Origin of the sequence: Exiguobacterium sp. s80 (assembly GCF_018618725.1) — a bacterium.
Lineage (GTDB): Bacteria > Bacillota > Bacilli > Exiguobacteriales > Exiguobacteriaceae > Exiguobacterium_A > Exiguobacterium_A oxidotolerans.
Window position 1 is genome coordinate 344,493 of sequence record NZ_JACSMP010000001.1, and the last position, 230,686, is coordinate 575,178.

Genomic DNA, 230,686 nt, shown 5'->3' on the forward strand with positions numbered 1-230,686 from the left:
TGCCATCAATCATGACGTGAGCGAAAGCGGCAGGTCCGTGACAAACAGATGCGACGATTCCGTCTTTCTTGACCATTGCTTCGATTGCACCGGCAACTTGTGGATTGTTCGGGAAGTCAACGACCGCACCGTGTCCACCCGGGAAATAAACAGCGTCGAACGATGAAGGATCGACTGTTGAGAGTGAAGCTGTATCTTTTAGTGCTTTACGTGCGTCTTGGAACTTCGGCAGAATTTCTTTGACGAGTGATGCTTTATCGATTGGGACGTCGCCACCTTTAACAGAAACAACAGTGACGTCATGTCCTGCTTCATTAAATAAGTTAAACGGTGCAGCAAACTCTTCGAACCAAAGTCCTGTTGCGTGTCCGTTCATGTCATCCGCGCTTGTTGAAACGATTAAAATACGTGCCATAATAAAATTCCTCCTCTAGGGTTAACGTTACAAATAAGAGGATTCCCCGGCTTGCTAAAACTCAAACCTTATTGATGTGCTGTATAAGGATGGACCGGCAATGTCTTCAGGACGTGATTGATTTGTTCAAGCGTGACGGGTTCCCGCATCGCCTTGAGATTGGCCTGTAATTGCGACACGCTCGACGCACCAGGCAGGACGATTGCGGCTTGTTGATCGATTGCTTGGAGAGCGAGCGCGGGTAGTGGGTAGTCTTGCAAGAAATTCAATGTTTCTTCGAGTTTTTCTTTATTAAATTGCTCGAACTGGTCAACGGATTGGAGGCGCGACGTACTCTCAGTCGTCAATAATCCTTTTGCGAGCGGACCACGAGCGACTACCTTGACATTTTTTTCATTGAGTAAAGGCAAGAGTGCTTCGATGCGCCGATCGAGTAACGAGTAAGGTGTCATCAAATAATCGAGATCACTATGCTCGAGCCAATACTTAATGACGTTCGGCCGTAAAGAAGAAAGACCATAGGCCTTAATCTTACCGTCTGCTTTTAAATCCTTCACGGCTTGAATCGATGCATCGAGGTCGTCTTCCATCGTTCCGCCGTGGACATAATAGAGATCGAGGTAAGGTGTTTCGAGTCGGTTCAGACTTTCAAGACATGCTTGTTTTAAGTACTCGTAACTCGGATCCCACGTCCAACCCGTTCCCGTTGCATTCATTCGGTTCCCGCCTTTAGAGGCGAGGAAAATCCGGCTGCGGTCTTCTTGCGAAAATGTCTGTCCAATCAACGATTCGACGGCTCCGTTCGCGTAGACGTCCGCTGTGTCAAAATGAATGACCCCTTCGTCGAGCGCTGTACGGAGGATTTCTGTTGCTTCTTCTTGTCCGCGTTTTAATATTGTCATTGTGCCTAATCCGAGTCCCATGACTAATCCCTCATTTCTTTCGATATGTGCTACTACAGAACAGTTTATCATATTTATTTCTCCGTCCCCCTGTTGAGGAACTGTTTCATATTTTGAGTTTGAAAAAACAAACTTGCATCAGGAATCAGATAACAGGCATACTGAATAAGAAGAATAAATTACGGCGCGGATAGTTATAGAAGGAAGAGGTGTTCGGAATGGAAGAAAAAACAATCGAACGAGAAGTCATTTATGAAGGAAAAGTCTTTAATGTCGAAAAGCATGTCGTCAGCTTACCAAACGGTAATACATCAGTGCGCGAGCTCGTTTATCATAACGGAGCCGTCGCCATCATCGCCTTTGATGAAAAAGGTGATTTGATTGTCGTCGAGCAGTACCGCAAAGCATTCGAACAGCTATCGATTGAAATTCCTGCGGGAAAACTTGAGGCGGGTGAGAATCCAATTGATTGTGCCGGAAGAGAATTGAAAGAAGAAACAGGTTACGCGGCAGAAGAATTGAAACATGTCTTCGATTTTTACGGGGCACCGGGATTTTGCAGCGAACGCGTACATATATATGAAGCAATCGGTTTGACGGCTGGTGAACGTCAGCTGGATGCAGATGAATTCCTTGAAAACCAGACATTGTCACTTGACCGGGCCTTAGAACTGATTGCAAATGGCACGATTGTCGATGCAAAAACAATCATGGCGATTCAACATTGGCACATCCGTACATTAAAATGATTCTAATTTGGTTGATTTTCAGTTGATAATCATTTTAATTTGAAAATTGATTGAGAATCAGCTATGATAAAAGCATCAGTTTCGACCTAAGGGGGCGCTATGATGGAAAGTCGTGTTGAACGCATTAAAAAACAGCTGAGCGGTAAAGGATATAAGCTGACTCCCCAACGTGAAGCGACTGTGCGTATCCTGCTAGAACATGAGTCGGATCACCTCAGTGCTGAAAATGTCTTTTTATTAGTGAAAGAAAAAAACTCTGATATTGGACTCGCGACCGTGTACCGGACGCTCGAATTATTGACGGAGCTTGAAGTCGTCGATAAGGTCAACTTCGGAGATGGCGTATCTCGATTCGATTTACGACAAGAAGGGGCGAGTCACTCGCATCACCACCTTGTATGTATCGAATGTGGTTCCGTCGAAGAAATTTTAGATGATATGTTAGAAGATGTCGAAAAAGAAATCGTCTCGCGGTTTCACTTTAAAATTAAAGATCATCGCTTGACCTTCCACGGAGTTTGCCGTGTTTGTCAGGAGCGTCATGCACGTGAAGCGCTTGAACAAACGCAAACACAAACTGTCTAACCGTCCTTCCACACACAGGGCGGTTTTTTCTTTTTGAAAATATAGGTCAGACCTCTTCACAACGGTTTACACCTTTGATATGATGGGAAAGTAAGCGATTTCTTAAGCCAAGAGGATGAATTCAGTGAGACAACAACTGGAAGCATTTATCAACTATCTCGTCATTGAACGGCAAATGTCAGGAAATACGGCAGCAGCCTATCGAAATGATTTAAACCAGTATCTTCATTCGCTCGAACAAGCAGGGGTGACTTCGCTTGAATTCGTGACACGACATCATATCGTGCTCCATATCGAGAGCTTGTTGAACGCTCAAAAGTCACGGTCGACGGTCAGACGGGCGACGAGTTCGATCCGTTCGTTCCATCAATATTTGGTCGAAGAGCGTCAAGTGGAGAGTGATCCGTCACGTCATTTGGATTTACCGAAACCAGAAAAAAAGCTCCCGGTCGTCTGGAGTCAAACGGACGTCGTTAAGTTGCTTGATTCCGTAGTCGGAAACGATCCGCTCGTCAGACGGGATGCGGCGATGCTTGAACTGTTATACGGTACCGGTATGCGGGTCAGTGAACTGCTACAGTTGACGTTAAACGATCTGCAGCTCGAACTCGGTTACTTATCGTGTCTTGGGAAAGGGAACAAAACGCGAATCATTCCAATCAGTACGACAGCGATTGATAGCGTCACGACCTATCTCGAACTAGCACGAAACAGTTTAGGGGGCCAGCAAACGGATTATGTCTTCTTGAATAGTCGGGGAAGCCGGTTATCGCGACAAGGTTTTTGGAAGATGATTAAACGACGTGCAAGAGAAGCGGGTATTGAAAAAGAGATTACGCCACATGTACTCCGTCATTCATTCGCTACTCATCTACTTGAAAATGGTGCAGATTTACGGGTTGTCCAAGAGATGCTCGGTCATGCCGACTTGTCGACGACGCAAATGTACACGCATGTCAACAAAGGTCGGTTACATGAAGTCTATAAGAATCATCATCCACGTGCATGATGTTCCTTATAAAACAAAGGTCTGACTTCAGACAAATGAAGCGTTTTGTCTAGTCGGTTTGTGGGAAAATCATTAGGGCAGTCGTTCATTACAGTACGTATTAGGAGGAAATACAAATGGCACAACAATTCAAACGTGTATTTTTAGTCGTCATGGATTCTGTTGGTATCGGTGAAGCACCCGATGCGGAACAATTTGGAGATTTAGGAGCACATACGCTTGGTCACATCGGAGAGCATATGAATGGCTTGAATATTCCGAACCTGGAAAAGCTTGGTCTCGCGCATATTGAAGCCGTTCAAGGTGTTTCGGCTGATGCCGCACCAATCGCATCATACGGTAAAATGGAAGAAGTATCGGCGGGGAAAGATACGATGACGGGACACTGGGAAATCATGGGTCTTCGCATCGATACACCATTCCGTGTCTTTGAAAAATTCCCGGCTGACTTGATTGACCGTCTTGAAGCATTCTCTGGTCGGAAAATCATCGGTAACAAACCAGCTTCTGGTACGGAAATCTTAGATGAACTCGGTCAAGAACACGTCGAAACGGGCGCATTGATCGTCTATACATCTGCTGACTCTGTCTTACAGATTGCAGCCCACGAAGAAGTCGTCCCACTCGAAGAACTTTACCGAATTTGTGAATATGCACGTGATATCACGCGCGACGATCCATACATGCTCGGTCGCATCATCGCACGTCCATTCCTTGGGGAGCAAGGCGCATGGGTTCGGACATCGAACCGTCACGACTATGCCTTAAAACCGTTTGACCGGACTGTCATGAATGAGCTTGAGACAGCTGGATTCGATGTCATTTCGCTCGGTAAAATCGCTGACATCTTTGACGGTGAAGGTGTGACGGATGCAATTCGTACGAAATCGAACATGGACGGAATGGACCAACTCGTTGGTCAACTCGAACGTGACTTCACAGGGCTTTGCTTCTTGAACCTTGTTGACTTCGATGCCTTGTTCGGACATCGTCGTGACCCGCAAGGTTACGGTGATGCACTTGAAGAATTTGATGCACGTCTCCCGGAAGTATTCGAGCGGATGCAAGAAGATGATCTCTTAATCATTACAGCTGACCACGGAAACGATCCGATTCACGCTGGAACAGATCACACGCGTGAGTACGTCCCGCTTCTTGCGTACCAAAAGAGCGGTGTCGCAAACGATTTAGGAACGCGTGCAACATTTGCTGATCTTGGAGCGACGGTTGCTGCAAACTTCGGTGTTAAAATGCTGGCACACGGAAAAAGCTTTTTAACAGAACTTTAATTTCAAAGGAGCGATTTTGGATGACAGTCAACTGGAATGAAACACGTTCATATTTAGAAAGTAAAATGCAGGCAAAGCCGGAAATCGGTTTGATTCTCGGATCAGGTCTCGGCGTACTGGCTGATGAAATTGAAAATCCAATCGCGATTCCGTATGGCGATATTCCGAACTTCCCTGTTTCGACAGTGGAAGGACATGCGGGACAACTCGTCTTCGGGACGCTCGAAGGCAAACAAGTCGTCGCGATGCAAGGACGGTTCCACTTCTATGAAGGCTACTCGATGGAAATGGTCACATTCCCAGTTCGTGTCATGAAAGCAATCGGCGTCGAAACATTAATCGTGACGAATGCAGCGGGTGCTTGTAATGAAGCATTCGAACCGGGAGATCTCATGTTGATCACAGATCACATCAATTTCTTCGGAACGAATCCGTTGATCGGAAAAAACGTCGATGAGATGGGACCACGTTTCCCGGACATGTCGAAGCCGTATGATAAAGAATTACTGGAACTTGCCCAAGCGACGGCAGATGAGCTCGGAATCAATGTTCGTCAAGGCGTTTACTTCGGCAACACCGGTCCGACATATGAAACGCCAGCTGAAGTCAAAATGGCACGGATGCTTGGTGGAGATGTCGTCGGCATGTCGACGGTTCCTGAAGTCATCGTCGCACGTCACTCAGACATGCGCGTACTCGGAATCTCATGTGTATCAAACATGGCAGCAGGTATCTTAGATCAGCCGCTCCATCACGATGAAGTCATCGAAACGACGGAACGGGTCCGGGCACACTTCCTGTCGCTCGTTCGTGGTTCGATCAAAAAAATGTAACAACACCTTAGAGGAGGAAATAGATTATGCGTATGGTAGATTTGATTGCAACGAAACGAGACGGCGGCGAGTTATCAACAGCCGATATTAAAGCAATGGTCGAAGGATTCACGAACGGGGACGTTCCGGATTATCAAATGTCAGCGATGTCGATGGCCATTTTTTATCAAGGGATGTCAGATCGTGAAATCGCAGATTTGACGATGGCGATGGTCGAATCAGGTGACGTCATCGACTTATCACGGATTCACGGCAAAAAAGTCGACAAACACTCAACAGGCGGCGTCGGCGATAAAATCAGTCTGATTGTTGCACCACTCGTCGCGTCAATCGGAATTCCGGTTGCGAAGATGAGCGGACGCGGTCTTGGTCATACAGGTGGAACAATCGATAAATTGGAAGCCTTCCCTGGTTTCGATGTTGAATTATCGGAAGAAGCCTTCGTCAGCCAAGTCAACGACATCAAGATGGCAATCATCGGTCAGACCGGGAACTTAACACCTGCTGACAAAAAACTTTACGCATTACGTGACGTGACAGCAACAGTCAATTCGATTCCGTTGATTGCAAGTTCAATCATGTCGAAAAAAATTGCGGCCGGCGCTGATAGCATCGTTCTTGATGTTAAAACGGGTTCAGGTGCTTTCATGAAGTCGTTTGAGGACGCGAAAGCACTTGCGACAGAGATGGTTTCAATCGGGAAAAGTGTCAACCGGAAAACGATTGCCGTCATCACGGACATGGATCAGCCACTCGGAAACGAAATCGGGAACGCAAACGAAGTCAAAGAAGCAATCGAAGTCTTACAAGGTAAAGATGTGCGTGACTTGAAAGTCATCGCCTTGACGATTGCCTCACATATGGCAGTCCTTGGTGAGTTCTACCCGACGTTCGACGAAGCGTATGCCGATCTCGAGACACGCCTCGCGAACGGTGCAGCACTCGACGTCTTTAAAAAGTTCATCGCAGCGCAAGGTGGCGACGCGTCACTCGTTGACGATATGTCAAAAGCACTTGAAACGAAATACCAAAAAGACTTCGTGGCATCAAAAACAGGTTATGTCTCTGAAATCATCGCCGATGAAGTTGGTGTCGCAGCGATGATTCTTGGAGCGGGCCGAGCGACGAAAACAGACGTCATCGATCATGCAGCAAGCGTCACGTTATTGAAAAAAGTCGGCGATCGTGTTGAAGTCGGCGATGTCATCGCGACACTTCGTTCGAATAAAGAAACGCTTGATCAAGCAATTGAGAAAATGGATCATGCGTATCATATCAGTGAAACGAAACCGGAAGAACGTCCGCTCGTTCACGCTGTCATCGATTAAATCATGTAAAGTAGCAAGTTGGGTCTTCTTCCCAATTTGCTACTTTTTTTGTTATGATGAAAGTCAGGTTTTTCCAAAAGAAGAAGGAGGAAAAAAGATGAAACCAGCTCGATTAAAAGAAGGCGATACAATCGCGATCGTGTCACCCGCATCAGCGATTGCAGCCTACGTGCCGCGCCGATTGCAACGCGGCATTGAAACATTGGAACGGATGGGCTTTCAGGTCCTTGTGATGCCGAATGCGACGGCAGTCCATAGTCATACGGCAGGAACGATTGGCGAACGGGTGCAAGACTTACATATGGCGTTTCGCGATCCGGAAGTCAAAGCGATCATCGCGACGATCGGCGGCTTCAACTCGCATCAGCTGTTAGATGAGCTCGATTATGACTTGATTCGGGACAACCCGAAAATTTTACTCGGCTATAGTGACATCACGGCACTGCATGCTGCGATTTATGCAAAAACAGGTTTGACGACGTTTTTAGGGCCGGCGATTTTGCCGCAGTTCGGTCTACTGGACGGTCTTGACGACTATACTGAACAGTCGTTCAAGCGAACGTTGATGCAGACGGAACCGATTGGGAAAATCGTCGCCTCATCCGAGTGGACGGATGAAGTACTCCGCTGGGACGTACATGACGACCGTCCGAAAAAACGACAACCGAATGCGGGGATGTTGATTGGTCGTACAGGCGAGGGGACAGGACCGATTCTTGCCGGAAACTGTGGCACACTCTTGTTACTTGCAGGTACATCGTATATGCCGTCTTTCGAAGATGTTGTCTTGATGCTCGAAGATGACGGAAGCGAAACACCGGAAACGATCGACCGTTATTTTACACAGTTGCGGCATCTTGGTGTGTATGATGAGATTTCAGCACTCGTTATCGGCCGGTTCGAGAGTCAGGTCGATTTTGATCCGGACTTTACATTGAAAGACATCATTTTACGGGCAACACGCGGCTACGACTTCCCGATTGTCCTCGACGCTGACTTCGGTCATACGGATCCGGTTCTGACATTGCCACTCGGTGTAACAGCTTCCGTTCGTGTCGGTGATGAAATTGAAATTGAAATAGTAGATTCTGCCGTCAACTGAGTAAAAAACCTGCGTTTTCCGAAAAAATTTGGTACACTGTTCCATGGAGTCACAAGTTGCTTGTGACGAACACCATTAGCTGAAAAGCGCGAAAGGTTGGTATACAATGCAAAAAACTGGATATATCTTATTAGAAGACGGAAATAAAATTGATTTTGAACTCTTTAACGACGATGCACCGATTACAACAGAAAACTTCGAGAGCCTTGCGAACTCGAACTTCTACGATGGATTGAACTTCCACCGTGTCATCCCGGGCTTCGTCTCACAAGGCGGCTGCCCAATCGGGAACGGTACAGGCGGTTCTGGGAAAACAATCCCATGTGAAACGTCAACTTCGTACCCGCACAAACATAAAGCAGGTTCACTCTCGATGGCGCACGCTGGTCGCGACACAGGTTCGAGTCAGTTCTTCGTCGTCCACGAGCCGCAACCGCACCTTGACGGTGTGCATACAGTCTTCGGACAAGTCACTTCAGGACTTGAGCATGCTCAAAAAATGAAGCAAGGCGCAGGCATTAAAGAAATTCGCGTAGAAGCATAAGTGTCTGACTCCTCTTCAACTAGAAGGGGAGTTTTTGTTTTTTAGACTAAGGGAACAGATAATAAGGCACAAATAGAATTTCAGGAGGCGTTTCATGATGCGTTTAAAAGGTAAAAAAGTGATTCAACTCGTCAGTAATGATTTTGAGGATTTAGAGTTATGGTACCCGGTCCACCGGTTACGTGAAGAAGGGGCAACGGTCGACATCGTGGGTGAGAAAGCAAATGAAAAGTATATCGGGAAATACGGTGTTCCAATCGTCTCCGACATCGCGTTTGCTGACATTAATCCAGCAGACTACGACGCGATTCTCGTTCCGGGTGGTTGGTCACCGGATTTATTACGGCGGTTTGATTCGGTCTTGAAAATGGTCCGACACTTCGACGAACAAAAACAGCCGATTGGTCAAATCTGTCATGCGGGATGGGTTTTAATTTCAGCAGATGTACTCAAAGGTGTCAACGTCACGAGTACGCCGGGGATTAAAGACGACATGACGAATGCGGGCGCAGTGTGGCACGATGAGCCGGTCGTCGTCGACGGACACATCGTCTCAAGTCGGAGACCGCCCGATCTACCTGACTATATGCGTGAATTCATCGCCGTGTTAGAAAAGTCGAAGTCATAATTCGGAAAAGGTGGGGTGAAGTGATTCACTCCTTCTTTTTGTCCTTCTCGACAAAAAAATGAAGTAATTCTAGCCGATAAGGTGTAGAATAAATGAGTCTCAGTCGTTCATGGTCCTGAGAGTTGTTGAAATTAGGAAGGTGTAGAATCAGATGCTAGTAAAATATAAGAAGCTGAATGAACGGACCGCGATGGGGTTAATCGCCTTTTCGTGTGAAGTGAAGGATCCGAAGTATTTGCTTGAAACGGTTCAAGCCTATGAACAAGAAGAAGATCGTCAATTGTATCTTTACAAACAGGATGAAGACTTCGTAGGAGTGATCGGTTTTCAATTAGTGGATGGCCACGCTGAATTGAGCCACATCGCATTGTCTCCATCGTTCCGCGGGGAGCGGATGTCGTACACATTACTCGACGCTGCGGCGAAGATGATGCGTCTCGATATCATCGGCTCGACTGAAGAAACAAGTCGTCTTGTTGAAAAGTGGAAAAATCAATGAAAAAAACCGGTCCGTTTATTTCAGGGCCGGTTTTTCCATTTCCCGCGATTTTTAAGTGCGGCTTGCCTTGCGTCGATGACGTCTTGCCGGTTTCGTAACCGGTGTTTGTCGATTAAAAAGGTTCGATCAAGCGGTTCGAGTGATTGGGTCTTCATTCGTTGTTCGAGTCTTTCGTCTACTGGTAAATGGATTCTCCGGTATTCCGGCTCCATAAAAGCGGACTTTAACGTAAGCAGTTGCGTGGCATCGATGCCGAGTTGGGTAATTGACGCTGCATGCCGTTCGATTTTTTGAAAGGCTTTCGGATAGGTCCGCATCGCGCCGGTCACATTACCGCGCCGGTGGTGATACCGGGCGACGGCTAATTGAATCAAAGCGACGAGTGATTCGTCCGTCCGATTGCCGGCTTGCCACAGTTCTTCTAATACTTCATGGCATTCGAAGTAATCTTCTTGTATATTGAATTCGAAAGTAAATTGTTCGATCGGGTGCATGAGAGCACCTCCTTTCCTTTTAATATAGCATAGTCGAACAGTAACGATGTATGGTATACTAAGGCGCAAAAAACGTTGATGGGCAGGGAGAATCATGGAATCATATAGTGTGAAGATGGATGCGTTTGAAGGCCCTTTGGATTTACTGTTACACTTGATTGGGAAACTAGAAATCGACATTTACGATATTTCCGTCTCAATCGTGACGGATCAATATGTGTCCTATATTCGAGCTATGCAGCATCTTGAACTCGATGTTGCTAGTGAATATCTTGTCATGGCTGCGACGCTCTTGCAACTGAAAAGTAAACAGCTGTTACCGATTGAACAATCGGAGTTCGAGGAGGTTCCTGATTTTGATGAGGAGCCGACGCGAGAAGGTTTGATTCAACAATTGATTGAGTACAAAGCGTATAAGGAAGCAGCGGTTGTGTTGAAGGAAAAGGAAGAAGCGCGACTCGAGCTTTTTTCAAAACAACCGGAAGACCTGTTGCGTTATCTGGATACAGAAACAAATGACTATAACGGAACGTTATCATTTAGTGATTTGTTGCGTGCCTATGAAAAAATGCGACAACGTGTTGCCTGGAAAGTGAGACGGTCGAAGACGGTCAAACGTGAGGAACGGACACTGGAGCAACAGATGGTTCACGTATCAGAATATGTACTGTCGCGAGAACGGACGACCTTTTTTGGCTTCTTTACGGAACAACCGACAGTCGAAGAACTTGTCGTCAGTTTTCTTGCTGTCCTTGAACTCGTTAAACAACGGGTTATTGCTTGCGAGCAGATGAACGACGATATTTTATTACGGACCTTGGCGAAGGAGGAGAATCCGATTGGCGTATGATCGAATCATTGAAAGTCTATTGTTTGTCGTCGGAGATGATGGCATCGATCCACGTGGCCTGAGCCAAGTGCTTGAAATCAGTGAAGCAGCAGCGCGCGAACAACTGCATGCGGTCCAGCAATTGTTTGAGTCGGAAGGACGTGTCCTTCAAATTGTTGAGTCCGGTGGCGTCTTTAAGATGGTGACACGAAAAGAGATGTCACCGTACGTTCAAGCCTACGCGGGATCACTCGCGGAAGACAGTTTGTCTCGTGCTGCGATGGAGACGCTCGTCATCATCGCCTACAAGCAGCCTGTCACGCGTGCAGACATCGAAGTCATTCGCGGCGTCAAGACCGAGCGTGTCATTCATACGCTCAGTGCAAAAGGGTTAATTGAAGAAGCTGGACGCGCGAAAGGCGTCGGGCGAGCTAAATTGTATAAAACGACCGATCATTTCTTGGACCATTTTGGTCTCAATAGTATCGAGGAGTTACCTCCGCTCGAATTCGAAGAAACGTTCGAAGCGGATGGCGATCTATTTTTCAGGAATGAACCGTCACTAGAGGAGAGAATAAATTAATGGAACGTCTACAAAAAATTATCGCACAAGCTGGTGTCGCATCACGACGCAAAGCAGAAGAATTAATTACAGAAGGTCGCGTTAAGGTCAACGGAAAAGTCATCACAGAGCTTGGAACGAAAGTCGGCGGACGTGCTGAAGTCGAAGTCGACGGCGTCAAGCTCGAACGGGAAGAGCATGTCTACTATATGCTGTATAAGCCGACAGGTGTCGTCTCGACGGTTGAAGATGATAAGGGACGTAAAACGGTTGTTGATCTTGTGCCGCCGGGCCATCGTGTTTTCCCGGTCGGTCGTCTTGACTACAATACGAGCGGCTTACTTTTATTGACGAATGACGGTGAATTTTCAAACCTCTTACTGCACCCGAAATACAAAGTACCGAAGCGTTACATCGTTAAAATCAAAGGCGTGCCGGATTATTACCACGTCAAAGGTCTGGAAAAGGGGGTCGTCTTACCGGACGGATTCAAGACAGGCAAAGCACGCGTCGAAATGCGTGATGTCGACAAGAAAAAGAATACGGCAATCCTCGAGATGGTCATCTACGAAGGACATAACCGTCAAGTCCGTCAGATGGTCGAAACACTCGGCGCAGAAGTCATCAAGTTGAAGCGGGAGCAATTCGGATTCTTGACGTTAGCTGGACTCACTTCAGGAGACTGGCGTGAACTTTCAAAAAAAGAAGTCAATCAATTGCGTGAGCTAGCGGATCCCGTCGCGCCACCTACGAAAAGACGTAAGAACACAAAAAAACGTTAATTTGTAAAGCGGAAAGCTCATCCTATAGGTTGAGTTTTCTTTTTTTGTGACAAAACAATTAACGTATTTCACATTGTCTCAACATTTAAGCGATTTCAAGTACAATATGGGTGGAGGCGGTATAACATGAAAAAAACGAAGCAAAACCCGGAAGAGCGGCTCGAAGCCGCTAAACAAAAAAAGAAGAAACGCTCATTCTGGCGACTGATGATCATGACGATCGTCTTGTTTGCTGGTGCGGTCGTCATCATGCAGTTCGTCGATCAAGCGACACGGGATAAAAATGGTCGTGTCATGGCGGGAGACGATGCACCTGGCTTTACGCTCGTCGACTTGTATGGTGAGAAACAACACTCGATGGATGAGTATGCTGGAAAAGGACTCTTGCTTAATTTTTGGGGCACGTTTTGTGAACCGTGTAAAAAAGAGATGCCATTAATTAACGACAACTACAGCATGATGCAAGATGAAAATGTCAATTTTGTAGCCGTCAATGTCGGCGAAACACCGGTTCGCGTCTCGAGCTTCATCAAGGAAATTGGTGGAACGGACTATCCGATTTTGATGGATACGAACAGTTCCGTCGAGAAAGCGTACGGCATTTATAACTTACCGGTCACATTCATCATTAATAAAGAAGGCGAAGTCGTCGAAAAGTATGAGGGTGAAATTGATCAGGCAAAGTTGGAAGAAATGATTAAAAAAGCAAACGAGTAACGCATCGAGGGGGAATTGATGATGCAGGAATATAAGCAACTGGACATGCGTTATGAAGAAGCAGAGCTTCGTTCAAAACGAAAAAAACAGTCGTGGATTGACCGAACATGGACATTCTTCTCTTCCGTTAAAGTCGGACTGTGGTTGATTGGCTTAATCATTCTCGCAAGTGGTGTCGGGACGATTTTCCCGCAGGAAATGTATATCCCGCAAGCGACACCGCCAGAAGAATTTTATGGTAAGGAATACGGTACGGCAGGCGATATCTACTATGCATTAGGATTTCATAATCTCTTTGAATCGTGGTGGTACATCGGACTGATCACCTTATTACTTTTATCTATCATCATCGTATCGATCGACCGCTTCTTCCCGCTCTATCGAGCGTTGAAGAAACAACCGGTCATCCAGTCTGACCGTTTTATGGGCGGTCAGCGATTTGGCGCTGAGACGGCTGGAACGGTAAAACAAATTGACGCGATTGAGCCGTTGTTAAAAAAGAAAGGCTATAAAATCCGTCGACAGGACGGCGCTTTATTAGCAGAAAAACAACGGTTTGGACGTTGGGGTCCATACATCAATCACATCGGACTCGTCTTATTCTTTGGTGGCGCGATGTTACGGATTGTACCAGGGATGCATGAAGATGAGTTGCTGTGGCTTCGTGAAGGTGAAACGTTGCCGATCGAAGCGACGGACAACGAGTATTACCTTGAAAACAATGCCTTCAATATCGAATTTTATGACCCGGAAAAGGTCGACGCGAAATTCAGTGAAGCGTTGAAACGAGCGGGTGGTAGTGTTCCGAAAAACTACGATACGAAAATGACGTTGTATAAAAAGACGGGCATGACGGATGATTTTAAACCGGAACTTGAAAAAGTGAAATCTGGTGAAACGGCCGTTAACAAACCGTTTGAATTCGAAAACTACCAAGTCTTCCAGGAACAATATGCGGCAGATCCTGAATTCAAAACGATGTCGTTTAATATCGAAAATCAAAAAACCGGAAAAGTTGTCGATACGATTGAAGTCGATTTACGCAACCCGGACTCGACGTATGAATTGAAGGATGGGTACGAAGTCGAGTTAAAAGACTTTTTACCGGACTTCGTCGTCAAAGACGGAAAACCGACGACAAATTCTTCACGGCCGGTCAATCCGGCATTCGTCTTTAACATCAAGTCACCGGAGCACCCGGAAGGCGAACGGAGTCTGATCGGGATTAAGCTCAATGTCGGCGGGGACGAAAATCAATACAAGATGGGCTTTGCCGGGACTGAACTGTCGAACATCTCGGGAGTGCGGATTAAAAAAGATTTGACGCTGCCGTTCCTGTTCGTCGGTGGAGTAATCTTTATGGCGGGTCTGCTCATCGGCATGTACTGGCCGCATCGTCGCCTTTGGATTAGAGAAACAAACGGTCGGATTAACATTGCCGGCTTTACGAACAAGAATGCGTTAGGGCTTCAAAAAGAAGCCAATCTCGCCTTGACAGAAGTAGGTCTTCCTCAACTAGAAGACCGGCAGAAGTTGCGGGAAGAGGGGGAATCAGAATGAATTTGCTTAACTTGAGTGGGAATTTACTGCTGACATCGTTTATCTTGTATCTCATCAGTACCGGATTTTTTGCGGTTGCGACGAGTGGGAAAAAGGGACCGAGCCGGTCAGGTAAGATTGCCTTTACGCTCGCGATTATTGGATTTGCGACACAACTTGGTTATTTCTTTACACGCTGGGCAGGAGCGGGGCACGTTCCTGTGTCGAACTTATATGAATATACGACATTCTTCGGGATGATGATGGTTCTTGGTTTCCTGATTGTCTACGGGATTTACCGGAACAACGTTTTAGGATTAGTCGCGATGCCGATCGCTTTGCTCGTCATCGCCTATGCGTCGATGTTCCCGGATGAGGTCCAACCACTCATTCCGGCACTTCAAAGTGTCTGGTTGAAAATTCACGTCACGACAGCTGCACTTGGCGAAGGAATCCTCGCGGTCAGCTTTGCGACAGGATTACTTTACCTGATTCACGCAACAGATTTCAGAAAAGAATCAAAAACACGGACGTGGCTTGAAGTCGTCATGTTTTCGTTAACATGCGTGGTCGGTTATATTCTTGTCGGATTGTTATTTAACGCGCTTTCGACGAATGCGACGATTGAATATGTTGCGAAAAACGGCGCGACGATGCAACACGACTATACGATGCCCGTGTTGACTGGTCCGGAAGGCGGAAAAGTCATTTCGGGATCGGGCGCAGTCGTCGAACTGCCGAACTTCTTGAACGCGAACAAAGTCAATACAGTTCTTTGGTCACTGATCGGTGGTCTTGTCTTGTACGTACTCCTTCGATTTGTCATCTTACGGAAGCGTCTTGCGGAAAGCTTAAAACCGATCGCCCGTAAAATCGACTTAGAAACAGCAGATGAAATCAGCTATCGTGCAATTGCGATCGGCTTACCGGTCTTCATCCTGGGCGGTTTGATTTTTGCGATGATTTGGGCGCAGATGGCATGGAGCCGCTATTGGGGCTGGGACCCGAAAGAGGTTTGGGCATTGATTACGGCGTTATTTTACGTCTTCTACCTGCACATGCGCATTCAGCGTGGCTGGATCGGTAAAAAATCAGCCTGGTTATGTGTCGGTGGGTTTGGGGTCATCATGTTCAACCTGGTGTTCGTCAACCTCGTTGTCGCAGGTCTTCATTCTTACGCCTGACTAAAAAATGAAACAGGGAGTCACCGATCGATGAATGACATCGATTGGTGACTCCCTTTCTTCGTCCAGGCATCAAATATTTGATTTTAAAGGAAACATGAAATGAATCAATCACCCTTTTCTGTCTAACCGGTTAGGGAAGTTTTTTCTTTTTGTTTCATAGTATACTAAAAGAGTAGTAGGATAGAGAAGAGAGACTAGTTTATGGGAGGAATCAACCGATGTCAGAAGAAGCTCGTATTTTAGTCGTCGATGATGAAGAACGGATTCGACGCTTATTAAAGATGTACCTCGAACGGGAGAACTTTACGATTGAGGAAGCAGACAACGGCGAGATGGCGCTCGAAATGGCGCTTGAAACGGAATATGATGTCATTCTACTTGATTTGATGATGCCGAAGCTCGATGGTATGCAGGTCTGTGAAGAGTTGCGCAAAACAAAAGCGACGCCGATTGTCATGTTGACGGCAAAAGGGGAAGAAACGAATCGTGTTCATGGTTTTGAAATGGGAGCGGACGATTATATCGTTAAACCGTTCAGTCCACGCGAAGTCGTGCTTCGGGTCAAGGCCATTCTGCGACGTGCCAGCGCAACGAAGTTCTTGCATACGGATGCAAAAACGAAAGATGTTATCGTCTTCCCGCATCTGACGATTGATAATGATGCCCACCGCGTGACGGTCGAAGGGCAAGAAGTCAACTTGACGCCAAAAGAATATGAATTGCTCTACTTCCTCGCGAAGCAGACGGATAAAGTCTTTTCACGGGAACAGTTATTAAAAGAGGTCTGGAATTATGAATTCTTTGGTGATTTGCGGACGGTCGACACACACGTTAAACGATTGCGGGAAAAACTAAACCGCTTGTCACCGAACGCGGCTCAGATGATCACGACAGTCTGGGGTGTCGGTTACAAATTCGAGAATAGTCCTGCTTGACGATGAAGTGGTTACAGAGTGTCGTCATCAAATTATGGGGAACGATTTTACTGCTCGTTTCTGTCGTTTTAATTGCTTTGACGATTTTGTTGCTCGAATTTTTTAACTCGTTTCACATTGAACAAGAACGAGGACATCTCGCGAAGCTAGGTCAACAAGTCGAGACCGTTTTCCAAGCGCACGATGGGCTAGAGGAAGGGTCGGCGACCGCCGTCGAAATTACGGATATTTACGGGGCGACGTTGATTGCGACAACGAAGGACGAAACGATTCAAACGAATATTTCAGAGGAAAAGGCACGACGTATGATTAAGGAGCTCGAGCGTCAGAACTGGAAAGCAGTTGACGGTGAAGAGGGCGAGACGGCGATTGGGAACTATGAAGTATTCAATGGCAAGGCAGCACTCGCCTATCGTGCCCCGCTCGTCACATCAAGTGAGGCGGGAACGACGTATTTAATTGAAGAACTGACGAACATCGAACAGGCGAATGAAGGCGCGAGGCAGATCATTCAACTCTGTGTCCTGCTTGCGATCATCGGGACAACCGTATTCGCCTTCTTCCTCTCGACGCGCATTACGGCGCCGCTGCGGACGATTCGTCAAGCTGTCGTCGAAGCCGGAGAAGGAAAGTTCGACCAAAGTCTGACGCAACGTTCACGCGATGAAATCGGGGATTTGGCGTTGGCATTCAATGAAATGAGCAGCCAATTGAATCAATATGTCACGGATCTCGATAAAGAACGACATCTGTTGTCATCCATTTTACGCTGTATGGCAGATGGCGTCTTGACGTTCTCTGATTCCGGGGAGTTGCTCGCGACAAATCCGCCGGCAGAAGATTTTTTGGCAGGGGCACCGGTTCCGGAAAAACTGATTGATTTGTTCAAGACCGTCATGCGGACAGAGACAGAAATGACCGTTTCCTTTGAACGGGAAGGTCGTTATTACATCATTATCGTCAGTCCGTTACTTGAGCACGAAGAGCAGATTGGTGCTGTCGCCGTTTTACGTGACATGACAGAAGCGCAGCAGCTCGAGAAGATGCGCGCCGACTTCGTTGCGAACGTCAGTCATGAATTGCGGACACCGCTCGTCATGCTCCAAGGGTACTCGGAAGCTATCGTCGACGGGATGACGGAAAGCGATGAAGCGACAAAAGAATTTGCTTCAATCATTTATGATGAGTCGCAACGTCTATCGCGTCTCGTCAATGATTTACTCGATCTTGCCCGAATGGAGGCAGGTCATCAAGAGTTACGGATTGAACCGATGGAAGCAGTCCCGTTTGCAAAACGGATGATTAAAAAATTCAAGCAAATGGGGCGCGACAAACGTGTATCGTTTGACGTCGTCGGACCGAACGTCGAGTTCGAGGCGGATCCCGATCAAATGGAGCAAGTGTTGACGAACTTACTCGGCAATGCGCTTCGTTACACCGAGGATGGTCAAATCGAGATTAACATTACGGAAGATAGGGAAAACATATTCCTATCCGTGATTGATTCCGGTACAGGAATTCCGGAAGAAGATGTGCCGTTCGTTTTTGATCGTTTCTATAAGGCGGACAAAGCAAGGACGCGTGGCAAGACAGGGACAGGGATCGGTCTCGCGATTGTCGTGAACGTTGTCCGATCCCATGAAGGGGAGGTCGAAGTCGAGAGCCAGCTCGGCGAAGGCTCGACATTCCGAATTCGATTACCGAAAAAACAAAGGAAGCGAACTCTCTGATTCGCTTCCTTTCGCTATAGGAGTGAGAAAAATGAAGATTTATACAAAAACCGGGGATTCAGGGGAAACATCGCTCGTCGGTGGCCGCGTTAAAAAAAATGATGTGCAAATCGATTTGATGGGTGAACTGGATGAACTGAACAGCTTCGTCGGCCTCGCACGGACAAAAGCAACTTCGATTGAAGTAAAAGAACAATTGATTGTCATTCAACATGCCTTGTTTGATTGTGGGAGCGACTTAATGTACGTCGAACAAAAAGAATCCCGCTTGAGTCAAACTGCGACAGAAAATCTCGAGAGTTGGATTGATAGTTTAACGGAATTATCTCCCCCGCTCGATAAGTTTATCTTGCCAGGCGGAACGGAAGCGGCGGCAAGCCTACATGTTGCGCGAACGATTTGTCGACGGATTGAACGTTCGATGGTCGATGTCGCTCAAGCCCGTCACCTCTTGCCATTCATCAACCGACTGAGTGACTTTTTCTTTGCCGCAGCGCGTTATGAGAATGCAGTCAATCAAACAGCAGATATTGAATACCTTCGCAGTGCACATGTGTTTAAACGAAAGGATGGAGAGTAAATGAGTCAGTCATTCGAAACGTGGAAAAAAGAGGGGACGACGTACCATCTCGTCCCGACCGATAAATTCAAGACAACGACCGTACTCGTCACATTTTCTGCACCACTTGAAGAAAAAACGCTGACGAGCCGGGCGATCTTACCGTACATCATGGAAAAATCGACAGCGGCCTATCCATCGATGAAGGCGCTACGTGAACCACTCGAAACCTTATATGATGCGGGACTTTATGCAGATGCTTCGAAATTCGGCGAAGAGCATGTTATTTCATTCCAGCTCGACGTCGTCCGAGGTGATCTCGTACGGCATGAGACGTTGCTTGAAGAGGCGCTTGATTTGCTCGAACAAATGATTTTCTATCCTGATTTAACCGAAGGCGGCTTCCGTGAACAGTTCGTCAAACAGGAAAAACGTCTCCATGCGTTACGGATCAGCTCACTTTATGATGATAAAATGCGTTTTGCCCAGCAGCGTCTTCTTGAGTTAATGGCCCCTGGAGAAGCCGTTTCACTGTCGTCACTCGGTACGCTCGAAGGATTAGAGGCAATTACAACATCCTCCTTGCGCGATACATATCGGTCGATGATTGAAAACGACCGGATCGATGTTTTCGTCGTCGGTCATGTGACGCGTGATGAAATGGAAGAGGCATTATCCTTCTTGCCTTCGCACAGTGAAAAAACGAGTCATTATATCCCGGCCTTGAAACAAGTCGCCGGTGTGAAGCGTTCATCAGAGACACAACCAATCAAACAAGGAAAGTTACATTTAGGCTACCGTGTTGCAGTCGATCCGACATCTGCTGATTCGATTCGGATGCAAATCGTCAACGGTCTTTTTGGTGGATTTCCCCATTCGAAATTGTTCATGAATGTCCGGGAAAAAGAAAGTCTCGCGTATTATGCAGCATCGCGTTATGCGGCGTTGAATGGTGCATTATATGTCTACTCCGGTGTCGAAACTCAAAAAGCGGAACGGGCAGAAACAATCATCAAGGAACAGCTTGTCGATTTGAAAGCCGGGAACTTTACGGCTGAAGAGTTGACGCAAACGAAAGCGATGCTCATCAATGCGCGTCGTCAAATTCTCGATCAACCCGGACAATTGATTGGCTGGTTGAACGGATCGAAAATGCGTGGATTGACGCTAGAAGATGAAATTCATATCATCGAGACGGCGACGCGTGAAGATGTCGTCCGTCTAGCCGCTAAAATCGAATTAGAGGCAGTCTATTTATTGCGAGGTGAAGAATAATGGAACAGTTAACGTATCATGATACAGACGAAACGGTATTTTTCGAACAATTAGACAATGGCTTGTCTGTTTATTTACTTCAGAAAAAAGGTTATGAAAAAACGTATGCGACGTTTACGACCCGCTATGGTTCAATCGACAATCGTTTCAAAAAAGGTGAGGACTGGGTGAGCGTACCGGACGGGATTGCCCACTTTCTCGAGCATAAAATGTTTGAGTCGTTGCAAGGGGACGTCTTCCAAGAATTTGGTCGTCTCGGTGCATCAGCGAACGCCTTTACATCATTCTCACGGACAGCGTATTTGTTCTCTGCGACATCGCTGATCGAGCAAAATCTCGAAACATTGATTGATTTCGTTCAAGATCCTTACTTTACACCGGAGAGTGTCGAGAAGGAAAAAGGCATCATTACGCAAGAAATTCAGATGTACCAAGATAATCCCGGATGGCGTCTATTTTTTGGACTCATCGAATCGATGTACGCGAATCACCCGGTTCGGATTGACATCGCAGGTACACCGGAGTCGATTGACAAGATTACAGCCGATGATTTGTATACGTGTTACCGGACATTCTATCATCCGTCAAACATGGTTTTGTTTGTCGTCGGAAACATCAATCCTGCGGAAACGCTTGAGTTGATCAAACAAAATCAAGCGAAAAAAGATTATACAGACCGTCCGGCAATCGAACGCGATTACGGCGTTGAACCAAAAGAAGTCGCACGTCCGCGATTCGAACTCGAGCTCGACGTCAAGACACCGAAAGTCTTGATTGGATATAAGGATGAATCACTTCGCGGCGAAGAACAAGTCCGCCGAGAAATGACGAGTGAGTTACTCCTACATCTCCTGTTTGATCAAACCTCGTCGACGTATCTCGACTTGTATGAAGAAGGATTGATTGACGATACATTCAGTTTTGATTATTCGAGCGAAGAAGAATTTGCTTTTGCGACATTCGGGATGGAAACGGAAGATCCGGAACGTTTCATCGCAGCGTATGAGGAGCTTCTTACAAAGCGTCCCTCGTTCAGCGAGACGGAAGTCGTCCGGAAGCGGAATATGATGCAAGGGAAATTCTTACGGGCATTGAATTCGCCGGAATTTATCGCCAATCAGTTTTCACGTCATGCTTTAGCGGACACGAACATGTTTGCATTGCCGACACTGATTGCTTCGATTACGAAAGAGGAAATTGAAGCACGTTTTGACGAATTGTTTGCGCTTGAGAACCGAGCGATTTCAATCGTCAAACCATATGTCTAACCGATGCGGATTTTTATTACAGGTGCCAGTGGTGCCATCGGTCTAGCGACAGCGAGACGCCTGGCAGCAGCCGGACATGAACTTGTCTTGCATACACATCAACGCCGAAACGAGCTTGAGCAATTTGTACAGGAGTTGCCTGTGACGACTGAAATCGTCGCAGGCGATTTGTCGAATCGGGAAAAGATTGCCTCTCTTTGTGAGGGTTTGCCACCAGTCGATGGTTTCGTCCATATCGCCGGGACGAGCTTTAGTGGACTGTTAATCGATCAATCGACGAACTCAATTGAATCGATGATGACCTTGCACGTCGAATCGCTCATTCGCATCAGTCAGTTCTTGACACATAAGAAACCATTCTCCGCACCGTTGTCGATCGTTGTCGTCAGCAGTGTCTTAGGCGAGTTCGGCGTAGCCGGGGAAGTCGTTTATTCGAGCTGTAAGGCGGCACAACTTGGTTTCGTAAAAGCCTATAGCAAAGAACTAGGCGCAATGAACGGACGAATCAATGCTGTCACGCCTGGTTGGATTGATACGCCGATGAATGCCGTTTTTTCGAAGGAAGATCGCGAACAAGCCTTAGCGGAGATTCCGGCTGGTCGGTTCGGGACGGAAGAAGAAGTAGCCTCGGCTATCACATTTTTAATGGGGGAAGAGGCTGGATATATCTCGGGAGCCATTTTAAAAATTGATGGCGCGTGGATGTGATCGCTTGAGAATTGAGCGAGGAATGCTTTTCATTTTTCAAAAAATCATTTAACATGAGGAATGGATAACCGTATAGACGAGGAGGGCTAGCGAGTGGGTGAATTCGAACAGTGGTATCTTGAGTACGAATTGAATGTCGATCGTCCGGGGGTGCTAGGAGATATTGCCTCACTTATGGGGATGCTGCATATCTCGATTGTCACGATCAATGGTGTAGATCGTGAGCGCCGCGGCATGTTACTTCAAACGAAACAGCCTGATCAAATACCGCGACTCGCAGCCATCTTAAAGACGATGTCGACGATTGAAATCGTCAAACTCCGGAAGCCGAAGTTGCGTGACCGGATTGCGATTCGTCATGGTCGTTATATCGACCATAGTAGTGATGAATTAAAAACATTCCGTTTTGTTCGAGAAGACTTAGGGATTCTCGTCGATTTCATGGCTGAACTATGTAAGCAGGATGGGCATCTGCTGATTGGTGTCCGTGGCATGCCGCGGGTCGGGAAAACAGAATCAATCGTCGCAGCAAGTGTCAGTGCAAATAAGAAATGGTTGTTCTTATCGTCGACTTTAATCAAACAAACGGTCAGAACTTCGTTATTTGACGATGAACGGACGGGCGACTACGTCTACATCATCGATGCCCTTGTGTCCCAACGGCACTTCGATGAGCGTCATTGGCAAATTTTACGTGAAGTCATGCGTTTGCCAGCGACGAAAATCGTCGAACATCCGGATGCGTTCGTTAAGTCGAGTGAATACACGTGGGATGATTTCGATTACATCATTGAATTACGCAACACGACCGAAGAAATCATCGTGACCGAACCTCCACGTGCACTTGGCGGAAATGAATGGTTCAATTTTTAAATAAGTAATGAAAATGGAAGGTGTGTTACCGATGACCGAGCTCGGAACCTACTTAAAAGAACAACGTGAGACATTAGGCGTTTCGCTAGAACAAATTCAAAGCACGACTAAAATTCAAAAGCGCTATATCGTCGCGATTGAAGAAGGTGCCTACGATCAATTGCCCGGTGCTTTTTATGCACGTGCTTTCATCAAAACGTATGCCGAAGCACTCGGTCTGGACGTAGACGAAGTGTTTGAGACGTATAAACGAGACTTGCCGGAACCTGAAGCACAACCGGTCGTCGAGTTGTCACGACGCGCAACCTATTCGAAGTCGACGGCTCCGAAAAAGAGTGTTGCCAAACGGTGGATTCCAAACATCATTATCATCCTGTTAATCTTTGCGATTGGTGTCGCACTTTACTATGCGTTGCAAAATTTCCTCGATTCGAGTGATAAAGCCAATACGACAGCACCGAAACAGAGTGATGTGACGATTGATGAAGGAGACGCTCCGAGTCAGGAGACGGATGTTCCGGCAACGGAAGAGCCGGAAGAAGAACCAAAAGAAGAAGTGACAGAAGAACCGAAAGAGAAAGTCAAGAAGCCACTAGTGGCGAAAACGACCTCTGGGCAAGATATCACATATGAAGTACCGGCGGATAAAACGATGGATGTCTCGATCAGCATCAAAAAAGATGCATCGCCGTCACCGTTTGTCGGAGTACGTGATACATCGCTTGAAGGAGAGGCGCTCGCGCCAGACCATATCAATGCGTCCGATCCGAACCCGGTCGTCGTCAAAGATGCGAAAACAGATTTGATTCGGATTCGCATCGGTTCAATTAAAGGCATCGATAAAATCGTCGTCAATGATCAGGAGCTTAAACTTAACCGTTCGCTCCTCGTTCAAAATATTTACTTGAAGAAAGTAGCTACGCCGTAAGACGGCATAGCTACTGATCTTACATAAAAAGGAGGAGGATACCAGAATGAACTTGCCTAATCAATTGACGGTATTACGTGTCTTGTTAATTCCTGTCTTTGTCGCAGTACTCGCCATCGACCCAAACTGGGGTCAATGGGACGTTCTCGGTGCCGAACTTCCGGTTTCTCACTTTGTTGCGGCGATGATTTTTTCAGTTGCTGCCATCACGGACTGGTTGGATGGTTACTTGGCACGTAAAAATAAGTTAGTCACGAATTTCGGAAAGTTTATGGATCCACTCGCTGATAAGATGTTAGTCGCAGCTGCACTCGTTTACCTTGTAGAGCTCGATTTCGTTGCAGCTTGGGTCGTCGTCATCATTCTATGCCGTGAGTTTGCCGTGACAGGGCTTCGTCTTGTCGCATCAGACGAAGGAATCGTCTTAGCAGCCGGAAACTCAGGCAAGGCGAAGACATGGGTTCAACTGACGTCAATCATCGCTTTCTTGCTTCACGATATCGGATTCGCATTACTCAATATCCCGTTTGCTGAAATTACGATGTGGCTGGCGTTAATCTTAACGATTTACTCAGGCGTTGAGTATTTCTCAAAAAACATTAAATTAATCACGAAATCGATGTAACTTATCTCAAACAAGGCTGTTCGCTAAATCGGACAGTCTTTTTATATACTTTTGAAAGCGGGGAATGAAGATGAAAGCAGAAATCATAGCAGTCGGAAGTGAACTATTATTAGGAGAAATCGCCAATACGAATGCACAGTACCTCTCGGAATGGCTCGCGAGTTGCGGCATCGATGTCCATTATCATAGTGTCGTCGGCGATAATGAGGCGCGGATGACGGACGTCTTCAAACAGGCGCAAGCACGTGCCGACCTCCTCGTCATCACGGGGGGACTTGGGCCGACGGAAGATGATTTGACGAAAGAAGTGCTCGCTAAGCTGCTCGGACGTCGTTTGCAAGTTGACGAAGTCGCGTACAGCCGGATTGAAGGTTTTTTGAAAACACGTGGTCGCATGATGACGGATAATGAAAAAAAACAGGCGCTGGTCATTGAAGGGGCGGATGTCCTTTCGAACGGTGCGGGTCTCGCGCCAGGGATGTCGCTGAAGACGGCTGACCACCAATATATCTTATTACCAGGTGTCCCGCGGGAAATGAAGCAAATCATCGCCGATCATTTTGATCATTTGTTTGGACAGGAAACCATCAAATCGAGAACACTTCGCTTTTTCGGAATCGGGGAATCGGCACTGAACGACCGATTGACCGATTTGATTCGTTCCTCACAAAATCCATCGATCGCACCGTATGCGGAACTTGCTGAAGTACGGTTACGTTTGACGGCGAAAGCGGCGCAGGAACAAGTTGCCATCGAGATGCTTGACGAACTCGAACAACTTGTCCTTGCGGAAGTCGAGGAGTACTTTTATGGCTATGGTGAAACGAGTTTACCGGAAGTAGTCTTACGGACTTGTGAAGAGGCAGGCGTGACGTTTGCGGCAGCGGAATCTTTAACAGGAGGAGCTTTTGCGAGCGGTTTGACTGACATTACGGGAGCAAGCAACAGCTTTCGTGGAGGTGCCGTCGTCTATGACGATGCAGCGAAGCGTAACCTGTTAAGCGTTAGCGAAACCTTGCTGCGCGAACAAACGGCCGTCAGCGCTGACGTCGCGATTGCGATGGCTGAAGGAGCGAGACGTCTCTATCAATCGAATCTTGCTATTGCGTTGACAGGGGAAGCGGGACCGACGAGTAATAGTGGAAAAGCAGTCGGAACGGTCTATTGCGCCCTAGCAACACCGGACGGAACGGAGGTCGTTGAATTTACCTACCCAGCATTCGACCGTGGTATGATTAGATTACGTTCTGTAAAAGATGCGTACTTCCTTCTGTTGAAATACCTTAAGAAAATTGCCGTTCAACCGAAATAAGAATAATTCCAAGTATGCGAATAAATGTTCGTAAAAAGCTTGTCATTCGGTCTCAAAAGAAGTACAATAATCTCAGTAAGATAAATAGAAGGAGGCCTGCTACGTGAGTGATCGTAAAGCAGCACTTGAAATGGCATTACGCCAGATAGAGAAGCAATTTGGTAAAGGTTCAATCATGAAACTAGGTGAAAATGCAGACCAGAAAGTATCTGTTATTTCTTCTGGATCAATCACATTAGATATAGCTCTCGGTGCAGGTGGATATCCACGTGGACGGGTAATCGAAGTATACGGTCCAGAATCTTCTGGTAAAACGACTGTTGCGCTCCACGCGATTGCAGCAGTACAAAAACAAGGCGGTCAGGCAGCGTTCATCGACGCAGAGCATGCGTTAGATCCAGCCTACGCAAATAAACTTGGTGTCGACATTGATGAGTTATTGTTATCACAACCGGATACAGGGGAACAGGCACTTGAAATCGCTGAAGCCCTCGTCCGTTCAGGTGCAGTAGACGTGCTCGTCGTCGACTCGGTTGCAGCGCTCGTACCAAAAGCTGAAATCGAAGGCGAAATGGGTGATTCCCACGTAGGTCTTCAAGCACGTTTGATGAGTCAGGCATTACGTAAGTTGTCTGGTGCAACAAACAAATCGAAGACGATTGTCATCTTCATTAACCAAATCCGTGAAAAAATCGGTGTCATGTTCGGGAACCCAGAAACGACTCCAGGTGGACGTGCCTTGAAATTCTACTCGTCTGTTCGACTTGAAGTTCGTCGTGCGGAAGCATTGAAGAATGGAACGGATATCGTCGGGAATAAAACAAAAATCAAAGTCGTTAAAAATAAAATTGCACCACCATTCAAACAAGCAGAAGTTGATATCATGTATGGTCTCGGGATTTCTAAAGTCGGTGAGTTAATCGACATCGGGACGGATCTCGATATCGTTCAAAAAAGTGGTGCATGGTACTCTTATAATTCAGAACGTCTCGGTCAAGGACGTGAAAACGCGAAACAATACATGGTCGAGCATCCGGAGGTCGCTGAGGAAGTCGAACGCTTGATTCGTGAGCACCACGGTCTTGTTGAACGTGCACTTGATGCGGAAGTAGAAGAAGAAACAGAAGATCTATTCGCAGAATAATATAGAGGCGGTTCCTTCTTGAAGGTGAATCGAACAATCGATAACGTTTACTCGCTGGAGTGAACGTTATCTTTTTTTAGATTTTTCGTTGAAGTTACTTCGATTCAAGGTGTTTTTTGTTGAAAAGAGGAAAACAAAGGAATTCTTTCCCGCCCGTTCGTTGACAATGAACGAGTGCTATCCTTACAATATAGATGTACGTTTTTTAGACAGCTTCGATGAAAAACCGAAATGAACTAAGAAACACCTTGCAAAGGGGAGGTGAACCCATGGATACAATAACTTGGATTATCATACTTCTCCTCACTTTGCTCATCGCATTCATCGTAGGCTACTTCTTGCGGAAATCGATTGCTGAAGCAAAGATTCAAGGCGCGGAAACCGAAGCGACAAAAATCGTCGAACGGGCACAAGTGTCAGCGGAAGCAACGAAAAAAGAAGCATTACTCGAAGCGAAAGACGAAGCTTTTAAACTTCGCAATGAAGTAGAAAAAGAACTTCGTGAACGTCGTCAAGAGCTAACAAAACAAGAAGCCCGCTTGCTCCAAAAAGAAGAGACTCTCGATCGCCGTGTCGACTCAATCGACCGAAAGGAAGATCAAATCAACACACGAGACGCTGAGATCGCGAAGCGGAAGCAACAAGCTGAAGCGTTAGAACGCAAAGTTGAGGATCTGTATGAAGAAGGTCGCCAAGAGCTCGTACGTGTTGCGAATCTTTCGCAAGACGAAGCGCGCGCTATCATCATGGATGAGACAAAACAAGCTGCGCTGCATGATGCGGCAATGCTACAAAAAGAAATCGAACAAAAAGCAAAAGAAGAAGCCGACAAGAAAGCACGTAACATCTTGTCCCTCGCGATTCAACGGTTCGCCGCTGAACATATCGCTGAGACGACGGTATCTGTCGTCAACCTACCGAATGATGAGATGAAGGGTCGAATCATCGGTCGTGAAGGTCGTAACATTCGGACACTTGAAACGTTAACGGGAATCGATTTAATCATCGATGATACACCGGAAGCTGTTATCTTGTCTGGATTTGATCCGATTCGTCGTGAAGTGGCGAAGATGGCGCTTGAAAAGCTTGTCCAAGACGGTCGAATTCATCCGGCACGGATTGAAGAGATGGTCGACAAATCACGTCGCGAAGTCGATGAGCGAATTCGCGAAATCGGAGAAGAAGCGACATATGATGTCGGGATTCATGGAATTCACCCGGATCTCGTCAAGATTCTCGGCCGCTTGAAATACCGGACGAGTTACGGACAAAACGTCTTGTTCCACTCACTTGAAGTCGCGCATCTTGCGGGAATGATGGCAGCGGAACTTGGTGAAGATGTCACGCTTGCGAAACGGGCAGGTCTCCTGCACGATATCGGAAAAGCGATTGACCATGAAGTGGAAGGAAGTCATGTTGAGATTGGTGTCGAGCTCGGTACGAAGTACAAAGAGCATCCGACAGTCATCAATGCGATTGCTTCTCACCATGGTGATACGGAAGCGACTTCGGTCATCTCCGTCCTTGTCGCGGCAGCAGACGCACTGTCAGCAGCACGTCCAGGTGCACGACAAGAAACGCTTGAAAGTTACATTCGACGCCTCGAACGTTTGGAAGAAATTTCAGAATCATTCGATGGTGTTGAAAAATCATTTGCGATTCAAGCCGGTCGTGAAGTTCGGATTATCGTCCGTCCTGACGTCGTCGATGATGTCTTAGCACACAAGATGGCGAGTGATATCCGGAAGAAAATCGAAGAAGAACTCGATTATCCGGGTCATATCAAGGTCACGGTCATTCGGGAAACACGAGCAGTCGAATACGCAAAATAAGCAAAGTGGCGGGCGACCGCCACTTTTTTAATGTATTGGAGGAATTAGCATGAAGATTTTATTTATCGGAGACGTCGTTGGCGCACCAGGTCGACACATCTTACAACAATTTACGGCACGTCTGAAGTCGAAATACAATCCAACCGTCATGCTCGTCAACGGTGAAAATGCAGCACACGGTCGTGGCATCACGAAATCAATTTATCACCAATTACTCGAACTTGGTTTCCACGGCGTCACGATGGGAAATCATACGTTTGACAATCGGGACATTTTCGACTGGATTGATGACGCTGACCGGATTGTCCGTCCAGCAAACTATCCGGAAGGAACACCAGGTCGTGGCATGATGGTCTTAAAGGTCGGGAATAAAAAGATTGCCGTCATCAACGTCCAAGGAACGGTCTTCTTGCCAGCACTCGGAGATCCTTTCCGGACTGTTGACGCGTTGATTGCGGAAGTCGAAGGGGAAGTCGATGCGATTTTCGTTGACGTCCATGCGGAAGCAACGAGTGAAAAAATCGCGATGGGTTATCATCTTGACGGACGTGTTCAAGCGGTCGTCGGAACCCACACGCACGTCCAAACTGCCGACGAACGTGTGCTTGACGGTGGAACAGCTTACATCACGGATGTCGGCATGACAGGTCCACTGGACGGTGTCCTCGGGATGCGTAAAGATGATGTCTTACGAAAATTTAAGACACAGCTTCCAACTCGGTTTGAAGTTGCGGAAGGACGGGAACAATTAAATGGAGTCTTGATTCATATCGATGATGCGACGAAAAAAGCAACGAAGATTGAACGGATTCATTTGACGGATCAATCGATATTCTTTGATTAAGTGTCATTTTTGATTGGGAGGTACATTGCATGGACGCCCTGAAAGTATCAGCTAAATCGAATCCGAACGCCGTCGCAGGAGCGATTGCGGGCGTGCTTCGAGAGAAAGGTTCTGTCGAGATTCAGGCTATCGGTGCGGGTGCACTCAATCAATCCATTAAGGCGGTCGCGATTGCGCGAGGATTCGTTGCGCCAGCTGGCATGGATTTAATCTGTATCCCAGCCTTTACCGACATCATGATTGATGGCGAAGAACGGACTGCAATTAAACTCATCGTTGAACCACGCTAAGATCGTTCGGACATAGGTCCTAAATACACGTGATCATCTACTCGGCTAGAGTAGATGGTCTTTTTGTCGTGACGAAAATCAAAAAAACGAACGGATTTCCGGGGGAGGATTGTACAAGTATCTGTAAATCGGTATCATGAGGGAGGATAGTAAAGTAAGACGCTTCCATCATTTCAGGGGACAGAGAAGGAGCGAACGTCGATGTACAATCAATTATCATGGAAAGTAGGCGGACAGCAGGGAGAGGGAATCGAATCGACAGGTGAGATTTTTGCGATTGCCCTCAACCGTCTTGGTTATTATTTATATGGATATCGTCACTTTTCTTCACGCATCAAAGGTGGACATACAAACAATAAGATTCGTGTGGCGACACATGAAGTTCGGACCGTCGCGGACGATCTCGATATTTTAGTGGCATTTGATCAAGAGACGATCGATGTCAATTTCCACGAGTTACGCCAGGGGGCAATCATCATTGCCGACGCAAAGTTCAAGCCGACGAATCCGGATGCTTCGCGTGCCGATCTCTATCCGATTGCGTTTACGGAAATTGCAGCGGGTCTTGGAACCGCACTGATGAAAAACATGGTCGCGATCGGTGCTTCAAGTGCGATTCTCGGAATTGATCCAGAACGGTTTGAAGCCGTCGTCGAACAAATTTTTGGTCGCAAAGGTCCGGAGATGGTCGCAAAGAACTTATCGGCGATTCGGGAAGGAGCAGCTGCTTTTGAAGAGATGGCACTCGATGCCGAGCGGTTCATCCTGGAACCGGCCGACGGGAAGCAACGCATGTTCATGATTGGCAACGATGCGATTGCCCTCGGTGCCGTGACAGGGGGAGCCCGCTTGATGGCCGCTTACCCGATTACACCATCGTCAGAAATCATGGAGTACTTAATCAAGAAATTACCACAGTTCGGCGGAACGGTCGTTCAGACAGAGGATGAACTGGCAGCTGTCACGATGGCGATCGGCGCGAACTATGCCGGTGTCCGTGCCTTGACGGCGTCAGCTGGACCAGGACTGTCGTTGATGGCGGAAGCCATCGGGTTATCCGGGATGACGGAAACACCACTCGTCATCATCGATACACAACGGGGAGGACCGTCAACGGGACTCCCGACGAAACAAGAACAATCGGACTTGATGGCGATGATTTACAGTACGCATGGCGAGATTCCGAAAGTCGTCCTTGCACCGTCGACGGTCGAAGAAGCGTTTTATGATGCGGCGGAAGCCTTTAATATTGCGGAAGAGTACCAATGTCCGGTCATCCTTTTGACCGACTTGATGTTATCGCTCGGAAAACAATCGGTCGAACCGCTCGACTTAGAACGTGTCGAAATCCGACGCGGAAAATTACTGCAAGGCGACTTACCGGAACTTGCCGGGAAAGACTACTTCAAACGGTATGAAGTGACGGAAGACGGGATCAGTCCGCGTGTCGTCCCGGGAATGAAACACGGGATTCATCACGTGACGGGCGTCGAACATAACGAAGAAGGACGTCCCTCGGAAGCAACGAAGAACCGGGTCGATCAAATGACGAAACGTTTACGCAAACTCAATCAATTCCGTCTAGCAGACGCTGTCCTTGTGACGGAACAGCATCAGACACCAGACATCCTGTTCGTCGGCTTCAATTCGACGCGCGGGACGATTGAAGAAGTGATGCCACGTCTAGAGCATGCAGGGATGAAAGTCGATCACTTGCATATTCGTCAAATGCACCCGTTCCCGAGTGAACTCGTCCGGCCACATCTTGAGCGGGCGAAAAAAGTCGTCGTCGTCGAATACAATGCGACCGGTCAACTCGCGAAACTGATTCAGATGAACTGTGGGTTCGCAGACAAGATTGAACACATCTTGAAATTCAACGGTGATCCGTTCTATCCGGCAGAAGTCGTAGAACAGGTAGTAGCAGGAGGCGTTTTTAATGGCAACCTTTAAAGATTTTCGAAATGATGTCAAACCGAACTGGTGTCCGGGATGTGGTGACTTCTCAATTCAAGCAGCGATTCAACGTGCCGTCGCGAACGTCGGTCTTGAGCCGGAAGAACTGGCTTTGATTTCTGGAATCGGCTGTTCCGGTCGCATTTCTGGTTACATCAACACCTATGGTTTTCATGGTGTCCACGGTCGTTCGCTCCCGATTGCCCAAGGTGTCAAGATGGCGAACCGGGAATTGACAGTCATCGCGTCCGGCGGGGACGGGGACGGTTTTGCAATCGGAATGGGGCATACGGTTCATGCGTTCAAACGAAATGTCGACATGACGTACATTGTCATGGACAATCAAATCTACGGCTTGACGAAGGGGCAAACATCACCGACGTCAGCTCCCGGATTCAAAACGAAGTCAACACCGAAAGGCTCGATTGAGAAGAGCATTTCGCCGGTCGAGCTTGCTTTGACGGCGGGTGCGACGTTCGTCGCCCAAAGTTTCTCGAACGACTTGAAAGGATTGACACGGCTGATTGAACAAGCGACGGAACATAAAGGGTTCGCCTTCATTAATGTATTCAGTCCCTGTGTGACGTTTAACAAGGTCAACACGTACGATTGGTTTAAACAAAATTTGACGAAACTGGACGAGATTGAGGGGTACGATGCAACAAATCTCGATACAGCGAAACGCGTCGTCCATGAGCACGACGGACTCGTCATGGGTCTGATTTATCAAGATGAGTCACGGCTCGACTATCAGTCACAAATCGATGGGTATGATGAGACGGGACTGACGTTTGCCGATCTTGAAATGAATGAAAAAACATTTAACCAACTCGCTGCGGAATTCATGTAAAATAGAGTCGAATGATGGTTTGGTTTTTGGGGATGCTAAACATTTGGTCATTACCGATTAGAGAAACAGGTAAGACCCATGAAGGAGTCGGGGAAATATGACAAAGTTAGTGACGATGGAAGAACAGACGACGCAAACAAAAACGATGCGGGCACTCGTCAAAGAAGAGCGTGGTTTTGGAGCGGTCTTGAAAGAAGTCGAGGTTCCTGTCCCGGGACGCGGTGAAGTATTGATTCGCGTTGAAGCGACTTCGATTTGCGGGACAGACGTCCACATTTACGAATGGGATGCCTGGGCCGCGTCTCGTGTCAATCCGCCATACGTGTTCGGACATGAGTTTTCGGGAGAAGTCGTCGAACTCGGCGAAGGGACAAAACGTCTGAAGCTTGGGGATCATGTTTCAGCTGAGACACACATCGTCTGTCATCAATGTAAACAGTGTTTACGGGGACAGTATCATATTTGTAAAAATACGAAAATCATCGGTGTCGATACGCAAGGCTGTTTTGCCGAGTACGTCGTCATGCCGGAAGAAAACCTCTGGGTCAATCCGGAAGAAATGCCGGCAAGCATCGCGTCGATTCAAGAACCGATGGGAAATGCCGTCCACACGGTACTTGCAAGCGACGTCAGTGCCAAGACGGTCGCCATCGTCGGCTGTGGTCCAATCGGTTTGATGGCCGTTTCGGTCGCGAAAGCGGCAGGGGCAGCGGAAGTCGTCGCGATTGATGTCAATCCGTATCGGTTAGAGCTTGCGAAGACGATGGGCGCAGATGTCGTTCTTGATTCACGCCATGATGATGTCATCGAACGGATCATGATGATGACGGACGGCGACGGAATCGATGTCGTCTGCGAGATGAGTGGTCATCCGGTCGCGATCAGTCAAGCCTTTGAAATGGTGACGGCAGGCGGAGATGTCAACATCTTAAGTCTGCCCGTCAAACCGGTTGAAATCGACTTGACGAACCATGTCGTCTTTAAAGGGGTCCGCGTCCAAGGAATCACGGGGCGGAAGATGTACGAGACATGGAGCCAAGTATCAGCCTTTCTTTCGAGCGGCAAGGTCGATGTCAAACCGTTAATCACACATACATTACCGCTCGAACGATTCGAAGAAGGCTTCGAATTGATGCGCCAAGGGAAATGTGGAAAAGTTGTACTACAACCAAGGGGGACGAATTAATGGGTTTCGAACACTTACGAACAGAATTAGAGGAAATGAAAGCGGCGGGGACATTCCGCAAGCTCGTACCACTCGAAAGTGCACAACACAATCGTGTGACGATTGATGGAAAAGAACTGATTCAACTATCTTCAAACAATTATCTCGGACTCGCAGCGCACCCGCGACTCGCAAAACGGGCAGCGGATGCAGCGCTTGAATTCGGTGCCGGGACAGGATCGGTCCGGACGATCGCGGGAACACTCGAAATGCATGAAGCGTTCGAGCGGGAACTTGCAACATTCAAACATACGGAAGCAGCACTTGTATTCCAGTCGGGATTCGCAACGAACCTCGGTGTCTTGTCGGCACTGCTCGGACCAGAGGATGTCGTCATTTCCGATGCCCTTAATCATGCTTCGATCATCGATGGGATTCGCTTGACGAAAGCGAAACGCCGCATTTACAAACACGTCGACTTAGCTGATCTTGAAGCAGCGCTCCAAGAGACGCAAGACGCACGGACACGACTCGTCGTCACGGACGGCGTCTTCTCAATGGACGGTAACATCGCACCACTTCCGGAAATCGTCGAACTCGCAGAAAAGTACGATGCGCTTGTCATGGTCGATGACGCGCATGCCTCAGGCGTTTTAGGAAAAAGTGGTCGCGGGACGGTCAACCACTTTGGGCTTGACGGTCGTGTCGCCCTCCAAGTCGGTACCTTGTCGAAAGCAATTGGTGTCCTTGGCGGGTATGTCGCGTGTGAACAGCATGTTAAAGATTACTTAATCCATAAAGGGCGCCCGTTCCTCTTCTCGACGTCACATCCGCCGGCAGTCGTCGAAGCAAATCGGGAAGCACTGCGGGTAATGGAAGAAGAGACGGAACTGTTCGATCGTCTTTGGGAAAACACAGAGTTCTTTAAACAAGGACTCCGAAATCTTGGCTTTAACATCGGGACATCGACGACGCCGATCACACCGGTCATCGTCGGGGACGAAGCGCTTTGTCATAAGTTGTCTGATCAACTGCGTGCTCACGGCGTCTTCGCGCAAGGAATTGCCTTCCCGACCGTTGCGAAAGGGAAAGCACGTGTCCGGACAATCGTTACGGCAGAGCATACGCGGGACGACTTGGAGCAAGCAATCGAAGCCTTCAAACAAGTCGGACAAGAATTAAACTTGATTTAACAGGATAGAAAAACAGCCGATGATTGATTCGGCTGTTTTTTCGATTGTATGATAGGGAAAAGAGAACTTCAGAAAGGAAGTGCACGTGCTTTATGACGATTCAAAAAAAGCTGTTGCTGGCATCGCTGTTGATGCTGACGTTTTTGCTCGGTGGCTGCATTCGCATTCAGTATGATGCGACTGTCCATCTGGATCAAAGTGTCACCTTGAAGACGACGTATGCAGCAAAAGAACATCCGGTCGCACGATTGTTGAACTTTAATCCGGACTGGGAGATGTATGCGAAGCAGGCTGAAAAAAACGGCTATGCAGCGTCGACCTTCAAAACGAAGGACGACTATGAAGGACTTCGTATGGAAAAAACCTTCGCGAACCTTGAAGATTTGGCCTCGATTAAAGATGAATGGAAGACAGGTGTCGGGGGAATCTTGATTCCGCCCGATACGACGTATGATGTGGACAAGCATGAAGGCTTTTGGTTTAATACGTACCGTTTAAATACGAACATCGACTTAAGTATCGATCGCTTAAATATCAAGGGCTATCATCCTACAGGTCAAGTTAAAAAGTTAGCCGATCGTTACATCCGCCAAGCGGACATCGAGATTAAACTGCACGTCCCGGAAGTCGTCGCTTTGCAAAATGCGGAGAAAATCGACTGGGCGAACTACAATGACGTCTCGTGGAAATTATACGGGACGAAAGACAATCAATTGCAACTCGTGGCATACGTTCCGAATCCGACGGGCTGGATTATCACGGGGGTCGTCTTATTAATCGGACTCGGTCTCTTGACGTTTTGGATCATCCACCACGTGCGGAAATTACGCCGCAAGCAACTTCAGACAATCAGTATCTCGCTACTCGTTTGTCTGTTACTCGGAGGTGGTGCTTGGTTAATCTTTGCTGACGAGACGGCCAGTGCCCCGCCGCCGACAACGCAAATCGTGACGGAATCGAAGGGGGAGATTGTCCCGACGTTCATGGTGCATGGCTTGTTCGGGACGGAACGGACCTTCTTACCGATGATTGAAAACTTTACGGAAAAAAAGTTAGCGGATGACGGAGGGCGATGTGATGTTGATCGGACCGGGAAGGTAACCTGTAAAGTCAAGGACTCGTCGACCGGCTTCCCGCTCGTTCGTATCATTTTCGAAGACGATGAAGCAAGCCTTGCGCAGCAACAGACGTGGCTTGAAGCCGCGATCGCTCAGTATGACAAGCAACAAAAGGCGACGTTTACCGACATCCAACTTGTTGGTCACAGTATGGGTGGAGTCGACGTCGTCGAATACACGTTGAACGAAAATCTTCCGTATACGATTCGAAAAGTCGTCACGCTTGATGCACCGATTGGTGGATCAAATTATGCGACGCTCGGCTTGACGCTTGCTCCGTTCGGGACGAATACGAACAGTCCGGCGATTCAGGATTTAGCAGAGAACTCAAAGGCGATCGAGCGGTTGAAAGCGCGGCTCGAGACATGGCCGCGTGATGTCCTTGTTTACTCCTTCGGTGCCAAAGGAGGCGACTTCAATCTGATTCCGTTAGACAGTTCGTTCACGCTCGAAGATTATACGGACAACATCCAGACGAAGTCATATAAGTATGATCACTTCACGATTCACCGGCGCGAACCGGTCTTCCGCGAAGTACGCGATTTCTTATTTAAAGAAAATCTAGTCTTGGAAGAGGAGGACGATCAATGAAAAGCGTCGCGATTATTGGCGGAGGGATTGCCGGCGTGACAGCGGCGGCACTCCTCGCTCGAGAAGGGCATGACGTGACATTGCTTGAAGGAAGTCGCGAATGGGGGGGCTCCGCAGGCAAATTCACCCGGAAAGACTTGACGTACCCGGTCGGCGCGACACTCGGGATGGGCTTTCAACGAGGCGGCATTCATGACCGGGTTTTGCAACACTTGGGGTTAGATGTCGAAACGGAGTTACTTGATCTTGTGATGACGATTAAAATCGACGGGCACGATGTTGCCTATTACCATGACCGTGCTCGATTCATCGGGGAACTACAGGATGTATTCCCACAACAGGCGCAGCAAATCGGGGCATTTTTTGAAGAAATCGATAAGATTCAACGTCATGTCGCTCCTTTAATGGAGTCACTTCCGGCACTACCTGTACGAACTTTGTACGATGCACAGTTGATAATAAAAGAAGCGCAATCGAGCCTGCCTTTACTTCCGTACGTCACACAGACCGTCGGACAAGTGTTACGGCGCCATGGGTTGGAAGGATCGGTTTTCGCTCGGCTGGTGGACGGGATTTTATTAGACAGTATGCAGACCGGTCAGGAAGCGTCCGCGTTACTCGGTGCCGTTGCCTTATCGATTTATCACGACGGTGCGTACTATGTGCCGGGCGGTCTTTATCGAGTCGCAGAAATCCTGAAAGAATCGGCAGAACATGACGGCGCGACGATGTTACTTGGTCGTAAAATCACGTCGGTCATGCAAACGGCAGATGGTTTTTTACTAGAAGATCGTCGCGGTCGTCTAATGCTAGCGGATGTCGTCATCGGTGCGCTCCCACTCGAAGCGATGCAGCGTCTCGTCAGTCCACCTCTTTTACGGACGCTTAAACGGACGTACGCAAGACAAAGGAAACTGGCGCAATGGGCCACATTCACGTATTATGCTGCCTTTCCGGAAAAATTGGTTACATCCGATAGTGCCTTTCGACAAATTCACGATGAACGGTTACCATCGGGTCATGCCTTTTTGTCATTATCACGTTCGGGTGATGTAAAACGGGCTCCGGAGGGCGTACGGACATTGACGATGTCCTGTCACGTCCCGATTGGTTACTTTGATGCTACGGACAACGTACATTACGGGCATCAGATCGAAAGAATGCAGGATGTATTTGAAACGATTGTCGAACAGGAGTTTCCCGGCTTTCGCGAGCAGGCAATCGAACGTCATCCTGGTGGACCGGGCGCCTGGGTGCGTTACACGTCACGACCGGACGGTGGCGTCGGCGGTTATCCGCAATTGCGTTCAACGAGTTTGTTCCGCGCGGCATCATTTCGGACCGGTGTCCCGAATCTCTACGTCATTGGCGATACCGTCTTTCCGGGGGCAGGGACAATCGGTGCGTCGACGTCAGCGATTCATGTCGCCCGACAGTTAGGTGTCAAGATTTGAATGACTTTGTGAAATGATGAAAGAAGCGGCCGAATGGTCGCTTTTTTGTCAGAACAGGATTATGATGGGGGAGAGACGGGAAGTAAGTAGTCATGACCATAAAAAGAGAGAAGGAGTGAATCGCGTGAATCCCTTTGAGGAAAAATGTCAACTCTTCATCCAGGAGCGTCGTCCGGAAGTCGGGCCGATTGTTTTTGCAACGGCACGAACGTTCATCAATGCCCGAGGACTGAGTGTCTATGAACGAATTTATCAAGGCAAGGAAGAGGTTCGGTTAGCATTTGTCGAACAAACGAACGGACAACAGCTTGTTTCTTTAATGGAGAACACATTCGGAAACGGATTAGTCTATTTCGTATCAACGGCAACGGCGACGTGGGACGGCAAAAAATTCGGAGATTACACGTTTTAATTACATAATGAGTCCCAGTCAGGTGAGGCTGGGGCTCTTTCTTGTCGAAACTTATCAAAATGGGGTAACGTATAATCAACTATACGCTCAATCAATCCCTTTCTACGAAAAGGAGGAAGTGTTTTGCAACACGAGGTGAACACACCAAAATCTTCGACACGACGCCTCGCGACCGTCTCGTTGATTTTTATGGCAGTCGGTTTTGTCGCGTCGCTACCGTTTAAAGAAAATGCTTGGATTTTTTGGCTTCAAAGTGGTTTTGAGGCCGGTCTCGTCGGTGGAATCGCCGATTGGTTCGCGATTACAGCCCTGTTCCGTCATCCGCTCGGTCTAAAGATTCCACATACGAACTTGCTGCCGAAAAATCGGGAACGGGTCATCGAATCGATTGTCCAGATGCTCGAAAAAGATTTATTGAACAAAGAAAGCATCGTCGAAAAGCTGCGCCACATGACGCTTGCAGATCGCTTCATCAAATTATTACGTTCACTTGTGTTAGTCCCAGCGTTTCGATCGACCGTGACGGAACTATTGATCGGGATTTTACGAAAGCTTCCACGGGCATCAATCATCAAAGCGGTCGATGAGCGAATCGTTGAAACGATTCGTGCTTACCCGGCGAAGAAATTAGCCGATCGCTTAATCGATTTAAACGATGAGCGCCGACTCGATGAGTTGGCGATTGATCAACTGCTCGGTTACGGACAAAAACTCTTGCAGGACCCCGTCATCCGCGATCAAATCGGACGACTTGCCTATCAGGCAATGATTGATCAAGAAAAAAATACCTTCTTACGTGTGACAGCGAAGACGGTCCAAAAAGTCTATTCGGAGGAACGCCTCAGCCTTGTCATCCAAAGTGTCCTCTTGAGTGTGATTCAAGACATGAAACACGTCCATCATCCAAATCGGTTGGCGATCATCGATCACATCCGTCGGAATTTGGCACAGCTCGCACAAGATGATGTCCGATTAGGGAAAATCGATGCGTGGAAGATGCAAGAAATCGAACGGATTGATTTAGAGCCGATCCTCGATCGTGCCTACACGTCAGGCATCGCAGAGCTAGAGACGTACTTTATATCAGATGCATTTTGGGAACAACGGGCACTGCCTTTAATGAACCAGGCGCTTGATGAGTGGGAACACCATCCGACGTTCAAAGAGGAGAGCGACCGCTGGATGAAAGACCAACTCGTCCGGTTCGTCGACCAAAACCATGCGCGGATCGGCGGACTCGTCCGTGAGAACTTGAACCGGTTCGATACGGAAACGTTGATTCATATGATTGAGGACAAAGTCGGAAACGACTTACAATGGATTCGGGTCAACGGAGCGATTTGTGGATTTTTCATCGGTTTAATTTTAGGTGGAGTCAAACTATTTTTTGCGTAAAAGGAGACTTCTGATGTGGCAACAAGAAGTAACATTGACGATTGATTATGATTTTGAGGGCGTCCGGACCCGCCTGTTGAATGATTCGTTACAGCAACAATCGGCAGATGCCTTACGGATTCCAATTCGTATCGACGAAGTGCCGTGGATTGGTCAAATCCGGGCGGACGATCGTCGAACGATCGTGTTGGCGGGGGATGGACCAAAACAACCGATGATCGACGCGATGCGCCGGCGGTTTCGTTTAGATGAATCGAACCCGGCCCTTAAATTAAAGCGGACGACGCTGGCACCGATTGTTGAAACGTTTGGTGCGGAACGGCTTGTGCTCGATGTTGATCCGTTTACAGCATTGATTCGCTCCATCATCCATCAGCAAATCAACCTGTCGTTCGCACGCGTCTTGACAGACCGGGTCTTTCGGACATTCGGGACGACAATCGACGGCGTTGTTTTTCCACCGACGCAAGCTGAACTGGCGGGTGCTTCGGAAGAACAACTTCGGGCGCTGCAGCTATCGGGTCGTAAAGTCGATTATTTGTTACGGGCGGCGACCGCAAATCTTGACTTTGAACAACTCCGTCAGGCGGAAGATGCGGTCATCGCGGAACAATTGATTGCCTTAAAAGGCGTCGGTCCCTGGACGGTCCAAAATGTGTTGATGTTCGGATACGGACGCAGAGATTTATTTCCGGCGTCCGATATCGGAATCTTGCGGGCATTCGAACGCTTGAATGGCGTTCGTCCGACTGTCAATGAAGCGATTGTTCTCGCCGAACAATTTGCCCCGTACCGCAGTCACGCTGCTTACTTATTGTGGCGTTCGATTGAATAAGGAACTATTCTTGTCACCCTCTAGTGAGAACGGTATAATGAATGCGACAGAACGAGTCATCGTTCGCAGAAACGACGAGTAGCGGTCTGACCGCTCGACATAGAGGGGACGAATGTGTATGTATACAGATGAACAAATCATCGAAAAAGCAAATGAAATCGCGAAAATGATTTCTGAAACGTCAGAAGTCGAACGGTTTAAAGCGGCAGAGGCAAACATCAATGGCAACGAAAAAGTGCAAAAGATGATGAAACAAATCAAGTTCCTCCAAAAAGAGGCAGTCAACTGCCAGCACTACGGAAAAACAGAGGCACTCGCGCGTGTTGAAGCAAAACTGGATAAATTATTTGCTGAGCTCGATGAGATGCCGGTCGTCCAACAGTTCCAAGAGTCGCAAGAAGAAGTCAACGGCTTACTTCAGTACATCACGGTGACAATCTCGAACGGGATTACGGATCAAATCATCGAAGCAACGGATGGCGATGTCTTAGCTGGAAAAACGGGCAGTGGGATGGAAGCTGAAAACAAAAGCGGCGGTTGCGGCTATTAATCAATGAAACGAATGGGGAAGCCGACGGAAATCCGTCGGCTTTTTCTACGAATGAGGTGGAAAGATGGAAGCAGTACACAACACACCAATGATGAAACAATATTTTTCAATTAAGGCGGATTATCCGGATGCCTTTTTATTTTATCGACTCGGTGATTTTTATGAATTGTTTTTTGATGATGCCAAACAAGTGGCCCATGAACTGGAGCTGACGTTGACGGCGAAGAACGGGAAGAATGCTGAACATCCGATTCCGATGTGCGGCGTGCCGCATCATGCGGCGAACGGGTACATCGAACAATTGATTGAACGGGGATATAAAGTCGCTCTGTGTGATCAAGTCGAAGATCCGAAGTTGACGAAAGGACTCGTCAAACGAGAAGTTATTCAAGTCATCACACCGGGTACGTTAATGTCGTCCTTAACGGAAAAGGAAAACCGTTACCTCGTCGCAATCGCTGAACAGGAAGGACGGTTCGGGATTGCCCGCGGGGACGTCTCGACAGGCGAGAGTGCTTTGACGAGTGTTACTTCGCTCGACGCCGTCATCAAGGAACTGAGTATCATCTTGCCCCGGGAAATCGTCGTGACGAATCCGGAGCACACAGCAGCATTACAGTCGTTACGGATCCCGTTGACGGAAAGCACGCGCCGTGAAAGTCATCCACACGGTGACCGGGCGATCGACGCGGCACAAGCGGATGCGTTCGCTGTCCTTTATGCCTACATGCATGATACGCAAAAACGTGCCTTGTCGCACTTGCAACCGGCGCTCGTCTACGAAGCGACGGACTTTATGCAGCTCGAGCCGAATACGGTCAAAAACCTTGAACTCGTCCGCTCTGCACGAACAGGCGACAAAAAGGGTTCGTTGCTTGGATTACTCGACATCACGGGAACAGCGATGGGCGGCCGGATGCTTAAGCGTTGGCTTGAAAAACCGCTCTTGTCGGAACAGACGATTACGGAGCGGCTCGACGCGGTCGAAGAACTGCTTGGACACTACTTTGAGCGGCACCAGTTGAAAGATACGTTAAGAGAAGTCTATGATCTCGAGCGACTCGTCGCAAAAGTCGGCTACGGAACGGCTTCTGCCCGTGATCTCGTCCAACTGAAAACGACGTTACGATTGATTCCACGGATACAGGCAGCGCTCGAAGAACTGCTCAGCCAGCGTCTCGGGCAATTAGCGATTGGACTTGATCCGCATGATGAGCTAACGGCGTTGCTTGATGCGGCATTCGTCGAAGCCCCACCGATTTCAACAAAGGACGGTGGGATGATCCGGACCGGCTTTAACGCTGAGCTCGATGAATTGCTGACGGCTTCAAAAGACGGGAAGACGTGGCTTGCGACACTCGAAGCGAGTGAACGGCAGGCGACGGGCATTAAAACGTTAAAAATCGGCTACAACCGTGTGTTTGGGTATTACATCGAAGTATCACGTGCCAACGCCAAGTTGCTCCCAGAAGGACGGTATGAACGAAAACAGACGCTTGCGAATGCTGAGCGTTACATCACGCCGGAATTGAAAGAAAAAGAAGCCTTGATTCTCGGAGCGGAAGAAAAAAGTATCACGATGGAATATGAACTCTTCTGTGGTGTCCGTGACCAAGTCAAAACACACATTGAGAGCTTGCAACGGGTCAGCCGCCGGATTGCGGAACTCGACGTCCTCGTCGCGCTCGCGGAAATCGCCGAAACACATGATTACGTTCGTCCGGTGACGACGAACGGTCGAAGCGTAGCGATTGAAGACGGCCGTCATCCGGTCATCGAGACGGTCTTACCACGCGGGGAATATGTCGCAAACGGAATCGCATTAGACGAAGCACGTGAAATGTTATTGATCACGGGACCGAACATGTCCGGTAAATCGACCTACATGCGCCAGTTCGCCTTGATTGCCTTACTCCACCAGATCGGTTCGTTCGTCCCGGCGTCACGGGCAGAACTTCCCGTCTTCGATCAAATCTTCACCCGGATTGGGGCAGCAGATGATTTAGTCAGTGGACAATCGACGTTCATGGTCGAGATGGTCGAGACACAAGAGGCATTGGCACGAGCGACGGATCGGTCACTTATCTTGCTGGATGAAATTGGTCGGGGCACGTCAACGTATGACGGAATGGCCCTCGCCCAAGCGATTGTCGAGCACATTGCCGATTCGGTCGGCGCAAAAACGCTTTTCTCGACCCACTACCATGAGTTGACGGTGCTCGAGGAAACGATTGCGAAGCTTGCGAACGTCCACGTCCGCGCCGTCGAACAAAACGGGCGGGTCGTATTCCTGCATGAAGTCCGGGACGGGAAAGCCGATCAATCCTACGGGATTCATGTTGCCCGTCTCGCAGATTTACCGGAAACCTTGATTTCGCGGGCAGAAGTGCTATTGTCTGAGTTCGAACTAGCTGATCAAAGCGTCAAACCACCGGTCGACGTCACGCCGCCAGTACTCGAGGCACCAATCGATCAGATGAGCCTGTTCGCAGAACCGGACCCTGTCAAGGAAACGATTGCGACACTCGACTTAATTAACATGACACCGCTCGATGCACTCAATACGTTGTATCGGTTGCAAGCAGAAGCCAGAAAGTGAGGAGATAAGGGATGGGCATCATTCGTGAATTATCGGATTCGTTAGCAAACCGGATCGCGGCGGGAGAAGTCGTCGAGCGACCGGCTTCCGTCGTCAAGGAGCTCGTCGAAAATGCACTCGATGCCGGAGCGACACAAGTCGATGTCGAACTTGAAGAAGCAGGGATGAAACGGATGACGATTCGCGATAACGGACACGGGTTTTATCCGGAAGATGCGAAACTCGCTTTCGTTCGTCACGCGACGAGTAAGATTAAGGATGAACACGATTTGTTCCGGATCAAGACACTCGGTTTTCGGGGCGAGGCATTGGCCTCGATTGCGTCCGTCAGTAAAGTCACGCTGAAGACGAAACGAGCCGATCAAGAAGGGGTCCAATTGATTCTCGAATACGGAAAGTTACTCGATCGTTCGGCTAGCGCGATGAACCGGGGAACAGAACTGACCGTTGAACACTTATTCTTCAATACACCAGCCCGCCTGAAGTATTTGAAGACGACACATACGGAGCTTGCGGCAATCACCGATGTCTTGAACCGGATGGCGTTCGCGCACCCGGAGGTCAAGTTCCGTGCCGTCCATGAAGGGAAAGTGTTGATCCAGACGAATGGCTCCGGAGACGTCCGGCAAGCTTTAGCGAGCGTCTATGGGCATCAGACGATTCAAGGGGCACTTGTTGCGACAGCATCGAATGCGGACTATCAATTGACGTGTCATCTCGTTAAACCCGAAGTCACACGGGCGTCGAAAAACTACATCACCTTGATTTTAAATGGGCGGTCGGTCAAAAACTTTGCTTTGTCGCAAGCTGTCCTGAATGGTTATCATACGTTACTGCCGATCGGTCGTTTTCCGATTGCCGTCATCGAGGTGACGATGGACCCGCTATTGATTGATGTCAACGTCCACCCGGCAAAACGGGAGGTTCGTTTGTCGAAGGAAGCAGAGTTATGTCAATTGATTCAAGAGACGATTCGAATGACACTCAGTCGCGAGACGTTGATTCCGCAAGTGACGAAACAAAAACCTAAAAAAGACCCGAGTGCGCAGGAACGGCTCGATTTCTCATATAGCGTCGATTCGGTTGAAGATACGTCGTCGCGTGCAGTCTGGAATTATCCGATTCCAAAACGTGAAGCGGTTCATGAGACAGAAGGACGACAGGCTGATCAAGCAGTCAGCTTCGAAGGGGAGCAACGGGAAGAAGTAATAGCGAACGCTGGACAAACGGAGGACAATCGTCCGAAGTTTCCCCATCTCGATGTCATCGGTCAACTGCACTCATCCTATATCGTCTGTTCCGGTGAGGACGGGATGTATTTGATTGATCAACATGCTGCCCAGGAGCGCATCAAGTATGAAACGTACAAAGTGATGTTTGGTCGTCCGCTCGAGCAGCAACAGCAACTGTTATTGCCGTACACGTTCGAAGTTTCATCTGATGACATGAAGCGGATGGAAGAAATCCTGCCTTTATTGTTAGAAGTCGGGATTGAGTTGGAGGCGTTTGGTCCGCAAAGCTTCATCGTCCGTGAAGTACCGACCTGGTTTCCCTCGCACCGGCAGGAAGAGACGATTCAAGAGCTGATGGATGAAGCATTGTTGAAACAAAAAGTCGACATCGAACAGTACCGGGAAGATGCGGCAATCATGATGGCCTGTAAAAAATCAATCAAAGCCAATCATCCGTTAAATGAAGAGATGATGCGACGGTTGATCGTCGACCTGTCACAAACCGAGATGCCGTTCACGTGTCCACACGGCCGACCGGTCATCATCGAATGGACGACATATGAACTGGAGAAGTTGTTTAAACGCGTGATGTGAGAAGAGTATTTACCTCTCGCAAACGAAAAGAATCTTCCTGAAAAAACGCCGATGACTCCGTATGAAAAACGGGATTATCGGCGTTTCGTGTGTCATGGTCCATCCACTTACGCACAGTCTCAAAGTATAGGAAACGTAGTCTTTGACGATCATAGCTTCTGTTTTTCGTTGCTTGCCCGCCTCTTATCAGCGCGTAAAAACGCGCTTTTTCCCGTAGGAGTCAACGCAAAAGCAAAGCTTTTTGGGATTACACCGAAAAAAAGACATTTTAGAGCGTGTTTCGTCTTGAATCGCTTCATACACGTTCGTCTGTTCAACAACAGTTCTTGATGCTTAAAGCTGTACTGTATCAAGAAGTATCCTTTCAATTCGTGTGAGAACGATTACATCAAACAAATTGACTCATTTCATTGATTGTTCACAAACAGAAGCGGATAATGAACAGTGAATTCGGTTTATACAAGGGGAAAAGGAATTATGTCTACAAAAATGCGCACACTTCTTTCATTGATTGGGCAAGTGATCCTGATCACTTGTTTTGCGACAATCGGTGAACTGATCAGTAAAAGCTTTGACTTAGCGTTACCGGGGAATATCGTCGGACTTTTGTTGCTCTATTTAGCGCTCAAGGCAAAGGTCGTCCAAGTCAAACACGTTGAACGGGGCGGCCGGCTGTTGCTGCTCATCATGCCGTTGTTCTTCGTTCCGGCATTGTCGGGAATCATGGACTATGCGGTATTCTTACGCCAGAACGGCTTACAGATCGTATTGATCGTCATCATGAGTAGCTTGCTGACGCTCGTCGGTTCTGCCTACATCGTCGATCGGCTTGCTCATCGAAAAGATGGGGTGACGCCACGTGATTAAGGCACTATTTTGGTTGATTCTGACGATTGTTATCTTTTTGATTGGATTTGCCGGGTATCGGCGGTATCCACGAGTCTGGACGTTACCGATTTTGACCGTGACGGCAACAATGATTTTGATTTTATCATTGACGGGTGTATCCCACGCGACCTATATGACTGGCGGACAGTATTTGACGAAAATGCTCGGTCCTGCCATCACCGCCTTCGCAATTCCACTCTACACGGTCCGTCACCACGTTCGGCGTTTCTTGCCGGAAATCGGGCTAGGGGTCGTCATCGGGACGAGCATCGCCTTGACGTCAGATATCCTGTTCGGACTGTTGTTACATCTCGGACGAACGACGAATCTGGCACTGCTCCCGAAATCCGTCACGTTGCCCGTCGCCTTGTCGATTTCTGAGCGTTCGGGTGGAACGGCGACCTTAACCGCGACGTTCGTCCTGATGACAGGGCTCGTCGGTTCACTTGTCGGTCCACGCTTGATGACGGGATTAAAGATTCGTCACTTCGTCAGTCGGGGTGTCGGACTGGCTTCGATTGCCCATGTCATGGGTGCAACAAAATCGATGACACTCGACCAGCGGGAGGGTGCGGTCGGATTGCTGACGATGGTCTTGACAGCGATTTTTGCGAGTGTCCTGGCACCTTTCATCATTCAGTTTATTTATTAATATTTCTGTAAAGCTGTCCGACGGTTGAAACCGGCGGGACGGCTTTTTCGTATGTACATCATGCAAGGAAAAGGGGAGACGGGGAAATCATGATTATCTGGATTAACGGGACATTTGGAGTAGGAAAAACGACGGCGGCTAAGGGATTACAAAAAAGAATACCGGGATCTGATATCTTCGATCCGGAATCAGTCGGTCAGTTGTTGAGAGAACAATTACCGTCGACACGCACGTATAGCGATTTTCAAGATGAACCGTTGTGGCGGGAACTGACGCGGGTGATTCTCGAACGAAGCAATCAATCCGGCAATCGGACGGTCATTGTACCGATGACGGTGACGAACCCGACATATTTTGATGAGATCGTTGGTGAATTAAGACGCCGGGGGCACCTGGTCCATCATGTTTCGTTAATGGCCTCTAGCTCTACCGTGAAACGACGTTTACTTCGACGATTTGAACGACCGGATTCCTGGGGAGGGCAGCAAGCAGATGCCCGCATTCAAGCATTGACTGATCCGCTTTTCAATCAACACATCCAGACTGATCGACTGACGAAGCAAGGGGTAGTTGATGCGATTGCGCTAAGTTGTGACCTGCATGTAGCACCGCCATGTCGTAAACGTCTCTTTTGATGATTGATTCACCCGAATTCAGGGAATTAACAGGGAGGTACGAGATGGGTTAAAGACATCCCTGTATTTTTTGAAGATAAGTAGGGGGATTTTTTTATGAGAAACTGGATGACCGAAAAGATAGGAAGACAACTGATGGCGATTTTTTATGGGGTATTCGCGATTGGGGCATTGACGTCATTTGCGAGCTACCTATATATCGACGGCGCAGCAAGTCAGACGAAACGTCAAGTACTCGACCAATTAGAGAAAACACAATGGTTCTGGTTTTTGAACTTACTGATTTTCATTTTGTGTCTTGTGTTCATCGTCAGACCGATCATCAATCGGTTGACGGAACAGCTGCAAGAGCTGACGAAGAAAAGTCACCGTCTTGCAGAAGGGAAGTCGATTTCCTTAGAATATGACCGCCAATCGAATAACGAAGTCGGTCAATTAACTGACTCCTTTTACGAAATGGCCGATTCAATTTCGTCCCAACATACCGATCTATCACGACAAAATCAGGAGCTCGAACAAAAACAAGATGATTTGACCGGTAAGCAAAGAGAACTCGAACAGTCTTTGACGGCAACACGATCGAATGAATTGCACTTGAAAGATCGGAATGAATTGATTGAGACATTGGCTTCCAAAGAAAGTTTATTTGATTTTTCTTCCGTCATCAGTACGATTGTCCGTTTGACGAAAACGGAGTTCGGGGCATTACTGTTCATCAAGAATAATGAGATTACGTCGGTTGTACCAAAAGAGATGACCGATGAGCAGCAAGAGAGCTTAAAAACGGAATCGTTACTGTTGAAACGGGTCATGGTCTCAAAAGAAAGTGCACAATCGACGAAGCAAGTGACCGAAGATCGGTTACTAGGTTACCCTTACTACATTCATGAAGCGGTCATTCCAATCATGGACCCGGCAAAAGATGAATTGATCGCATGCCTTTATTTAGCACGATTTGATGAAGCGTTCACGGAACATGACATCACCGAACTGGCATCGTTCGCAAAACAGATTGCAATTTCACGGATGCGGATGACGTTATATGAACAGATGGACTATGAGCGGGCGGAAACGGCGCAACTGTTAAATTCTGTCCGCGAAGCGATATTATACGTCAAACATGAAGAACGAGTGATACTCGGGAACCGAGCATTGTTTGAAATCTTCCAGTCGCTTCAGATTGAGGAAGAAACAGATATGACGACGTTTCTTGAAGTGAATCCCGAGACGATGTTCGAACAGATGGATCAACGAGAGGCATTCGCAATGTATTTCGAGGAGGTCCTCGCTGGTCAGATTCCGACAGACATGTTTTCTTTATCGATTGACGACGGCACATACTTTATTCAAGTCTATGCTGAAGAAATCGTTCATGAGGGACAACCAATCGGGACAATCCTCGTCTTTCGGGATGTAACGCCTGAAACAGAAGTCGACCGAATGAAGTCCGAACTCGTTTCAACGGTCTCGCATGAACTACGGACACCCTTATCGTCCATTTATGGTTTTACCGAGTTGATGTTAAAACGGGATTTAGGTCCGGATCGGAGTAAACGGTATTTACAGACAATTCATGACGAATCAAAACGCCTGACTGATCTCGTCAGTGATTTCTTGAATGTACAACGAATGGAATCAGGCAAGCAGTCATACGAGAAAGAGGTATTTAATCTCCTCGATGTCGTCAAAGAGCAAATTCAGTTTCATCAGGCGACGACGGAACGGCATAACCTTCAACTCGATGCGGATCAAGGGCAGACATTCCTAGTAGAAGCCGATCGCAACAGCATGAGGCAGTTGCTTGGCAATTTACTGAACAATGCCGTGAAGTACTCGCCGGACGGCGGTGATATCATCATTGGTTTACTCGAGCATGATGCAAACATCGAACTGAGTGTCCGTGATTTTGGTGTCGGGATTCCTGTCAGTTCGACGCCACACCTGTTTAGTAAATTTTATCGCGTCGACAACTCGGATAGTCGTAAAATCGGCGGAACGGGACTCGGATTGTCGATCTGTAAAGAAATCGTCCGCGAGCATGACGGAACGATTGAAGTGGAGTCTGTCTTAGGAGACGGGGCACTCTTTAAAGTCATGTTACCGAACGCAACTAAAAAGTAAGCAACTTACCTGTCTTTTCAACAATTTTTTTTTGTTGGAGCGACAGTTTTTTTTGTAGGGGATGTTTAAGGTCATCGCGAATGATTAAACAGAAACGAGTAGCTGAAAGGGGATTAAACGATGCGAGAATGGTACGGTGCAGCAGCAGTTTGCGTCAATGAGGAAAATCAAGTATTGATGGTCAAAAGTTATGGTTCTGAGGCGTGGGCCGTCCCGTCCGGTGGAATCGAGCCGGGAGAGACGGCAGGCGAATGCTGTGTACGAGAAGTCATGGAAGAGACCGGATATCCCGTAAAGATTAAACAGAACTTATTTACGAAACAGACCGTCATCCAAACGATTCAAGTCGAAACGACATATTTTGAAACTATCCGAATCGGTGACAGTCAAGGAATCAACGACCCGGACGAAACGATTGAACAGGTGGCGTGGATGTCGCGTGCGCAACTCGGAACAATTGAACATATGTATCCGGAAGATGTTCTGTTTTTGACGGAGTGGCTCGACGGTCGTGAGAATCCTCATAGTACGCCGAAAGTTCAAAAAGCGTGCCTGGAGCTGAAGAATACGTAAATTCTACAACCATTTCGTGAAAAGTTAGCGCGTTTACTTGCAAAAAATCAAAAGTATGCAGGGATTGCTGTTGCCGAATCTTCCTAGATATAGTAGTCGTACAGACAGAAATAAAGCGATATCTAGGGAGTGATAGTGATGGAAGTGAACACCTTGTACCGACAAGTGATTGAGGAACCAACGACCAACCATGTCCAAGAAAATGCCAACATCGATGGCAAAGCACCGCTCGCGAAGTTAAACCGGATCGCGAGTACGGCGGCGCGGGCGATGATGGAAGACTTGCTCGTGACGCCTCGCGTTAAACAAGCGTTAGCGGACAATATCCTCTATATCCATGACGCTGACTACTATGTCACGGGAACGACGACCTGTTCTCAAATTCCGTTAGGCCGCTTACTGACGAACGGATTCCAGATGAGTCACGGGTCGATTCGTCCGGCACAAGATATCCGTTCTGCGATGGCGCTCGCTGCGATCATTATGCAGGCGAATCAAAACATGCAGCATGGCGGGCAAGCCTTTCCGAATTTTGATACCGATTTAGCTCCCTTCGTCGAGAAAACATACGCACGTCAAATGAAGAAAATTAATCAGATTGCTCCGAGCTGGTCGAAGGCACGTCGTGCGAGATATGCGCGCCAAGAAGCATACGAAATCACCTATCAAGCATGCGAAGCCTTTATTCATAATACGAATTCAATGCATTCACGCGGTGGCGGACAAGTCCCATTCATCTCGATTAATTACGGGACGGATACGTCGTTTTACGGTCGAATGCTAACAAAAGCCTTACTTGAAGCGACACTGGCAGGTCTCGGAAAAGGGGAAACGCCCATCTTTCCGATTCAGATTTTTAAAGTCAAAGCAGGTGTGACGTTAAATCCGGGTGATCCGAATTACGATTTATTTCAGCTTGCGACAAAAGTCACGGGAAAACGGTTGTTTCCGAACTTTGCATTTTTAGATGCCCCGTTCAACGTCAGCAAGACAACAGAAGAAGTTGCCTACATGGGTTGCCGGACGCGTGTTTTCGAAAATCGTCAAGGAGAAGCTTCCGTGACGGGGCGGGGAAATCTGTCGTTTACGAGTGTGAACCTCGTTCGTCTCGCCTTGACGAGTCAAACGGTCGATCATATGTTTGCGACATTGACTGATTATACGAAACTAGCTTGCGAACAGCTGCTCGAGCGTTATCAGTACCAAGCGAATCGACGGGCGGAAGAATTTCAGTTTCTTTATCAACACGTCTGGCGCGACGGGGAGACGCTTCAACCGACCGATCGCGTTGAGCCGGTCCTGCGTCACGGGACGCTTTCGGTCGGGTTCATTGGTCTCGCGGAAGCGCTCGTCGTTTTGACGGGACATGATCACGGCGATTCAGCGATTGCCCATAACATCGGCCGGGCGTTGATTCAGACGATGCGTAACGTTGTCGATCAATTCGGGGATGAGACGGGATTGAATTTTTCACTGATTGCGACACCGGCGGAAGGATTGTCTGGAAAATTCACGGCGCATGATGTCGCAAAGTTTGGTTTGATTGCCGGTGTGACGGATAAAACCTACTATACGAACTCGTTCCATCTTCCAGTGACGGCAGCTGTAACGATGCGTCAAAAGATTCGCCTCGAAGCGCCGTTTCATGCCCTTTGTAACGGAGGACATATCACCTATGTCGAGACGGATGGAGCGCTCGCAGAAAATCCGCAAGCCGTCGAGGATATCGTCCGGATGATGGTGGCAGAAGGCATTGGCTATGGCTCAATCAATCATCCAATCGATCGTTGTTTGACCTGTCGGACGGAACAGACAATCGAGCAGACGTGTCCGGTCTGTGGCGGAGAAGACATTGAACGGATTCGGCGGATTACGGGATATCTCGTCGGGACGATGGCACGCTGGAATGAAGCCAAACGGGCGGAAGAACAGGACCGGGTCTACCATGGTACGACTGCTATCCATCGTCGCTGATTCGGTCGTCGATGGTCCCGGCTTACGGACGGTCATCTTTTTCGCCGGATGTCCACATCGGTGCCGAGGCTGTCATAATCCATCGTCGTGGTCGCTTGCAGCAGGTGCAACCTACTCGACTCCTGACGTCATCAAGCGGGTCGAGGAAATCGGATCAAAACGGATTACGCTGTCGGGGGGTGAACCGTTCGCTCAAATCGAAGCACTTGAACAGCTCGTCCTGGTATTGCGACCGGACTATGAGATTTATTTGTTCACCGGGTATCGGATTGAAGACTTAGTTAAAGATGAACGCGCGTGTCGAATCTTACGGCAGGTGGATTGTTTGATTGACGGACCCTACATGGAGCAGCTCCATGATACGAGCCTTGCCATCCGTGGCAGTACGAACCAGCGGATTCTCTCCGCCAAACAGATTGAGGAGTATATCAAGAACAGATAGCGGACGGACTGCAGACAACAAAAAAACGCCGATGCTCCCATGTTTCATCCGGAGTCATCGGCGTTTTCATGTCTATTCTTTTCATTCATAACGGAAGGAAGCGAAAGCTACCGTTACGCATATTTTTTTTCGGCGACCGGTTTGACGACCGATAATGTTTCCGATGGACGCTTTTTAATGAAGAACGAAAGGATTAAGGCGAACAAGGCGAGCAATGTCGCGATGAAGAACGTATCGTTAATCCCTTCGACCATTGCTTGTGTCATGATCGTTTTCGGTGCTGTCGTCGGTGTTGCGTTCGCAGCAAGATCCGTTGCGTAACTCGCTGTTCGTGATGTCATGACGGAAATGAGTAAGCCGGAACCGATTGCTCCTGATACTTGCGATAACGTATTGTTGAGTGCCGTACCGTGCGGTGTCAAATGTTGTGGAATATGATTGAGACCGTTCGTCATGACGGGCATCATCACCATTGAGATTCCGAGGAAACGTAATGTGTACATGATGACGAGGAACGAATACGCTGTATCTGCCGTCAAACGACTGAAGAAGAACGTTGTTAAGACTGTCAACGACAATCCGATGATGGCAAGCACCCGGGCACCGAACCGGTCAAACAAGCGACCTGTGATCGGAGACATAAACGCCATGACGAGTGCACCGGGTAACATCAAGAGTCCAGAGTGGAACGGGGAAATCCCGCGAATCGTTTGGACATAAATCGGCATCAAGATCATCGCCGAGAACATCGACATGTTAAGGACCATCGAAATCCCTTGTGATAAAGCAAACATCGGATATTTAAAAATCCGGAATTCAAGCATCGGTTCGTCGAGACGTAATTGTCGTATAATGAATGAGACGAGACTGATGACGCCGACTGTTAAGGAGCCGATGACAGCGAATGATCCCCAACCGGCTGAACCGGCTGAACTGAATCCATACAACAAGCCCCCGAATCCAAAACTGGACAACACGAGTGACAGGCGATCGATGCGTAAACTGCTTGTGACGACTTCTTTTTTTAGTAAGAAGAAACCAAGAACAAGAACAAGTGCAGCAATCGGTGTCACGATGTGGAACAGCATCGGCCATTCGTAATGCTCAAGGACCCAACCGGACAGGGTCGGACCGATTGCCGGTGCAAATGTGATGACGAGTCCGAAAATCCCCATCGCTTGTCCGCGTTTCTCGATTGGGAAGCCGGTGATCAAGACGTTCATTAATAATGGCATCATGATAGCAGAACCAGATGCTTGTAACATCCGTGCACCGAGTAAGACGGGGAAGAGCTCCGTTTGACCCGCGACGATGGTTCCAATCGTAAATAAGCTCATCGCCGTTAGAAACAGCTGGCGGGTTGAGAACTTTTGGACGAGAAAGGCAGACGTCGGAATCATGATGCCGTTGACGAGCATATAGCCCGTTGTCAGCCACTGGGCCGTACTGGTTTGAATATCGAGCGAAACCATAATGGAAGGTAAGGCGATATTTAATAGCGTCGAGTTGAGGACGGCAACGAACGCGCCTGCCATGAGGACAGCTAAAATAAGATAAAGTCGAGATGATTGCTTGGTTGATTGCATTTCGTTATGCTCCTTTTATACTACGTGTCTAATTTGTTATACTTCAATTCTACAACTTAGCTATCTTACCGCCTGAAGCAAAACATTACAAATTATTTGCTTTATACACTAAAATAAAAAAGATTGAGGTAAAATCGAATGTACTCAAAAAGATCTTTTACTAGAAGAGGGATTAGAAAATGAACCCAAAAAAGAAACAACTCCTGGATGCTGCATATCGTCTGTTCGTCGAAAAGGGATACCAGTCCACATCGATTCAAGATATTCTCGAGCATAGTAATGTCTCGAAAGGGACGTTCTATAACTACTTTTCATCGAAAAACGAATTGTTCATCGACGTATTTAACGTCGTCTTTGAAAAAATGCGTAATGTTCGAAAAGACATTTTGGTCGGACGCGACGTGTCGGATTATGAGACATTCATCCAACAAGGTAACTGTTACCTTGAACTGATGCAAAAATATAAGCTCTATACCTTGTTTGAAGAAGCTGTCGCTTCGAACGAAAAAGAACTGAAGGCGTTCATGGAAAAGAACCGATTACTTGAAATCGAATGGACCTATCACCGGATGCGTGATTTGTTTGGCGAGGAAAAAGCACCATACTTGCTTGACTTCGCCGTCCTTTATACAGGGATGCTCCAATACGCGATGTATTTTTTCCGTCAATCGGAAAAAAATACACAACCGGAGCGGGTCGTCCGTTACGTCTTTAATCGGTTGACACATTTCGTCGACGACGTCAGTCGAACGGAAGAACAATTGATTCCACCACGTTTCCTCTCCGTTTGGCTCGATCGTCCGCAAGATGAGGTCGTCATCCGGAAAGAACTGTTCGTAAAAACAAATGAACACATGAAACGGTTGATTGGCTTGTCGGCGATTTCAGACGCTTCAAGGGAAGCACATAACGAAGTGCTTGATTTTGTCTATGAAGAACTGCTCGAACGAAAAAAACCAAAAATTCATCTCCTCCGTCGTGCCCTCGATACGCTCGACGAGGATCCAATCTTCTGTGGACAGGACATCATGGCGACGTATAAAGAAATGGTCGATGAAATCGTGATGATCCGGACAAAATCACAATGAGTCTTGTTTGCGTCCCAAAAAGGTACTATGATAGGAAATAGACAAAAAAAGAAATGAGGAATTATATGTTTTCACAATGGAGAAAGGAATGGCTGCTGCAACCTAAAACAGACATTCTATCCGGAATCGTCGTCGCCTTGGCACTCGTTCCGGAAGCGATCGCCTTTTCCTTGATTGCTGGCGTTAACCCGATGGTCGGGCTGTATGCTTCCGTCATTATTGCGATCATCATCTCAATCGCCGGTGGTCGACCGGGAATGATTTCAGCTGCGACAGGTGCGATGGCACTCGTCGTCGTCCAACTCGTCAAAGATCATGGCGTCGACTATTTACTCGCTGCCGGGATTCTCGCCGGGGTCATTCAAATCGTGCTCGGTTTTTTAGGCGTTGCGAAATTACTTCGCTTCATTCCGCGTTCCGTCATGGTTGGTTTCGTTAACGCGTTAGCGATTTTAATTTTTTCGGCACAACTGCCGCAGTTCGAAGGACAAAACTGGATCATGTACGCAATGGTCGCAGCGTCGCTCGCCATCATCTTAATTTTCCCGCGCTTTACAAAAGTACTGCCGGCACCACTCGTCGCGATCACGATTATGACGATTTTGACGGTCGTCTTTTCACTTGATACGCGCGTCATCGGTGATATGGGACAAATTTCTGCGTCACTACCGAGCTTTTTCTTACCGAACGTTCCGTTTTCACTCGAGACGTTACAAATCATTTTCCCGTATGCCTTATCACTCGCTTTCGTTGGTTTGATCGAGTCACTCTTGACGGCACGAATCGTTGATGAGATGACGGATACGACATCAAACAAGGCGACGGAATCACGTGGACAAGGAATCGCAAATATCGTTGCTGGATTCTTTGGCGGGATGCCGGGCTGTGCGATGATCGGTCAATCGGTCATCAATGTCACATCAGGTGGACGTGGTCGTCTATCGACCTTTACAGCAGGAGCATTCTTGATGCTGCTGATGGTCACGATGAATGACTTATTAATGACGATTCCGATGGGGGCACTCGTCGGTGTCATGTTCTTTGTATCGTATGCGACCTTTGATTGGGGTTCATTTAAAATGTTGAAGAATTCACCGAAAAGTGACTCTGCTGTCATGCTCGCGACAGTCATCGTGACGGTCTTGACGGATGATTTATCGATGGGGGTACTCGTCGGAATCTTGCTTGCAGCGATTCTCTTTGCGTCAAAAATTTCGCGCATCAACATGACACGTCGTGTTGAAAACGATCAAGTCACGTATCAAATCAATGGACCGATTTTCTTTGCCTCGACGACGACATTTACTGAACAGTTTGATATCGTAGCCGATGCACAAATGAAACAAGTCGTCATTGACTTTACGAACGCCCATTTATTTGATGATTCCGCGACGGAAGCAATTGAAACGGTTGTCTTGAAATATCAGGCAGCAGGGACGAAAGTAGAACTCGTTGCATTAAATGAAGAATCACAAGCATTAATCGATCGGTTAGCGCACCGGATTGCATAATGAAGGACCGTCAGGATGAAAATCTTGACGGTTTTTTTGTATACATGACCGGGTGAACGGTATACTAAGAAAAAAGGGGGAGTTTTCATGAAATGGTTTCGATTTGAACAAGAAGGACGGGAACGGATTGGTGTGGAGTCGGACGGACACCGGTATGACGTGACGACACAAGCCTATACGGATTCATTGCTCGAAGTCATCACACGGGGGTTTGAGATGGATGTTGATTTAGACATCGCACCATTGATTACAGAAGATGTCCGCTTGCTCGCGCCGTACGTTCCGATGCGTAACGTCATTTGTGTCGGTAAAAATTATGCCGACCATATTAAAGAAATGGATACGGCAGGGGCAGGGAAATTTGTATTGTTCACGAAGGCGCCGAGTGCAATCGTCGGGCCGTTCGATTCCATTGAACGCCATGCTGATTTAACGAATCAGCTGGACTATGAAGGCGAACTCGCCATCATCATCGGGACGACGGGGCGTGATTTGACACCTGAAAATGCACTGGACCACGTTTTTGGCTACAGCATCGTCAATGATGTGACGGCGCGTGACCTTCAAAAAGAACACGTCCAGTTTTTCCGCGGGAAGTCGCTTGATGGTTTTTGTCCATTCGGTCCCGTTATCGTCACGAAGGATACGTTTGATCCGACTGACGTCCTGGTCGAGACGCGTGTCAACGGGCAAGTGCGTCAATCCGGTTCGACGAAGTTGATGATTCGTGACATCGTGACGATTTTGACGGAAGTCTCGCGCGGGATGACACTCGAAGCAGGAGATATCATTGCGACAGGGACACCAGCTGGCGTCGGTCATGGGATGAAACCCCCAGTATACTTACAGACAGGGGATATCGTCGATGTTTCGATTGAAGGAATCGGTCACCTTCGCAATGAAGTCAAGGTATAAAGCACAAACCTAACTGAAGTTGAAAGGCTGATTTACCTGTCTTTATAAACCGTTCACTCGTTGAACGGTTTTTTTGTGTAAACCGTCATATTGTGACCGTTTTTGATGTATAATTAGTATGAAATCGACATTACTGTCGAATAAAGTCGTAAAATGAATGTTTTTTAGAGAAATAAATAAAAAAATGAACGTTTTTGGTTGATTTTTAAATGTAAACGCTTTATATTAAAGATGCGGAGGGAAACCAATGTTAACGAAAAAACGTCATCAGCTGATTCTTGAGCTACTCGCTCGAGAAGAAGTCGTCAAAATGCAGACGATTGTCGAACGGACGGGAGCTAGTGAATCGACCATCCGTCGCGATTTATCACAACTGGAAACTGCTGGTCACTTACGCCGTGTTCACGGGGGAGCGACGGCAAACCATCTGCAGATTGATGAGCCGAGTTATGTCGAGAAAACAGATCGTTTCGTCGATGAGAAAAATCAAATTGCCCGAGCGGCGGCTGATTTAATCGAAGACGGCATGTATGTCTATCTCGATGCTGGAACGACGACGCTTGCCATCGTTCCTTATCTCGAACAGAAGGCGATTACGGTCGTGACGAACAGTCTTCCTCTTGCGAATACGTTACTCTACCACCGTATCCCGACGTTCGTCGTCGGAGGGCAACTCAAGCATTCGACGCAAGCACTGGTCGGCTACAATGCACGTGAAGGAATGTTGATTTACCACTTTGATGTCGCATTTCTTGGGATGAACGGCGTTCATCCGACGCAAGGGTTTACGACACCAGATCCGGAAGAGGCACTCGTAAAGAAGACAGCGATTGAGTTAGCGAAAAAATCGTATGTGTTGGTCGACGAAACCAAGTTGGATGAAATCAGTTTTAGTCGCGTTGCACCACTTCGTGCGGCGACGATTATCACGATGGCATCGAACGAACAAACAGCGAAATACAGTCAATATACAGAGGTGGTGAACGCGAAATGATTTATACACTGACACTCAACCCATCAATCGATTATTACGTATCGTTACCGGTATTTGAGGCAGGACAAGTCAATCGTGTCGAACAAGCAGAAAAAGTAGCAGGTGGAAAAGGAATCAACGTTTCACTCGTCTTAAAAAATTATGACGTCGAGACAGAAGCACTCGGTTTTTTAGGCGGAAGTACGGGACAATTCATTCGAAGTGAACTTGAAAAACAAGGCGTACTGACAGCTTTCACACCGATTGCTGACGAAACCCGGATTAACGTTAAAATTCGTGCCGATCAAGAATCGGAACTAAATGCAGCAGGTCCAGTTATTCAGGATGCAGAACTAGAGACGCTGCTCGCAACATTCGAAACAATGCAGTCAGGTGACATCGTCGTCTTCGCCGGAAGTATCCCAAGCAGTCTTCCACATGATTTATACAAAAAAATTGCACTCTTATTAAATGAACGCGGTGTTAAATTTGCCGTCGATACAACTAAAGAAGCAATGCTCGAAGTGCTGCCGCTCCGTCCATTCATGATTAAACCGAATCATCACGAACTCGGGGAAATCTTTGATGTCGATATCACATCAAAAGAAATGGCCGTCCCGTACGCCCAACAGCTTGTCGAACGAGGAGCGGAAAACGTCATTATTTCCTTTGCAGGTGACGGGGCAATGCTCGTCAACAAGCAAGGGGCTTACACGGCGAATACGCCAAAAGGAAAACTCGTCAACTCGGTCGGAGCAGGGGATTCACTCGTCGCAGGGTTCGTTGCCAGTCATGCACTCGGACGTCCGCCGGAAGAAGCATTCCGGTACGCCGTGACGACAGGAAGTGCTTCCGCGTATTCGTTCGGATTATGTACAAAAGCAGACATCGAACGGTTATTGACCGATGTCGAAGTCGTTGAACTCATTCAATCATAATAAAGGAGTGTGACTACTCATGAAAATTACAGATCTGTTAACACGCGATACGATTAAACTGGATTTACGTTCTGATACAAAAGCAAGCGTCATCGATGAGCTTGTTGAAGTACTTGATCGTGCTGGTAAACTAAACGACCGGGATGCTTACCGTGAGGCGATTTTAGCACGTGAAGCACAAAGTACGACAGGGCTTGGTGAAGGGATTGCGATTCCTCACGCAAAAACGGCTGCCGTTAAATCACCGGCAATCGCGTTCGGTCGTTCGACAGGACTTGATTATGAAGCACTGGACGGACAACCAAGTCGCTTGTTCTTCATGATTGCAGCTGGAGAAAATGCGGACAATGCCCACCTTGAAACACTCTCGAAACTATCAGTCTACTTGATGGACAACAACTTCCGTGACACGATTCTCTCGGCTCGTTCGGAAGATGAAGTCATCGCGGCCATTGAAGCGAAGGAACGGGAAGAAGAAGGTCCTGTTGATGTGACACCGGAAACGGTCGATCAAAACGCACCTTACATCCTCGCTGTAACCGCTTGTCCGACAGGAATCGCCCACACGTATATGGCAGCAGATGCTCTCCGTCAAAAAGCGGAAGAGATGGGTGTCCGGATTAAAGTAGAAACGAACGGTTCGACAGGTGTTAAAAACGGTCTGACGGATGCTGACATCCAAGAAGCGACAGCAATCATCGTCGCTGCAGATAAAGCAGTCGAAATGGACCGCTTCAATGGCAAGCACGTCGTTGAAGTACCAGTCGCACAAGGAATCCGTAAACCAAAGGAACTGATTGATCGCGCCGTCAAACAGGACGCTCCTGTCTATAAAGGCAGCGGGTCAGGAAACAGCGGTACACCAGCACGTGGTGGATTCTACAAACACTTAATGAGTGGGGTTTCAGCGATGTTACCGCTCGTCGTCGCAGGTGGACTCTTAATCGCAATCAGCTTCTTCTGGGGAATCAACTCGTCAAACCCGGATGACTCGACGTATAACCAATTTGCAGGTCAATTGATGTCGATTGGTCAAGCCGCATTCGGTCTTTTAATTCCTGTCCTTGCTGGATTCATCGCGATGTCAATCGCTGATAAACCAGGTCTCGCACCAGGTTTGATTGCCGGTTTCCTCGCAAGCCAAGGGAATGCAGGTTTCCTCGGTGGTCTGATTGCCGGTTTCCTTGCAGGTTACGTAGTTCTAGTTCTTGTTAAAGCTTTGAAAGGTCTTCCGAAAGCTCTTGAAGGAATTAAACCAGTCTTGCTTTATCCATTGTTCGGTTCATTCATTACCGGTATGATCATGTTGCTCGTCATCAACGAACCGGTTGCAGCGTTCATGACATGGTTGACAGATTCACTTAACGGACTTAGTGGCGGTAACGCGATCCTCCTCGGTATGCTCGTCGCAGCAATGATGGCAATCGATATGGGTGGTCCAATCAACAAAACAGCATACGTCTTCGGTACGGCAGCACTTACAGCAGGGAACACGGAAGTCATGGCTGCGGTCATGGCAGGCGGTATGGTGCCACCACTTCTCGTCGCGTTCTCATCAACATTGTTTGCACGTAAGAAATTTACACCGCAGGAACGTGAAGCGGGTATCGCAGCTTACGCAATGGGTGCATCATTCGTTACGGAAGGTGCGATTCCATTCGCGGCAGCAGATCCACTTCGTGTCATCCCGTCAAGTGTCATCGGTTCAGCAATCGCTGGTGCACTTACAATCGTCTTCGGCGTCTTACTTCCGGCACCACACGGCGGCGTATTCGTCTTCCCGTTACTCGACGGCCCTTCAGGCACATTGATGGCAGCACTCAGCTACGCAGGTGCTATCTTAATCGGTGCACTTGTCGGAGCGGCAATTCTCTCACTTTGGAAGAAACCGCTCGTCGATCAAGAACTCGCGAAAAAAGAAATGACATCTGGAACAGCTACAAAAGCATCGTAATCAAAACGAAATCACCCTCAGTCCGCTGGGGGTGATTTTTTCTGTTAGGAAATCCTTCTATCCAGCGTACAGACAAAGTGGTGTTGGAGGATAAAAGCTTCTTCCATTTCCGTTGCTTGCCTCTTGCCAGTGCGTGGTCACGCACTTTTCCCGTAGGAGTCAACGAAAAAACGAAGCTTTTTAGGCGATACCGCTAGAAAAAGCAAATCAGACAGTCGATTAAGAGCGCGTTCTGTCTTAAATCGTTTTAGGATTGCCACAAAAGGCGATTCAAGGAGCAAAAGGTGGGTAAACATCACGTCAAAACTGCTGTTATAGTAGTTTGTTTATGAGCTAGATTCATTTAAAGTAAATAGAGAAGAGAATGAAGGGGGGAAACGTCTTGAAAAAAATCATGATTACTAGTTTGACTTTATTTTTAATGATAGGCGGTTTTCTTTTTATAAACAGGGGAGTAGATAAAGAGTATGAAGAAGACGTCAGAGAAAAAATTGTAAACTATATAAACAAAAAGTATGGCGAAGAAAATATTGTTTCAGTAAAATCTGCGTACGACGATAAACATAGAGAGAAAGATAAGAGATATAAGATTGCCGTCAAAATTACCGGTGAAGGATTGAAAGACGATGAATATATGGTTTTTCGCTTGAATGATGGAAAGGTAGTCGAGGAAGGCGTGACCACTGCTTTACCAAAGGAAAATTAGTAAAGTTAGGTTAGATTTTTCTTGTTTTCCATTAGACTAAGTTCGGAGCTAGTCCTTTTCTATATTCTTAAGGAAGATTGTGTGTTAAAGATATGAAATCACCCTCAGTCCGCTGGGGGTGATTTTTTTATTGCGTTTTCATGATATTAAAGGAAGAATAGAGGGCATACTTACATTATGAAGGAGGGATCAACTATGGGGGGTCAATCCTTACAAATTGGACCACGTACCATCAAAACAGGACTAGCCGTTATTTTGGCATTAGTTATTAGCAATCTCTTTAACTTAAGCCCGATTTTACCAGGGATTTCGGCAGCAACGACATTGTTGCCTTCTGTTTATCAAACATGGAAACAATTTTTAGAAGAGGCGGAGGCCAACTTGATCGGTGCCTTTTTAACGTTACTCGCCTTATGGATTCTCGGAGCGAATCCTGCGAACCCACTTGCAATCGGTATCGTCATCATGGCAGCCATTTCCATCCTGCTGGCGTTCGGATTCGGTCGGACGATTCCTCACGTCGTCTTGATGATCATCGTCATCTTGGAGAGTGTCGAAGGGGCGACAGAGCCGTTATGGCAAATCGTTTTGATACGGTATTTACTCGTGATGCTCGGGATTGCGTGTGCCCTCGGTGTCAATGCATTGATTTTCCCGCCACGGTATGGGAACGTTTATTATCAAAAAGCCTCAAAACTATTTGAGAAGCTGCTCGTCGTCACGCGGGCGATCGCTTTTGAAGGGAAGGTCGCTCCGTATCGCCCGGCAATCGATAAAATGAGTAAATCCCTACGCGAGACACAACAATTATTTAACTTGCACCGGGAGGAAGTACGAGGGACACGCCAAAAACATGTCCCGTTGCTGCGTAACATCATCATCTTACAACACATGCAGTCGTGTTTGGAACGGAGTGTCGCGACGGCGGAACGTTTCCGTGAGCGGGAACAGGCTCTGTCGAACATCGCCGATGACTTACGCAGTGAATTGTTCTACCACGTCATGCATATCGCCCAGCGGCAGGAGAAAGTCCTGTTGACGTATGATTTATTGTTGACGGAAGAACCGCTGGCGATGGAAGACTTAGTGAAAGAAAATATTGCCTTCGTTAAACATTCTTTTCTCGATCGTGATGAGCTCGAAGAAGAAGAAATCATGGAAATTTTACCGATTGTCGTCGCGATGAATGAATGGATTCAAGAACTTGAAGCTTTTGAAAAACGGCTTCATGGTGCGCTTAAACGACATGGTACGTCATTATCGATTGAACAGAAATCGGTCCGGGACAAAACATTTAATCGGTTTAAACGTAAAAAAGCCATTGACGAAAGCCAAAAGTAAGCGTATAGTCCTTCTTAACAGCACTTTAGTTGCTAAAAGCGTAACAGCATAACAGAGCGAAAGACGTAGACGAGGACGAAACCGAAGTAGAAACAATCTCCCTGTTTCAGAGAGCACGTGGCGCTGCGAACGTGTACACAGATTGAATCGAATTACAGTTTCTGAGTCTCTTGCGAAGCAAGCGGAGAAAACCGTTATCCCGTAATGAAGTGATTCGTGCGAAGCATGGATTATCAGGGTGGTACCGCGGCTTTCGTCGTCCCTGTCGGACTTGATGTCCGACAGGGACTTTTTGTTGTTTAATTTAATTCAAGGGGGAACTTCATATGTCTACACCAATCATTCCAAGTCACTTACAACCACACGTCGCACCACAGCATTACGAAGATTACACACCAACGGATCATGCGGTCTGGCGCTACGTCATGCGCTTGAATTTAAATACATTGCAACATACAGCACACCCGGCGTACCTCGAAGGGCTCGCTGCTTCCGGAATCAGCCCGGAACGCATTCCTGATGTCCGCGAAATGACGGCGAACCTCAGTCGCGGTGGTTGGGGAACGGTCGCCGTCGACGGTTTGATTCCGGGTGTCGCCTTCTTCGACTTCCAAGGACACGGTCTCCTGCCGATCGCAACCGACATTCGGAAGGTCGATAACATTCTTTACACGCCGGCACCGGACATTCTGCATGAAGCGGCAGGACACGCACCAATTTTGATGAATCCGACGTATGCTGAATTTGTCCGCCGGTTCGGTGAAATCGGAGCACATGCCTTCAATCATAAAGCAGAACATGATGTCTTTAAGGCGCTGAAAAAATTAACGATTGTCAAAGAAAGTCCATTTTCAACACCGGAAGACATTGAGGAAGCAGAAATCGCACTCGCAGAAACACGGACCCATGTCACAGGGATTTCGGAAGCCAATGAAATTTCACGCCTCTTTTGGTGGACGGTCGAGTTTGGTTTAATCGGTGATCTTAACGACCCGCAAATTTACGGGGCAGGTCTTCTGTCCTCAGTCGGGGAAAGCCGCCACTGCTTGACGGATGCCGTCAAGAAACATCCATTTTCACTTGCGAAGGCACTCGCAACAAAACATGACGTCACGAGCATGCAAAAAGAATTGTTCGTCTGTGAATCATTTGAACAACTGCGTGACGCATTAGAAGAGTTTGCACAGACGATGTCATACGTCCGTGGTGGACGTCACGGCCTCATCAAGGCGGTCGAGTCCGGTAATCTGTCGACGCTCGTCTTTGCATCAGGTCTCTCGCTCGTCGGTGTTCCGGCAGCACAAGAAACGTTTGAAACAATTGATCTCGTTCGATTTACTGGACCGACGGCACTCGCAGCGAATGGCGAAGTATTAGAAGGTCAATCACAGACGGAGCACCCGAACGGCTTTACGCTCTTGCACGGAGAAGGGTTGAACGCGGTTCTCGAGCGAGTCGAAGTCGGCGAGCAACTCGAGTGGACGGAAGGGACGTTACAATTGACGGGTCATGTCGCAGCAATCGAGCAAGTGAACGGTAAACGTGCCATCGCCGTCCTGAAAGACGCTCGATTAACGAAAAATGGTGTGACGGAGCAATTCGATCAACTGGATCTCGTGATTGGTGCGATTACGTCAACCTTCCCGGGAACAGAAGTTGAAGCCTTAAAACCGATTCCGGAAACCGTTGAATTTGAACGGATCGAACGTCCATTGACGGCAGCTGATCCGATTTTTGAAGCCGTTCGTGCCATTCGTGAAGGTCAGGCGAGTCAGTCGCGCCTGTCACAGCTGATTGATCAGACACTTGTCCAGTTACCGGATGCTTGGTTACTCCGGCTTGAACTGCTTGAACTGGCAGATGAAGTCGACCAACCGCGTCTCCTTGACGATCTCGAGCGCCTGAAGCAGACGTCACCGGAACGCGACGAGTTGATCACGCGTGGCATCAAGATGCTTGATCTCGTTCATTCATGAAGCGGACGTTCGAGAAATCTGTCCAAACCTGTTAAAATGAATACGGTTCATGGATGAAACGTAAACATAGGGGAGTGGACAGTGTGAAACAACCAAATTATTTTCAAGACGTGAAACAGTTCCATCACACATTTAATCACCCGGGAGCGGAACGACCAACCCCGCTCGAACTTGAGCGTGGCATCAAACGGGCAACTTGGACGACAGAAGAAGCAGCAGTCGAGTTTCTGCATCAATCGTCTCGGGATGAAGCGGAATTTTTAGCAGCAATCGATTCCCTCAAAGCAGGGATTGACCGGGCTGTTGAAAAATCATTAAAAGAAACCTATCCGACGACTTCCGTCGAACGCCTCGTAGGTCAAGGTGATGCATTGACGGACGCACTTTACTTCATCATGGGTAGCTTTGTCGAAGCAGGGCTCGAACCGGGACCTCTCTTTGAAATCGTTCAACGCGCGAACATGGCGAAACTCGGGCCAGACGGTCAACCGATCTTCCGAGAATCCGATCAAAAAGTCATGAAACCGGACGGTTGGTTGCCACCGGAACCGCAACTCGAGGCCGAAGTGTTACGGCAGATGGATGAAAAAGCATAAGGATGGACTACGATCGAACAAAAAGAACCACTTCCGCTTAGTTAGGGAAGTGGTTCTAGTGTATAGACGAAGTGATAGCGGGAGATAAACGCGTCTTTTTTCGTTGCTTTCCTCGGGCGAGGCGCAAGCCGTTGCTCCTTGCTCCTAGCGGACAACGAGCAGGGTCTTGCATGCCTCTGACAGCGCAAGGACCTTGCACTTTTTCCCGTAGGAGTCAACGAAACGTGACGCTTTTTAGCGGGATCGTGAGAATGCAGACAGTGTAGCGCGCGTTCCGTCTTGAATCGTTTTAAACTTCATAAGTGTAACTTCAGACTGAAACCACTTCCGCTTAGTCAGGGAAGTGGTTCTTTTTTTGAAAGTGAGTAAATATCCGTCCTCTACAATCAGCTTACATTTGATAATCCGGCAGCACGAGCTTGCCGTCCGATTGAAAGACGATTCCTTCCGCTTCGAGGGCCAATTGCTGTTCAATCCCTTGCGAAATTTCACCTTTGGCGTTGACGACGCGATGCCATGGTAAACGTTCCGCCTGACTCATACTATGCAGAATCCGGACGACTTGGCGAGCGGCCCGTGGGTTTCCAGCGAGGCGGGCGATTTGACCGTATGTTGCGACACGTCCTGCAGGAATCGCACGGATGATCGTCACGACGTCCTGCGTGAAGGGGGTCATCGTTCTTCGTTTGTCGAGACGATGTATTGCTGGACTTGATCGTCCTCATCGAAGCCGATCGTGACGTCGGTGATGTCTTGTTGGATCCGGAGTTGCAGTTCGAGTCGGTCTTTAATATCGTCCGCTTGCGCTACGGTCATCGCCGGATCGATTTCAATCTCGACTTCGACGTGGAAGTGGTCACCTTCTTTGATGACTTCAAGTTTACTGATATCACGGACGTCCGGATCTTGCATGATTAAACCACCGAGCCGTGCCGCCATCGTTTCATCGGCTTCACCGAGCGCTCCGGCAGCGTTTTGCAAGAAAACGTTACCGACGACATAAAACATCATCAGACCGATGAGGACAGAGGCGATGCCTTCCGCTTGATGATAAGGCGTCACATGTGAAATGACGACAGCGATCATCGCAACGATGCCACCAGCCGTCGCGACTAAATCTTCTAAGAAGACGAGTCGTGTCGCAGGCTTCGCTTGTTTTAATGAACGGAAACTTTCGAGAATCAGACGTGGTCCTTTTGCTGTCAGTTTGGCATCGTGGGCAATTTCTTTCATCGCCTTAAAGAAGACAGCACTTTCAAGGACGACACCGGCAAATAAGACAGATAGGGTGATCCAGAATCCCGTTGACTCCGTTGGGTCGATAATATGTCCAATCCCTTCATGAATCGTTTCGTAAGCCATGATGCCGACGAATAAAATTGCGCCGAGCAGAACGAGGTTGACGAGTCGACCAAAGCCATTCGGAAAGCGTTTTGTCGGTGCTTTTTTACTGAGCGCTGAACCGATGAAGACAAAGAACTGGTTCGCGGCGTCGCCAAGTGAGTGCATCATTTCGGCGAACATCGCAACGTTTCCGGTTAAGGTGTAGGCAATGGTCTTGATGATGGCAATGATGGAGTTGACGATTCCGGCTGTTAATGCCGAACGATTTCCTCGTCGTAATAACGTAATGAATTCTCCCATGAGTGTGCTCCTTTTGTTAACAAACTATAGTAATAGTAGTAGTCTACACTAAATCGATAGGAGAGACTAGAAAAAAACCGCTCCGCACAAGGCGGAACGGCTGGATATCAAGCTATTACGTCAAATCAACGGTTTTGTTGATTTCGTTCGAGTCGTCATTTCCTGTGACTTTCTTGAGGACTTGTTTGACAGACTTAGTCGTGTTTCCCGTTTCCCAGTACTCGGCAGCTTCCGTATCAATCTTGATTAAGACGACTTTCGGATCTTCGTAGCTTGTCCCGAGATACGCTTCGTAACGGGGGCTCCATAGTTCTTTTTTGCGGGCGACATCTTCGACGATTTCTGCTTTCCCGCGAATCGAGACGTATGATTTGTCGACATAGGCGACGTTGACGCTCGGATTTTTTAAGATTTCATTGTATTTCCCGGTTTCTTTAGAAGTGAGGAACCAGAGATCGCCATCGAACTCGATATCCTGTGTTTGCATCGGACGCGAGACAAGACCTTCATCTGACACTGTCGTCAGCATCGCCGTTTCGATTTTATCGACTAATTTTTTGACCGTTTCGACTGCTTCTTGATTCGTTGACATGTACAACACCCCATCTGTTCATTTTTTTTGCTCACTTTAAGAATGTTCCCTGAATTTAAAATTGAAAACGTCATCAATGAATCAAGAAGCAGTTTTATTGCATTCCGTCGTTTCCGAGGCGTACAGTCTAAGTATGAATTTCACTTCAAAGGAGCGTTTTACACGATGAAATTAAGTATATTGGATCAATCTCCTGTCTCAAAAGGGCAAACCCCATCCGAAGCATTACAAGAAACAGTCGATCTTGCGAAAACAGCAGATGAACTTGGCTACACACGCCTGTGGGTTTCGGAACACCACTTCGCGAAGACACTGGCCGGGTCGAGTCCGGAAGTCTTGATTGCCTACATGGCAGCGGTGACGAAACAAATCCGTCTTGGTTCAGGCGGCGTCATGTTACCTCATTATAGTCCTTACAAAGTTGCGGAAAACTTCCGTGTCCTCGAAGGGCTTGCACCGAACCGGATTGACCTTGGGCTTGGCCGGGCACCGGGCGGCATGCCGCTAGCGACACGTGCCTTACAAGAAGGTTCGTCGCCACGCTTCGGCGGCGCGGACTATGGCGCACAGCTTGACGATCTCGTTGATTACCTAAAAGACGGCGCACCGGCCGATCACCGTTTCGCAGGACTCGTCGCAACACCGGAAGTCGACACGACACCGGAAGCGTGGTTGCTCGGATCAAGTGGCGGTAGTGCGTTAAATGCAGCACAACGCGGATTCGGTTTTGCATTCGCCCACTTCATCAACGGACAGGGCGGACAAGACGTGATGGATTATTACCGTCATAACTTCATGGCGACATCATTCAACGCGACACCGCAGACACTCGTCTCGATTTTTGTGACGTGTGCCGAAACGACGGAAGAAGCAGAACGGTTGGCATCCAGTCTTGATCTGTCATTGCTCTTACTCGAAAAAGGGGTTTCATCAACAGGCACACCGACACCGGAAGAAGCAGCGGCATACCAGTATTCGTTCCAGGATCAATTCCGGATTGCCGAAAACCGGAAACGGATGATCGTCGGAAATCCGGAAGACGTCGCCCGTCAATTGCAAGACCTCGCCGATTCATATGGAACGGACGAAGTCATGATTGCTTCGATGATTGCCGATAAAGAAGCGAAACAACAATCACTCCGTCTCATTATGGACGCGGTCAAAGCAACGGTTTAAATCAATCCGGACGTTCATCTCAGCTTGCTGAGGTGGACGTTTTTTCAGTTTCGGGAATCTGATCTTTTGCAAGACGTTCTGCCCGGACGTCATGCCGTAAGTGGAAAAATCCGATTCCGACCGTCACGAGTAAGCCGGATGAACTGATTGCGAGGATCAGATTGAGCGAGACGTAATCACTTAACAGGCCGAATAACAGCATCCCGATTGGTGTAATGCCCATTGCGAGTGATTCGAGGACACCGATGACACGCCCTAAGTAAGCCGGATCGGTTTGCCGTTGGACGAGCAGTTGAATCGGAATGTTTGACCGGAGAATAATGAACCCTACCGTGAAGGAGAAGATGAGAAAATAAGCAAATGTCCAGTTCGGCGGAACGATACCGAGTAACGGTAATAAAGGGGAAAGGAATAGAAACCCGACCAAAGCAACCGACTGGAACAACGTCATCAATGGACGCTTAATCGTAAAGCGGGGGAGCGCAAGCAACAGCGAACTAAGCAAAAGACCCACACCTAAAGCGGCTTCAATCGTTCCGAACTGAAATGATGTAACGTTGAGACGATCGAGCAAAATGATGGGATAGATGACTTCTAAGGCGATGAAAAAGAAATTCAACACAAGTGCCATCAAGATGAGTGTCGTCAGGACCCGTTGTTTGAATAAATAACGGTAGCCGGATTGAAAGTCTGCCCACATCGAAGGCGGGCTTTCTTCATGAACAGCGGGGATGACGCGGAACGTCAGGCGCATGTTCCACAGCGCAGCGAGAGAAAACAAGCTGAGCGGTAAGAGGGTGAAAAGGTGGATTGGTGCAAAGGCTAACAGGAAACCGGCCAGCATCGGAGCAACGATCGACGAAAGGGAACTGATACTTGAAATCAGGGAATTACCACGCTGTAATTCCGTATCGTCAAGCAAGCGGGGCAGGGAACTCATCAAGGTAACGGAGAGGAATGTCGAAAGAGCCGTTAAAAGGGCACTGACGATCATGTAATGAATCGTATGGACCGGGAAAAAGGTAGCGAAACCTGCAAATATGGCGAGTATGACGGCACTCGTCGCCTCGGTCGTGACGATGATTTTTTTTCGGTTCCAGCGGTCGGACAGCACTCCGGCAATGGGCGACAACAGAATCCGTGGCAGTGTCCCGGCGAGTAAGACGAGCGCGAATTGCAGCCCGGATGACGTTTCCCGTAATACGGTCAAACCCGCGACGAACGTAAAGAGACTCGCTGCGAACAACGAACAAAACTTACCGAACAGGAGCCGTTGTAAATTTTTCGACATCATGATTCCTCCTTTTTGTTCAATTAAATTGAACTTTCCTTTATACTAGAGGAACAGGAGATATTTGTAAATATAAAAGTTAAATTTAATTTAACTTAATCAGTAGAATGAGGTGCCGGCCATGCTTGGACAACGAATTAAAAGTTTACGGAAAGCGAAAAAAATGACGCAGTCGGATGTCGCAGACGGCATCATGACGAAATCGATGCTCAGTATGATTGAGAACGATAAGGCGACGCCGTCCTTACCGGCGTTACAAGCAATTGCGCGTCGTCTGCATGTCTCGATCGATGAGTTGTTGATTGATCCCCGGGCGATCGAAATGAAGCAGCTGATTGAAAAAATCAATGCACGAACAAACGACTATTATGCGGAAGAACAGATCGCCGACATGCTTGCACCCTATTTAGAACCGGCGATTGATTCTTACTGGCAAGGTCGAATCTATGAGATGCATGGAAACGCATTACGTTTTTCGAACACGGAACAGGGCTTACATTATTTCGATTTAGCGGAGGAAATTTACAAGCGGCTTGAATTACGGGATGAACAGATGAATGTACAAATCTCGAAAGTCTATTTCTTATTTTTCCTGCGCCGTTATGAAGAGGCGTACCGAAAGGTGGATGCGATGATGATTCATCAGGACGTCCCACTTGCACATGAAACGTTTCTTGACTATCAAATGTTACAGGCTCTCCGCGTCAGTGTGAACGAAGACAACTGGAGCCAGTCGATTGACTTTTTACGGGAAGGCATCCGTTATATGCGGGAAAAAGGCGTCTACAGTGACGTCAGTAACTATCACCGGTTGCTGGCGTTATTCTTAAGTCTAGACGGAGACTTTGAGGCAGCCGACCACGAACTGGAATTACTGGAACATTTCTTTTTGTTCACGGAAGCAACAGCATTCGAGCGGATTCTTGTCGAGTTGACGAAAGGGTCGATTGCGGTCCACCGAGAGGATTATGAAGGCGTCCGGTATGCGCGGGAACGACTTGTTGAAGTCAATATTGAAGCGTGCATTCATTACATCGGATACTTCGAAGTCAATCTGTGTTTGTGGAAGGACTCAAAAGAGACACTCCCGTTTGACCTCCAGAGCGGTGTCGCTAACATTTGGCGCGGTGCACATTTATGGCAAGTTGGCGGTGAATACGATCACGCGATGATGCTATATGCACTCGCATTAGCGATGCGCGCCGGGGTAGGGGTGGACCGTCGGGCAGAAGTGGAAGAAATGACGAAACAACTGTCACCGGGACGATTCAAACAAGAAATCGAGCAAATCTTAGCGGAATTATCGTAAAAAACAGGGCTGACGCAAAAGTCGCTCCAGACGATTTTTGAGTCCGCGCTTTCCATGGGCGGAAGACCCGGCAGGAAGCGAGGATTGCGCTCCTTTTTCCCATAGGAGTCGAGGATGAACACTCGGCACATCTAAGATACCTATCGAAAAGAAAAAAAGGAGGCGTTTGCTTTACGCGACGCCTGCAGAAAAAAACGCAAAACTTACGCTGTCAGAGACAAAAAAGACCCGACCTCCTGTTCACTAAGGGCAGGAAATCGGGTCTTGTGTCTCCCCTGGAAAAAAGGGGGTAGAAAGTACTTTTTTAGTCAATCCTGTTGCATCAGAGGGCTTTAAAGCCCAGTAATTTTTGAGTCCAGTACTTTTCCGACAGGCGACTGATGCCGAGTGACGGTGTATTGGCATGGATGAATTGGTCATTGTTCAACATGATTCCGATGTGGGTCGGACCTGCGGCATACGTATTCTCGAAGAAGATGATATCTCCGCGGACCGGCTGACGTAATTTCGACAGCTTCTGACCGAGGTACAGGTCGTTGTTCCAGTAGCCATTGACGTTCGTCCGCCCGACTTTGTAACCGGCCGTATTCAACGTGTAGTTGATAAAACCCGAGCAATCGAATCCGCCGTTGATCGGGCTACTCGACCCCCAGACGTACGGTGTCCCGAGATACTGTTGACCGATTGAAATCGCCCGTTCCATGACACCGGAAGCAGGGACAGTCGAGACAGGAGGCGGTGTTACGGGCGGAGTCGTCGCAACAGTCCCAGTCGTAATGTAGCTTTTCGCGACATAATAGTAACCTGTCCCGATTTTGATTTGGTACCATCCGGCAGCGGAACCCGTCGTTTCACCCATCACCTGAACGCTCGAACCGTGGGCAACTTGGGTGAAGACTTGTGAGGAGGTTGTTGGTGCCGTCCGGACATTCAAACCTGACGGCGCATTGACGGTATACGTTTTGGCTTGGTCGACCGGATTGATCGAGACGCCATTCGTTGCAGGCGGTGTTTCTTTTGCTGATGCAGCAACATAACTCGCGGCGACGTAGAGGACTTTTCCGTCGAGCTTAATTTGATACCAGGCGTCAATCGTACCCGTGACCGTCAAGAGCGTTTTATTCGGAATCGTTTTGTAGATTTGTGCCGACGCCGATGCTGCTAAGCGGGCATTCAGTCCGCCACTTGCGTTGACTGTATATTGTTTGGTCGTATCGACGGCTTTAACGGCTGTTGCGACAGGTGTCGTCACTGGTGGTTTCGATGTCGTTTTGACGGTTGATTTTTTCGCAGTGATGAGACTGGCATGGACGTATGCCGTCTTTTTCTTGTAGACGATTTGGTACCAAGAACCGGTTTTCTTTTTGACGGACACGGCTGCATTTTTAGTAAGTTGTCCGACTTTTTTGGAAGCCGTACTCGCTTTCTCACGAACATTGACACCAGCTGTATTCGTTATGTAAGTCGTTGTTGTCGTCGTTTTAGCTGTCGTCGTTTTTGCAGCAGTAGCTGCTTTCACATAACTCGAAGTGATGAATGCTTTTTTCGATTGATAACGAATTTCGTACCAAGAACCTGACTTCTTAACAGCGGTTACCGTTGTACCCTTTTTTAAGGTCGTAATGATGGGTGCGGAAGTAGTGGCAGCAGTTCGGATGTTGACATTTTCGGTTAACGTTAACTTTGTGGAGGCGGCTTCGACCGCGGTCGCTGAACTGACCAACGCGAGCGTCGTCAAAGCGAGAAGTGTCTTTTTCAAGTTGCGTAACTCCCTTCCAAAATGGTTCGAATAGAATCGTTGTTACCATTTTGTCATATGAGATGTTAATTCCCCTGTTTTTAAAATATATTTTTTATGAAAAAACTTACTTTGATTTTCAAAAATAATGATCTGTGTTTTGAGGCGCGATTAATCTAGAGTCTTCTTGTACACTAGAATTAGCTAGGAGGGGAATTTACAAATGTTAAAACGATTTTATCAATACTACATACCGCATAAACGCTTGTTTTGGCTCGATTTTTCGTCAGCCTTATTCGTCGGTATACTCGAGCTCGCGTTTCCGCTTGCCGTCCAGTGGTTCATCGATTCTTTGTTGCCAGAAGGCGAGCTGAACTGGATCATCTTAGTCAGTGTCGGTCTACTGTTGCTTTATGTCATCAGTACGATGATGCAGTTCGTCGTCAATTACTTCGGACATAAGCTCGGTATCAACATCGAGACCGACATGCGGCGCCAATTATTCGGACACGTTCAAAAACAGTCGTTCCGCTTTTTTGATAACACGAAAACAGGGCACATCATGAGCCGAATCACAAATGACTTGTTCGATATCGGGGAACTGGCTCACCACGGACCGGAAGATGCCTTCATTGCCGTGATGACGTTACTTGGTGCCTTCTCAATCATGCTGACGATTAATGCGCCGCTTGCGCTCGTTACCGTCATTGCTGTTCCGTTCCTGATTTGGTTGATTAGTTTCGCCAACGTCCGGATGAATCGTTCGTGGGACAAGATGTACGGCAATATCGCCGAAGTCAACTCCCGTGTCGAAGATAGCGTCTCAGGAATTCGTGTCGTCCAGTCGTTTACGAACGAAGCCCACGAAGTCGCGCGGTTCGAGCAAGATAATGCAACGTTCCGTCAATCGAAGATTAATGCCTATAAAGTTATGAGTACAAGTCTGTCCGGTATTTACTTGACGACGCGGCTGATGACGCTCGCCGTTCTTGTGTACGGTGCCTATTTAAGTTACAACGGCCGCCTTAGTTACGGCGAACTTGTCGGGTTCATTCTCTACATGAACATTTTGCTGAAACCGATTGACAAAATCACGGCACTTCTCGAACTTTATCCGAAAGGGATGGCAGGTTTTAAGCGATTCGCTGAAATGATTGATCAGGATGATGAGCTGAAGGATGCGCCAGACGCAATCACGGTCGATCGTCTGCATGGTGCAATCGAGTTCGATGATGTTAGTTTCGGCTACGAAGCCGATCGATTGATTTTAAAAAATATCAACCTGTCCGTTGAACCCGGTCAGACAATTGCCTTCGTCGGAACGTCGGGTGCCGGGAAAACGACGATTTGTTCCTTAATCCCTCGCTTTTACGATGTTTTAGAAGGAGCGATTACGATTGACGGCATCGATGTAAGGCAGATGACAAAAGCTTCGCTCCGCCAACAAATCGGTATCGTTCAACAAGACGTCTTTCTCTTTTCGGGGACGGTTGCCGAAAACATTGCCTATGGCGATTTGACAGCGACGCGGGCAGACATCATCGCAGCTGCCGAGCGCGCCCATCTCGGACAGATGATCGCTGATTTACCGGAAGGGTATGATACACAGATTGGGGAGCGGGGCTTGAAATTATCCGGGGGACAAAAGCAACGGCTGGCGATTGCCCGGATGTTCTTGAAGAATCCGCCGCTATTGATTCTAGATGAAGCGACATCTGCTCTTGATACGGAGACGGAAGCGATCATTCAAGAATCGCTCGCGGAACTCTCGAAAAACCGGACGACTTTAATCATTGCCCATCGTCTCGGGACGATTCGAAATGCGGACCGGATTCTCGTCGTCACGAAAGAGGGCATCATTGAAGACGGTACACATGACGAATTGATTAAAAATGGTGGTTATTTCTCCCGGTTACTTGAAAAACAACGGGTCTGACATGCCTTTAAAAACCGGGTACCGGCTGTCTTTTCATTTGAAAGACGAGGTGAACCCGGTTTTTTCTTTTGAGGAACTTCGACGCGCATAGTCAGATTCGGGAATGATTTGTCAGGAAAAGGGGAAAACAGAACCGAAGGGAGGGCGCTTTGATGTACGGATTATTTTGTGAAAACTACAATAAGACCTATGCCATTCTCCGCGAGGAAACGTCCCACGACTTCCGCCGTTTTTTTGCCTTATCGTATACGATTCAAGACGTCGTGTTCGACCGGGCGGCCTACGATCGCTTAGCGCATGCCATTAAACGGAAGACAACACGCTTTTCAGCACTTCAAAGTCGTTATACGCCACTGCTGATTTCGCAACTTCAACTTTATAGCGACCGACCGGAACAGTTAGTCGAGCAAGTGATTGAAGCTGAAAAGCATATTAAACGACGCTTCATCAAAGACAAAGCCGTCCGCCCGTTTTTTGCCCTTGGAGAGCTCTTGAATCGACAGCGCGGTACGGACGCTTTGCCGGTCGTCGAACACTTTCGAGCAGAACGCCCGGGGTTGAATGTGACGAAACAATACGTCGTCACGGCAGCATTGATGGACCAAAAACAATTGCTCGCATCCTTCGTCGAGGATGTCAAGACGAGTGAAGAATGGCTCAGTAAATGGATGGGACCGTCAAGCGAACGATTGATTGCCGCTCAAATCCTTGCTACGTCAAACAATCAAGCAGAACAAAAACAACGGATTGAAAATTGGGTGGACATGCTTGAAAAACGGGAAGTTCGCATGTTTGAACGCCTATTCCCGCTACTCGCCCTGTTACGTTCGACTGATCGTGTCGACTTGATATACGTGACACGGGTCGTCGACCGGGAACGGTCGCGGAATCGGTTTTCCGAAGAAGTCAACTGGTTGCTTGCGTTTCATCTATTACTCGCTAAAGCGGGGCATAGCCGGTTGCAGTCAACCTTACTTGTACTCGAAACGCTTGAATTGACGAAAAAACGCTAAAAAGTAGCTCGCCATGTATTTGGCGAGCTACTTTTTTGTCAGTCGAACGTCGTAAACGTTGCATGCTGTTCGACAGGATACAACTCTTTCCCGGCGACATCATTTAAAATCAATTGATTTCGTGAGACCGACATCCCTAGATTGTCGGCGGCAGGACCGTGCGAAAGCTCTAAGTTCGTCGTCGCGTACAACTGATGATTTGTTGCGATGGAACGAACAATCCGGTAATTCGCATCGACTTTCCAAGCCTGATCACCTTCGAACTCGATGTTCAATCGGTCAATAAAGCGCGGTAATGCCGGGACGAAACCGGTTGCTGCGACAACGGCATCCGTGTTCGATGTCCGGACTTGGTTGAGTTCCGTATGACGCATTTTAATTGCAAATGACGTATCGTGCGTAATTTGTTCGACCTCAAGATTTGCGCGAATCTGGACGCGGTCTTTTTGATCGGTCGTCAAATCATAGAGGTGTTCGTAAATGGCCTGTAAGGTTTCCGGACTGATCCCGTTTTGCGACCGCGTGAATTTCGAAACGGCCTCTTGCCGTGTTTCAAGTGGTAATTGATTAAAATACGTGACATAACTCGGTGAAAAGATTTCTTCGCCGAGTTTTCCGGTCTCAAGCGTTTCAAAAATCGTCGAACGTGAAATCCACTCGAGTTCGAGATCCGGCGAGCGATCGCTCGTCAATAGATCAAGGAAAATTTCTGCTGCACTTTGACCCGATCCGACGATGGAAATTTTATTTTTCGACAGGAGCTGTTCTTTTTCCATGACATATTGTGTGTTGTGAATGACGCTTGAATCAAACGTATCGGGAATTGAAGGTTTAGCCCCTGTTCCGATGACGACGTTACGTGTTTCATATGTCTTCCGTTCACCCGTCTTGACGTCTTCGACAAGCACCTCATAACTATCACCCGTGTCCTGAACATCAATGACGCGGGTCGAAAAACATAAGTCATCGAGTTGGGTCGCGACCCATTTCAAATACGAATTGTATTCTTGGCGCGAAATCAATAATTTTTCATAAAAATAAAATGTATGCAAACGATTGATGGAACGCAAGTAGTTTAAATAAGTAAAAGAAGACGTCGGATCAGCAAGTGTGACTAAGTCAGAGATGAAACTCGTTTGCATCATCGAGTCTTTAATCATCATCCCGGGATGCCACGAAAATTGTTCGCTTTCATCAAAAAAAAGTGTCCGTAATGGTGTCGGATGAGCGAGTGCGCTCAACCCTAAATTCATCGGTCCAATCCCGATGCCGATCAAATCATACATAAAGAGAGCCCCCCAAAGATATTGTTCTAAAACAATACCCGATATGGGAGGCAATTGAAACGTCTTGATGTGGAAGATTATAACTGATCGGTTGTCGTCGTCGTTGTTTTAACAGTTGATGTTTTACCATCGCGGATGATCGTCAACGTGATGTCACCGTCCGATTTAATCAGTGCCGTTTTGATGTCGACAAAACTCTCAATCGCCGATCCGTTAATTTTCGTGATGACGTCACCTGTTTTCAGCTTCGCGGAGGCAGCCGGACTGTTCGGTTCAACTGACATGATGACGACACCGGTTTTTTGGGATTCAGGCAACTTGACTTGATCAAGCAAATAACCGGCCGGGAAGGCGGAAACGTCCTGCAAGGCGACACCAAGCGTCGGATGCTTGACTTCACCGGTCGTTTCAAGCTGTTTTAGGATGGGCAGCGCATCGTCGATCGGAATGCTGAAACCAACGCCTTCGACGCCCGTTTCAGCAATCTTCATCGAGTTGATTCCGACGAGCTGACCTTGTTCGTTGATTAAGGCACCACCAGAGTTACCGGGGTTGATGGCTGCATCGGTCTGAATGACGGTCGTATTGAAGTCATCTTGCCCATCGCTGTTCGTGTCTACAGGGACCGTCCGGTCATTTGAACTGACGATTCCACGTGTGACGGAGTTTTGGAATTCACCGAGCGGGTTTCCGATGGCGAGCACGGTTTGACCGGCTTTTAAGTCAGCCGATTTTCCGACCGTGATGACAGCGGGAACGTCTTTTGCGTCGACCTCGAGGACGGCAAGATCGTATGTTGCGTCGCTACCGAGTAACTTTGCACTCAAAGTGTTACCGTCGTTTAATGTCACTTCGAGTTTCGAGGCACCGTCGACGACGTGGTGGTTCGTAATGATGTAGGCCTTTCCGTCTGCTTTTTTATAGATGACACCGGAACCAGAGCCGCTCGCCGCTTCTTCTTGCGTCATGCTGTTACCGGTTTGGTAGTTCGTGACGGTCACGACCGATTTTTGGGCGGATGCGACGGCGTTCGTCACAGGGTCATTTGATGTCGTTGAAACTTGTTTCGGCATCCCGTTTGAAAGAGGTGTATCGGCAACTTGTTGTTCTTGATCCATAAAAAGTGGAAAGGCGATCGTTGCCGTCAAAACGGCACCGATGATGCCTCCTGTCAGTCCGGGTAAAAGTTGTTTTGTTTTTCCTGCCATATCGACCATTCCTTCCGTATCAATTTCTATTTTTACTGTATCAGATAACCAAACTGAAAATGAAATTGCGGACGTTTTTCCAAAATGACTCATCATTCCCCACAATTGATCGACAGTTTCTTATAGTTGAGCGAAAAGGATTCGTCCGTTACACTGAGTTTGGTTCTTACTTATATCAACGGGGAGATGGAAGTCATGAAGTATGTTTTACGTTTGTTGTACGGTGGAGGATTATTATTTGCTGGGGTCGGTCATTTTCGAAACGAAAAAGGATTTGTCAGCATCATGCCGTCCTTTATTCCGTTTAAGCGGTTTTTCGTTCAAGTGACGGGTATCATCGAAGTTTTGTACGGCTTCATGTTGTTGACAGGTAAAGGTGTCGATATCGTTCGCAAGACACTACCTGGCTTTTTATATGCCGTCTTACCGGCGAACGTCAACATGGCCGTCAATCCACAACCCATCAACGGTAAAAAATTGCCGGCCTGGGCGTTATGGACACGTTTGCCGCTGCAATGGGTCTTAATCGCCTTAGCCAAACGTCTGAAATGAAATGAAGCCGCCGAGTCGATGTGATTCGGCGGCTTTCTTTGGATTAAAAACGTTTATTTACAGCGAGCAGGGAAGCTTTCGCAATTTGTTCGTACGTTGAATCATTCGGGTGGAACTGATCACTTGAGAGATCGCGTTTGACGTCACGGACTAGGTTGAACGTATCGATGACTTCAATATCATATTCGAGTCCGAGTTGACGCGACTCGGCATTCCAATTTTGGACGATTGCGTCAAATGCCTCCCCATTTTCACTGGCACGGAAAGGATTATACAGTCCGACGTAGAAGATGACGGCATCCGGATTTTCATCTCGGAGGATTTTAAAGGTCTTCTCCAAGTTGGTTTGAGCTGATTTAATCGTATCAGCAGTCTTTTTTGCATCAAAGTTTGCGACACCTTCACCACGGTTGAACAAATCATTCCCGCCAATCGTCACCGAAATGACTTTTGCCTGGCTAAGGGAGCGAAGGACTTCTTTTTGTTCAAGTTGCTTCAGTAGATCTTCCGTCCGGGCTCCGCTGACGGCGAGATTTTGGAAACGTTCGACGGTGTTGTCTTTTGTAAGTTCTTGACCGACGATTGCTGCATAACTGTTTCCGTTCGAAGCACCGACGCCGCGTGTCAACGAGTCACCTAAAGCGACGTAAGTCCCGCCTTTTGCAACGGGTTCTTCTTTCGTTGGTGTCAAGACCGCCCGTTTTGGTGGATTAACGACGTCGTTATAGGCGCTTGCAAATCCGTACCCGAAAAGTGCGGTCAAGATGAGCGAAACGCTTAAAAATAAAGGCCAAGCATATCGTTTCATGAATCGTTCCTCCTTTTACTGTTACGATGATTGTAGCAAAACTTTAGAAAATGTGCGGTTTTGAAGTGCTTAGACGAGTCAAATCATTCATTATTCCGCTAGAATAGACCATAAGAGGTGAGAAACGTGAATCCAACTGTAAAATTAGAATCGGTCACGAAGGTGATTGGAAAGAAAACGATTATCGATAACATTTCGTTTGAAATCTTCCCAGGTGAAGTCTTTGGATTTCTCGGTCCGAACGGGGCAGGGAAAACAACGACGATCCGGATGCTCGTCGGATTGATTAAACCGACGTCGGGTAAAATCACGGTCTGTGATTTTGACGTCCGCAAACAATTTGTTCAAGCGATGGAGCGGATTGGCTCGATCGTTGAAAACCCAGAGCTTTACAAATATTTGAGTGGGCGCGAAAACTTGCGTGTCTTCGCCCGGATGTTACCGAATGTCGATGAAGCTCGGATTCAAGAAGTGATTGACTTGGTCGACTTGACGGCGCGGGTCGACGATCAAGTCCGGACGTATTCCCTCGGGATGCGTCAACGCCTTGGAATCGCCCAAGCCTTGCTCGGTCGTCCAAGTGTTTTGATACTCGATGAACCAACAAACGGACTCGATCCGATGGGGATTCGTGATTTACGGCAATTCATTCGGAAGCTCGTTGATGAGACAGGATTATCAGTTTTAGTCTCGAGCCACATCCTGGCTGAGATTGAGATGCTCGCTGACCGGGTCGCCATCATGAGTTACGGCAAAATCGTTCAAGTCGGGACGGTCAAGGAGCTCGTCGAGTCGCTTGCTCCAGGTGTCGACTGGCGGGTCGATGATGCCTTCAAAGCAAATGAAATTTTATCCGCGTCTGAAGACGTCCAGGTCTCTGAAGTCGTTGACGCGAATACCGTCCATACATTGATGGATTCAAGTAAGACACCGACACTCAATAAACAGCTGTTTGAAGCCGGCGTCGAAGTCTGGACGATTGAACGAAAAGTCCAGACGCTCGAAGATCTCTTCATCACCTTGACGGGGGGAGATCATATTGCGTAATCCGAACATGCTTGGTCTCGTCCGCAACGAAGTGACGAAAATTGCTTCGAAAAAGCGCTTCGCCGTCGTCGCGATCATTTTAGTCGTTCTTGTGTCGATGTTTACGTATGCACAGTATCGTGACATCCAAGAACAAATTAAGAAACAAGGTACGCTCGATTGGCGTGTCGAACTGCAACAAGACATCGTCGATACACAGAATCGCCTGGCCTCGAGCAGTATTCAAGACGAGTTCCGCCAGTTTTTAGAATTTGATTTAAAACAGAATCAATACTACCTCGATAATGATATCAATCCGAACTATCCGGGTGCGCCGACGTTCATCCGCATTTTCTTCTCACAAGGATTAACGTTAATCTTACCGCTCTTCATCATCGTCATCATGGCGGACATCGTCAGCGGGGAGCAAAACGACGGAACGATCAAGACGCTTCTGTCGCGACCGGTCCGGCGCTGGAAAATTTTGATGGCGAAATGGATCACGGTTTTACTCTATACCTCGATGCTGATGGCATTGACCGCGTTCGTCTGTTACGCGATTTCCGGCATCGTCCTCGGGTATGACGGCTGGACCGCCCCGATTTTGACCGGGTTCCAAGCATCGCCGAGCGGGACGTTCTCGACCGAATTCGTGCATACGATTCCGATGTGGGAATACCTCCTGATGGCAATCGGTCTCGCCTGGATCGTCACAGCCGTCGTCGGAACGATTGCGTTGATGGTCTCTGTCCTCGTCAAGAATACGGCGACCGGGATTGGCATCATGATGGCAGTCTTGATTTCCGGAACATTGTTGACGACACTCGGTTCGAGCTGGACAAGTTCGAAATACCTCGTTAACGTCAACTTTGGACTAATCAATTATCTGGATGGTCAAGCACCACCGATTGAAGGCATGACGTTGCCATTCTCGCTTGCCGTCCTTGGCTGTTGGACAGTCGCGACACTTGGAATCGCCTTTTGGAACTTTACGCAAAAAGATATGTATTAATAAAAAACCCCCTGTCCCGAACTCGGAACAGGGGGTTTTCGCAACGGGCAAGCCCGTCACTTGGAATCGAGAGGCAGAGCCTCTAATGGAAAGCCGATGCAGGTCAACTTCCGCGCTACGTACCAATCGTATCTTAATCATAGCGATTCCATTAATTGGTGTCAAACATGCTCGAATGGGTTTACAGTTGTCGCAAATTGTAAAAAGGTAGATAACAGATAAAAGAGGAGGGGCTATGATGGCAGATTGGGGTATTATGTTGACAGGGTTAGTGATTTGCGGATGGTGTGTATTCAGCGCAATTTATGACGACTTCATTCGTCGTGTCTAATATTTTTTTCGTAACAAATAGGGTACATGTCCTTTTTCTTCAGGATAGGTGCTCTTTTTTTGTCTTAAAACGGCTACGGCAGAATTGTGAATTATGGTACACTGACATCAAAAATGATCAGTGTAGGAATGGTGATGCATAGTGAAACAACCAGTCATCGTCATCGTCGGTCCGACTGCGGTCGGAAAAACGAAGACAGGTATAGAATTAGCGAAGCGCTTGAATGGTGAAATCATCTCCGGTGACTCCGTTCAGGTCTATCAAGGAATGGACATCGGTTCAGCGAAAGTGACAGAAGAAGAAATGGACGGTGTAGCGCATCATATGCTCGACCTTGTCAATCCGGATGATGAGATGAGTGTTGCTCGTTTTCAGACGCTGGCACGTCAGGCGATTGCGGACATTGCAGGTCGAGGGAAATTGCCAATCATCGTCGGCGGGACCGGGTTATACATCCGGGCGATTTTGTATGACTATCAATTTACAGCACAAGCGGAAAATAAAGAATTGCGGCAGGAGCTGGAACAATTTGCAGCGGAGCAAGGCGTAGTCGCACTCCATGAACGCTTGCGTCAACTCGATCCGAATCGGGCAGAGGAAATTCATCCGAACAATGTGCAACGGGTCGTCCGGGCGATTGAAGTCGCCGAGAGTGGACAGACACAAACGTCCGGTAGTGAACCGAGCTTATATGAGAGCTTGCTGTTCGTCTTACATATGGATGACCGGGATCGCTTATATGACCGAATCAATGAGCGGGTCGATTTGATGGTGGGGCAGGGACTCGTCGAGGAAGTCCGGCAGCTTGTTGACGCCGGCTTCGCCGATACGAAAGCGATGCAAGCAATCGGCTACAAGGAAATCGTCCCTGTTTTGAGTGGCGCGCCACTTGAACCGGCGGTCGAACAGTTGAAACGTAACACGCGACGCTTCGCAAAACGGCAGTTAACCTGGTTCCGTCATCAATTTGATGGCGTTTGGGTAGAAATGGGAACGATTTCATTTGAACAAAACTTCAAAATTATCTATGATAGAACAGTAGGGTTTCTGAAAGCGGTTAACTCGGACTGGCCTGAAGACAGAAACAGATAAAATAGAGGGGGCACGGGGTCTTATGAAAGCGACATACAACATTCAAGACTATTTTTTAAATCAATTACGAAAAGATGCGGTTCCAACAACCGTCTTCTTAATCAGTGGGTATCAATTACGGGGATTAATCAAATCATTCGATAACTTCACGGTAATCCTAGAATCAGAAGGAAAACAACAACTGATTTATAAGCATGCCATTTCGACGTTCGCGCCGGCACGTAACGTGACGTTGTACGAACAAGAGGAAACGGAAGAAGTATCGCGTTAAACAAGACGGCCGCGGGGGCCATCTTGTAAGAAATGCAATCCATTTAGATGAAAGGTCACTGCGAAGTGACTCTTCATCTTTTTTTGTGGAGGATGACGAATGGTACAAGAAAAAGATGCCGGCGTCTTGTACCATTTGCCTTTACAGCACATTCATCATAATAACTCTTTTAATTCTTCAAATGCTTCCGCGTATCGTCTTAACGAGACGTCTTTATAGAGACATGTCTTCGTCAGGCGGTCTTCTGTCGTCATCTCGTCGACATACGTTTTCAAGATGAAGCTGTTACGGAGCATCGACGGGGTGATCAATCGTTTGTTATCCGACCGTTCATTGAGTTGCCGCATCATTTTCGTGATCATGACGATCGAGAGCTGCTTCGGCGCATTTTTACTATAGAGCCAGCGGAACGTCATCCGGGCGAAGTCGAAGGCGACGAAAAACGGGTCCGTTGTATGATAACGTGGACGGACGGGTTCCGGAACGGTCTTCAAGTAACGGAGCATGACGTCCTGATCCTCACGCTCGATATGCAATTTGTACGTGTTCCCGAGCCGGTCGTGGACGAGCATCTCTTGCTGGGCAAAATTGAGGTCTTGCATCTTCAGCCCGATGATGTGGTGAACGCGTAGTCCGTACCGGTAGAACAACCGTAAAATCAATTCATTGCGGTCGATCAAGTACGGGCGGGCGACGAGCTGATGATCGGTCAAACCGCGGTCGGACTGATTCGTCCGGATCAACTGGTCATATTCTTTCTGCGACGCGACATGGTGTGGACCGAGCTCATGGGTCGGCTGGGCATACTCAATTAGTTTTGCTTTTGATTGTCGGATTTGATAGTTCAATTGATTGATGACGGTGACGATCCGGGCGACCGTCGCTTGTTTATAGAGTTTTTCTTCGATCAAGTATTCGTTGATGAATGTCTTCCAGGCATCGAGCGAAATTGCTTTGAAATCATCAATCGTCTCGAGCGGTTGGTCGACTTCCGTCATGTACCGGTGAACCTCGATTAAATCATAACGGTAGCGTCGGACGGTCGAGTCCTGTCGACCGCTGACCGTTAAATAGAGGAGATACCGTTCGATGAACTCGGGCAACGTATAATCCAGTCGTTCGCGTGCCATGTTCCGCCTCCTTCAACCTTGTTATTCTTATCATAAACCGAACGAATGTTTCCTGTCCAAAAAAGTTCAGACGGATAGCGGCGTGTGGTATGATTAGGGACGCAGAATGTCTTTATCTTGAAAGGAATGATTTTATGTCAGAACGCGTTATTGTCGTCGGTTGTCAGCTCCCCGATGTGGCAGACCATATTTATGCAGAATCGGTCGCGGAGCTTGAAGCACTCGTCACGACTGCGCACGGGGTCGTCGTTGGACGACTCGATCAAAAACGGCAGGCAGTCGATCGGCGTACGTTTATCGGAAAAGGGAAGGTCGAGGAACTGGTCGCGCTAGCGGAAGAACTCGAACCGGATTTAATTATTTTTAATGCAGAAGTCACACCCGGTCAGATGAAGAACATCCGGATTGCACTTGAAGACCCGGAATCGATCAAATTGATTGACCGGACCCAATTGATTCTCGATATCTTCGCCGGGCGTGCTCAGTCACGGGAAGGGAAACTTCAAGTCGAGCTCGCGCAAATGAGTTATTTGTTACCGCGTCTCAGTGGACAAGGAACGCAACTGTCACGTCTTGGTGGCGGAATCGGGACACGTGGTCCGGGTGAATCGAAACTTGAGACGGACCGTCGACACATCCGTCGCCGTGTCGATGAAATCAAGAAACAGCTCGAAACATCGGTCGCACACCGAGCGCGTTACCGGGAACGCCGTAAAGAAAATCAGACGTTCCAAATCGCGCTCGTCGGGTATACGAATGCCGGGAAGTCGACGATTTTCAATCGCTTGACGCATGCTGACACGTATGAAAAAAATGAATTGTTCGCGACGCTTGATCCATTGACACGTCAGTTCGATTTACCGGAAGGCGGACAAATCCTGTTAACGGATACGGTTGGTTTCATCCAGGACCTTCCGACGAAACTGATTGCTGCCTTCCGTTCGACGCTCGAAGAAGTGCTTGAAGCCGATTTGATCCTCCATGTCATTGATGCTTCGAGTGAACATTATCTCAATCAGATGCAGACGACGAACGATGTCCTCGATGAGCTCGGAGCGGGTGATATTCCGCAACTCGAAGTCTTCAATAAAAAAGACCAGTTGACAGACTTGTTCACCGGCGGAAAATTACTGATTTCAGCACTCGATCCGACTGATATCGAACGGTTAACGCTCGAAATCGAAAAGTCGATCAGTGAGATTTTGGAATATCTCGAAATCCGGATTCCGGTCGAGGCGTTTGCCCACTACAACCCGGCAAAAGAAGTCATGATGAATTTACAAGAACAATATGAAGAGGATGGATCGGTCACGCTCAAAGGGTACTTGCGTAAAGACACGCGTCTCTACTCGACATTGAAACAATACGAGGTGTAAGCATGTTTACAGAATTAACGCACTATGAAACGATTCGTCCCTTCATCGAGACGGCGGAGACGCGAATCGCTCCCAGGATTAAACGGACGCAAGAAATCGCGGAATACAATCAGTTCCGCGTCTTGAACGCGTTCCGGAAACACAAAGTCAGCGATTTTCACTTCATGCCGTCGACAGGTTACGGCTATAACGATGAAGGGCGCGATACGCTCGAACGGATTTATGCCGACGTCTTCGGTGCAGAAGCCGGACTTTGCCGCGCGCAAATTATCAGTGGGACCCATGCGATCGGGATTGCGTTGTTCGGGTTACTCTTGCCGGGCGACGAATTACTGTATATCACAGGCAAACCGTACGACACGCTCGAAGAAATCGTCGGCATCCGGGGTGACGGGCGGGGCTCGCTAAAAGAACTCGGTGTCACCTATGATGTCGTCGAGATGAAACAGGCGGAGACGATTGATATCGATGCCGTTCTCGCCCGGATCACAAGCAAGACGAAAGTCGTCGGGATTCAACGGTCGAAAGGTTATGCGACACGGCGCAGCTTACCGGTCGAAGAAATCGGTCACGCGATTGCGACGATTAAAGCCGTCCATCCGGACGTCATCGTCTTTGTTGACAACTGTTACGGCGAGTTCGTCGAGACGATGGAACCGACCCATGTCGGGGCTGACCTGATGGCAGGCTCACTGATTAAAAATCCGGGTGGGGGTCTCGCGAAAACAGGCGGCTACCTCGTCGGACGGACAGACTTGATCGAACGGGCATCGTTCCGGATGACGACTCCGGGCATCGGCGCGGAAGCGGGCCCGTCGCTCTACTCGCTCCAAGACATGTATCAAGGCTTCTACATGGCGCCGCACACGGTCAGTCAGGCATTGATGGGGGCGATGTTCACATCGAGCATGATGGAGCAGTTCGGTTTCGACACGGCACCGCATTACGCAGCAGAGCGGACGGATTTGATTCAATCGGTCTCGTTCCATGCCCCGGAACCGATGATTGCTTTTTGTCAGGCGATTCAAGCGGCGTCACCGGTCAATGCTCATGCCTTACCGATTCCCGATTATATGCCGGGATATGCGGATGATGTCATCATGGCAGCAGGGACGTTCATCCAAGGGTCGTCAATCGAATTGTCGGCAGACGGACCGATTCGTGCGCCCTATACGGCTTACGTCCAAGGCGGGTTGACATTTAGTCACGTCAAAATCGCCATCGTTTCTGCCGTCGACCATTTGATGGAAAAACAATTGCTTCCGCAAACGCGGGTTTAAAATAATTACAAACTGTGAAAAGACCTTTGATGACAGGTTGTCTGACTTGTGGGAAAGTTGTGTTAACTTTCCTGACATAGCTTGACAACTTGCCTCACAGAGGTTTATTCTCATGGAGTAAGGAAAAAGGAGGAACGACATGGCAGACGTAACACGACAGTCCAAGCCACTGTTTCCGATCGGAGTCGTTCAAGAGTTGACCGCGTTATCTGCCCGGCAGATCCGTTACTATGAAGAACAGGGACTGATCAAACCGGAACGGACAGAGACGAAACGCCGCCTCTACTCGTTCAACGATGTGGATCGTTTACTGTCGATCAAGGAATATTTGGATCAGGGACTGAATATCGCAGGGATTAAAATGATTTTTGACAATGATCTCATCAAACGAGAACGCGTTGCGGAAACGGTCGTCAAGACACGTCCGGAACTATCCGATGGAGAGTTGTATAAACTCCTGAAAAATCAACTGAAGGAAGCAGGTCAACCTGGAAAAACGTCGCTCATCCAAGGTGAGCTCGGGCGTTTCTTCAAGTAAGTACCTGTTACCATATATGAAAAACAGAATCGGAGAGGGGAACTGTTACATGACACGCCGCAACATTACACGAGAAGACATTATGAAAATCGCTAAAGCTGAGGACGTACGGTTTATTCGTCTACAATTCACAGATATCCTCGGTACAATCAAGAACGTTGAAATTCCAGTAAGTCAATTGGAGAAGGCACTTGATAATAAGATGATGTTCGATGGTTCGTCGATTGAAGGATTCGTCCGGATCGAAGAATCAGATATGTATCTCTTCCCAGACTTAAATACATGGGTTGTCTTCCCATGGACTGAAGATGGAACAGGTAAAGTCGCACGTCTCATTTGTGACATTCACAATCCAGATGGCACATCGTTCTCAGGTGATCCACGTGGTCAATTGAAACGCGTACTTAAAGAAATGGAAGAGCTTGGTTTCTCTTCATTCAACGTCGGACCAGAACCGGAATTCTTCCTCTTCAAAAAGGATGAAAACGGTCGCCCGACACTTGAATTAAACGACCAAGGTGGATACTTCGACCTCGCACCTGTCGATCTCGGTGAGAACTGCCGTAAAGAAATCGTCATCGAGCTCGAAAACATGGGCTTTGAAATCGAAGCGTCACACCACGAAGTCGCACCGGGTCAACACGAAATCGACTTTAAATATGCGGATGCGATCACGACTGCCGATAACATCCAAACGTTTAAACTCGTCGTTAAGACGATTGCTGCGAAACATAACTTGCACGCGACATTCATGCCGAAACCGCTCTTCGGTGTCAACGGTTCAGGTATGCATGCGAACATGTCCCTCTTCAAAGGAAACGAAAACGTCTTCTTCGACGAAGAGAACAGCAACATGCAACTCTCTGACGATGCACGCGCCTTCACAGCAGGTATCCTGAAGCACGCTCGTGCCTTCACAGCTGTCTGTAACCCGACAGTCAACTCGTACAAACGTCTTGTTCCTGGTTATGAAGCACCTTGCTACGTCGCATGGTCAGCCCGTAACCGTTCACCGCTCGTCCGAGTTCCTGCTGCACGTGGTCTTTCAACTCGAATCGAAGTTCGTTCAGTTGACCCGGCGGCTAACCCGTACCTTGCACTTGCGACATTGCTTGCGTCAGGTCTTGACGGAATCAAAAACAACTTGCAAGCACCTGCACCAATCGACCGTAACATCTACGTCATGGACAAACCAGAACGTGTTGCGAACGGCATCGATGATTTACCATCAACACTCAGCCATGCACTCGAAGTACTCAAAGCAGATGACGTCGTCATGCACGCACTCGGCGATCACATCGCGGAACACTTCGTTGAGCTCAAAGAAATCGAGTGGGATATGTTCCGGACACAAGTCACGGAATGGGAACGCGATCAGTACATGGTCTTGTTCTAAGTCTACTGGAAACGCCCGAATTTATTTCGGGCGTTTTTTAGCGTGTGGACAAAGCAACATAAAGTGATAAAAGCATCTCTCTTTTCCGTTGCTTTCCTCGGGCGAGGCGCAAGCCGTTGCTCCTTTATCCTCTCGGACAATGAGCAGGGTCTTGCCTGCCTCTGACAGTGCGTTAAAAACGCACTTTTTCCCGTAGGAGTCAATGGAAGAGAGATGCTTTTTAGACCGTCGTGCAGCCGTTTTGAAGATGAGACGAGACAGGAAAGTGCAACACGCAAGCATATCGGTATAAACCTTTCATTAGAGTTTATCTACAGCCTGGAACGTCTGAATTTATTTCGGGCGTTTTTTGTGAGAATTCAATTGATGGATGCTTACATTTTTGTGATTTTATTAATTTTTTGATTTTCGAAAGGTGCATGCGTCTATTTAGGGAATAGAAAAATATACTAAGGAGGCGTTCCATATGAAGAAAGGCTATGAGGGAAAAGACGTGACTGTCTACTTTGATCCAGAAGTGTGCATTCATTCCGGTCACTGCGTCAAGAGCCTGCCTAGCGTGTTCGATGTCAAAAAATGACTATGGATTGAAGCGAACCGTGCGGGAGCAGAAGAAGTCATGCGTGTGATTGATGGCTGTCCAAGTGGTGCTTTATCTTATGAACGGAGGGAAGCAAATGGAACTGAAACGAGCAGAACGTAAAATCGAAGCGCATCAGGAAGGTGCAGTGATTGGAGAAATCACCTACAGCGACACGAACAACGGCATGTGGATCATCGATCATACGTATGTCGATCCCGCGCACCGGAACCAGCAAATCGGCGAACAACTCGTTGCCGAAATCGTCAACTGGGAACGGGAAGTTAACGTCAAGCTACTGCCGTTATGTCCGTTTGCGAAAAAAGAGTTTGAACATCAATCGGATTATCAGGACGTACAAGCAAATACGTGAACACAAAAATCTCCTCCAGTCTCTCAAGACCAGAAGAGATTTTTTCGAGTCATTGTTTGTGAGCCCTGACTTTCATTTTGCGAGAAACAACCATCGCGCCGAAATAGGCGACGACGTACAACGCGACCAGTCCTTGTTTTAGCATATAGGGGATATCCATTTGACTCGCGATCAGAAAAATCGCGCACAGCAATATCAAATAGGATATAAACTGCTTATTCGGCACATCAGGACCTCCTTCACTATCCATTAATTTCTATTTTAAAGATAACACAAAGGATGCATCGAAACATGTTAAAGATGAATGAAGTGCTTACAGATACAATCGTAGAAATGCCATGGTGACGACACCGGTCACGACCGTCCAGGATAGACTTTTGCTGAAAATTGCCACCGCCATCGTCGGTAGTGCTGCGAAGACATGAAGCGTCGAAATCGTCGGAAACGCGTCGTCTTGCGCGATGAGTAGATTTTGAAAAAAGAGGGCACCAAGCAGGCAGACCGGAATGAAGGAGAGCCATTCCGTTACGAGGCGTGGTAACGTCAGTCCATGAAGGACAAGAAACGGTAAGACGCGTGGAATCCAAGTGACGAGTCCACAAGCTAAAAAAAGAGCGATTAATTCTGGACGGATTTCCATCGTGTGATCACGACTCCTATACTTGCACCACCGAGCGTCGCGCAAAGAACGGCGACTTCTGGAGAAAAGTAGCGCATGGTTATGTAAAGCAATAGTAAGACGATCAGTAAGAGGCAACTGTTCACGGCAATGCGGGAACGTTCTCCTTCGAACTGTAAGTACAATAAGCCGATGAACATCGCCGTCAGGGCAAAGTCGAGACCGAAGCGCTCCGGATCAGGGAACCAACTGCCGACGAGTGCTCCGAGAACAGTTGCGACGATCCAGCTGAGATACGCAGTCAGGTTCAAGCCGTGCATGAAAGACGGGGAAAGCGTTCCTTTTTGCGCAGTATTCATCGCGACAGCGAACGACTCATCTGTCAGTAATGTCCCGACGCCGATCCGATCACGGATATGCCGGGTCTCAACATGCGGTGCAAGCGTCAGACTCATCAATAAGTGCCTGAGATTGACGATGAACGTCGTCAGGATGATGGCAGAAGCGGGACTATTCAATAATAAAAGACTTGTGATGATGAACTGGGCGGCACCGGCGTAAATGAAGACGGACATGAATCCGACTTCAAGAGGGGATAAACCGGAGGCACGACCGACGATGCCGGCAGAAAAGCCGATTCCGATATAACCGATAACAGTTGGTAAACAGGCTTTGATTCCTGCTTGGAATGAAGAAGACACGATACAATTCCTCCTTTTTTGACATGTAAGATGAGCATAGCATCCGTACTCAAAAATGGACACTAAGTGGTCAATATTTTCATATGTTTTCTTGACATAAGTTTGCTTGAATTGTGGTAAAGACTAAGTGGTAGTGCAAAAATTCGTTAGACGAAGGAGCGTTCAAGATGGATAAATTAATGCAAGATGCCAACCGATTCGTATCAGATATGGTGGAAGGTCTCGTTTTAGCTCATCCGGATTTATATGCGAAAGTCGACGGCGTCAATGTCGTAAAACGAAAAGAACCACTGAACGGAAAAGTTGCCCTCGTTTCGGGTGGCGGCAGTGGGCATGAGCCAGCCCATGCTGGTTTCATTGGTGACGGGATGTTAGCTGCAGCAGTTTGTGGAGAGGTCTTCACCTCGCCGACACCAGATATGGTCCTTGAAGGGATCAAGGCAGCAGACGCTGGTAAAGGCGTACTTCTCGTCGTTAAAAACTATTCCGGGGACGTCATGAACTTTGATATGGCGAAGGAACTGGCAGAACTTGAAGATATCGAAGTCGAGACGGTTGTCGTAAAGGATGACATCGCCATCAAAAAAGAAGAAGATCGCCGCGGTGTCGCGGGTACAGTCTTTGTCCATAAAATTGCTGGTGCGGCAGCGGCGGAAGGCAAGTCGCTTGCTGAAGTCAAAGCAATTGCCGAGAAAGTCATCGGAAGCGTGCGTTCGATTGGGATGGCACTTTCACCGTGTTACATGCCGGAAAGCGGAAAACCTGGTTTCGACTTACATGAAGATGAGATGGAAATCGGAATTGGAATCCATGGTGAAAAAGGAATCGACCGGAAACCGGTTGCGTCCGTTGAAGCAATCGTCACGGAACTGCTCGACCGACTGACAGCAGAAGTAACAGACAAAAAAGTCGCTGTCATGGTCAATGGTATGGGTGGAACGCCGGAATCGGAACTCTACATCACCTACAAGTATGTCGCGGAACAATTACAAGCAAAAGGCTACGACATCGTCCGTCCATACGTTGGAAACTATATGACATCGCTTGAGATGCACGGTTTCTCGATTACGTTACTTCCGGTCGACGACGAGCTCGTCGGTTACCTTGACGCAAAAACGAATGCAATCGGTTTTTAATCAAACTAAAAATTTTTAAAAGAAATAGAAGAGGTGGATTGAAATGAAGTTAACGACAGAACAGTTTCGTGAAAGCTTACTGAAGGCAGCAGCACAGATTGAAGCCCATAAAGATGAACTGACCGATCTTGATCGTGAAATCGGCGACGGTGATCACGGGATTAACATGTCACGTGGTTTTCAAGCCGTCCAAAAAGAACTAGAAGCACATGGTGAGTATGAAGATTTAGGTGATTTGTCAAAACAAGTTGGGATGACGTTAATCAAGACGGTCGGTGGGGCGTCTGGTCCGTTATACGGAACAGCGTTCGTCAAGTTCGCCGGAGCCTTTAAAGGGAAAAAAGAAGTGGAAGGGCAAGAACTGGCACAAGCTTTTGTTGAAGCGACGGAAGGCATCAAGATGCGTGGAAAGTCTGAATTCGGTCAGAAAACAATGGTCGACATTTGGACACCTTTCCATGAGGCCTTGAGCAAAGAGGCGGATTTAAACGCTGCACTCGAACAAGCGCTCCGTGATACAAAAGAACGTGTCGCGACGAAAGGGCGGGCTTCCTACTTTGGAGACGCGACAGTCGGCGTGCAAGATCCAGGTTCTTTATCGAGTGCACTCTTGTTACAAGAAATTGTGGAGGTGCTACATGGTTAATGTAATTCTCGTTTCACACAGTGAAAAACTGGCGACTGGTCTAAAGGAACTGCTTGCCGAAATGGCACCGGATACACCAATCCTGCTAGCGGCCGGTTTAGCGGATGGAAGCATCGGGACAGATGCTTCGCGCATTGAAGAGACGTTGAATGCGCTCGACGATGACGGTGTCATCTTGACGGATATCGGTTCTGCAACAATGAATACGGAGTTGGCCCTTGAACTGTATAGCGGTGATAAAACGGTCCAATTTGTCGAGGCGCCGCTCGTCGAAGGGGCATTCCTCGCGGCTGTTTTAAGTGGTCAATCGAAGTCACTGACTGAAGTCGTTGACGGATTGAAAAATGAATTCGCCTAAATGATTCGCGTAAGACCGATCTCCCTTCTAAGTCAGGTATCTGCCTGTTCGCTTAGAGGGGAGTTCTTTGGTGTGGATTGAGAAGTTGTATGAATTAAGAGGTCAAAGACAAAAAAAGAAGCGATTTCGAGTGATATCGAAATCGCTTCTTTTTAATAGAGTGGTGCAAAAGTCATCGTTGTTCGATTAGACGTTTGCGTTGGCTGCTTTTTTGTTCGGTGTGAATGCCATTGTCGCTTCGACCGCTTTTTGCCATCCGGCATAACGTTTTTCGCGATCGTCTTCTTTCATTTCAGGTGTGAATTGATGGTTGAGTTTCCACTGCTTTTTGATTTCAGCTTTATCTTTCCAATAGCCGACAGCGAGTCCAGCGAGGTAGGCTGCACCGAGTGCCGTCGTCTCATTGATTTCCGGGCGGTCAACTGGAACACCGAGAATATCCGATTGGAATTGCATCAAGAAGTCGTTGGCAACGGCACCACCGTCGACGCGTAACGTTTTCAGTTCGATGCCGGAATCTTGCTGCATCGCTGTCAAGACGTCGCGAGTTTGGTAAGCGAGTGACTCGAGTGTTGCGCGGACAAAGTGCTCTTTTTCCGTCCCGCGTGTCAATCCGAAGATGGCACCGCGAACGTCGCTATCCCAGTACGGTGCACCAAGACCAACGAAAGCAGGAACGACGTAGACGCCGTCTGTTGAATCGACTTTCAAAGCGTAGCCTTCTGAGTCTTTTGCATTTTTCAACATTCGGAGACCGTCACGCAACCACTGGATTGCAGAACCGGCAACGAAGATGGAACCTTCGAGTGCGTATTCCACTTTGCCGTCGACGCCCCAAGCGATCGTCGTCAAGAGTCCGTGGTCTGAAGAAACGGCTTTTTCGCCCGTATTCATCAACATGAAGCAACCTGTACCGTATGTGTTTTTCCCTTCGCCCGGTTCAAAGCACGTTTGACCGAACAAGGCAGCTTGTTGGTCACCGGCGATGCCGGCGATTGGAACTTCGAAGCCGAAGAAGTGATACGGGACTGTGTTGTCGTAGACTTCACTTGATTGACGGACTTCTGGCAACATCGATTTAGGGACTGTCAGGATTTCAAGTAACTCGTCATCCCATTGTTGTTCGTAAATGTTGTACATGAGTGTCCGTGAGGCATTCGTGTAGTCTGTGATATGTGTTTTTCCACCTGAGAGCTTCCAGACGAGCCACGTATCGATTGTACCGAAGAGCAGTTCCCCGTTCTCTGCTTGCTCACGTGCACCATCGACGTTATCTAGAATCCATTTGACTTTTGTTCCTGAGAAGTAGGCATCGATGAGTAAGCCAGTTTTATCGCGGAATTTTTGATTGAGTCCTTGTTCTTTTAGCTCATCACAAATGTCGGCCGTTTGACGCGATTGCCAGACAAGGGCATGATAAACTGGTTTTCCCGTTTCCTTGTTCCAGACGACTGTCGTTTCACGTTGGTTCGTAATTCCGATGCTCGCGATTTGACTCGGTTTGATGTCAGCCGTTCCGAGTGCATCCGCCATGACTGCTAAAATCGAACCCCAGATTTCATTTGCATCATGCTCGACCCAGCCTGGTTGTGGGAAGTATTGTTTGAATTCACGTTGAGCAGAGTTGACGATTTGACCATCATGATCGAAAATGATGGCGCGTGAGCTTGTCGTTCCTTGGTCGAGTGCTAAAATATACTTGTTTTCCATCTGTGAGTCCCCCTTGAATAGTTAAGATACCTAATGCTCAATCAAAATAGCAGTTGATAGATGAAGACGGCGATTGCGCCTCCGATGATTGGTCCGACAATCGGAATCCATGAGTAACCCCAGTCTGATGATCCCTTACCCGGAATCGGTAAGATCGCGTGGGCGATACGTGGACCAAGGTCACGGGCAGGGTTGATTGCATAACCCGTCGTACCACCGAGCGAAAGACCGATGACGACTACGAGGAGACCGACGATCAATGGATTGAGTCCGTCTGCAAACGTATTCGCTCCAAGCGCCAAGATACCAAAGACGAGAACGAATGTCCCGATGATCTCAGATACTAAGTTTGATCCCGTATGACGGATTGCTGGACCTGTCGCGAAGACACCGAGTTTTGCGGCTTGATCTTCTGTCGCTTCAAAATGTTTCATGTAATGAAGCCAAACGAGTACTGCGCCAAGGAATGCTCCGACAAGTTGAGCAGCGATATAGATAGGTACATCTGCCCACGGTAAGTCAGAATTGAGCGCGAGCGACAAAGTAACCGCTGGGTTCAAGTGGGCACCACTGGATGCCGCGACGTAAACACCGGTCATAACGGCGAGACCCCAAGCGAGCGTGATGACAATCCAGCCACCATTTTCAGACTTGGTTTTCTTCAGAACGACACCGGCGACGACGCCATCCCCGAGTAGGACGAGAATCAATGTTCCCATCATCTCACTAATAAAATTACTCATGCAAAAACCCTCCCTTTGGATTAAAGCGAATAGTGCCTTTCTATTTAAACCTAACCCGAATTGATAACGTTTTCAATACAAATAATTGAAATATAGGAATCGAAATTTTCAATATTTAGGTTTAAAAAAATTAGAATTGGATAATAAAAAGACTTTTTCCATGATTGAATGGAAAAAGTCAGGATCGACGTTTTTTTCGTTTCTTTTTAGGGCGGAACCAACTACTCGTATGATCAAGGATGATATGAATCGTACTTGCGGTCATCACACCGATAATAAAAGCAGGCATGACGTCAATCAATGAGTCGACCGTGCTTGCTTGGATGATTTCACTATAGAAGGCTAAAAAGAGTAGCGGAATCAATAAAGCGGCACTGTAGAGTAGGCGGATGACATCTCCGATGATTAAGCCATGCGACCAGATGGAGCGGTGCGGCATAATTTTAACGTATGGCATCCAAAGGACACGCAAAGGGCCAAAACGATAGTAAGGTTCCGATTTTAAGTCTAAGTCGGGCGAAAGCCATAAGGTCCCGACGGCGATTCCGACAGCGGTCGGGAGCCAATCCGTTTGGTTCGTTGCGACCGAATAAACAACATATCCCGTTAGGGCAACGGAGTTGACCGTATCATGTACATTTCCAGAAGGCATGAAAAAAGACCAGCTTAGCTGGTCCCTCTCTTAGTGAATCGTCCGGTAAACGCCGATGACCTTGCCAAGAATCGACACGTTATCGAAATACATCGGGTCCATCGAGTCATTTTCTGGTTGAAGACGTACCTGTTGATCTTCTAAGAAGAACCGTTTGACTGTCGCTTCACTATCTTCGGTCATCGCAACGACAATCTCCCCGTTTTCTGCTGTGTTTTGTTGACGCACGATAACACGATCGCCATCAAGAATACCTGCATTAATCATCGATTCGCCATCAATCGTCAACATAAAGACGGTTTCATTTCCTACATAATGTGCAGGGAGTGGGAAATGCTCTTCTATGTTTTCAATCGCAGTGATCGGAAGTCCGGCAGTTACCTTGCCGATAACGGGGACATGGACGATCGCTTCGTTGATTTCTTCAGGTTTATCAAGCAATATTTCAATCGCGCGTGGTTTCGTCGGGTCACGGCGAATCAGTCCACGTTTTTCTAGACGATCCAAATGACCGTGTACCGTTGAGCTTGAAGCAAGACCAACAGCTTCACCAATTTCGCGAACTGAAGGTGGATAGCCCTTTAACTTCACTTCAGCGATGATGTAGTCAAGGATTTCTTGTTGACGTTTAGACATTTTCCGCATACGAATTGCCACCTCTTTCCGGATTGGTTTTTTTAGGATTTAGGAATATATGTTTCTAGAATTACTATAACATAGAACAAATGAGCGCACAAACAATTGTTCGATGTTTTTGTATTGACCGAACACTGGTTCTGTGTTTATTATAGATTATGCGAACAATTGTTCCGAGAACATTTATTCTAATAACCTATTTGGAGGGATTCATGATGATTCATTCTATTCGTACTCATGCCTTTTCAATTCTGTTTTATACGCTCAGTTTTGCTTTCATTCTTTTTCTTTTAACACCACGACCGGATGAAAAGGTCCACCGATTACTTACGGCGTCAGTCACGGTAGATGAGAACGTAACAGTCGAACAAGTAGCTGAAGTCTACAATGATGGTTCGATGACGAATCAAGAATACATCGACTGGCTGATCAAGAACAATGAGCTCGAAACAAAACATGTCATTTCGAAAGACAAAATCGTTGTACCAATCGCACAACAATGACAGAATATAAAAGTTGTTGAATGAACGAACAGGGGTGTGAGGTACGATGAAAGTAGTAATCTACTGTCGCGTCTCGACGGAAAAAGAAGCACAAGAGAGCTCACTGGAGCGGCAAAGAGCAGAACTGTCGGGACTCGCTTTAACAAAAGGATTTGAAATCATAGATATCATCGTCGAAAAAGAAAGTGGCTATGATGTAGAGCGAGAAGGGATGTTGACCGTTCTTGATTATGTAACGCGTCATCTGGTGGAAGCGGTGCTCGTGACGGACGATACACGAATCGGACGAGGAAACGCCAAAATCGCGATTTTGCATACGTTCAAAAAACATGATGTCCAGTTGATGACGATGGAGTCAGACGGTGAATACAAACTGGCAGATGCGGAAGCGATGGTCCTCGAAATCGTTTCACTCGTTGAGGAATACCAGCGTAAGCTCCACAATGCAAAAATCGCACGCGGCATGCGACGGGCTGTCGATAATGGTTTTAGACCCGAACAAAATCTCAATCGGCAAGGCGAGAATGCCGGCCGCAGTCGAAAGGAAGTCCCGATTGAAGAAATCGTTCGATTACGTGAACTTGGTTTGACGTTTGCTGACATCGCGACGACCTTACGCGGCATGGGGCATGATATTTCGAAAGCGACGGTCAATCGGCGTTATCTTGAATATAAAGAAGTTGTCCAGTCTTATGAATGAAAGCAGGTGTTGTGTCATCTTGACGCGACAAACTTGCTTTTTTTTTTCGGGTCTTTTACAGTAAGGTTACTATTAAAGTGCTCCACGTTGAGTCAAAGAGAAAGAGGGATATTATGTTATCACAAGAACAACTCGATCGAATTAATGAACTTGCCAATAAATCAAAAGTCGAACCGTTAACGGAAGCTGAGACGGCGGAACAAAAAGAATTAAGAACGGCCTATTTAGAAGCATTTCGTGGTTCGTTCAAAAATCAAATGATGGGCATCAAAATCGTTGATGAAGAAGGAACGGATGTTACGCCTGAAAAATTGAAGCAAGCACAAGAAGAAGAACGCAATAAACAGTAAGCAAGTTTTGTATGAATGAAAGCTGCGTCGCTCAATCCGTGAGCGAGGTAGCTTTTTTAATGGGAAAATCAGTAATGTGTATCATGAAAGTCGCTTGAAAAGGGCAATAGAGAGCGCATTCATTTTAATGTGACATACTATTTAGAAAAGTTGTATCACATTTCTGTGTGTGCTAAAATGATATAGAATTTGTGAAAAAGAGAGAGGATGATTGTTTTGACGAACATGACAACAGTAGAATTACTAGCAGTAAATACGATTCGTACCTTATCAATTGATGCAGTACAAAAAGCGAACTCGGGCCACCCGGGAATGCCGATGGGTGCAGCACCGATGGCATTTACATTATGGGCGGATCATATGAACCACAACCCTAAAAATCCAGAATGGTTTAACCGTGACCGTTTTGTACTTTCAGCAGGACACGGTTCAATGCTTCTCTACTCACTCCTCCATTTATCAGGATACGACCTCGCGATGGATGACTTGAAGTCATTCCGTCAATGGAACTCAAAAACACCGGGTCACCCGGAATACCGTCACACAGCAGGTGTCGATGCGACGACTGGTCCACTCGGACAAGGCATCGCGATGGCCGTCGGTATGGCGATGGCAGAACGTCACCTCGAAGCGAAATACAACCGTGACGACTTAAATGTCGTGGATCACTTCACGTATGGCATTTGCGGAGACGGTGATTTAATGGAAGGTGTCTCTGCAGAAGCGGCTTCACTCGCAGGACATTTAGGTCTTGGTAAACTCGTCGTCCTGTATGATTCAAACGATATCTCGTTAGATGGTGACTTGGACAAGTCATTCTCTGAAAACGTCCAACAACGTTTTGAAGCATACAACTGGCAAGTCATCCGTGTTGAAGATGGAACGGATATCGATTCGATTTCAAAAGCACTCGACGCGGCGAAAGCGGAAACAACAAAACCGACATTGATCGAAGTCAAAACGGTTATCGGATTCGGTTCGCCGAACAAATCAGGGAAATCGGCTTCACACGGTGCACCACTCGGCGATGCGGAAATCAAGTTGACGAAAGCAAGCTACGTTTGGGATCATGAAGAATTCTATGTACCGGAAGAAGTCAAAGACTTGTTCGAGGAGCGCATCGAAAAACGTGGCGCTGATACAGAAGCAGCATGGACGGAAAAAATGGAGCAATACAAAGCAGCACATCCGGAATTGCACGCTGAGCTTGTTCGAGCGATCAACAATGAATTGCCGAGCAACTGGGAAGCAGATCTTCCGACATATGATCTGACATCGAAAAAAGCAACACGTCAGACAAGTGGGGAAGTCTTAAACGCTCTTGCGAAAAACATCCCATCAATCTTCGGGGGATCAGCTGACTTAGCTGGTTCGAACAACACGATGCTAAAAGGCGAAGCTGACTTCGATATCGATCCAAGTGGCCGTAACATTTGGTTCGGTGTCCGTGAGTTCGCGATGGCAGCAGCTGTTAACGGAATGGCACTTCACGGTGGCGTCATCCCTTACGGTGCGACATTCTTCGTCTTCTCAGACTACTTGCGCCCGGCAGTCCGTCTTGCAGCATTGATGGGGATTCAATCAATCTTCGTCTTGACGCATGACTCGATCGCAGTGGGAGAAGATGGTCCGACACACGAGCCGGTCGAACACTTGATGAGTTTCCGTGCGATGCCGAACTTGACGGTCTATCGTCCGGCAGACGGAAAAGAAACGATTGCCGCTTGGAAAACAGCTGTTCAATCGAAAAACAAACCGACGTTGCTCGTTATGACACGTCAAGGTTTACCTGAACTGGAAGGCACGACAGTCGAAGGTGCTGAAAAGGGTGGTTATGTCATCGCAGGTGACGTAAACACAGCAGATACAATCTTGATGGGAACGGGTTCAGAAGTTCACTTGCTCGTCGAAGCACAAAAACAACTGGGCGAAAAGGTTGCGGTCGTTTCACTTCCATCATGGGAGTTGTTCGAAGCACAAACAGCTGAGTACAAAGAATCTGTCTTACCAAAACGGATCACGAAACGTCTTGCGATCGAAGCAGGCGCGTCACTCGGTTGGTACAAGTACGTGGGAACAGAAGGACAAGTCATCGGAATCGATCGTTTCGGCGCATCGGCTCCAGGAGACCTTCTATTAAAAGAGTACGGCATGTCTGTCGAAAATATCTTGGAAACAGTCAAGCAACTCGGATAAGTGGAACAGGTGCGCGTTCATGCGCACCTTTTTCATGCATTATCTATGCAAACGGTTAGAATTATAGTATAGTAAAAAGCGACGTTTTAAGTTAGAGGAGGAAGCAACTTGGCTACATGGATTTGGATTTTAATTGCCCTTCTTTGCTTGGTAGCAGGTGTCGCCCTTGGTTTCTATATCGCTCGTCGATACATGATGAACTATTTGGAGCAAAACCCGCCAATCAACGAAGATATGATTAAGACATTGATGATGCAAATGGGTCAAAAGCCATCACAAAAGAAAGTCAACCAAGTGATGCGTTCAATGAGTGGTTCGATGAAATCACCTAAAAAATAAGCAGTTTCAAAAGGAGACCCTTGTGGTCTCCTTTTTGTTTGCTATTTACTGGAAAGATGGCTAATCTAAAATGTGAGACTATTTAAAATACTCAATTGATTTGAAAAAGGGGGGGAGACTTGAATGGGAGTCTTCAAGAAATTGAGTTGGTTTTTTCGACTCGAATGGAAAGCATATAGCATCGGTATCATTTGTTTGATTTTTGTCGCAGGTCTCGAAGTGATTCCACCAAAAGTCATCGGGACGACGGTCAATGGATTAAGTGACGGTACATTGACGAAAGAGCGATTGTTTACACTCGCCGGGGTGCTCGTATTGATCGGAGTCTCGACCTACGTTATCCGTTACTTTTGGCGTTTTCACATCTTCGGCGCATCGATCCGGCTGGGCCGGTTGTTGCGGAGTCAGCTTTATGGTCACTTTTCAGATTTAGACCAATCGTTTTATAAGAAATATCGAAGTGGAGACTTAATGGCGCATGCGACGAATGATGTCCAAGCGGTTTCAATGACGGCAGGGGCAGGGATTTTGACGCTCGTCGATTCTGTGACAATGGGAGGTTTTGTCGTCGTCATGATGGTGACGACAATCAGTTGGAAACTGACGGTCGTTTCCCTTCTGCCGATGCCGTTGATGGTCTACTTGACATCGCGTTACGGAAAGATGCTGCATTCCCGTTTTCATGATGCACAGGAAGCCTTTTCTGACTTGAATGACAAAGTAGCAGAAAGTATCAGTGGCGTCCGTGTTTTAAAAGCGACGGGTGAAGTCGAGTCGGACGTGACGACATTCACGTCGTTATCGGACGACGTCGTTCAAAAAAACCGTCGTGTCGCGAAAATTGATGCGTTGTTTGATCCAACGATCTTTGGACTCGTCGGTTTATCGTATATCATCGCCGTCGGGTACGGAGCATATTTGTTACAACAAGGGGAAATCCGGATCGGTGACATCGTCGCCTTCACTACATACTTAGGTCTCTTGACGTGGCCGATGCTTGCATTCGGCTGGTTATTCAATATCGTCGAACGAGGACGTGCTTCGTATGATCGAATCGAACGGATGCTTGCCGTGGAGCCGGAAATTAAAGATGCGAAGGAAGCGGTGACGACCGTCGATTCACCACGACTCGATATCGCGATTGACCGTTTTATCTATGACACACAGCCGGTTCTCGAACAGATTGATGTCACACTCGAGCCTGGAAAGTCGCTCGGAATCGTCGGGCGGACAGGTGCTGGGAAGTCGACGTTTGTCCGGTTATTAACCCGCGAATATGATGTCAAACAAGGGGCTATTCGAATGGGAGGGCAAGATATTAAACAACTCCTCCGCGAAACGGTCCGGAAGCAGATCGCCGTCGTCCCGCAAGACCATTTCTTGTTCTCAGCATCGATTGCGGACAATATCGCTTTTGCGAAACCGGACGCTTCGATGGAACAAATCATGGAAGCAGCTCGTGTTGCTGCTGTCCATGACGATATTCTTGGTTTTAAAGAAGGTTACGCGACGATGGTTGGAGAACGCGGCGTGACGTTATCCGGTGGACAAAAACAACGGATTTCGATTGCCCGGGCGTTACTCGCCGACTGTCCGATTTTAGTGCTCGATGACGCGTTATCGGCCGTCGATGCGAAGACAGAAGAGGCGATCATCGATCATTTCCGGACAGCTGATAACGAACAGTCGCAAATCATCGTCGCCCATCGTTTGTCGGCCGTCTCCCATACGGACGAAATCATCGTTCTCGACGCGGGACGGATTATCGAACGGGGGACACATGAACAATTGTTGCGGCGAAAAGGCTGGTATAAAGAAACGTATGACCATCAACAACTCGAATCATTAGTTGAACAAGGGGGTGGACCGTTTGAATCATGATATCAATGAAAAAGACGTCTTGAAGCGTCTGCTTCGGTTTGTCGGTCCCTTTAAGAAACAAGTCTTTCTGGCATTCCTTCTCTTATTGGTCACGACGGGTGCGAAACTCGGAGGACCTTATTTAGTTAAAATCTTCATTGACAACTATGTCACGACTGGCAATTATCCAGTCCAGGAAGTCGCCTTATTATTTAGTGCCTACCTCATCTTGCATACGACAGGGATTATCGTCGATTATTTGCAAGCCTTTGAATTTCAAAAAATCGCGTTAAAAGTCATTCAGCGCTTACGGATTGATGTGTTTCGTCACGTCATGCACCTGCGACTCGCTTACTTTGACCGGACACCGGCTGGGGTTTTAGTCTCGCGGATCACGAATGATACGGAAGCGATCAAGGAACTCTACATCGGCGTCCTCTCGACGTTTGTCCAAAGTGGTGTCCAATTGATCGGAACTTATATCTTCCTCTATTTCTTGGACCCGACGCTTGCGACAATCGCACTTGTCTTACTGCCTGTATTTTATTTCGTCATCTGGATCTACCGCAAGTACTCGACGAAATATTATGCAGAAGTCCGCGATTTGTTATCGAAAATCAATGCGCAGTTAAATGAATCAATCAACGGGATGGCGATCATTCAGCAATTCCGCCAAGAAAAACGATTGATGGCGGAATTTGAAGAGACGAACGTCGCCCACCAAAATGGTCGTTATAAAAACTTAAAGCTCGACAGTTGGTTACTTCGTCCAATCATTGAACTGATGCTGGCGCTTTCAATCGCGACACTCGTCACGTACTTTGGGTTCTTATCATTTACGGAGACGGTTCAAGTCGGTGTCGTCTATGCCTTCATCAGTTATCTTGAACGCATTTTCCAACCCGTTCAACAAATCATGCAACGGTTGTCTGAATTCCAACAGGCGATTGTTTCGGCCGACCGTGTGTTTAAGGTTCTCGATACGGATGAACCGGAACCGACGAAAGGCTTGCCTGGTGCAGCGAGCGTCACGGATGGACATATCGTCTTTGAAGACGTGCGGTTCAGTTATGATGGAGAGACGGAAGTCTTGAAAGGGATTACCTTTGAAGCGAAAAAAGGACAGACGATTGCCCTTGTCGGTCAGACGGGAAGCGGGAAAAGTTCAATCATCAACATCTTAATGCGGTTTTATGCCTATCAGTCGGGACGAATTTTGATTGATGGAAAACCGCTCGAACAGTTACCGGAAGATGAATTACGGCGTCACGTCGGACTTGTCCTGCAGGATTCGTTCCTCTTTACGGGAAGTGTCGCTGATAACATTCGGTTGTTTGACGATCGGATTTCGTTCGGAACCGTCGAAGAGGCGGCCCGTTTCGTTCAGGCGGATGGTTTCATTCACCAACTTGACGAGGGATACGATAGCCCGGTCGCCGAGCGCGGGGCAACGTTCTCAGCCGGAGAACGGCAATTGATTTCATTTGCACGAACGATGGCGCGTGATCCGAAAATCTTAATCTTGGATGAAGCGACAAGTTCAATCGATACGGAGACGGAAGAGAAAGTCCAGACGGCATTGAAACGAATGCGCGAAGGGCGGACGACGATTGCAATCGCTCACCGGTTATCGACGATTCAGGACGCCGACTTGATTCTTGTGTTACATCAAGGGGAAGTCGTCGAACAAGGAAATCACCAAACGTTGATTGCGAAAGACGGACTCTATAAAAAAATGTATCAATTACAGTCGGGTCATGTGACTTCGATTACGTAAATGCACACAAAAAAGCCTGCCAGGCGATCTCGCCCGGCAGGTTTTGCTGTTACTTTTTTTAATTAGTAGACAGTTACTGTGACGTTTTGGCGTCCCCAGTTGATGGCTTCTTGCTGTGAACCAACGAGAAGGTCAAGTTTGTTACCTTGAATTGCGCCACCACGGTCGAGAACGATTGCTTCACCGATACCTGAAATGTGCATCCGTGTGCCAATCGGGTATTGTGAAGAAGCTGCTACGATACGCATACCATTGTACGTGATCGTGTTTGTTACATCATAACCGCTAGCAGTCAATGCACGACCGTTGTAAAGCTGGCTACCGTTGCTTGATGGATCGTTCGTGTATGCACTTACGTTCATCGTCACTTTAGTACCAGACTTCGCTGAAGTCGTTTGTTTAGTTGCAGTAGCCGGTTTAGCCGCTGGTTTTGGTGCTGGCTTAGCTGCAGGTTTTGCTTCTGCTTTAGGAGCTGGAGCTGCTGAAGTCGAAGCAGTAGAACCAGAAAGTGTAGTGTAAGCACTATGCACATAGCGCGTTTTACCATCGATTGTTGTTTTAATCCAAGAACCGACTTTACTTTCTACGTTTACTGTTTCACCTTTATACAAGTTACCTACATCTTTCGAGTTCGTAGTAGGTTGTGTCCGAACGTTTAATACTGCCGTAGTGACTGTAGCTTTTTTAAAGTCGAATGATGAGGCAGCAGTAGTATATGCGCCATGTACATAACGTTTTTGGCCATTGATGCTTGTTTTGATCCATGCACCAGAACGTCCTTCGACATTTAATGTTTGCCCTTTATATACGTTACCTACGTCTGCTGATGCTGTTGTAGGTGCTGTGCGAACGTTGAGTACTGCTGTGTCTACTTTTACCGTCTCTGAGGCAGCCTCTGTCTCTTGGGCGAATCCTACTGATAGAGCCGTTGCTGCAAGTCCTGCAGCGAAAACTGCTTTTTTCATTATTGATGTCCTCCTGACATATGCTGTGTTTACTGTTCCTACTCTACACCCCGAAACCGGGTAGTGCGTTTACAGGTCAATGTCATTAAAGTTACAAAAGAGGTCAGTGTGACAAACAGATTGCAAAAAGCGTGTTTTTGTCATTAGTAGGTCATAAAGCATGGTTTTTAATTAGGTTCATAAGTCTTTATGCCTATATAAAGAATAAACGGAAGCGATTGTAATGTACAAAAGTCATGAATCAATCCCTTGTCTAAAAATAAGTTGAACCATCTTCTAATCAAACCGGAGGCGAAGTTTGAGAGAAGAAGGAGGGCATGACAATGAAAAAGCGATTGAACAAAAACAAACCCTCTGAATGGAAAGAGGGTTTGCTTAAAAAGGATTAGTGATCAAACAAGTACACTTAATGGAAGGTGCCACGAAATGACTGCATTGAATTTTCGTTTTATGTGAGGAGCCGCTCATTTGAAGAGCCAACGGCATAAGTTTGCATAATCCGTGTGTACTCGACTAATAACAGATCGAGTTCATGACTGAGCTTCAATACATGTGGGGAGGTGAAACTAGACCGATCTGCTTGAAGATACAGTTCGCTTCGTTTTGCTTCAATTGCTAAGGTCAGTAATTGTTGGCTTGTCATAGCAGTCTCCCTTACATTGGTGTCGTATCCATATTCTAGCAAGTGATTATTCGGAGTGCAACGAAATTTTAGTAAGATAAAGTAAATGTAATTTTTTTGTAATTTGAGAAGTCACGAATCTTTCTTATCTTTTGTGAGATAATAGGTGCTAAATGATGCGGAGTTTGGCAAAATAGAGAAGAACTTCTTCTTATAGAAAGGAGCTGCTGAAATGGAGCTCTCGCTGTGGTTAGCATTTGGGGCAGGGTTACTGTCATTCGTGTCTCCCTGTACGCTACCGTTGTATCCGGTATTTCTTTCGTACATTACCGGAGTATCTGTAACGGATTTAAAAGAAAAAGGTGTCCGGGAAAGGCGTTCACTTTTCCATACACTCGCCTTTTTAGTCGGGTTCGCACTCGTATTCGTCGTCCTTGGATTATCGACGTCACTCTTTGCGGACGTCTTCATCACGTATCGCGATACATTACGGATGGTTGGGGCCCTCGTAATTTTCGTCTTCGGGATCGTCTTAGTCGGTTTATGGCAGCCGACGTTCTTGATGCGTGAAAAAAAATTGAATCTTGGTGAACGCAAGGGCGGTTACATCGGTACAGTCCTCGTCGGAATCGGATTTGCGGCAGGCTGGACACCCTGTACAGGTCCAATCCTTGCTGGTGTCATCGGTCTAGCGGCGACGAATCCGAGCCAAGGTATGCTCTACATGCTGTTTTATGTCCTTGGATTTTCGATTCCCTTCTTATTAATGGCCTTTTTTGTTGGACGCTCGAAACTCCTTGTCCAGTACAGTCTCAAAATGACGAAATTCGGTGGCGCCTTGATGATGGTCTTCGGAGTCATGTTGTATTTCAATGGCTTGAGTAAATTTGCGGCCTGGATGAGTGATATCGTTGGATTTACAGGATTTTAATCGAGGAAGTGATGAGATGATTTGGATATCAACAGGGGGCGCGCTCGTGATGGGGTTACTCATCAGCTTCATACGGGTGAAGGCGTCGGCGAAACCGACAAATGCCAAAAAGATTTTAATCCCTCCGTTCGCGATGTCGACCGGGATGTTGCAATTTTTATACCCGGCATCTCGTCTGACATGGACGGAGGTCGCGGAAGCATTGATTGTCGGGATGATTTTCAGTGTCTTCTTGATTAAGACGTCAAATTTTTATGAAGCAGAAGGTCAAATTTATTTGCAACGGTCAAAAGCATTTTTTATCGTCTTATTCGGAATCTTACTCGTACGGACGGTCGCAAAATTTATGATCGGGGGTCAAATCGATATTTTTGAGACAGGTGGAATTTTTTATCTCGTCGCGTTCGGAATGATCGTCCCGTGGCGAATCGCCATGTATCTGAAGTACAAACAAGTTAAGTCGGGGATTGTTCCCGTCGAACATTTACCACAATCATGAAAAATGACCGTCTTGTCCGATTTACTGGACAAAGCGGTCATTTTTTGAATACATCACATAGAATCTCGTTCACTCAGAGTAGATTGATTCTGCCATCATTAACGTTGGAAGTAGAGTTCGTATTCACGCCAATCGATTGCGTGTTCTTTTAAGGCTTTTTTCAAAAAATTATGATCACGTTTTGGAGTCGCTGAAATATATCCTTTGACGACAAGCTCTGACGTCATGACCGATGCATGTTCTTCAAGTGCGAACTGACCGATCCGTCCGGCAATTTTCCGCCGTGCGACGTCACGAAACGCCGCCGGAACAGGCATGACGAGGGCATTCAATAACTCCATTGTCTCGTCCGTCCACAAGTGTCGTGTTTGGTCGATGTACTCATCTTCCCAATCCATCATCGATTTGCCGTCTTCTTTCGGGAGTTTTTTTAAGAACTTCCGGAACATGAAGAAGCCGCCAATCGCCATTAGTGTAATCATGATAAAGCCCCAGAGCAAAATTCCGTTCATGAACCATGCCATCCGTGACTCATCCCCCTTTCAACATCATTTATAGATTAGCATAAATGGTTTTCTCATGCTATGATGAATGACGGAGAAAGTGAGGAGAAGAGATGTTACAGCCATATGTACAATTAGATGAATCCGGACGACCGCAAAAGGGGAACTTACCCGAGACAGCAGACGGTCGCGTCGTCGAGTTTTATTATGATACGAGTGGAACGGAAATCACGGTCGTATTCGTGACAATTCCTGCTTTTGATGCCAGTCGCAAGCGGGCATTTACCGTCGGGAAGACGTTTAAGACGATCTCGACTCTTGAAGATTTTACATTAGTGAAATATGACCTTATAGATCATCAGATCCTCGCGACACTTGAAATGTTCGCCGATGGATCGAAGCGCCAAATCGACGCTTCGAGATTGCTCGACTATTAAAAAAAGAAGGAGACGCGGATTGCCGCGACTCCTTCTTTTTATTTCGCGTTCAGCGTGATTTGATCATGGTCAAGCTCGGCGATCCCGCCAATCGGGAACGTAAATAAAGGTTCCGTGTGACCGAAATCCGCATTCGCGATGACGGGGGTTGTTTTAAGTTGCGGGTAGAGACTGACGAGATAACGTAAATGTTCTTCCGTCATCTTCGTCGTCAGTTGGAACCGGCCGAAGACGATGCCACGGATTTCGTCAGCGCCCGGTTGTGCCAGTAACGAAGCAAAGTCACGGGCGAACGTCGCCGGATGGACTTCGTAGTCGTCCTCTAAGAAGAGGACGGCTTGACGCAAATCGGGGAAAAACGGCGTTCCTTGTAATAAGTTCAACGTACAAAGGTTCCCCCCGAGAATCCGGCCGCTCGCTTTTCCGCTCGCTAAAACGAGATGACCGTCGTTCAAGGACGTGACGGTCCGGCCGTCAAACCAGTCATGCCAGTTGACGCTCGGACGAACGGAGATCGCTTGGACGCCGAAGAACATCTTCTTGAAGTAGTCGAGCGTGTAGGCGTCACGCGAACTGAGTGCCCGTAACATCGGTCCTGAGTAGGTGACGAGACCTGTTTTTGTGAAAATCGCATTACTGAGCGCCGTAATGTCAGAGAAACCGCAAAGAATCTTCGGGTGGGTCCGAATTAAATCGTAATCGAGTCCCGCAAGCAATTCGTTTGAACTGAAGCCACCGCGTACGCAAAGAATCGCGTTGACGTCGCTGTCGGCGAAAGCGGCATGTAAATCGTCGATTCGGCAAGCCGGGTCGCTCGAACCGAACGGATTGACGGCGCGGGCATGTTGACTGATTGAGACGCGGAGTCCGAGCGTTTCTAACAGTTCGATGGCGTCATTGATGATTTTTTCATCGACACTCGCTAAGCTCGAAGCAGGCGCAAGGAGACGGACATGCGACCCTGCCTTTAGTTTATCCGGAGTAATCGGCGTCAACTGGCTTTCGATACATTCGATTCGGTTTCCGAATGGATCTTCCGTAAACAATCGCCGGCGCGGTGCAAGCCGATCGTCAAACGTGACCGGGTGACCGGCTTTATTCAAGCGCTCGGCGACACCATCCAAGTCGGGAAACGTGAGGCCGGGATGTGCTTTTTTAGCCGGCTGAAAATTTTGTTCGATGCCAACGTGAATCGCTGCAGCGTGACTTGTAAACCAAACGCCACCCGTCGCACGGACACCGACGGGCTTTTCGACTTCTTTCATATGTAGTAGCCCGGCATAAAAAGCCCGGGTCGCATCTTCTGAAGCAGGTGGCGCAGCTAACTGAACATGATCAAGCATGACGACACTTCCTTTCGTGGTGCATCAACCGACAAATTGTGTGACCCGTTTAAGTTCACGTTCGACAAAGTCTAGATAGAAGGAACCGTCAATGCGGTGGTCAAGACTTTGGGCAATTTCATAAATATTCGAACGGAGCAATCCGAGATAGCCGGCTTCTTCTTTACGGGCTGATCGGTAAGAGGCTGCGTAATGAGCGAGTAAGAACTGAAGGTAGCCGCGATCTGTCAAAAGCGGAATCAATTGTTTTTTCTCTTCCATCGACCAGACGTAATTCGGGTTGTAATACATTTCGGCATAAAGGTGATACGGTTCGTCACCACCTGTGAAGAGCGGCTTGACGCGGCGTACTTCTTGTGTGAGTTTCTCCATCCAATCGAATCGGTCCTGTTTACGACTGATGAACAATGGCAAGATGTACGGATGTGCCTGGTCCGGCATCCGTGAACAACCGCGCTCGTGTCGGATTGCTGCATACAATAGAAGTGCCCGGTCTTCGAAACCACGTTCAATCGCGTACGTCATCCGGCTGAATCCTTCACACGAAGGACAATCACTCAGTTCATCGGAAGGGGCATCAATCCATTCTTCCAAGTATTGATCCGCTTGTTCTTCGTCACCAAGTTTACTGTAAATCATGAAACCGATATAATCACGGGTCCGCGCAAATCCGTTGGCGTCACAAAAGTCGCTAAAACGTTCATAATCCGCCTCTAACAAAGCGATTGAGACGTCTTCTTGTTCAGCGGCATAAATCAAATACGATTTATAGTTCCAGTACAGGTCAAGCTCCTGTTTATGTGTCAGTGTCAGTTCGTCCTTACGAATCCAGTCCATCAATAATGAAAACGAGACGAGGAACGAGCGGAAATGTCCGAGATCAAACTGGTTTTGAGAAAAGGTCCATAATGCTAAGGGGCGAAGTGAATCGTCGGTCGTATCTTCAAAAATCGTCCAAAGTGATTCGCCACGTTCGAGTGACGGATTTTCCTCTTTCAATCGAAGATATAGGCTATTGAGTTCTTCATGAGGGTTCATCTGTACCCCTCCTTTCTTATATGAGTATACCACGCAGCGGATGAGAAATCGTTGATGATGCGGGCGCAACAAAAAATGATTCCGCTACGCATCAATTGCGCCTCGGAATCATTTCAAGAATTTGTGGATGCAGTTCATTTGCCGGATGCAATAAATCCTGGATCGTATAACTATTAAGTACCTGATGGAACGCTTCAATCGCTTCATCAAAGGCAGTTCGTGCAGGGTCAAGAGATGGATGTTCCACCATTCCCTCTTGCGGGTCCAAAAAATGAGTCGTTGGTTCGAACAATTGTACGACGTCACCGAGATAAATTTCATCCGGAGGACTTGCTAAGCGAAATCCACCACCACGACCACGGACAGAATGAATCAGACCATTTTGTCCTAAACGATAGACGACTTTCATCAGATGATTTTTAGAAATGTCGTAACAATCCGCTACTTCCTGGATTCGGACAAGTCGATCCGCATGTGTGCCTGCAAATAAAAGCGACCGGATCGCATAGTCCGTATAACGTGTCATGCGCATATATATCACCTACTTATCCTAGATTCTAAAATGGATAGGAAGGAAGAACAAGTTTAAATATGTTGTATAAAACAAGTATTTTTTATACCTTTTTTGAAGATTGTTTTTATCTAGGGGTTCGGGCATAATGAGGGGGGAAAGGTAGGTCATGGTATGCATTTTGATCAAGCATTACACCTCTTACAAAAGATGGGTCCGGAAGTGGATAAACGCGGTTTCCGCATCGCGAGCCGGTTTTATGATCAGTTAGAAAAAAATCATAGCCGACAGCTTGAACAAATGGGACAGCAGGACATGCGTTTACAAAATCGTGAACTTCGGATTTTACGCCTCAGTCGCCTGTTGCATCACGTGACGAACCAACAAGAACCGAGTGAGTTGTTTAAACTCATTTTACTCGAAGAAATCAATCAAACGAAATCGTTCATTCTGTCTTACCCAGAAATCGTCAGTCAGGAGATCCTGCTCGCCGTGCAATGGGAATTTGAGCTTGAAGCGACAGACCCGTTGCTCGAGGCATGGTCTGTCGTCCATCACCAACTCGTTGATACGTGTCGTCACTTTTGCAAATATTCATCAAACGCAGACTGGAGACAACTCGAAGTGTTGTTGATTGCAGAAACACATCATTTAGGTGCTGTCATTGACGAAGCAAGGTATGCTTTGACGAATCATCGGAAAACGACGCTTGTCCATTTTAACGACATGAAGGCGCTCTCGGCTAAGTTGATGATGACACTCGAAGGACTTATTCAAAAGGGACTTGTTTTCCATACTATGCACCAAAATAGTACGGATGAAGGGGCGGTTGAATTTTTAGAGATGATTGCAAGCGACGACCCGATCGTATTCGTCAGTGGATCGAGTCGGTTCATCGCGGATGTGCAAAGGACGCTGGAACCGCTACCGGTTATCTTTGGTCCATTTGTCGCAGATAATGCATTGCCGTCTTAATGAAGGATTGCCTGAATCGAGTTATTTCAGGTACGAGAGCGGATACCCCGATGTTTTCGAGGGATGTCCGCTTTTTTTGTCGAATTAGCGTTGCTCGTGCGTAAGCTGGTTGGAACAGCGGACTTTTTCAGCTGAAAGAGGAGAACTGATCGTTTTTCTTGAAAGGTATTAAAAGTATCAATGCCGGAGTATTCTTTCAAACTTTCAGGAGGGGTGACATGATTAACATCGAGAATCTGACGCAACAGTTTTCAAACGGAAAAGGAATTTTTGATGTCACGATCAATGTGGAGAAAGGCGAAGTATTCGGTTTTCTCGGACCGAACGGTAGCGGAAAATCAACGACGATTCGTCATTTGATGGGATATATGAAGCCGCAACGCGGGCGGGCGACGATAAAAGGGCTCGATACGTGGGCAAATCAGGCGCAAGCGCGAAGTCACGTCGGTTATTTACCCGGCGAAATGGCGTTCCTTGACGGAATGACGGGGCTTGCGTTCCTCAACATGATGGCCGGTATGCAAGGATCAGACAATCCGGGCAGACGTGACGAGTTGATTAAAAAGCTCCAATTCAACCCGAACACACCGATTCGCAAGATGTCAAAAGGAATGAAGCAAAAGATTGGGATCGTCGCGACATTCATGCATGACCCGGAAATCTATATCCTCGACGAGCCGACGTCGGGACTCGATCCATTGATGCAGAACTTGTTCATCGAACTCGTCCTTGAAGAAAAAGCACGTGGCAAGACCTTCTTGATGTCGTCTCATAGTTTTGCTGAAATCGAGCGGACATGCGACCGGGCAGCGATTATTCGTGACGGCAAAATCGTCGCGACAAAAAATATTCATGAGTTGCAGACGATGCAACGAAAATCATTTAACGTCACGCTCGATGAAGAAGTGGCTGTAGCCGCTCTGCTTGCTTCCGCCTTGACGACGGAGCGAATCGACGTGCGGACGGTCCGGGTCGAACTCCGTGGGAATTATGATTTACTCATCCAAACGCTCGCCCCGTATCACGTCAAGAACATCAGTGCCGATGACCAAAGCTTGGAACAAATTTTTATGGATTATTATAATCAAAAGGAGTTGGGGAAATGAATCTCGCCCTTTATCGTCATATGATGCAGCTCCATCTGAAGATGTTTTTTGGTTTCGGGGTTGGCTCAGCCATGTATGTCACGTTGATTACCTCCCTTTATCCGTTGCTCGACGACAACATGGAACAGATTGACGACATGATGCAGATCTTACCGGAGGGAATGATGCGGGCATTCGGAATGGAGTCGATCAGCAACTACGGTCAATTCATCTCGGCCGAATACTATGGTCTGTTTTATCTCTTAATCCTGGGTGTCTTTAGCGTGATGGTCGCGATTCAACTCGTCGCACGGCTCGTCGATCGCGGCTCGATGGCCTATCTTTTATCGACGCAGGTCTCACGAACGAAAGTCATCGTCACACAAATGCTCGTCTTAATCAGTGGTTTAATTGTGATTCATGTTTTGACATTCGCAGGCGGGGCGCTCGCAGCACGGTTCTTAATCGATACGGACCGAATCGCACTCACTGAGTTTTTCCAAATCAACTACGTCGGGTTTTGCTTATTTTTAGCCGTCAGCGGTTATTCGTTCTTGATTTCCTGTTTGTTCAACGATGAAAAAAATGCTTTTGCGGTCGCGGGTGGGATAACTTTTCTATTTTACGGGATGAACATGATGGGGAAAATTGTCACGAAAATCGACTGGATTCGGCATTTTACGCCGTTTTCGCTTTATGAACCCGGAAAAATCGCCAGTGGGGAAGGAGAGGTCCTCGTCTCAGTAATCATTTTAATCTTGATTGGTCTGCTGAGCTATGGTCTTGCCATCGTCCTTTTCCGGAAACGAAACTTGCCGTTGTGAGGAATGAATCGAAGGGGGGAGACGAAAATCACCTTCGGCTTGCCTGTCTCTTGAGCAGCGTGCGTTTAGTCGCTTTTTCCCGATGAAACTAACGAAACTAACGGAAATGGGGAGATTTGAAGACGAGTCGAGGAAGAGCGTTCCGCCCTAAACATAAGAAACAGGGACCTCTTCTTTCTAAAACAGTAAAAGGCGCATTCGACTTTTCGTCAGATGCGCCTTTTTAAAATAAACGTTAACTTACGCCGACTCGGACAACCGTTTCGCACGGCGAATCGAACGATCGAGTGCCAAGTAGACAAGTCCAGATAAACAACACGCGACCCCGATGGCGCCAAGCGCATAGTCGCCGTGACCGGATTCGAGGAACAACGACCCGAGGAGCGGTGCCGTTACGCCACCAATCAACCACTGCACGCTCGCGGCACCATTATACGTTCCCCGTAAGTGAACCGGCGCAATTAAAGCGATGAACGTCATTTGGACCGGTGACATGATCATTTCGCCGATGGTATAAAGGGCATAAATGACGAGTAAGAGAATGACGATGACGATATAATCCGTTCCGAGCGAGAAGAAGTAGGACGGGACGAAGGCGAGTAAAATCATGCCGAGTCCGAAGACGCTTGCGCCGAGTAACATGACTTTCCCGAACGATTTTCCGGATAGCTTCGCAGCAATCGGAAATTGGAACAAGACGACCATGATGCCGTTCAGTCCCATCAAGTACGGGAAAGGATTTTTTTCGTCCGGTAATCCCGGTAAGGCTTCTTTTAAGAAGACGGGTAACATGTTTTCGACGAGCGTGAAGCCCATCGAGATGAAGACACCAGCCGCAATGAAGATTAAAAAGACATGGTCCTTTCGTAAGACAGTCAGTGAAGAAAGTTGTGGCGTATCCACCGGATGCTCGATTTTTTCAGGTTTCGTCTCACCGATGAACAGCAGGAGGACGAGGGCATAAAGTACATAAACAATAGCTGCTCCATAGAAAATCAAGGACCGATCGATGAAGAGGACGGCACTGCCGATCAATGGACCAAACGCGGCCCCGATGTTATGTCCCATCCGTAAGAGACCAAACGATTCATTCAACCGTTCCGGTGGTGTGACATCGGCGACCATTGCGCTCGCTGCCGGGTGGAACAGAGAATTCGTCAGGCCGAGCGTCGCATTTAAGATAAGCAACGGCCAAAATGTATCGGCAAACGTAAAACCGATTAGGGCGAGCGCATCCCCGACGATGGCGATGACCATCAACGGTTTGCGGCCGTAAATGTCGGCGAGGTGCCCTCCGAGGAAAGAGCCGAATAAAGCGGCAATCGGCCCGATTGCCATGATGACGCCGACGAGGAGGTACGAATCGAGTTGATCGGCGTAATAGAGTACAAGAAATGGTGCAATCATGAACATCATGATGCCGGTTAACGTTTCCCCGACGAACCGGATCCAGATGTTACGGTCGAGCAGTTTTAATGAGTTGAACATAAATAAAACCCCTTATTATTCCGTTTTTAGACAATAGAAAAGACGGATACGCACAAATATGGGCATACCCGTCCTGATATAAGGGGGCAGCATGTACGTATACGCATACGCACACCCTGCTTAATTTTTAAAAAATTAAACGATTGGGTGACGTACAATGATCGCAGATGAGTTTGATACCTGAATCTGTCGCTGTGCTTGTGGCTGTTTCATGTGTACGTCTCCTCCTTCTAGTTAGTTAACTTCCTCGTCATCTTATAGAACATCAGGACGAGTTGTCAACTAAAAATCTGAAAATTGAGTCAATCGTGTGAAATAGACGAATAGCTGAAAATTCGGTATGATAGATTAGTTGCGAAAAATGAGCTGGTTACAAGTATTGAATTTATCGTGAAGGGACTTATTATACATGACAAAATTACAAACTGAAGTCGAGAAACGCCGGATTTTCGGTATCATCTCCCACCCGGATGCCGGGAAAACGACATTAACAGAAAAATTCTTACTCCACGGAGGGGCAATCCGGGAAGCGGGATCGGTCAAAGCCCGGAAAAATTCAAAATTTGCTAAATCCGACTGGATGGAAATCGAGAAACAACGTGGAATCTCGGTCACCTCATCGGTCATGCAATTCGAATACGATAAAAAAATCGTTTCCATCATGGATACACCGGGTCACTCAGACTTCGGTGAAGATACGTACCGGATTTTGACGGCCGTCGACTCGGCAATCATGGTCATCGATGCGGCGAAAGGGATCGAGTCACAAACGAAAAAACTTTTTCAAGTCTGTCGGATGCGCGGTATTCCGATCTTTACATTCATCAACAAGATGGACCGTCAAGCACGCGATCCACTCGAACTGATGGAAGAGCTTGAAGAAGTCCTCGGGATCCCGTCGGTTGCTGTCACGTGGCCGGCAGGTTCAGGACAACAGTTCGAAGGGGTCTATGACCGGGTCAACGAGAAGTTCCACTGCTTCAAACAAGACCGGAAGACGATTGAGCTTGGGGAAGAGGGGCTCGCAAACGACGAACTCGCTAACTCAATCAACAATGAAATGTACGACACGCTCGTCGATGAAGTTGATTTACTCGACGGTGCCGGCAATGCCTATGACGAGGAATTGATTGCAAAAGGTGAGCTGACACCGGTCTTCTTCGGTTCAGCACTCGTCGACTTTGGTGTCACACCACTGCTCGAGCACTATCTCAACTTGTCCCCGTCACCGACACCACGGGAATCGAACAAAGGGAAGATCGAGCCGGCACAAGAATTCTTCAGCGGATTCGTCTTTAAAATCCAGGCGAACATGAACCCGAATCACCGGGACCGGATTGCGTTCATCCGCATCTGTACCGGCAAATTCGACCGTGGGATGGATGTCGTCCTGACGCGGACAGGTAAGAAAATGAAATTGTCGCAATCGACGCAGTTCATGGCAGATGAGCGGGAAACGGTCAACGAAGCCTTTGCTGGAGACGTCATCGGTCTCTATGATTCGGGCAACTATCAAATTGGCGATACAATCACGAATGGTGATCCGTCACTCCAATACGAAGCCTTGCCGACATTCGCACCGGAATTATTCTTGAAGGTCTTTACGAAAAATGCCCTGAAGTCAAAACAGTTCCAAAAAGGGATTGAACAATTGGCACAAGAAGGGGCAATTCAAGTCTATAAGACGGAATACAACGAGGTCATCCTCGGTGCGATCGGTCAACTGCAGTTCGAAGTCTTCGAACACCGCCTTAAAGGCGAGTATGGCGTCGATATCTTAAAAGATGCGGCGAACTTCCAGGTCGCGAAGTGGGTCAAGGTGACAGAAATCAATGAAGTGAAGAAATTGACGGATTCACGGACGGTCCTCGTTTATGACCGTTGGGAAAACCCGGTTCTCCTCTTTGCGAATGATTTCGTCTACGAACGCTTCGTCCAAAAAAATGAAGGTACGATTACATTAGTCGATTCGCCGCAACAGCTGAACGATTAATCGAATCTTGAGAGAGCTTTTCCGCGTCAGCGGAGGAGTTCTTTTTTTACTGCACTGTTTTGCTTCAGAAGAACATGGGTAAAAAAGGGAAGTAGTCCGATTCATACATTTTGTGAGAGGGATGGTGGTAACGATGGCGAAAAAATTTGTAGGCGTTTTTCATGATCAATCCAGCTTGGAGCAAAAGATGCATGCTTTAAAAGAACACGGACATAAGGACTCTGATTTTTCAGTTGTCGGACGGGATGAAGCGGCCGAAGAGACATCGGGTGCGTCTTGGGTCGATGAAATGAAAGCGAAGTTCAGCAAGGAACCACCGTTACGCGAGACGCTGAAACGCGTCGGTCATTCGGACGACGAAGCGGCAAAACATTACGAAGAAGTCGAGCGTGGCGGCATCGCCTTGTTCGTCAAGGAACGGGACGATCACGACCACAATCATGACCATGACCATGATGAAGGACATCGACATGAGGGAAAAGTCGAAAATCCCGGCGTCAATGACTATGAGGCGGAGCAGGATGCGAATCACGAAAAAAGTACGCGGACGAAATGGGACGCAGACGATTTAAATAAATAAGGGACGAACACGGATTGCTTTTTCTAAAAGTAACCCGTGTTTTTTGTTGGAGAAGTGTCTTCGCTACCGCCAGGAAAAAGGCGAGTGCTATACTGGAAGCACTTATTGAAGAGGTGAAAACATGAAAAAAACAGTCGCAACACTTACAGGGCTCGGTTTACTCGGAACGGTCTTTATGACGCGTTATCCATTATTCGGTCGCCGACCGTCTAAAGCCGATCAACAGGATTACAGACGATCCGCCCAGTTCAAAAATGGAAAGTTTCAAAATGAACTGCCGTTTCAACTGAAGATGGAATGGGAGACAACAAAAAGTATCTTAAAAGATTATGGGCGGAAATTGCCGTCTTTAAAACCGGTCAAACCGTTACCGGTCAAACCGTTTGAACAGCGGACGGACGGGACAGAACCGCGTGTGACCTGGTTCGGGCATTCGGCATTCCTGCTCGAACTCGATCACCAGACGATTTTCTTTGATCCGATGCTCGGTCGTGCGCCGTCACCGTTCCCGAAACTCGGAGGCGGACGGTTCCAGACGACGGCACCGGTCGACCTCGATGCCTTGCCGGCAATCGATCTCGTCATTTATTCGCATGACCATTATGACCACTTGGATTACCATTCGGTCCTGGCATTAAAAGACCGGGTCGGACAATTTATCGTTCCGCTTGGTGTCGCGAGCCGCCTGAAAGGCTGGGGCGTCGACGCAAGCCGGATCACGGAACTCGATTGGCACGAATCGATTGAGACGAATGGCCTCCGTCTGACGGCGACGCCGGCCCGGCATTACTCCGGTCGTAACGGGCTTGATCAATTTTCGACGCTTTGGGCATCATGGGTAATTGAGGGATCGAAGAAAGTCTTTTTCAGCGGCGATAGCGGCTACGGTCCACACTTTAAGGCGATCGGTGACCAGTATGGTCCGTTTGACTTGACGATCATGGAGTGCGGTCAATACGATACCCGTTGGTCCAGTTCGCACATGTTACCGGAACAGACACTCGCGGCACATCTTGACGTCAAAGGGGACGTGATGATTCCTGTTCATTGGTCGGCGTTTACACTGGCGTTTCATCCGTGGTACGAACCGGTCGAACGGCTGTTGAAGGAAGCGGCGAAACATGACGTACCGGTCGTGACACCGATGATCGGTGAGAGCGTTACGGTTGCAAGTCAGACCCGTAAATGGTGGCGCGAAGTCCGGTGAAGTTAGGTTAAGTTAAGTGAAACTCTCATCTTTTCCCGTGCTTTCCTCAGGCGAGCAGTTGGATCTCGTTTGTCTCTGACAGCGCGAAAAGCACGCGCTTTTTCCTGTAGGAGTCACGGGAAGAAGCCGAGGTTAATGGACTGCCATCAGATGATGACTCAAAAAACATCCCCGCTCTTTCGCCTGTCGCGAGAGAGCGGGGATGTTGTGTTTTCGGACGAGTTAACTGGCAAGCCGTTCTGATTGAGCATCACGTCGCACGCGCAAACGTTCGATGACTTCAAAACCGAGGACGAGCATCGTCCCGATCAATAAGCCGTTACTGAAGAACGGACGTAACGTCAGTGGCAGAATTTCTGCCAGGACCGTCGATTGCAACAGAATGCTGATCCCGATGACGGCACAAATCGCAAAGGCATGTTTCCGGCGGCTTGTCGTCATGCTGCTTTCAGCCGACTGCCAGGCAATCAGGAACATGTGCGGTAACGTCGCGAGTAACGCTGCACTGGCGACACTACGCGGCAATGTCGCGATGATGCCGATGATGCTCGGGAAAAAACCGACCAAGGCAATGACGAGTGAGGCAATCAAAAACGGTCGGCGGTCCTTACTGCCTGTCTGGGCGATGAAACCACTTGTAATCGGTAACGGGACCGGAACGAGCGTCGAGAACGTCGCCGCGATCAAGTGAATGATCCCTTCGATCGTCAGTCCTTGATGCAAGGCGCCTTGTTTCTGAATCGTCGCTTCGACGGCGCTGAGCGCAGCAATCAAGTTGACGATTAAAAGAATTGCAAACGGAATCGCGACGAGAAACGCACTGCCGTCAAATTGCGGCATCCCGAACGGTAAAGCGGTCGGGACGGAAAAGACACCGGATGCTTCCGGCAGTGACGGGCGACTGACCAACCAGCCGACGACAATGCCGATCATCAAAGCGAACGGACGGAGCCGTGCCGGACCAAACTGGCTCAGTCCGAGGACAAGCAGGAATGTCAGAACACCGGCAAGACGTGTCGCTTCGACGGCGAGAACGGCACCCAGCATGACGCCGGTCAGTTGAATACATAATAAAAGCAAAAACGTGCCGCTGACGAGCGGGGTGAAGACCGGTAATAAAAAGCGGGTCCATCCTGTCAACCCGAGGAAAATCAGGACAACACCGGCAATGACGACCGCGGCCATCGCAATCGTGAAGGCCGTCTTTGAATCGACCGGCAGAGCGGCGATGACAACAAAGATACTGACCCATGAACCGGCAGGGCCGGACACGATCGGTAACCGGTGACCGAACACACCATGAAGAAAACAGGCAATCCCGCCGACAAAAAAGGATCGCTGGACAAGCGCGGCCGTTTCGACACTTGAGAGGTCGAACAGACTCGCGACGACGATCGGCAAGGCAATCGTATTGGCTAATAAGAAAATAATCCACTGGACTGTGGACGTCGTACGTTTCACAAAAATCGTCTCCTTTAAAAATCGCTGATTTCAGCATCGTATCATATGATTGATGTTATGATTCATACATATTTATGACTGAAAACATATGAAAGAGATGATGAATATGGATTTACGGCAATATCGCTATTTTTGTGCAGTCGTCGAAGAACAATCGGTCACGCGGGCAGCAGAACGCCTGCGGATGGCTCAGCCTGCCTTGACGCAACAAATTCGGAAGATGGAAGAGTTGCTTGGCGTACGGCTGATTGAACGGGCGGGACGCGGCATTCGGATTACAGCGAGCGGTGAGCGGCTCTATGAACGGGCCGTCTCACTATTGCGCTATGAAGCGGAAACGCGGATCGAAGTCAGTGACATCAAGGAAGGGCGGACCGGCATCTTACGGATCGGCGTCAATACGTTGTCCGCCGGCCGCTTGACAGGCTGGGTGAGAGAAATGAAACGACGGCATCCGCGGATTACGTTACAGATTCATCAGGGCGAGTCTGCTGCTTTGATTGATCGTTTGAAGGATCATGCGATCGACTTGGCACTCGTCCGGCTGCCGATTGAGGCGCAAGGCGTCACGATCGAGTGGATGGAAGAGGAACCGTTTTATCAGATCCATCATCCTGATTTTCCGGATGCCGATATGATCATTCCGAGTCAGGAAGGACTGGGTGTCTTTCAGACGCTCAGTCAACAGTTAGGGGTCGTCTCGCAGGAAACGTGTTCCGACGTCTTGACCTTGATTGGACTCGTCCGGTGTGGACAAGCGGTGACGCTGTTACCGGAAAGTACGCTCCGCGAGCTCGACATGACGGGACTGGTGCAGGAACGGTTACCGGACGCGACGAGTACGACGGCTCTTGTCTGGTTGACGGAAGACGGTCAATCGGCGCTGACCCAACAATGGATCTCGATTGTCCACGAGTAAGAACGAATTGTTAAAAAAGGGATTTTATAGGATACTTGAACAAGAGACAGGAAGGTAAGGGGGAGGATGAAATGAAGACGATTCGCGGAAAGTACGGCGAAGCGAAGATTTTTACACACAATGTCGATGACACGACGATTGAACAGGTGACGGGGATGCTGAACGAAAACATTGCCGTCGACGGCAATGTCCGAATCATGCCCGATTGTCATGCCGGCAAAGGCTCGGTCATCGGAACGACGATGCGGATTCACGATAAGGTGGTTCCGAATCTCGTCGGTGTCGATATTGGCTGCGGCATGTTATGTACACAAATCAACCGTGAAGGAACAGCCGGCGTCGATTATGAGAAGTTGGATGCTGCGATTCAGGCACTGGTTCCGAGCGGCATGTCCGTCCGCAATCAGCCGCACCGCTTGTCGGAACAGATTCCGTTTGAGCAGGTGTTGGCACCGTTCAACGAAACACGGGCCCGATTGTCGATAGGTACGTTAGGTGGCGGGAATCACTTTATTGAGCTGAACGCGGACGACGAAGACAATCTCTATCTCGTAATTCATTCCGGCAGCCGGAACCTCGGAAAAACGATTGCTGAACATTATCAAAAGTTGGCGGAAAGCTCACAATTCACCGTCGATACTGCGTCGGTCGTCGCCTCACTGAAAGATCAGGGACGGGAGCAGGACATCCAATCGACTTTGGTCGAGCTGAAGAGTCAGTTCAATGAAACAAATAAAGATTTAGCCTACGTGTCCGGTCCTGATATGGACAACTACCTGCATGACTTAAAAATCGCTCAAACGTATGCGGCGCTGAACCGTCAAGCAATGACGGAGGTCATTGTTGAAGCGATGGGCTGGTCGGTCACGGAACAGTTCGATACGATCCATAACTACATTGATCTCGAGCAGATGATTCTCCGGAAAGGTGCGATTTCGGCACAAGCCGGTGAAGTCGCCATTATTCCGATGAACATGCGAGACGGTTCACTGATTGTCAAAGGAAAAGGCAATCCGGACTGGAACTATTCTGCCCCCCACGGAGCCGGACGGATCATGTCCCGTTCGAAAGCCTTCAAATCCGTTGACCTCAAAGAGTTTGAAGCGACGATGCAGGACGTCTGGTCGAGTTCGGTCGTCGAATCGACACGTGATGAGTCGCCATTCGTCTATAAACCGATGGAGGAAATCATCCGGAACACAGAAGATACGGTCGAATTACTCAAAGTCATCAAGCCGCTCTATAACTTTAAGGCGAAGTGAGCCGGCAGGTGTCTGCGACTTTGAACCAGACCAAATCCCCCGACCTTCTGATTGGAAATGAATCAGTGGTGAGGGGATCGGTTACATAATATTTACTCGTTGTCAGTCTTTACTACTGCCGTACCAAAGTCGGCGTTGAAGGCACGGCACCAAATCACGACGGTATTGTACTTCGTGAAATCGACATCTGGAGAGACAGCATAATTTTGATTGCCGGTATTGCCTTTTAATGCCCCTAAGTTGATGCCTTCTTTTGGCTCCATACCCGGTTGAATGAGATAGACGAATAAATCTGGACCATTCGTCGTCTTGAAATCTTCAAACCGGAGATACTGACCGTCATCTGCTTGAATCGTTTTGAGTGTTCCTGAGGTTTTGTAGTTTTTTTCTCCATCGACGAATTTACCGGAGAACGTAAGCTCTTCCTCCTGCGTGCCAGGTGTCGTAGTTTCCGTTTCATCTTCAGTATCCGGTGTCTGTTCTTCCGTTTTGACATCAGAGGAAGTCGGGGGAAGTCCTTCGTCAACTGCTTTATCAAAAAGAAGCGGCGAGACTAACCACCAACTGATTGCAAGGATACCGACGATGACGACGCCAAGGAGAATCTTCGTGATTGTTTTCATGTGCATCACTCCACTTCAGAGGTTTTTCAGTGCAGCGTTCGGACATCTGCGTCTTGGTTAAATTTTATCATATGTGGAAGATATCCGTTCATCAGAAGACGCTAGTTACTTAGATATTTGTAAGTCTCCCCATCATCAGCGCTGCGGAGAAAGCCTGCTTTTACAAGTACGGATTGGGAGGCACGATTTTCATGTTCTGTATACGCGCAGACTTGTAAAACTTTCATCTCCTGCAGTCCAAACTCGGTAACGGTCTTGACGGCTTCTGTCATATAGCCGTGACCGCGGAAGTCCGGTTTCAGGACATAGCCGATCTCAGCAATGTTGTTTTGGTAGCCGCGGCAAAAACAGCAGTTCCCGATAAATTCGCCGGTCGACTTTAAGTACAGTCCCCACGTAATCCCGTCCCCATTGAAATAATCGCGGGCAATCTGACTCAAGATGTTGACTACGTCAAGGCTGTTTTTTGCCTGTTGCCCATCATAGACCGTAATCTCAATCATTTGATTCGCTTCACTTAATCGAATTTCTTTTAATAACAGCCGTTCGCTCGTCAGTTCAGGAAAGACGTCAAAATAGTATTTTTCTTTCATGGGGCATTCCTCCTTGAATTTGCTTCTTACCTCAAGTGTACGTTATCCGATACGAATCGGAAGCATAACATCATCAAAACTAAAAATCCGTTCATTGATCAGGAGGAATTTACATGCAAAAGAAAGCGTTAGTCGTCATTGATATTCAAAATGACATGACAAAAAATTATAAGGAAGTCATCAGTACGATCAATCAGTCAATCGATTGGGCGATTGAACAGGACATGCATGTGGTCTACATCCGGCATGAGAATTTATCGGCGGGAACAAGAACGTTTAAAACCGGGACACGTGGTGCCGAGTTAGTACCCGATTTAAAAATCGTTTCCGAAAATATCTTCACGAAATACAAGGGGAATGCTTTAACAAGCGAAGCGTTCGCGGCGTTTATTGAGCAGCACGAGATCACCGACTTTTATCTGACCGGTGGAGACGCGACAGCTTGTGTCAAATCGACCTGCTTTAACTTACGTAAACTGGATTATGACGTGACAGTGATTACAGACGGGATTACCAGCTATGACAAAAAGAAGCTTCCGGAGATGATTGAATACTATGAGAAAAAAGGCAGCAGCATCATCCAGTTCAATGATTTACTTTCGGTTGATTAACGCTGTTGAAGGAGGGAGGGTAACATGAAAAATGTAATTAAAGTACTGATTGTTTTGTCCGTCTCAATAGGTCTGATGTTGACAGGTTTTCCGTCAAACGAAGCCGTGGCGAAAAACAAAAAAGAAACACAACATGACACCTTTAAAAAGTTAAAAATGAATGCGTCGATGACCAGTGTTGCGAAAGTCATGTATGGCAAGAACTATAAAAAACATCTGTGTGACCGCTCAGAAGATGAGGTGAAAGTTAATCTTTTATGCAGTGGAGAGGTATACGATTCCAATACATACGATAAAAGCGGGAAGCTAAAATATTTGAAGTATGAGTTTTATTTGTATCCGAATCCAAAGGTGCCGAATGAATCGGACAATACGGATGAAGTGACGTTCCAAACCGTCCGGATGTTGCTCGTATTTAAGTCGAAAGAGCACAGCAAGCAGTTAAAGCTTGTCGAAAAACATTGGTTTGACGTATCCGTCGAAAATTCGAAACGTGTCTACAACAATCAAAAAATTGAAAAAGGCATGACGAAAAAGCAGTTGGATGACGTGCTGACTGGAACAGGGCTCGGGAGATACGAAGCCGTCTCGTATATCGACTATTCAAAAGTCGGAAAGCAAGCCGGTAAACAACAGCCTGTTTTTTTAAAGGCGTACAAGACGTATTCGTATTCTGTCTTGAATCAGAAAGAGAATATTCTGTACTTCTTCGAGATGAAGTACAGTCGGACGAAAAAAGAGTATGTCGTTTCGTATGTGGAGTCCTGGAGGGAGAACATTAAATGAAATGGAGAAAAAAATACTTGATTTTGTTATCCAGTGTTTTTTTGATTGCGGGATGCACAGACGATGCTGTGACATCTAAGCCTAAATCAGAAAAGAAAAAAGTCACTGTTTCGAATCAAAAAACAGATGAAAATCAAATCATGAATCATGACCAGTTTGAACAGCTGTTTGCACACATGAACGAACACTTGAAGATTGATCATTTTCAGCTAAAAGCAAGTACGCGGCGTTCAGATTTCACAATCATCGACAAGGAATTAAGCTTTGGTAAAAGAAATTGGTTAACCGTTGATGGAAGTAGTGATAGTGCCTCAACACAAGAAAGCCTATATTTCGAAGATAAAAAACAGACGACGCAGTTGTCGGTCCACTTTGCCTACACCGACCACTACATAGGCGAAGATATGATCCAGTATCCCAGCAGCTCGGGCTATGACAAATTGAATCAAAAACTCGCGAATCAATCTGATTTAATACTTATCAGCTACAAGAATTTAGTGATTTCCTTCCAACAAAACAAACTAAGTAAAATAGACCTGGGAACGACAAAACTTGCAGTAAAGAGGATTATCAACGAATTAGAACACTTGAAGTAAATTCTTACTAAAACGAGAGAACTCACGAATGTATGAGTTCTGTCGTTTTTTATCTCTATTGAAACATTCTTCAGCATCACTAGACGCGCAATTGCACATGACTCCATCAATGCTCTAGACGTTTAAGTCGTAACTACTCTCCGAATCGGTACATGGTACATGTTCCTTTCCTTCGAGAACCACAGTATGACAATGTCTTCCTGGTGATAGTTAGAATTTATCATATTATTCTGTCAATTCAATCGCTATTTGATGTGTCAAAGATGTTACGAACGTCGAATCCTGACAAGAACAGCAGTATCAACGTCTCCGCAGAATTTTTTCCAAAAAAATGGATTGGATATGTATTCAAACTGTAAAATACGCCATCCTGAAAGAATAGTGTATTTTATTTGAAATTTAATCCTAAAAATTGGTTTTTTTGCTTATTATATAGTCCGTATGTTAGTTTTTGTATAGGAATATAGCTATTATCAGTTCGAATGTCCGTATTTCATGATACTCGACGATGCACATAAGATTTCATCAAGGAGGTACATCCATGCAAACATTTAAATACTATGCTGGTCACCCCAGATTTGGAGAATGATTGCTATCTCGTTCGATTTCCAGACCTAAAGAATGTTTTCACTGATGGCGAGACACTCTTGGAAACCGTGAAACACGCCGAAGAGGTGCTCGAGGGAATGTTAGAAGTCATGATCGATTACAATACGAAGTTCAATACACCTAGCCCCGTCTCCGATCTCAAGATTGAGGAAGGGGAGAGTCTGATCGCTGTTGAGGTACACGTTACACCTAAGGGAACGGATGGCGATTTCAAGCAGGAACTCATCGATGGTATCTATGCCGATGAGGATTGAGCGCCAGTGCTTCCTGAACGGCTCTATCGATAAAGTTCAGAGGGTGCGAACCAATGAATATGAAAAGGGGAGAAAATAAGTGAACGACAGATCGATGATACGAGACGCGCTTAAAAATACAATCGTCCCTGTATTACGTTCGCATGGTTTCAGGGGACGCTATCCTCATTTCAGACGTTTGCAAGGAGATCACTGTGAACTTCTTTGTTTATATATCGTTAAGCTTGGCGATGCTTTTTACATCGAGACTTCTAATTTTCCTTTGGAGGGATGTACGACGTATTGAGGAACATATCCCTCCAGATAAAGCTACGGTCGATTACATGCATCCTGACGAGAGAGTGCATGTAGGGAATTTCTTTTTTCACTTCGCTGATCTTCGAACTCTATCCGAACATGAAGAGTTAGCTAGAGAGGCGTTAAATCATCTAGGGTTAGGACAGTCTGAATGGAAGAGTAAATCGCGAGATCAAAAGAAGAAACAGAAGAACGTAGTATTCAAGTAAGGTACTTCCGTCATCGCGATGTGATAGGATCACGTACATGACGTATCGTTCACGTCACCATGAATGATATGGGAGTCGTTATTTTCTCGGTCGATAGTCTGCCAAGATTTCGTTCCACCTCGTGATGAACATATCGAAGTTCATAAAGCACTCGATTATGATAAGCAAGTTGTCTCTCTAGAAGATATGGGATTGATAAAGGTCCGATTGAATCCCCTTAGCGAGCGTTGAAATGTGAAAATTATTATCTACATAAATTTGTGGAGTTCACGAACCCCAGCTTACGACCAAAGTACGTTTACAATGAAGAACGATATCAACAACGATTAAACGGCTTAGCTCAGTTAAAATACAGAGTTAAGCCGATAAAGAGATTTATGTTATTTTCCCTATCTATTTGACGAGGAGCAGTTAAGTCTAACCATCCTCTTTTTATATTCTTAATCATCTGACATTCAAATCACCTAGTTAAACGATTGAACTAATAAAGACTAAACGAGTAGTCAGAAGAAAAAAATTTTTATTATTGCAGATGACATAACGTGTTGGATGAAGAAATCATGTGATTAATAGCACACCGTTTCGTTAGATTAAACGCTATGTTATGGTTATATCAAGAAAAGGAGGGTTTAAATTGGAAAATAAGAAATATTATAAAAATCTTATTACCATTCGATTGGTAGCGACATTTCTGATACTTCTATCTCTAATTTTACCATACTTTGAGATAATGAAGTACAGTACAGTTCCATTTGTTATTCTTATAACACTTTTTGTATTTTTTGTTATGGAAAACAGATATGGTAAAAAAACTGTAAGTAAATAGGTTTTACAAAATAATTATCAACTTATTGTTTCTAACACTACTATTAGTAGAATCATATCCCAAATTTTAATAGGAGGTTTTTTTGTTGAAATTTAAAGGATTGTTCCTCTTGTTGTCTATCTTGTTAGTTTTCAGTAGTTTTGCTGCAGGTGGAAGCTACGTAATTGCAGATGATTCACCATCAAATACAAATGAACTAAATCAAAAAACGATTGATTTAGTGGATAATTTTATAGTTTTTAAAGATAATAATTTTGTGATTGAAAATACTGAGATTCTAACCACTAAAATTGGTGAAGAAGAGTTTGCTAAAGTTAATGCAGAGATTGCTGATAAAAATGCCTTGTTAAGTGAACTTACAACAGAAGAACTTGACAGCATAGCTGTAGTTGATAATCATGTTCAGTTTTTAGATCAAAATGTATCGGCAAGAGCTAGCAGTAAAGGTAAAAATGCTCTTGAAGTTCACTGGTGGGGTTATAAGGTATTTTTAAATGACAATTTAACAAATACTACAGCTCAGGCTTTGGCGGGTGGATCTGGTACTGCTGCACTTGTAGCTATTTGGGCGCCTTGGTTCTCAGCTCCTACGGCTATTGTGAAAGCTGTAGCTACAAGTGCGGTAGTTGTTTTGGGTGGTTCCTCTGCGATGTTTTATAAAACAAATAAAGGTAAAGGTATCTATTTAAGATTTACTGGGATTTTACCAGCTAACGTAATTTATACTGGCATGTTTTCTCAATAAGAAAGACATATAAGCCAAATAATTATATTGTTTTTAAAGAAGAATAAATAACATTTTAAATGCCAATCTCTCAGTCAATTCAGATTTTAAACAAGGGGACTGACTCAAAAGAGAGTGCGTCTTTTGATTAAACTGAACGAAGGGAGGCAGATGATTGGATTAAATCCGATTATCTGCCTCCCTTTTCTTTCTTTTTCAATTGATGTATTAGATTAGAAACGGTTTTTTGACCAGTTTTCGGAGATTATGAGCGATAGCTACCAACCCGAATTCCAGTTCTGTTTGATGGACCCAAACACAGACTCGACTTCGATTTTCCGCTTGTTGAAGACGGACTTATCGTTTGGAGATCCGAGATTCTTTTCATATTTTGTTTTAGACCAAGCCATTTGGATGAGCGACATACAATTGTTCATCAACTATCTACATCAAAAACGCCCCCGAAAAAGGGGGGCGAAGCAAACACCTTAAATTTTTAAATCACACCGTCTCATCCGTAAACGTTTCACCCGTCCGGCGCACGGTCGCTCCGAGTTCAGCCGCAATCGCATTGATCGCTTCTGAATCTTCATTGACTTCACTGATGATGATGACACCGTAGTGATCGGCACTGATTTGGTTCAGCGTCCGGTTAAATAAATCAAACGAATCGCGTTCGTTTTTTTCGTCCCGGTTTGCGCCGATCAAGTATCCGGCAACAGAACCGACGAGCATCCCGAATGGTCCACCGACGACACCGACTGCCATCCCGATCATTGAGCCTTTGAACGATTGATCCTGCTGCGTAAAGTCGATCGCATCGATGAACGAAAACCCGTCCGTCTCATCGCGTTTCGCTAAAACCATCTGCTCCATCTCGATTTCTTTAATCGCTTCGAGGTCCTTGATCATCTCAAAGCCGGTTTTGGCTTTTTCTAAATCGTTGAAAATAATCGTCGTGACGACGTGGGTTGCATCATTTTTATATTCTGCCATAATTTCCGCCTCCAGAAAGTTCTGATGTCGTTCTACAGTTTAGTAGTACCCGGAACGGAAGTATCGAAAACTAGAAACGTGAACTCCGCCTAAGCATATGATTGATATAACTTCTCAATTAGGCGATAAGGAAAACTTATCAAAAGTCTTTTGTTCTTTCAAATTGTAACGAGACCCATATTATACTATGATAGAGCTGTACAAGTAAGCGGTATCAGGGGCTTGATGTCGTCAACACTTAAAGGGGGAATCAGCATGAAACAAACGCAACCAACGCAAGACGTGTTTGGTGCACGCCGTTCGTTTGAAGCGAACGGTAAAAATTACAACTATTACAGCCTGGAAAAATTAGAAGAACTCGGACTAACGGAAGTCAAACGTCTTCCATATTCCATCCGTGTCCTGCTTGAATCGGTTCTTCGTCAACAAGATGGTCGCTCAATCACGAAAGAACACGTCGAAAACTTGGCGAAATGGGGAACTGCCCAAGTTTCGAACGATATCGACGTCCCGTTCAAACCGTCACGCGTCATCTTGCAAGATTTCACAGGTGTTCCGACTGTCGTTGATCTCGCGTCACTCCGTAAAGCGATGCAGGACCTCGGTGGTGATCCATCGGTCATCAACCCGGAAGTTCCAGTTGACCTCGTCGTCGACCACTCGGTTCAAGTCGATGCCTACGGTTTCGCTGGCGCACTCGCTGAAAACATGGATTTAGAGTTTGAACGCAACGAAGAACGTTACAAATTATTACGCTGGGCAACGACGGCATTCGACAACTACCGTGCCGTTCCACCGGCAACAGGAATCGTCCACCAAGTCAACCTCGAGTACTTGGCATCAGTCGTCCTTGAAAAAGAAACGGCAGACGGCACAGTCGACGTCTATCCGGATACACTCGTTGGAACAGACTCACATACGACGATGATCAACGGTCTTGGTGTCCTCGGATGGGGCGTCGGTGGAATCGAAGCGGAAGCCGGCATGCTCGGACAACCGTCATTCTTCCCAGTTCCTGAAGTCATCGGTGTCCGCATCACAGGTGAAATGCACCCGGGAACAACAGCAACGGACGTTGCCCTTCGCGTGACGGAAATGCTCCGTCAACAAAACGTTGTCGGTAAATTCGTTGAGTTCTTCGGTCCATCACTTCACTTGATGTCATTATCTGACCGTGCGACGATCGCCAACATGGCACCAGAATACGGTGCGACATGCGGATTCTTCCCAGTCGATACAGAAACGTTGACGTACCTTCGCTTGACAGGTCGTGAAGAAGAGTTGATCGAGAAAGTTGAAAACTACTCGAAAGCAAACGGCTTGTTCTACACACCACAAAACGAAGATCCAACGTTCACGAAAACAGTGGAACTTGATCTTTCAACGATCGTTCCTGCGCTTGCTGGGCCAAAACGTCCACAAGACCGGATTGACTTGACAGACGTCCACACGTCATTCGAAAAAGCGTTGACAGCGCCGCAAGGCAATGCTGGATTCGGTCTTTCTGAAGACGAAAAAGATAAAGTCGCAGTCGTCCAGTTCGAAGACGAAGCGGTCGAGATGCGTACAGGGGACCTCGCGATCGCCGCCATCACAAGCTGTACGAACACATCAAACCCTTACGTCATGATCGGTGCCGGACTCGTTGCGAAAAAAGCAATCGAGCTTGGCTTGACGGTTCCAAAATACGTCAAGACGTCACTTGCTCCGGGATCAAAAGTCGTAACGGATTACCTTGAGAAATCAGGACTTCAACCGTACCTCGATGAGCTCGGGTTCAACACGGTCGGTTACGGCTGTACGACATGTATCGGGAACTCGGGTCCACTCGACCGTGCTGTCGAAGATGCAATTCTCGGTTCAGACCTGCTTGTCTCATCTGTCCTCTCGGGTAACCGTAACTTTGAAGGTCGGGTTCACCCGCTCGTCAAAGCCAACTACTTGGCATCACCACCGCTCGTCGTTGCATACGCAATCGCGGGAACAGTTGATGTTGATATCATGAACGCATCACTCGGAACAGGTAAAGACGGACAAGAAGTCTTCTTCGCGGACATCTGGCCGTCACGTGACGAAATTCAGACGATTATCAACACAGTCGTCACACCACAAAGCTTCCGTGCTGAATATGATTCAGTCTTCACAGGAAACGAACGTTGGAACAACCTCGACGTCCCGACAGGCGATCAATATGACTTCGACGAAGCGTCGACATATATCCAAAACCCGCCGTTCTTCGAGAACTTGGCGAAGGAAGCTGGACATGTTGAAGCATTGAATGATCTACGTGTGTTCGGTAAATTTGCGGATTCTGTTACGACAGACCACATTTCACCAGCCGGATCATTCTCGAAAACGACACCAGCCGGTCAATACCTCGTCAATAAAGGCGTTGCACCAAAAGACTTCAACTCGTACGGTTCACGTCGTGGTAACCACGAAATCATGATGCGCGGGACATTCGCGAACATCCGGATCCGTAACCAAGTCGCACCGGGAACAGAAGGCGGATTCACGACGTACTGGCCAACTGGTGAAACGATGGCGATGTACGATGCTGCGATGAAATATAAAGAAGATGGCACAGGTCTCGTCATCCTCGCTGGTAAAGACTATGGTATGGGCTCGTCGCGTGACTGGGCAGCAAAAGGAACGAACTTGCTCGGCGTTAAAGCCGTCATCGCCGAGAGCTTTGAGCGGATTCACCGTTCGAACCTTGTCATGATGGGTGTCCTACCACTTCAATACGTCGCCGGTACGTCTGCTGAGTCACTTGGTTTAACAGGTGAGGAAGCAATCAGTATCGCAATCGACGAATCGGTCCGTCCACGTGACATCATTCAGTTGACAGCGACAGCTGCTGACGGAAAAGTCACGAAGTTTGAAGCGATTGCCCGCTTTGACTCGGAGGTCGACATCGATTACTACCGCCACGGTGGAATCTTACCGATGGTCCTTCGCGAACGTCTTCAAAAATAAGGGATTGTCGTTGATTGAAAAGGTGGGGGGAACCCCGCCTTTTTCTATAGGAGGGAGGCCAGCCGATGAGTCGGTTCAAAAAGTGGTTTCAGCCGAAAGAGGAAGAACCGTTACCGATTCGTGATGTTACGCTCGATGAAGTCAAACAAGCGACACACGAATTTGAGTTGACGTTACCGAAAGGGACGAACCGGACGGTCTTACTCGACGAAGCACAAAAAATTGATTTAGACCGCCTGGCTGTCCACCTCGGTGTCCGGTCGACACAAAGCTTTTACATGTCGCGGGAGACGTTCGCGATCATGGAAGCAAAAGACCGGGACATCGTCTATGAGATGGATCACGTCCAGCTCGCCGTCGATCGCTATTTTGATAAAGAAGGCAAGTTACCATTGAAAAAGTACACGAAGACATTTCAAGTCGATTGTGCGATGTTGTTTGCGACAGGCTTTTTACGTGAATTGCCACAGCATTCGTATTACCTCGTCGACGAATCGATGATCATCGCACGTGAACCAAAAGAAAATTAACCGAAGACGGGATGAATTGCGCGCACGTGATTCATTTCGTCTTTTTTTGTCAATTTGTATGTTCGATGAACGGAATCGTTCAAAAGTCTGCCGTATTTCCTCAGAAATCAGTTGAACTTAGACAAACCCTTTGTATTCTAAGCGTAAAACCGATACCATTAACTATGAATCGAGACTGATTAGGATGGTGTACATGGCATGACGAAACGAACGAGTACATGGATTGCTGTAGCAATCGTGGCAATGGCGATACTCCTTGCCTATAATTTTTATTTACTGAATACGACACAGACCTCTAAAGAGGATGAAGCGACTCCCGTCAAACCGTTCTATACGATGTCCCGCATCCAGTATGTCGAAAAGAAATTATCGACGAAGGAAGATGCACTGGAAGCTCGGACGTACGAAGTCGTATTTGACGATCAGGGTCATTTCCGAACGGAAGTCATTGAAGGACCTTCGACAGGTACGACGGCGATTTGGGACGGTGAAATGTTCCGGGAATACGACGCTGACGGCAAGCTAGTCAATGAGACGGAAGCATCGAAAAGTGTCAGTGCGCCGCGCCCATTCTTATCGCGTGGCTTCAATGAACAAATCCTCGACTTCATCGATAAAGGTGACTTTGGTCAAATCGAGGGCGAGGCGGATATTGCCGGCAATGCAGCAGACGTCTACGTCAAAAAAGAACCCGCAAGCACGGTTCCGGATGAGTGGATTAAACAGTATCCATCGTTTTTCGATAAAGAGGATAATCAAGAAGAAGCGACATATTATGTCGCATCCGACCGTTCGAAAGTCTTAGGGGCGGAGTCACGGAATAACGGTAAGTTATTTTATTCCGTCAAAATGAAAAAAATCGAGTCGTTGGATGAATTTGATCCAGCTTGGTTAAAAATGAAGTAATCGAAAAACCGACTTGAACGTCGCACATCGTGGCGACAAAAGTCGGTTTTTTCGAGAAGTAGGAGGGACTAAAGCGATGGAAGCATTCTCGAAAGAGGAGATGTTCAAACAAATTGAATCCTGGGAACAGGGTGAAAAAGTCGAGGAGGTCCGCGCCTTACGCTACGCACAAAGTAGTCGGCTGTTAAATGAGACGGAAGCACTCGTCCGGATTCTCGCGCTACTCGTCGAACACCGGTACATCATGACGGGACGGATTGATGCGCTGGCAGAAAGCTGGATTCAAGAAATCAAACAACACGGTCGCTTACCGGAACGCTTGGAGCAATTGATGATCGAACAACAATTACAAGGCAGTTATCAACTGCTCGTCGCGAACACGTTCCCGACGATTCGTGAGACGGATAATGCCAATGCGAAACGATCGGCGACAAAAGATATGATTCAGCAGGCGAGTCAAATCGTACAAGAAACAGAACAAGTCGTCGAATTGACGGAACGGCTGCGGCGGATCGATGCGACGCGCTGGACGGAATTGTTCGAGGCGGCGAAAGCGCTCCTCTTGTCGAGTGCCCGACTCGAACAGACGGCGACGGACTTTGTCAACAGTTTACAGGAACGGTTTTATTCACGCGAAGCTTTTCGGGAGATGACAGAGCTGAAGGTGACGGCGACGGAAGAATTACGCCGTGTCGTCTCACTGCTCCCGATTGAGATCAAACAAGTCGAACGCTCGGCACTCGAGGAACTCGATGCGATGATTGGACTCGAAGACATCAAGTTACGTGTCCATCAAATGTACCGTTTCTTGAAGTACCAGCAAAAACGGACGGAAGATGGTTACCGGTCGAGTGACCAGCCGTCACTGCACATGATTTTCATGGGCAACCCCGGTACCGGGAAAACGACGCTCGCTCGTCTGATGGCGAAAATCTATCATGAACTCGGACTGCTTGAACGGGCGGAAGTCGTCGAGACGGACCGGTCGTCGCTCGTCGGTGCATTCGTCGGTCAGACAGAAGAACAGGTCATGAGTAAAGTCCGGGAGGCGGTCGGTGGCGTCCTCTTCATCGATGAGGCCTATGCCTTGAAACGGTCCGGTCAAAGCGGGAATGATTACGGACAGGCGGCAATTGATACGCTCGTCGCGGCGATGACGAGCGGGGAATACGCGGGACGTTTCGCCGTTGTCCTCGCCGGTTATCCGGAAGAGATGCGTGACTTCCTAAAAGCGAATCCGGGACTCCGGAGCCGTTTTCCGGAATCGAACCATTATCTGCTCGCCGACTATACGGATCAGGAATTGCTTGAAATCGGTCGGTCGATTGCGACGTCTAACGATTATGTCCTGACGGATCAAGCGGAGCGGACGCTACTTGCGCGACTCGAGCGCGAACGGGTCGACTCGAGTTTCGGAAACGGGCGTGCCGTCCGTAACATCGTCCTCGATGCAATCTTCAAAAAGGGTGCAAGCCTCGGCGAAAGTGCGAGTCACGAAGACTTTGCCCTGCTCGAACAAGCGGATTTCGAACTCGCGGCACCGGAAGACGAGTCGATTGATGCAAGGTTAGCGTCACTCGTCGGTCTGACGGAGCTAAAAGCAGAGCTCAAACAAATCCAGGCACTGCTCTCGATGCAACAGCGGCGCCAGGAAGCAGGCTTTAAAGTCTTACCGGTCGAACTGCATGCCGTCTTTAGCGGCAACAGCGGAACGGGTAAAACGACGGTCGCCGCCCTTTATGCTGACGTTTTGCGTCAAGCGGGATATTTGAAACGCGGACATTTGAAAGTCGTCAGTCGCGCCGACCTCGTCTCCGGTTATGTCGGACAGACGGCGCAACAGACACGGGACGTCATTCGTGACGCACTCGGTGGTGTCCTCTTCATCGATGAAGCCTATTCGTTGAACGGTGGAGCGAATGACTTCGGAAAAGAAGCAATCGATACGCTCGTCGATGAGATGACGAAGCATAACGATAACCTCGTCGTCGTCCTCGCCGGTTACGAGCAACCGATGCAGGCACTGCTTGCAAGCAATCCCGGTCTGAAGTCACGCTTTAAGCGGGAACTTCACTTCCCGAACTATGCGAAAGACGAGTTGATTGAAATCATCGTCAATTACGCGGAACGCTACGGGTATGTCTTGACGGAGGAAGCGCGTCTTGCCTTAGAGGATCAAATTCAGGTCGTGCCGAACGGAAACGCCCGTGCCGCGATTACGATTGTCGAACGGGCAATCGCGAAACAGTCCGTCCGATTGATTGACAAAGCGAGTGTCAGCGGTTCAGAATGGTCCTATCTTGAAAAAGAGGATTTTTAAGGGGGAAGCTACATGCACACGATTGAAATACCGGTTCGCTATGCGGAAACGGACATGATGGGGATCGTTTATCACTCGAACTATCTCGTTTATCTTGAAATCGCCCGAACGGAGCTGATTAAGTCGCTCGGTCTTGATTATAAGGAAATGGAAGAGGCAGGCTACGTCTCACCGGTAACGAACGTCAATCTCGACTACAAACGGTCATTGACGTATGGCGATACGGCGACGGTCTCGGTCTGGATCAGCCATTACGACGGACTTCGGACGATTTACGGCTATGAAGTCAAAAATGCGGATGGTCAACTTGCCGTCGCTGGAAAAACGACGCATGTCGTCGTCAAAAAAGAGAATTTCCGACCGATTCGTTTACCAAAGGTCTTTCCGAACTGGCATGCCATCTATGAACAGATGAGTGCTGAGGATGCACGACTCGTTTCGAACTAAGCCTAAGCCCTCAGCAGGATTTCTTGCTGGAGGGCTTTTCTATTGCGTCAATTAGAGGTAACATAGAATAGCACGAAGGAAGAGGGGAATACACGATGAAGAAAATCGTAGCAGTCAGCACGTTAGCGCTCCTCCTTGCAGGATGTAATCCTGGGGATCAAGGCGCAGAAGATGCCACTAAAACAGAAGATGCGACAAAAGAAAAAACGGATGACAACGTCGCCCAAGAAGATAAGAAGACAGACGCAGAAGTAGCGAAAGAAAAAGAAGCAGAAGAAGCAAAAAAAGAAGCGGACGCGAAAGCAGCTGCTGACAAGAAGGCTGCGGAAGAAAAAGCAGCAGAAGATAAGGCAGCAGCAGACAAGAAGGCAGCAGAAGAGAAAGCCGCTGCTGATAAAAAAGCCGCAGACGATAAAGCGACGGAAGATAAAGCAACTGAGGATAAAAAGGATGATGGTAAAACAACATCGTCGCAAGATCCTGAGCCGGATAAAAAGTCTGAACCGGAATCAGAGACACCGGACGTCGATAAATCGGATACGAAAGCCGATTTAGGACTCAATGAACTCGTCGTCGTCAACAAGAAATACAGTCTGCCAATCGACTACAAACCGTCTGATCTCGTCGTTCCAGACATCAGCTTCTCTTATTCGGGTGTGCTCGAACAAAGTTACATGCGCGCACCTGCCGCAAAACAAATTGAGAAGATGTTCGCAGCCGCTAAAAAAGACGGCGTGACATTGAATGCGGTCAGTGGTTTCCGGTCCGGTCAACGCCAGACGGTCCTCTACAATAACTATGTCGCACGAGACGGGAAAGCAGCAGCCGATCAATATTCGGCACGTCCTGGTCACAGTGAACACCAGACAGGGCTCGTCTTCGATATTTCAGCACCGAGCGTCGGAAACGGCTTGACAGCTGAACTCGGCAACACAAAAGAAGGTAAGTGGATTGCGAACAATGCGGCGAAGTATGGTTTCATCGTTCGTTATGATAAAGGGTTCCAAGCGCGGACAGGGTATACGTATGAACCATGGCATATTCGTTACGTCGGTGTCGGTCCTGCAACACAAATCAAAAATAATGGACAGACTCTCGAAGAATATATGAAGGTCGGTCATTAATACTTTGGAGGTTGACCATGATTGAAATCATTGGGATTTTGATTCTCGGCTATCTGCTTGGATCGATACCATTTGCGTTACTTGTCGGAAAATGGGGACACGGGATAGATATCCGCCAGCACGGGAGCGGTAACTTAGGAACGACGAATACGTTTCGTGTCTTAGGTAAAAAAGCCGGGATCATCGTCTTGATTGGGGATCTCGGTAAGGGGGCGGTCGCGAGTCTCGTCCCAATTCTGCTCGCGTCAGAACTCCATCCACTCTTTGCCGGTATTGCGGCAGTCATCGGACATATTTATCCGATCTTCGCAAAGTTCAAAGGTGGAAAAGCTGTCGCGACATCAGGTGGGATGTTGCTCGTGACGAGTCCACTCTTATTCTTGATTTTGCTCGTCTCGTTCTTAACGACGCTTCGTTTCAGTCGAATGGTGTCGCTCAGCTCGATTGTCGCGGCAAGCATCGGAATCGTCGCTGCCGTGTCGATCGGCATCGTACAACACGACTGGATCGTTCCGACGTTCTTTACCGTACTTGCTTTGTTCGTCATTTTCAAACACCGCGATAACATCGGTCGGATTCGTCAAGGGACAGAGTCGAAGATTCCGTTGTTCGATAAAGAAAAGCAATAACAGTCTGACTTTAGTCCACCTTTATTCATGTCATCCGTGAATAAAGGTGGACTTTTTTTGTATGAGGGACGTGTTAATTCTGAAAAAATGAGGAATTCAACAACAATTCATAGGAAGCACACGTTTTTTTACACCGGATTTACAAGACCTTTACAGACGTTCGGTACACTAGAACTAGTACTCGTTAATGAAGGGGGAAGGTCGTGTGTCGTTACTCGGAGAAGAACGAAAAGGACAAATCATGAAATGGCTTGAAGAAGAAGGGAAAGTCATGACGAAAGATTTAATTGATCGATTGGATGTTTCAGGGGAGACCGTCCGTCGCTACCTGGAGGAACTCGAGCGGGACCGCCAACTCAAACGTGTTTATGGGGGAGCCATCTATCAAGGCGGGAAACCGGAATCGCCGATTTCCCGTCGGACGGATCAATTGTCGCGTCGTCTCGCGCGTTACGCGAAAGGCTGGCTCAGTGAATACTCCTGTATCTTTTTAGGAAAAGGGGAACCCGTCGAGCACTTATTGCCGTACTTAACGGGAACGGCGACGATTGTGACGAACTCGCTCTCGATCGCAAACCATCTGGAACAATGTCGCAAGAATGGACCGTTCAGCGGTGAAATCCGCTTACTTGGCGGAACTGTCGACACCTATGGTCAAACGGTCGGTGTCGAAGTGTTGCAAGCACTTGATTCCTATGCGTTTGATGCCTGTTTCCTTGCATTTGACGGCGCAGAAATCGAACGAGGCTTCGTTAGTGACGACATCGAGTCATCCTTGATTCAAAAAGCCGTCATCGGTTGTACGAAAGACGTCTATGCCTTTTTAGCATGTGACGAGTTTGAGGGGAACCGCAAGTATAAAGTCGCCGAGTTCCGACGGGCTAAAATCGTCCTCAGTCCTTCGACCTATCCACCATCATGGGAGATGAAGTTGTTTAATGAACGGGTGAACTGGACCGTCGTCTCGTGATACACTGATGCGGGAGGGATGTACATGTTAGAAGTAATCGTTGCAACCGTCGAAGAAGCGACGGCTGCAGAACAAGCAGGCGCAGATCGACTCGAGCTCGTATCTGCCTTATCGGAAGGTGGACTGACACCAAGTTACGGATTGATTCGTCAAGTTCTCTCGGCAGTAGAAATCCCGGTCCATGTCCTTGTCCGGCCACATAGTAAGTCATTTGTTTATTCAGAAGCGGATCAAGAAACGATCATCACCGATATCGACTTGATTCGTGAATTAGGGGCTGCCGGCATCGTCGTCGGTTCGTTGACAGCGGATGGACGGATTGATGAAGGATTCCTCGGTCGCGTCATCAAACACAAAGGGGAGCTGTCGCTGACGTTCCACCGGGCAATCGACAGCAGCCGTGATATCCACGAAGCAGCAGAGGTCTTAGCCGACTTCCCGGAAGTCGACCGCATTTTAACGTCAGGTGCTAAAGCAACGGCGCTCGAAGGACAAGCGGTCATCGCGGAACTCGTCGAACGACACGAGGAATTGACGATTTTACCGGGCTCCGGCATTACCGTCGAAGCAGCAAAAGAGTTGTTGGAAACGACGAAAGCGACCGAACTCCACGTTGGTTCAGCAGTTCTCGTTAACGGAAAAGTCGATGCATCAAGAGTATCGGCCTTGAAATCATTTCTTTAAAAAAGCATCGGTAACGAGAGGTGCATCTTCCCTGAGTGGGAGGGTGTGCCTCTCCTTTTGTTTGCTGCTGTCGTCCGTCCATCTTTCAGTAGTTTGTCACAACTTTCTCTGAAATCGAAGCACGTCCCTATTTTTTCAAGCGGGACTACGTTAAAATCAAATGGGAAAGTGAAGTGAGAAGGGGTTTATGATGACAAATTCAGCGTACAAAAAAACAGCACTCGCGACATTAAAAGGCAACTGGTTTGTTGGGCTAAGCATTTCAATCGTCTATTTTGCGATTTTTGCCTTAGCGGCCAGTCGAATGTCGTTTGATCAAGAAGACATCGGAAGTATGATGAAGTTCGTTGGCTTGAACATCGTCGTCACGATTATTTTGGCACCGGTCACGGTCGGACGGACGATTTCCTACTTACGGTTCGCTCGAGGTGAAAAAGCCGGCATCGGAACGTTGTTCGAAGGATTCGCTTCGTTGAAATCATATGTCCGGACGATTCTTTCGTACACGGTCGTCACACTGCTCGTCTATGCAGGATCATTTTTGATTTTACCGGCGATCTATTTCTATCTTGTTTACCGACTCGTCCCGTATATTCTCGTCGATCGTCCGGAACTGTCGTTTATTCAAGTATTAGGAGAGAGCCGACGGATGATGCGTGGACAGAAACGACGTTTAATCAAACTCTACATCAGCTTCATCGGTTGGGGAATTCTCGCCTTGTTGAGTACGGTCGGTGTCATCTTCCTGACGCCGTATTTCGATACGACGATGGCACATTTTTATGAGAAATTAAAAGCAGAACGACCGACAGCGGTCGAATGATTGGCACGGATGGGTCCTCTGAGAAATCGGAGGACCTTTTGAGTTGGACTGGATTTGGATGTAAGGCGATCGTTCGTGCCTTCCTGCCTTGCCTCGTTTCCCAAAGTGGTACAAATTTACTGCTATTCGCCAGGGAGCGATTCAAGACGGACGGCTCGGTTGAATCGTTCTGTTTTTCAAGAAGGCAAAGATAATATGCTCAGAGGTATGCTGTTTGTGAGTCATGTAATGGTAAATTCGGAGTAAACCGACCGTTCGCGCCTCCCTCCCTTGTCTCGTCTCCCAAGCGGCAGTGAATTTGTGCCGCTTCGCTGCGCTGCAGGGTCACAAACGCACTGCTATTCGCTAGGGAGCGATTCAAGACGGACGGCTCGGTCGAATTGTTCTATTTTCAAGAAGCCAAAGATAATATGTTCAGAATCGCTTCGCTTTTCGTGACTCCTACGGGAAAAAGCGCAAGGTCACCTTGCGCTGTCAGAGCCAGGCGAGACCCTGCTCCTTGTTCGTCAGAAGCAAGGAGCAACGGCTTGCGGCTCGCCCGAGGAAAGCACGGGAAGCAAGAAGCGATTGCCGCAACAAACAGAGTTCGCCATTTATAATTTCTACATAAAAAGCACAGGAAGCAAGAAGCGGTTGCCGCATACGATTTCTCATTAACCGATATCAATTGATCAAAAAAGGTCCACCCAACTGAATCGGGCGGACCTTTTTGTTACGGTTATTGTTGCGGTGACTTTTCAGCGAGTAATAAATAGAGTGCTTGTGTACCAGCCTCACCGTGCCCCATCGCTGCGAGCTCGTCATACAGTGATTTGACGAGCGCAAGACCCGGTGTCGAAATTCCCATCTCATCCGCCCGTTCAAGTGCCAGACGCATGTCTTTGATGAAATGTTTGACAAAAAATCCTGGTGAATAATTCTCCGCGATGACACGCGGAATCAAGTTCTCGAGTGACCAGCTGCCGGCAGAACCACTTTTAATCGTCTCGACGAACTGGGTCGGGTCGATGCCGGAGCGCGTGACGAACAATAACATCTCAGCTGTCCCGATCATCGAACCGGCAATGGCAATCTGGTTTGCGAGTTTCGCCGATTGTCCTTTTCCGGGACCACCGAATAATGAAATCGAGCGTCCCATCGCCTCAAACAATGGTTTGACGTCAGCGAAAGCCTGTTCTTGACCACCGACAAGAATCGCGAGTGTCCCGTTTTTCGCACCAAGGTCACCACCTGTGACAGGTGCATCGAGTGAAACGAGCCCGTTTGCTTGTGCCTGCTCCGCGATTTTGACGGCGAGCGCCGGGCTTGATGTCGTCATGTCGATGACGATCGTCCCGGGCGCAGCATTCGCTAAAATTCCGTCTTCACTGAAGTAAATCTGTTCGACGTCTTCCGGGTACCCGACGATTGAAATGACGACGTCTGCGCCGGTGACGGCTTCTTTAATCGTGTCGACGATCGTCGCCCCGTCCTGTTCGAGCGGTAAGCCTTTTTCTTTTGTCCGGTTATAGCCTTTGACGGCAAAACCGGCTTTCAGTAAGTTCCGCACCATTCCTTGCCCCATGACACCGAGTCCAATAAATCCTATTGTTTTCGTCATCCGTGATTCCCCCTGATTGCATCGGTCTGACCGATGAATTGTTGCGTTACGAGTTTATTATACAAAACATTCGTCTCGACGAGGGTGTCGTGTGTCCCGATGCCGGAAACCCGTCCGTCCTCAAGAACGATAATTTGATCCGCGTGACGGACTGTCGCCAGGCGGTGAGCGATGACGAACGTCGTCCGTCCGCGCATCAGACGTTCGAGTGCTTCCTGGACGACACGTTCCGATTCTGAGTCAAGGCTCGACGTCGCTTCGTCGAGTAGCAAGAGTTCCGGATCACGCAGCAAGGCACGGGCGATCGCAATCCGTTGCCGTTGTCCACCCGACAGTTTGACCCCACGTTCGCCGATTTCCGTCATGTAACCATGCGGGAACGACTCGATGAAGGCATCGGCATTCGCCATTTCTGCGGCGTCCCGAATTTCCTGTTCCGTCACGTCACGGACGAGTCCGTACAGTAAATTATCACGAATCGTTCCCGACAAGACGGGTGAATCCTGCGCGACGTAGCCGATTGCCCGGCGCCAGCTTTCAAGTCGGAACGTCTCGATGCCGTCCGGTCCGAGTGAAATATCACCTGACGTCGGTTGATAAAACCGTTCGAGCAACGCAAACAACGTCGATTTTCCAGAACCGCTTGGTCCGACGATCGCCGTCGTCTGGCCGTGCGGCAAAGAAAAGGACACGTCATGCAGTAACGTCGTCTCATCATAGCCGAACGAGAGCTGATTGAATTGAACCGCTCCGAACGGACGGGTGACGTCACGCGTTCCTTGTTGCTCCGGCTGTTCTTCGAGCAGTTCCGAAATTCGTTCTGTCGCTCCGCGTGCTTTCTGGAGCTTCGAAATGAATTCCGTCATCGTCACGAGCGGGGTCATGATTTGGAACAAGTAGAGTGAAAAGGCGACGAGCTCACCGGCAGAAATTTGATTCGTGGAGACCCGGTAAGCACCGAAGCCGATGATGATGATCAGCATCGATGTCAGCGTCACGTTGAACAGCGGTAACAGAATCGCTTGAATCCGACCTTCTTTGACGCCGAAGCCGAAGAGATTCTCAATCTTTTCGTTTCCACGGTCCATTTCGTAAGACTCGGTCGCTTGCGATTTGATGAGCCGGACTTCGCTCAACATCTCGGCGAAGAAGCCGGATAATCCGGCGAGTTCTTTTTGTGTCGCCCGGGAAATCTCATGCAGTTTCCGGACGAGCGGGATGATGATCAGTAACGTCAACGGAACGGCAATCACCATGACAAGCGTCATCTGCCAATCGAGGAAAAATAAAATCGTGATGGCCCCGATGATGGAAACGACGGATGTCAACAGGCGGACGAGCTGCTCCGACAACAACTGTTGTAACGTCGTCGCGTCATTGTTGAGGCGGGAGACGAGCTCCCCTGATTTTGTTTCATCATAAAACGGAACCGGTAGACCGAGGAGATGTTTCCACAGTAATGTCCGTAAGTTGGCGACAATGCGTTGCCCGGCAATCTGGAGCCAGTAAATCGAAAAGGCGTTACTGACGAGTTGGACGAGAAAAACGACGATGAATAAGGAAATCAGTCCGGGTGTCAGCCGATCGACCGAGAAATTATCAATCAGTGATTTCAGAAACCACGGAATCATCAGTGCCGCTAATGCCTGGATGACCGAGACGGCGACGGCTGCTGATAGCAGACCGACCGGGGGATTACTTTTTTTGAGAAGATGTAAAAATGATTTGAATGTAGCTTGCTCCATACGGGCACTTCCTTTCCTGTCTATTGTCTTGCGAAATCGGACTCGGGTCAACTTATAGCGATTCGCTTGACAGTGTTTCTGTTTCTCGCGGACACTTAGGACAGATAGGTAAACAGAGAGGAAGAGGGAAATGAAAGTATTAGTCGATGCCGATGGGTGTCCAGTCGTTGATTTGACAATCCGGTTAAGCGCCGGGGTGGACGTGTTTTTAGTCTGTGATACAGCGCATGAATTTAACCGGGCGGGGGCGACGACGATTACAATTGGACAAGGTCCGGATGCGGTCGATTATGCAATCGTCAACCGGATTTCACCGGGTGATATCATCGTCACACAAGATTATGGACTGGCGGCACTTGCCTTAGCGCGTAAAGGACGGCCGATTGACCAAAATGGACGAATCTTTACAGATGACAATATTGATTTTCTCTTGCATACGCGGCATGTCGGCCAACAAATTCGTCGGGCCGGCGGACGGACGAAGGGACCGAAAAAGCGGACGCGCCTAGAAAACGAGCAATTTGAAGTGTCCTTCCGCTCCTTACTGAAGCAAGAAGAATTCAAATGATGTATGCCCGCCTTCTCATACACGTGGTATAATTTTAGAAACGATTTTTCAGCTAGGAGGAAGAAATTCATTGAAAAAAGTCATGCGGTACCGTCCAACTAAAAAAACACGACCATATCGTTTGAAGAGTGGATCGTTTCCTTCGATCGAGCAAAGTGCGGACGTCACGACGGATCAGCAACAAATCGGTCAGCTGAAACACGACTTGCTCGCAGCCGAAGATAAATTAAAACACCGAAATGAAATCATGGAAACACTCGCGACACAAAACGTCGAATCTGCGTGCGAGACGCTTCTGTTGAAGCTGCTTCCACTCATCGGATTGACGCGTGGTGCAATCATTCTCTACCGGCGCGAACAACTCAGTCATGTCGTGACAGAGGCAGTGGAAGAGATGGAATTGATTGAAAAGGACTTAGATCAATATTCCGTTTTGCGCCGTGCATTCGTGATGCGAAAGTCCGTCCAACTGCCGATTGAAACAGGAGGATATGAGTCCGCGATTCCAATCCAGTCACCGAGTAACAACAATGTCGTCGGGTTGATTTATTTAAAGCATGAGTTCGAGCAATTTAATTTAGAACAAGTCGGAGACATCTTAGACTTGTCACGCAAGCTCGGGATGACGTTAGAGCGACACCTCTTGTTCCATCAGATGGAGCATGAAAAAATCAAGACGTACCAGTTACTCGATTCGATTCGCGAAGCAGTCCTCTACATTGAGAGTAGTGGCGAACAAATCTATGCCAACCAAGCGTTGCTCGATATGTTCCCGCCAAAACTGTTGAATCAAGCACAAGGATTTCGGCATGCCTACGAGCGGGCGACATCGCTGTTTGAGCACGTCGACCAACCGGATGCGTTGCACGATTATATTGGTCAGCTGATGAACGGTGATATACCGGGTGAAACGATTGAACTGTCAGCATTTCGAGGCAATCTCTTGCTCAGTGCCTATGCGGAGCGGATTGCGATTGCGAACGTCGAGTGGGGCATGATGCTCGTCTTGCGCGATGTGACGAAAGATAAAGAACTCGACTTGAAGCAAGCTGAATTCGTGTCCATCGTCTCTCACGAACTGCGGACGCCGCTCTCTTCAATCATGGGATTCACAGAATTGTTGATGAAGCGTTCCCTCGACGGGCCCCGTCAAAAGAAATACCTCGAGACGATTTATTCCGAGACCGTCCGTTTGTCTGAGCTGATCCACGACATCCTCGAAATTCAAAAGGGTGAAGATTTGACGCAAGGGGCAACGAAAAGAACGATTGATTTAAAGAAACTGCTGATTGAAATGAAAACGATGTTCGAGTTAGCGAGCAGTGAACATACAGTTCGGATGGCGTTCGGTTCAGGGGCGCATCTCTTGATGGCAAGCGAAGAAAAAATGAAGCAATTGTTTACGAACTTAATCATGAATGCAATCAAATACTCACCGAATGGTGGAAACATCGAGATACGTACTGAAGTGACAGCGCAGGACGTCCGAATTGAAGTCGAAGATGAAGGAATTGGAATTCCAGATAAGGCGTTACCATTCATTTTTGATAAATTCTACCGGGCCGATAACTCGGATACCCGGAAAATTGGCGGAACAGGTCTCGGACTTGCGATTTGTAAAATGATCGTCATGGACCATGGGGGTTCGATTTCTGTTCAGTCAGAAGTTGGTGTCGGAAGTCGCTTCATCGTCGAGTTCCCGATTCATCCGATGTCATGATACGAAAGGAGGCAGCAAGATGAAAAATGCTCAAAGCCGCTACGAAGCCTTACATCCGCTCGTCGAAGAGATTTTAGGGAAACTCAGTGAAAAAATTGGCGTCAATTCGTTATTTTTCGCACTGAATGATTCAAGTAGCAACTTCATCGTCAAAGCAATCAATCAAGATCAAGAATTGATTGAAGAAGGATCGACGCATGTGTTCAACCACGTCCTTTGTAAACTGGTCATCGATGAAAATGCAGGGAAACTTCAAATCAATGAGTTGTTGACGAGTCCGTTGACGGTCGACCATCCCGTCACGAAGGCATTAGGAAACGGGAGCTTTCTTGGCGTCGCGATCAAAAACGCCGACAATGAGAAAATCGGGACGCTTTGTGCCTTTGACGATCGACCATATGACTTCTCGGCGGGCGATTTAGCATTGATTGAACATTACGCTGATATCATCAGCAAATCGATCAGTGTCGAAACATACGTCATTAAAGATGCCTTGACGGATGTGTACAATGAACGGTACATGAACCGTTTGATTTCAAGTGTGACGATTCATCCGGCATTTTTAATGGTCTTGAACCTGGATAACTTTCACGCTGTCAATGCCAAATTCGGATACCGTGTCGGCAACCGGGTTTTACAAGTCCTCGCCGACCGGCTGAAATATGTTCCGATTCCGAATCATGTCGTCGGACGGAAGGACGGCAATGAATTCATCATTCTTGCGCCGCTTGATGAACGAGAGTTTGAACAAACGGGTGCGATGTATGCCGATTACATCATGGCAGCAATCGAGGCGCCGATCGCGGACATCGGATTTGAACCGATTCATTTGACGGCGTCGTCCGGTGTCAGTTTGTTGACGGGGGATTATACGAACCGACAGACGCAAGTCTATGCGGCAGAGGCCTTGATGCAACAAGTGAAGCTCGATGGGAAAAATGGAATGCTGTTCGTCAATCAACAGCGGGAGTTCGAACAGCATCCGTTCGCTTCCGTTCTTGAAGAAGAGTTGACGCATGCGTTAGAACGCGGGCAATTCGAACTGTATTACCAGCGGATTCTTGATATGAAGCGAGGGATGACCGTTGCGGTCGAAGCCTTATTACGCTGGAACCATCCGGTGCTCGGATTCGTCAGCCCGACTGACTTCATTCCAATTGCAGAACGTATGGGGGTCTTTGGCGACATCGGTCGATTTACGATTCGCCAAGCGATTGCCGATCGCGAACGGTTCGAAGCAGAATTCGACTTACCCGTTTCGGTTGCGGTCAATCTTTCCGCGAGTCAATTTCAGTCGAATCAACTGTTAGAAGAACTCTTGTCCTTTTCGAAGCAAGCAAACTTTAAACAAGATCGTGTCGTCCTCGAGATTCGGGAAGAAGTATTGCAGACAGGACGGAAAAAAGCAATTGAGCGCCTTGAACTGTTACGAAGCGCGGGATACCGCTTGACGGTCGATCATTTCGGTAGCCATTATGCATCGCTCAATTCATTGCTTCATCTACCGGTCCAGGCGGTCAAGCTCGATCCCATCTTCACCCGACGTTTGGCTCAAAATCAGCTCGAACAGTCGATGATCCGGTCGGTCTATGCCTTGACGGAGGCGCTCGGTGTTTCGCTCGTCATTCAAGAGGTCGAGACATTATCGCAATACAAGCAGGTAGAAATGCTAGGCGAACGTTTATATGTCCAGGGGCACTATCTGCATCATCCGCAACCGCTCGATAAGTTGATTACGGACTTTGCGAAGAAAATGCAACCTCTTGATGTTTAACGGAAATCGTTCAGGGAATACTCTTAACTGTAGCTTAATTCAGTTAAGGGGGATTTCTCATGAATGAACAACACGATAAAGAAACAGATCCGATTACATCAGGTAATCAGATGACGAACGATGAAATTGCGGGACGTGATAAAGACGCGGCACCGGATACTCGCGATAAGCACGATCAAGCAAAAAACCAAAAAGCGGATGCTGAGAAATCAGACGATGCGTCCGATGAACAACCGGATCTTTCGCATGAAGCAGACGATGACTCTGACGTCGAAGCGAACGAGGAAACGAATCAAGATAACTAAGTGAGCGAATCGTATTCGTTCCACGCACTTAAAAGGCATCCACTCTTTCAGATGAGTCGATGCCTTTTTGAATGCAAATAAAGAGGTCTGGCAAACACTTCTTTTTCGTTCAATCGGGCGGAACGGGACCTCGCTTTTTTACGGCGAGCAGATGGAATGTTGCATTTGCTTCTGCATATTCGGTATATGTGTCAGCGAGCGTTTCCCATTCATAAAGAGAATCAGAAAGAATATTTTTTAATACCTGTTCGCGGTTTGTCCCTTGCAACATACAATTGACGAAGACTGCGCCTTCGCGCAACTGGTTCAAGATGTGGTTTACGAACGTCGTTTCGTTCTTTAAATCAATTTTATTGAAGTGCAGCATCGAGTCTAACAATACGACATCGATCTGTTCGGAAATCGGAAAGGCATAAGCGTTGCCGACGATGCCTTCGACAGCATAGCCCTTTACTGAAGCGTGTTGGTTGAGCTGGGTGATACCGACGACGGAATGATCGACACCCGTCACGGTATAACCCAACTGTCCGAGTAACAAGGCGTCCCGTCCTTGACCACATCCTAAATCGAGCACGTGTCCCTTCGGTTGATATTCACTGAAAAAAGAGACGAGTCCCGGATAAGGCTGTCCAAAATAATTTTCATCTAAATAATACGTATCGTACGCAACTTTTTTCATAGGAAACCTCCTGTAGGATCATCGTCAAGCATCGCTACTGCTACTCCCCGCATCGCCGTCAAATCCGCCGTCGACCATTCCGCCATCTGTCGCATGCGACGTGTCAGTAATATCGATTGGAAACAGTAAAAAGGGGACTGTTTCCGTCGCAATGTCGTCGATCGTCGGAGCGAGTTGAGCAAACAGTTGTTGCAGTGTCGGATGATTCGCGAGATAGAGCCGGACAGCCATTAAAAAAAGTAAGTCTTTTCGATGCTTGAAGTGGACATCCGAGCGGAGTTGCTCGACGATTTGATCGAGTTTTGAAGCATGTTCGGCAGGATCACCGAGTAAGGCGAGCAGACCGTGGAACGCAAGTGGGATGTGAGATTTACGATAACGTGCGCGCGACGCCCGTAATTGGTCGACATACGCCTCGAAATCGTCTTCAGGTAAAAGTGAAAATAGGAGAGCGACGATATAGGTCTGTTGGGCGCGACCAAACCGTTTCTTCAACAGATCGTAAGCATCTTCCACTCGTGCAAGAAGATGCTCGACCTCACCGCGCTTGTAACATTGGAAAAAGAAGAATGAGCCGAGTAAAGGGGAAACGATGAAACGGTGTTGTTGTTTGGCGAGTCGGTAAAGGGATAACGTCCGATGTAAGTGAGCGTCTGATGGATTAAGCCGGCTGATCAGCAGAGCGGTCGAGAAGGCATTTGCAGGATGCGTCATGCGATGCGTCGCAAAAAAACTTTGAATCGACATCATTTCCGTGATGCGCTCAAACGGAGACGCATCAAAAGCGTGGATTTTCGATGCGAGGAGCAGTGCCTGGGTCTGGTGCGAATGTAAGTGAAGTTCGATGTAATCAGCAGTCTGTTCGAGCGTCGAAAATTCTGTCGCATAATGGCCAATCGTTTGATCAAAAGCGAGTTCGATCAAGATATTGTCTTGGTAGCTAACAAAATACTGTCCTACGTCTTCGAGCTGATGCAAAAAGCGTGTGCTTTCCTCCATCACAGCCCACCCCCATCTTCATTTTCCCTATTTTACCATGAGCACCCGGTAGAAGTTAACCGTCGAGTTGATCAATCATCCGTTCGGCGGCACGTCGATAGAGATTGCTCATATGTGCAAGTGAAAGGATTTGTTGCAGCTGATCGATTGGTTCGTTTTCATCAGCCGACGCTTGCTCAGCTTTGAATGTCTCGAGATTCCGTACCGTGTTTTCCAGGTAGCTTGCATAAAAGGCTTCCAGATTAAGCGTCTCGTTTGCGACACCTTGATTCAATTCAGTCAATGTTGCTTTGATGTCATTGATTGAGACGGTTCCTTTCAGTTGATAAATCAAGCTGATTAGAATGAGATGATTCTTCGTATACTTTTTATTCGTGACGGGGAAAAAGAGTTTCTTTTTCGCGTAATTGTTAATCATTGTCTTCGTCAAAATCGTTTCGCCTTCTGTCCGCGTCGTTGCTTCAAACGTCCGTTCGAACAGTTGAATGACTTGATCCATATATAAGTCGATGTTCGGAATATCGTCTAACTGGAGTTGGCGATCGAGCGGTCGCAATTTGTCGTCATCGTGTGTCATTAAAAAAACCTCCATGAAATTTACAGGTAATACTTTCTATTTCTCTACTATATGATAAGATATCTATATAACGCCATGTAGTATTGAAAACTACATAACTTTTGGAGGGTAACTTATGAAAACGTATATGCGCGAACCGATTAATGGATTGACTCATCTCGGGGGAGCCGTCTTTGCCTTTGTCGGTCTTCTTGCTCTAGTCATCAAGGCCTCACTTGAACGGGGCGCGGCCATCGCCATTGTCGCGGCCATCATTTTCGGAGTCAGTATGATCGCCTTGTATTCCGTCTCGGCAACTTATCATATGGTACTTGCAAGTGACCGGGCGATCGCGATTTGGCGCCGCCTTGATCACTCGATGATTTATTTATTGATTGCCGGATCCTACGCACCGTTTTGTCTCATCAGTTTGAACGGACCGACCGGTTGGGTATTGTTCTTGATCGTCATGTTGATTGCCGTCTTCGGAATCACATTTAAGTTAGTCTGGTTCAACAGTCCGCGTTGGTTATCGACGACGCTTTATATCGGAATGGGCTGGATCATGGTCTTCGCGATCACGCCGCTTGCCGCAGTTCTGTCGCCAGTCGGAATCGGCTTACTGTTCCTCGGCGGAATCTTTTATACTGTCGGTGGAGTCATTTACGGATTGAAACCAAGCGCATTATCGTTCAAGCACCTTGGTTTCCACGAAATTTTCCACGTCTTTGTCTTACTTGGAAGTCTCGCACACTTCTGTTGCGTCTATTTCTTCGTCATTTAACGTTCATGAACCGGGTACGACGGAGACGTCGCACCTGGTTTTTTGATTAAAAGGCGCAGGATTCGGGAAAACTATCAGTGAACTGGAATTAGAGAATGGAGGGTGAACGATGCAAGAACAGGATAAAGCATTGATTGCGCAAGCTGCACTCGCATATGTAAAACCCGGCATGACACTCGGTCTCGGTACGGGTTCGACGACACGCTATTTTATTGATGCTGTAGGAAAAGCAGTGGACGAAGGATTAAAAATCGAAGCGATCGCGACGTCGATTGAGACGGAAGAACAGGGCAAGCGGCTCGGAATACCGATGCGTCAGTTACGTGATGTCGAACAGCTTGATCTCGTCATCGACGGAATTGACCAGATTGATGAACAGTTCCAAGTCATCAAAGGTGGCGGCGGCGCATTGTTCCGGGAAAAGCTCGTCGCGCTGCAAGCACGCGAAGTGTTGTATCTCGCAGACAGCTCGAAGTTCGTCCGCCAGTTGATGGGACCTTTACCGGTCGAAGTCGAACCGTTCGGACGGACACACGTCGAACGACTTCTTGCGGACAAAGGAATTTCCTATACACACCGCGAAACGGCGGGAGAAGCATTCGTGACGGATGGAGGCCATTTGATTTTGGATGTCGCCCTGGATCGTGTCCCGGACGTCGCCCATTTCGTACGGGAATTGAAGTCATGGAGTGGTGTCATCGAAACCGGTTATTTTGAGCGGCAACCGGATCATGTGTTGACTCTAGAACACGGAAATATCAAACTGCTTGCCCACCCAACGCTGCGGAGCGGTGGCGGAATCGTTTGAACTTGACTCAACGTAGTCGGGATAGATAAGTAGTGCATCATTACTCGTTTTTTTAAGGAGGAACAGTCATGAAGCTACGGAAGCGATTTTTATTTGGAGCCGGTGTATTGGCAGGTACAGGACTTGTCATGAAAAAAATAAAATCACGCCGCCCGCCGAGTCATTTGAAGGAGTATTTGGACCACCTCGATCAAGATGAGAGTCAAGATGCGGATAAAGACGAGGATGAAGTAGGATTGACGAAGCTTGATTCGATATACCGATCAGAGTGGCAAGCGAACGGATTCCCGCGTTCGCAACAAGAACTCGATGAATTAGATAAATAAAAAAATGACAGAAGTCCGCTTCCGGATTTCTGTCATTTTTTTTAGTATGTAAGAGACCCGGCGATGATTAAGCCGATTGATAACGAGAGGAACAATAACAATAAACCAACGGCTTCGTTGTTGGCATTGATTTCCTTCGTCATGCTGAGACGCGGAATGAGCAGATCGGCAAGATAAAACAGGACGATTTGGAAAACGATCGCGAGAGCCCCCCACAAAACCATGTCGAGGATGCTGACAGAGTTTGCGATACTTGAATAAAGCACGATTGCAAGTCCGAGGATCCGTCCGCCGAACGCATAGACGGCTGCTTTTTTACCTTGACGAATCAATTCCATTTCCTTTGATTTCGTCGTCACTTCAAACAGGACAACACCGATTGCGAGCAAGAGCGTCGCTACACCGATATAGGCGAGTGTTGATAAAAACAAGTCACTGAATGCCATACCATTTCCCCCTTAAGAACGTTTCTTGTTGTTGCGGTCTTTTTTTTGCTGAATCGCGACATAGAGTTCAAGTAAGGCACCTACTAAAATCCCGGCGGATACATACAGATAAAAATTATCTCCGATAAATCCAAACAATAAACCGAGGAGAAGACCAATGAAAATGTACGGTCCTTTTGTTAACTTCATATTCTTCACCTGCCTTACTATCAAACGTAGCTGATTTTTTTGATTACGTCCATCCTTAATTGAATCACGTCGTCGTCGCGATCTCTTCTTTTACGGAATGGAGCGTGACTTGGTTTCGACCGGATTGTTTAGAAGCATACAGTGCTTGATCGGCATGGCGGACTAAATGATCAATATTTGCAGTCGTCTCTTCAAAGCTTGCGACACCAAAGGATGCCGTCACATGGAGGGTTTGACCGGTCTGTGTCGTGAAAGGAGCAGTTTCAATGCGCTCACGCAATTCTTCAGCGAGGGTCAAGACGCGCGTTAACGCAAGATTTGTAATGATGAGTGAAAATTCTTCACCGCCGTTACGTGACAGGTAGCCAGTATCTCCGACTCCGTCACGTAACCGTTTTGAGAATTGACGTAACACGTCGTCACCAGCCTCATGCCCGTACGTATCATTGACCGACTTAAAGTGATCGATGTCAATCATGACGAGGGCGACCTGCTGCTCATTGAAGATACTTTGCCGTTTAATGTCCGTTAAGTAATCTGAAAAAGCACGCGAATTGTGAAGACCCGTCAAAAAGTCGATTTGCGCTTTATGTTGGAACGTCCGTAACGCAAGCTTCGTCATCCGGATGTCTTGGATGATGAGTAAAGTCAACCAGCTACTGACGAAAGACGCAGGGGTGATGACTGACAGGATTTCGACGATTTGACCGGTATCGCGTAAGACGATGCCTAAAATGACAGCGTGCAGAAGTGTCGCATAAAGCGTCACCGTCATGAAGGTCTTTTTTGAATACAAAGGCATCAGTTTGACAATCAGGGAGATACCGACAGCGAGACTGATGATGAAAAAACATGCCGCATAAGCTGCAAAATTCGTACTGATGGTAAAGCGGTAAACGATGATGGCGACAGTCACGATGAACGTCGGCAATGGGCCAGCGAAATAGGCGGCGACAATGACCGGGATATGCCGTAAGTCGACTAAAATTCCAGGGGCCGGTTCAATCGTCATCTGCATCAACACAATCGCGAGGACACTCAAACATAGACCATACAAAATACGCAGTGACTGTTTAGAATCCTGTGTAATCGGTTGAGAAGATAATTTTCCGAGTAAGTAAAATCCACTCATCAAAAAAGTGATATTGTGAAGAACATCATAGATGATTGTTTTCATATGTCGTGGACTCCTTTTAAACCGATTATGTCTATTGTACTATAATGCCGACATCGATTTTCAAAAAAATATCATTAGTGCTTCGTCTGATCGTTGAGAAATGGGCATATTCTCTCATGGTTTCAAAAAAATAAAGATGACCTCAATGATAAACATGAGATGTGTGTGTTTATTAGATTGGACGGTTTATTTAATTAGCGAGATAACGCGGGAAAGAAAAAAAGCATTCAGCATGACAAGGAATGGGAGCTTACGATAGAATGGAAAATGGTAAAAGGGGGAGGGCACATGATTACACTACATACGGTCAGTAAAGCATTTTCCAAACAACCCGTCATTCAATCAGTATCCTTAATGATTGAACAGGGTGAGATTCATGGCATCATCGGCGCGAGCGGAGCAGGTAAATCGACACTGCTTCGGCTGATGAACCTGCTCGAACGACCGGATGAAGGCGACATTGAGTTTGATGGCATCGATTTGCTTGCTTTACCGCACCATAAATTGCGGGGTGTTCGCCAAGACATCGGGATGATTTTTCAAAACTTTAATCTGGTCGCGAATAAGACGGTCGAACAGAATATTTTGGTATCCCTCGAACTCGCGCGCGTGCAGAAGCAGGAGCGTTCCACGCGGGTTCAGGACTGCCTCCGGTTCGTCGGATTGGAATCCTTTTCTGACAAGTACCCAGCCGAACTGAGTGGCGGTCAGATGCAACGTGTTGCAATTGCCCGTGCGCTTGCCAATCGGCCACGTGTACTCTTATGTGACGAACCAACGTCTTCCCTCGACCCAAGCACGACGTCGGAGATCTTACGGGTTCTTCAAAACATTAATCGGACGCTTGGTGTCACCATCGTGCTCGTCAGCCACGAAATGAACGTGATTCAGAGTATTTGCAATCGCGTCACGATTATGGAGAACGGTCAGATTCGCGATACGGTCGCGACAGAACCTGCAGGTGTTGCCGAAATCACGAGTGATGCGGGTTGGTTCTTAACGCAGTTGACCGAACGGGGGAGCGCGGATGCCTGACATATTAATCGAGTACGCAGGGGAAATCAGACTTGCCATCGGACAAACGTTCGTGATGGTAGGGGTCTCGATTCTTGTTGCAGTGCTGATCGGACTGCCGGTCGGAACGTTGCTGTTTTTATCGCGGAAAAATCAGTTACTCGAAAATCGCTTCCTGTTCTCCGGTTTGAATCTGCTAGTCAACACGGTCCGCTCCTTTCCGTTTTTGTTACTTGTCGTCTTTTTGATTCCGTTTACACGGTTGATTATCGGTACAGCCATCGGGACGGCAGCAGCGACCGTTCCACTTGCGATTATCGCGATCGCCCATTATTCCCGGCTCGTCGAACAATCGTTACTTGATGTACCAAAAGGCGTCATCGAAGCAGCGATCTCAATGGGCGCGTCGACACGAGAAGTTGTCGTGAAAGTTTTATTCGTTGAGGCCCGGTCCGGACTCGTTCTCGGTCTGACGACATCGATCGTCAGTTTTATCTCCTACTCGACGATCATGGGAGTGGTCGGTGGAGGGGGCATCGGAGATTTTGCCGTACGGTACGGGTATCAGCAATTTCAGACTGAGTTGATGATGTACATGATCCTGATTATGGTCATCCTCGTCCAATTGATTCAATTCATAGGCACGACAGTAGCACGATTGATTGACAAACGTTAAAAGAAAGTAGGAAATGAAATGAAAAAACTGATGATGATGTTGACAATAGTTGTCCTGGCCTTAGCAGGTTGCGGAAATAGTGATGACAGCGATACCGGTTCTACGGAAGAGACAAAAACCTTGAAGGTCGCGTCACTGATTAAACCGATGACGGAAATTCTTGATCTTGTGAAACCACAGTTAAAGGAAGACGGGATTAACCTGGAAGTCGTCGTTCTGAGCGATAACGTTCAGCCAAACAGTGCGCTGGCAGCGGAAGAGGTCGATGCAAACTTCTTCCAACACGTTCCGTATATGGAGGAATTCAATCGGAATAACGATGCGAACCTCGTTCCGATCGAACCAATCTATTTTGCCAATTACGGTGTCTACTCGAAAGAATATAAATCAATCGATCAACTACCGAAGGGGGCCGTCATCGCGATGGCGAACGACGTCTCGAACATCGACCGTTCGCTGTCGTTACTCGCCCAGCATGACGCGATTAAATTGAAAAAGAAGACAGGATCTTACTATACGATGAAGGACGTCGTTGAGAATAAACAAGATTACAAGTTCAAGGAAGTGGATTTATTGATGCTCGCGCGTCTTTATGATGATGCTGACGCGGTCGTCATGACACCGGCTTATGCAGCACCGCTCGGGCTGACGCCGAAACAGGATGCACTCGTCACGGAAGGCATCGAGAATGACTTTGCGATTACCCTCGTTGCCCGGAAGGACAATCAGGATGCGGAAGCGATTCAGAAGCTTGCGAAAGCGATGACGAGTCCGGAAGTTAAAAAGTTCTTAGAAGAAAATTATGATGAAACGGCGATACCGGCTTTCAACTGATACTCAAACAAAAGTGACTTGTCGGACAATCGCTAGAACTCAGTTTAAAAAATCACCCGCTTCACACGTCTGCTTGGCGTCGTGTAAAGCGGGTGATTTTTTTAAAACGATTGTTGATTAAAGCAAAGTGGACGGTCTACCTGATCAACTCAAAACCGCTTCATTGTGCCGTCAATTGTTTTGCATAACCGCTTTGCTCTAAAATATCGCCTGTCGGTAGATGCGTCCATTTTTCAACGGAAGTGTCGGGATTTTTCTGAATGAAGTCGGTCATAATCGTATTTCCGATTGCATAATTCGACCAACCGGGGATCTGCAAATCAGAATTACCGTTCTGTAAGTCTGAAAATTTGGCGTGATACGAATTTACTTCATGCAGAACATGCTTAAAGGAATGGTCGAGCAGCGGTTCTGTCCAAGGTGGGTTGACATCTGGATAGAGAGCTTTCGCAAATAAGTCCGCTTTTCCTTCCGAAATGATATTATCGGCAATCGATGAAATTCCAAGCTTTTCGAGTAAAACGGTGTGATGGTATTCATGGGCAACTGTATAGGCAAGCATCGATTGATCGACATCACGATCGATATAAAGCACTAACAGATTTTTAGCGAGTGCAATTCCTGTCACACCACCCATTCGTTTGTTATTCACGGGATTATCTGAATTAATTGGAGCGACTAGAACGACTAAATCGTTTTGGCGGGGTAACTGTTTTGATGCTTGTTGTAACGATTGTTTGATTTGTTGCTGTATCTCGGTTTGATGCTGCTGTAAGTAGGTAACATTTTCTTTTAAGTGTTTGAGATCGTTCATCGGTCGGTCGAGCGGATTATAGACACCAAGCTGTTCCGAAACCTGCTCCTGCTCACGGATACGATCGTTTTCCTTTAAAACGTATTTTTCGAACAGCGCTCCATTTTCAGTCGGAGCTTTCAGTGCTGCATCGACATATGACTGATAGACATCGTAAAGTGGGAGGATCTTAATTGTTTTATCATCTTGCGTGAAGGTAATACCCGTCGGCTTGGTTTTTTGTGCTTGCGGTTCCTCGGAGCACCCGGCGAGTAAGCTGGCCAAGACGGCACTCACGATCAATCGTTTCATTCCGATCACATCCTTTCTTTTGGTCTGTGGGAGAACGTTCGAAGAAACCATTTTTTGAAACATTTCTTCTTTTGTTAGCGTATAGTAAGATAATGTAAGAATCAATTTGATTATGGATTTTATTGGATTACACACTAGGAGGGAACCGCGTGCGGAAAAGTTATGAATTCTTTTTGCTTTACAACAAAGAAATGTTCTTCAATAAGTTTGCTTACCTCTATACGCTCGCCGTACCCCTCGTCATCATTCTCCTCAATCACTTCGACTGGTTCAAGGATTCCCCGACGTGGACGGTCTTTCAGTCGGCGATGATTCAATTCTTTGCGATCATGATTGTGTTGACTGCAATCAATGGAATTGGCATATCATTACTCAACCAACGGGAGAGCGGTTTTTTGAAGATGTATACGTTTTTGTCCGGGCAAAAATTCCCGGTCATCTTCGGGCGTCTCATGTCGCAATGGTTTTTCCTCAGTCTCAACATGTTCGCTGCCAGCCTGATGATGGCGGTTTTGTTTCATCAACCGTTGCTGAAGACTATGCTGATGACCGGATTGCTTGCGCTGATTGTCCCACTGCCGGTCTTTGCCTGTAGCCTGCTGATTGCAGCGCTCCCATTGAAGCCGGAGACGATGACACCGCTCGGGACGATTTTAATTTTTGCCGTCTTCATTTTCATCGATGTATTTGAACTGACGGATAATCGATTGCTTGCGTATTTTTCATTCCTGAATCCGGCGAATTTAATCTTGAATGAAGCCCGCTTCCTGACAGGCAGTGTCAGTGACGGGATGATGGGCTTGTCGATTCTGACAGGTATCATGGTTTATTTAGTAGTCGGCTACGTTGCCTATCAGCGGTTGTCGATTACGTCAAAAACAAATCGTTAACGGAAGGGGACGGACAGATGCAACTCGGGACAATCGATTACAGTTATGATGGAACACGGATGATTTTAGATAAAGCGGATCTTGAGCTCGATCCGGAACGGTTGAACGTCGTGATTGGTTTAAACGGTTCAGGTAAATCGACTTTGTTTGACGTCGTCGCCGGGGCGCTCCCGGCGGACGGGTTTCATCCGCCGTTTGAACGGGCGGAGATTCTTTATCAGTTGCAGCAGGCACCGCTTCCGCCGATGCTGAAAGGAAAAGATTTGGTCCGGTTGATTTTGAAAAGTGACCGGACGGAGCCGTTCCGTTCGTTATGGGATACATATGTCGCCTCGTTACGAGAACAGGAGCGAAGCCGGTTAGAGCGTCTGCAAGACTTACGGCTCGGTCAGATGTCAGCCGGTGAAAAACGCTGGCTGGTCATCCGGACGGTCTGTCATCTCGATCGTACACTCTACATCTTTGACGAGCCGACGGTCGGGCTCGACCCGGAGTCACGGCGTTTCGTCGTCGAGGCGATTGGTGCGCTACTCGACCGTCAAAAAATCGTGTTATTGTCGACGCACATACTGCATGAAGTCGCCCACCTGCCGTGCAAGATGCATTTTCTCCATCACGGAAAAATCGTCTACAGCGGCTCCTATCATGCCTTCATCGCGCGTTATGAGACCGATAATCCAGACATCGCGTTTGAGCGTTTCTTGTCGGAGCAACCAACCGCCTAAACTAACCTGTTCAAGATGCATTCGAACGCGAGTGTATCTTTTTTTTGCGTTGAATTACTCGAATTTCAAAAAAATGAAATAAATTTTAGTACGGGATTGACAAATTTAAGGAGTATAATGCTATATTGATAATGAAAATGAGATTCATTATCAATTGAGGAGAGTGAGCCATATGTTTATCCAACTGAAAACCATTCGTGTTGAGCACGGCTACGCGGAGACAATGATTGAACGATTTGCAGGAGAAGGCATCATCGAACAGCAGCCAGGATTCGTTGATTTGAGCGTTTTGAAAAAAAAGCGGACACGCGGCGATGAGGAAGTCGTGATTTTAATCCGCTGGGAATCCGAAAAGGACTGGAAAGCCTGGGAAACAAGCGATGTCCATCTCGCAGGTCATCGGGAGCGCCGTGGTCAGCCGGCACCGTCCTATATACTCGACAGCAGTCAAGTATATTATGAGATGCTCGGTCAAAAAACGAAAAGTGTGTAACATGTGACCGATTCGTTAAAATCTTGACGAATCGGTCACACTTCATTTACGAAAAAGCAATACGATAAAGTACGGTGCACCGAGAACGGCGATGACGATCCCGACCGGAATATCGGCCGGGGCCAACAGATTTTTTCCGATTAAATCAGCTAACAATACGAGCAGACTACCGACAAGCGCGGCAACCGGAATCAGACTGTAATGGTTCGGACCGACGAGTCGTCTCGCGATATGAGGGGCGAGCAGACCGATAAATGAAATCCCTCCGCCAGCCGCCACGCAGGCTCCAGCAAGAGCCGCAGCCACGAACAGAATACGTTTACGGGTACGTTCAACCTGAAGTCCTAAGGTTTGTGGCAGTGAACCGCTCAATTGCAATAAGTTCAACGAACGGCTTTGCATAAATGCGAGTGGGATGAAAAGGACGATCCAGGGCGTAAGCATGAAGACGGACGACCAATCTGCCTGCCAGATGCTTCCGGTCAGCCAGACGGTTGCTTGCTGGAAATCTCTTGGATCCATCTTCAACTGAAAAATGATTAAAAGGGCACCGCATAAAGCATTGATCCCGACGCCGACCAACAACAGGCGGGCAGGCTGTAGTGAAGTCGCTCCTGCCAGCCGATAAATCGTCCAGGCGACGAGTATTGCACCGAAAAAAGCGACGAATGGCAAAAGCGGGAGCTGATGTAAAGCGGAGCGAAAATAAAACAGGGTCATGACGACAAACAGCCCGGCCCCTGCATTAATCCCGAGAATACCCGGATCGGCCAAAGCATTGCGTGACATGCCCTGAAGCAGTGTCCCGGAAACAGCAAGACCTGATCCGATCAAGAGAGCCAGCAGCATCCGGGGCAGTCGCAGGTCAATCAAGACTAACCGTTCTGCATCCGTTCCTTGCCCGATTATGGTCCGGCTGATTGAACTGAACGAAACGGGAAGAATGCCGGTTGAGAGGCTGTATAAAAATGTAACGATAAGAAGAACACATAAGCTAACAAACGTAAAACGTGATTTTTGAAGAGCGCTCCACATATCCATCAGATCGCCAACTCCTTCCGTCGTGCAAGGTAAAGAAAATAAGGAACCCCGATTACGGCCGTAATGGCTCCAAGTGGTGTTTCAAACGGGGGATTGACCAGTCGTGCGAGTAAATCGGAGACAATGAGAAGTGTCATCCCGAATAATGCACTGACCGGCAGGAGAAGATAATAATTCGTTCCGACAAGAAAACGACTGATATGTGGAATGACAAGACCGACGAAACCTATGACACCAGCGATGGATACGGCACTCCCGGCAAGCAGGACGATACTGCAAAGTCCGAGAACCCGGACTTTCGTTAACGACGATCCAAGACCTGCCGCGACCTCTTCTCCAAGCGAGAGAACGGTCATGCTTCTCGCGATATGTAGGGAAATCGCCATACCGATTAAGACGATGGGAAGAAGAACATGGACATGTTCCCACTTAGAGCCGGATAACCCGCCGGCATACCAGAAACTTAAATCTTGGGCAACTTGATGAAACAAAGTGATGCCTGTTGAGAGCGCACCGAACAATGCACTGAGTGCGGCTCCGGCGACGGTCAACGTGACAGGTGAAAAACGGCCACGTGCAAAAACCGTAATTAGAACGATGAGCCCTGTACCAAGGGCTGCACCGCCAAAAGAGAACATCAGCGAACTGAAGAAGGAATGGGCAGAAACAAAAGCCAGGGAAATCGCGACCCCAAGACCAGCCCCGTGGGTAATGCCGAGCAGGGACGGGTCGGCCAATGCGTTACGGGTCAATCCCTGCATCATCGTTCCTGACAAAGCCAGGGCAATTCCGACAAGTCCTGCGCAGATTAAACGCGGCAGGCGGACTTCTTGAATCAATTGGTGCTGCAGGTTATTGGCATCAAACGAATGGAACGATGCGAGGACTGTATCCGAAGAAACCGGAAAAGCTCCATAAAAGAGTGATAATCCGCTACATAAGAAAAACAGAAAAAGCGTAATCAAAAGAACGATAGCTGTAGGGTGAGGGCGTGCAGATGCATCCATAATCGTCTCTCCTTTTTAAATGAGAATTATATTCATTATCAACGCGATTAAACTTACATCGAATAGCAAATTTTTGTCAAATGTTTTTTTAGGGAGCAAACACTATGGAAGTGAATTTAAAGCCATTAATCATCCAAAAATACTGGTTGCTGGAAGGGGACCGGCAACCGGTCAGTTCGGGCATCATCATTGTTGTTGTCGGCAAGGCGTTTTTATATGACGACCGCCAACGGTTACATCCGGGTGAAAGCGCCTGGGTCGATCAAACGCAGGAGGTACTGGCAGCTACGAAAGAGAGCAGTCTTGTTTATCATCTTGCCGTAACCGGAGACCGTTGCCCACTTTACCGGCAAAATCCGGAACAACTTCACGCACAGTTGCGAAGAATGAGTACGAGTCCGACGACCGTCAAGGGGATGCTACGCCAACAGCGTCTCGTTTATGAGTTGCTTGAGACATTAAGCCACGAACAGGAAAAACATGTATTCGAACAAGTGACGAAAGAATGGCTACAACAACTAGGCGATAACCGTCCCGTCAACGAACTGGCAGTGGAGCTCGGGATGTCTGTGCCGACATTTAATCGGCTGTTTAAGGAGCGATATGCCGAAACACCTAAAGCGTACTTAAATCAACTCCGCATTCGAACAGCGAAAGAGTGGATGCTGACGTCGCCGGACATGACGTTGGCACAAATCGCTCAAAAGGTTGGTTTGCAAGATGAATTTTATTTTAGCCGTTTATTCAAAAAGCGGACAGGTTCGTCTCCCACCCATTTTTTGAAGCGTGCTTCACCCCGCATCGGTATCGCCAGCCGTCTTTTATTGCAGGACCACTTGCTGGCGCTTGGTCTGCAACCGATTCTTGCTCCAAGTTATCCGACGGAATACGGTGCGAGTGGCCTACCTGTATTTTTAACCGATTTGGAAGGTACACAGTTTTATGACGCCAATCGCCCCGCACCGCGGGAAGTGTTTGAATCGATGCAACTGGATTTGATCATCAAGACACCAGATCTCGATAAACAGCATGATGTCAGCTGGTCGCCGCCAGAACACGTCCTCGAATTGCCCCGCCAGACGTGTTGGAGCGAGTATCTGCGTCTGCTGGCAATCGCAACAGATCGGGAAGAGCGCCTCGAACCGATTATGAAAGAGGTCGACCGGTTGGAACAAACCGTTCGGGAACGGATAGCGTGGCACCGGACGGGGACGTGGGCGGTAGTTTGGATTCGCCCGGACGAGGTGCGGCTTTATGGAACGGGTCAGCATACGATGCTTGATTTTTTGTTTCAAGATGTAGGGATGACAAGTGCGACCGGTTTACCGGAGACGGTTTACCAATCTGTCACATTATCAGAACTGAAAATGATTGAACCGGACAATCTATTGATTTTATGGAGCCAACAGACGGATATCGAACGGATTCAACATGATGCCGCCTGGCAAACGCTCAAAGCAGTCAGCACGCATCGCGTCTTTTGTCCGGACAGTGTTGACTGGGATCCATGGGGACCGCTCGGACGGATTCATATGTTACGCCAATTCCTGATTTACATCGAACAGGACAAACGATTGATTTGTCCATGGAAGTTGACGGGTTCGTCCATGTCGTTTTTAAGTGATAATGATTATCATTACTAATGAAGAACGAGTTTGAGAGGAGAAAAGAAAATAATGAAAAAAATCATAGGGGTAACATCAGTCCTTGCGACATGTGCAGTTTTAGCTGCATGTGGAGGGGAAGCAAGCGAACAGCCGGCTAAGCAGAAAACAGCCGTCCATACGGTCGAACATATTTTCGGGAAAACAGAAGTTCCGGATAATCCGAAGAAGGTCGTCGTCTTATCGCACGTCTCATGGGAAGGCTCACTTGTTTCAGTTGGCGTTAAACCGTATGCGGTCATGGCGTATGACAATGAGTTTCCGCCCCACTTGACGGAAGAACTGCAAGGAACGAAAGCCTTACCATATGCCGACGAAATTAATCCGGAAGAAATCGTTAAGCTCAATCCGGACTTACTGATCATCAGCGACCGTTACAAACCACTTTACGATAAACTGGCAAAAACGATTCCGACTGTCGCAGTCGAAGTCGGCGGGGACTGGAAAGAAGATCATTTGAAAGTTGCGGAAGCTGTCAACAAAAAAGCGGAAGGGCAGGCAGTCATCGATGACTTGTCGGAAGAAGCGAAGAGTATCGAACAACGCATCAAGGACAGTGTCAAAGACGAAACGTTTATGGCCGTATCGGTCAATAAAAAAGATATTCGTGTTTACGGTCTGACAAATCATGCGACAAACTCATTGTTGTTTGACGATATCGGATTAACACCGACGAAAGGTTTACCAAAAGATTTCGGGGAGAACATTTCCATCGAAGGGTTGGCGAAATACAATCCGGACCATATCATCGATCTGTCCTACTTCAGCAGCGGTCCTTACTACGATGAAGTAACAAACGGAAAGGTCTGGAAAGGATTAACGGCAGTAAAAAAAGATCAAGTTCATCAGCTATCAACGACATGGGGCTTCTGGGACCCGATTGAACGTGAAAAAGGGTTAAAAGAGCTGGAAGACGTCTTACTGAAATAATCAATTACAGAGCAGGAAGAGGAACGGGGAAACCCGTTTTTCTCTTTTCTTACAATGAGAATCGTTATCAATTGATGGAAGGATAGTGGCAGTCATGACAACACGACAAGAACGTATCGATGAGATTGCAACCCGGGCAACGCTCCAGGCATTTGCGAATAGTTATCTCCGTGAAGTCAAAACAGTTGATTGGTTCATTCCGAAAGAGGAGGAGAGAGAGAAGTGCGGTAAGAGTGGTTGCCGAATTGATGTGACAACAGTCTATATCCTCGAAATCCGTCATCGTTCACGCATTGGACGACATGAAATCGGGCGGATTTATCGCCAGACTCCGAGCGGATTGGTGGAAGAAGCACCTCTTGTCTTCATCATAGCGTGTTGCCAACATCTTCAACGGCTTGTACCGGGATTAACGGATTTACTATACCGGGTCCTCGATAGCCATCGGGTGATGTGTCAAGTCATCACACATCAGTTGGACGAGACGACGCGAGCTCAGACATTCCTTGAACATGAACAGACAGTTCGGTTCGGACATTGGTTTCACCCGACGCCGAAAAGTCGGGTAGGAATGCATGACTGGGAACAAATCGCATATGCTCCAGAATTTAAAAACGGTTTCCAACTCGATTATTTTGCCGTCGATCGGACTTTACTGATTGAGGAAAGTGCGACGGATCGGCTGATCAGTGAGCAGATGTGCAAGCAACTCGAATCAACGGTAAAACTTTCAGCTGGAGAAGCGCTTCTGCCGGCACACCCTCTGCAAACTCAGTTTTTGTTGACGCAAACGACTGTTAAAGCATTAGTGGCACACGGACGGATTCGCCACCTCGGGCAGCTCGGTCCACTGTATTATGCGACATCTTCAATCCGGACGGTTTTACATACCGACGGCCTGCACATGTTGAAGTTTTCGATTCCCGTCCAGGTAACGAATTCACGCCGAGTCAACAAACGACATGAACTAACGGCAGGGATAGTCATGAAACGTCTCGCCGGGCATTTGACGATGCCCCGAGGATTTTCAATTACGCATGATCCGGCATACGCCACACTTTGGACGGATACGGAAGAATCCGGTTTTGAAGTGATTTACCGGGAAGCACAAGCCGACGCGGTCAATGTCGCTGCACTCGTCCAGGAACCGCTGGACAATGAACCTTCCGTTTTGATGTCGCTCGTCCTCGAAGCGAAACAAGCGGATCAGTCATTGGAAGAAGCTGCATGGGACTGGTTTGCAACGTATATTGAACTGACACTTGGGGCGTTGCTCGAGTTGTACGACAACTACGGCATCGCGCTTGAGGCACACCAACAAAACAGCCTGATTACTGTTGAACAGGGACGGCCTATCCGTTATCAGTTCCGCGATAACCAAGGGTATTATCTCGCCCTGTCCTGCGAAGAGAAATTATTGTCTTTGGAACCATCATTGGATCAGGCACGAGAACTGTTTTATGACGAGTCGACGATTGAGGAACGGTTAACGTATTACATGGTCTGGAACCATTTGGGCGGACTGCTTCACCGTTTTGACCGAGACGGACTCTTACGGGAACAGGACATGCTCGATTGGCTCGGAACTTGGCTTGATCAACGACAGCAAACATTGTCGGGTCCGGCTCAAGACTGGATTCACTGTGTCCGCTCACGTCAGACGCTACCGTACAAGGCGAACTTGCTGACACGTCTGCATGCACTCGACGAGCTGGAAGTCAGCGGGGAGCGGGTCATCTTTATTAAAATCGCTAATCCATTACAACGGGAGGTCCCTCATGAGGCAAACGAGCGAACAACGTGTCTGCAAACAACTTCTTGAAGCACTTTTATTCGAACGGATCGAGCCGTTCAGTGAACATCCGCGACAAGACGGCAATGCGACGTTTCGATTCATCCGTCCCCCGTATGAACTGACGATTAACGGGAGGCGTGGGGCATTTGACCGGATTTGGCTCGAACTTTCTACAGGTGTGCTGACCAAAAACAATCAAGTTCAACCGATGACACTGGCGCAAATCATCGCGTGTTTTCAAATTAAGGATTCGCTCCGGCAAGAGCTCGAGCAAACGGTCGCGCTTGATGAGAGCTGTCCCGTCCCCATCGTTGCACGAACGCAAATGACATACAGTGCTTTAGAGCAGGCGTTAATCGAAGGACATCCGTATCATCCATGCTTCAAGTCCCGCATCGGATTTTCGCGCGCCGATCATTGGCGATATGGACCGGAGTCGGGACAGCGGTTTCGTTTACGGTTCGTCGCACTTCCGGCTACTACTGTCCACATGACACAAATGAATGGCGTGATGGAACAGGCATTCGGTCAAGCGACCCTTGAGTGCTTAAATGCACTTCTAATCCGCGCAACAAATGATTCCGCCGATTATCAAATTGTTCCGGTCCACCCGTGGCAATGGAGATGCGTCGGGATGGACGTCCTCGAGTCGGGCGGCATTGACCTTGGAGAAAGCGGTCCCCTGTTTCAAGCGACTCAATCAATCCGGACTGTTTTCCAACCAGGCGTACCGGGTGCTCCGCATATTAAGCTCCCGCTTGATCTCATCCAGACGTCGGCGAGACGGACGTTTGACGTCCCGAGCATTGTTGCGGCACCGGTGTTATCCGATTGGCTGATCAGAAGAGCGGAAAAGCTTCCCGTAACGTTGCTCCGCGAATTCGCCAGTCAGGTCGTCGAGACGAAGGACGGAAAATTATCAGGCCGCATCGGCTGTCTCTATCGCGACAATGTCCTGACGAATGTCACAGCTGAGGAAACAGTCATCCCTTTTACGGCGCTTGCCCTCAGCGAAGCGAACGGGGGACTGTTTCTTGACCCGTGGTTCAAGAAATACGGGATGGAACAGTGGGTAAAACAGTTTCTGACCGTTTATTTACAACCGGTCTTCCGTCTCGTCGCCGAAGAAGGGCTTGCTCTCGAAGCACATGCCCAAAATAGTTTACTCGTGTTAAAAGACGGCTGGCCAACGCGACTGATTCTGCGGGATTTTCATGATAGCGTCGAATATGTCGGGAAATTTGTCCGGCATCCGGAGGAGGTACCTGATTTTAAGACCGTCCATCCCGCTTTTAATTCGCCGGTCGGAACATATTACGAAATGAAAGACGTCGAGGCATTGCGCGAGCTCGTCAGCGATACGGTATTTGTATTTCATTTGACGGAATTATCGCATCAGTTGGAGGACAAGTACGGCTTGAAAGAAACAACGTTTTTCAAATGGGCTGCCGCGGTACTCGACCGACTCGAGCTGTCGCCGGATCGCTTTGCCGCCTTAGGATTCGGCGAAGCGACCATGTACACGGAGTCCCTCTTCGCGCGTAAATTCGAGACAGGGCAGTGCCGGCATCTTGTTTGCAATACATTATATACAAGGACGCAGAAGGGAAGCGAAACGCATGTTATATATTGAAGAGACGCTTTATACCGAACAAATGCTGACAGACCATCCCGTTTGCCAGTTAAGTTGGCTCGCTGACCCCGGGACTACAGTTGTTGCAGTTTGTACTAAAGACACGGCAGCCTGGATTGCCTTTTGTTTACTTATGAAAAGAACACAAGGAACGGTCGTACCGCTGCATCCGGACTTACCGGAAGCCGGTGCACGCGATATGGCGGAACGAGCAGGGTGTGACTTTTTAATTTATGGTGATTTTCAACAACCGGTTCGATTGACGCAGGCAAAACCTCGTCCGGGAGGTCTGATTCAATTCAGCTCCGGTACGACCGGAGAGGCGAAAGTGATTCACCGGACATGGTTGTCGATTGAACAAGAAGTGACAGCATACAATCAATGTTTTCCGTTACCGCATGCAACAGGAACGATTGTCGCCTGTCCGACATCACATTCATTCGGCTTGATTTGCGGTGTCATGGCGACGCTATATCGGGGGGCAGTACCCGTCATTCTCGAACATACGGCACCGCGACATGTCTTGCGTGTCTGTCGGGCACATCCGGATGCGATTTTGTATGCGGGACCGGGGCTTGTCTATCTGCTCAGTCAGTTTAAGCAACGGCTATTTGCAGTGATGATTTCCGGTATGACGTTGCCGAATAGTTGGTTTGAAGCGATTCAGGACGTGACCGATCATCTTTTACAGCAATACGGATGCTCAGAAACCGGTTGCATCGCATTACACCCTGATCCGAAAACAGCGCAGGCGATTGGCTATCCGTTACCACATCTTCAAACGGAGGCTGGAACTATAAATCAACCGGCTGAATTGCTAGTCGAATCAGATGGAACCTGGACGGGTACGAAGGATTTGGTCGGAGCGTCGGAAAACGGTGAATTGTTCTTCTTCAGCCGGTTGGACGAAATGATAAATGTATCTGGTCTATCCGTTTATCCAGCAGATGTTGAAGATGTATTACTACGTCGCGCCGACGTCAACGAAGCCGTCGTCTTTAAGAAAAGTGATCCTCTGCAAGGCGAACGAGTCTGTGTCCAGATCGTCAGTTCGGCGACCGAGGAGACATTACGTTCGTTTTGCCATGCGCATCTTGCTCCACATCAATGTCCGACTGACTGGACGTTTGTTACGGAAATAAAAAAACTGCCGAACGGAAAAATCAGTCGAATCCGACTGGGGGTGACGTCATGAGTTCCTTCCTCGACCAGCAGACATTTCATCAAATCGTCGAGGCGCAACTCGATGTCATCTTACCGATGGAAGTGACGGGACAGGAGCGGCTTCGCGATGAACTGCAACTGGATTCGATGCGATTGTTGCAGTTGCTCGTTCATCTGGAGCTTGAATACGGTCTCGTTCTAGCCGACGAGCAACTCGGACAGCTTCCACAGATGACGGTTGAAATGTTCTTAGCTGCGCTAACAAAAAAGGAGGTGCTTTGATGATAAAAGTTCACTGTCTCGTCAGTTGTATCTGTGAAACAATCAAGCGGTCGCAAGCAGATCATCGTCCGTATTATTTCGGGATTTGGGACGCCGACTTTGGCTTGACGTCCGATTTTGTTTTATCGCATCATGCCCCGGAGATTAATCATGAAGCGATGCTCGAGTGGTACCGTTTACTGTACGGGATCACAGTCCATCAGTGGTATGACCGGACCCTGTCACGGGCTACGAATATCATGAACCTCGAACGACTCATGAAAACGAAACGACCGGAACAATCGATTATCGTCATGCTGGATCTCGCGCAGTTACCGGAGCGGGAAAACAAGTTTCACCATGACGTGTTTCCACATTATGTGATGCTTGAACCAACGGATGACGAAGAGACATGGCGGATGATGGACCCGGATTTTAGATATGAAGGTGAAATGGATCGCGTACGGATCATCCAGGCAATCGATCAGCCGACTGTCGCCGGAGGGTTCTGGTTTGACGGGAGTCACGTCAAACTTCCGGATCGGGAAACGGTCGCAGCTTACTTCATGAGTGGTCTCAAGCGGCACCACCCGTTGACGGAAGCAGTCGGAAAAATTGTCTCGCATCATAAGAAAACACCAAATCGCTTACCTTCTGCGCTAAAACAACTTCCGGTCATCGCGATCCGTAAATATGCCTATGAACATGCTTTTGCTTATTTTTATGAACAGTTAGGTCTCGATTTAGGCTCTTCCGATTTCGACGGGTGGTGTGATCGAATCGAACGACTCGTCAATCAATATACTGTCATCCAGCACCGGACAATTAAATACAGTATGACGTGCGATCCAGCTGTTTTGACTGAGATTCAAGCGTTGCTCGCAGATCAGGCGATGTTAGAAGATACGATCAAACAACAGCTCATCGGATTATTTAACGAATACTGCCGGAAAGAAGGGGAAACAGATGAAAATTGCACTGTGTACCATCAGCTATCGCCATCATCTCCGCTCGTTTGACGACTTATTATCCTACGCATTGGCGGAGCAGTTTGATGCGTTAGATGTTTGGGGGGTTCATGCGAAGCATTTACAGGACGATGAAATATTGCGTTTACGCGAGCATGCTATAGAGGTCAGTATGCTGAGTCATTATCTATCGTTTGACGCACCATTATCGGTGTTGCTTGAACAGACGAAAGCGTTATCCCGTTTAGGACAACGAATCGGAACAAGGCGTATTCGGATTTTTGCGGGCAACAAGTCAAGTCAGCAGTTGACCGAACCGGAACGGGTCCGGCTCGTCTATCAGTTGCAGGGCGTTTGTAAGGTTCTAGATAAAAGCAAGCAACTGCTGTTAATTGAAATTCATCCAAATACGGCAGCGGACACGATTGAATCGACGGAACGGTTAGTACGCGAAGTGAACCATCCGGCTTGCCGGCTGAACTTTGATGTGTTGCATGTCGTCGAATCAGGTGCTGATCCGGTCACTGCTTACCGTCGTCTTGAACCAGTCATCGAACATCTTCACTTGAAGTCGATTGCCCGGACGGATCAATTCGAAGTCTTTAATCCGGCAAACGTATATGCGGCAGGTGGAACACGTGACGGTATGGTACCGCTGTTTGATGGAATCATTGATTACGAAAGATTTTTCGAAGAACTGAAGCAAGCGTTAACATTGAAAACGGCCAGTCTTGAATGGTTCGGTGATAGTCCGGATGAACAATTAAAAACAGATTGTCGTAAAGTACGCGATGTATTAGAAAAATCACAACTGCAGTTCATGTAATGGTCATACAGATCAGCGTTTAAGAAGCGGCGCGAACAGGGAAACACTATTGTGTACGTCATTGTTTCGTGTTTTCTCGGAAAGGATGTTGATTATGTCAGAACGTGTCTTCATCAGCCCAAGCAAGTACGTCCAAGGAAAAAACGTCATCGACCGGCTCGGTACATACGTGAGCCCGTTCGGAGATAAAGCTCTGTTGATCGCAGACGATGTCGTCTTTAAAATCGTCGGGCAACGGATTCATGACTCCTTTGAAACAGAAAAAATTGGTATCGAACAAGTCGACTTTAGTGGGGAAGCATCGCGCCATGAAGTCGAACGGATCACGAAGCAGGCGAAAGAAGCGGACGTCCGCTTTGTCGTCGGGGTCGGCGGCGGGAAGACGCTGGATACGGCGAAAGCCGTCTCGGACGAACTGACGGTGCCTGTCGTCATCGTGCCGACGATTGCTTCGACCGATGCACCGACGAGCGCGTTATCAGTCATTTATTCAGACGCCGGGATTTTTGAGAGCTATCGCTTCTATAAAAAGAATCCCGATCTTGTCCTCGTCGATACGAAGCTGATCTCGGAAGCACCGGCGCGATTCTTCGCGTCCGGGATTGCCGACGCGCTCGCGACCTGGGTCGAGGTCAGAAGTGTCATCGCATTCGGCGGGAAGACAATGGCCGGTGGTCGGCCGACGATTGCGGCGGAAGCGATCGCGAAACGCTGTGAGGAAGTGTTGTTCGAACATGGTCGACTCGCGTATGAGTCGGTTCAAGCAAAAGTCGTTACGCCGGCTCTTGAAGCAGTCGTCGAAGCGAATACGTTACTGAGTGGACTTGGTTTCGAAAGTGGGGGACTAGCCGCGGCACACGCGATTCATAACGGCTTCACGGCGCTTGATGGTGACATCCACCACTTGACGCACGGGGAAAAAGTTGCATTCGGGACGCTCGTCCAGCTGGCGCTTGAGCAACACAGTCAAGAAGAAATCGAGCGGTATATCGCATTTTATATGGATCTCGGGTTACCGGTCACGCTCGAAGACGTTAAACTCAAAGATGCCTCGCGCGACGACATCTTGAAAGTCGGGGAAGCGGCGACGGCAGATGGTGAGACAATCCATGATGGATTCGATGTGACGGCGGAAGAAGTGGCTGATGCGATCATCGCCGCGGACCGTTACTCGAAAGCCTATCAAGCAAAATTAAAATGAGTCAGAAAACAAACACCCCCGACCGGATGTGGTCGGGGGTGTTGTCTTATAAGTAATCGAGCGGATTGACACTGCTTGCAGCGGAGGTTGCGCTGTAGACATATGTACCACGATGAAGCTCGAAATGAAGGTGTGCTCCGAAAGCATTCCCTGTTTCGCCGACCGTTCCGATCAGTTGTCCTTGCGAGACCGTTTGACCGACGGAGACGCTCCGGCTGTTTAAGTGAGCATAGAGGCTTGTGAAGGAAGATCCGTCAATTGTATGAGTCATCATGATGTAGTTCCCGTACGCGCCGTAGTTTTTAGACGTCGTGACTTTACCGGCAGCTGTCGCATAGACGGGCGTTCCTTTTGCTGCACCATAATCGATGCCGTTATGGAACGTATAACCGTAAACGCCGCTTGAAGAACCGTATCTTTGTGTGATAGTACCTTTCGTTGGTGTAATGAAGGTTTTTGAAGCTTTACTCGCTGCTAAATATGTACTTGTTAGTGACGTAGTTGAATACTTTGTGACATAACTACTGTAAACATAGCGTTTTTCTCCATTATAAAGAATCTTCGACCAATTACCTTCTTTTCCGAGGTAGAGATATCTTTCACCATTATCGACTGATCCAACTATACGGCTGCTAGTCGATGAACCTGTACGAACGCGAAGATTATCAACATTAATTTTTACTTTATCATAACTCGTTACAGAATATTTTTTCACATAAGAAGAATATACATATACTTCACGTGATCCATAAAGAATTTTAGTCCAGTTCCCAGATTTCCCGAGATATTTATATGTATACCCTTTGTTGACACCAGCGATAATATTTGAGGATGTAGAAGGACCAGTTCGAACTCGTAATCCATCTTCAAGTATTTTTACTTTATAGTACGTTGTCGCAGCATCAACTTTCGGTACTGCATATGTTGTCATTCCAGCTACTGCAATGGCAGATACTGTTAAAGTCGTAAAAATTTTTTTCATATATGTTCGTCCTCCTTGAAAATCAACACGATAGGTCAGTTGTTTGTTGAAAATATGTTCTACTAAATTTCATAAATGAGTATAACATTACTTAAAATGTTTAAATATTACATTAACATTTCGGAAATGTTTCAATAGAATATATTTAGGTTATCCAAAAATAACATATGACATTTATTGGTTTTTCTATATATATCAACATGTTTTAGATGTTTAAAAAATGTTCATACACTGGGGAATTGATAAAAAGTGTGACAAGATGAGGGCGTTTAAGATAAAGTTGAAATGGAAATAATAGTATTTTTTAAAATTTGAATTTTTGTAATATTGATGTTTAAAAAATTTTTTTAAGTTTTCAAAATAGGAATCTAAACAAAAAAGACACCTGATTAGAGGTGCCTTTCATTGACTTAAAGTAAGTTGAGTGGGTTGACACTGCTTGCGGCTGAAGAGCTGCTGTAGACGTAGCTGCCACGATGAAGTTCGAAGTGAAGGTGAGCACCGAACGCATTACCTGTGCTACCGACTGTTCCGATCTTCGTTCCTTTTGCAATCGTTTGACCCGCATAAACTTTACGTGAATTGAGGTGGGCATAAACACTTGTGTAGGTTAAACCGTTCACCTTATGTGACATCATGATGTAGTTTCCGTACGCGCCTTGATATTTTGAGGAGATGACTTTCCCAGTGGCTGTCGCATAGACAGGGGTTCCTGTCTTCGCTCCGAAGTCGACACCGTTATGGAACGTATATCCGTAGCGGCCGCTTGCATTGCCATAGCGTTGCGTCAGAGTCCCGCTTGTCGGGCGAATAAAGCTAGACGAGACGGATGCTTTTTTTGCAATGCTTGTTTTAGACTTGAGGCTGTACTTTTTAACGTATCCTGAGTATACGTAGCGTTTTTCTCCACCGTAGATGATTTTCGTCCAGTTTCCTTTACGTCCAAGGTACTTAAACGTTTGGCCCGAGTTGACGCCTCCGATGATCCGGTATTTTGTTGAAGGGCCGGTCCGAACGCGAAGTCCGTCTGCCATGACTTTTACTTTATAAGAAGTACCAGCCGCTTCAACCTTACCTGTACCCGTAGCTGCAAATCCTGAAACGACAAGCGCGCTCATCGTCATAGTTGTCAAAATACGTTTCATGTTGTAAATCCTCCTGATGTGAAAACAAAGTGACGGGTTAATGAAAAATGAAATGACTGAGTCATTAAATAGGATGTGTTGTATATAGAGTAGATTGAGTTAGTAGAGTGAGTTGTGCTTTGGAACAAACTGAGTATAGCATTCGGAATTTACAAATCGATATTTCAATTTTATTTCTAAAATATCTTTAGATAATATATATTGTAATCTTCGTTTTGAGATAATTAAGCAATCCCTTGAGACGAGGGTTTGTCCATGTCATCTGTTTGACTTTTTTATTACAAAGTCAATTATGGGAAATTATGATATTGTATCGAAACATAACAAAGGAGTGTGGAACAGTTGGATATTAACTTTAAGTTTGAGAAGCAACGATTCAATCACCGGGCGGCTGCCGTGATCGTCAAGGAAGGGTGTCTCTTAATTCATCGTAATATTCGAGATGCTTTTTGGGCATTACCAGGGGGACGGATTCAACTGATGGAGAGCGGGGAGACAGCGGTTGTCCGTGAAATCAAAGAAGAATTAGGATTAGAAGCACAAGTTAAACGTTTTTTGTGCGTTCACGAAAATTTCTTTACATATGAAGACGTCGCTTTTCATGAAGTCGGTTTTTATTACGAAGTCGAGTTGTTAGATGAGATCAATGTGACGACGGAAGATTTTTACGGTGTCGAGGGCGAGGAACTGATTTACCGGTTCGTCCCGATCGACGAATTGCCATCCATCGAATTCTATCCCCTACAGTTAAAAACGATGCTGAAGACAGGTGAGTGGGACCGTCTAATAAAAGAATGAATTCCTGGAGTAAGACTTGTATGCACCCTTTTTTGAAGGGGATTCTGGCTGTAGACAACGTGCGATTGGGAGATCAAGCGTCTTTTTTCGTTGCTTTCCCCGGGCGAGGCGCAAGTCGTCTCGAATCGCTTAGAACCGCGAAAAGCAATCGGTCGCGACTCTGCAGCTTTGCTGTAGTGGTGCGGAAGATTGCCGCTTTGAAGACGAGGCGAGACAAAGCAGCGCGAACGGATTGCCTCTTTTTATAGCCTGTTCACGCTTCATAAGAGTTTGTCTGTAGTCTGTATCCCCTTTTTGAAGGGGATTTTTTTTATGGAATGACGTTTATTCATACATGGCAAGGGAATGTTAACTAAGGAAGTCAATTATCAAAGTAGAGGGGATGAGTAAGATGCGCGAAAAGCAACTGAGGGATATGCATGAAGAAGCAAAAGGGCAAACACAAGATCATCAACCAGGAATCGAGTCCGAAATGAATCCTGAACCGATTTATGACGATCCCGAGTATGTCGGCTCCGGGAAGCTGAAAGGGAAAGTCGCGCTTATCACTGGCGGTGACAGCGGGATTGGTCGCGCCGTCGCGGTCGCTTACGCAAAAGAAGGCGCAAATGTCGCGATCGTTTACTTAAATGAAGGACAGGACGCGGAAAAAACGAAGCAGTTAATTGAAGGGTACGGAGTTAAGGCCCTTGCATTTGCGAAAGACGTCAGCCGTCCGGAAAATGCAAAACCAATCATTGATCAGGTACTTGAGGAATTCGGTCAACTGAATATTCTCGTCAACAACGCAGGAAAACAATTTCCGCAAGATGATTTTTTAGACATCACACCGGAACAGTTGCAGGAGACGTTCGAAACGAACATCTTCTCGATGTTTTATTTGACGCAGGCTGCCGTACCGCATCTTAAAGAAGAAGATACAATCATCAATACGTCGTCCGTGACGGCTTATCGCGGGGCACCGACGTTGATCGATTATTCGGCGACAAAAGGGGCGATTACGACGTTAACACGTTCGCTTGCATCGAGCCTCGTCGAAAAAGGCATTCGTGTCAATGCCGTCGCACCGGGTCCGATTTGGACACCGTTAATTCCGGCGACGTTCTCGAAAGAGAAGGTCGAAGCACATGGGGAAGACACGTTACTGAAGCGTCGGGGACAACCTTCAGAAAATGCTCCAGCTTATGTTTACCTCGCGTCACGCGACTCGAGTTACGTCACGGGACAAACCATCCATATCAATGGCGGCGATTATATTACATCATAAGGAGGTCTTTTTTATGAAGAAGAATCCGAACGAAGTACCGGAGCACGAACCGAATCACGAACCGAATGAAGTGCCGGGAACACCACCGTCGGAAATTCCGGACACGCCGCAAGAAGATCCAATCCGTCAGCCGGAGCCGGATACTTTTCCGGAACCGACAGAAATACCGGATGCACCACAAGAAGATCCGACACCGTATTGATGGTAGCGATGACCTAACTAGCTGATTGACACCGATTGCTTTTACTTATGGGGAGGTAACAGTATGACGAATAAAAAAGAAGAACAAATGAAGGCGCACCAAATCGATAACACGAAAAAAGCGGGACTGACGACGAATCAAGGGTTGAAAATGGCGGAAGATGAATTTTCGCTAAAGGCAGGACTACGGGGACCGACATTGATTGAAGACTTCCACTTTAGAGAGAAGATGACACACTTTGACCATGAACGGATTCCGGAACGAATCGTCCATGCTAGAGGTGTCGGGGCACATGGTGAATTTCAGGTATACGAACCGCTAGCTGAGATTACGAAAGCGGGCTTTTTGAACGATCCCTCGAAAACGACACCGGTCTTCGTCCGTTTTTCGACGGTCCAAGGGTCACGCGGTTCAGGAGATACGGTCCGTGATGTCCGTGGTTTCTCGACGAAGTTTTATACGGATGAAGGCAACTACGATTTAGTCGGGAATAACATTCCGGTATTCTTCATTCAAGATGCCATCAAGTTTCCTGATTTCGTCCATGCCGTCAAACCGGAGCCACATACGGAAGTTCCGCAAGGCGCAAGCGCGCATGATACGTTTTGGGATTTCATCGGTCAAAATCATGAGACTGCACATACGGTCATGTGGGCGATGAGTGACCGTGGAATTCCACGGAGCCTTCGGATGATGGAAGGGTTCGGCGTCCATACATTCCGACTCGTCAACGCACAAGGGAAGGCGCACTTTGTTAAGTTCCACTGGAAACCAAAACTTGGTGTTCATTCGCAAGTCTGGGATGAAGCACAAAAAGCACTTGGTAAAAATCCTGATTTCCACCGCGTTGATTTATATGAAGCAATCGATAAGGGGGATTTCCCGGAATGGGAGCTCGGACTGCAATTGATTGCGGAAGAGGATGAGTTCAAGTTCGATTTTGACATTCTCGATCCGACGAAACTATGGCCGGAGGAAGAAGTACCGGTCCGACTCGTCGGTAAAATGACATTGAACCGCAATGTCGACAATTTCTTTGCGGAAACAGAACAAGTAGCGTTCCACCCAGGACACATCGTTCCGGGAATTGATTTTTCAAATGATCCGTTGTTGCAAGGGCGGTTGTTCTCATATACGGACACACAGTTGTCCCGACTCGGAGGACCGAACTTCCATCAAATCCCGATCAATCAGCCGGTTTGTCCGTACCATAACAATCAGCGGGACGGCATGCATCAGATGGCGGTCCATAAAGGACAGACGAGCTATCACAAAAATGGTTTGAATGGAAATCAGCCTGAGCCTGTCCCGGTCGAAGAAGGCGGTTTTGAACATTACCAGGAAAAAGTCGACGGCCATAAAGTGCGTGGCCGGAGTGAAAGTTTCCTCGACTTTTATTCACAGGCGAAGCTCTTTTACAACAGCATGACTGCTGTTGAACAACAACACATTCGTGATGCCTACAGCTTCGAGCTCGGAAAGTGTGAATCTGATGTTGTCAAAACGAATGCCGTGGATTTGCTGAATCATATCGACCATGCCCTCGCGAAAGAGGTTGCGGAGAACATTGACGTTGCGGTACCGACGACGGATGAAGGGGTTCAATCAGAGAAACGCTCAGATGCCCTCAGTATGGAACATACGATTCGAAAAACGGATACGCGCAGTGTTGCTCTGTTGCTTGCAGGGGACGTGGATGCAAATCAGGTGAAGGCGTGGGTCGAAAAACTGGCGGAGCATAACATCAATTACAGCCTCGTTGGTAAAAAAGCCTATACACTAGGTGAAATGAAAGTAAAAGAAACGTATGATACGGTCGATTCAAGTTTGTTTGACGCCGCATTCTTAATCAGCGCATCTTCAAAAGTAGCGGACGACGTGCTCGAATTTATCGAGAACACGTATAAACATGCTAAACCGCTGGCGTTACATCTCCATGATGACTCAGTACTCGATAAGTGCCGTGTTGAAACGGATCAACCGGGTGTCTTCTTATTCAAAGAACATAACTTGGATCATTTTGATTCGTTCATCGAAGGCATCGCCCAAGCACGTTTTTGGGACCGGAAATAAGAATAGTCAAGGACTTCCAGCGTTGCGGGAGGTCCTTTTGACGTCGTCAAAATAACGTATGACTTCAATCATTATGTAGATAAGGCTCTTTTTTTGATGCAGACGCTTCACCCCTTTATAAAAGAATCGTATAAGCCTTTAGTAAATGACAAAATAATCAAAAAAATAGGAACTTTTTAGGCATATATCCGTAGAATAGGTTAAACAAAGGGGGAAGTTCAGATGGAAATTATTTTGGGGATCATTGCAGTCGGGGCAGCATTTTGGTTTTTCTTCAGTTACTTACTTGGCTTCAAAAAGAAAAATATCACGATGACGTTTGACGATCGTTTTTATACGCTCGATGAGCATGTCAAAGCAATTGAGCAGAAATTGAAGCAGGACGGAAAACAGGTCGAGTACTTAGGGAACCGCCGTTTCTTAGTAAGCGGGAAACGTTATCTGTTCGTTGAACGGACGGTTTCGATGTCAGGTGTTCCGATGCAACAAACGATTTTAGAGTTCGAAAAATAAGTAAAAAAGGTGATTCCGACTCAGAAATGAGATCGGCATCACCTTTTTTATGTCGATAGATAATTGAGACTACCGATTCTACGAGACTGGTCAAAAAGAAATAAAATCAATAGATGGGAAATGATTGACAGTCAACTGTACTATCGATATGATACAGAAAGAAAGTGTATTACTGTTTTAATACAACGAACGGTGAAAGGTGGTCGAGGGCACGTGCAATTTGACCAAAGAAGCCCGGTTTATCTTCAAGTCGTCCGCTGGTTCAAGGAACGAATCGCGACAGAAGACTTAAAATGCGGGCAAGAAATTCCATCGCGGCGGGAAACCGCTGCGCAACTCGGAATTAATCCGAATACGGCTCAAAAAGCATACAAAGAAATGGAGGACCAGCAATTGATTACGACAGAACGAAACGTCCCGAGTAAAATCACGATGGATCAAAACATTGTAAAAAAAGTCCGGACGGAGATGTTGGACGAAGCAGTTGCGCAATTCATCGAGGCGGTCCAAGCGATTCAGATACCGCTCGGCGAAGTCGTTACGAAAGTCGAAACCGTTTATCAATCAACGGAACGGAGGAAAATTGATGCTTGAAGTCCATGGATTAAAGAAACGATATGGTCGTAAGAAACCGATTTTAGAAGGGGTTTCCTTTTCAGTTCGCCCAGACAGTATCACCTGCCTGATCGGTTTAAACGGGGAAGGGAAATCGACGATTTTAAAAGCGATTATGGGTCTTGTGCCGATCGACGCCGGAACAGTGCTGGTTGACGGTGAAGTATCGCGTGAAAAAATTGCTTTTGTTCCCGATCTTCAAACGATGCCTTCTTACATCACGATTGGAGATGCTTTGCGTTACATGAGTGATTATTATCCGGACTGGAATCCGAAGGTCGCTGAAGAATTAATGGGGCTGTTGAAGCTGTTATCGACCGACCGGATTTTAGAACTGTCAAAAGGAAATCAGGCGAAGTTCAGTTTGGTGCTCGGTTTTGCACTTGATCGTCCCTATTTGTTGCTTGACGAACCATTCGCAGGAATTGATTTATTTACAAAAGAACAAATTGCCTGGCTATTTTCGAGTCATTTCATGGAAGGACGTGCAATTTTGATGACGACGCATGAAATCGTCGAAGTCGAACATTTGATTGATCGGGTCGTCTTTTTACAGGATGGTCGGATTATCGATGAACACGATACGGAAGAAATGCGGGAAATGTACGGGAAATCAGTCCAAGACCGCATGCGGGAGGTCTATCAACGATGAAACAATATCTGATGCTGACGAATGAAGAGTTAAAACGAAGCTGGAAAATCATCGTATCGTTCATTCTTGCGATTGCGAGTATCGAAATCTTAATTGTTGTCGGACGAATCATTTACCATGAACGCCAAGTCCAAAGTTACATGAAGAGTGCAAAACTGTCTGAAGTCGAAGCGATTCAAGAAATCGGGAAATTATCGTTTGAACAAGCCAGTTCTTATTTCAGTTATATCATTATGATCGGGGTTGCGTTTGTTTTGCTATATGCGATTCAAATCTGGTATCGGGATTGGCTAGGCGAATCCAAGTACATATATCGGTTATTACTACTACCAGGTAGTCGCGCAAAAATCTTTTTCGCAAAATTTACTTCTCTCGTACTCGTGATTGTCAGTTTCCTTGGTTTACAGTGGACGGTGATTCAACTCAGTCATGGGATCTTCAACTGGTTAATTAAAGATGGGTACAGGGAGTCAGGTTCGCTCGGTCTCTCAAGGAGCCTCAATAAATTATACATGATGAACTTAATCGATTTATTTGTGCTGGTTATCTTATCGCTGTTCATCGTCAGTTTCTTGTTCCTGTTCGTTCTGCTTGAACGGTCATACGGGAAGTCAAAAGGAATGCTGTTCATCATCATTGAACTAGTTGCTTTAATAGTTATTTTAATTAGTATGCAGTATAGCTTAGAAATGATTGACGGGTTGCTTCAAGAAGAATTCGGAGCAATCGTTCTGTCAGTATTTACGTTGTATTTTATTTATACAATTTGGAGAAGTTTGCGTTTGTTAAAATGGAAAATCACAGTTTAAGGAGGAAATCATGCGAAATTTTAAATTTGTACTCATTCTGACTGTCGTCAGTTTCTTGACGATTGGCATTTACGGATGGTTCATTCATTCGATGGATGAATCAGAATTTGTAATCGAGACGGTCAAAGGTGATCCGAAACAACAAGCTGTCCAGTCCATCCACGCTGAAATCTTAGATCGTGGTCTAAAGCCAATGGATTATGAGATCACGCTGAATGATCGTGTGCAAAAAACAACACATGATTTTGTGGATCAACTCTTCAAAAATCCTTTTGACATCATCGACGCTCCCCGTGCGTTCCGCCGCTTTATTGCCCCTAATTCGGTTAATACGTTAGAGCAAGATGGTATTGTCTATGCGATGCGTCTGCAGAAAGAGGGACGATGGGAACTACAATATTTTAATCAAAAAAAACAACGCCTCTTTAAAAAAATAGTATCAGCACCAGCTGGAATCAAGTACAAAGGGGAAGTGCAATTCAATCCGTTCCAACGTTCTGGTGACAGCCTGTATGTTTATGTCGTAGATGAAGATCCAACGAATGTAGGAAATCATTTCTTTAAGTTCGACTTAAAAGCAGATACGATTCAAACAGTCGATTTACCGAAGACATCAAATGAGTACTTCAATGTTCTTGGGATTAACGGTGAGAAAATCGTTTATCAAACAGAAGGAGATATCAATGGATTGGACGCGACTAAACGAAACACGTACATCAGTGATAGAAAAACGGTTCAATCTCTGACTGCGCTAGATTCAATCGATCTGTATCAATCTGAACTCATCGAGGATGGAACAAAACTTGTTGCGCTTATAGATGCTGATCAGGAACGCTTCAAATGGATTGTATATGATATCGATAGTAAGAAGCTGACACGTCATTCAAATGATTTTAACAAATGGCAGGGGGCTGACGGCTCAAGTACATATTTCCGACTAGAAAACGGAGTAATCTACACGGGGTTAAATACAGGGACCGGCATCTTCAACGTCCAAGTGATTGATCCATTGTCGGGAAAAGTAATTTATGAAGGCAATATCAAAGATCGATTAAAGCGACAAGACATAATATTAAATGAACTCGTTGTAAAATAATTGTGATTAAGGCTGAAAACTTGTTGCATAGAGTTCGAAAAATAAGTAAAAACGCGCGGCTGACTCTGCATTGAAGTCAGCCGCGCGTTTTTTGTCATTGGTACGATTTAATGAGGATGTCCTGTTTCGTATAATAACTCCATGTCAGGTCCTGGGCTTCGACCTTCTTCGTCGTCACGGCGACAAACGTGTTTTTGCCCGTATAGATCCCGACGAAGTTCGGTGTCTTTGCTTTTTTCGCCTGGACGAACAACAAGTCACCCGGCATCGCTTTTTTAAGTGTGACGGTTTTCAACGGCATGGCAGCCTGTTTTGCAACCGTCCGCTCCAGTGTCAAGCCGCTTTTTTGATAGACGTATTGCGTGAAGCCTGAAGCATCAAATCCTTTTGTCGTCGTGCCGCCTTCTTTATACGGCGTCCCAATCAGTGACGTGGCAAGTTTTGCGATCGCAAGTTTCTTTTTCGCGAGTGCTTTTTCGGACAACGGTTTTTTCGTCTCGACTTGTGTTGGTGTTGCGGCAGACGCAACGACCGGACTGACGGAAGCCGTTACGAGTAAGGCCGTTAATGTGATGGCATAATACGGTTTCATGAGAAAAACTCCTTTAATTAAGTTAGGGTGAACAGCTAACTTCAGCGTACCATGTAAATTTACAAATAAAGCAACAAGTTGGCAACGATTTCCTAACAGTCTTGTAAGGTTCGGGCTGAGAGGACGGCTTTTTGACGATAGAAAGAACAAAAAAAGATTCCCTTCACATTGCATCCGAGAAAACAAGTGAAGTGAGAATCCTTTAGTTTCAGTTCGTTTTATGATGCGCGTCGGTCGAGTCGGAAGCTGACCGCAGTCAACAGTGCAGCGACCAAGGCGACGAGTCCGCCGACGAGCGCCGTGTTCATCATCGGTCCGCTCGCATAAACGAGTCCACCGAGCGCGGAGCCGAAGGCGATCCCGACGTTACTTGCGACCGGCATCAAGGACGCAGCGAGTCCTTTTGCTTCCGGGTTGAACTTTTCCGCCAAGTCAATCAGATAGATTTGTGTCGATGTCGTCAATAAAATCGACATCAGTGACATCAAAGCGATATTGATCAGTCCGAGCGTGACGGATGACGTCGTGACATATAAGGCCGCCAAGACGAACGCTTGCACGACGAACACAAACCGTAACCGACCGATCGGATTATGACTGGCGATTTTCCCGGCCAGAATGTTACTGAAAATCGAGACGACGCCGTACGCGAGGAGGATTGGACTGATCCAGGCCCGCGGCAGCTCGAGTTCAAGTTCGAGAATCGGCACGAGGTACGTGTAGACGACATAGGTCGCACCAAATCCGAACGACGGGATGAAGAAGGCAATCATGATACGTGGGTTCGCGAGCAGGCACAGTTGATCCTTAACGGAACTTGACGCCGTCGCCTGTTGCCGCGGGACGACTTTGAAAACGGCGAAAAAAGCAATCAGTCCGAGGGCTGTCGTCAGCCAAAACGTCGCTTCAAAACCGGCATGTTGCCCGATGAACGTGCCGATCGGGACGCCGAAGACGTTCGCGAGCGTGAAGCCGCCGAAGATGAACGACACAGCGACACCGCGTTTCGCGACCGGGACACTGTCACTCGCGACGACCATCGCAAGCGAAATCAAGACACCGGTCAGGACGGCCGTGACGATCCGTGTTGCGAGCAGTAGCGAGTAGGTGTCGGCGATGCTGCTGCAAAAGTTCAAGACGACCCAAACAAAGATCAGGCTGAGCATCAATTTGCGACGTTCGAAGCGTCCCGTGATCGACATCGTGAACGGTGTCCCGATCGCGAAGGCAATCGCAAAGGCGGAGACGAGTGTGCCGGCTTTCGCAATCGTAATTCCGAGGGCCGAAGCGATTTCTGATAAAATCCCGACAATGACGAATTCGCTTGTGCCTAAGACGAACGTCAGTAAGGAGAGGGTGGCGATTAAAAGCCAGTCCGTTTTACTTAAACGGGTAGTAGATGACATATCAATTCCTCAATTCTAGCGCTAAGCAGCGCGAAACTATCGTTTTTCAGAATAGCATGATTCGTGTGTCAGGTGAACGGGAATCGGATGGAAACGGAAAAGAAGAATTATTTTGAATAGCATGTCAATTTTCTTCAGGTGAGACTACGCTATAATGAAGGAGAGCGAAGCGAACCGAACTAAAAATCGAAAGGTAGTGAGAAAAATGCAAGCGACGATTACATGGAATCACAAGATGGGCTTTAGTGGAGTGACGGAGTCCGGACACCAACTGGCAATGGATGCAGCACCTGAAAATAACGGGGAGAACGGAGCACCACGACCAACTGAATTGTTGTTACACGCCGTCGCCGGCTGTACGGGAATGGACATCGTCTCCATTTTAGAAAAAATGCGTTTACCGTTAACCTCGTTTGAGATGGACATTGAGGGAGAACGGGCGACGGAACACCCGCGCCGCTTTACGACGATTTCGATTCATTATCGTCTCGAAGGCGACTTACCGGATGATAAAGTCCGCCGGGCCGTGTCGTTATCAAAAGATAAATACTGTTCTGTCTCGAAATCACTGAATGCTGAAATTGAAGTCTATTATTCAATCAATGGCGTCCGAAACGAGGAACCGCTTTGAAACCGATTTACCTGCTTTTAACGGCTTGCTTTTTGACGGCATGCGCGAGTGAACCAGCAACAGAACCGAAGACGAAACCGGAACCGAAGACGAGTCAGCAACAGCCGGTCGCTGACGAACCGACGGCTGCCGACCAGGCGGAGCAAGACATCAAACGTCAGCTCGCCAAACTCTCGACTGCTGAAAAGGTCGATCAATTGCTGTATATCGGGATCAGTGGGACGACGTTATCGGACGCGGACCGAAGTCTGTTAAACGATCACGCGATAGGCGGTGTCCTGTTACTCGGAGGCAATATCACGTCAGACGCCCAGCTGAAAACCTTGACGGCAGCAATCAAGGACGCACAAGACGACGAGGCGCTCGCGTTCCTCGGCTTCGATGAAGAAGGAGGACGTGTCAGTCGTGTCCCGGATCAAACGTTTCATTTACCTCCGAGTCTGACGCTCGGTCAGAAAAACGATCCGGCATTGATGCAAAAGACCGGACAGGCGCTTGGTGCGATGTCACGGTTTTATGGATTTAATATGGATTTCGCCCCGGTTCTTGATGTCAACAGTAACCCGGCGAACCCGATCATCGGTGACCGGGCACTCAGTGCTGAGCCGGATGACGTCGCCCGGCTCGGTGTCCCGTTAATGCAGGGAATCAAGTCGGAAGACGTCGTGCCGGTCGTCAAACATTTTCCCGGACACGGCGATACGACCGTCGATTCGCATGTCGGCTTACCGACCGTGACGAAGACGAAAGCGCAACTCGAGCAACTGGAACTCGTCCCGTTCAAAGCGGCAATCGATGCCGGAGCGGAAATGGTGATGGTCGCACACATTTTATTCCCGGCGCTCGACCCAGACAATCCGTCGTCGTTATCAGAGCCGGTCATGCAACAACTGTTGCGTGAAGAGTTGAAGTTCGATGGCGTCATCGTGACGGACGACCTCGTAATGGGTGCGATCACGAAACAATATGGTCTCGCCCAAGCTTCGCGTCTCGCCCTCGAACGTGGTGCCGACATGGCGATGTTCTCGCAAGCCGGTGCTTACACGGATGTTCATGCGGCAATTATGCAGGGGATCAAGGACAAGTCACTATCACGGGCTGACCTCGACGCGAAAGTGACACGTGTCTTACGTCTGAAACAAACGTATGATTTAGCAGACACGAAGCTGATTCCAACGCGTGAACAATTGACGGAACAGGTCAAAACGGTCACGGATTGGCTGAACTGACAAGTCAGACTAGAAATCAAGCGAGCGGTCATGGTAGACTACGAATGAACCAACCAACACTAAATAGTTCTACACTAGGGGAGTCTCGCAGCAGACTGAGACGGAAATATCCGGACCCTTTGAACCTGATCTAGTTCGTACTAGCGGAGGGAAGTGGCTTCTGATTATCATCCTGTCTCAGGTCTTACCTGGACATTTTTCGGACCACTCCATCATGTTCATGGGGTGGTCCTTTTTGTGTAGCAAGGAGGAGAAGGTATGCGTCCGAAGTTACATATTGTGACGACCGGGACAAAAGAGCTGACACATCTACTAGAAGTCTTGCCGGCTGTTGTGCCTTATGCCGACATGATTCATATCCGAGAACCGGGTTGGTCGGCGGACCGACTCGTCCAATTGATCGAGGCGCTAGTATGCGCCGGTGTTCCACGTGAAAAACTAATCGTCCATGACCGGCTCGATGTCGCCCTCGTGACGAAGGCAAGTGTCCAGTTGACATCACGCAGTATTCCCGTCGCTGTCGTGCGGCGTCAATTCAGCGAGCTACAGATCGGCCGATCAATCCACTCCTTGACGGAAGCGCTTGAGACGGGCAGCGACTTCGTCATGTATGGTCATGTCTTTGCGACGGCGTCAAAACAGGACGTCGCCCCGCGCGGACTAGCGGCACTCGCGCAAATCGTCACGTTTTCAAAAGTCCCCGTCATCGCGATTGGCGGGATTCAGCCGGAGAAGGTCGCGGGTGTCCTTGCGACCGGCGTTGCTGGCATCGCTGTGATGTCAGGGATTCTCGGTCAGGCAAACCCGGTCGAAGCAGTCCGGTCGTATCGCGAGGTGCTTGATCAATGAAAGCAACAGAGACGTTAATCGTCGGCGCAGGCGTAATCGGTTTGACACTCGCCTACGAATTGCTCAAACGAGGACAACCGGTACGCGTGCTTGAGCAAAATCGTTCCAGTGAAGGAGCGACGCGGGCAGCAGCCGGCATGCTTGCGACGGATCATGAACTGATTCCTGCCTTACATCAACTGGCAGCAACGAGTCGACAGCTTTATCCCGACCTCGTCCGTGAGCTGTTTAATGAGACCGGCATTGATAGTGGCTATAAAGAAAACCCGTTTCGACTGATCCGTGCAGACGGGGACATCCGGTTCGCTTCAGTCGGTCAAATCGATCCCGTCCAGTTGACGCGTTCGCTCCGTCAGGCGATTAAAGCCCGCGGAGGTGTGATTGAAGAACAGACAATGGTCACGGGACTGCTCCGGGCAGGGGCGACCGTCGTCGGCGTTGCGACAAGTAACGGTAAGCGCGAAGCCGGGAACGTCGTGGTCGCAAGCGGTCGGGGATCAGAAGCGTTACTCGCGACGAGTGGTGTCGAGATCGCGACGGTACCGGTCAAAGGCGAATGCCTCGCCGTCCGGCTTCCGGGGCATGTCTTGACCGAGACGTTGTTTAGCGACGACGTGTACCTCGTCCCGAAGTTTGACGGACGGATCATCATCGGGGCGACGGAACGGATCGGTGACGAGACGACAGGGGTCAGCGTCAGCGGGATTGAACATCTCCTGCAGGCGGCGGTGCGACTGTTCCCGGCAATCAGAGAAGCGGAAATCGTGGACATCTGGTCCGGGATTCGTCCACAAACAGCGGACGGATTGCCTTATCTCGGGCAGGTCCCGGGAGTCGGGCACCTATTCGTCGCGACCGGGCATCATCGGCACGGGATATTACTCGCCCCGATCACGGCGTCCGTCCTGGCAGACGAGGTAACTGGAATCACGCCGAAATATGAGCTTCGTCCGTTTTCATTACATGAATCGAGGAGGAACACGAATGCAACTCACCATTAATGGTCAACCGTATACGCTTGACGGATCGATTTCGACAATCGACGGATTGATTCATCATCTCAATTTGACGGAAAAAATGGTCATCATCGAACAGAATCGACAGATTGTCGAGCGGACAGCATACCAAAACACACCCATTCAAACAGGCGATTCTTTTGAAATCGTTCACTTCGTAGGAGGCGGTTAATCATGTTAACGATTGGTCAAACGACATTTCAGTCGCGGTTATTACTCGGAACGGGCAAATACCCCGACGTGACGACACAGCAGCAAGCAGTCGAGGCATCAGGAGCAGACATCCTGACCTTTTCCGTTCGCCGGATGGATATCTTTGAAGCGAGTCAACCGAACTTTTTAGAGGCGCTTGATTTGAGTCAGTATCATTTATTACCGAACACGGCGGGGGCGAAGACAGCGGAAGAAGCGGTTCGGCTGGCAAAACTTGCCCGCGCGTCCGGACTGTGCGACATGGTCAAAGTTGAAGTCATCGGCTGTGATAAAACGCTGTTACCGGACCCAATCGAAACGTTGCGGGCATCGGAAGAATTATTAAAAGAAGGATTCACCGTCTTACCGTATACGTCAGACGATCTGTTGTTGGCACGAAGACTGGAAGAACTCGGGTGTCACGCCATCATGCCTGCCGCGTCCCCAATCGGATCCGGACAAGGAATCCTTAATCCACTGGCCTTAAGCTTCATCATCGAACAGATGACGGTCCCGGTCATCGTCGACGCAGGAATCGGTTCACCGACCGATGTCGCCTACGCAATGGAACTCGGCGCAGACGCCGTCTTACTTAATTCGGCCGTCGCCCATGCGAAAGACCCGGTCAAGATGGCGCGAGCGATGAAGCTTGCCGTCGAAGCGGGACGACTTGGCTTTGAAGCGGGACGGATCGAAAAGAAACGGTACGCGACGGCGAGCAGTCCCGAGACAGGGATGAGTCGATGACGGATCGTTATTCACGGCAAACCCGGTTTCGGCCGATCGGTCAGGCGGGACAAGATGAGCTGACAAAAAAACATGTCCTCCTCATCGGCATGGGCGCACTCGGAACGGCAAGTGCCGAACAACTCGTCCGGGCCGGAATCGGCAAGCTGACGATCGTCGACCGCGATTACGTCGAGTGGAGTAATCTCCAGCGGCAGCACCTTTACACGGAGGACGATGCCGCGCAGCATGTCCCGAAAGCAATCGCAGCGGAGCGCCGCTTAAATGCCATCAATCAGGAAGTCGAGATTATAGCCCATGTCACCGATGTCACGCGTTACGAATTACCGCAATTGATCTCAGGTGTCGATTTGATTCTTGACGCAACCGATCACTTCGATATCCGGATGCTGATCAATGATGTGGCGGCGCAACACAAAATTCCGTGGATTTACGGCGGGTGCGTCGGGAGTTACGGCATGACCTATACGGTCCTCCCGAACGAGACCCCGTGCTTGCATTGTTTGCTCGAACATTTACCGCGCGGGCAAGCGACGTGCGAAACGGCGGGGGTGATTGGTCCGGCGATTCAACTCGTCGCCGCGTATCAAGTCGCGGAAGCCTTGAAGCTCCTCGTCGGTGCGACGGACGCGCTACGGCAGGAATTGCTCGCGTTCGACGTCTGGACGAATGAACAGAGCCGCATCAATGTCGCGTCTTTGAAGAAGGCATCATGCCCGTCCTGCGGCGAGAACCGGACCTATCCGTATTTGACGCACATGCCGGTGCAGTTTACAACATTGTGTGGACGTGACGCCATCCAGGTCCGTGGAGATGAGGCGCGTGACTTAGAACGTCTTGAACAGAATCTGAGCCCGGTCGTCAGTATCGTCGCGAAAAATCCGTACTTGCTCAGTTTTAAGACGGAGACGCATCGATTCGTCGCCTTTCGTGACGGACGCGTCCTGATTCACGAGGAACAGGAACTCGTCCGTGCAAAACAGCTCTATCACGCCTTTTTTGGTTAAAAAGTCACAAAAAAATCAAACTAACATTCAAAATATATGTTTTAGATGTTTTGAAAAGAGGTAAATAAGACTTCAAGACACAAAATGGCGTTTTAGGTAGACTGAAAGCGAAGAGGAGTGATTAGGATGAAACAAGAATTCGATAAAGTGGTCCAATCATCGGACCAGACGAAGCGGACAGAACAGACAGCTGAACCGGTTCAGCAGGCGAATTGGAATCCAGATCGGTACCGGACGAACTTAAATCCGTTCTATCTGTCACCTTGTAGCGTCGAACGACGGGAAGATGTTGAAGCACATGCGAATCATCTGATCGAAGTTGAACCAGACGCGTCCCCTCTTGCCCAAATTTTCGAACAACAACAAACAGCCCATATACCGAACAAACATCAGAGCTCAAAATTCACGACAGGAATTGTAGTCGGTGCTATCATCGGAGGATCCGTCTCCATCATCACTTCTGTCAAGCGGTTGCGGCACAAACATTAAGGAAATGAATGCATGGAATGTAAAGGATAGTAAGGTCCGGTAGCGTCCGGTCTTTACTGTCTTTTTTTTGATTATAGACGCATGCCGGATCGAAGCCTATGCGCGGACGAGAGTCGTCATTGCCGTTTCAGACGTGCTAAACTAAACTTAATATATTAGTAAAGTGAGGGTGAGGAAACATGAAGTGGATTCATACAGCGGATTGGCATTTAGGGAAAATCGTCCACGGCGAATCGATGATTGAAAATCAACGCGCCGCGCTCGAAGCATTTTTAGCGTTACTCGACCGGGAACGCCCGGACGCGGTTGTCATTGCGGGCGACTTATATGATCGCGCCGTCCCACCGACCGAGGCGGTCGAACTGCTCGATGCGACACTCGCGGACATCGTCCTCGACCGCGGGATTCCGGTCATCGCGATCAGCGGTAACCACGATTCGGCGGAACGGCTCAGTTTCGCGACGACCCTGCTCGAACGGTCAGGTCTGCATCTCGCCGGTAAATTAACACCGGTGATTGAACCGATCGAGATTAAAGGCGTCAAGTTTTATCCGGTCCCGTTCGCAGATCCGGCGATCGTCCGTTACGTCTATCAGGACGACACGATTCGGAATCATGACGAAGCGATGCGAAAAATCATCGAACCCTTAACGATTACAGGACCAAGCGTCCTCGTCGGTCATGCCTTCGTCATCGGTGGACTTGAGACCGACTCGGAGCGTCAACTGTCGGTCGGGACGGCAGGGCAAATCAGTGCCAGTACGTTTGCGCCGTTCACTTACACGGCGCTCGGTCACCTACATAACCCGCTCGCGATCCGTTCCGAGACGATTCGGTACAGTGGATCACTTTTAAAGTATTCCTTTTCGGAAGCGAGTCACGTCAAAGGCGTCGATATCTTGACGCTCAATGATGCAGGAACGTTTGATCGTCGCTTTGAACCGATTGCCGCGAAACGCGATTTACGGGAGTTGACGGGAACGCTCGCCGAATTGATGGATCCGACGTTCGTCGCGACACAATCGACGGACGACTACATCAAAATCAACTTGACGGACGCGGAAGCGTTGATTGATCCGATGGGTAAGCTGAAAAAAGTTTATCCGAACATCCTGCATCTTGAGCGGACCGGTTTTACTAGGGAGAGCACACGATCCGTCCAAGCATCGCGCGACCAGGTCAAGACGGCGACGCTAACCGATTTATTCAGTGAGTTTTATGAAGCAGTCCGGGAAAAACGACCGACGGATGCGATGCAGACCGTCTTAGAGGAGGAAGCGACATGCGGCCAGAACGATTGACCTTACGGGCGTTCGGCCCGTTCGCAGAAGAACAGACGATTGATTTCACGGCACTCGCCGGACGGACGATGTTCGTCATTTCCGGTAATACGGGAGCCGGCAAAACGACGATTTTTGATGCCTTGACGTTTGCCCTTTACGGGGAGACGTCAGGCGGCGAACGGGAGATGACGGATTTACGGAGTCATTTCGCGCGCCCTGATGTCAAAACGGAAGTCGAACTGGAATTTTTACTGAAAGGTGAACGCTATCGTGTGATTCGCCAACCGAGCCAACCACATCCCGTCAACAAAACGGACTATGCGCACGAGGCAGAACTGGCACGGTTCGACGGGATGGCGTGGCAACCGCTCGCCGTCAAAATCCCCGAAGTCAAGCAACGGGTTCAAAGTCTCTTGCAGCTCGACCATAAACAGTTTTCGCAAATTTTGCTGTTGCCGCAAAATAAATTCCGGGAGCTGTTGATGGCGGAGTCAAAAGACAAACTGCAAATCCTGAAGCAACTGTTCAAGACGGAGCAGTACGGTGAGTTCCAGCAACGCTTGCACCGGAAAGCACTCGATCTTGCTACAGCAATCAAAGAGACAAAAACGAAACAGCTCGCAAAACTGGAGGAATTGCCGTTAGAAGTTGATTGGGTCAATCAAAATGAGACGACGATCCGGAGCGTGACGGATGAATTGTTAGCGTCGCTCGATGAAACGATCACTGCCGCCAAAACAGTCGAACAGCAGGTGCGTCAAGACGTCAATCAGGTTAGCGAACGCTTCCGCCAGGCGGAACAACTCGAACATGCCTTCGTCGAACATGAACGGCTGTCGCGACTCGAGCAAGAACTCGCCGTGACGTTACCCGACATCACGCGACAAGCGAACCGGTATGAGATTGCGACACGTGCCGCGGCCATCACGGGACGATACGATGCCTTCTTGTCAGAGCAGCAGACGGTCGTCCGCCTGGAGACGGCGCAAACGCAATTGACGTCAGAACTGACGACGTTGCAAGGACGTCTTGACCAAATCACCGGTCAAGCGGAACAGTTAGCGAGTCGCGAACAAGAAATTCGTGACGGGGCCCGACGGATCGACCAAATCGAGACGGAATTGAAGCAACTGCGCGAACAGGAACACCTGCAACAAAAACAAAAAAGCTTAGCGGAGGACGTCGCACGCCTGAACCCGCAAGCATTACTGACAGAGCGTGAGACCAAACGTGCGGAACGGACCCGCATCCAAGCAGAACTCGCGGCACTGGCTGACGTCTCGGACACGCAACTGACGTTGCAGGAACGGCGCTTCAGCCTTCAGACTCTCGAACAAAAGCGGATCGAGTGGCAACGGAGTGAAACGGAACGGCAACAATTGATTGAACGCGGGACCCGTGTCCGGAAAGAAAAGGATGAAGCGGAAGCGGCCTATGCGGAAGGGCGGCGAAAAGAACGGATGCAACTCGCGTCCGAGCTTGCTGAACATCTGCACGACGGGGAAGCGTGTCCCGTTTGCGGGAGCCGTGAGCACCCGGAACCAGCGGTGAAGACACAACTGGATGACGTCGAAGCGTTGCATCAATTGTATTTAAAAGCGCAGACGGCCCACCAGGAATTACAGGCGACGTACCGGACAATCGTCGAACGGAAACGACAACTCGAGCACGATATCGCAACACTCGGGCAAGAACAGACGCTGCCGACGGAACTCGATTTGATTCGGACGGAAATCAACCGCCTCGTCGCAGCAGAAGCCGAACAAAAACAGCAACAAGATAAAAAACGTCAGCTCGAACAACGCTTGCGGACGCTCGAAACAGAACTCGAGACGCTGACAAGTCAAATCGATCAGCAACTCGCGGCACAAGGGAAACTCGAACTTGAGCTTGCCCGACTTGAGGCATTGCTGACGAAAGCAGGCGAGCCGTCAGCGTCGAAAGGGGTTCTCGAACAGGAACAACAGACATTGCAGGCGAAACAGACACAATATGAAACCGACCGAGCGACGGTCGATCAACAAAAAAATCAACTCAATCGGGAAGTCGCAGAACGACAGGGACGCCTTCAACACATTACCGAAGAGGCGACGACACATGTTGCAGCGCGGACGCAAGCGAAGGCTGACTTGGAACAGGCCCTGTCGGAAGAGCATTTTGAGACGTTAGAACAATTCGAACAGGCGCGATTGTCCCGGCAGGAGATGCAACAACTCGCAGCGCTGCTTGAAGCGGATCGTGTCAAGCGCCAGGAAGTCGCAACCGGACTCGAACGCTTGAAACAACAAATCAATGCCGCGGCACGTCCGGATCTCGCGCATTTACGGACGCTTGTCGAAACAGCGGAAGGACGCTTGGCGGAAGCGACAGACCAACGTGTCGGTGCCGAGAAGGAACACATCCATGTCAAACAGCTGATCGATGCCTGGGCGACGCTCCAACAAACGATTGAAGCCGAGGACGCCCGGTACGGGATCATCGGGGAGCTGGCACGGGTTGGAGTCGGTGAAAATGCGCAACGGATGACGTTCGAAACCTACGTCCAGACGGCGTACTTCGATGAGATTCTCCAGGCGGCGAACCGTCATTTGACGGAGATGACGTCAGGTCGCTTCCAGCTCGAGCGGAAGACGGAAGCCGGTAAAGGCTTGAAGAAGTATGGCCTCGACCTGAATGTTTTTGATGCTTATACGTCACAGACACGGCATGTCAAAACATTGTCCGGTGGCGAAAGCTTTAAAGCGTCGCTTGCGCTCGCGCTTGGTCTGTCGGAAGTCGTCCAAGAAGCGAGTGGCGGCGTTTCCCTTGAGACGATGTTCATCGATGAAGGATTCGGGACACTCGACCCCGAGTCGCTCGAACAAGCGATCGAGACGTTACTGTCGATTCAAGCGAGCGGACGGATGGTCGGGATCATCAGCCACGTCCAGGAGCTGAAGTCACGGGTCGATGCTAAAATTGAAGTCACGCAAGGAAAAACAGGCTCGACGATACAGCTTGTCGTTGAATAAGGAGTGAGACGGATGGAAGTCAATCAAATGGTAACGAAGTCGGATTTAATCCGCGACCTGAAACAGCTCGGGGTCGAACCAGGGATGAAAGTGTTCGTGCACAGTGCGATGAAACAGATCGGCTGGGTTCCGGGCGGGGCGCAAGCGGTCATCGAAGCTGTCCAGGAAGTCGTCACCGAGACGGGCTTGATCATGATGGCGACACAAAGTACCGATAACTCGGACCCGAAAAACTGGAGTCGTCCTGCCGTACCGGAGGAATGGTGGGAGACGGTCCGTCAAGAAATGCCGGCGTATGATAAACGGAAGACGCCGACGCGGAGCGTCGGCAAAGTGCCGGAATTGTTCCGGACATTTCCGGATGTCGAGCGCAGCGACCACCCGATGTGGTCGGTCGCAGCCTGGGGCAAAGGAGCAGCAGAGTTCGTTGCTGACCATACGCTCGAGAACGGATTTGGTCCCGGATCACCGATTGAACGGTTCATCGAGGCGGACGGTCACATTCTGCATATCGGCTCACCGTGGGATGCGACGACGGTCTGGCATTATGCCGAGTATGGGATTGAGCGTCCGGACATCGAGAGCGGGTGTAAAATCAAGCGAGGCGATGACGAAGAGTTCGTTCACTACTGGCACCGCTTGATTGATAGCGACCCATTCGGTCCAATTGGTGAAGGGTTCACGGACGAACCGTTCGTGACGAGCGGAAAAATCGGTCGTGCGACGTCGCACCTCGTCTCTGCCAAAGAATCGATTCCCGTCGTCATGTTCCAGCTGAGTGCTTTAAATAGCTGGTTAAGCTGAAACTTTTTCGGGAACGATTCGTAATAAGACACAGAGAAATTAAAAGGAGTGAACGCAAGATGGCATCACGATTTAAAGTTAACCCAGCGCTGCGCCGCGGTTTTGAGACGGCACGGGCTGGGGAACGACCGATGACGAAAACAGGGACGATGAGTAAGATTTTCTTAATGCTCGCCCTCGTCACGGCAGCAGCCGGAGGAACATGGTTCTTTTTAGCCGCGAATCCGCAATTTTTATTCCCGGCCTTGATTGGCGGGATCGTCCTCGGACTGATCCTTGCTCTCGTCATCACCTTTAAACCGGCTACGGCACCTGTCCTTTCACCGGTCTATGCGCTGGTCGAAGGGGTCGCAGTCGGTGCGATTTCCTTAATGTTCGAAAGCATGTACCCAGGCATCGTCGGAAAAGCCGTCGTCGCGACGTTCGTCGTCTCGTTCGCGATGTGGTTCGTCTATACGACCGGGATGATTAAAGTGACACAACGGTTCCGTTCCGCTGTCACGGCAGCGATCCTCTCGATTCTCGTCTTGTACGGTGTCAATTTCCTGCTCGCCTTGTTCGGTGTCGACCTCCCGTTCATGACAGGCAGCTCGCCGCTCGCGATCGGGATTCAGTTTGTCATCGTCATCGTCGCCTCGCTGTCACTCGTGATGGACTTCGACTTCATCTCGCGTCAAGTCGAGGCACGGGCACCGAAGTCGATGGAATGGGTCGCCGCGTTCGGTTTAATCGTGACGATCATCTGGCTGTATATCGAGTTACTCGATTTATTGTATCGTTTAGCCGCGCGTGACTAAAACCTGTTTAACACATCGTTTCAGTTTTGACGGAGACGGTGTTTTTTTTATGAAAAGTTGCTGGGTAAATGTTTTTTCTTCCCGTGCTTTCCTCGGGCGAGGCGCAAGGCGGCAGGGTTGATCCATAAATTATCCCCAGACAAATCCTTGAAACGGATGTTTCCGCCATCCTCGCTTTCCATGGGCGGAAGGTAAGCCGCGACATCCCGCATTTCATGCTCGCATGCCGGGTCTTACCTATTCCTGACAGAAGCGCGAACCGCGCTTCTTTTTCCCATAGGAGTCGAGAATGGACGTTTCCATCCCGCTTCAATCGAATAGCCGATGAGCTCACTTTTCACGAGAAGCAAAACGAGCTGCTTTGAATCTTGTTAGGGAATAAGACACGCGCAATTACAAGTTTAAAAAGACTCGTCCTGATTTAACGCAAACATTAATAAGCTTATAAGAATGGTCAAGTTTTGACATATAAGGAAGTCTATCATTTGCTTGGAAAGAATCAATCGAGTTGTCATTTTTGGATATTTTTGTAACAATGGATAGGTTGAAGAAAGTAATCGCTAACGCGTTTGACTGACAAATCGAAGAAGGGAAGAATGACATGGATTTAATCTTCATGATGAAGGAACGGCTCGGTCTATTTGCATTTTTATTCGGATTCCTGCTCCTGAACGCCCTGCTCCTCGTGGCAATTTGGAAAGTAAAAGTTCAGCTGCCAAAACCGTTGTTGGTTCTGTTGACGATGTGTTGTACGTTTTTCATCTTTGCGACGATTGGTTTCATCGTCAGCACGTTATCATTTGGGTATAATTCATAATGATGTTTTAAATTATGACAATAATTGAAGTAAAGCAAATAATTTATCCACCGAATTAAACAGGCAAACTTTCCACTCACTTAGGGAAGGTTTGCCTGTCTTTTTAGTTTGATGAATCAAAATGAAGAGAATCGACATACTGCTTAGCTTCGAGTAATGAATAACCAAGTTGATTTCGGACTAGTTTAACAGCTTCCACCATCTGATCCTCTTGAAGAAGGTGTTTAACTTGATGTTGGAGTTTAACCTCATCCGCATCTACTCCCGGCATTCCAAGGTGAATTTGAATACGTTTAATTTCCTTCGTTAATTGCTGTTGCTGGATCCGTTGCTTGGCTAGTTGTTGTGAAATTGATTGCCAGATGATGGCAAGAAACAAGACGGGCAACCATGTGAATAAAGCATCCATCAATGCATCCACCTCCTTTTGTTCACCTTAGCATAGACTGTACCATGTAACAAATAGTGGAAAAGTCATAAGAATACGTTTATTCTTAATAAGTGGTAAATAAAGGTTTTTTAGGTGAAAGGAATGAAAAAAGTGGAAAAAATTATTGTATCGTTAATTCCGTTGTTAGTCCTCATAGGTGGTGTCATGTTCGTTGGTTTCGTCGTGACGCTCTCAAGTCTGTATTACTTACGGCGCCGCTCATTTGAACGTAGTACGTATAAGCAAGTAACACAAGAACGATTCCTCAAAGCGGTCCGTGACAAAGGACTGTGGGGCGAGTACTTGACGACACGCGAACTTGAAAAAATCGACGGATACGGAAAGTTTGTCATCAATACATATGTACCAAAAGCACGGGGGAAAGGCATGACGGAAATCGACGTCACGTTCATTCATGAGAGCGGGATTTACGTCCTCGAATCGAAAAACTACAGCGGCTGGATTTTCGGGAAAGAAGTCGACCGTCAGTGGACACAGATGTTCAAGAATCGGTTTAAACAACGGTTTTACAATCCGATCAAACAAAATGAACAGCATCTGAAGAGTCTTCAAAAGTTTTTGTCTGAAACGGTTGAGGCAGATGTTTTTAAATCACTGATCGTCTTCAGTGAACGGTGCGAACTGAAGAAAATCACGGTCGATTCGAGCCATGTCCATGTCATCAAGCGGAATGAGTTACGCCGGACCATCAATAAACTGGCGACGGTTAATCGTTTGACACGAGCACAAGTCGATAACGTTTACGAGGAGCTCAAGCAACGGTCGCAAGTCGATCAAATGATTAAAGACGCGCATATCGAATCGATAAAATCGTTTACGTCGTAAGTAACTGTATACATTTTAAATGCGTGAGGGGGATTGCTTTTAATGAAAGATGCTTTGAGCACACTTGAAGCTAGTTATACAACATTGATGAAGGAAGACGAGTCGGATTGTTTAGATATTGAAGCCTTTCTTGAGCGTCATTCAAAAATCATTGATACATACGAAGAGCTGATTACCAAAAAGTACATTGCTTTTCAACGAGATACTGCAAACCAACTGTATGAAGAAGAACTGGATTTTGTGCAAACTAACATAAAACCGTTGTTATCGAAGTTTAAGCACGAAATGGATCAGAAGACTTTACAGTATATCGGAGATAAACCGGACTACATCAGACTGCGAGAGAAACTGAATAGCAAGCAGAAAAATTATTCGGAATCTAATACAGCAGTACGTCTAAAAGAAGATCAACTCGTAAATCGATACTTAAAAATTACAGGTGGATTAACTTCACCGTCCAATCAAAACCAGGATCTAAACGACTTGTACAGTTCTTTATACGACAAAAACGAAGACGTTCGAGAGCGTGCATTTCGTAATATAGCACTTGCTTATGGGCAAATTGAACAAGACGTTAACCTGATTTTTGATCGACTCATTAACTTGCGGATAAAAAAAGCTGACAATGTAGGCTTAAATGCGTTTTCTGAATTTGCATTTGCTGAGCTCGGGCGAACAGATTATACATCAGAAAATTGTAGAGAAATTGCCGGAGCGATTAAACAGTACTTCCTGCCAATCAAAGAGAAGCTACAAAGAGAACAGGAAAATTACTTAGGAAAGAAACATCTTTCACCTTGGGATAGCAAAGTGTCACCTTACTCTGACATAACGAATGTTTACGGTGATTCAGAAGAAGTATTACTAGAAACGGTGGGCAATATTTTAAGAAAAATTGACCCTTACTTTTACACCGTATTCAACGAGTTACACCGTAAAGAAAACTTTGATTTAAAACCTAGAGCGAATAAAGCACCGGGAGGGTTTTCAGAATTTCTCCCGGCTTCTCGTGAATCGTTTATATTTATGAACTTGACGGGGACATTTGATGATCTTGTTATTTTAATGCATGAAATCGGTCACGCCATCCACCATGACTTAATCAAGGACATTCCGTTCAGTGAAGACAAGCGAATTACGATGGAAGTGGCAGAGTTTGCTGCGATGTCGTTAGAGCTGCTCTCAATGGAACACTGGAATCTCGCAGTCACTGATCAGTTCTCGCTCTACCAAGCTAAAATGGAACACTTCAGATTAATCGTCGAATTTCTTCCTCAAACCATCATTGTTGATCAGTTTCAAGACTGGGTCTATCATCATCCTACTCACAGCCATGAAGAGCGAAGAAAAAAATTCGAGTCGCTCACCGACATGTATGATACGGGTGTCGTCGATTGGGGGACTGTATCAGCATGGAAGGGGCAAGAGTGGATGAGCGTCATCCATATTTTCGAAACGCCGTTTTATTATATAGAGTATGCGATTGCTCAAATTGCTGCGCTCCAGCTGTTTATGAACTACAAAAAAAATCCGATGGAGACGCTTGAACGGTTCAAACGAGCGCTTGCTATGGGCAACAGTCGTTCAGTTACAGAAATTTATGAGCTTGCCGGAGTCAAATTTGATTTTTCTGAAGCGACGTTACATCCTTTGACACAGTTCATTACGAGTGAATTAGAAGCAATTCATCCTGAATGAAAAAAAAACGATTCAAAGGGGAATTTAACATGAAACAAGTCTTTGCTTTTAACAACAAAGAAGATTTTGATCGATATCAAGACAAGACTGTCATACTTTATCAGAAACTAGACGTTTATCGATTAGAGTTAGAGAAAAATTTTGGTTTGACAGAATTGCCGAGAGGGATTGTTTGGACGACACACGAATTAGCGACAATGACATTTTCAACTATTCCAATCCCCGCGTTTACAAGTAGAGAACTTATTTTCATGTCACCTGATGTAGTAAGTTGGAGAAAACTATTTTTGGAACAGCTAGAAGGACAAAAAAATGAAAAAATAGAAGCATATTATAAAAATCTGAAAATGGATCACATAGCTACAATTCTTGGACATGAATTAACCCACCACTCTGATTTATTCGTAGATGAATTTGGTGATGAAAGAGAAGATGGGATATGGTTCGAAGAAGGAATGTGTGAATACATACCAAGAAAATTGATGTTAAGTCCACTGGAGTTTAGTGAAATTGTTGAAATTGAATTAGAGCTGATGAAGATGTTTAGAAAGAAATATGGTTCACACTCAATAAATGATTTTGGACAGGGGAGTTATGAAGGGAGTCTGACAAGTATTATGTTTGACTATTGGCGCAGTTTTCTAGCAATAAGATATCTGGTTGAAGAGCAGGCTGGAGGGGATATTATGAGCGTGTTTGGCAAATATCAACAATGGAATCAAGAAGGAAGAAAAGTACCGTTAAGTGAACATTTTAATGTAGAATCGATGTTTTCACTGTAACAGCTAAGTATTTTTTAACGAGCATTCTTATTAAAGAAAGGACTACCTTTTGCATGCTAACCTTCGAACTTCCTTGTTTTTTGATGATTACGATCTGTTTACTTATTCTTTCTTACCGCGTCACACAAGGTAAAATTTCAGGACGACGCTTTAGTTACTGGATGATATTTTCCGTTTATCTTGCCGGCGTCGTGTCACTTACGTTATTCCCATTACCCGTTCAACGAAGTTTGATTGATGAAGTAATTCGTGAACAGCATGGGGAACAGCATAACTTCCTTCCGTTCAAACTGCTGCTTGATACGGTAAATTCAGGACAAGGCGAAGCTTTTTTGATCCAGGTCATGGGAAATGTTCTTTTGTTTGTACCGTTAGGAATCTTTTTGTTAGTTCTCTATCCGATGATGAAGCGACGGAACGTCATCATGCTGGGCTTTATGATGAGTATAGGCATTGAATCGACTCAAGCGATAATAGGTCTGTTCATCGGCTACAACTACCGTAGTTTTGACGTCGATGATGTGTGGTTGAACACATTAGGAACGGCGTTCGGTGTGCTAATCATATCTGGAATATTGAAAAGGATCCGTGCCGCTAACCAGAAAAATAGAAACACCGACGATTCAAGAAAGGTCATTGACAACTCCTCTTCCTGACCAGTATAGTGAGTAAGTCGAAATAATAAGTAGTGCAACTATTTATCGGAAAGAAGGGGAAGCATGTGAAGGAAGTCGATTGGTCGCTTGGCATGCAGCTGTCGCGCAGCTATCATTCATTTAAACGGGCGGCGACGAAGCGGATGGACGTGCACGGTCTGACACCGGAACAACTCTCTGTCTTAAGTGAATTGCATAAGCAAGAAGGTGTTTCCCAAAAACAGTTAGCGCTCGTGACGGAACGGGATCAAACGACAGTTGGGAAGATTCTTGATAAGCTTGTCAAAAAAGGGTTCGTCATGCGAACGTCTGATCCGAGAGATCGCCGTGCGTTCATTCTTTTGACAACAAAAGAGGGTGTCCACGTGCTTGAATTGCTTGAACCGACGCTTGATGCGTTGCAAGAGCAAGCGTTTCATGGACTGACAAAAGCGGAGATTGAACAGTTCATTCGGACGCTTGAAACCATTCACAAAAATGTGACGTGAGTGGTTTTCTTTTTTGGTTTAATAGTTGCACATGCTATTATAAGCAATGCACATAAAAAGGGCATACAAAAATGAAGACAATGAAAGACGTATTTGCAATCACACAAACGAAAGTCGGGCTCATGTTCGCCCTCGTCGTACCGGTTCTCTTCCTCGTCATCTAGATGACAGGGTACCAGGGTGCGACGGAACGACTGGATCAATTACGCGTCGCGGTCGTAGCGGATCAAGGCTCGGCAAATTTCTATCAACAGTTTAAAGCTGAAAGTCCATTTACCGTCTTGCAAGTCAATTCAACAGAAGCTGGACTGAAGCAACTTGACCAGGGGGATGTCGAAATGGTCCTCGTCGCGGATTTGACGAATGAACAGCGCTTGACGTTCCACGTCAATCAGGCCAATGCAGAGTTTGCTAATGGAATCTTGAAACAGGGAGCGGGACAAATCGTCAATCAACTGAATGGAGACGTCCCGTTCACATCCGATATCATCATCGAACATCACGTGTCAGAATTCTCGACGTCGATGTTACCGATCATCCTTGGCTTCGTCATTTACATCGCTGTCATGACGATGGGGATTCAGTTTAATCTCGTCACACAAATTCTTCAGAAGCAACATCAAAAGTGGTCGCTCTTTTGGAGTAAACAATTGTTGCATGGCATCGTTCTTGTCGTCGTTCCACTCGTCATGGTGACGATTGCCTTCTTGTTCTCGGATAGTGCAGCATCCTTTTTAAAAGTCTGGGGATTCCAAGTCTTATTAACAGCAGCCTGTATCAGTGTCACGCAAATGAACTTTGCGATATTTGGACCAATCGCACCGCTCGTCAACGTCGCGTTGATTCCGTTCCAGTTGATGACGGCAGGAAATATCGTGCCACCATCGATGCTCGCACCGTTCTATCAGTCGCTCGGTCAGTTTCTTCCCGTCCCGAATGCAGTCGCAGGACTGACACGATTAATTTACTTTGATGGAGATATCTCGCAGTATGCCTTTAACCTGGTAATGATCTTAATTGTGACGTTAGGCGTTACGTTGATTGTAACGGCAATCCGTCGCGAACAAGCACACATCGTTGAAGTGAAACAAGCGTCATGAAAAAACGAGCGACCTCCGGAATCGGGGTCGCTCGTTTTTTGTTTTATGCAAATACGTCAGCGATGGGTGTATCGCCTTCGAGGAGTGTAATCGTTTGACGGGATACCGCTTCTTGTCCGATTGAAGCAACGATGACGGTTGCGACATCTTCGCGGGCAATCGATTTTGTCTCCGCATCAGATGGATCAGTCGTGACGGCACCTGTTCCGGCGTCGTCCGATAAACCGCCGGGACGCAAAATCGTATAGTTGAGTTTGCTGGCACGTAGCAACCGATCGGCGTAGTGTTTTGCGACATAATACGGTTTCATGCTGTCAGACCAAGTCTCCGGCGAGTCGGCGTTCAAGGCACTGACCATGATGAATTGTTTCGCGTTTTGTTGCTCTGCTGCCGCAATTGATTTAGCGGCACCGTCTAAGTCAATCAACATCGTTTTATCGGCACCGGTGTGTCCGCCGGATCCCGCTGAGAAGATGACGACGTCGCTATCTCCGAGTGCGTCCTGGATCGATGCCATGTTCTGCTCGAGATCAAGCAGGACAGGAGTCAGTCCGAGTGCTTCAAAGTCAGAAAACTGGTCAGGTGACCGAAGACCGACGCGGACTTCATGAGTTGAGTCACTCAATTGTTTGGCGACGTGCCGTCCTACTTTCCCGTTCGCTCCAATAATGAATACTTTACTCATCTTACATTCCTCCATTTCGCTAATTGATTCTTTTTTATTATGGAAGAACGGTAAGCCGGAATGCAATCGAGAGGGCTTGGCACAACGCATCGAATGGAACCGATTTGACGAAATAATCAAAAAAATCTTGGATAACATAACGCAATATGATACTGTTTTGAGTATTACACAGAAAAAAGCGTCAGACAGAGAGAGGAAGCGAGCAGAGTGAATAAAAGAGGATTAGCACTTGGAGGAAGTCTGTTGCTTTCTGGTCTATTGGCAGCAACACGATTAAAAGATGTCACCGGTCCGTTCAGTGTCGGGAAACAAAACGTCTTCACGACGAAAAAGATCGTCGTCGGGACGACCGGGGATTATAAACCGTTTACGTACTTGAACCGTCAGACGAATCAATATGAAGGGTTTGATATCGACGTCATCCGCTCGTTTGCCGAGAAAGCCGGATTGGAAGTCGAATTCGTCCCGACGACATGGGGGACGCTGACACGTGACTTACGTGCCGGGAAATTCCATATGGTCGTTGGCGGCGTCACGAAGAACATCGAACGGGAGATCGTCGGCGACTTCACGAAAAGCTATCTATCGTTTCAAAAGACACCTCTTGTCCGCGCTTCCGATCTCGATGTGTTGACATCAATCGAAACAATCAATCGTCCCGATGTGACAATCGGCTTGAATCCGGGCGGCACAAATGAACAGTTTGTCCGGCAGACGTTCGATCAGGCGCATATCGTCATGTATGCGGATAATTTGGCAATTCCGGCGGCAGTCGCAACGGGAGAAGTGGATGTCATGATCACGGATACCGTCGAAGCGATTTATTACGCATCGCTTGATGTCCGGTTAGGTGCCCCGAAAATTAAGGAAAAATGGATTCCGGCCGAAAAAAGTTATCTCATTCAAGATCGGCAAACGGAAGTCCTGGATGTCATGAATCTTTGGATGAACTCCTATGAAGGAAAACAACGGATTGCGCAATTAAAAGACAAGTGGTGTGTCGCTTCGGTCGTACACGACGTGGTATAACGAATCAAAACAACGGGCAAATCCATTTGGGGTTTGCCCGTTGTTGTGCAAACAAGGAAAAGGGGGTAAAGGTAATGAAGCAACGTAAAGATGGTCTTAGCGCAGAAAGGACGGATGACCGTGATTGAAGTAGAGCAGTTGACGAAGGAGTACAACGGGAAAAAAGTAGTCGACCAGATATCGTTTCACGTAAAAAAAGGAGAGATTTTTGCTTTTCTTGGACCGAACGGTGCCGGCAAGTCGACGACGGTTCAAATGCTGACGACGTTGATTGCCGTCTCGTCCGGTCACGCGACGATTAATCAATACGATATCGAACGCGATCAAAAAAACGTCCGGCTCCAGATCGGCGTCGCTCTGCAGGAAACAGGTATCGATAATGATTTGACGGGGCAGGAGTTGCTCGTACTGCAAGGTAAATTGTTTGGTTTTTCCGAAGAGAAAGCAGTCGAACGAGCCCATGAATTATTGGAGCTTGTTGGTTTAGCAGCAGATGGCAAACGCCGGTCCGGTACGTATTCCGGCGGGATGAAGCGGCGGCTCGACTTGGCACTGACGCTCGTTCACCAACCGACCGTCCTGTTTCTCGATGAACCGACGACGGGTCTTGATCCGGCAAGCCGGTTACAGATTTGGACGGAAGTCCGGCGCTTGAATGAAGAATACGGGACGACGATTTTCTTGACGACACAATACTTGGAAGAAGCGGATCAGCTGGCGGACCGGATCGCGATCATCAATGACGGTAAGTTGATCGCCGAAGGAACAGCGGCAGAACTGAAAGCGATGAACGGAGCTGAACGAATTGAAGTTGTCCTTGAAGACGAATCCGCCAGTGAAGCGTTTCGAGCGGCATTTTCGGGACGGATTGAAAAAGAGACCGTTCTCCTGCCGTCGGATGGAACAGAGACGCTCAAACAAGTCGTCCGCTATTTGGATGACCATCAGCTGACAGCACGATCGCTTGCCGTCAAACAGCCGTCACTCGATGATGTTTTCATTCAGTTGACCGGTCAAGCGTATAAGGAGGACAAGTGACATGTGGCGGGAAACCTTGATTTTGACAAAACGCAGTTTACTCGTGACGTTACGGAATCCGTTCTCATTCATCCCGAATTTAATCATCAGCGTCTTTTTCCTGCTCGTCTATACGAGCGGATTATCCGGCATCTCGAGTCTGCCCCAGTTCGGCGGCGTTGATTACTTGAACTTCATCTTGCCGGTCTCAATCGTCTCTGGTGCAGTCGGCGGGGCAGGGGGTGCCGGGCAGGCGCTCGTCAAAGATATCGAGAGCGGTTACTTCGCACGTTTGCTGTTGACGCCGGTTTCGCGGACAGCCATCGTCCTTGGACCGATGCTTGCCGGGATGTTACAGTTGTTCGTCCAGACGTTGTTAATCTTCAGCATGGGCTTTTTACTCGGATTATCGATTCCAGCCGGAGCCGCCGGATTTTTCTTGACGATCATCCTTGCGCTCGGCTTCGGACTCGCCTTTGCCGGCTATTCGGTCGGAGTCGCCTTGAAAACACGCAATGCACAGGCGGCGCAAGCCGGAACATTGTTGTTCTTCCCGTTGATTTTCCTATCGACGACATTCGTCCCGAAAGAATTGATTGAGGCGGAATGGTTAAAGATTGCTGCGACGATCAACCCGACGACCTACATCATGGAAGGGATGCGGGCCGTTTTGCTACGTGAGACGATTGACTGGAGTGTCTATACGCAAGGGGTGCTTGTCGCGGCTGTTCTCAGTCTTGCGATGGTTGTATTTGCGGCACTCAACGCGCGGGGAGCACTCAAAAAATAATGAAAAACACCTCGAATTCGAACAAAAAAACTGTTCGAATTCGAGGTGTTTTATACTGTTCTGAAACTTAAATCATTTAATTTTCCTGTATAAAGACGTGTATCTGTCGTCAACACAATTTGATTCTTTCGCATCTTGATGGTTCCGGACAAGCATTCATCCTGCTCCGACATGAAGGACATCTGTCCTTGCTCGACATACTGTTTTCCTTGTTGCTGTAAGACGTGGGTCTGCGTATTATCCGTCGAGACGAGATAGTCCTTATAAATAGCAAAATCTGTGAACGGCCGTTTCGGTGCGTGGAACGCCTGACTCGTTCCTCCTTGCAGTTGAACGATCCGGTAGTCGGAGTAATAAAAGAACCAGACATCATTCGCAGACGAGACGTTCATTGCATAACAGTCATCGATGGGATAGTCGCGATTTTTAAAGACGACTTTCCCCTGGTCGTTAAAAGCGACGAGGCCGAACGACCCAACTGAATTGGTCGCGGCGTCAGCAAAGACGCCTTCATCGAAATAACTGACCCAAATGTGGTCACGCTCATCGACTTGGACATTTTGAATTCCGTCATCTAGACAATAACTGTCAATCAGATGACCGACTTGATCGTAAATAAAAGCATTCGGTAACCATGATCCGTCGACATCGTCATCACAACGCGAGGCGACGAGCAGGATCCGTCCGTCGGAAAACGATTCGACATAACTGAATTCAACGTCTTCCTGGGCGATGATGATCGTATTGCGCCACTGGTCATGAATCCGATGGACATGCAAGAAAGGACGGTGCCGTTTTTCATCGTAGATTTGTTCGACGAGTAGAATATGACCGGCAATCGTCAGTCCCGTCGCGATATGCGTTCCACGGATATGTGAGGCAGTGACACGATCCAGATGCATGGTTACGGTTTTTGATGTCTCCAATAGAAATCACTCCTTTTAAAAAAAGCCTGTCGCAGTAGGACAGGCTGTAAACGGATTACGTCGTACGTTGGCGTTTCTTGAGGGCGACGTACAAGACGATCATGACGACCGCTGCGATTAAGATGCCGTTCGTATAGGGAGCGGCGACGTCTTTAATCGAGCGCCAGTTCGTTCCGAGTGTCTCACCGAGATAGAGAAATAAAATCGACCACGGGATGATCGCGAGAATCGTGTAGATTGAGAACTTTGTTTGATCCATTTTGGCGAGACCTGCCGGAATGGAGATCGCATGGCGGACGACGGGGATGAATCGTGCCCCGAAAATGACACCTTGTCCGTATTTGACGAACCAACGTTCCGCGAGATCAAGATGGTGTTCCGTGATCAATACATATTTTCCGTACTTCAAGATGAGGGGACGACCGCCGTAGCGGGCGAACCAGTACAAAAACAATTGCGAGAACAATCCACCGATGACGGCGGCGACGATAGCGAGTGGCCAGCCGATCGTCCCTTGAGAAATCATGAACCCACCATAGGATAAGACGATCTCACTCGGGATGATTTCAATCATCAAGCCAAGCGCGATTCCGACATAACCTAAGTCGGCTAAATATAGTAAGACGGTATTGACGACGCTAGATAACACGTTCCACACTCCTTTAATTGCACTTCATCCCTTCATTTTAGAGAAGTCCACGCAAAATGGAAAGAAAAAAATCACCCCGTCGTTAAAACGAGATGATTTCTTCATTAAAGAATGACAGCAGCAATCGTACCGAAAATCAGTAATGGTAAGTTGTAGTGTAAAAATGTCGGAATGACCGTTTCACGCATGTGATCGTGTTGTCCGTCAGCATTCAATCCGCTCGTCGGTCCGAGTGTCGAATCACTTGCCGGACTACCGGCGTCACCGAGTGCACCGGCTGTACCGATGATGGCAATCGTCGCCTCGAGACTGAATCCGTACTGGATGCAAAGCGGGACGAAAATGGCGGCGATGACCGGAATCGTCGAGAAACTTGAACCGATTCCGACCGTGACGAGAAGTCCGATCGATAACATGACGAAGGCAGCGACGAGCTGCGAATCCCCCATTAACGATTTTGAGTTTTCAACGAGTGGTTCGATATCACCTGTCTCACGTAAAACGTTTGAGAAGCCATTCGCTGAAATCATGACGAATCCGATGAACGACATCATCCGCATACCGCGTGTGATGACATCGTCTGCTTCGCTGAAGCGGACGAGTCGTAACACGAGGAAGAGCAGGAGGCCGGTCGTCGCTGCGATGATCATCGATTCCGTCGTCAACTGGACGACGAGCGTCGCGATGACGACAATTGAACTCAGTAATAATTTGGATTTCGTGACGACGGGAATCTCGTAATCGTCAGGTGCGATGTTCCGCATCTCATATTCACGCGGTTTCCGGTAATTGTATAAACCGAGTAACAATCCGAACAACATCCCGAGCGCCGGAATCGCCATCGCTTTGATGACTGATGCGCCAGCGGTGTCCATCCCGTTTTCTTGTAAGTTCGGTAACAGAATCTGATTGAGATAGATATCACCGAAACCGATTGGTAAAAACATATACGGTGTGACGAGACCAAACGTCATGATGATGGCCATCCGGCGCCGGTCAATTTTCAAATCATTAAACAGACCGAGTAACGGCGGGATGATGATCGGAATGAAGGCGATGTGAATCGGCAAGACGTTTTGTGAACTGATTGCGAGTAATAAAATCGCGAACATGATGAACCCTTTTAACTTCTTGACCGACGTCGCATCGGCACTTCCTTTTGAGCGAGCAATCAAGCTATGTGCGAGGGCGTCCGGCAAACCTGTTTTCGACAGGGCGACGGCGAACGCACCAAGCAAGGCATAACTGAGGGCAATTTCTGCGCCGGCTCCAAGACCGCCTGAGAAACTTTCGATCGTTTTCGTTAAACCAAGACCGCCGAGTAAACCACCGGCGAGAGCGCTAATGACCATCGCGAGGACGATGTGGACACGGAAGATGGCTAAGACAAATAAAAGGATAACGGCTAAAACAACAGCATTGAACATAACTATAAAACCACGCTTTCTTTTGGTATCACTGTACTATACTAAAGTATCATACAGACCGTTCTTTTTGCTGTCAAGAAAAAAACATAAAAAGGCACGACCGGTGTCGGTCGTACCTTCTTTCTACTATATAAGGACAAGTTTAGCAATCGACGCGGTCGAGTTTCCCTGTCCCGGGGTCGATGACGAGTCCATGGACGTTCGTGCCCGGTGGTAACAATGGATGGTTTTTAATCAGACCGACGGAATGGCCGACGTTTTCTTCGACTGACGTGAATCCGCGTAACCATTGCTTCAAGTCAACGCCGGAGGCTTCGAGTGTCTGCAAGACTTGCGGATTGATGCCACGTCCTTCCATCTCGGCAATCATGTTTGCCGGATCGATCGTACTCATGCCGCAGTCGTGGTGACCGATGACGATGACTTCTTCTGCACCGAGTGCGTACAAGGCGACGAGGATCGAGCGCATGACGGAACCGAATGGGTGTGACAGAACGGCCCCGGCATTTTTAATGATCTTCGCATCGCCGTTTTTTAGACCGAGCGCGTGCGGGAGGAGTTCCGTCAAGCGGGCATCCATACACGTTAAGATCACGACCTTTTTATCGGGGAATTTATCCGAGATGAATTGTTCGTATTGTTTTTCTTCGACGAATTGTTCGTTGAACGCAAGCATTTGGTTGACGATTGTCATGAAACTTCCTCCTTCAAAACAAATAAATATGTATCTTTTAATAGATTACACGATGTTTCGTCCGTCAGACAAGCAAAGAAAACAGGTCCTGTGAGAAAAGTCACAGGCGAGGGATTCAAAAAGGATGCCTTGTCCGACAACACCTTTTGAGAATGAGAACGTTTTCAATGATGTGAAATAGTTCACAGGATGGTCATGCACAAATCATCAAAAAGGCGGTATGATTGATTTGTGAAGGAAAGCACAAACTATTGAATATCAGCTTGGCATTCCTAACATCTAGTAAGGAAATGCAGACTCAGATTCGTTCCAAAATAGGGAGGAAACCAAACATGGCTGTCAAAGAAAAAATCAAACTAGACGTATCACCTGTCGAACAAACGATCAATAAAATCGTCGCAAAAGGTCAAACCGCATTACAAGAATTATTAACATTTGATCAAGAGAAAATCGATACGATCGTCCGTGACATGGCGCTTGCCGGTCTCGAACGTCACGTTGAACTGGCACGACTCGCCGTAGAAGAAACAGGACGTGGTGTCTTTGAAGATAAAATGATTAAAAATATGTTTGCGACAGAATATATCTATAACAGTCTCCGTGAAGAAAAAACGGTCGGCATCTTAGAAGAAGATGTTCAAAACGGACTAACATATATCGCAGAACCGGTCGGTGTCGTCTGTGGCGTCACACCTGTGACGAATCCGACATCAACGACGATGTTCAAAGCGTTGATCGCGATTAAAACACGAAACCCGATCATCTTCGCCTTCCACCCGTCAGCGCAAAACTGCTCACTCGAAGCAGCGAAAACATTACGTGACGCGGCTGTCAAAGCGGGCGCACCGCGTGACTGTATCCAGTGGGTCGAACAACCGTCACTCGAAGCAACAAAAGTCTTGATGAACCACACGGATATCGCGATGGTCCTTGCGACCGGCGGAGCCGGCATGGTCAAATCAGCCTATTCAACAGGAAAACCGGCACTCGGTGTCGGACCGGGGAATGTCCCGTGTTACATCGAAAAAACAGCGAAAATCAAACGTGCCGTCAGTGACCTTGTCCTCTCCAAAACGTTTGATAACGGCATGATTTGTGCATCGGAGCAAGCAGTCATCATCGATCAGGAAATCTACGCGGAAGTTCGGGCGGAGATGGAAGCACTCGGTTGCTACTTCTGTACAGCAGATGAGAAAAAACGTCTCGAAGCGCTCGTCATCAAAACCGATACATGTGCCGTCAATGCCGACATCGTCGGGAAACCAGCAACCTGGATCGCAGCAAAAGCCGGCATCGACGTCCCGAGCAACACCGTCATGCTCGTCGCAGAACTTGAAAAAGTCGGCTCAGAAGAACCACTCTCACACGAAAAACTAAGCCCTGTCCTTGGTGCGTATAGCGTCCAGTCAACGGAAGATGCGTTCCATGTCGCCGAACGGATGCTTGAAATCGGTGGCCTCGGTCATACGGCAGTCATCCACACGACGAATGACGACTTGATGACGGCATTCGGAATGCGGATGAAAGCCTGCCGGATTCTCGTCAACAGCCCGTCAGCACACGGTGGGATTGGTGATCTGTATAACGAATTGACACCATCACTGACACTCGGTTGCGGCTCTTACGGGAAAAACTCCGTCTCTGAAAACGTAACGGCGAAACATCTACTCAATGTCAAGAAGGTGGCGAGACGACGCGTGAACATGCAGTGGTTCAAAGTACCGGAAAAGATTTTCTTTGAAAAAAATTCAGTTCAATACTTGAAATCGATTCAAGATGTCTCACGTGCGTTGATCGTCACCGATCAAGCGATGGTCGAGTTCGGCTACGCGGATAAAGTCATCCGCAACTTACCGGCAGGCGTCAGCTACCGGATCTTCGACCAAGTCGAACCGGATCCATCGGTTGCAACGGTTCAGACAGGAGCGCAAGCGATGCGCGACTTCAAACCGGACTTGATCATCGCCCTCGGTGGCGGATCAGCGATGGATGCAGCGAAAGGCATGTGGCTCTTCTACGAGCAACCGAACGAAACGTTCTCGAACTTACGTCAAAAGTTCCTCGATATCCGGAAACGGGCCTATAAATTCCCGGCGCTCGGTAACAAAGCGAAGTTCGTCGCGATTCCGACGACGTCCGGAACAGGATCTGAAGTCACACCGTTTACCGTCATCACGGACAAAGAGAAAAACGTCAAGTATCCGATTGCTGACTATGCATTAACACCAGATGTCGCAATCATCGATCCGGAATTCGTCATGACGGTCCCGGCATCAATCACGGCGGACACCGGAATGGACGTCTTGACACATGCGACAGAAGCCTTCGTCTCCGTCCTCGCGAACGACTATACGGACGGACTGGCGCTAAAAGCGATCAAGATGATCTTCGACTACTTGCCACGCGCTTATGCGAATGGTGACGATGCCGAAGCACGCGAAAAAGTTCACAATGCGTCAACGATGGCCGGAATGGCGTTTGCCAATGCCTTCCTCGGGATTAACCATTCGATCGCGCACAAAATCGGTGGGGAGTTCCACACGCCACACGGTCGCACGAATGCGATTCTGATGCCACACGTCATCCGCTACAATGCAGCGAAACCGACGAAACTCGCTTCGTTCCCGAAATATGAATCATTCATCGCTGATGAACGGTACGCAGAAATCGCGCGTTATCTCGGACTACCGGCAGCGACGACGGAACAAGGTGTCGAGTCACTAATCCAAGCGATCACAGAACTCGGACAACAGTTGAACATCAAAATGTCATTCAAAGCCCAAGGCATCAAAAAAGCCGACTTTGAAGCAAAACTCGACAAGATGGCCGTCGATGCATTCGAAGATCAATGTACGACAGCGAATCCAAAAATGCCGCTCGTGACGGAACTTCGGAACATCATGGAGCTTGCGTACGAAGGCGTATAACAGAGAAAAAAATCATGGCAATTCAAAAGAGCCTTGCTTCCGGTCGACGGAGGCAAGGCTTTCGTTCGTAATCAGAAGAGACACCGATAAAACTGTCTTGTCATTATTGACAGATATTTCTAAGACCGCTAAAGTGAAGGTAACTTGAATAGAATCACTAGGGGTGTTGCTAAACTGAGATGAGTAGATACTCAAACCCTTTGAACCTGAACTAGTTCGTACTAGCGTAGGGAAGTGTAGACTCTAATAAACCAGCGAAGACCAGTCTGTCGGTTTTTTGTTATGTGATTATTTAGACGTGCGCAACTTTCCTTTTGGAGAGTTGCGCTTTTTTTTGTTTACGACTTCGCTATTTAAGTTGCAAAAGACGATGAAGGAGTGGAAGACAGTGAACAGAACAGTGTTAGTGACGGGAAGCAGTCGGGGACTTGGCGCGACAATTGCAAGAGTATTGGTGAACAACGGGTTTAAAGTTGTGATTAATTATTATAAGAGCGAGGATGCGGCAGAGGAACTCGTAAATGAGCTCGGTGCAGAACATGCCATTGCCCTGTATGCGGATGTCACGAAGCGACAAGACGTCGAGACATTGATGCAGTCAGCGACAGCTCATTACGGACAAATCGATGTCGTAATCAATAATGCATTAGTCGATTTTAAGTTCGATCCGCGCGCTCAAAAATCATTCATCGATTTGGAATGGGAAGATTATCAAAAACAGTTGGATGGCACGTTGAAAGCAGCGTTCCACGTCGTGCAAAGTGTTCTGCCGCAATTCATTGAACGAAATAACGGCACCATCATCAGCATCGGCACGAATCTGTATCAAAACCCGGTAGTTCCCTATCACGAATATACGACGGCAAAAGCAGGGTTGATCGGCTTTACGCGTAATCTTGCATCAGAGCTAGGACAGTACGGCATAAACGTGAATGTCGTCTCCGGCGGCTTGTTGAAAGTGACGGATGCCAGTGCTGTGACGACCGCTGAAGTATTCGATTTAATTGCCCAATCAACTCCGTTAAAAAGAGTGACGACGCCGGAAGAGGTGGCGCAATTGGTCGCCTTTTTAGCGTCAGAAGCAGCCTCTGGCATTACCGGTCAAAATCTAACCGTAGATGGCGGATTGACGATGAACTGATGTCAGCGCTCAGGAGAAAGGAGTCAGGGACCTAAAGATGACGAAAACGAAGCAGTTAAACATCGGTGTTTTATTGTACGGCTGTGGCCATCATCAAGCGGCATGGTTAATGCCGGATTCTGCGATTGAAGAAATCGGGGAGAGCGGTTATTATCAGCGATTGGCTCAACTAGCGGAAGCGGGCTGCCTGGATGCTGTATTTTTTGCTGACAATCAATCTTTTCCTGCTGCAAACGCAACTGAACTACCGGCCTTTTGGCTCGATCCTGTAATCAATTTAACCGCTATTTCTCAAGTAACCCGCCATATCGGGTTAGTTTCAACGATATCGAGTACGTTTTCAAATCCGTATACAGCGGCGAGACAACTGTTAAGCCTTGATCACGTGACGAACGGGCGTGTCGGCTGGAACCTGGTGACGTCGATGACGGACTGGGAAGCGTTAAACCATAGTATGGATAGGCTCCCTGCAAGGGACGAACGGTATCAAAAGGCGGATGAATTTGCGTCTGTAATGGAAAAATTATTTTTATCCTGGGATCGAGCTGATTTCCTTTCGAGCCGGACGGACAACCGGTTAATTGATCCTGAAAAGATTCAACCGATCCATCATAGCGGGACCTACTTCAACGTAAAAGGTCCTTCGTCTACACCGCGTAGTCCTCAAGGGAAGCCGGTGGCAATGCAGGCGGGTGCATCTGCCCAAGGGATTGCACTTGCATCAAAGCACGCGGATGCCGTCTATTCGGTGTCGTGGAATGTAAAGCAAGCGAAAGCATTCCGGGAAAGTCTACAGACACAAATCAAAGAAAGTGAGTCACCGGAGCGGCAGATTAAAATCTTTCCAGGATTGGTTACATACGTCGGTCGAACCCGGAAAGAGGCGCTGGCGAAGAAAGCCGAACTGGATGAAAAATTACCGGTCGCGAATGCCTTGAAGCAACTGAGTTTCTTTTTGCAACAGGACTGTTCTGATTGGGATCTTGACAAAGCGGTGCCGTCCTTACCGCCTGTCGATGCGTTTTCAGGACCGGTCGGACGCTATAAAACGATTCTTGAAATCATCGATGATACAAAGCCTACACTAAGAGAACTGTTAGGTTATCTGGCAGCTGGTGGGGGACACCTGACACTGATAGGTACACCGGAAGAAATCGTCGATCAAATGGAGCTTTGGTTTGAAATGGGTATCGCAGACGGATTCAATCTGATGCCGCCGTCACTCCCGTCAAGCTTAGAGGATTTTGTAGACCTGATCGTTCCTGAACTGCAAAAAAGAGGATTGTTTAGAAAAGCCTATCAAGGGACTACGCTTCGGGAACATTTTGGTTTAGCTCAGGTGGGGCAGTCGGACGTGAAAAAAATCGTAAAGTAAGCGTTCCTGCCAATCGGAGTTCGGCGTCTGGGAAGTAACCCGTTCGTCATGAACGGGCTACTTTTTGTATTTACTGCAGAAGATTCGTTTTCAAATCACCTGGAACAGGAATAACTATACAAACAATCTAGTCAAGGGGAGGCGCTTTTATGGAGCGGAGGCAACAGCGAAAGGAACGCTCGCATATGTTACGCAATATCTTGTTTGGTATAGGACTCGCTTGTATTGGTTTTCTCGTCCTGTTCGGTGTCATGACCGTTCTCGTCCAACAAATCGAGAAGTCTGCCGATTATCAGGCGTTCGTCGAACTGATGCAGGACACGGACGTCTCGTGGACGACATTGGAATTGACCCTCGTGTTCCTCCTGTTTTTCATCAGCGGAATGGCTGTCACGTTGCCGGAAGCCGTCAAAGAGGGATTGACGAATCAACTGATTGGCGCAAATGATACGGGGAACATCTTGTCGATTTTCGGAATCGATCTCAATCAAGTCTTGGAACCGCTATCCTTCCGCGCCGAATATGGCAGTCCCTTCTTATCGATTTTCGGAATCGGTCTATTCCTAATCTTATTCTTAGTTTTACGGATCGGCGCAACGCGTGTGACCTGGACGATTCGAACAATCAGCTTTTTAGCGGCGAGTTTCGTCTTGTTTGCATTTACGTTCAACACAGCACTCGGGATTGATGTGCTGACAATTGATCAAGCGACCGTCTGGAACGGAATCTTCATTTTACTCTTTTTGACAGGTCTGTTTTATCTCGCGTTTTATCCACGACAACTGTCCGGTATGTCAGCCGCCTCCCGTGCTGCGATCATTATCCTGATGGTCGCAAGTAGTGCACAACTGTTCTTTACGGTGACGGATGAAGCGAAATATGAGGGGGACGCCTCGACCCGGACGTGGTTGACTGTTTCGAGTTTAAACGCAGGCAGTGACGGCTGGTATGATTTGATGCACGGCAGTCAAGTGACCTACAAGGCAAATGTCCTTGGTGCAAGATTAAATGTCCCGGTGACGTTTTTGAACGGGGAAACCGACGTGACGCGGTTGAAACGATCGATGGAGGACGTCGTCAACCGAATCGACGCCGAGCGCGTCACGAATCAACTGTTGACTGTCATCGGGGGAGAACGTCCCGATTTATCGAATACGCGTTTGACGCTTGACGCAGTCGATTACGGAACGGCACGAAATGTCGTCCTTGCGGTGGACGCTCGGTCGGCCGGGCAAACGGCGGCCGCTGATCAAGTCGAACAGGATAAGCCGTTCCCGTTTTGGCTGTTTCTGATTGTCCCGTTCGTCGTCTATCTCCTTGTCAGCATCCGGGCCTTTAACAAATTATACGATCCCGTCGTTTTCGCTGTTGCGACCAGTTTGATTAGCTGGTTCATCTGTTCGCTGACGGGGACATCGTTTGCACTTTTATGGCAAGACGAGGCTCTCGTCCGGTTCAGTCAAGAGACGGCGACGGTGACGACGATTCTCTATGCGACGGTACTGGCACTGATTGCCGGTTTCATCGGTTACGCAATCAAACGACAGCATCATGGTGATAGATGAAGGGTGAAAACCGTTTCCCGTAAGTTCGGGGAGCGGTTTTCTTTTTTACAAGTAAATTTGTAAAGGTTCAAGGTTAATGTAAAGCCAATTTGTGGAATTAGTTAAGAAGGTTAAATAAGACGGATGTCCGACCTATTCAAAGAGGCTATAAGCTACAATCAAAGCGTGTTAAATTAATTGAGCAGTCATTTATATCTTAGGGGGAAACCAGATGAAACAGGCTACAAAAATTATTATCGCTACCACGTTGATCGCACCGATGTTAGCACCCGTCATCCAAGTCAAAACACTCGCAGCAGATGACAGTGTCGTCAAACTACGTTTTCTAGAAACAACAGATTTACATACAAACTCGATGAATTATGATTACTTTAAAGATGCGCAAGATGAGTCGATCGGTCTCGTCAAAGCAGCGACAGTCATCAAACAGCAACAAAATGTCGTCGGCGAAGCGAACAGCTTCCTGTTCGATAACGGGGACACACTCCAAGGCACACCGTTCGGGGATTATGTCAAAAATCAGTACGATCAAGGCAACAAAGGCAAACACCCGATGTATGAGTTAATGGAATACCTCGGATACGACGCCGTCACGCTCGGCAACCATGAGTTTAACTTCGGACTCGATTTTCTGAAGTCAGCGATGAGTGCTTCAAGCGGTTCGATCAAGTTCGTCAACTCGAACGTCCTCGACGCCGTGACGAAACAACCAATCGTCGCGGAATACAATGAAGACGGAAAAGATTATCAAATCATTGAACGGCAAGTGATGGATCAAAACAATCAACCGAAAACAATCAAAGTCGGCGTCTTCGGTGTCGTTACACCACAAATCATGGCGTGGGACGCGGGGAACTTAACCGGTAAAGTGACGGCGGAAGCCATCATCCCGGTCGCTAAAGCGACGGCGAAAAAACTAAAAGACGCTGGTGCGGACGTCGTCGTTGCGCTGGCCCACTCCGGAATCGGGGATACGATCGACCAAAAAGACGGCGATGAGAACGTCGGGTATGCGTTATCGAAACTGGCCGACATCGATGTCTTGATGACCGGTCACCAGCACGGAAAGTTCCCGGCAGCTGACTCGGCATTCAATAAGTTACCGAACGTCGATGCCGAAAAAGGGCTGATTAACGGAAAACCGGTCGTCATGGCGAACACGCAAGGGAAAAATGTCGGTGTCATCGATCTGCAATTAAAACAAGTCGACGGCAAGTGGACGATCGATACGTCATCTGCGAAACTCGCTGACGTCACGAAAGAGACGGTTGCAGACGCCGGTGCGGTCAAACTGATCGAGAAGTCGCATCAAGGAACACTCGACTATATCCGTCAGGAAGTCGGAACGATCAACGACGATATCCAAAGTTTCTTTGCACTCGTCCAAGATGATGACTCGGTCCAGTTCGTCACGAACGCTCAAAAATGGTACGTCGAAAAACAGTTAAAAGACAATGCGGAACTCGCGAAATATAAAGACTTGCCACTCTTATCTGCCGGTGCACCATTCAAAACAGGCGGACGGAATCAAGTCAATGCGGCAGACTACACGTTGATTAAAAAAGGCCCGATCGCACTGAAGAACGTCGCTGATCTATATGTCTATCCGAACACGCTTGAAGTCGTCAAGGTGACGGGCAAAGACGTCAAGAACTGGCTCGAGATGTCGGCCGGTCAATTCAATGAAGTATCAGGCGAACAAACCGATTTATTGAACAAGGATTTCCGCAGCTACAACTTCGATATCCTCGACGGATTGACGTATGAAATCGACATTACGAAACCGGCGAAGTATGACTACAACGGCGTCGTCGTCAACGCGGATGCGAGTCGTGTCCAAGACATCAAGTACGAAGGCAAGGAAATCACGGATGAGCAGGAATTCCTAGTCGCGACAAACAACTACCGTGCAGGCAGTGCGTCGTTCCCGGGTCTTGGTGGCGGAAAAAACATCGTCTACAAGTCAGCGTATGAAACACGGAACGTCATCTCAGACTTCATCCAAGCCAAGCAGCCGGTCGACTATAAGGCCGATGCGAACTGGTCGCTTGTTGCCAGTAAACCGATGACGGTCAACTTCGATTCAGCGGAAGCGGCAGCAGCATATACGAAACGTTACGAAGGGATCACGAATACAGGCGTGACACGTGCCGGTGAAACGGGAACGTTCCTGAAGTTCGAAATGAACGTGCCGATGAAAAACTTTAATGTTAACGTCGCAACCGTCAAACCGGGAGCGAAAGTCGTCACAGGAACAGCTGTTGCCGGAGCGAAGATTACCGTCAAACTCGGATCAACAGTTCTCGGAACGGCGACTGCTGACGAAACAGGAAAGTATGCGGTAACGGTTCGTCCGGTCAAGCTCCGTGACAAACTGACGGTCGTCTCGGAACTCGGATTCATGAAAAAATCAGCAACCGTCACGGTCGGAACAGGCTTCGTCGCGACACCGGCGATCGATAAAAAATCAGCCGTCTACGGTTCGACGGTCTTGACGGGTAAAGCGACAGCAGGACTTGATGTCACGCTGTACAAAGGGTCGACAAAAATTGCCAAAGCAAAAACGACAGCGAGCGGCTTTAAGATTCCAGTCAAAAACGGTTTGACGACAGGGACATACACGGTCAAATCGACGGATATCTCGCACAAAGTCACGAAAAAAGCATCATTCACGATTAAAAACACCTACCCGGTCAAAAAATGGACAGGTAAAAAGACGTTGACGGGCAAAGTCGAAAAACGTCAAATCGTCCGTCTGTTCGAAAAAACGAGCAGCGGCTATCGATTGATTGCCCAGGATGTCGCCGACAACCACGGCAACTACGTCCTGAAAATGCGGACGGGTCTTGCGACAGGTTCGTACAAGATGAATGTCTACACGGCATCGGATCGTCTCGATCAATCCCGTTACTTCATCACGAAAAAATAACCGAACGAAAACGACCTCGCACGCTTGAGGTCGTTTTGTTTTGCTTAAAGAACTGGCATACTAAATAACAAAGGAGAGGATTGGTATGAGACAAGTCATCGTTACACCGTATCAAGAGGTATGGGCAGAAATGTTTGAAACGGAAGCGGCACAACTGCGGGCGATTTTCGGGCAACGGTTGCGTGGCATCCATCATATCGGCAGTACATCGGTCGCGGGACTGTCGGCAAAACCGATCATCGACATCTTACCGGTCGTCGATACGCTGGGTGAGATTGAGTCGTTCGACACGGCGATGGAAGCACTCGGTTACGAAGTCATGGGCGAGTTCGGCATGCCGGGACGGCGTTACTACCGCAAGGGCGGCGATGCGCGGACGCATCACATCCATCTCTATGCGGACGGCAGTCCGGAAATCAGGCGTCATGTCGTCTTTCGCGATTACTTACGGCAGCATCCGCAAGAAGCGACAGCTTACAGCGACATCAAGGAACAACTGGCGAAGCAGCATCCGGTCGACATCAGTGCCTACATCGCCGGTAAGGATGCGTTCGTCAAAGAAATGGAACACCGTGCGCTCGCGTGGTGGTCCCGTGGATGAGTGGCAACAGGCGTTACAACGGCACGTCGCCGTTGGTGTCCGGACGACAAGCCGATTGATGGAACGGATTCGACAGGACGATTGGCAGAAGCGACCGATTGCGGGGAAGCGGTCCGTATATGAAGTCGCCGCCCATCTTGCCGTGTTGCTCGAAGCGGATTTGCGGATTGCGACCGGCGCGACGGCAGAGGAGATGGCGCAGTTTTATGCGATCCCGGTGCTGACCGGTCAGCTTGTCGACCGCTTGGACCAGTCATGGCAGTATTATCAAGACCGGCTGGCGGGTGATTTTGCGACGGAACCGACCTACTGGGGCGTCAGAGACAGTTCGTCCGGTTGGTTGGTGGAAGCAGCCGTCCACTTGTATCATCACCGGTCACAATTGTTTGATTACTTAAATCTGCTCGGGTACGATATCGAGCTGGCGTTATTTGAATAAGGGGGGGCTTAAAGTGGAACGGATTGTTGAGACGGTTGACGGACGGTTTGACACCCGGTTGACGGGAACAGGAAATGTGACGTTCATCCTCGATCACGGGATGATGTCGAACCACCACCAGTGGGGCTGGTTGCGCGGCGAGTTATTGCAGCTCGGACGCGTCTTTGAATATTCACGGCTCGGGTACGGCAAGTCCTCGCGCGGCAAAACGAAACGATTTTTTAGTCAACAGGCGGCTGAACTCGGACGCGTCCTGGATGTACTCACAATCGACGGACCGTTTCTGTTCATCGGTCATTCGCTCGGTGCCTATATCTCGCTCGAACTCGGGCGCCGTCGTCCGGACGAGACGGTTGGCATCGTCTTGCTCGATCCGTCACATCCGGAAGTTGATGTTGAACTGCCGGACTGGTATGAGCGGATGCAGGAAAAGTGGAACCGTTTTTTGTATGTCCTCAGTCATATCCGTCCTCTCGCCTGGTTGATTCCGGACAATCTTGGGGCGCGGATGTTCAAAAGCCTTCCGAAAGCGGACCGTGTCCCGCTGTGGCGACAGTTGAGCCGGACGCATCACTGGCGGGGCACGCTTGACGAGTGGGACACCGTCGCACACAACAATCAGCAGATTCTACAGCTCGTCCCGCACGTGACGCCACCGGTTCTTGTATTGTCAGCTTCTGATTGGGCGGGCGGGATGCCTGAAAAATGGCTGAACAAAGATTTGACGAAACGGATCAATGCAGCTCATGAACGGTTTGCCGATAGTTTGCCGGATGCGAGATTCCATCTGATTGCGAATACGAACCATTACACGATTGCCGGTTTTTCAAAAGAGGCTGCCGAAAGAATCGTCCAGTTGATCCGGACGACGTTTTTTGAATGAACGGACGGTCGTTGTCGTGATTTTTTTAATTTTTCGGGACTTGACAGTCTAAATCGGAATCGTTACTATTTAAAACGTAATCATTACGATTTATAAAGGGGACGATTTACATGTCACGCATTCCGATCACGGTCCTGTCCGGTTATCTCGGTGCAGGAAAAACAACAGTCTTGAATCATTTATTACATAATCGGGCAGGGCGGAAGCTCGCCATCATCGTCAACGATATGAGTGAAGTCAATATCGATGCGGCATTGATTGAAAAGGCCGGCTTTTCACGGACGGAGGAGTCGTTCGTGACGTTATCGAACGGTTGCATCTGTTGTACGCTTCGTGATGATCTATTAGTTGAAGTCCGTCGCCTCGTCGACCAAGGCGATCTGGATGGCATCGTCATCGAATCAAGCGGGATCTCGGAACCGATTCCGGTTGCCCAAACGTTTACGTACGTCGATGAAGACAGCCGAATCGATTTGACGGACGCGACGAAAGTCAATGCGATGGTGACGGTCATCGACGGGTACAGTTTCCTGAAAGATTTTGAGTCCGGCGAATCACTAATTGAACGGCAACAGGCAGTTGATGAACAGGACGTCCGGGAAGTCGTTGACTTGCTCGTCGACCAGGTCGAGTTTGCGGATATCCTTCTCTTGAACAAGGTGGACCGACTGACGGCGGAAGAACGTATCGAAGTCATCCGTTATTTGAAAGCACTGAACCCGGTGGCGAAACTGATCGAGACGACCTACGGACAAGTCGACCCGGCAGCAATTCTTGATGTCGATTTATTTGATTTTGAGCAGGCGGCAGGAAGTGCCGGTTGGATTCGTGAGCTCAATGCCGAGGAACATGTCCCGGAGACGGAAGAATACGGGATTCAATCCTTTGTTTATCGGCGGGAGGTCCCGTTTCATCCGGAGCGCCTGCTTGCGTTGATTGAGACGTGGCCGGAAACAATCGTCCGCGCTAAAGGATTTTTGTTCCTCGCGACACGACCGGAAGTGGCACTCTTGTTTCATCAGGCAGGATATGCGTCGAATATGGAATACGCCGGACGGTTCGAGACGCAAGCGGATCGCCGGACGGAACTCGTCCTGATCGGGATTGGTTTGGATCAAAAACGGCTTGAAGCACAATTCGATGCCTGCCTCGTCCAGCGGGATGAAACTGATTGGGCCTCGCTCGCCGATCCGCTTCCGGGTCGCGCGATGTACGATGACGTTTTTTAAATTCAGGTCAACTTTTGAAGAAATCATATCTGTGGTTTCTTTTTTTGCTATATTTTTAAAGGGAACAGGGAAATGACGATAAGAGAGTATGTTTCATAGAGGGGGAAGTACAGTGCGCAATCGGGTTTTACAGTTCGCGCTCGTGTTTTTAGTCGCTGGAGGTATCATTTGGACATTGTATCAATTGGATTACCTCTATTTTGTATTAACGATTTCCGCGGTCGTCGTGCCGCTCGCCGTCATCATGATCATCTTCATCGAAAATCGGACGGCAGAATCGACGATTGCCTGGTTTCTAGTCTTAATCTTTTTACCGATTCTCGGGGTCATCATCTGGATGATGTTCGGTCGGAACCCGCGTCGCCGTCGCCGGAACCGCCGGTCGCATGATGAGCGGATGTTACTCAAACAAGCGACCCGGCCGGTCCGTTCGCTTGCCGTCAGTGAATTGCCGGCAAATCACCTGAAGCTCGCCAACACGATTCGAAACTTCGGTGGCGGCGGGGTCGATGTCCATACGGCAAGTAAAATTTTGACGAACGGAACGGAGACGTTCCCGGCGATTCTTGAGGCGATCCGGAGTGCGAAGCATCACGTCCACATCCAGTATTACATCTACCGCAACGATGAGACGGGGAAGGCGATCCGTGAAGCATTGATTGAACGGCTAGAAGCCGGGGTCGAAGTCCGCTTCATGTACGACGGGCTCGGCAGTTATATGCTCGGGGAAGGCTTTTTACGTCCGCTCCGTGACGCCGGAGCAAAAATCGCCGCGTATGATCCGATTTCGAGTCCCTTGTTCATCTTCACGGCAAACTTCCGGAATCACCGGAAAATCGTCGTCATCGACGGCAAAGTCGGCTTTACCGGTGGATTGAACGTCGGCGATGAATACGATGGTAAAAACAAGAAATTTGGATTTTGGCGCGATACGCACCTTCGACTCGAAGGGCGTGCCGTCAAGGAGTTGCAGGCGACGTTTTTGGATGATTGGATTTATGCGCATCTTGAAGGGACGGATACATGGGAGACGTTCGGTGGCGAGGACGGATTAGCACGCTACTTCCCGAAACATGACGCTGAGACGGACGGGGCGGTACAAGTCGTCACGAGTGGACCGACGTCAAAAGATCCGGCGATCCGTAATGCCCTGATTGCAGCAATCATCTCTGCCCAGCGCTCGATTTGGATTGCGACGCCCTATTTGATTCCGGACAATGAAACGATGACATTGCTACGGCTTGCAGCACGGGCCGGGCTCGACGTCCGGATTTTGACGCCGGGACGAGGGGACAGCTTCACGTCGTATTACGGGACACGCTCTTATTTCGGACCATTGCTCAAAGACGGAGTGAAAATTTATACGTATAACCGTCACTTCATCCATGCGAAAATTGTGTTGATTGATGGCAAGATCGGCGTCGTCGGGACGGCGAACATGGATATTCGCAGTTTCGTCCTCAACTACGAAATCATGGCGTTTCTCTATGATACGGAAAGTGCATCGAAGCTTGAGCGGGACTTCATCGATGACTTCGAAGTTTCGATTCAGTTGTCGTCCAATGATTATGTCAAGCGATCGCTTCGTTTCCGTCTGTTCGAATCATTCTCGCGGTTGATTTCGCCCTTATTATAAAAAGCAGAGTTCGTAGTCCCGTCGATAATGCATTGGCGGGACTACTTTTTTTGAATAATGGATTAGTTGGAACTTGAAACGGGAACAAACAGTTTTATACACTTAGGGTGTACATCGGTTGCACTACTTACTTTTTGGAAGGAAGTGAAAAGGACGATTTCGTCCTGATCCCGTATGCGAACAATTGACGAATCCCATTTCTATACGCGAGACATGAAACCACTGGCACGACCGGAAGCAATCATTCAAGGTGATCATTACCGCTTCACGATTTTGACGAGTCGGATGATTCGGATGGAATACGCGGAGGATGGTCGCTTTGAGGACCGGCCGACGCAAACGGTCTGGAACCGCGATTTTCCCGTCCCGTCATTCCGAATCGTTGAAGACGATACGGAATTGCAAATCATCACGGAACATGTGCACCTCCACTATACGAAAGGTCCGTTCGCTGAGAATACGTTATATGTCGACGTGCTCGGGAACTTCAGTACGTACTACAGCCGCTATACATTCGGCGGACCGCTCCGGACGCTTAAAGGGACGGCGCGGACACTCGACCATGCGGACGGGGAGATTCCGCTCGAAGAAGGAATCATCTCCCGCCAAGGGTACGCGGCGATTGACGACTCGGCTTCTTTCGTCCTGACAGAAGATCATTTCGTCGAGCCGCGCCAAGCCGGGGCAAAAGATATTTATTACTTCGGTTATGGTCATGACTATAAACAAGCGCTGAAGGACTTCTATCATTTAACAGGACCGACGCCGATGCTGCCGCGTCAAGTTCTCGGGAACTGGTGGAGCCGTTACTGGCGCTATAACGAAAAAGAATACAAAGACTTGATGACACGTTTCAAAAAAGAAGACGTCCCGTTTTCCGTCAGCGTCATCGACATGGATTGGCACGTGACCGACATTCCGGAAAAATACGGGAGCGGTTGGACCGGCTATACGTGGAACCGCGACTTGTTCCCCGATCCGCGAGGCTTCCTGAAATGGTTGAAGGATGATGACCGGATGGTGACGCTCAACCTGCACCCGGCGGACGGTATTCGCGGGTTTGAAGAGGCTTATGAAGCGATGGCTGTCGCGATGGGACTTGATCCGGATACGGAAGACCGGATTCCGTTTGATTTTTCGGACAAGACGTTCATCGAAAACTACTTCACGAAACTGCATCACCCGCATGAGGCGGACGGCGTCGACTTTTGGTGGATCGACTGGCAACAGGGAGCGAACTCGAAGATTAAAGGGCTCGACCCGCTCTGGATGCTCAATCATTACCATGCGCTCGATATCGCCCGTGACGGCAATCGTCCGTTAATCTTCTCACGCTACGCAGGACCCGGCAGTCACCGTTATCCGGTCGGGTTCTCCGGTGACACGATCATCTCTTGGGCATCACTCAAGTTCCAGCCGTACTTCACGGCGACGGCGTCGAACATCGGCTACGGCTGGTGGAGTCACGATATCGGCGGACACCAGCGCGGTGAAAAAGATGATGAATTGTCGACGCGCTGGCTCCAATATGGCGTCTTCAGCCCGATCATGCGTTTGCACAGTACGATGAGCATCTTTAACGGGAAGGAACCGTGGCGGTATTCGGTCGAGGCGGAACAAGTCATGA

225 protein-coding genes, 1 pseudogene, 2 riboswitches and 1 other annotated feature (2 of these 229 only partly in view) are annotated in these 230,686 nt (G+C 47.9%); of the genes and pseudogenes, 174 read left to right on the top strand and 52 right to left on the bottom strand.

Translation table 11 applies throughout. The features are described from left to right. Together KNP94_RS01770 and KNP94_RS01775 are read right to left on the bottom strand one after the other, a co-directional pair. Nucleotides 1-415: the 5' portion of a type 1 glutamine amidotransferase domain-containing protein gene (locus tag KNP94_RS01770; protein WP_029333159.1), read on the bottom strand. 242 nt of this gene lie to the left of the window's left edge; 415 of the gene's 657 nt are visible here — the first part of the coding sequence; its start codon is at nt 413-415; the stop codon falls past the left edge of the window. Nucleotides 416-483: 68 nt separating this feature from the next. Continuing rightward, the gene (locus tag KNP94_RS01775) at nt 484-1,338 is read right to left on the bottom strand and encodes an aldo/keto reductase (protein ID WP_214805215.1); all 855 of its coding nucleotides are present in this window, start codon (nt 1,336-1,338) and stop codon (nt 484-486) included. A gap of 197 nt (nt 1,339-1,535) precedes the next feature. Between KNP94_RS01775 and KNP94_RS01780 the strand changes: the two genes are divergently transcribed. The 10 genes from KNP94_RS01780 to KNP94_RS01825 all read left to right on the top strand — a co-directional run bounded on the left by KNP94_RS01780 (nt 1,536) and on the right by KNP94_RS01825 (nt 9,883). After that, nucleotides 1,536-2,066, top strand: a complete 531-nt coding sequence (locus KNP94_RS01780) for an NUDIX domain-containing protein (protein ID WP_088836687.1) — start codon at nt 1,536-1,538, stop codon at nt 2,064-2,066. Nucleotides 2,067-2,168: 102 nt separating this feature from the next. Next, complete coding sequence (gene fur / locus KNP94_RS01785) at nt 2,169-2,651, top strand: ferric iron uptake transcriptional regulator (RefSeq protein ID WP_088836688.1); 483 nt, start codon at nt 2,169-2,171, stop codon at nt 2,649-2,651. Nucleotides 2,652-2,775: 124 nt separating this feature from the next. Beyond that, a complete protein-coding gene (gene xerD, locus KNP94_RS01790) occupies nt 2,776-3,660 on the top strand; it encodes a site-specific tyrosine recombinase XerD (RefSeq protein ID WP_214771632.1) in 885 nt (294 codons plus the stop codon). A 116-nt stretch (nt 3,661-3,776) separates the two neighbouring features. Continuing rightward, nucleotides 3,777-4,949: a phosphopentomutase gene (gene deoB, locus KNP94_RS01795; RefSeq protein WP_215115111.1), complete on the top strand. Its 1,173-nt coding sequence runs from the start codon at nt 3,777-3,779 to the stop codon at nt 4,947-4,949. Between the two features lie 20 nt (nt 4,950-4,969). Then, nucleotides 4,970-5,782: a purine-nucleoside phosphorylase gene (locus KNP94_RS01800; RefSeq protein ID WP_029333165.1), complete on the top strand. Its 813-nt coding sequence runs from the start codon at nt 4,970-4,972 to the stop codon at nt 5,780-5,782. Nucleotides 5,783-5,808: 26 nt separating this feature from the next. Beyond that, nucleotides 5,809-7,110 (top strand): pyrimidine-nucleoside phosphorylase, encoded by a 1,302-nt coding sequence (locus tag KNP94_RS01805; RefSeq protein WP_215115112.1) that lies wholly within the window; start codon nt 5,809-5,811, stop codon nt 7,108-7,110. Nucleotides 7,111-7,207: 97 nt separating this feature from the next. Beyond that, nucleotides 7,208-8,212 (top strand): S66 family peptidase, encoded by a 1,005-nt coding sequence (locus KNP94_RS01810; RefSeq protein WP_214771635.1) that lies wholly within the window; start codon nt 7,208-7,210, stop codon nt 8,210-8,212. 106 nt (nt 8,213-8,318) lie between these two features. Continuing rightward, nucleotides 8,319-8,756 (top strand): peptidylprolyl isomerase, encoded by a 438-nt coding sequence (locus KNP94_RS01815; protein WP_088836693.1) that lies wholly within the window; start codon nt 8,319-8,321, stop codon nt 8,754-8,756. Nucleotides 8,757-8,853: 97 nt separating this feature from the next. After that, on the top strand, nt 8,854-9,384 hold the full coding sequence (locus tag KNP94_RS01820; protein ID WP_214801559.1) for a type 1 glutamine amidotransferase domain-containing protein: 531 nt from the start codon (nt 8,854-8,856) through the stop codon (nt 9,382-9,384). A 151-nt stretch (nt 9,385-9,535) separates the two neighbouring features. Beyond that, complete coding sequence (locus tag KNP94_RS01825; RefSeq protein ID WP_088836695.1) at nt 9,536-9,883, top strand: GNAT family N-acetyltransferase; 348 nt, start codon at nt 9,536-9,538, stop codon at nt 9,881-9,883. A gap of 20 nt (nt 9,884-9,903) precedes the next feature. Here KNP94_RS01825 and KNP94_RS01830 read toward each other — a convergent pair whose 3' ends face one another. Next, nucleotides 9,904-10,377: a DUF309 domain-containing protein gene (locus tag KNP94_RS01830; RefSeq protein ID WP_029333171.1), complete on the bottom strand. Its 474-nt coding sequence runs from the start codon at nt 10,375-10,377 to the stop codon at nt 9,904-9,906. Nucleotides 10,378-10,471: 94 nt separating this feature from the next. Here KNP94_RS01830 and KNP94_RS01835 point away from each other — a divergent pair, with 94 nt between their 5' ends. From KNP94_RS01835 to nrdG, 39 genes are all read left to right on the top strand, one after another. Then, nucleotides 10,472-11,227, top strand: a complete 756-nt coding sequence (locus KNP94_RS01835) for a segregation/condensation protein A (RefSeq protein ID WP_088836696.1) — start codon at nt 10,472-10,474, stop codon at nt 11,225-11,227. Then, nucleotides 11,217-11,789, top strand: a complete 573-nt coding sequence (scpB, locus tag KNP94_RS01840) for an SMC-Scp complex subunit ScpB (protein WP_029333173.1) — start codon at nt 11,217-11,219, stop codon at nt 11,787-11,789. Before KNP94_RS01835 ends, scpB begins: the two co-directional genes overlap by 11 nt. Further along, a complete protein-coding gene (locus KNP94_RS01845) occupies nt 11,789-12,550 on the top strand; it encodes a pseudouridine synthase (RefSeq protein ID WP_014969990.1) in 762 nt (253 codons plus the stop codon). The genes scpB and KNP94_RS01845 overlap by 1 nt, the downstream gene beginning before the upstream one ends. Nucleotides 12,551-12,676: 126 nt before the next feature. Next, complete coding sequence (locus tag KNP94_RS01850; protein ID WP_029333174.1) at nt 12,677-13,267, top strand: redoxin domain-containing protein; 591 nt, start codon at nt 12,677-12,679, stop codon at nt 13,265-13,267. A gap of 21 nt (nt 13,268-13,288) precedes the next feature. Continuing rightward, nucleotides 13,289-14,827 carry a cytochrome c biogenesis protein ResB gene (gene resB / locus KNP94_RS01855; RefSeq protein ID WP_251131920.1) on the top strand — a complete coding sequence of 513 codons (1,539 nt, stop codon included), beginning with the start codon at nt 13,289-13,291 and terminating at the stop codon, nt 14,825-14,827. After that, a complete protein-coding gene (ccsB, locus tag KNP94_RS01860; RefSeq protein ID WP_088836698.1) occupies nt 14,824-15,990 on the top strand; it encodes a c-type cytochrome biogenesis protein CcsB in 1,167 nt (388 codons plus the stop codon). The genes resB and ccsB overlap by 4 nt, the downstream gene beginning before the upstream one ends. 221 nt (nt 15,991-16,211) lie before the next feature. Continuing rightward, nucleotides 16,212-16,928, top strand: coding sequence for a response regulator transcription factor (locus tag KNP94_RS01865; protein WP_029333177.1), 717 nt, complete (start codon nt 16,212-16,214; stop codon nt 16,926-16,928). A gap of 2 nt (nt 16,929-16,930) precedes the next feature. After that, nucleotides 16,931-18,658 (top strand): sensor histidine kinase, encoded by a 1,728-nt coding sequence (locus KNP94_RS01870; protein WP_215115113.1) that lies wholly within the window; start codon nt 16,931-16,933, stop codon nt 18,656-18,658. 31 nt (nt 18,659-18,689) lie between these two features. Continuing rightward, on the top strand, nt 18,690-19,238 hold the full coding sequence (locus KNP94_RS01875) for a cob(I)yrinic acid a,c-diamide adenosyltransferase (RefSeq protein ID WP_088836700.1): 549 nt from the start codon (nt 18,690-18,692) through the stop codon (nt 19,236-19,238). Further along, nucleotides 19,239-20,492: an EF-P 5-aminopentanol modification-associated protein YfmF gene (gene yfmF, locus KNP94_RS01880; protein ID WP_088836701.1), complete on the top strand. Its 1,254-nt coding sequence runs from the start codon at nt 19,239-19,241 to the stop codon at nt 20,490-20,492. Further along, nucleotides 20,492-21,760: an EF-P 5-aminopentanol modification-associated protein YfmH gene (gene yfmH / locus KNP94_RS01885; RefSeq protein WP_214765309.1), complete on the top strand. Its 1,269-nt coding sequence runs from the start codon at nt 20,492-20,494 to the stop codon at nt 21,758-21,760. Before yfmF ends, yfmH begins: the two co-directional genes overlap by 1 nt. 3 nt (nt 21,761-21,763) lie before the next feature. Further along, the gene (ymfI, locus tag KNP94_RS01890) at nt 21,764-22,468 is read left to right on the top strand and encodes an elongation factor P 5-aminopentanone reductase (RefSeq protein WP_214765307.1); all 705 of its coding nucleotides are present in this window, start codon (nt 21,764-21,766) and stop codon (nt 22,466-22,468) included. A gap of 93 nt (nt 22,469-22,561) precedes the next feature. Further along, nucleotides 22,562-23,341: a DUF3388 domain-containing protein gene (locus KNP94_RS01895; RefSeq protein ID WP_029333182.1), complete on the top strand. Its 780-nt coding sequence runs from the start codon at nt 22,562-22,564 to the stop codon at nt 23,339-23,341. Between the two features lie 31 nt (nt 23,342-23,372). Beyond that, nucleotides 23,373-24,269: a helix-turn-helix domain-containing protein gene (locus KNP94_RS01900; RefSeq protein ID WP_214765305.1), complete on the top strand. Its 897-nt coding sequence runs from the start codon at nt 23,373-23,375 to the stop codon at nt 24,267-24,269. A gap of 46 nt (nt 24,270-24,315) precedes the next feature. Beyond that, nucleotides 24,316-24,894 (top strand): CDP-diacylglycerol--glycerol-3-phosphate 3-phosphatidyltransferase, encoded by a 579-nt coding sequence (gene pgsA, locus KNP94_RS01905; RefSeq protein WP_088836705.1) that lies wholly within the window; start codon nt 24,316-24,318, stop codon nt 24,892-24,894. Between the two features lie 70 nt (nt 24,895-24,964). Beyond that, complete coding sequence (locus tag KNP94_RS01910) at nt 24,965-26,206, top strand: competence/damage-inducible protein A (protein WP_214765303.1); 1,242 nt, start codon at nt 24,965-24,967, stop codon at nt 26,204-26,206. A 103-nt stretch (nt 26,207-26,309) separates the two neighbouring features. Further along, nucleotides 26,310-27,350 carry a recombinase RecA gene (gene recA / locus KNP94_RS01915; protein ID WP_029333186.1) on the top strand — a complete coding sequence of 347 codons (1,041 nt, stop codon included), beginning with the start codon at nt 26,310-26,312 and terminating at the stop codon, nt 27,348-27,350. 269 nt (nt 27,351-27,619) lie between these two features. After that, nucleotides 27,620-29,182, top strand: a complete 1,563-nt coding sequence (gene rny, locus KNP94_RS01920) for a ribonuclease Y (protein ID WP_029333187.1) — start codon at nt 27,620-27,622, stop codon at nt 29,180-29,182. 49 nt (nt 29,183-29,231) lie between these two features. After that, nucleotides 29,232-30,026: a TIGR00282 family metallophosphoesterase gene (locus tag KNP94_RS01925; protein WP_088836707.1), complete on the top strand. Its 795-nt coding sequence runs from the start codon at nt 29,232-29,234 to the stop codon at nt 30,024-30,026. A gap of 29 nt (nt 30,027-30,055) precedes the next feature. Further along, complete coding sequence (locus KNP94_RS01930; protein WP_029333189.1) at nt 30,056-30,316, top strand: stage V sporulation protein S; 261 nt, start codon at nt 30,056-30,058, stop codon at nt 30,314-30,316. Between the two features lie 201 nt (nt 30,317-30,517). Further along, entirely contained in the window at nt 30,518-32,269 is a 1,752-nt protein-coding gene (locus tag KNP94_RS01935) for a 2-oxoacid:acceptor oxidoreductase subunit alpha (protein ID WP_088836708.1), read from the top strand. Next, nucleotides 32,256-33,122 (top strand): 2-oxoacid:ferredoxin oxidoreductase subunit beta, encoded by an 867-nt coding sequence (locus tag KNP94_RS01940; protein ID WP_214765299.1) that lies wholly within the window; start codon nt 32,256-32,258, stop codon nt 33,120-33,122. Before KNP94_RS01935 ends, KNP94_RS01940 begins: the two co-directional genes overlap by 14 nt. 97 nt (nt 33,123-33,219) lie before the next feature. Then, the gene (gene tdh / locus KNP94_RS01945) at nt 33,220-34,308 is read left to right on the top strand and encodes an L-threonine 3-dehydrogenase (RefSeq protein ID WP_214771647.1); all 1,089 of its coding nucleotides are present in this window, start codon (nt 33,220-33,222) and stop codon (nt 34,306-34,308) included. Then, nucleotides 34,308-35,480: a glycine C-acetyltransferase gene (locus KNP94_RS01950; RefSeq protein WP_214810800.1), complete on the top strand. Its 1,173-nt coding sequence runs from the start codon at nt 34,308-34,310 to the stop codon at nt 35,478-35,480. The genes tdh and KNP94_RS01950 overlap by 1 nt, the downstream gene beginning before the upstream one ends. Before the next feature lie 92 nt (nt 35,481-35,572). Beyond that, complete coding sequence (locus KNP94_RS01955) at nt 35,573-37,189, top strand: alpha/beta hydrolase (RefSeq protein ID WP_214765293.1); 1,617 nt, start codon at nt 35,573-35,575, stop codon at nt 37,187-37,189. Beyond that, entirely contained in the window at nt 37,186-38,643 is a 1,458-nt protein-coding gene (locus KNP94_RS01960) for a phytoene desaturase family protein (RefSeq protein WP_215115114.1), read from the top strand. The genes KNP94_RS01955 and KNP94_RS01960 overlap by 4 nt, the downstream gene beginning before the upstream one ends. A 124-nt stretch (nt 38,644-38,767) precedes the next feature. Beyond that, nucleotides 38,768-39,055, top strand: a complete 288-nt coding sequence (locus KNP94_RS01965) for a hypothetical protein (RefSeq protein WP_214765289.1) — start codon at nt 38,768-38,770, stop codon at nt 39,053-39,055. 123 nt (nt 39,056-39,178) lie between these two features. Then, on the top strand, nt 39,179-40,450 hold the full coding sequence (locus KNP94_RS01970; protein WP_214765287.1) for a DUF445 domain-containing protein: 1,272 nt from the start codon (nt 39,179-39,181) through the stop codon (nt 40,448-40,450). Nucleotides 40,451-40,463: 13 nt separating this feature from the next. Next, nucleotides 40,464-41,285 carry a DNA-3-methyladenine glycosylase family protein gene (locus tag KNP94_RS01975; RefSeq protein ID WP_215115115.1) on the top strand — a complete coding sequence of 274 codons (822 nt, stop codon included), beginning with the start codon at nt 40,464-40,466 and terminating at the stop codon, nt 41,283-41,285. A gap of 112 nt (nt 41,286-41,397) precedes the next feature. Next, on the top strand, nt 41,398-41,835 hold the full coding sequence (locus KNP94_RS01980; protein WP_029333202.1) for a YlbF/YmcA family competence regulator: 438 nt from the start codon (nt 41,398-41,400) through the stop codon (nt 41,833-41,835). Nucleotides 41,836-41,899: 64 nt separating this feature from the next. Continuing rightward, nucleotides 41,900-44,434, top strand: coding sequence for a DNA mismatch repair protein MutS (mutS, locus tag KNP94_RS01985; RefSeq protein ID WP_215115116.1), 2,535 nt, complete (start codon nt 41,900-41,902; stop codon nt 44,432-44,434). Between the two features lie 11 nt (nt 44,435-44,445). Further along, nucleotides 44,446-46,260, top strand: coding sequence for a DNA mismatch repair endonuclease MutL (gene mutL / locus KNP94_RS01990; RefSeq protein WP_214765281.1), 1,815 nt, complete (start codon nt 44,446-44,448; stop codon nt 46,258-46,260). A 477-nt stretch (nt 46,261-46,737) separates the two neighbouring features. Continuing rightward, the gene (locus tag KNP94_RS01995; RefSeq protein ID WP_088836718.1) at nt 46,738-47,127 is read left to right on the top strand and encodes a CidA/LrgA family protein; all 390 of its coding nucleotides are present in this window, start codon (nt 46,738-46,740) and stop codon (nt 47,125-47,127) included. Further along, nucleotides 47,120-47,800, top strand: coding sequence for an LrgB family protein (locus KNP94_RS02000; RefSeq protein WP_088836719.1), 681 nt, complete (start codon nt 47,120-47,122; stop codon nt 47,798-47,800). Before KNP94_RS01995 ends, KNP94_RS02000 begins: the two co-directional genes overlap by 8 nt. An 89-nt stretch (nt 47,801-47,889) precedes the next feature. Beyond that, nucleotides 47,890-48,435: an AAA family ATPase gene (locus KNP94_RS02005; protein WP_214767989.1), complete on the top strand. Its 546-nt coding sequence runs from the start codon at nt 47,890-47,892 to the stop codon at nt 48,433-48,435. Between the two features lie 96 nt (nt 48,436-48,531). Continuing rightward, nucleotides 48,532-50,556, top strand: a complete 2,025-nt coding sequence (locus KNP94_RS02010; RefSeq protein WP_215115117.1) for a HAMP domain-containing sensor histidine kinase — start codon at nt 48,532-48,534, stop codon at nt 50,554-50,556. A 120-nt stretch (nt 50,557-50,676) separates the two neighbouring features. Beyond that, nucleotides 50,677-51,129: an NUDIX hydrolase gene (locus KNP94_RS02015; RefSeq protein ID WP_215115118.1), complete on the top strand. Its 453-nt coding sequence runs from the start codon at nt 50,677-50,679 to the stop codon at nt 51,127-51,129. Between the two features lie 138 nt (nt 51,130-51,267). Further along, nucleotides 51,268-53,103 (top strand): anaerobic ribonucleoside triphosphate reductase, encoded by a 1,836-nt coding sequence (locus KNP94_RS02020; protein WP_215115119.1) that lies wholly within the window; start codon nt 51,268-51,270, stop codon nt 53,101-53,103. Continuing rightward, nucleotides 53,075-53,545, top strand: a complete 471-nt coding sequence (gene nrdG / locus KNP94_RS02025) for an anaerobic ribonucleoside-triphosphate reductase activating protein (protein ID WP_214767994.1) — start codon at nt 53,075-53,077, stop codon at nt 53,543-53,545. The genes KNP94_RS02020 and nrdG overlap by 29 nt, the downstream gene beginning before the upstream one ends. 113 nt (nt 53,546-53,658) lie before the next feature. On the opposite strand, the gene KNP94_RS02030 is transcribed toward nrdG, so the two are convergent. Continuing rightward, entirely contained in the window at nt 53,659-55,131 is a 1,473-nt protein-coding gene (locus KNP94_RS02030) for a DHA2 family efflux MFS transporter permease subunit (protein ID WP_214767340.1), read from the bottom strand. A 179-nt stretch (nt 55,132-55,310) separates the two neighbouring features. Between KNP94_RS02030 and KNP94_RS02035 the strand changes: the two genes are divergently transcribed. The 10 genes from KNP94_RS02035 (at nt 55,311) to KNP94_RS02080 (ending at nt 67,129) form a co-directional block, all read left to right on the top strand. Further along, complete coding sequence (locus KNP94_RS02035; protein WP_088836727.1) at nt 55,311-56,219, top strand: TetR/AcrR family transcriptional regulator; 909 nt, start codon at nt 55,311-55,313, stop codon at nt 56,217-56,219. A 65-nt stretch (nt 56,220-56,284) separates the two neighbouring features. Further along, nucleotides 56,285-57,730 (top strand): SulP family inorganic anion transporter, encoded by a 1,446-nt coding sequence (locus tag KNP94_RS02040; protein ID WP_029333221.1) that lies wholly within the window; start codon nt 56,285-56,287, stop codon nt 57,728-57,730. Between the two features lie 87 nt (nt 57,731-57,817). Next, the gene (locus KNP94_RS02045) at nt 57,818-58,645 is read left to right on the top strand and encodes a fumarylacetoacetate hydrolase family protein (RefSeq protein WP_214807739.1); all 828 of its coding nucleotides are present in this window, start codon (nt 57,818-57,820) and stop codon (nt 58,643-58,645) included. A gap of 247 nt (nt 58,646-58,892) precedes the next feature. Next, nucleotides 58,893-59,639 carry a DeoR/GlpR family DNA-binding transcription regulator gene (locus tag KNP94_RS02050; protein WP_029333224.1) on the top strand — a complete coding sequence of 249 codons (747 nt, stop codon included), beginning with the start codon at nt 58,893-58,895 and terminating at the stop codon, nt 59,637-59,639. Further along, nucleotides 59,636-60,556 (top strand): 1-phosphofructokinase, encoded by a 921-nt coding sequence (gene pfkB / locus KNP94_RS02055; protein ID WP_215115120.1) that lies wholly within the window; start codon nt 59,636-59,638, stop codon nt 60,554-60,556. The genes KNP94_RS02050 and pfkB overlap by 4 nt, the downstream gene beginning before the upstream one ends. A gap of 19 nt (nt 60,557-60,575) precedes the next feature. After that, entirely contained in the window at nt 60,576-62,510 is a 1,935-nt protein-coding gene (locus tag KNP94_RS02060) for a PTS fructose transporter subunit IIABC (protein ID WP_215115121.1), read from the top strand. A 382-nt stretch (nt 62,511-62,892) separates the two neighbouring features. Beyond that, on the top strand, nt 62,893-63,216 hold the full coding sequence (locus tag KNP94_RS02065; protein WP_088836730.1) for a hypothetical protein: 324 nt from the start codon (nt 62,893-62,895) through the stop codon (nt 63,214-63,216). A 195-nt stretch (nt 63,217-63,411) separates the two neighbouring features. After that, nucleotides 63,412-64,557: an FUSC family protein gene (locus KNP94_RS02070; protein WP_215115122.1), complete on the top strand. Its 1,146-nt coding sequence runs from the start codon at nt 63,412-63,414 to the stop codon at nt 64,555-64,557. A gap of 63 nt (nt 64,558-64,620) precedes the next feature. After that, nucleotides 64,621-64,824: a binding site (T-box leader), on the top strand. A 59-nt stretch (nt 64,825-64,883) separates the two neighbouring features. Then, nucleotides 64,884-66,533, top strand: a complete 1,650-nt coding sequence (locus tag KNP94_RS02075; protein ID WP_215115123.1) for an aromatic amino acid hydroxylase — start codon at nt 64,884-64,886, stop codon at nt 66,531-66,533. A gap of 83 nt (nt 66,534-66,616) precedes the next feature. After that, nucleotides 66,617-67,129 carry a pyrophosphohydrolase domain-containing protein gene (locus KNP94_RS02080; protein ID WP_371815994.1) on the top strand — a complete coding sequence of 171 codons (513 nt, stop codon included), beginning with the start codon at nt 66,617-66,619 and terminating at the stop codon, nt 67,127-67,129. A gap of 391 nt (nt 67,130-67,520) precedes the next feature. Here the strand turns inward: KNP94_RS02080 and KNP94_RS02085 are convergent, their stop codons facing one another. From KNP94_RS02085 to KNP94_RS02095, 3 genes are all read right to left on the bottom strand, one after another. After that, complete coding sequence (locus KNP94_RS02085) at nt 67,521-67,805, bottom strand: MGMT family protein (RefSeq protein WP_088836734.1); 285 nt, start codon at nt 67,803-67,805, stop codon at nt 67,521-67,523. Then, nucleotides 67,802-68,773 carry a cation diffusion facilitator family transporter gene (locus KNP94_RS02090; RefSeq protein WP_214801111.1) on the bottom strand — a complete coding sequence of 324 codons (972 nt, stop codon included), beginning with the start codon at nt 68,771-68,773 and terminating at the stop codon, nt 67,802-67,804. The genes KNP94_RS02085 and KNP94_RS02090 overlap by 4 nt, the downstream gene beginning before the upstream one ends. A 115-nt stretch (nt 68,774-68,888) precedes the next feature. Next, complete coding sequence (locus tag KNP94_RS02095; protein WP_088836736.1) at nt 68,889-69,365, bottom strand: pyridoxamine 5'-phosphate oxidase family protein; 477 nt, start codon at nt 69,363-69,365, stop codon at nt 68,889-68,891. Nucleotides 69,366-69,530: 165 nt separating this feature from the next. On the opposite strand from KNP94_RS02095, the gene KNP94_RS02100 reads away from it, so the two are divergent. Then, nucleotides 69,531-70,541 carry an LLM class flavin-dependent oxidoreductase gene (locus tag KNP94_RS02100; protein WP_088836737.1) on the top strand — a complete coding sequence of 337 codons (1,011 nt, stop codon included), beginning with the start codon at nt 69,531-69,533 and terminating at the stop codon, nt 70,539-70,541. 19 nt (nt 70,542-70,560) lie between these two features. Here KNP94_RS02100 and KNP94_RS02105 read toward each other — a convergent pair whose 3' ends face one another. Next, nucleotides 70,561-71,832 (bottom strand): MFS transporter, encoded by a 1,272-nt coding sequence (locus KNP94_RS02105; RefSeq protein WP_214771766.1) that lies wholly within the window; start codon nt 71,830-71,832, stop codon nt 70,561-70,563. A 121-nt stretch (nt 71,833-71,953) separates the two neighbouring features. Between KNP94_RS02105 and KNP94_RS02110 the strand changes: the two genes are divergently transcribed. After that, nucleotides 71,954-73,141: a helix-turn-helix domain-containing protein gene (locus KNP94_RS02110; RefSeq protein ID WP_215115125.1), complete on the top strand. Its 1,188-nt coding sequence runs from the start codon at nt 71,954-71,956 to the stop codon at nt 73,139-73,141. Nucleotides 73,142-73,463: 322 nt separating this feature from the next. Here KNP94_RS02110 and KNP94_RS02115 read toward each other — a convergent pair whose 3' ends face one another. Beyond that, nucleotides 73,464-74,900 (bottom strand): C40 family peptidase, encoded by a 1,437-nt coding sequence (locus tag KNP94_RS02115; RefSeq protein WP_088836741.1) that lies wholly within the window; start codon nt 74,898-74,900, stop codon nt 73,464-73,466. A gap of 202 nt (nt 74,901-75,102) precedes the next feature. Here KNP94_RS02115 and KNP94_RS02120 point away from each other — a divergent pair, with 202 nt between their 5' ends. Both KNP94_RS02120 and KNP94_RS02125 read left to right on the top strand, forming a co-directional pair. Beyond that, nucleotides 75,103-76,815 (top strand): ABC transporter ATP-binding protein, encoded by a 1,713-nt coding sequence (locus KNP94_RS02120; protein WP_215115126.1) that lies wholly within the window; start codon nt 75,103-75,105, stop codon nt 76,813-76,815. Between the two features lie 152 nt (nt 76,816-76,967). Further along, entirely contained in the window at nt 76,968-77,828 is an 861-nt protein-coding gene (locus tag KNP94_RS02125; protein ID WP_214767366.1) for a DUF4003 family protein, read from the top strand. A 38-nt stretch (nt 77,829-77,866) separates the two neighbouring features. On the opposite strand, the gene KNP94_RS02130 is transcribed toward KNP94_RS02125, so the two are convergent. Both KNP94_RS02130 and KNP94_RS02135 read right to left on the bottom strand, forming a co-directional pair. Next, entirely contained in the window at nt 77,867-79,114 is a 1,248-nt protein-coding gene (locus KNP94_RS02130; RefSeq protein WP_214807751.1) for a lysine N(6)-hydroxylase/L-ornithine N(5)-oxygenase family protein, read from the bottom strand. Nucleotides 79,115-79,191: 77 nt separating this feature from the next. Further along, complete coding sequence (locus KNP94_RS02135) at nt 79,192-80,322, bottom strand: S1C family serine protease (protein ID WP_215115127.1); 1,131 nt, start codon at nt 80,320-80,322, stop codon at nt 79,192-79,194. A gap of 195 nt (nt 80,323-80,517) precedes the next feature. On the opposite strand from KNP94_RS02135, the gene KNP94_RS02140 reads away from it, so the two are divergent. Further along, nucleotides 80,518-80,874 (top strand): DoxX family protein, encoded by a 357-nt coding sequence (locus KNP94_RS02140; RefSeq protein WP_214801127.1) that lies wholly within the window; start codon nt 80,518-80,520, stop codon nt 80,872-80,874. Nucleotides 80,875-80,917: 43 nt separating this feature from the next. Here the strand turns inward: KNP94_RS02140 and KNP94_RS02145 are convergent, their stop codons facing one another. Continuing rightward, complete coding sequence (locus KNP94_RS02145) at nt 80,918-81,682, bottom strand: SGNH/GDSL hydrolase family protein (RefSeq protein WP_088836746.1); 765 nt, start codon at nt 81,680-81,682, stop codon at nt 80,918-80,920. A 126-nt stretch (nt 81,683-81,808) separates the two neighbouring features. Here KNP94_RS02145 and KNP94_RS02150 point away from each other — a divergent pair, with 126 nt between their 5' ends. The 4 genes from KNP94_RS02150 to hfq all read left to right on the top strand — a co-directional run bounded on the left by KNP94_RS02150 (nt 81,809) and on the right by hfq (nt 85,414). Further along, on the top strand, nt 81,809-82,729 hold the full coding sequence (locus KNP94_RS02150) for an ABC transporter ATP-binding protein (protein WP_215115128.1): 921 nt from the start codon (nt 81,809-81,811) through the stop codon (nt 82,727-82,729). Next, nucleotides 82,722-83,720, top strand: a complete 999-nt coding sequence (locus tag KNP94_RS02155; RefSeq protein WP_034801277.1) for an ABC transporter permease — start codon at nt 82,722-82,724, stop codon at nt 83,718-83,720. Before KNP94_RS02150 ends, KNP94_RS02155 begins: the two co-directional genes overlap by 8 nt. 469 nt (nt 83,721-84,189) lie before the next feature. Further along, nucleotides 84,190-85,143, top strand: a complete 954-nt coding sequence (gene miaA / locus KNP94_RS02160) for a tRNA (adenosine(37)-N6)-dimethylallyltransferase MiaA (protein WP_088836747.1) — start codon at nt 84,190-84,192, stop codon at nt 85,141-85,143. Between the two features lie 22 nt (nt 85,144-85,165). Next, nucleotides 85,166-85,414 carry an RNA chaperone Hfq gene (hfq, locus tag KNP94_RS02165; protein WP_029333264.1) on the top strand — a complete coding sequence of 83 codons (249 nt, stop codon included), beginning with the start codon at nt 85,166-85,168 and terminating at the stop codon, nt 85,412-85,414. A gap of 155 nt (nt 85,415-85,569) precedes the next feature. Here hfq and KNP94_RS02170 read toward each other — a convergent pair whose 3' ends face one another. Further along, nucleotides 85,570-86,544 (bottom strand): tyrosine-type recombinase/integrase, encoded by a 975-nt coding sequence (locus KNP94_RS02170; protein WP_088836748.1) that lies wholly within the window; start codon nt 86,542-86,544, stop codon nt 85,570-85,572. A gap of 134 nt (nt 86,545-86,678) precedes the next feature. Between KNP94_RS02170 and hflX the strand changes: the two genes are divergently transcribed. The 6 genes and pseudogenes from hflX to KNP94_RS02200 all read left to right on the top strand — a co-directional run bounded on the left by hflX (nt 86,679) and on the right by KNP94_RS02200 (nt 92,087). Next, nucleotides 86,679-87,920 carry a GTPase HflX gene (gene hflX, locus KNP94_RS02175; protein WP_214771784.1) on the top strand — a complete coding sequence of 414 codons (1,242 nt, stop codon included), beginning with the start codon at nt 86,679-86,681 and terminating at the stop codon, nt 87,918-87,920. A gap of 2 nt (nt 87,921-87,922) precedes the next feature. Continuing rightward, entirely contained in the window at nt 87,923-89,200 is a 1,278-nt protein-coding gene (locus KNP94_RS02180; RefSeq protein WP_215115129.1) for a methionine gamma-lyase family protein, read from the top strand. A 139-nt stretch (nt 89,201-89,339) separates the two neighbouring features. Next, a complete protein-coding gene (locus tag KNP94_RS02185; protein WP_029333272.1) occupies nt 89,340-89,738 on the top strand; it encodes a MerR family transcriptional regulator in 399 nt (132 codons plus the stop codon). 49 nt (nt 89,739-89,787) lie between these two features. Continuing rightward, on the top strand, nt 89,788-91,134 hold the full coding sequence (gene glnA, locus KNP94_RS02190) for a type I glutamate--ammonia ligase (protein ID WP_088836751.1): 1,347 nt from the start codon (nt 89,788-89,790) through the stop codon (nt 91,132-91,134). 466 nt (nt 91,135-91,600) lie between these two features. After that, nucleotides 91,601-91,837 (top strand): annotated as a pseudogene (locus KNP94_RS02195) ((4Fe-4S)-binding protein). After that, nucleotides 91,812-92,087 (top strand): GNAT family N-acetyltransferase, encoded by a 276-nt coding sequence (locus tag KNP94_RS02200; protein ID WP_215115130.1) that lies wholly within the window; start codon nt 91,812-91,814, stop codon nt 92,085-92,087. Before KNP94_RS02195 ends, KNP94_RS02200 begins: the two are co-directional and overlap by 26 nt. 49 nt (nt 92,088-92,136) lie before the next feature. Here KNP94_RS02200 and KNP94_RS02205 read toward each other — a convergent pair whose 3' ends face one another. The 3 genes from KNP94_RS02205 to KNP94_RS02215 form a co-directional block, all read right to left on the bottom strand. After that, complete coding sequence (locus KNP94_RS02205) at nt 92,137-92,313, bottom strand: hypothetical protein (RefSeq protein WP_215115131.1); 177 nt, start codon at nt 92,311-92,313, stop codon at nt 92,137-92,139. A gap of 87 nt (nt 92,314-92,400) precedes the next feature. After that, on the bottom strand, nt 92,401-92,727 hold the full coding sequence (locus tag KNP94_RS02210) for an AzlD domain-containing protein (protein ID WP_088836755.1): 327 nt from the start codon (nt 92,725-92,727) through the stop codon (nt 92,401-92,403). Next, nucleotides 92,706-93,407: an AzlC family ABC transporter permease gene (locus tag KNP94_RS02215; protein ID WP_215115132.1), complete on the bottom strand. Its 702-nt coding sequence runs from the start codon at nt 93,405-93,407 to the stop codon at nt 92,706-92,708. Before KNP94_RS02215 ends, KNP94_RS02210 begins: the two co-directional genes overlap by 22 nt. 167 nt (nt 93,408-93,574) lie before the next feature. Between KNP94_RS02215 and dhaK the strand changes: the two genes are divergently transcribed. Genes dhaK through dhaM form a run of 3 tightly spaced genes read left to right on the top strand, consistent with a single transcriptional unit; the run spans nt 93,575 to nt 95,547 of the window. After that, nucleotides 93,575-94,543: a dihydroxyacetone kinase subunit DhaK gene (gene dhaK / locus KNP94_RS02220; protein WP_029333284.1), complete on the top strand. Its 969-nt coding sequence runs from the start codon at nt 93,575-93,577 to the stop codon at nt 94,541-94,543. A 43-nt stretch (nt 94,544-94,586) separates the two neighbouring features. Continuing rightward, complete coding sequence (gene dhaL / locus KNP94_RS02225) at nt 94,587-95,189, top strand: dihydroxyacetone kinase subunit DhaL (RefSeq protein WP_029333286.1); 603 nt, start codon at nt 94,587-94,589, stop codon at nt 95,187-95,189. Next, entirely contained in the window at nt 95,182-95,547 is a 366-nt protein-coding gene (dhaM, locus tag KNP94_RS02230; protein WP_088836757.1) for a dihydroxyacetone kinase phosphoryl donor subunit DhaM, read from the top strand. The genes dhaL and dhaM overlap by 8 nt, the downstream gene beginning before the upstream one ends. Before the next feature lie 186 nt (nt 95,548-95,733). On the opposite strand, the gene glpK is transcribed toward dhaM, so the two are convergent. From glpK to lexA, 4 genes are all read right to left on the bottom strand, one after another. Beyond that, nucleotides 95,734-97,257 carry a glycerol kinase GlpK gene (gene glpK, locus KNP94_RS02235; RefSeq protein WP_088836758.1) on the bottom strand — a complete coding sequence of 508 codons (1,524 nt, stop codon included), beginning with the start codon at nt 97,255-97,257 and terminating at the stop codon, nt 95,734-95,736. Nucleotides 97,258-97,298: 41 nt separating this feature from the next. Further along, a complete protein-coding gene (locus tag KNP94_RS02240; protein ID WP_088836759.1) occupies nt 97,299-98,000 on the bottom strand; it encodes an MIP/aquaporin family protein in 702 nt (233 codons plus the stop codon). Nucleotides 98,001-98,178: 178 nt separating this feature from the next. Further along, nucleotides 98,179-98,652 (bottom strand): metal-binding protein, encoded by a 474-nt coding sequence (locus tag KNP94_RS02245; protein ID WP_088836760.1) that lies wholly within the window; start codon nt 98,650-98,652, stop codon nt 98,179-98,181. A gap of 30 nt (nt 98,653-98,682) precedes the next feature. Beyond that, nucleotides 98,683-99,297: a transcriptional repressor LexA gene (gene lexA, locus KNP94_RS02250; RefSeq protein ID WP_029333297.1), complete on the bottom strand. Its 615-nt coding sequence runs from the start codon at nt 99,295-99,297 to the stop codon at nt 98,683-98,685. A 206-nt stretch (nt 99,298-99,503) separates the two neighbouring features. Here lexA and yneA point away from each other — a divergent pair, with 206 nt between their 5' ends. The 7 genes from yneA to KNP94_RS02285 all read left to right on the top strand — a co-directional run bounded on the left by yneA (nt 99,504) and on the right by KNP94_RS02285 (nt 107,013). After that, nucleotides 99,504-99,791, top strand: a complete 288-nt coding sequence (gene yneA / locus KNP94_RS02255) for a cell division suppressor protein YneA (protein ID WP_214767387.1) — start codon at nt 99,504-99,506, stop codon at nt 99,789-99,791. A 46-nt stretch (nt 99,792-99,837) separates the two neighbouring features. Further along, nucleotides 99,838-100,491 (top strand): YneB family resolvase-like protein, encoded by a 654-nt coding sequence (locus tag KNP94_RS02260; RefSeq protein WP_214807759.1) that lies wholly within the window; start codon nt 99,838-99,840, stop codon nt 100,489-100,491. 113 nt (nt 100,492-100,604) lie between these two features. Continuing rightward, on the top strand, nt 100,605-100,841 hold the full coding sequence (locus KNP94_RS02265; protein WP_029333302.1) for a DUF896 domain-containing protein: 237 nt from the start codon (nt 100,605-100,607) through the stop codon (nt 100,839-100,841). 207 nt (nt 100,842-101,048) lie between these two features. Next, on the top strand, nt 101,049-103,037 hold the full coding sequence (gene tkt / locus KNP94_RS02270) for a transketolase (protein WP_215115133.1): 1,989 nt from the start codon (nt 101,049-101,051) through the stop codon (nt 103,035-103,037). 108 nt (nt 103,038-103,145) lie between these two features. After that, the gene (locus KNP94_RS02275; RefSeq protein WP_012370001.1) at nt 103,146-103,376 is read left to right on the top strand and encodes a YneF family protein; all 231 of its coding nucleotides are present in this window, start codon (nt 103,146-103,148) and stop codon (nt 103,374-103,376) included. Nucleotides 103,377-103,499: 123 nt separating this feature from the next. Beyond that, nucleotides 103,500-105,257 carry an ABC transporter transmembrane domain-containing protein gene (locus KNP94_RS02280; RefSeq protein WP_214767391.1) on the top strand — a complete coding sequence of 586 codons (1,758 nt, stop codon included), beginning with the start codon at nt 103,500-103,502 and terminating at the stop codon, nt 105,255-105,257. Next, nucleotides 105,247-107,013, top strand: coding sequence for an ABC transporter ATP-binding protein (locus tag KNP94_RS02285; RefSeq protein WP_214801143.1), 1,767 nt, complete (start codon nt 105,247-105,249; stop codon nt 107,011-107,013). Before KNP94_RS02280 ends, KNP94_RS02285 begins: the two co-directional genes overlap by 11 nt. A 62-nt stretch (nt 107,014-107,075) precedes the next feature. On the opposite strand, the gene KNP94_RS02290 is transcribed toward KNP94_RS02285, so the two are convergent. Continuing rightward, entirely contained in the window at nt 107,076-107,978 is a 903-nt protein-coding gene (locus tag KNP94_RS02290) for an SH3 domain-containing protein (RefSeq protein ID WP_088836764.1), read from the bottom strand. 448 nt (nt 107,979-108,426) lie between these two features. Beyond that, nucleotides 108,427-108,621, bottom strand: coding sequence for an aspartyl-phosphate phosphatase Spo0E family protein (locus tag KNP94_RS02295; RefSeq protein WP_029333310.1), 195 nt, complete (start codon nt 108,619-108,621; stop codon nt 108,427-108,429). Between the two features lie 211 nt (nt 108,622-108,832). On the opposite strand from KNP94_RS02295, the gene KNP94_RS02300 reads away from it, so the two are divergent. Next, nucleotides 108,833-109,531, top strand: a complete 699-nt coding sequence (locus KNP94_RS02300; RefSeq protein ID WP_214801146.1) for a cytochrome c biogenesis CcdA family protein — start codon at nt 108,833-108,835, stop codon at nt 109,529-109,531. A 16-nt stretch (nt 109,532-109,547) separates the two neighbouring features. Next, on the top strand, nt 109,548-110,030 hold the full coding sequence (locus KNP94_RS02305) for a CcdC family protein (protein WP_214801149.1): 483 nt from the start codon (nt 109,548-109,550) through the stop codon (nt 110,028-110,030). A gap of 98 nt (nt 110,031-110,128) precedes the next feature. Here KNP94_RS02305 and KNP94_RS02310 read toward each other — a convergent pair whose 3' ends face one another. Continuing rightward, nucleotides 110,129-110,554, bottom strand: a complete 426-nt coding sequence (locus KNP94_RS02310; RefSeq protein ID WP_214769796.1) for a DUF2621 family protein — start codon at nt 110,552-110,554, stop codon at nt 110,129-110,131. Nucleotides 110,555-110,646: 92 nt separating this feature from the next. Between KNP94_RS02310 and KNP94_RS02315 the strand changes: the two genes are divergently transcribed. After that, entirely contained in the window at nt 110,647-110,970 is a 324-nt protein-coding gene (locus KNP94_RS02315) for a hypothetical protein (protein ID WP_029333315.1), read from the top strand. Nucleotides 110,971-111,008: 38 nt separating this feature from the next. On the opposite strand, the gene KNP94_RS02320 is transcribed toward KNP94_RS02315, so the two are convergent. From KNP94_RS02320 to KNP94_RS02330, 3 genes are all read right to left on the bottom strand, one after another. Next, entirely contained in the window at nt 111,009-112,313 is a 1,305-nt protein-coding gene (locus tag KNP94_RS02320; RefSeq protein ID WP_215115134.1) for a VOC family protein, read from the bottom strand. 24 nt (nt 112,314-112,337) lie between these two features. Then, complete coding sequence (locus tag KNP94_RS02325) at nt 112,338-113,351, bottom strand: hypothetical protein (protein ID WP_029333318.1); 1,014 nt, start codon at nt 113,349-113,351, stop codon at nt 112,338-112,340. Nucleotides 113,352-113,442: 91 nt separating this feature from the next. Further along, entirely contained in the window at nt 113,443-113,883 is a 441-nt protein-coding gene (locus KNP94_RS02330) for an RrF2 family transcriptional regulator (RefSeq protein WP_088836768.1), read from the bottom strand. Between the two features lie 153 nt (nt 113,884-114,036). Between KNP94_RS02330 and KNP94_RS02335 the strand changes: the two genes are divergently transcribed. The 3 genes from KNP94_RS02335 to KNP94_RS02345 all read left to right on the top strand — a co-directional run bounded on the left by KNP94_RS02335 (nt 114,037) and on the right by KNP94_RS02345 (nt 116,746). Beyond that, nucleotides 114,037-114,837, top strand: coding sequence for a hypothetical protein (locus KNP94_RS02335; RefSeq protein WP_088836769.1), 801 nt, complete (start codon nt 114,037-114,039; stop codon nt 114,835-114,837). 218 nt (nt 114,838-115,055) lie between these two features. Beyond that, nucleotides 115,056-115,943 carry an ABC transporter ATP-binding protein gene (locus tag KNP94_RS02340; protein ID WP_214801155.1) on the top strand — a complete coding sequence of 296 codons (888 nt, stop codon included), beginning with the start codon at nt 115,056-115,058 and terminating at the stop codon, nt 115,941-115,943. Continuing rightward, a complete protein-coding gene (locus tag KNP94_RS02345; protein ID WP_088836771.1) occupies nt 115,940-116,746 on the top strand; it encodes an ABC transporter permease subunit in 807 nt (268 codons plus the stop codon). The genes KNP94_RS02340 and KNP94_RS02345 overlap by 4 nt, the downstream gene beginning before the upstream one ends. 240 nt (nt 116,747-116,986) lie before the next feature. Here the strand turns inward: KNP94_RS02345 and KNP94_RS02350 are convergent, their stop codons facing one another. After that, a complete protein-coding gene (locus KNP94_RS02350; protein ID WP_088836772.1) occupies nt 116,987-118,234 on the bottom strand; it encodes an MDR family MFS transporter in 1,248 nt (415 codons plus the stop codon). A gap of 409 nt (nt 118,235-118,643) precedes the next feature. On the opposite strand from KNP94_RS02350, the gene KNP94_RS02355 reads away from it, so the two are divergent. The 3 genes from KNP94_RS02355 to KNP94_RS02365 all read left to right on the top strand — a co-directional run bounded on the left by KNP94_RS02355 (nt 118,644) and on the right by KNP94_RS02365 (nt 122,014). Continuing rightward, on the top strand, nt 118,644-120,227 hold the full coding sequence (locus tag KNP94_RS02355) for a peptide chain release factor 3 (protein WP_088836773.1): 1,584 nt from the start codon (nt 118,644-118,646) through the stop codon (nt 120,225-120,227). 133 nt (nt 120,228-120,360) lie between these two features. Next, nucleotides 120,361-120,807 carry a general stress protein gene (locus KNP94_RS02360; protein ID WP_239456864.1) on the top strand — a complete coding sequence of 149 codons (447 nt, stop codon included), beginning with the start codon at nt 120,361-120,363 and terminating at the stop codon, nt 120,805-120,807. A gap of 121 nt (nt 120,808-120,928) precedes the next feature. Beyond that, complete coding sequence (locus KNP94_RS02365; RefSeq protein WP_088836775.1) at nt 120,929-122,014, top strand: MBL fold metallo-hydrolase; 1,086 nt, start codon at nt 120,929-120,931, stop codon at nt 122,012-122,014. A gap of 222 nt (nt 122,015-122,236) precedes the next feature. Here the strand turns inward: KNP94_RS02365 and KNP94_RS02370 are convergent, their stop codons facing one another. Beyond that, nucleotides 122,237-123,475 (bottom strand): purine/pyrimidine permease, encoded by a 1,239-nt coding sequence (locus tag KNP94_RS02370; protein ID WP_214807773.1) that lies wholly within the window; start codon nt 123,473-123,475, stop codon nt 122,237-122,239. 106 nt (nt 123,476-123,581) lie between these two features. Here KNP94_RS02370 and KNP94_RS02375 point away from each other — a divergent pair, with 106 nt between their 5' ends. Both KNP94_RS02375 and KNP94_RS02380 read left to right on the top strand, forming a co-directional pair. Then, complete coding sequence (locus KNP94_RS02375) at nt 123,582-124,394, top strand: LysR family transcriptional regulator (protein ID WP_215115135.1); 813 nt, start codon at nt 123,582-123,584, stop codon at nt 124,392-124,394. Between the two features lie 71 nt (nt 124,395-124,465). After that, nucleotides 124,466-125,656 (top strand): RtcB family protein, encoded by a 1,191-nt coding sequence (locus KNP94_RS02380; RefSeq protein WP_215115136.1) that lies wholly within the window; start codon nt 124,466-124,468, stop codon nt 125,654-125,656. 92 nt (nt 125,657-125,748) lie between these two features. Here the strand turns inward: KNP94_RS02380 and KNP94_RS02385 are convergent, their stop codons facing one another. Next, nucleotides 125,749-126,279, bottom strand: a complete 531-nt coding sequence (locus KNP94_RS02385) for a DM13 domain-containing protein (protein WP_215115137.1) — start codon at nt 126,277-126,279, stop codon at nt 125,749-125,751. A 101-nt stretch (nt 126,280-126,380) separates the two neighbouring features. Then, nucleotides 126,381-126,872, bottom strand: coding sequence for a GNAT family N-acetyltransferase (locus KNP94_RS02390; RefSeq protein WP_215115138.1), 492 nt, complete (start codon nt 126,870-126,872; stop codon nt 126,381-126,383). Between the two features lie 113 nt (nt 126,873-126,985). Here KNP94_RS02390 and KNP94_RS02395 point away from each other — a divergent pair, with 113 nt between their 5' ends. The 5 genes from KNP94_RS02395 to KNP94_RS02415 all read left to right on the top strand — a co-directional run bounded on the left by KNP94_RS02395 (nt 126,986) and on the right by KNP94_RS02415 (nt 131,805). After that, complete coding sequence (locus KNP94_RS02395) at nt 126,986-127,483, top strand: cysteine hydrolase family protein (protein ID WP_215115139.1); 498 nt, start codon at nt 126,986-126,988, stop codon at nt 127,481-127,483. Nucleotides 127,484-127,507: 24 nt separating this feature from the next. Next, nucleotides 127,508-128,269 carry a hypothetical protein gene (locus KNP94_RS02400; RefSeq protein ID WP_214807786.1) on the top strand — a complete coding sequence of 254 codons (762 nt, stop codon included), beginning with the start codon at nt 127,508-127,510 and terminating at the stop codon, nt 128,267-128,269. Next, the gene (locus KNP94_RS02405) at nt 128,266-128,865 is read left to right on the top strand and encodes a hypothetical protein (RefSeq protein WP_215115140.1); all 600 of its coding nucleotides are present in this window, start codon (nt 128,266-128,268) and stop codon (nt 128,863-128,865) included. Before KNP94_RS02400 ends, KNP94_RS02405 begins: the two co-directional genes overlap by 4 nt. 560 nt (nt 128,866-129,425) lie before the next feature. Then, nucleotides 129,426-129,728, top strand: a complete 303-nt coding sequence (locus KNP94_RS02410; RefSeq protein ID WP_088836784.1) for a type II toxin-antitoxin system HicB family antitoxin — start codon at nt 129,426-129,428, stop codon at nt 129,726-129,728. Nucleotides 129,729-131,145: 1,417 nt separating this feature from the next. Next, entirely contained in the window at nt 131,146-131,805 is a 660-nt protein-coding gene (locus tag KNP94_RS02415) for a hypothetical protein (RefSeq protein WP_215115142.1), read from the top strand. A 480-nt stretch (nt 131,806-132,285) separates the two neighbouring features. Here KNP94_RS02415 and KNP94_RS02420 read toward each other — a convergent pair whose 3' ends face one another. Continuing rightward, on the bottom strand, nt 132,286-132,780 hold the full coding sequence (locus tag KNP94_RS02420; protein ID WP_159173715.1) for a hypothetical protein: 495 nt from the start codon (nt 132,778-132,780) through the stop codon (nt 132,286-132,288). 255 nt (nt 132,781-133,035) lie between these two features. Here KNP94_RS02420 and acnA point away from each other — a divergent pair, with 255 nt between their 5' ends. The 10 genes from acnA (at nt 133,036) to KNP94_RS02470 (ending at nt 144,192) form a co-directional block, all read left to right on the top strand. Continuing rightward, a complete protein-coding gene (gene acnA / locus KNP94_RS02425) occupies nt 133,036-135,759 on the top strand; it encodes an aconitate hydratase AcnA (protein WP_215115143.1) in 2,724 nt (907 codons plus the stop codon). Nucleotides 135,760-135,824: 65 nt separating this feature from the next. Continuing rightward, nucleotides 135,825-136,289 carry a DUF3939 domain-containing protein gene (locus KNP94_RS02430; RefSeq protein ID WP_029333361.1) on the top strand — a complete coding sequence of 155 codons (465 nt, stop codon included), beginning with the start codon at nt 135,825-135,827 and terminating at the stop codon, nt 136,287-136,289. A gap of 198 nt (nt 136,290-136,487) precedes the next feature. Beyond that, nucleotides 136,488-137,195 (top strand): hypothetical protein, encoded by a 708-nt coding sequence (locus tag KNP94_RS02435; protein ID WP_088836791.1) that lies wholly within the window; start codon nt 136,488-136,490, stop codon nt 137,193-137,195. Nucleotides 137,196-137,271: 76 nt separating this feature from the next. Next, nucleotides 137,272-139,515, top strand: coding sequence for an AAA family ATPase (locus tag KNP94_RS02440; protein ID WP_215115144.1), 2,244 nt, complete (start codon nt 137,272-137,274; stop codon nt 139,513-139,515). Between the two features lie 12 nt (nt 139,516-139,527). After that, the gene (locus tag KNP94_RS02445; protein WP_034801290.1) at nt 139,528-139,962 is read left to right on the top strand and encodes an acyl-CoA thioesterase; all 435 of its coding nucleotides are present in this window, start codon (nt 139,528-139,530) and stop codon (nt 139,960-139,962) included. Nucleotides 139,963-140,057: 95 nt separating this feature from the next. Then, nucleotides 140,058-141,086, top strand: coding sequence for a M15 family metallopeptidase (locus KNP94_RS02450; RefSeq protein WP_214845447.1), 1,029 nt, complete (start codon nt 140,058-140,060; stop codon nt 141,084-141,086). A gap of 17 nt (nt 141,087-141,103) precedes the next feature. Beyond that, nucleotides 141,104-141,715, top strand: a complete 612-nt coding sequence (gene plsY, locus KNP94_RS02455; RefSeq protein WP_214767442.1) for a glycerol-3-phosphate 1-O-acyltransferase PlsY — start codon at nt 141,104-141,106, stop codon at nt 141,713-141,715. Between the two features lie 205 nt (nt 141,716-141,920). Further along, on the top strand, nt 141,921-142,685 hold the full coding sequence (locus tag KNP94_RS02460; RefSeq protein ID WP_029333368.1) for a DeoR/GlpR family DNA-binding transcription regulator: 765 nt from the start codon (nt 141,921-141,923) through the stop codon (nt 142,683-142,685). Nucleotides 142,686-142,709: 24 nt separating this feature from the next. Further along, nucleotides 142,710-143,369, top strand: coding sequence for a copper homeostasis protein CutC (locus KNP94_RS02465; RefSeq protein WP_214893656.1), 660 nt, complete (start codon nt 142,710-142,712; stop codon nt 143,367-143,369). Nucleotides 143,370-143,559: 190 nt separating this feature from the next. Next, on the top strand, nt 143,560-144,192 hold the full coding sequence (locus tag KNP94_RS02470) for a DUF975 family protein (protein WP_214893654.1): 633 nt from the start codon (nt 143,560-143,562) through the stop codon (nt 144,190-144,192). Between the two features lie 718 nt (nt 144,193-144,910). Here KNP94_RS02470 and KNP94_RS02475 read toward each other — a convergent pair. Next, nucleotides 144,911-145,792 (bottom strand): NAD(P)-dependent oxidoreductase, encoded by an 882-nt coding sequence (locus KNP94_RS02475; protein WP_214893652.1) that lies wholly within the window; start codon nt 145,790-145,792, stop codon nt 144,911-144,913. Then, entirely contained in the window at nt 145,789-147,537 is a 1,749-nt protein-coding gene (locus KNP94_RS02480) for an ABC transporter ATP-binding protein (RefSeq protein WP_088836798.1), read from the bottom strand. The genes KNP94_RS02475 and KNP94_RS02480 overlap by 4 nt, the downstream gene beginning before the upstream one ends. A gap of 130 nt (nt 147,538-147,667) precedes the next feature. Here KNP94_RS02480 and KNP94_RS02485 point away from each other — a divergent pair, with 130 nt between their 5' ends. The 4 genes from KNP94_RS02485 (at nt 147,668) to KNP94_RS02500 (ending at nt 151,904) form a co-directional block, all read left to right on the top strand. Further along, on the top strand, nt 147,668-148,105 hold the full coding sequence (locus tag KNP94_RS02485; protein ID WP_088836799.1) for a YaiI/YqxD family protein: 438 nt from the start codon (nt 147,668-147,670) through the stop codon (nt 148,103-148,105). A 70-nt stretch (nt 148,106-148,175) separates the two neighbouring features. Continuing rightward, nucleotides 148,176-149,825, top strand: a complete 1,650-nt coding sequence (locus KNP94_RS02490) for a sensor histidine kinase (protein ID WP_251132542.1) — start codon at nt 148,176-148,178, stop codon at nt 149,823-149,825. Nucleotides 149,826-149,844: 19 nt separating this feature from the next. Beyond that, nucleotides 149,845-151,599 (top strand): EAL domain-containing protein, encoded by a 1,755-nt coding sequence (locus KNP94_RS02495; RefSeq protein WP_214893650.1) that lies wholly within the window; start codon nt 149,845-149,847, stop codon nt 151,597-151,599. A gap of 59 nt (nt 151,600-151,658) precedes the next feature. Further along, on the top strand, nt 151,659-151,904 hold the full coding sequence (locus KNP94_RS02500; RefSeq protein ID WP_214845452.1) for a hypothetical protein: 246 nt from the start codon (nt 151,659-151,661) through the stop codon (nt 151,902-151,904). Between the two features lie 109 nt (nt 151,905-152,013). Here KNP94_RS02500 and KNP94_RS02505 read toward each other — a convergent pair whose 3' ends face one another. Genes KNP94_RS02505 through KNP94_RS02515 form a run of 3 tightly spaced genes read right to left on the bottom strand, consistent with a single transcriptional unit; the run spans nt 152,014 to nt 154,159 of the window. Continuing rightward, on the bottom strand, nt 152,014-152,583 hold the full coding sequence (locus tag KNP94_RS02505) for a class I SAM-dependent methyltransferase (protein ID WP_214893648.1): 570 nt from the start codon (nt 152,581-152,583) through the stop codon (nt 152,014-152,016). Between the two features lie 24 nt (nt 152,584-152,607). Further along, nucleotides 152,608-153,582 (bottom strand): DUF4003 family protein, encoded by a 975-nt coding sequence (locus KNP94_RS02510; RefSeq protein WP_215115145.1) that lies wholly within the window; start codon nt 153,580-153,582, stop codon nt 152,608-152,610. 55 nt (nt 153,583-153,637) lie between these two features. Continuing rightward, the gene (locus KNP94_RS02515; protein WP_214893644.1) at nt 153,638-154,159 is read right to left on the bottom strand and encodes a DUF1836 domain-containing protein; all 522 of its coding nucleotides are present in this window, start codon (nt 154,157-154,159) and stop codon (nt 153,638-153,640) included. A gap of 115 nt (nt 154,160-154,274) precedes the next feature. Between KNP94_RS02515 and trhA the strand changes: the two genes are divergently transcribed. The 3 genes from trhA (at nt 154,275) to KNP94_RS02530 (ending at nt 156,056) form a co-directional block, all read left to right on the top strand. Further along, entirely contained in the window at nt 154,275-154,922 is a 648-nt protein-coding gene (trhA, locus tag KNP94_RS02520) for a PAQR family membrane homeostasis protein TrhA (protein WP_215115146.1), read from the top strand. Nucleotides 154,923-155,031: 109 nt separating this feature from the next. Beyond that, on the top strand, nt 155,032-155,730 hold the full coding sequence (rpiA, locus tag KNP94_RS02525) for a ribose-5-phosphate isomerase RpiA (RefSeq protein WP_214767460.1): 699 nt from the start codon (nt 155,032-155,034) through the stop codon (nt 155,728-155,730). Nucleotides 155,731-155,798: 68 nt separating this feature from the next. Then, nucleotides 155,799-156,056 (top strand): hypothetical protein, encoded by a 258-nt coding sequence (locus tag KNP94_RS02530; RefSeq protein WP_088836807.1) that lies wholly within the window; start codon nt 155,799-155,801, stop codon nt 156,054-156,056. A 41-nt stretch (nt 156,057-156,097) separates the two neighbouring features. Here the strand turns inward: KNP94_RS02530 and KNP94_RS02535 are convergent, their stop codons facing one another. The 3 genes from KNP94_RS02535 to KNP94_RS02545 all read right to left on the bottom strand — a co-directional run bounded on the left by KNP94_RS02535 (nt 156,098) and on the right by KNP94_RS02545 (nt 157,868). Further along, a complete protein-coding gene (locus KNP94_RS02535; RefSeq protein WP_215115147.1) occupies nt 156,098-156,502 on the bottom strand; it encodes a DUF350 domain-containing protein in 405 nt (134 codons plus the stop codon). A gap of 12 nt (nt 156,503-156,514) precedes the next feature. After that, complete coding sequence (locus KNP94_RS02540) at nt 156,515-156,691, bottom strand: hypothetical protein (RefSeq protein ID WP_167331096.1); 177 nt, start codon at nt 156,689-156,691, stop codon at nt 156,515-156,517. Between the two features lie 64 nt (nt 156,692-156,755). Continuing rightward, nucleotides 156,756-157,868, bottom strand: a complete 1,113-nt coding sequence (locus tag KNP94_RS02545) for a GGDEF domain-containing protein (protein ID WP_214767468.1) — start codon at nt 157,866-157,868, stop codon at nt 156,756-156,758. Nucleotides 157,869-158,156: 288 nt separating this feature from the next. Between KNP94_RS02545 and KNP94_RS02550 the strand changes: the two genes are divergently transcribed. Genes KNP94_RS02550 through KNP94_RS02560 form a run of 3 tightly spaced genes read left to right on the top strand, consistent with a single transcriptional unit; the run spans nt 158,157 to nt 160,392 of the window. After that, nucleotides 158,157-158,903 carry a methionine ABC transporter ATP-binding protein gene (locus KNP94_RS02550; protein ID WP_215115148.1) on the top strand — a complete coding sequence of 249 codons (747 nt, stop codon included), beginning with the start codon at nt 158,157-158,159 and terminating at the stop codon, nt 158,901-158,903. Continuing rightward, nucleotides 158,896-159,558: a methionine ABC transporter permease gene (locus KNP94_RS02555; RefSeq protein WP_215115149.1), complete on the top strand. Its 663-nt coding sequence runs from the start codon at nt 158,896-158,898 to the stop codon at nt 159,556-159,558. The genes KNP94_RS02550 and KNP94_RS02555 overlap by 8 nt, the downstream gene beginning before the upstream one ends. Before the next feature lie 18 nt (nt 159,559-159,576). Continuing rightward, nucleotides 159,577-160,392 (top strand): MetQ/NlpA family ABC transporter substrate-binding protein, encoded by an 816-nt coding sequence (locus tag KNP94_RS02560; protein WP_215115150.1) that lies wholly within the window; start codon nt 159,577-159,579, stop codon nt 160,390-160,392. A gap of 160 nt (nt 160,393-160,552) precedes the next feature. Here KNP94_RS02560 and KNP94_RS02565 read toward each other — a convergent pair whose 3' ends face one another. Beyond that, a complete protein-coding gene (locus tag KNP94_RS02565) occupies nt 160,553-161,497 on the bottom strand; it encodes a DUF2268 domain-containing putative Zn-dependent protease (RefSeq protein WP_215115151.1) in 945 nt (314 codons plus the stop codon). A gap of 149 nt (nt 161,498-161,646) precedes the next feature. On the opposite strand from KNP94_RS02565, the gene KNP94_RS02570 reads away from it, so the two are divergent. The 3 genes from KNP94_RS02570 (at nt 161,647) to KNP94_RS02580 (ending at nt 163,605) form a co-directional block, all read left to right on the top strand. Continuing rightward, nucleotides 161,647-162,387, top strand: a complete 741-nt coding sequence (locus tag KNP94_RS02570; protein ID WP_214893636.1) for a hypothetical protein — start codon at nt 161,647-161,649, stop codon at nt 162,385-162,387. Between the two features lie 17 nt (nt 162,388-162,404). After that, nucleotides 162,405-163,112 carry an AAA family ATPase gene (locus tag KNP94_RS02575; protein WP_214893634.1) on the top strand — a complete coding sequence of 236 codons (708 nt, stop codon included), beginning with the start codon at nt 162,405-162,407 and terminating at the stop codon, nt 163,110-163,112. Nucleotides 163,113-163,284: 172 nt separating this feature from the next. Beyond that, nucleotides 163,285-163,605: an antibiotic biosynthesis monooxygenase gene (locus tag KNP94_RS02580; protein WP_214767482.1), complete on the top strand. Its 321-nt coding sequence runs from the start codon at nt 163,285-163,287 to the stop codon at nt 163,603-163,605. A gap of 42 nt (nt 163,606-163,647) precedes the next feature. On the opposite strand, the gene KNP94_RS02585 is transcribed toward KNP94_RS02580, so the two are convergent. Continuing rightward, nucleotides 163,648-164,646 carry a FecCD family ABC transporter permease gene (locus tag KNP94_RS02585; RefSeq protein WP_214893632.1) on the bottom strand — a complete coding sequence of 333 codons (999 nt, stop codon included), beginning with the start codon at nt 164,644-164,646 and terminating at the stop codon, nt 163,648-163,650. Then, a complete protein-coding gene (locus KNP94_RS02590) occupies nt 164,646-165,653 on the bottom strand; it encodes a FecCD family ABC transporter permease (RefSeq protein WP_214893631.1) in 1,008 nt (335 codons plus the stop codon). Before KNP94_RS02590 ends, KNP94_RS02585 begins: the two co-directional genes overlap by 1 nt. Before the next feature lie 104 nt (nt 165,654-165,757). Between KNP94_RS02590 and KNP94_RS02595 the strand changes: the two genes are divergently transcribed. From KNP94_RS02595 to KNP94_RS02635, 9 genes are all read left to right on the top strand, one after another. After that, complete coding sequence (locus KNP94_RS02595) at nt 165,758-167,296, top strand: helix-turn-helix domain-containing protein (protein ID WP_215115152.1); 1,539 nt, start codon at nt 165,758-165,760, stop codon at nt 167,294-167,296. A gap of 33 nt (nt 167,297-167,329) precedes the next feature. After that, on the top strand, nt 167,330-168,247 hold the full coding sequence (locus KNP94_RS02600) for an ABC transporter substrate-binding protein (protein ID WP_215115153.1): 918 nt from the start codon (nt 167,330-167,332) through the stop codon (nt 168,245-168,247). Nucleotides 168,248-168,341: 94 nt separating this feature from the next. Then, nucleotides 168,342-170,069, top strand: a complete 1,728-nt coding sequence (locus tag KNP94_RS02605; RefSeq protein WP_215115154.1) for an IucA/IucC family protein — start codon at nt 168,342-168,344, stop codon at nt 170,067-170,069. Continuing rightward, nucleotides 170,026-171,675, top strand: coding sequence for an IucA/IucC family protein (locus KNP94_RS02610; protein ID WP_215115155.1), 1,650 nt, complete (start codon nt 170,026-170,028; stop codon nt 171,673-171,675). The genes KNP94_RS02605 and KNP94_RS02610 overlap by 44 nt, the downstream gene beginning before the upstream one ends. Next, entirely contained in the window at nt 171,662-172,870 is a 1,209-nt protein-coding gene (locus KNP94_RS02615; protein ID WP_215115156.1) for an AMP-binding protein, read from the top strand. The genes KNP94_RS02610 and KNP94_RS02615 overlap by 14 nt, the downstream gene beginning before the upstream one ends. Next, on the top strand, nt 172,867-173,121 hold the full coding sequence (locus KNP94_RS02620) for a phosphopantetheine-binding protein (protein ID WP_214767498.1): 255 nt from the start codon (nt 172,867-172,869) through the stop codon (nt 173,119-173,121). The genes KNP94_RS02615 and KNP94_RS02620 overlap by 4 nt, the downstream gene beginning before the upstream one ends. After that, nucleotides 173,121-174,119, top strand: a complete 999-nt coding sequence (locus tag KNP94_RS02625) for a DUF6005 family protein (protein ID WP_215115157.1) — start codon at nt 173,121-173,123, stop codon at nt 174,117-174,119. The genes KNP94_RS02620 and KNP94_RS02625 overlap by 1 nt, the downstream gene beginning before the upstream one ends. Continuing rightward, complete coding sequence (locus tag KNP94_RS02630) at nt 174,067-174,894, top strand: sugar phosphate isomerase/epimerase family protein (protein WP_215115158.1); 828 nt, start codon at nt 174,067-174,069, stop codon at nt 174,892-174,894. The genes KNP94_RS02625 and KNP94_RS02630 overlap by 53 nt, the downstream gene beginning before the upstream one ends. Nucleotides 174,895-174,988: 94 nt before the next feature. Further along, nucleotides 174,989-176,095 (top strand): glycerol dehydrogenase, encoded by a 1,107-nt coding sequence (locus KNP94_RS02635; RefSeq protein WP_088836825.1) that lies wholly within the window; start codon nt 174,989-174,991, stop codon nt 176,093-176,095. Between the two features lie 46 nt (nt 176,096-176,141). Here KNP94_RS02635 and KNP94_RS02640 read toward each other — a convergent pair whose 3' ends face one another. Further along, the gene (locus tag KNP94_RS02640) at nt 176,142-177,077 is read right to left on the bottom strand and encodes a peptidoglycan DD-metalloendopeptidase family protein (RefSeq protein WP_215115159.1); all 936 of its coding nucleotides are present in this window, start codon (nt 177,075-177,077) and stop codon (nt 176,142-176,144) included. Nucleotides 177,078-177,487: 410 nt separating this feature from the next. Next, nucleotides 177,488-178,222, bottom strand: a complete 735-nt coding sequence (locus KNP94_RS02645; protein ID WP_215115160.1) for a peptidoglycan DD-metalloendopeptidase family protein — start codon at nt 178,220-178,222, stop codon at nt 177,488-177,490. Between the two features lie 333 nt (nt 178,223-178,555). Here KNP94_RS02645 and KNP94_RS02650 point away from each other — a divergent pair, with 333 nt between their 5' ends. The 9 genes from KNP94_RS02650 to KNP94_RS02690 all read left to right on the top strand — a co-directional run bounded on the left by KNP94_RS02650 (nt 178,556) and on the right by KNP94_RS02690 (nt 186,247). Next, nucleotides 178,556-179,020: an NUDIX hydrolase gene (locus KNP94_RS02650; RefSeq protein ID WP_214804895.1), complete on the top strand. Its 465-nt coding sequence runs from the start codon at nt 178,556-178,558 to the stop codon at nt 179,018-179,020. 391 nt (nt 179,021-179,411) lie between these two features. Then, complete coding sequence (locus tag KNP94_RS02655) at nt 179,412-180,287, top strand: SDR family oxidoreductase (RefSeq protein WP_088836830.1); 876 nt, start codon at nt 179,412-179,414, stop codon at nt 180,285-180,287. A 13-nt stretch (nt 180,288-180,300) separates the two neighbouring features. Further along, on the top strand, nt 180,301-180,489 hold the full coding sequence (locus KNP94_RS02660) for a hypothetical protein (protein ID WP_029333410.1): 189 nt from the start codon (nt 180,301-180,303) through the stop codon (nt 180,487-180,489). A gap of 63 nt (nt 180,490-180,552) precedes the next feature. Next, the gene (locus KNP94_RS02665) at nt 180,553-182,562 is read left to right on the top strand and encodes a catalase (protein ID WP_215115161.1); all 2,010 of its coding nucleotides are present in this window, start codon (nt 180,553-180,555) and stop codon (nt 182,560-182,562) included. A 222-nt stretch (nt 182,563-182,784) separates the two neighbouring features. Further along, nucleotides 182,785-183,075 carry a hypothetical protein gene (locus KNP94_RS02670; protein ID WP_029333417.1) on the top strand — a complete coding sequence of 97 codons (291 nt, stop codon included), beginning with the start codon at nt 182,785-182,787 and terminating at the stop codon, nt 183,073-183,075. A gap of 213 nt (nt 183,076-183,288) precedes the next feature. After that, nucleotides 183,289-183,669, top strand: coding sequence for a GntR family transcriptional regulator (locus KNP94_RS02675; protein ID WP_029333419.1), 381 nt, complete (start codon nt 183,289-183,291; stop codon nt 183,667-183,669). Then, the gene (locus KNP94_RS02680) at nt 183,662-184,342 is read left to right on the top strand and encodes an ATP-binding cassette domain-containing protein (protein WP_215115162.1); all 681 of its coding nucleotides are present in this window, start codon (nt 183,662-183,664) and stop codon (nt 184,340-184,342) included. Before KNP94_RS02675 ends, KNP94_RS02680 begins: the two co-directional genes overlap by 8 nt. After that, nucleotides 184,339-185,151, top strand: a complete 813-nt coding sequence (locus KNP94_RS02685) for a hypothetical protein (RefSeq protein ID WP_214845478.1) — start codon at nt 184,339-184,341, stop codon at nt 185,149-185,151. Before KNP94_RS02680 ends, KNP94_RS02685 begins: the two co-directional genes overlap by 4 nt. Before the next feature lie 10 nt (nt 185,152-185,161). Further along, a complete protein-coding gene (locus KNP94_RS02690) occupies nt 185,162-186,247 on the top strand; it encodes a hypothetical protein (protein ID WP_215115163.1) in 1,086 nt (361 codons plus the stop codon). A gap of 94 nt (nt 186,248-186,341) precedes the next feature. Here KNP94_RS02690 and KNP94_RS02695 read toward each other — a convergent pair whose 3' ends face one another. Next, nucleotides 186,342-186,839, bottom strand: coding sequence for a C40 family peptidase (locus tag KNP94_RS02695; RefSeq protein WP_159172666.1), 498 nt, complete (start codon nt 186,837-186,839; stop codon nt 186,342-186,344). A 218-nt stretch (nt 186,840-187,057) separates the two neighbouring features. Further along, nucleotides 187,058-188,245, bottom strand: a complete 1,188-nt coding sequence (locus KNP94_RS02700) for an MFS transporter (protein ID WP_215115164.1) — start codon at nt 188,243-188,245, stop codon at nt 187,058-187,060. 205 nt (nt 188,246-188,450) lie between these two features. On the opposite strand from KNP94_RS02700, the gene KNP94_RS02705 reads away from it, so the two are divergent. The 13 genes from KNP94_RS02705 (at nt 188,451) to KNP94_RS02765 (ending at nt 201,117) form a co-directional block, all read left to right on the top strand. After that, entirely contained in the window at nt 188,451-188,876 is a 426-nt protein-coding gene (locus tag KNP94_RS02705; protein WP_088836833.1) for an OsmC family protein, read from the top strand. Next, nucleotides 188,873-190,105 (top strand): beta-N-acetylhexosaminidase, encoded by a 1,233-nt coding sequence (gene nagZ / locus KNP94_RS02710; RefSeq protein ID WP_215115165.1) that lies wholly within the window; start codon nt 188,873-188,875, stop codon nt 190,103-190,105. Before KNP94_RS02705 ends, nagZ begins: the two co-directional genes overlap by 4 nt. A 66-nt stretch (nt 190,106-190,171) precedes the next feature. Next, nucleotides 190,172-190,274: riboswitch (TPP riboswitch) on the top strand. Between the two features lie 89 nt (nt 190,275-190,363). After that, nucleotides 190,364-190,954: a thiamine phosphate synthase gene (locus KNP94_RS02715; protein WP_214767527.1), complete on the top strand. Its 591-nt coding sequence runs from the start codon at nt 190,364-190,366 to the stop codon at nt 190,952-190,954. Next, nucleotides 190,951-191,955 (top strand): NAD(P)/FAD-dependent oxidoreductase, encoded by a 1,005-nt coding sequence (locus tag KNP94_RS02720; RefSeq protein ID WP_215115166.1) that lies wholly within the window; start codon nt 190,951-190,953, stop codon nt 191,953-191,955. The genes KNP94_RS02715 and KNP94_RS02720 overlap by 4 nt, the downstream gene beginning before the upstream one ends. Continuing rightward, nucleotides 191,939-192,142 carry a sulfur carrier protein ThiS gene (thiS, locus tag KNP94_RS02725; RefSeq protein WP_029333431.1) on the top strand — a complete coding sequence of 68 codons (204 nt, stop codon included), beginning with the start codon at nt 191,939-191,941 and terminating at the stop codon, nt 192,140-192,142. The genes KNP94_RS02720 and thiS overlap by 17 nt, the downstream gene beginning before the upstream one ends. A gap of 2 nt (nt 192,143-192,144) precedes the next feature. Continuing rightward, nucleotides 192,145-192,909: a thiazole synthase gene (locus tag KNP94_RS02730; protein ID WP_088836837.1), complete on the top strand. Its 765-nt coding sequence runs from the start codon at nt 192,145-192,147 to the stop codon at nt 192,907-192,909. After that, on the top strand, nt 192,906-193,916 hold the full coding sequence (locus tag KNP94_RS02735) for a ThiF family adenylyltransferase (protein WP_215115167.1): 1,011 nt from the start codon (nt 192,906-192,908) through the stop codon (nt 193,914-193,916). The genes KNP94_RS02730 and KNP94_RS02735 overlap by 4 nt, the downstream gene beginning before the upstream one ends. 126 nt (nt 193,917-194,042) lie before the next feature. Then, a complete protein-coding gene (locus KNP94_RS02740) occupies nt 194,043-194,405 on the top strand; it encodes a hypothetical protein (RefSeq protein ID WP_088836839.1) in 363 nt (120 codons plus the stop codon). A 179-nt stretch (nt 194,406-194,584) separates the two neighbouring features. Beyond that, nucleotides 194,585-195,706, top strand: a complete 1,122-nt coding sequence (locus KNP94_RS02745) for an exonuclease SbcCD subunit D (RefSeq protein ID WP_215115168.1) — start codon at nt 194,585-194,587, stop codon at nt 195,704-195,706. Beyond that, nucleotides 195,688-198,699 carry an AAA family ATPase gene (locus KNP94_RS02750; protein ID WP_215115169.1) on the top strand — a complete coding sequence of 1,004 codons (3,012 nt, stop codon included), beginning with the start codon at nt 195,688-195,690 and terminating at the stop codon, nt 198,697-198,699. The genes KNP94_RS02745 and KNP94_RS02750 overlap by 19 nt, the downstream gene beginning before the upstream one ends. 12 nt (nt 198,700-198,711) lie before the next feature. After that, nucleotides 198,712-199,503, top strand: a complete 792-nt coding sequence (locus tag KNP94_RS02755; protein ID WP_214769631.1) for an AAC(3) family N-acetyltransferase — start codon at nt 198,712-198,714, stop codon at nt 199,501-199,503. Between the two features lie 59 nt (nt 199,504-199,562). Beyond that, nucleotides 199,563-200,300 carry a Bax inhibitor-1/YccA family protein gene (locus tag KNP94_RS02760; protein WP_214769629.1) on the top strand — a complete coding sequence of 246 codons (738 nt, stop codon included), beginning with the start codon at nt 199,563-199,565 and terminating at the stop codon, nt 200,298-200,300. Between the two features lie 601 nt (nt 200,301-200,901). Continuing rightward, the gene (locus KNP94_RS02765; protein WP_214767553.1) at nt 200,902-201,117 is read left to right on the top strand and encodes a hypothetical protein; all 216 of its coding nucleotides are present in this window, start codon (nt 200,902-200,904) and stop codon (nt 201,115-201,117) included. 103 nt (nt 201,118-201,220) lie between these two features. On the opposite strand, the gene KNP94_RS02770 is transcribed toward KNP94_RS02765, so the two are convergent. Then, on the bottom strand, nt 201,221-201,526 hold the full coding sequence (locus KNP94_RS02770) for a hypothetical protein (protein ID WP_088836850.1): 306 nt from the start codon (nt 201,524-201,526) through the stop codon (nt 201,221-201,223). A gap of 132 nt (nt 201,527-201,658) precedes the next feature. Between KNP94_RS02770 and KNP94_RS02775 the strand changes: the two genes are divergently transcribed. The 6 genes from KNP94_RS02775 to KNP94_RS02800 all read left to right on the top strand — a co-directional run bounded on the left by KNP94_RS02775 (nt 201,659) and on the right by KNP94_RS02800 (nt 207,117). Next, entirely contained in the window at nt 201,659-202,393 is a 735-nt protein-coding gene (locus KNP94_RS02775) for a nuclease-related domain-containing protein (RefSeq protein WP_215115170.1), read from the top strand. Nucleotides 202,394-202,435: 42 nt separating this feature from the next. After that, nucleotides 202,436-204,091, top strand: coding sequence for a M3 family oligoendopeptidase (locus KNP94_RS02780; protein ID WP_215115171.1), 1,656 nt, complete (start codon nt 202,436-202,438; stop codon nt 204,089-204,091). A gap of 29 nt (nt 204,092-204,120) precedes the next feature. Beyond that, complete coding sequence (locus KNP94_RS02785) at nt 204,121-204,873, top strand: hypothetical protein (RefSeq protein ID WP_215115172.1); 753 nt, start codon at nt 204,121-204,123, stop codon at nt 204,871-204,873. A 53-nt stretch (nt 204,874-204,926) separates the two neighbouring features. Then, complete coding sequence (locus tag KNP94_RS02790) at nt 204,927-205,529, top strand: VanZ family protein (protein ID WP_215115173.1); 603 nt, start codon at nt 204,927-204,929, stop codon at nt 205,527-205,529. 65 nt (nt 205,530-205,594) lie between these two features. After that, nucleotides 205,595-206,017, top strand: coding sequence for a MarR family winged helix-turn-helix transcriptional regulator (locus KNP94_RS02795; RefSeq protein WP_215115174.1), 423 nt, complete (start codon nt 205,595-205,597; stop codon nt 206,015-206,017). A gap of 164 nt (nt 206,018-206,181) precedes the next feature. Continuing rightward, the gene (locus KNP94_RS02800; protein ID WP_251132544.1) at nt 206,182-207,117 is read left to right on the top strand and encodes an ABC-2 transporter permease; all 936 of its coding nucleotides are present in this window, start codon (nt 206,182-206,184) and stop codon (nt 207,115-207,117) included. A gap of 43 nt (nt 207,118-207,160) precedes the next feature. On the opposite strand, the gene KNP94_RS02805 is transcribed toward KNP94_RS02800, so the two are convergent. After that, nucleotides 207,161-207,802 carry an SDR family oxidoreductase gene (locus KNP94_RS02805; RefSeq protein ID WP_215115175.1) on the bottom strand — a complete coding sequence of 214 codons (642 nt, stop codon included), beginning with the start codon at nt 207,800-207,802 and terminating at the stop codon, nt 207,161-207,163. 207 nt (nt 207,803-208,009) lie between these two features. On the opposite strand from KNP94_RS02805, the gene KNP94_RS02810 reads away from it, so the two are divergent. The 3 genes from KNP94_RS02810 to KNP94_RS02820 all read left to right on the top strand — a co-directional run bounded on the left by KNP94_RS02810 (nt 208,010) and on the right by KNP94_RS02820 (nt 210,638). After that, complete coding sequence (locus KNP94_RS02810) at nt 208,010-208,831, top strand: transporter substrate-binding domain-containing protein (RefSeq protein ID WP_215115176.1); 822 nt, start codon at nt 208,010-208,012, stop codon at nt 208,829-208,831. Nucleotides 208,832-208,921: 90 nt separating this feature from the next. Then, nucleotides 208,922-209,869, top strand: a complete 948-nt coding sequence (locus KNP94_RS02815) for an ATP-binding cassette domain-containing protein (protein WP_251132545.1) — start codon at nt 208,922-208,924, stop codon at nt 209,867-209,869. 1 nt (nt 209,870) lies between these two features. After that, on the top strand, nt 209,871-210,638 hold the full coding sequence (locus tag KNP94_RS02820; protein WP_214811157.1) for an ABC transporter permease: 768 nt from the start codon (nt 209,871-209,873) through the stop codon (nt 210,636-210,638). Nucleotides 210,639-210,688: 50 nt separating this feature from the next. On the opposite strand, the gene KNP94_RS02825 is transcribed toward KNP94_RS02820, so the two are convergent. The 4 genes from KNP94_RS02825 to KNP94_RS02840 form a co-directional block, all read right to left on the bottom strand. Beyond that, nucleotides 210,689-211,564, bottom strand: a complete 876-nt coding sequence (locus KNP94_RS02825; protein WP_215115177.1) for a hypothetical protein — start codon at nt 211,562-211,564, stop codon at nt 210,689-210,691. A 55-nt stretch (nt 211,565-211,619) separates the two neighbouring features. Beyond that, a complete protein-coding gene (gene uptA / locus KNP94_RS02830) occupies nt 211,620-212,213 on the bottom strand; it encodes an undecaprenyl phosphate transporter UptA (RefSeq protein WP_088836862.1) in 594 nt (197 codons plus the stop codon). Between the two features lie 104 nt (nt 212,214-212,317). Further along, nucleotides 212,318-213,640: a Na+/H+ antiporter family protein gene (locus KNP94_RS02835; protein WP_029333456.1), complete on the bottom strand. Its 1,323-nt coding sequence runs from the start codon at nt 213,638-213,640 to the stop codon at nt 212,318-212,320. A gap of 142 nt (nt 213,641-213,782) precedes the next feature. Then, a complete protein-coding gene (locus KNP94_RS02840; RefSeq protein ID WP_159172645.1) occupies nt 213,783-214,334 on the bottom strand; it encodes a beta-class carbonic anhydrase in 552 nt (183 codons plus the stop codon). Between the two features lie 332 nt (nt 214,335-214,666). Between KNP94_RS02840 and adhE the strand changes: the two genes are divergently transcribed. The 11 genes from adhE to KNP94_RS02895 form a co-directional block, all read left to right on the top strand. Beyond that, nucleotides 214,667-217,261, top strand: coding sequence for a bifunctional acetaldehyde-CoA/alcohol dehydrogenase (gene adhE / locus KNP94_RS02845; RefSeq protein ID WP_215115178.1), 2,595 nt, complete (start codon nt 214,667-214,669; stop codon nt 217,259-217,261). A 149-nt stretch (nt 217,262-217,410) separates the two neighbouring features. Continuing rightward, nucleotides 217,411-217,511: riboswitch (TPP riboswitch) on the top strand. A gap of 138 nt (nt 217,512-217,649) precedes the next feature. Continuing rightward, nucleotides 217,650-218,402, top strand: a complete 753-nt coding sequence (locus KNP94_RS02850) for a 3-oxoacyl-ACP reductase (protein ID WP_215115179.1) — start codon at nt 217,650-217,652, stop codon at nt 218,400-218,402. Nucleotides 218,403-218,439: 37 nt separating this feature from the next. Beyond that, complete coding sequence (locus KNP94_RS02855; RefSeq protein WP_215115180.1) at nt 218,440-219,777, top strand: LLM class flavin-dependent oxidoreductase; 1,338 nt, start codon at nt 218,440-218,442, stop codon at nt 219,775-219,777. A gap of 149 nt (nt 219,778-219,926) precedes the next feature. Beyond that, the gene (locus KNP94_RS02860; protein WP_215115181.1) at nt 219,927-221,342 is read left to right on the top strand and encodes a hypothetical protein; all 1,416 of its coding nucleotides are present in this window, start codon (nt 219,927-219,929) and stop codon (nt 221,340-221,342) included. A gap of 211 nt (nt 221,343-221,553) precedes the next feature. After that, nucleotides 221,554-224,271, top strand: coding sequence for a bifunctional 2',3'-cyclic-nucleotide 2'-phosphodiesterase/3'-nucleotidase (locus KNP94_RS02865; protein ID WP_215115182.1), 2,718 nt, complete (start codon nt 221,554-221,556; stop codon nt 224,269-224,271). A gap of 85 nt (nt 224,272-224,356) precedes the next feature. Beyond that, nucleotides 224,357-224,872, top strand: a complete 516-nt coding sequence (locus tag KNP94_RS02870; RefSeq protein ID WP_088836870.1) for a GrpB family protein — start codon at nt 224,357-224,359, stop codon at nt 224,870-224,872. After that, on the top strand, nt 224,865-225,311 hold the full coding sequence (locus tag KNP94_RS02875; RefSeq protein WP_214769587.1) for a DinB family protein: 447 nt from the start codon (nt 224,865-224,867) through the stop codon (nt 225,309-225,311). Before KNP94_RS02870 ends, KNP94_RS02875 begins: the two co-directional genes overlap by 8 nt. Before the next feature lie 13 nt (nt 225,312-225,324). Then, nucleotides 225,325-226,194: an alpha/beta fold hydrolase gene (locus KNP94_RS02880; protein WP_214807921.1), complete on the top strand. Its 870-nt coding sequence runs from the start codon at nt 225,325-225,327 to the stop codon at nt 226,192-226,194. Between the two features lie 110 nt (nt 226,195-226,304). Continuing rightward, entirely contained in the window at nt 226,305-227,423 is a 1,119-nt protein-coding gene (locus KNP94_RS02885) for a GTP-binding protein (protein WP_215115183.1), read from the top strand. Between the two features lie 112 nt (nt 227,424-227,535). After that, on the top strand, nt 227,536-229,059 hold the full coding sequence (locus tag KNP94_RS02890) for a cardiolipin synthase (RefSeq protein WP_088836874.1): 1,524 nt from the start codon (nt 227,536-227,538) through the stop codon (nt 229,057-229,059). A 213-nt stretch (nt 229,060-229,272) separates the two neighbouring features. After that, nucleotides 229,273-230,686, top strand: partial view of a glycoside hydrolase family 31 protein gene (locus KNP94_RS02895; RefSeq protein ID WP_251132549.1) — the 5' portion only. The gene runs 923 nt beyond the window's last position; 1,414 of the gene's 2,337 nt are visible here — the first part of the coding sequence; its start codon is at nt 229,273-229,275; the stop codon falls past the right edge of the window.

What these genes read in the sequence shown, in the direction of transcription:
- KNP94_RS01775 (WP_214805215.1), bottom strand. Translation starts at nt 1,338, where the DNA reads ATGGGACTCGGATTAGGCACAATGACAATATTAAAACGCGGACAAGAA.
- KNP94_RS01780 (WP_088836687.1), top strand. Translation starts at nt 1,536, where the DNA reads ATGGAAGAAAAAACAATCGAACGAGAAGTCATTTATGAAGGAAAAGTC.
- fur (WP_088836688.1), top strand. Translation starts at nt 2,169, where the DNA reads ATGGAAAGTCGTGTTGAACGCATTAAAAAACAGCTGAGCGGTAAAGGA.
- deoB (WP_215115111.1), top strand. Translation starts at nt 3,777, where the DNA reads ATGGCACAACAATTCAAACGTGTATTTTTAGTCGTCATGGATTCTGTT.
- KNP94_RS01800 (WP_029333165.1), top strand. Translation starts at nt 4,970, where the DNA reads ATGACAGTCAACTGGAATGAAACACGTTCATATTTAGAAAGTAAAATG.
- KNP94_RS01805 (WP_215115112.1), top strand. Translation starts at nt 5,809, where the DNA reads ATGCGTATGGTAGATTTGATTGCAACGAAACGAGACGGCGGCGAGTTA.
- KNP94_RS01810 (WP_214771635.1), top strand. Translation starts at nt 7,208, where the DNA reads ATGAAACCAGCTCGATTAAAAGAAGGCGATACAATCGCGATCGTGTCA.
- KNP94_RS01815 (WP_088836693.1), top strand. Translation starts at nt 8,319, where the DNA reads ATGCAAAAAACTGGATATATCTTATTAGAAGACGGAAATAAAATTGAT.
- KNP94_RS01820 (WP_214801559.1), top strand. Translation starts at nt 8,854, where the DNA reads ATGCGTTTAAAAGGTAAAAAAGTGATTCAACTCGTCAGTAATGATTTT.
- KNP94_RS01825 (WP_088836695.1), top strand. Translation starts at nt 9,536, where the DNA reads ATGCTAGTAAAATATAAGAAGCTGAATGAACGGACCGCGATGGGGTTA.
- KNP94_RS01830 (WP_029333171.1), bottom strand. Translation starts at nt 10,377, where the DNA reads ATGCACCCGATCGAACAATTTACTTTCGAATTCAATATACAAGAAGAT.
- KNP94_RS01835 (WP_088836696.1), top strand. Translation starts at nt 10,472, where the DNA reads ATGGAATCATATAGTGTGAAGATGGATGCGTTTGAAGGCCCTTTGGAT.
- KNP94_RS01845 (WP_014969990.1), top strand. Translation starts at nt 11,789, where the DNA reads ATGGAACGTCTACAAAAAATTATCGCACAAGCTGGTGTCGCATCACGA.
- KNP94_RS01850 (WP_029333174.1), top strand. Translation starts at nt 12,677, where the DNA reads ATGAAAAAAACGAAGCAAAACCCGGAAGAGCGGCTCGAAGCCGCTAAA.
- resB (WP_251131920.1), top strand. Translation starts at nt 13,289, where the DNA reads ATGCAGGAATATAAGCAACTGGACATGCGTTATGAAGAAGCAGAGCTT.
- ccsB (WP_088836698.1), top strand. Translation starts at nt 14,824, where the DNA reads ATGAATTTGCTTAACTTGAGTGGGAATTTACTGCTGACATCGTTTATC.
- KNP94_RS01865 (WP_029333177.1), top strand. Translation starts at nt 16,212, where the DNA reads ATGTCAGAAGAAGCTCGTATTTTAGTCGTCGATGATGAAGAACGGATT.
- KNP94_RS01870 (WP_215115113.1), top strand. Translation starts at nt 16,931, where the DNA reads ATGAAGTGGTTACAGAGTGTCGTCATCAAATTATGGGGAACGATTTTA.
- KNP94_RS01875 (WP_088836700.1), top strand. Translation starts at nt 18,690, where the DNA reads ATGAAGATTTATACAAAAACCGGGGATTCAGGGGAAACATCGCTCGTC.
- yfmF (WP_088836701.1), top strand. Translation starts at nt 19,239, where the DNA reads ATGAGTCAGTCATTCGAAACGTGGAAAAAAGAGGGGACGACGTACCAT.
- yfmH (WP_214765309.1), top strand. Translation starts at nt 20,492, where the DNA reads ATGGAACAGTTAACGTATCATGATACAGACGAAACGGTATTTTTCGAA.
- ymfI (WP_214765307.1), top strand. Translation starts at nt 21,764, where the DNA reads ATGCGGATTTTTATTACAGGTGCCAGTGGTGCCATCGGTCTAGCGACA.
- KNP94_RS01900 (WP_214765305.1), top strand. Translation starts at nt 23,373, where the DNA reads ATGACCGAGCTCGGAACCTACTTAAAAGAACAACGTGAGACATTAGGC.
- pgsA (WP_088836705.1), top strand. Translation starts at nt 24,316, where the DNA reads ATGAACTTGCCTAATCAATTGACGGTATTACGTGTCTTGTTAATTCCT.
- KNP94_RS01910 (WP_214765303.1), top strand. Translation starts at nt 24,965, where the DNA reads ATGAAAGCAGAAATCATAGCAGTCGGAAGTGAACTATTATTAGGAGAA.
- rny (WP_029333187.1), top strand. Translation starts at nt 27,620, where the DNA reads ATGGATACAATAACTTGGATTATCATACTTCTCCTCACTTTGCTCATC.
- KNP94_RS01925 (WP_088836707.1), top strand. Translation starts at nt 29,232, where the DNA reads ATGAAGATTTTATTTATCGGAGACGTCGTTGGCGCACCAGGTCGACAC.
- KNP94_RS01930 (WP_029333189.1), top strand. Translation starts at nt 30,056, where the DNA reads ATGGACGCCCTGAAAGTATCAGCTAAATCGAATCCGAACGCCGTCGCA.
- KNP94_RS01935 (WP_088836708.1), top strand. Translation starts at nt 30,518, where the DNA reads ATGTACAATCAATTATCATGGAAAGTAGGCGGACAGCAGGGAGAGGGA.
- KNP94_RS01940 (WP_214765299.1), top strand. Translation starts at nt 32,256, where the DNA reads ATGGCAACCTTTAAAGATTTTCGAAATGATGTCAAACCGAACTGGTGT.
- tdh (WP_214771647.1), top strand. Translation starts at nt 33,220, where the DNA reads ATGACAAAGTTAGTGACGATGGAAGAACAGACGACGCAAACAAAAACG.
- KNP94_RS01950 (WP_214810800.1), top strand. Translation starts at nt 34,308, where the DNA reads ATGGGTTTCGAACACTTACGAACAGAATTAGAGGAAATGAAAGCGGCG.
- KNP94_RS01955 (WP_214765293.1), top strand. Translation starts at nt 35,573, where the DNA reads ATGACGATTCAAAAAAAGCTGTTGCTGGCATCGCTGTTGATGCTGACG.
- KNP94_RS01960 (WP_215115114.1), top strand. Translation starts at nt 37,186, where the DNA reads ATGAAAAGCGTCGCGATTATTGGCGGAGGGATTGCCGGCGTGACAGCG.
- KNP94_RS01975 (WP_215115115.1), top strand. Translation starts at nt 40,464, where the DNA reads ATGTGGCAACAAGAAGTAACATTGACGATTGATTATGATTTTGAGGGC.
- KNP94_RS01980 (WP_029333202.1), top strand. Translation starts at nt 41,398, where the DNA reads ATGTGTATGTATACAGATGAACAAATCATCGAAAAAGCAAATGAAATC.
- mutS (WP_215115116.1), top strand. Translation starts at nt 41,900, where the DNA reads ATGGAAGCAGTACACAACACACCAATGATGAAACAATATTTTTCAATT.
- mutL (WP_214765281.1), top strand. Translation starts at nt 44,446, where the DNA reads ATGGGCATCATTCGTGAATTATCGGATTCGTTAGCAAACCGGATCGCG.
- KNP94_RS01995 (WP_088836718.1), top strand. Translation starts at nt 46,738, where the DNA reads ATGTCTACAAAAATGCGCACACTTCTTTCATTGATTGGGCAAGTGATC.
- KNP94_RS02005 (WP_214767989.1), top strand. Translation starts at nt 47,890, where the DNA reads ATGATTATCTGGATTAACGGGACATTTGGAGTAGGAAAAACGACGGCG.
- KNP94_RS02010 (WP_215115117.1), top strand. Translation starts at nt 48,532, where the DNA reads ATGAGAAACTGGATGACCGAAAAGATAGGAAGACAACTGATGGCGATT.
- KNP94_RS02015 (WP_215115118.1), top strand. Translation starts at nt 50,677, where the DNA reads ATGCGAGAATGGTACGGTGCAGCAGCAGTTTGCGTCAATGAGGAAAAT.
- KNP94_RS02020 (WP_215115119.1), top strand. Translation starts at nt 51,268, where the DNA reads ATGGAAGTGAACACCTTGTACCGACAAGTGATTGAGGAACCAACGACC.
- nrdG (WP_214767994.1), top strand. Translation starts at nt 53,075, where the DNA reads ATGGTACGACTGCTATCCATCGTCGCTGATTCGGTCGTCGATGGTCCC.
- KNP94_RS02030 (WP_214767340.1), bottom strand. Translation starts at nt 55,131, where the DNA reads ATGCAATCAACCAAGCAATCATCTCGACTTTATCTTATTTTAGCTGTC.
- KNP94_RS02035 (WP_088836727.1), top strand. Translation starts at nt 55,311, where the DNA reads ATGAACCCAAAAAAGAAACAACTCCTGGATGCTGCATATCGTCTGTTC.
- KNP94_RS02040 (WP_029333221.1), top strand. Translation starts at nt 56,285, where the DNA reads ATGTTTTCACAATGGAGAAAGGAATGGCTGCTGCAACCTAAAACAGAC.
- KNP94_RS02045 (WP_214807739.1), top strand. Translation starts at nt 57,818, where the DNA reads ATGAAATGGTTTCGATTTGAACAAGAAGGACGGGAACGGATTGGTGTG.
- KNP94_RS02050 (WP_029333224.1), top strand. Translation starts at nt 58,893, where the DNA reads ATGTTAACGAAAAAACGTCATCAGCTGATTCTTGAGCTACTCGCTCGA.
- pfkB (WP_215115120.1), top strand. Translation starts at nt 59,636, where the DNA reads ATGATTTATACACTGACACTCAACCCATCAATCGATTATTACGTATCG.
- KNP94_RS02060 (WP_215115121.1), top strand. Translation starts at nt 60,576, where the DNA reads ATGAAAATTACAGATCTGTTAACACGCGATACGATTAAACTGGATTTA.
- KNP94_RS02070 (WP_215115122.1), top strand. Translation starts at nt 63,412, where the DNA reads ATGGGGGGTCAATCCTTACAAATTGGACCACGTACCATCAAAACAGGA.
- KNP94_RS02075 (WP_215115123.1), top strand. Translation starts at nt 64,884, where the DNA reads ATGTCTACACCAATCATTCCAAGTCACTTACAACCACACGTCGCACCA.
- KNP94_RS02085 (WP_088836734.1), bottom strand. Translation starts at nt 67,805, where the DNA reads ATGACCCCCTTCACGCAGGACGTCGTGACGATCATCCGTGCGATTCCT.
- KNP94_RS02090 (WP_214801111.1), bottom strand. Translation starts at nt 68,773, where the DNA reads ATGGGAGAATTCATTACGTTATTACGACGAGGAAATCGTTCGGCATTA.
- KNP94_RS02095 (WP_088836736.1), bottom strand. Translation starts at nt 69,365, where the DNA reads ATGTCAACGAATCAAGAAGCAGTCGAAACGGTCAAAAAATTAGTCGAT.
- KNP94_RS02100 (WP_088836737.1), top strand. Translation starts at nt 69,531, where the DNA reads ATGAAATTAAGTATATTGGATCAATCTCCTGTCTCAAAAGGGCAAACC.
- KNP94_RS02105 (WP_214771766.1), bottom strand. Translation starts at nt 71,832, where the DNA reads ATGTCGAAAAATTTACAACGGCTCCTGTTCGGTAAGTTTTGTTCGTTG.
- KNP94_RS02110 (WP_215115125.1), top strand. Translation starts at nt 71,954, where the DNA reads ATGCTTGGACAACGAATTAAAAGTTTACGGAAAGCGAAAAAAATGACG.
- KNP94_RS02120 (WP_215115126.1), top strand. Translation starts at nt 75,103, where the DNA reads ATGTTAAAACGATTTTATCAATACTACATACCGCATAAACGCTTGTTT.
- KNP94_RS02125 (WP_214767366.1), top strand. Translation starts at nt 76,968, where the DNA reads ATGTACGGATTATTTTGTGAAAACTACAATAAGACCTATGCCATTCTC.
- KNP94_RS02130 (WP_214807751.1), bottom strand. Translation starts at nt 79,114, where the DNA reads ATGTATGATTTGATCGGCATCGGGATTGGACCGATGAATTTAGGGTTG.
- KNP94_RS02135 (WP_215115127.1), bottom strand. Translation starts at nt 80,322, where the DNA reads ATGGCAGGAAAAACAAAACAACTTTTACCCGGACTGACAGGAGGCATC.
- KNP94_RS02140 (WP_214801127.1), top strand. Translation starts at nt 80,518, where the DNA reads ATGAAGTATGTTTTACGTTTGTTGTACGGTGGAGGATTATTATTTGCT.
- KNP94_RS02145 (WP_088836746.1), bottom strand. Translation starts at nt 81,682, where the DNA reads ATGAAACGATATGCTTGGCCTTTATTTTTAAGCGTTTCGCTCATCTTG.
- hfq (WP_029333264.1), top strand. Translation starts at nt 85,166, where the DNA reads ATGAAAGCGACATACAACATTCAAGACTATTTTTTAAATCAATTACGA.
- KNP94_RS02170 (WP_088836748.1), bottom strand. Translation starts at nt 86,544, where the DNA reads ATGGCACGCGAACGACTGGATTATACGTTGCCCGAGTTCATCGAACGG.
- hflX (WP_214771784.1), top strand. Translation starts at nt 86,679, where the DNA reads ATGTCAGAACGCGTTATTGTCGTCGGTTGTCAGCTCCCCGATGTGGCA.
- KNP94_RS02180 (WP_215115129.1), top strand. Translation starts at nt 87,923, where the DNA reads ATGTTTACAGAATTAACGCACTATGAAACGATTCGTCCCTTCATCGAG.
- KNP94_RS02185 (WP_029333272.1), top strand. Translation starts at nt 89,340, where the DNA reads ATGGCAGACGTAACACGACAGTCCAAGCCACTGTTTCCGATCGGAGTC.
- glnA (WP_088836751.1), top strand. Translation starts at nt 89,788, where the DNA reads ATGACACGCCGCAACATTACACGAGAAGACATTATGAAAATCGCTAAA.
- KNP94_RS02200 (WP_215115130.1), top strand. Translation starts at nt 91,812, where the DNA reads ATGGAACTGAAACGAGCAGAACGTAAAATCGAAGCGCATCAGGAAGGT.
- KNP94_RS02210 (WP_088836755.1), bottom strand. Translation starts at nt 92,727, where the DNA reads ATGGAAATCCGTCCAGAATTAATCGCTCTTTTTTTAGCTTGTGGACTC.
- dhaK (WP_029333284.1), top strand. Translation starts at nt 93,575, where the DNA reads ATGGATAAATTAATGCAAGATGCCAACCGATTCGTATCAGATATGGTG.
- dhaL (WP_029333286.1), top strand. Translation starts at nt 94,587, where the DNA reads ATGAAGTTAACGACAGAACAGTTTCGTGAAAGCTTACTGAAGGCAGCA.
- dhaM (WP_088836757.1), top strand. Translation starts at nt 95,182, where the DNA reads ATGGTTAATGTAATTCTCGTTTCACACAGTGAAAAACTGGCGACTGGT.
- glpK (WP_088836758.1), bottom strand. Translation starts at nt 97,257, where the DNA reads ATGGAAAACAAGTATATTTTAGCACTCGACCAAGGAACGACAAGCTCA.
- KNP94_RS02240 (WP_088836759.1), bottom strand. Translation starts at nt 98,000, where the DNA reads ATGAGTAATTTTATTAGTGAGATGATGGGAACATTGATTCTCGTCCTA.
- KNP94_RS02245 (WP_088836760.1), bottom strand. Translation starts at nt 98,652, where the DNA reads ATGCCTTCTGGAAATGTACATGATACGGTCAACTCCGTTGCCCTAACG.
- lexA (WP_029333297.1), bottom strand. Translation starts at nt 99,297, where the DNA reads ATGCGGAAAATGTCTAAACGTCAACAAGAAATCCTTGACTACATCATC.
- yneA (WP_214767387.1), top strand. Translation starts at nt 99,504, where the DNA reads ATGATTCATTCTATTCGTACTCATGCCTTTTCAATTCTGTTTTATACG.
- KNP94_RS02260 (WP_214807759.1), top strand. Translation starts at nt 99,838, where the DNA reads ATGAAAGTAGTAATCTACTGTCGCGTCTCGACGGAAAAAGAAGCACAA.
- KNP94_RS02265 (WP_029333302.1), top strand. Translation starts at nt 100,605, where the DNA reads ATGTTATCACAAGAACAACTCGATCGAATTAATGAACTTGCCAATAAA.
- tkt (WP_215115133.1), top strand. Translation starts at nt 101,049, where the DNA reads ATGATTGTTTTGACGAACATGACAACAGTAGAATTACTAGCAGTAAAT.
- KNP94_RS02280 (WP_214767391.1), top strand. Translation starts at nt 103,500, where the DNA reads ATGGGAGTCTTCAAGAAATTGAGTTGGTTTTTTCGACTCGAATGGAAA.
- KNP94_RS02290 (WP_088836764.1), bottom strand. Translation starts at nt 107,978, where the DNA reads ATGAAAAAAGCAGTTTTCGCTGCAGGACTTGCAGCAACGGCTCTATCA.
- KNP94_RS02295 (WP_029333310.1), bottom strand. Translation starts at nt 108,621, where the DNA reads ATGACAAGCCAACAATTACTGACCTTAGCAATTGAAGCAAAACGAAGC.
- KNP94_RS02300 (WP_214801146.1), top strand. Translation starts at nt 108,833, where the DNA reads ATGGAGCTCTCGCTGTGGTTAGCATTTGGGGCAGGGTTACTGTCATTC.
- KNP94_RS02305 (WP_214801149.1), top strand. Translation starts at nt 109,548, where the DNA reads ATGATTTGGATATCAACAGGGGGCGCGCTCGTGATGGGGTTACTCATC.
- KNP94_RS02310 (WP_214769796.1), bottom strand. Translation starts at nt 110,554, where the DNA reads ATGGCATGGTTCATGAACGGAATTTTGCTCTGGGGCTTTATCATGATT.
- KNP94_RS02315 (WP_029333315.1), top strand. Translation starts at nt 110,647, where the DNA reads ATGTTACAGCCATATGTACAATTAGATGAATCCGGACGACCGCAAAAG.
- KNP94_RS02320 (WP_215115134.1), bottom strand. Translation starts at nt 112,313, where the DNA reads ATGCTTGATCATGTTCAGTTAGCTGCGCCACCTGCTTCAGAAGATGCG.
- KNP94_RS02325 (WP_029333318.1), bottom strand. Translation starts at nt 113,351, where the DNA reads ATGAACCCTCATGAAGAACTCAATAGCCTATATCTTCGATTGAAAGAG.
- KNP94_RS02330 (WP_088836768.1), bottom strand. Translation starts at nt 113,883, where the DNA reads ATGCGCATGACACGTTATACGGACTATGCGATCCGGTCGCTTTTATTT.
- KNP94_RS02335 (WP_088836769.1), top strand. Translation starts at nt 114,037, where the DNA reads ATGCATTTTGATCAAGCATTACACCTCTTACAAAAGATGGGTCCGGAA.
- KNP94_RS02340 (WP_214801155.1), top strand. Translation starts at nt 115,056, where the DNA reads ATGATTAACATCGAGAATCTGACGCAACAGTTTTCAAACGGAAAAGGA.
- KNP94_RS02345 (WP_088836771.1), top strand. Translation starts at nt 115,940, where the DNA reads ATGAATCTCGCCCTTTATCGTCATATGATGCAGCTCCATCTGAAGATG.
- KNP94_RS02350 (WP_088836772.1), bottom strand. Translation starts at nt 118,234, where the DNA reads ATGTTCAACTCATTAAAACTGCTCGACCGTAACATCTGGATCCGGTTC.
- KNP94_RS02355 (WP_088836773.1), top strand. Translation starts at nt 118,644, where the DNA reads ATGACAAAATTACAAACTGAAGTCGAGAAACGCCGGATTTTCGGTATC.
- KNP94_RS02360 (WP_239456864.1), top strand. Translation starts at nt 120,361, where the DNA reads ATGGCGAAAAAATTTGTAGGCGTTTTTCATGATCAATCCAGCTTGGAG.
- KNP94_RS02365 (WP_088836775.1), top strand. Translation starts at nt 120,929, where the DNA reads ATGAAAAAAACAGTCGCAACACTTACAGGGCTCGGTTTACTCGGAACG.
- KNP94_RS02375 (WP_215115135.1), top strand. Translation starts at nt 123,582, where the DNA reads ATGGATTTACGGCAATATCGCTATTTTTGTGCAGTCGTCGAAGAACAA.
- KNP94_RS02380 (WP_215115136.1), top strand. Translation starts at nt 124,466, where the DNA reads ATGAAGACGATTCGCGGAAAGTACGGCGAAGCGAAGATTTTTACACAC.
- KNP94_RS02385 (WP_215115137.1), bottom strand. Translation starts at nt 126,279, where the DNA reads ATGAAAACAATCACGAAGATTCTCCTTGGCGTCGTCATCGTCGGTATC.
- KNP94_RS02390 (WP_215115138.1), bottom strand. Translation starts at nt 126,872, where the DNA reads ATGAAAGAAAAATACTATTTTGACGTCTTTCCTGAACTGACGAGCGAA.
- KNP94_RS02395 (WP_215115139.1), top strand. Translation starts at nt 126,986, where the DNA reads ATGCAAAAGAAAGCGTTAGTCGTCATTGATATTCAAAATGACATGACA.
- KNP94_RS02400 (WP_214807786.1), top strand. Translation starts at nt 127,508, where the DNA reads ATGAAAAATGTAATTAAAGTACTGATTGTTTTGTCCGTCTCAATAGGT.
- KNP94_RS02405 (WP_215115140.1), top strand. Translation starts at nt 128,266, where the DNA reads ATGAAATGGAGAAAAAAATACTTGATTTTGTTATCCAGTGTTTTTTTG.
- KNP94_RS02410 (WP_088836784.1), top strand. Translation starts at nt 129,426, where the DNA reads ATGCTGGTCACCCCAGATTTGGAGAATGATTGCTATCTCGTTCGATTT.
- KNP94_RS02420 (WP_159173715.1), bottom strand. Translation starts at nt 132,780, where the DNA reads ATGGCAGAATATAAAAATGATGCAACCCACGTCGTCACGACGATTATT.
- acnA (WP_215115143.1), top strand. Translation starts at nt 133,036, where the DNA reads ATGAAACAAACGCAACCAACGCAAGACGTGTTTGGTGCACGCCGTTCG.
- KNP94_RS02430 (WP_029333361.1), top strand. Translation starts at nt 135,825, where the DNA reads ATGAGTCGGTTCAAAAAGTGGTTTCAGCCGAAAGAGGAAGAACCGTTA.
- KNP94_RS02435 (WP_088836791.1), top strand. Translation starts at nt 136,488, where the DNA reads ATGACGAAACGAACGAGTACATGGATTGCTGTAGCAATCGTGGCAATG.
- KNP94_RS02440 (WP_215115144.1), top strand. Translation starts at nt 137,272, where the DNA reads ATGGAAGCATTCTCGAAAGAGGAGATGTTCAAACAAATTGAATCCTGG.
- KNP94_RS02445 (WP_034801290.1), top strand. Translation starts at nt 139,528, where the DNA reads ATGCACACGATTGAAATACCGGTTCGCTATGCGGAAACGGACATGATG.
- KNP94_RS02450 (WP_214845447.1), top strand. Translation starts at nt 140,058, where the DNA reads ATGAAGAAAATCGTAGCAGTCAGCACGTTAGCGCTCCTCCTTGCAGGA.
- plsY (WP_214767442.1), top strand. Translation starts at nt 141,104, where the DNA reads ATGATTGAAATCATTGGGATTTTGATTCTCGGCTATCTGCTTGGATCG.
- KNP94_RS02465 (WP_214893656.1), top strand. Translation starts at nt 142,710, where the DNA reads ATGTTAGAAGTAATCGTTGCAACCGTCGAAGAAGCGACGGCTGCAGAA.
- KNP94_RS02470 (WP_214893654.1), top strand. Translation starts at nt 143,560, where the DNA reads ATGACAAATTCAGCGTACAAAAAAACAGCACTCGCGACATTAAAAGGC.
- KNP94_RS02475 (WP_214893652.1), bottom strand. Translation starts at nt 145,792, where the DNA reads ATGACGAAAACAATAGGATTTATTGGACTCGGTGTCATGGGGCAAGGA.
- KNP94_RS02480 (WP_088836798.1), bottom strand. Translation starts at nt 147,537, where the DNA reads ATGGAGCAAGCTACATTCAAATCATTTTTACATCTTCTCAAAAAAAGT.
- KNP94_RS02485 (WP_088836799.1), top strand. Translation starts at nt 147,668, where the DNA reads ATGAAAGTATTAGTCGATGCCGATGGGTGTCCAGTCGTTGATTTGACA.
- KNP94_RS02495 (WP_214893650.1), top strand. Translation starts at nt 149,845, where the DNA reads ATGAAAAATGCTCAAAGCCGCTACGAAGCCTTACATCCGCTCGTCGAA.
- KNP94_RS02500 (WP_214845452.1), top strand. Translation starts at nt 151,659, where the DNA reads ATGAATGAACAACACGATAAAGAAACAGATCCGATTACATCAGGTAAT.
- KNP94_RS02505 (WP_214893648.1), bottom strand. Translation starts at nt 152,583, where the DNA reads ATGAAAAAAGTTGCGTACGATACGTATTATTTAGATGAAAATTATTTT.
- KNP94_RS02510 (WP_215115145.1), bottom strand. Translation starts at nt 153,582, where the DNA reads ATGGAGGAAAGCACACGCTTTTTGCATCAGCTCGAAGACGTAGGACAG.
- KNP94_RS02515 (WP_214893644.1), bottom strand. Translation starts at nt 154,159, where the DNA reads ATGACACACGATGACGACAAATTGCGACCGCTCGATCGCCAACTCCAG.
- trhA (WP_215115146.1), top strand. Translation starts at nt 154,275, where the DNA reads ATGAAAACGTATATGCGCGAACCGATTAATGGATTGACTCATCTCGGG.
- rpiA (WP_214767460.1), top strand. Translation starts at nt 155,032, where the DNA reads ATGCAAGAACAGGATAAAGCATTGATTGCGCAAGCTGCACTCGCATAT.
- KNP94_RS02530 (WP_088836807.1), top strand. Translation starts at nt 155,799, where the DNA reads ATGAAGCTACGGAAGCGATTTTTATTTGGAGCCGGTGTATTGGCAGGT.
- KNP94_RS02535 (WP_215115147.1), bottom strand. Translation starts at nt 156,502, where the DNA reads ATGGCATTCAGTGACTTGTTTTTATCAACACTCGCCTATATCGGTGTA.
- KNP94_RS02540 (WP_167331096.1), bottom strand. Translation starts at nt 156,691, where the DNA reads ATGAAGTTAACAAAAGGACCGTACATTTTCATTGGTCTTCTCCTCGGT.
- KNP94_RS02545 (WP_214767468.1), bottom strand. Translation starts at nt 157,868, where the DNA reads ATGAAAACAATCATCTATGATGTTCTTCACAATATCACTTTTTTGATG.
- KNP94_RS02550 (WP_215115148.1), top strand. Translation starts at nt 158,157, where the DNA reads ATGATTACACTACATACGGTCAGTAAAGCATTTTCCAAACAACCCGTC.
- KNP94_RS02555 (WP_215115149.1), top strand. Translation starts at nt 158,896, where the DNA reads ATGCCTGACATATTAATCGAGTACGCAGGGGAAATCAGACTTGCCATC.
- KNP94_RS02560 (WP_215115150.1), top strand. Translation starts at nt 159,577, where the DNA reads ATGAAAAAACTGATGATGATGTTGACAATAGTTGTCCTGGCCTTAGCA.
- KNP94_RS02565 (WP_215115151.1), bottom strand. Translation starts at nt 161,497, where the DNA reads ATGAAACGATTGATCGTGAGTGCCGTCTTGGCCAGCTTACTCGCCGGG.
- KNP94_RS02575 (WP_214893634.1), top strand. Translation starts at nt 162,405, where the DNA reads ATGCAACTCGGGACAATCGATTACAGTTATGATGGAACACGGATGATT.
- KNP94_RS02580 (WP_214767482.1), top strand. Translation starts at nt 163,285, where the DNA reads ATGTTTATCCAACTGAAAACCATTCGTGTTGAGCACGGCTACGCGGAG.
- KNP94_RS02585 (WP_214893632.1), bottom strand. Translation starts at nt 164,646, where the DNA reads ATGGATATGTGGAGCGCTCTTCAAAAATCACGTTTTACGTTTGTTAGC.
- KNP94_RS02590 (WP_214893631.1), bottom strand. Translation starts at nt 165,653, where the DNA reads ATGGATGCATCTGCACGCCCTCACCCTACAGCTATCGTTCTTTTGATT.
- KNP94_RS02595 (WP_215115152.1), top strand. Translation starts at nt 165,758, where the DNA reads ATGGAAGTGAATTTAAAGCCATTAATCATCCAAAAATACTGGTTGCTG.
- KNP94_RS02600 (WP_215115153.1), top strand. Translation starts at nt 167,330, where the DNA reads ATGAAAAAAATCATAGGGGTAACATCAGTCCTTGCGACATGTGCAGTT.
- KNP94_RS02605 (WP_215115154.1), top strand. Translation starts at nt 168,342, where the DNA reads ATGACAACACGACAAGAACGTATCGATGAGATTGCAACCCGGGCAACG.
- KNP94_RS02610 (WP_215115155.1), top strand. Translation starts at nt 170,026, where the DNA reads ATGAGGCAAACGAGCGAACAACGTGTCTGCAAACAACTTCTTGAAGCA.
- KNP94_RS02615 (WP_215115156.1), top strand. Translation starts at nt 171,662, where the DNA reads ATGTTATATATTGAAGAGACGCTTTATACCGAACAAATGCTGACAGAC.
- KNP94_RS02620 (WP_214767498.1), top strand. Translation starts at nt 172,867, where the DNA reads ATGAGTTCCTTCCTCGACCAGCAGACATTTCATCAAATCGTCGAGGCG.
- KNP94_RS02625 (WP_215115157.1), top strand. Translation starts at nt 173,121, where the DNA reads ATGATAAAAGTTCACTGTCTCGTCAGTTGTATCTGTGAAACAATCAAG.
- KNP94_RS02630 (WP_215115158.1), top strand. Translation starts at nt 174,067, where the DNA reads ATGAAAATTGCACTGTGTACCATCAGCTATCGCCATCATCTCCGCTCG.
- KNP94_RS02635 (WP_088836825.1), top strand. Translation starts at nt 174,989, where the DNA reads ATGTCAGAACGTGTCTTCATCAGCCCAAGCAAGTACGTCCAAGGAAAA.
- KNP94_RS02640 (WP_215115159.1), bottom strand. Translation starts at nt 177,077, where the DNA reads ATGAAAAAAATTTTTACGACTTTAACAGTATCTGCCATTGCAGTAGCT.
- KNP94_RS02645 (WP_215115160.1), bottom strand. Translation starts at nt 178,222, where the DNA reads ATGAAACGTATTTTGACAACTATGACGATGAGCGCGCTTGTCGTTTCA.
- KNP94_RS02655 (WP_088836830.1), top strand. Translation starts at nt 179,412, where the DNA reads ATGCGCGAAAAGCAACTGAGGGATATGCATGAAGAAGCAAAAGGGCAA.
- KNP94_RS02660 (WP_029333410.1), top strand. Translation starts at nt 180,301, where the DNA reads ATGAAGAAGAATCCGAACGAAGTACCGGAGCACGAACCGAATCACGAA.
- KNP94_RS02665 (WP_215115161.1), top strand. Translation starts at nt 180,553, where the DNA reads ATGACGAATAAAAAAGAAGAACAAATGAAGGCGCACCAAATCGATAAC.
- KNP94_RS02670 (WP_029333417.1), top strand. Translation starts at nt 182,785, where the DNA reads ATGGAAATTATTTTGGGGATCATTGCAGTCGGGGCAGCATTTTGGTTT.
- KNP94_RS02680 (WP_215115162.1), top strand. Translation starts at nt 183,662, where the DNA reads ATGCTTGAAGTCCATGGATTAAAGAAACGATATGGTCGTAAGAAACCG.
- KNP94_RS02685 (WP_214845478.1), top strand. Translation starts at nt 184,339, where the DNA reads ATGAAACAATATCTGATGCTGACGAATGAAGAGTTAAAACGAAGCTGG.
- KNP94_RS02690 (WP_215115163.1), top strand. Translation starts at nt 185,162, where the DNA reads ATGCGAAATTTTAAATTTGTACTCATTCTGACTGTCGTCAGTTTCTTG.
- KNP94_RS02695 (WP_159172666.1), bottom strand. Translation starts at nt 186,839, where the DNA reads ATGAAACCGTATTATGCCATCACATTAACGGCCTTACTCGTAACGGCT.
- KNP94_RS02700 (WP_215115164.1), bottom strand. Translation starts at nt 188,245, where the DNA reads ATGTCATCTACTACCCGTTTAAGTAAAACGGACTGGCTTTTAATCGCC.
- KNP94_RS02705 (WP_088836833.1), top strand. Translation starts at nt 188,451, where the DNA reads ATGCAAGCGACGATTACATGGAATCACAAGATGGGCTTTAGTGGAGTG.
- KNP94_RS02715 (WP_214767527.1), top strand. Translation starts at nt 190,364, where the DNA reads ATGCGTCCGAAGTTACATATTGTGACGACCGGGACAAAAGAGCTGACA.
- KNP94_RS02720 (WP_215115166.1), top strand. Translation starts at nt 190,951, where the DNA reads ATGAAAGCAACAGAGACGTTAATCGTCGGCGCAGGCGTAATCGGTTTG.
- thiS (WP_029333431.1), top strand. Translation starts at nt 191,939, where the DNA reads ATGCAACTCACCATTAATGGTCAACCGTATACGCTTGACGGATCGATT.
- KNP94_RS02730 (WP_088836837.1), top strand. Translation starts at nt 192,145, where the DNA reads ATGTTAACGATTGGTCAAACGACATTTCAGTCGCGGTTATTACTCGGA.
- KNP94_RS02735 (WP_215115167.1), top strand. Translation starts at nt 192,906, where the DNA reads ATGACGGATCGTTATTCACGGCAAACCCGGTTTCGGCCGATCGGTCAG.
- KNP94_RS02740 (WP_088836839.1), top strand. Translation starts at nt 194,043, where the DNA reads ATGAAACAAGAATTCGATAAAGTGGTCCAATCATCGGACCAGACGAAG.
- KNP94_RS02745 (WP_215115168.1), top strand. Translation starts at nt 194,585, where the DNA reads ATGAAGTGGATTCATACAGCGGATTGGCATTTAGGGAAAATCGTCCAC.
- KNP94_RS02750 (WP_215115169.1), top strand. Translation starts at nt 195,688, where the DNA reads ATGCGGCCAGAACGATTGACCTTACGGGCGTTCGGCCCGTTCGCAGAA.
- KNP94_RS02755 (WP_214769631.1), top strand. Translation starts at nt 198,712, where the DNA reads ATGGAAGTCAATCAAATGGTAACGAAGTCGGATTTAATCCGCGACCTG.
- KNP94_RS02760 (WP_214769629.1), top strand. Translation starts at nt 199,563, where the DNA reads ATGGCATCACGATTTAAAGTTAACCCAGCGCTGCGCCGCGGTTTTGAG.
- KNP94_RS02765 (WP_214767553.1), top strand. Translation starts at nt 200,902, where the DNA reads ATGGATTTAATCTTCATGATGAAGGAACGGCTCGGTCTATTTGCATTT.
- KNP94_RS02770 (WP_088836850.1), bottom strand. Translation starts at nt 201,526, where the DNA reads ATGGATGCTTTATTCACATGGTTGCCCGTCTTGTTTCTTGCCATCATC.
- KNP94_RS02780 (WP_215115171.1), top strand. Translation starts at nt 202,436, where the DNA reads ATGAAAGATGCTTTGAGCACACTTGAAGCTAGTTATACAACATTGATG.
- KNP94_RS02785 (WP_215115172.1), top strand. Translation starts at nt 204,121, where the DNA reads ATGAAACAAGTCTTTGCTTTTAACAACAAAGAAGATTTTGATCGATAT.
- KNP94_RS02790 (WP_215115173.1), top strand. Translation starts at nt 204,927, where the DNA reads ATGCTAACCTTCGAACTTCCTTGTTTTTTGATGATTACGATCTGTTTA.
- KNP94_RS02800 (WP_251132544.1), top strand. Translation starts at nt 206,182, where the DNA reads ATGACAGGGTACCAGGGTGCGACGGAACGACTGGATCAATTACGCGTC.
- KNP94_RS02805 (WP_215115175.1), bottom strand. Translation starts at nt 207,802, where the DNA reads ATGAGTAAAGTATTCATTATTGGAGCGAACGGGAAAGTAGGACGGCAC.
- KNP94_RS02815 (WP_251132545.1), top strand. Translation starts at nt 208,922, where the DNA reads ATGGTCTTAGCGCAGAAAGGACGGATGACCGTGATTGAAGTAGAGCAG.
- KNP94_RS02820 (WP_214811157.1), top strand. Translation starts at nt 209,871, where the DNA reads ATGTGGCGGGAAACCTTGATTTTGACAAAACGCAGTTTACTCGTGACG.
- KNP94_RS02835 (WP_029333456.1), bottom strand. Translation starts at nt 213,640, where the DNA reads ATGTTCAATGCTGTTGTTTTAGCCGTTATCCTTTTATTTGTCTTAGCC.
- KNP94_RS02840 (WP_159172645.1), bottom strand. Translation starts at nt 214,334, where the DNA reads ATGACAATCGTCAACCAAATGCTTGCGTTCAACGAACAATTCGTCGAA.
- adhE (WP_215115178.1), top strand. Translation starts at nt 214,667, where the DNA reads ATGGCTGTCAAAGAAAAAATCAAACTAGACGTATCACCTGTCGAACAA.
- KNP94_RS02855 (WP_215115180.1), top strand. Translation starts at nt 218,440, where the DNA reads ATGACGAAAACGAAGCAGTTAAACATCGGTGTTTTATTGTACGGCTGT.
- KNP94_RS02860 (WP_215115181.1), top strand. Translation starts at nt 219,927, where the DNA reads ATGGAGCGGAGGCAACAGCGAAAGGAACGCTCGCATATGTTACGCAAT.
- KNP94_RS02865 (WP_215115182.1), top strand. Translation starts at nt 221,554, where the DNA reads ATGAAACAGGCTACAAAAATTATTATCGCTACCACGTTGATCGCACCG.
- KNP94_RS02870 (WP_088836870.1), top strand. Translation starts at nt 224,357, where the DNA reads ATGAGACAAGTCATCGTTACACCGTATCAAGAGGTATGGGCAGAAATG.
- KNP94_RS02885 (WP_215115183.1), top strand. Translation starts at nt 226,305, where the DNA reads ATGTCACGCATTCCGATCACGGTCCTGTCCGGTTATCTCGGTGCAGGA.